Here is a 229,142-nt window from a genome sequence, read left to right as displayed (position 1 = left end):
AAAAGCCCGGCGGAAAAACATCCCCACCGTCGCATTCATTCACGACCTGGAAGGGCTCCGAATGGACCCACCCCGTCTTGATCTCGTTGAAAAGGAAGCCAACGAGCTCAGGCAGTTCACGCACATTCTGAGTCTGAATGACACCGTCAGCGAACTCCTCAGGCGCTACGGGCTGGAGCCTGCCGCTACCCTGAACTGTTGGGATTATTTTTGTCCGGAACCGGAAGCCGGTGCCGTTGACGCTCCTGCGCCCGATCTGCAGACCTTTCATAAACGGCTGGTGTATGCAGGTAACCTGTCCGCCGGCAAATCGGGTTTTATCTACCGGCTGGGTGAACTCACCGGCCTGGACTTCGAGCTTTACGGCGCCGGCCTGGACACCGGCTTCGGCGTCCAGGAAAACATACAGTACCGGGGCACCTTTTCTCCGGACTACCCGCCGTTCCAGGCTAACGGGGCCTTCGGCCTGGTCTGGGATGGGGCCACGCTTGATGGATGTTCGGGTGACTACGGGGCCTACCTGAAATTCAACACACCTCACAAGGCTTCTCTGTACCTCAGCCAGGGTCTGCCGGTGGTGGTGTGGCGACAGGCCTGCATCGCGCCGCTGATAGACGCCCATGGCGCAGGTATTCTGGTCTCGTCGCTTCATGAGCTGGAAGAGGTGTTCGCTGGCCTGAACCAGGCCGACTACAAAAGACTGGGCAAGGGTGCGGAGAAACTGGGCCGGAAAATCCGGGCTGGCCACTTCATCAAAACTGCCGCCGCCCAGGTTCAGACGGCATTCGGCTGAGCAGCTTCCCTCTACGCGACGGTGCGGTAGACATACACCTGAGCTCGGCATTGGTTTGCTATATTTTTAATAGCTGCTTGCGCCCGACCACAAAGGCTCCAAGAGGTTTTTCTCATACATTCGGTGAAATTCCTCAACACCGGGACCAGCGGGAGCTCAGCTGCGCCAGAGGTCCTGCATGGTACGGCGAAAACGCTCACCCGGCCGGTCCACTCCCGGCGCGACGGCCTTGTCTTCTCCGATGACGGCCACACCAGCCACATACACCTCGGTAAAAGCGACGTTTGGGCTCGAAAACACCAGCGCATCGAGCCGGTGATCAGCCGGCACACCCAGCAACGCGGGTGAATCGGGATCCAGCATCACGAAGTCCGCCCGATGCCCGGGCGCCAGACCGCCTTGTATCTGACCTGTGGCCGGGAAACCGCCCGCCAGTGCGGCTTCGAACAAGCCGGCCGCGCTGCTCTCCTGGCCCAGGATGCGTGCGGCGATGTTGCGCTGGCGCAGGGTGAGGCGCTGTGAATATTCGAGCAGGCGCAGCTCTTCGGGCCAGCAGCGGGTGATATGGCTGTCTGAGCCTATGGACCACTTGCCGCCTGCGGCCGCGTAGGCCGGCAAATCAAACACACCGTCGCCCAGATTTGCTTCAGTTGCGGGGCAAATCACGATGGAGGCGCCTGTGCCCTGCACGCCCTGCAGCTCGGCCGGCGTGGCATGGGTGGCGTGCACCAGGTTCCAGCGGGCATCGACGTCAGCGTTGTTGAGTAGCCATTCAATCGGGCGCTGGCCCGTGTGTTCTATGCAGTCATCGACTTCCTGCGTCTGCTCGGCGATATGGATGTGCACCGGGAGACCCGCTGCTTTGGCCGCGCCTGTGAGTTCATTCAGTGCAGTCGGGCTGGCCGCACGCAAGGAATGCACGGCCACACCTGCGTTGATGCGCGCATCGCCCTTTGTCTGGCGCTGAATATCTTCGACCATGCGCATCACGCTCTCTGGCGTGGACGAAAACCGGCGCTGGTCTTCACGCAGGCCAATGGCCTTGAACCCCGAGCGCATGTAGAGCGTAGGCAGCAAGGTGAGGCCAATACCCGTGCGCTGCGCGGCGCGCACCAACGCCAGCGACATTTCTACCGGGTTGGCATAGGGCGCGCCGCTGATGTCGTTGTGCAGGTAATGGAAGTCACAGACCTGGGTATAGCCGCCGGCCAGCAGCTCGGCATAGAGGTGGCTTGCAATCGCTTCGAGCTGTTCGGGCGTGATGCGGTTGGCCGCGGTATACATGCGGTCGCGCCAGCTCCAGAAATCGTCGGATGCATGGGCGCCGGCACTGCGGCGCTCCGTCAGGCCCGCCATCGCGCGCTGAAAGGCATGGCTGTGCGCATTGACCAAACCAGGCAGGATCGGGCCAGGCAGACGCGTGGCGCCTTCTTGCTGCTGCGCCGTGGCCCCCGGCTCCACACTTTGCCAGGTGCCGTTGCCGGCGACCGTCAACAGTACATCTTTGGACCACGCACCCCGCACCCAGGCTTGGGCAGAAAAAAATCGCTTTACTTCACTTTTCATAGCAGCTCGTGCATGCCAGCAGCGCACTGGAGACCATTTTCTCTAACAAAGGCTGAACCTGAGAGGCCAGTGTTTCGTCATAGGCATAGGGCGGCGTTTCCTGCATGTAGAGGCTCTGGCACATCTCCAGCTGAATCGCATGCACATCGCCAGCGGGCTGGCCGTAGTGGCGCGTGATGTAGCCGCCCTTGAAGCGGCCGTTTGTGGCGGTGGTGATGTGGGGCGCGTTGGCGCAGGCCTGCACCACAGCGACGGTGATCGCTTCACGTGCGCTGGCCCCGCTGGCCGTGCCGATGTTGAGGTCAGGCAGCTTGCCTTCAAACAACCAGGGAATTTGTGAACGGATGCTGTGCGCGTCCCACAGCAGCGCAAAGCCATGCTGCGCCCTAAGCCGGACGAGCTCATCGGCCAGCGCCGAGTGGTAAGGCTGCCAATAAGCTTCGCGGCGCCGCGCGCGTTCTTCGGGGGCGGGCTCGTAACCTGGTTTGTAGAGCGGCGCACCGCTGAAAAAGCGTGTCGGGCACAGCTCGGTGTTCGACGCGCCCGGGTACATGGGCGCATCGTCGGGCGGACGGTTCAGGTCAATCACGTAACGCGAATAACGCGGCCGCAACACGCTGGCGCCCAGCGCAGGCAGAAAGTTGTAGAGCAGGTGCAGGTGCCAGTCGGTATCTTCAACCCGGAGGGCTTCGTCGGTGTAGCCACCCTTCAGTTCAGCCGGGATCTCGGTGCCGATGTGCGGCATGCTGACCAGCAACGGCACGGTGCCTCTGTGCAAGGAAAAAACTTCACTCATGTGATCTGGCCCTTGAAAACAGTCTGAAGGCGCGGGTTCGCGCCAAAGGCATAGCTCAGCTCCGCCGGCCGCTCCACGCTCCACAACACAAAATCAGCCCGCATGCCGGCCGCCAGCACGCCCCGGTCGCGCAGGCCCAGCGCTGCCGCCGCATGGCGCGTGACGCCGGCCAGCGCTTCTTCAGGCGTCAGGCGAAACAGCGTGCAGGCCATGTTGAGCATCAGCAGCAAGGAGGTGCACGGCGAGCTGCCCGGGTTGCAGTCAGTAGAGATCGCCATCGGCACACCGTGTTCGCGCAGCAAGGCCATGGGCGGCAATCTGGTTTCACGCAAAAAGTAAAACGCGCCGGGCAGCAACACCGCCACAGAGCCGGCGGCGGCCATCGCCTGCGCGCCCTCGGCTGACAACCATTCGAGATGGTCACAGCTGAGCGCACCGTAGCGCGCCGCCAGCTGCGCACCGCCGCTGTCGCTGAGCTGCTCGGCATGCAGCTTGACCGGAATGCCCAAGGTCTTGGCTGCAGCGAAAACACGCTCGGTCTGCGCAATACCGAAAGCAATGCGTTCGCAAAAGGCATCAACGGCATCAACCAGGCCTGCGGCGTGCAGTACGGGCAACATTTCCAGCACGGCATCGACATACGCGTCGGTGCGGCCAGCAAATTCGGCCGGCACGGCGTGCGCACCCAAGAAGGTGGTGCGAATGTCGACCGCGTAGGTTTGCCCCAGCGCGCGTGCCACCGACAGCGTCTTGCGTTCATGCTCCAGCGCCAGGCCATAGCCGGACTTGATCTCCAGTGTGGTCACGCCTTCGGCAATCAAGCGCTGCAGCCTGGCCGCACTCTGCGTCTGCAATTCCTGCACAGTGGCAGAGCGTGTCGCCTTCACGGTAGAGGCGATGCCGCCGCCGGCGCGGGCAATTTCTTCGTAGGTCGCGCCGTTCAAGCGCAACTCAAATTCGTGCGCGCGGTCACCGCCATAAACAAGATGTGTGTGGCAATCGATCAGGCCGGGAGTGATCAATGCACCACCTGCGTCGTGCTGCGCTGTGCAGCGAGCAAGAAGGTCCGCCGGCGCATCGGCACGCGGGCCAACCCAGGCGATGGATTCGCCTTCCACCACCAGCGCGGCATCTTCGACCAATCCATAAGGTTGCTCGGCACCGGCTTGCAGCGTGGCTGCGCGGCAGTTGGACCAGAGTTGCAGGCTCATGCGGGTATCTCCATCCAGAGGGCTTGCTCTGCGGCGATGCGCACCGCCGCACTGCCCGTCACCGTGCGCCAGGCCAGGCTGGCGGGCTCCAGCTGCAGAACTTCTTCATCAAATAGCACTGTAGCGCTTGATCCGTATGCATATACAGCTATCGTTTTGATAGCGTTCAGGGCTTCTGCGAACCGTCCTTCCACACGGACCATGCGGGAAGGCTTGCTGCCCCGGCGCACCATCAGGTTGAAATCGCGCGTCTTGCCATCAATCAGTTCGCAGCCGGTTTCCGAAGCACCATCAAAAAATAGCGGCGCATCGTCAGAAGTTACGCGGTAAGGCACACCCGACACGTCCAGCTGCACACCCGCGCCTTCAAGCACCGCGAACCAGCGCTCGATGCCGTCGAATTTCGAAAAGGGTCCGCTCTTGTCGACATCGGCCACCGACATGCGCCAGGACCAGTCACCCGCATCGGGCCACGTGGCCAGCTCGCGCGTGACGCCGCCGCCATTACGCCACGGCGTCGCGGGAATGTCGGCCAGCCGCACAACATTCCAGCCGGAGTAGTCCGCCGAGGTCATGGATGTCACGCCTGAAACTTCCCCGCAAAGCTGTAGCGCGAGCCCGGGTACACCAGGCGCGCCACACTGGCGATGTTGCTGCCGCTCACGGTGCGCCGCATCATGGCAAGGCAGGCCTCTGCGGGCTTGATGTCCAGGTGTTTGGCCTCCAGCGCCGAGGGCAGGCAAGCCTCGATGGAATAGCTGGCCTCGGTGAGCGGCGCCTGCTCCAGCAAGTGGTGCGTGGGCGTGGTCTGGGTGAAGTCGGTCTTCAAGTAATCTGGCGCCGCCGCCGGGTTCACATAGCGGTCTTCATACTGGATCGGCACGCCGTTTTCCAGGTGAATCAATATGGTGTGAAACACCCGCCCGCCCGGCCGCAGGCCCAGGGTACGGGCCAGGTCGGTGCTGGCTCTTTCAGATTCAGCGAGCAGCACCCGCGAGGTGTGCATGTGCCCCCGCTCCACCACTTCCTCATGAATGTCACGAATGGTCAGTGTGGAGGAAATGCGGTGCAGCTCCGCCACAAAGGTGCCGGAGCCCTGGATGCGCGTAACCATGCCCTCGCCCATCAACTCGCGCAGCGCCCGGTTGACCGTCATGCGGCTGACACCGAACTGCTCCATCAGCGCAGCTTCGCTGGGCACCGGGTCGCCGGGCTTCCAGGTGCCGGCGCTGATGCGTTTTTTAATGAATGCCTTGACCTGACCGTAGGCAGGCAGTGGTGTGGTGGCCATGGTTCAGCAGAATGCTCGCGTGTAAAAAATCATTGTCACCGCAAAAGCCGGCCTGGCAACCCTGAACGACCGGCGAACAACCGATAGACGGCCGGGCTTTTGCGCACAAACCGTAGATTACCGCAGTTGACACAAGTTGTATAGACAACTACGATTTATCCCATCGCCGGCTTGTTTTTTTCGGCGCCGTTTGATTTTTCCCGTTCTACTGCCGGAGCAGCCCCATGTCCGATCTTTCACAAACCCCATTTCTCGACAGCAAGGCCCGCCCCGTGCGCGCGCCTCGCGGCAGCACACTCACCTGCGCCAACTGGCAGATCGAGGCGGCCTACCGCATGATCCAGAACAACCTGGATCCGGAAGTTGCCGAAAACCCCGACGAGCTCGTGGTCTACGGCGGCATCGGCAAGGCCGCCCGCAACTGGCCAGCCTTTGACGCCATCCTCGACTCCCTGCGCAAACTCAAGGCCGACGAAACCCTGCTGGTGCAGTCGGGCAAGCCGGTGGGCGTGTTTCGCACCCACACGGGCGCACCGCGCGTACTGATTGCCAACTCCAACCTGGTGCCCAAGTGGGCGACCTGGGAGCATTTCAACGAGCTGGACCGCGCGGGCCTGATGATGTACGGCCAGATGACGGCCGGCAGCTGGATTTACATAGGCACCCAGGGCATCGTTCAGGGCACGTATGAAACCTTCGTGGAAGCGGGCCGCCAGCATTTCAATGGCGACCTGGCCGGCCGTTGGGTGCTGACTGCCGGCCTGGGCGGCATGGGCGGCGCGCAGCCGCTGGCTGCTACCTTTGCCGGCGCCTGCTCGCTCAACATCGAGTGCCAGCAGTCCAGCATCGACTTCCGGCTGCGCACACGTTATGTCGACAAGCAGGCGGCAAATCTCGACGAAGCGCTGGAGATGATCAGGCACCACACCTCGCGCAAGGAGGCCGTTTCCATCGCCCTGTGCGGTAATGCAGCCGAAATTGTTCCCGAGCTGGTCAAGCGCGCCAAGGCGGGCGGCATTCGCCCCGACATCGTGACCGACCAGACCTCGGCGCACGACATCATCAATGGCTACCTGCCTGCAGGCTGGACGGTCGCGCAGTGGCGCGCCGCCCAGAAAGACCCAACCCAGCATGCTGCGTTGACAAAAGCCGCAGGCGAATCCTGCGTGGTCCACGTCAAAGCCATGCTGGCTTTCCACGAGATGGGAATTCCCACGGTGGACTACGGCAACAACCTGCGCCAGGTCGCCAAGGATTTTGGCGTCGAGAACGCCTTTGATTACCCTGGTTTTGTGCCGGCGTACATCCGCCCGCTGTTTTGCCGCGGCGTTGGCCCCTTCCGCTGGGTGGCCCTCTCGGGCGACCCGGAAGACATTCAAAAAACCGACGCGAAGATGAAAGAACTCTTCCCCAACAACAAGCACCTGCACCGCTGGCTGGACATGGCCGAAGAGCGCATCGCCTTCCAGGGCCTTCCGGCGCGCATCTGCTGGATAGGACTTGGTGAGCGCCACCTGGCAGGCTTGGCCTTTAACGAGATGGTCAGGAACGGTGAGCTCAAGGGCCCCATCGTGATTGGCCGTGACCACCTGGACAGCGGCTCTGTCGCCTCCCCCAACCGCGAAACCGAAGCCATGAAAGACGGCAGCGATGCCGTGAGCGACTGGCCGCTGCTGAACGCGCTGCTCAATACCGCCAGCGGCGCGACCTGGGTCAGCCTGCACCATGGCGGCGGCGTCGGCATGGGTTACTCGCAGCACTCGGGCGTGGTCATCGTGTGCGACGGCACTGCCGAGGCAGCGGAGAAACTGGGCCGCGTGCTCTTCAATGACCCGGCTACCGGTGTGATGCGCCACGCCGACGCAGGCTATGACATCGCCAAACAATGCGCCAAAGACAACGGGTTGAACCTGCCCATGCTGGGCGACTGAACAGATGCGCGATAGCGGTAGTCATATCCCTAGCGCCGCCAGGCGCCTATGACACCGCGACCTTCTCCTTTTCCACATAGAACACCATGACGATCACCATCCAACCCGGCCTGCTGACGCTGGCGCAACTGCGCGACATTCACACCACCCGGCAGATACTGGCCATCGATCTCGCCGCCACAGCCGGAATCCGCGCCAGCGCCGCCCTGGTGCAAAAGGCCGCGCATGGCGGAGATGCGGTCTACGGTGTCAATACTGGCTTCGGCAAGCTCGCCAACCAGCGCATTGCGCAGGCCGACCTGGAAACACTACAGCTCAACCTGCTGCGCTCACATGCCGTGGGTGTGGGCGAGCCCATGCCCGAACGCGTGGTGCGCCTGGTGCTGCTGCTCAAGGCCGCGAGTCTGGCGCGCGGCTTCTCAGGCGTGCGTGAGGTCGTCATCGACACCCTGATGGCGCTCTACAACAAGGACCTCACACCCGTGATCCCTTGCCAGGGCTCGGTCGGTGCTTCGGGCGACCTCGCGCCACTGGCCCACCTGTGCCTGCCGCTGATTGGCGAAGGCGAAGTCTTCTACCAGGGCGAGCGCATCGCCGCAGCTGAGGCACTCAAGCAAGCCGCCATCACGCCGGTGAAGCTCTCGGCCAAGGAAGGCCTGGCACTGATCAATGGCACGCAGGTCTCGACCGCGCTGGCGCTGGATGCACTGATCGCTACCGACCGGCTGTTTGAAGCCGCCGTGATCTCGGGCGCTGTCACACTGGACGCTGCGCGCGGCAGCGACGGACCGTTTGATCCGCGCATTCACGCGGTGCGCGGCCAGCCGGGCCAGATCGACTGCGCCGCCGCCTACCGCGCCATCATGGTGGGCAGCGAGATCCGCCGCTCGCACCTCGAGGGCGACGACCGCGTGCAAGACCCTTACTGCCTGCGCTGCCAGCCGCAGGTGATGGGCGCCTGCCTGGACCAGATGCGCTACGCCACGCAGGTGTTGATGCGCGAAGCCAATGCCGTGACTGACAACCCGCTGGTATTTGCATCCAGCCCGGAAGTTGCTGTGCAAGCAGGGGCCGTGGAACCGGCTTTGCCGGGCCACAGGAGCCGCCCCCTTGAGGGGGAGGTGGCCGCAGGCCACTTCGGGGGGGAGCTTTTATCAGGGGGAAATTTTCATGCCGAACCGGTTGCATTGGCTTGCGATGCATTGGCCGTGGCCATTGCAGAGATAGGCGCCATCACAGAGCGCCGCATTGCCATGCTGGTCGATACCGTGGCCTCGCGCCTGCCGGCCTTCCTCACGCCCGAGCCGGGCCTCAACTCCGGCTTCATGATCGTGCATGTCACGGCCGCCGCGTTGGCCTCTGAAAACAAGTCACTCGCCCACCCCGCCAGCGTCGACAGCCTGCCCACCTCGGCCAACCAGGAAGACCATGTGAGCATGGCCACCTTCGCAGCGCGCCGGCTGCAGCCCATGCTGCGCAATACCGAATACATCGTCGCCATCGAACTGTTGGCGGCCGCGCAGGGCATTGAGTTCCTGCGCCCGCTCAAGAGCTCCGCCGTGCTGGAAGGCGTGCTGCAACTGGTGCGTCGGGCTTCGCCGGCCATGATGCAAGACCGAAGCCTCGCACCCGACATGGAGAAGGTGCACCAATTGGTAGCGGGTGGACGCATAGGTCTTGCCGGGGAAGCCCAAATCACCGAGTTGACCGCCTTGCGGCTGGCATGAAGCCTGCATACATTAGCAATACCTCAGTCGATACCCCCAACAGGAGCAACTTCATGAAGAAACAACTCGCCCTTTCGATGCTGGCCGGCGTCGCAGCTCTCGCCATGGGCAGCGCCCACGCGCAAGAAACCAAGGTCGCCGTCGGTATCTCCGGCTGGACAGGTTTTGCCCCGCTGACCCTGGCCAAGGAAGCCAACATCTTCAAGAAAAACGGGCTCGACGTCTCCATCAAAAAGATTCCACAAAAAGACCGCCACCTGGCGATTGCTTCAGGTGACGTGCAGTGCGCCGCCACCACGGTCGAGACCTGGGTGGTGTGGAACGCCAATGGTGTGGCCACCACGCAGATCTTCCAGCTCGACAAGAGCTACGGCGCCGACGGCATGGTGGTCAAGCCCGCCATTACCAAAATCACTGACCTCAAAGGCAAAACCGTGGCCGCCAGCGCGCCCGGCACCTCGCCCTATTTCGCTCTGGCTTGGATGCTGAAGAAAAACGGCATGAGCACCAAAGACGTGAAGGTCGTCAACCTTGAGCCGCAGGCCGCGGCAAACGCCATGATTGCCGGCACCGACGGGGTGGATGCCGCCATGACTTACGAGCCCTACCTGGGCGCAGTGCGCGCCAAGCCCGAGGCCGGCAAGATACTCGCCACCACGCTGGACTACCCCATGGTGATGGACACCTTCGGCTGCACACCCAAGTTCCTGTCTGAAAACCCCAAGGCTGCGAAGGCCCTGGCCGACAGCTACTTTGAGGCCGTCGAGATGATCCAGAAAGAGCCGAAGAAGAGCTTCGAGATCATGGGCGCCGACGTGAAGCAGACCGGCGAAGCCTTTGAGGCCTCTTCCAAATACCTGCGCTGGCAGGACCGCGCGGCCAACCAGAAATTCTTTGCCGGCGAACACGCTGCCTTCAGCAAGGAAGCGGCCGAGCTGTTGATGGAAGCGGGCATCATCAAGTCGCTGCCTGATATGAGCAAGCTCGCCGACACGCGTTTTCTCAAGTAAGCACGCGAAAGCATGCGGCCACTACAACCCGTCTCGCCCGGCGCGCGAATCGCGCTGGGCGTGAGCTTCTTCGTTCTGTTCTTTGTCGTGTGGGCCATCTTCACGCTGGGTGGCTATGTCTCCAAGACATTTCTGGCAGACCCGGTCACCATGGTGAGGTCTGGCTACGACCTGCTGGCCAACCAGGGCTTTATCAAGGACATCGGCATGACAGTCTGGCGGGTGCTGGGGGGCTTTGCCATTGCGGCATTGCTGGCCGTTCCGCTGGGCGTGCTGATGGGTGCCTACAAGCCCGTTGAAGCGTTCTTCGAACCCTTCGTGAGCTTTGCGCGCTACCTGCCCGCCTCAGCCTTCATTCCCTTGTTGATTTTGTGGGCGGGGATTGGTGAGGCACAAAAGCTCGCCGTGATTTTTATCGGCTCTTTCTTCCAACTGGTGCTCATGATTGCCGTGAGCGTCGGCAACACACGGCGCGACCTGGTCGAGGCGGCCTATACGCTGGGTGCGGCCGATCGCGGCATCGTGGTGCGCGTGCTGCTGCCCAGCGCAGCACCCGAGATTGCCGAGACCTTGCGCATGGTGCTGGGTTGGGCCTGGACCTATGTGATCGTCGCGGAGTTGATAGGCGCGTCCAGCGGCATCGGCCACATGATCACCGACAGCCAGGCATTGCTGGCAACCGACCAGATCATCTTCGGCATCATCGTGATTGGCGTGTTTGGTCTGGTCACCGACCTGGCGTTTAAAGCGCTCAATAGAAAACTTTTCCCGTGGGCTCAGTTAGGCCGATGACTTCTTCTTCCTCCACACCGATCCTGACCGTCACCCAGCTGTCGAAAACCTTTGCCGCCAACAAGGGCTCCGGCACCGTAGCGCTGCAAGCAACTGATCTGGCGGTTGCCGAGAACGACTTCATCACCATCCTCGGTCCCTCAGGCTGCGGCAAGTCCACCCTGCTGCGCATGGTCGCCGGGCTGGACATCCCCACAAGCGGCACCATCGTGCTGGACGGTAAACCCATAGCGGGCCCGGGCGCCGACCGCGGCATGGTGTTCCAGAGCTACACACTCTTTCCGTGGCTCACGATTTTGCAAAATGTCTGCTTTGGCCTGCGCGAAAAAGGCATGACGCAGGACGCGCAGCAGGACATCGCGCACCAGTTCATCAAGAAAGTGGGCTTGCAGGGTTTTGAAAACCACTTCCCCAAGCAGCTCTCGGGCGGCATGCAACAACGCACAGCACTCGCTCGCGCCCTTGCCAACAACCCGCGCATCCTGCTGATGGACGAGCCCTTCGGCGCACTCGACCATCAGACGCGCGAGCTGATGCAGGAGCTGCTGCAAGGCATCTGGGAGGCCGAGCAGAAAACCGTGCTGTTCGTGACGCATGACATCGATGAGGCCATCTTTATGGGCAGCCGCGTGGTCGTCATGAGCGCAAGACCGGGCCGCATCAAGTGCGACATTGCGGTGCCGCTGGGGCATCCACGGCATTACTCGGTAAAGACGACGCCGGTTTTCACGGATCTCAAGGCGAAACTTACCGAAGAAATCCGCGTCGAGGTGCACCGGGCGGCGGGCCTGCAGGCGCCCGTCGTTTAATCCGTCTGGGCTTTGGATCGTGCTGCCTGCGTCATGCGCAGGGCGCTGCAAACACCGGCCGTGGCGGCAAAGGCAGCGGCCAGCCAAAGGGCAATCAGGGGACCCTGACCGCCTTCGCCGGGACTGGACACGGCAAAAATCATCGCCAGTAAAACTGCGCCCAATGTCTGTCCCGTCAAACGTGCCGTGCCCAGCATGCCGCTGGCGCCGCCGCTGCGGTGTGCGGGCGCCGAGGTGATGATGGTGTGGTTGTTGGGTGACTGAAAGAGGCCGTAGCCGATTCCGCACAGCGCCATGCGCCAGACGATGTCGGCCTGCGCCGGATGCGCGGGCAACACGGCCAGCAACACCAGGCCCAGGCAGAGCATGGCCATGCCGACGCCGCCCAGCAGGCCGCCTGGATAGCGCCCTATGAGCCGGCCCACCAGCGGCGAAGTGACCACAATCGCCAGCGGCCAGGCGGTGAGCAGCAAGCCCGCCTCGAGGTGGCTGAAGCCGTAGCTTCCCAGCAGCAAAAAGGGCAGGCAGATATAGGCCAGCGTCTGCGCGCAGAAGGCGCCTATCGACGTGCCCATGGACAGCGCGAACACGGGAATGCGCAGCAAATCAAGCGGAAATAGCGGCACGGGCATGGCCAGCTGGCGGCGCACGTAGATCACGCCGATGACGATGCCGGCGGCCAGCTCGGCCAGCGGCAGCCACAAGGATGATGCAGCACCCGGCACAGCTTCCACACGTACACCCAGGCCGTCCACGCCCAGGAACACCAGGCCGAACATCAGGGCATTGAGCACCACATCGACCGGCGAGAGCTTGAGGCTCTCTGCCTTGGCGGTGTTCTCGGGCAGGGCCTTTCGACCCCACCATAACGACATCAGGCCGAATGGCACATTGAGCGCAAACAGCCATGGCCACGAACCGGCGGAAAGAATGCCGGCCGCAATCGACGGGCCGGCCACCGAGGCGGTGGCCACCACCAGCGAATTGATGGCGATGCCGCGGCCGAGCAGGTGTTTGGGGTAGATGAGTCGAACCAGCGCGGTGTTGACGCTCATGAGGCCAGCCGCGCCCAAGCCCTGCAGCGCGCGGGCCAGCGCCAGTGTGGTCAATGAATCAGCCAGCGCACAGAGCAGCGAGGCCAGCGTGAACACGGCCATGCCCGCCAGGTAAACGCGACGGTAACCGATGATGTCGCCCAATGTGGCCAGCGGCAGCAAGAGCGCCAGCGTGGCGACCTGGTAGGCGTTGACGACCCAGATGGACTGGGCGGGCGCGGCATTCAGTTCACGGGCGATGTCCGGCAGCGCCAGGTTAACGATGGTCCCGTCGAGCACCGCCATGACAATACCGAGAACGATGACCAGCAACGCACGCAAGCGCTCACGAGCGGGCAAACCATCCTGAACAATCATGCGTACCTTTGCTGGAACTGATGGGGATCAGGTCAGTCGCCATGAAGGCAGCTTGCTGAATCCCAAAGGCCCCGATTTTACGGGCGCAGCATGGGACGCGCAGCGTGGGGCCGCCGACGGGAAATGCCGCGCCCGCACGCGTCCAGGCGCAGGGCCGGCGATCGGCCGCCTTCGGCGGCCTTCGTGCCACTTTTTTCACCAATGGCCGCCGGATCATTCACATCGTGCGCAAGCAGCTATCCATTTGATAGCAGAGAATAAAAAATCCCGGGCTGCAAATGCAGGACCGGGATTGGGGTTGCCATTCCGGCAGGCCTTGCCGAGGCAAACCGTTGGACAGCTTACTTCATGCCGTACTTCGCCTTGGCATCGTTCTGGCAGCTGTCCTTGGCGGTTCCGGTGAGGGCATCGCAGCGCTCTTTGGCAGCCTTGTACTCGGCTTCACGCTTTTCGGCGCTGGCGTCCTTCCTGGCTTCGGTCACTTTTTCAGTCTTGTTCTTGCTGGTGTCGGCTGAGGTCTTGGCGACCTTGGCGTCTTCCTTGGCTTTCACGTGGGCCGCTTTGGCATCTTTCACGCAGACGTCCTTCTCATTGCCTTTCAGGTCATCGCACTTTTCCTTGGCGACGTCGTAGGCGGCATCGCCTTTGGCGAAGGCTACTTTTTCGGTGCTGCGCGGGCTGGGCTTGTACTGGGCTTCCAGTTCGGCCTTGGCGACTTTTTCATTGCCTTTGGCTTCGGCCACGCAGATGTCTTTGGCATTGTCTTTCAAGGTGGCACACTTATCGCGGCCGGCTTTGTAGTCGGCCGCGATGCGGTCGCTCTCGGCTTTATGTTCCACTTTGGTCATAGCCAGGGCCTGACCGGCAAAAGCACAGGACATCACGGCAGTCAGCATCAGTAATTTGGTTTTCATGGATTTTCCTTTGGATGAGTTGGAGTTATGGATTGGCAGATTGGTTATGGATGGACTCTGGAGCGTTCAACAGCGGATCAATAGCGCTCAAAAAAATCGGTAGGGTTGCGGTCTTTCCAGGCGGCGACCTGCTTCTCAGCCTCATCCTTGCTGAGGCCGTGGCGCTCCTGGATGCGGCCCAGCAGCTGGTCGCGTTTGCCGGCGATCACATCGAGGTCGTCGTCTGTGAGCTTGCCCCACTGTTCTTTGACCTTGCCTTTGAATTGAAGCCAGTTGCCTTCCACGCGGTCTTTGTTCATGGTGTCCTCCTGAACGTCAGTTGATAAATTCGCCCGTGGCACTGATGTTCTCTGTCGTGTCGTCGTGTCATCCTCGTCCGGGCGGCATGGACAAACCATACGTTCGTTGTTTCTCTCCCCCCGTAGGCCCCCGTATTTGATGAACGTAGGCTCATGCTTACAGACTGAGCGCCGACGCAGGAGCACCGCTGCATCAAGGCCAAGGCCTGAGTGCGGGCAAGGTGACGGGAAGTGGCTGGTTGCGCTTACTTTGACCGCAGTGTGCGGCTGAGCAGCGCGACGGGCAGCAAGCCCACCAGTACCAGCGTCAGCGCGGGCAAGGCGGCCTCACCGAGCCGCTCGTCGCGCGCGAGCTGGTAGGTGATCACGGCCAGGGTGTCGCTGTTGAAGGGCCGCAGCACCAGCGTGGCCGGCAGCTCTTTCATCACATCGACAAACACCAGCAGGCCCGCTGCCGCGACCGAACGTTTGAGCAGCGGCCAATGAATGCGGCTGAGGATGCCCAGACCGCTGGTGCCCAGCATGCGCGCACTGTCGTCAAAGCTGGCCGGAATGCGCGAGTAGCCGCTTTGCAGGCTTTGCAGCGCCACGGCGCTGAAGCGGACCAGGTAAGCCCAGACCACACCGATGATGGTGGCGGTAACCCAGTAGCCCGCGCTGGTCTGTGGCGCGGCGGCTTGTAGCCAACCCACGGGCAGCAAGAGGCCGACCACAATCACCGCGCCTGGCACGGCATAACCCAGGCCCGCCAGGTGCACGGCAGCGCGGGTGAGCAGGCCCGGCTGACGGCGTACCGCAAAGGCCAGGCCCAAGGCAAGCGCGGTGGCCAACAGCGCGCTCAAGCCTGCAAGACCAATGCTGCTGAGCGTCCAACCGACGAATTTGTCCCACAGCAAGTTGTCCCAGCCCAGCACCAGCGGGCGCAGCATAAAAAGCACCGGCAGCACAAAGCCCAGTGCAATCGGCACTACGCAGACGAACCACGCCGACACGGCACGCAGGCCGCGCAACTGCACGGGGGCGGCATCCTGCGCGCCAGCGCGCACACCGCGGCCGGTGGCAAAGCGCATGCGCTTTTGCGCGCTGTGCTCTATCCACAGCAGCAGCGCGACGAAGAACAGCAGCACAGTCGCCAGCTGCGCCGCGGCGATGCGGTTGTCCATCGAGAGCCACGCCTTGTAGATGCCGGCGGTGAAAGTCTGAATGCCGAAGTAGCTGGAGACACCAAAGTCGGCCAGGGTCTCCATCAAGGCCAGCGCCACACCGGCGGCCACGGCAGGCCGCGCCAGCGGCAGCGCCACACCGCGGATGCGGCGCGACAACGGTGCGCCCAGCAGGCGTGCGGCTTCCATCAGGTGCACGGCGCGCTCAGACAAGGCTGTGCGCGCCAGCAGGTATACATAGGGGTAGAGCGCGGCGGTGAACACCAGCACCGCGCCGCCCAGGCTGCGCACCTCCGGCAACAGCCGGCCCTGCAGGCCGAAGGTGGCGCGTAGCCATGTTTGCAGCGGGCCGGCGTATTGCAGGAAGTCGGTATAGGCGTAGGCCAGCACATAGGCCGGCATGGCCAGCGGCAGCAGCAGGGCCCACTCAAACGCCCGGCGCCCCGGAAAGTCAAACAAGGTGACCGTGGTGGCGGTCGCCATGCCGACTACCGCCACACCGAACGCCACACAGAGGCACAGCGTCAGTGATGTCCGGGTGTAGTCGGGCAGCACCGTCTGCAGCATCTGCAGCAGGATGGATTGCGCTCCGCCATTGAACTGCAGCCAGGACAGAGCCACAGCCAGCACCGGCAGCGTGAGCAGCCCGACCAGCACAAAGAGCACAACAGGAGGGAAATATCGGCGAAACATGGAGCCCCGGAAAGCCTCAGCAAAAAGGCCTCTCGCGGGGAGGGGCCCTGCCCCGGCCTGCGTTCGCCATGGTCTTGCAGTCAGTCACTGCAAATGAGAATTGTAAGCATCTACAATTGTTTGCATGTTTCTGGATATCTCCCAGCTCGGCGTGCACTACGCCGGCCGCACAAAGCCCGCCGTGGACGGCGTGTCGTTCAGCCTTCAGGCCGGGGAAATCGGGGTCCTGATCGGGCCTTCAGGTTGCGGAAAAACTACCTTGCTGCGTGCAGTGGCAGGCCTGGAGCGGGCCAATGCCGGCAGCATTAAGCTGGCAAAGGATGTGGTGAGCAGCGCCGCCGTGCATGTGCCGGCCGAATCCCGCCGCATCGGCATGGTGTTTCAGGACTACGCGCTGTTCCCGCACCTTGATGCTGCGCACAACGTCGCCTTCGGGCTCACTCATCTTGCACCCGCCCAGCGCAATCAGCGCGTCAGCGACGTGCTAGAGCTGGTCGGACTGGGCAATGTGCACAAACGCTTTCCCCATGAACTTTCAGGCGGCCAGCAGCAACGCGTGGCACTGGCGCGCGCGCTGGCGCCGCAGCCGCGCCTGCTGCTGCTGGATGAACCGTTTTCGAACCTGGACGTGGACCTGCGCGAGCGCCTGGCGCACGAGGTTCGCGGCATCCTGAAGGCGGCCGGCGCCACGGCGCTGTTTGTCACGCATGACCAACTCGAGGCCTTCGCCATCGGCGACCGCATCGGCGTGATACACCAGGGTAAGCTGCACCAGTGGGACGAGGCTTATGCGCTGTACCACCGCCCTGCCACCCGATTTGTGGCTGACTTCATCGGCCATGGAGTATTCGCACAAGCGCATATCGAGCAGCGCGGCGACGACGTGGTGGTGCACACTGCGCTGGGCGACCTGACGGACATGCTCGAATGCCCCTTGCCTGGCGCTTATGCCGGCGGCCTGTGCGACGTGCTGCTGCGCGCCGACGATATCGTCCATGACGACAGCGCGCCGGTGAAGGCACAGATCGTGCGCAAGGCGTTTCGCGGCTCGGAATTTTTGTACACCCTCAAGCTTCAGACGGGCGAGACGGTGATGGCGCATGTGCCTTCGCACCACAACCATGCGCTGGGCGAGTGGATAGGCATTCGCGCCGAGGTCGACCATGTGGTGACCTTTCCGCGCGAAACCTGCGCGGTGCAGGCCTGAAGCCCTGTCCTTAGCACTGCGTCTGCCTCAGGCGCTCAATGTCCTCTCGCAGCGTCTGGGCCCACACCCGGCGGGTCTGGCCCTGCGGCGCCTGCGCCTGGCCAAACGTGACGACTGCCTTGAGTGGCGGCGCGGTCAGGGTGCGCCAGATTGATCCGACCAAGGTTTCGTCGTCCACATAGCTGGGCGCAAAGCTCGTCGCGCCGCTAACGGCGTCGATGAACTTCAGCGCCACCGGCTGCACAGGCACCGAGGCCTCGATGGCAGCCTGAATGAGGTTGGCGTGAAAGTGCTTGAGGGTGATGCCGTCGCCGGTGGTGCCTTCGGGGAACACCGCCAGGATGTCGCCTGCGCGGAGGCGGTCCGCCATTTGCGTGACGACACGGTGAGCGTCGCGCCGCGACTCGCGCTCGATGTAGAGGGAACCCGCACCGTCGGACAGCGTGCGCACAAAGGGCCAGTCCCGCACATCCGCCTTGGAGACAAAGCGGCAGTGCCGCGAGGCATGCATCACCAGTATGTCCAGCCACGAGATATGGTTGGCCACCAGCAGCACCGGGCCGTTGGCCGGTGGTGTGCCCCCGACCACCAGCTCAATACCCACGATGCGCAGCATGGCCCCGGCCCATGCCTGCACGCGGGCCTCTTGCTCAGCCTGGGGCAGTTTGGGGAAAACCGTCTTGATCGTCCAGAAACCCTGGACGGCATGCACGGCGGCGCGCAACAAGGTCCAGCAAAAGCGAAGCCATTTCATGGGAAGCGGGCTGCCTCAATGCGAAGCTTCAGGGGCCTCGTAGGCGAGCTGCCCGCCCACGATTGTCCAGCGCACGCGCGCAGGCATCTGGTGGCCTGAGAACGGTGTGTGCTTGCCCTGGCTGCGCAAGGCGGCGGGCTCGACTGTCCATTCACCGGCGGGGTCAAACACGCAGATATCGGCCACGCCGCCTTTAACGAGCTGCCCCGCGCTGGCCTGCAGCGTGCCAAGCGCATTGCCCAGCACACGGGCGGGTTCACTCGTGAGCACCGCCAGCGCACGCTTCAAACCGGCATCGCTGTCAGCGCCCCATTTGCAGGCCAGGCCCAGCAGCAGCTCAAGCCCTGTGGCGCCCGGCTCGGCTTCGGCAAAGGGCAAGGTTTTGGCGTCTTCGTCGACGGGCGTGTGGTCTGACACCAGCGCGTCGATGGTGCCGTCGGCCAGGCCCTGGCGAATGGCGTCGCGGTCGCGCTGCTGGCGCAGCGGCGGGTCCAGCCGCATGCGGCTGTCGAAATAGCCGATGTCCACGTCGGTCAGGTGCAGGCTGTTGATGCTGACATCGCAGGTCACGGCCAGGCCTTCTGCCTTGGCCTTGGCCACCAGGGCCACACCCGCGGCGCTGCTGATGCGGCACAGGTGCACGCGCGCGCCGGTGGTCCGCACCAGCTCGAAGATGGTGTGCAGCGCAATGGTCTCAGCGGCAACAGAAACGCCGCTCAGGCCCAGGCGCGTGGCCAGTGGGCCGCTGGCGGCCACGCCGCTTCCCAGGTACATCTCTTGCGGGCGCAGCCAGACGGTGTAGCCGAAGGTGGAGGCGTATTGCAGGGCGCGCATCATGACTTGCGTGTTGGCCAGCGGCACTTCAGCTTGGCTGAAGCCCACGCAACCCGATTCCGTCAATTCGACCATCTCGGTCAGCGTCTCGCCCTTGAGGGCGCGGGTGAGCGCGCCCAGCGGAAACACGCGCGACTGGTGCAGCTTTTCAGCGCGGAACTTGAGCATCTCGACCAGGCCGGGTTCATCCAGCACCGGGTCGGTATCAGGCGGGCAGACCAGGCTGGTCACACCGCCGGCAACGGCTGCTGCCAGTTCGCTTTCGAGCATGCCTTCATGCTCGTGGCCGGGTTCGCGCAAACGTGCCGATAAATCGATGAGGCCGGGTGCCACGATGCAGCCGGTCGCATCAATCGTCTTGTTGGGCGCGAAATCGGCGGGTGAGCTTTTGAGCGAGACGATGCGGCCTGCGGCAATCGCCACATCGCAAACTTCGTCGAATTTGGAGGCGGGGTCAATGACGCGGCCGTTTTTGATGAGTATCTTCATTCTTTTTCTCCGCAATACGCGCAAATACGTGTAATGAAATTTTTGTTTTTCCGCCGGGCCGCCCCCAGGAAAAATGCGCCCCCTCGGGGGGCAGCGCAGCACATGCAATGGCAAGCGTGGGGGCTCATTTCTATGCTTCGTTTCCGGCGACTATGCTCATGACCGCCATTCGGACGGCGATGCCGAAAGTCACCTGCGGCAGGATCACACTTTGCGTGCCGTCGACGACAGCCGAGTCAATCTCCACGCCGCGATTGATGGGGCCGGGGTGCATGACGATGGCGTCGGGTTTGGCCAGTTGCAGTTTTTCGGTGGTGAGGCCAAAGCTCTTGAAGAACTCCTGGCTGCTGGGCAGCAGCGCGCCCGACATGCGTTCGTTCTGCAGCCTGAGCATGATGATCACGTCGGCGCCCTTGATGCCTTCTTCGAGTGTGTTGCAGACGCGCACACCCATCTGCGCCATGTCGGCCGGGACCAGAGTCTTGGGTCCAACCACCCTAACCTCAGGGCAACCCAGCGTGGTGAGTGCGTGGATGTCGGAACGCGCCACACGCGAGTGCAGCACATCACCGACAATGGCGACCGTGAGCTTGCTGAAATCTTTCTTGTAGTGCCGGATGGTGTACATGTCGAGCAGGCCCTGCGTGGGGTGCGCATGGCGGCCGTCGCCGGCATTGATGACGTGTACATGCGGTGCGACGTGCTGGGCAATCAGGTAGGGTGCGCCCGATTCGCTGTGACGCACCACAAAGAGATCGGCGGCCATGGCGCTCAGGTTGGCGATGGTGTCGAGCAGCGACTCACCCTTGGAGGCCGAGGAGCGCGCGATGTCGAGGTTGATGACATCGGCCGACAGCCGCGTGGCAGCGATTTCGAAGGTGGTGCGGGTGCGGGTGGAGTTTTCAAAGAAGAGATTGAAGACACTCTTGCCGCGCAGCAACGGGACTTTTTTGACTTCGCGGTTGTTGACGCTGACGAAGTTGGCGGCGGTGTCGAGGATCTGCGTCAAGGTGGCCTTGGGCAGGCCTTCAATCGACAGCAGGTGGATCAGCTCGCCGTTTTTGTTGAGTTGCGGATTTCGTCGGTACAGCATGTGATGGACTCCTTGGGGTCTCTTGATTTTTGTGTCTTGGTTTCTCGATTTTGTTGGCCTATCAGCCCTGAACCTGGAAGCTGAACTTGCCGTCTTCTGCGCGGGCCAGCTCAAGCGACTGCGAAGCGGGCAAGGCCACGCGCGCCACAGCCAGGTCGGGCTGCACCGGCAACTCGCGCCCGCCCCGGTCTACCAGCACGACCAGCTTGACGCTGGCGGGCCGGCCGTAGTCAAACAATTCGTTGAGCACCGCACGGATGGTGCGGCCGGTGTAGAGCACGTCGTCGACCACGACCAGGTGGGCTCCGTTCACGTCAAAAGGCAGCAAAGTCTGACCGCTGGAGGCCAAGCCGCGCTGTGAAAAATCGTCGCGGTGCATGGAGGAGGACAGCACGCCGGCCTCGCCTTCCAGGCCCAGGTCTTTTTGCAGACGCTGCGCCAGCCACGCGCCGCCGGAGGCCACGCCAACCAGTTTGGGCGGCAAGGGGTAAGACGCCAGTTGCTGGCGCATGCCGCGCAGCAGGTCGCTGTACAGCGCCTCGGCGTCGAGGGTCAGGCTGCTCATGGAAAACTCCTTAAAAACTGCTCGAGGATGATGCAGGCCGAGGCCGCGTCGGCATCGACTGCGCTGCCGGCAAGTGCCTCGGTGGTGCTGTAGCGCTCATCCACCTCAAAGACCTGCAGACCGAAGCGCCCGCGAAGCTGGCGGGCGAACTTCTGCGCCCGCGCGGTATTGTCGTGGCTGGCGCCGTCGGGGTGAAAGGGAACACCGACAACGAGGGCGTCAGGCTGCCACTCCTTGATACGCGCCTCGACGGCCTTGAGGCGGGCGTCGCTGCCTTCAGCGGCAATGGTGGGTTGGGGCGTGGCGGTGCGGGTTAGCACGTTGCCGGTGGCCACGCCGGTGCGCTTGAGACCGAAGTCGAAAGCCAGAAAGGTTTGGAGGCCGGTGGCCCGAGGGGAAGGCATGGCCGCAAGGCTCATGCGTGACCGGCCTCGGGTGAGAGCATCCAGCTTTGCAGGCCCAGCAGCATGAGCGCCTTGTCGTAGCGTTGCTCTACCGGTGTATCGAAAATCACACCAACGTCGGCAGCGACCGTGAGCCAGCTGTTGTCCGAGATTTCCGACTCCAGCTGACCTTCACCCCAGGCCGAATATCCGAGGGAGACAAACACCCTGCGCGGGCCAGCGCCCGTGGAGAGCGCTTCCAGCACGTCTTTGGAGGTGGTCATTTCGAGGCCGCCAGGAATCGTCATCGTCGAGGCATAGACCGATTCGTTGCCGGGCATCATGGATTCGTGGAGCACAAAGCCCCGTTCAGTCTGGACGGGGCCGCCCTGGAATACCGGGGACTGGGTCAGGTCGTCGCGCCGCAGAGGCAACTCGACCTTGTCGAACAGGTTCTTGAGGTTTATATCGCTGGGCTTGTTGATGACCAGCCCCAGCGCACCCCGGTCGCTGTGTTCGCACATGTACACCACGCTTTTGGCAAAAGCTTCATCATCCATCCCCGGCATGGCAATGAGGAAGTGGTGCGTGAGGTTGATCGATGCAGAATCCGTGGCCATGGCGGGATTTTACGCCGGACGGGACGGCGCGGGGAGCCCACCCTGCCGGCCACCCGCCAATTCGCGGGGATCTAAGGCCGGATAGCCGCTTTTCGCTACGATGGCCGGATGCACAAGAAGTATGAAACGGGGTTAATGTGGTTCAGGCGCGACCTACGGGTTCAGGACAACGCTGCTCTGTATCACGCGCTGAAGTCATGTAAACAGGTGTATTGCGCGTTTGTTTTTGACAAAGCCATTCTGGAGGCTTTGCCTCGAGTTGACCGCCGCGTGGAATTCATACGGGAATCGGTACTGAGCCTGGACGGCCAGCTGGAGAAGCTGGGCGCTGCGGCTGGCAGCCTCGGCGCCGGCCTGTTGACGGCCCATCACGATGCCGTGGACGCGGTGGTGCGGCTGGCGGCAGAGCTGGGCGCCGATGCCGTCTTTGCCAATCACGATGACGAGCCGCAGTCACTGGCGCGCGACGCCGCAGTACAAGCGGCGCTTGAGGCCGGGGGCAAGGCCTTTTACAGCTTCAAGGACCACGTTATTTTTGAACGCCAGGAGGTGCTGACCCTGGCGGGCAAGCCTTACACCGTGTTCACGCCCTACAAAAATGCCTGGCTGAAGAAGGTGGACGATTTTTACCTCAAAGCTTATCCCGTCGAAAAGTACGGTATGACCTTGGCGGCGGTATCAGCAAGCAGGCGCCCTGTGCCATCGCTGGGCGAGCTGGGGTTTCAGGCCAGCAACCTGTCGGCACTGAAAATCCCCACGGGCAGTGAAGGCGGTGCCCGGCTTTTGGGGGATTTCGTTGGCCGCATGGCGCAGTACAAGGAGGTAAGGGACTTCCCGGCCGTCAAGGGCCCGAGTTACCTGGGCGTGCACCTTCGGTTCGGCACGGTGTCGATACGGCACATGGCTGCGTTCGCTTTAAACGCTGCAAATCGAGGGAATGAAGGTGCCGCCACCTGGCTCAGCGAATTGATCTGGCGTGATTTCTACGCGCAGATCCTTGCCAATTTTCCGCACGCCGGCGGCAGCGCGTTCAAGCCGGACTATGACGCGATTGAATGGGAAAGCGGCGAAAAAGCCGTGGCGCTGTTTCAGGCCTGGTGCGAAGGCCGGACAGGCTATCCGCTGGTGGATGCGGCAATGGCCCAGATCAATCAGACGGGCTACATGCACAACCGCCTGCGCATGGTGACTGCCAGTTTTCTGGTGAAAGACCTCGGCATCGACTGGCGTTGGGGCGAACGCTACTTTGCCGAAAAGCTCAACGACTTTGACCTGTCGGCCAACAACGGCGGCTGGCAGTGGGCGGCAAGCACGGGTTGTGACGCGCAGCCTTATTTCCGCATCTTCAACCCGGTCAGCCAGAGCGAGAAGTTCGACGCCGCGGGTAAATTTATCCGCAAATACCTGCCGGTGCTGACACAGCTGCCAGACAAGGCGCTGCACAATCCCTGGCTTGCGACACCGCTGGAGCTGGCCGCCGCAGGCGTGGCGTTGGGCCAAAACTACCCGATGCCCATCGTGCAGCACGACGAAGCGCGGGCGCTAACGCTGCAGCGCTATGCGGTCGTAAAAAAGGCCTGAGAAGAACTCTCAGGCCTTGCTATTATTTTAGGAGCTGCTTGCGCACGCTCTGCTTGGGTTACAGCCCGTTTTTTCTGTTTTTTTTGCCTCAAGCGGAAGCAACGGTCTCGGCGGCGCAATAGTGACGCACAAGGCTCATCAACTCTTCTTCAGAGAACGGTTTGCCCAAATAGTGGTCAACACCCAGTTCCTTGGCATGCTCACGGTGCTTCTCGGCGATGCGGGACGTGATCATGATGATGGGCAGGTTATTGAGGCGCACGTCAGCCCTGATATTGCGCGCCAGGTCAAAGCCATCCATGCGCGGCATTTCGATGTCTGACAGCACCACGGCCGGCCGCTCTTCCTGCAGGCGTTCAAGCGCCTGCAGACCGTCGGCCGCCATGGAGACACGGTAGCCTTCACGCTGAAGCAGGCGTTGCGTTACCCGGCGAACCGTAATGGAGTCATCGACCACAAGAATCAACGGGATTTGCGGGGCGACAGGTGCCGACATCGTCGTTTTCGCGACGCTGCCGCTGCCGCCGTCGGTGGTTGCCGCGGTAGCGCTGGAGCCTTCAAGCATGTGCGGCTCGGCCCGGTCTGAACTCCATGCGCGCGCCTGCTGGCCATACACGGAAGCCAGCGCAACCGGGTTGTAAATCAGCACGACCGCACCGGAAGCCAGCACTGACATACCGGCTAGGCCAGGCAAACGGGACAATTGCGGGCCCAGGTTCTTGACCACAACCTCCTGGTTGCCCAACACTTCATCGACGTGTAGGGCAATGCGCTGTGCGGCGCTTCGGAAGATCACGACCGGTGTGGTCTTGCCCTGGGCTTCGGCGCTGTGGTGCGAGGCCTGCAGCAATGCGCCGGACCAGAAGAAGGGCATCGACTCGCCGGCAATTTCCAGTGTGCCGGTGTTATAGGCCTGCTGCAGCTCTTTGGCCGAAGCGCGCCTGACGGTTTCCACCACGTTGGCAGGTACGCCGATTGAGAGATTGCCCGAGCGGATCATCACCACCTGCGTCACAGCAGTGGTCAGCGGGAGTACCAGCTTGAAGTGCGTTCCCTGACCGGCGACGGTGGAGGTTTCGATCCGGCCACCGAGCGCGTTGACTTCGGAGCGGACCACATCCATACCGATGCCGCGTCCTGCCAGCTCGGTCACCTGCGCGGCCGTAGAGAAGCCGGGCATGAAAATCAGGTTCGCGGCGTCGCTGTCTTCCAGCGGTTGATCAGCCGTGATCATCCCGAGGCTGATGGCCTTTTCGCGGATACGTGCCAGGTTCAGGCCGGCGCCGTCATCGCTGAAGTCAACCGAAACGTCGTTACCTTCCTGGCGCAAGTGAACGGTGATCAGGCCGACCGGGTCCTTGCCCGCATCGGTGCGAACCTGCGTACTTTCAATACCGTGGGCCACGCAGTTGCGCAGCAAGTGCTCAAAGGCCGGCGTCATACGGTCCAGCATGCCGCGGTCCATTTCCATGGTACCGCCCAGCAAGTCCAGGCGGACCTGCTTGCCGGTTTCCTTGGAAGCCTGGCGCACCACGCGGTACAGGCGCTCGGAGATGCCTTCGAACTCCACCATGCGGGTACGGAGCAGGTCGCGCTGCAGCTCGCGGGTCTGGCGAGCCTGGGCGATCAAATCGTCTTCGGTGGCCTCCACCGTGCGCTGCAAGGTGCGCTGCACAGTTGCCACGTCATTCACCGACTCGGCCATCATTCGCGTCAGTTCCTGTACGCGGGTAAAGCGGTCGAACTCCAGCGGGTCGAACCCTGCCTGGGCTTCCTTGGCTTGAGCCAATCGCGACTGCATCTGGGTTTCAGCTTGCAACTCAATGTCCCGCAGCTGCTGGCGCAAGCGATTCAAGTTACCGCTCATGTCGTTCAGCGAGCCCCGGAGCTGGCTGAGTTCGGCTTCCAGCCGGGAGCGCGTGATCATGACCTCACCAGCCTGGTTCACCATGCGGTCGAGCAACTGGGAGCGCACACGGATCGAGGCGTTGGCCGCCTGTCGCAACGGCTGCATGGCCATGGTCTGCGGCGCGGGCACGGTGAGCTTGCGGCCAGCACCGGCGGCAACCGGAGCGACGTTCTCGGCTGGAGTCTCCGGCGCATCCACTGCTGGAGCGGGCGTGCCTTGCGTGTTCGACTTCAGTACGGGCTCAACGACCGTGATAGGCGCAATAGGCGCAATAGGCGCAAGCGTGACGGGGGCAGCCGCAGCAGCCGCATCAGCACGGCGCAAGGCCTCAAATGTCGCTTCCATGGCGTCAAAACGCGTCATCAGGGGTTCGAATTCCTGGGTTGAAGCCGCATCAGAGCCGAGATGCTCGATTTCGGACTCAATCCGGTGAGCCATTTCGCCTAGCCGCAATGCACCTGCCAGCCGGGCGCTGCCTTTGAGCGTGTGAAGTGCGCGCAGGACTTCCATGCGTGCGCCCTGGTTATCAGGACGTGAAGACCACTGCCGCAGTGCGCCCCCCAGCTGGGGCATGAGTTCTGCAGCCTCTTCTTCAAAAATCGGGAACAGGTCGGGATCGATTGCATCGACCGCATCGATTTCGTCGTCCTCGTCTTCCTCGAAGTTCGAGTTCACTGGTGCAGCCACGGTCGCTACCAGCCGGGCGGGCGTGGAGACGACAGCCGCAGGTGGAGGCACCGGCGTGACCTGAGCGGGGACAGGCGTTTCAATTACCTGAGCCAGAGTCGCTTCTGGTTCCAGTGATCGCAWCGGCTCTACGGAGACCGTTTCAACCTCCACCAATTCGGGGGAGAAGTCGAAGTCGGAAAAATCGTTACCCGGGGGCAAAACCGAATCAGAGAAATCGAGTTGCTTCAGCCTGTCAAGGATGGTTGCATCCGCCTCCTTGAGAAACCCGGCGGCAAACTGATGCAAAAGCCGGCGGATGTCTTCCGCTGCATCAACAAATACCTGGCCATACCTGGCAGCGCCATTGCTGTGATGAACGCTGGATTGCTGCAAAGCCTGTTCAAGCGCCCGAGCCATTCCGGACAGGGCATGGAACCCGACAGTCGCGGAACTTCCCGCGAGGGAATGGGCCAGGGCGACGGTAGAGTCGCTGACCGGTTGGTTCAGCTCGAGCGCCCATTCGGCCACCTCAGTCACAAGCCGGCGTGACCATTCATCGGCTTCATTCAGGTAGACGTTGTAAAGCGGAATTCCAATGCGCAAGGCACCGATGACCTTGACCTGTTCGTCACCATTGCCATCCAATGGCAGCACACTGTCAGCTGCATCGACCGCATCATCCGTCTTCATAACTTCGGCAGCCTGCAAGTGTTGCGGTTGCCCGGCTAGATCGGCGCCTTCGGCCGCTGCCGGCAATTGTTTGTGCCCCTCAGGGGTGAAATCAAAGACCACAGGCGCAGGCTGTTCAGCCGCCACAGACTCAGCCTGAAAGTGCTTGTCGAAATCCGCGTCCGACAGTTCGATCGGTTCTGTTGCATCTATCTCCAGGGATGCGAACGGCTCCGCCGCAGCGGGCTGCGTTGACGCAGGCGTTGTACCAGCCGTCGCAGAAACTGCGGATAAACTGCCGAAATCAATGCCTTCAATTTCTGCCACAGACGGACCTGCAGATTCCACAGGGCTCACGATCGCAGCTGTACCTTCCGCCTCAAACATGAGGTCAAAATCCACATCCGTCATAACGGTCGGGTCGGCAACAGGTTCAGCACCAGCAGCTTCAGGGATACCTGAATCCAGCTCCAGTTCAGGTGCCAACGCTGTTGGCGTTGCCGCAGTCACGGCGACCGCAGGAACCTCGGCAATATCGACTGCAGCAGTCAGCAGGGGGCTGTAACGGCCCTCAGTGCGCATCGCATCGGCACTGGCACGGAAGGTAGATGCCGACCACGATCCATCGCGATTTCCTGCAATGTCTTCAATCCACTTTGCAAAACCGCCCATTGCTTCCAGCGATAACGCCCGGAATTCATCCGTAGCAACTTTTTGATCAGCCAGCCAGCTATTGAGCATTTGCTCGAGCGACCAGGCCGCCTCTCCGAACTCGTTGAGCCCCACCATGCGGGAGCTGCCCTTGAGCGTATGAAAAGCACGCCGCAAAACCGTGAGTTGCGATACATCGGCCGGATCATTGACCAGTGCGGCCAAAGCTTGCTGGCCGTTGCCGACCACTTCGCGTGCCTCTTCAAGAAAGATGTCACGGAGGTCGTCTTCTTCAAAATCATCCGACGCGGCCGGGCTCTCAGGTGCCGCCTGCACCGGCGTTACGGCAAATGCCAAAGTCGTCAGCGCCTCCGCGGCAACACTCGCGTTGCTTCCGGAAACAGCGACAGCGGCTTCGCGCGCACTTTGCGCAAGCGCAGGCTGTTCGGCCAGCGCCGCATGCGTGGCCAACGTGTCAAGTTTGAGCGTGAGGTTGTGGTCAGTTTCGCCAAGACCCGCATCCTGCACAACAGAAATCACTTCCTGTGACAGCACATCATTGTTGACCGTGACAGAGGTCGCCGCACTGGCAGCGTTCTGGGCACGGCCCATCAAAGGCTTGAGTTCGCCTTTTTCCGCGTCAAATACAAACAGTTTTTTCGCCAGCGCCGGCTGGTAATTCAACATATCGATGAGGAAACTCAAGGCGCCAAGGTTGTTTCCGAGATGCTCGAATGTTCCAGCTGCACGCGCACGCTGTTCATCAATTTCAGTGACCAGCATCTGCTCGACGCTGTCTCGCATGCGCAGTACGGCGTGCGAGGCCTGGTCCAGCCCCAGTACCGACAGCACGCCACGCATTTGTGAAAGTTGGCCGGGCACGGATTGAAGCGCGACTTTGTCCTGCGGGTTGCGAAAAAACACATCAAGTGATTTTTCAAGCTCACCCAGCGACACACGCAATTCACCGACGACGCTGCCCATGGTCTGCTTGTCACTGACCCGGCGGTACAGCTCTTCCATCCAGCCTTCCAGAGGCTGAGGCTCGCCGCCTGCACGGACGCCTTCCAGCCGTTCAGCAAGATTGGCTGTTCTCACAGCCAGCTGGGGATCGTTAGGATCCAGGTCATCAAAAGCGGCTTCAAGGTAAAGCACGGAGGTGGCCACTTCCATGGCAAGTTCTATTCCTGGGGCCTGACCAGACCGGACCGTCGTATCCACGGCGCGAGTCAACGCCTGCGCAAGTGGTTCGCTGGGCGGATGAAGCTTGAGCAGAGAATCCGTGACGAGGCTGAACTGGTCGGTCACGGACTTGAATTTATTGGCGTCCCCGGCGGAAAGCGACGACCAGGTTTCTTTCGCAGACGTGATGCGCTTGCGGGCCTGGGCGAGCAGAGCCGGATCAAAACGCCCGAACTGAACGAGCTCATAGTCCACCGGTTTGAATCGGTTGAGACCATAGGCTGACCGGATTGCCGAAAGTGCAGGCGTGTCGCTGGCACGGGGGGAAACAGCCTGCGAACAGAAGAAGAGCAAATCCTGCGCCAGCCGATCCGATACCCCCGTATCACCCTTGGCAAGCGAGGCATACTGCATCAGGATTCGCGATGCAGCTCGCCGTACATAGATGTCCGACCCGAGCAACTCATGCGCGACCGCTTCGAAATAGGCGGCCGCAATCTTCCAGAATATCCTGGGTTGGCGGTCCGCCTGTCTGGCCGCAAATCCGAGGCTGAGCTCCTTCAGTTTTTTGGCTGCCTGCGGCGCCTTACCCTTCATGATTTGAAGCACCGATTGATCCATGACGGCGCGAGCACCATCATCGTAATTGCGAGGCTCAGCTGTCGTCGCCAGTTCCGGCTCCAGCCAGCGCCACTCAAGCGGCCACAGGTCAGCCGGATGAATGCGGTCGGCCCGCACCAATTCCTGCACATCACGGTATTGGGGGAAAAGCGAAACTGGCGACACGGGCTTATCGGCCAGCACACCTTCCAGATACTCGGTCAGCGCAAAACTGGCGCGCTCGATTTTGCCGGCCGCGTCCTGGCTGCATTGCTCAGGTTGTTGCACAAATTTCTGTACCGCAGCTTCCATCGCCCGCAACACCAAGGCTGGCCCGGCAAGGCCTACCATTTCAAGCGCGCCCACGGCCTGGTGCAGTTGCTGCCGTGCGATGCGCAACTGGCTGGCATCAAGCGCCGCAAGATCGGACCCACGCGCAGCTTCCGCGTCCCGCACAAAGCGCTTCAGCGCCTTGGCAGCACCGTCCAGCGACTTGCGAAGTTCGTCAAGCACCCAAGCCAGGGGGCCCAGGTCATTGACAGCGAGATCGAGCTCGGCAGCTGTTGAATTCGGGACGTTGGATTGCATAGATAACGGGCCGGTTCAGGAATCGGTGTCAGGGGCGAAAGCTGCGTTCAGCGCACGACAAGCTGGCATCAGGCGATCTTGAATCGGGACACAGACTGGCGCAGCTCTTCAGCCATGCGGGAAAGGTCTCGCACCTGCTGTGCCGTGGAGCGGGTACCTTCCCCGGTCTGTTCCGTCACCGCAAAAATGTGCTGAATGTTGCCAGCCACCACGTTCGCCGATGCGGCTTCGCGGGAGGCGGAGTTTGAAATCTGCTCAATCAGGTCAGCAAGCCGGCGTGACACCTGGTCAATCTCGGTCAGTGCGGTACCCGCGTTATCGGACAGTTTGGCCCCTTCAACCACACCCTGCGTGGAGCGTTCCATAGCGGCCACGGCATCCTGTGTGTCGGTCTGAATGGCTTTCACCAGGGCTGAAATCTGGCGTGTGGCATCTGCAGAACGTTCAGCCAGTCGCTGCACCTCTTCCGCAACCACCGAGAAGCCTCGCCCGGCTTCACCGGCTGACGCTGCTTGAATGGCTGCGTTTAGCGCCAAAACGTTGGTCTGTTCGGTAATGTCTGAAATCAGTTCGGTAATTTCACCAATCTCCTGCGAAGACTCACCCAGTCGCTTGATCCGCTTGGAGGTCTCCTGAATTTGGTCGCGGATGGAGTTCATACCGCCGATGGCATTCTGCACAGCCTGCAGGCCGGATTCGGCGGCTGTCAGCGATTGGCGCGCCACCTGGGAAGATTCCTGCGCCTGTGTGGACACCTCGTTAATTCGGGATGCCATGTCAAGCACCGACTGGCCGGTTTCACGAATCTCACGCAGCTGTTCGGTAGAAGCCGCCAGCAGTTCGGTTGAAGTGCTTTCCACCTGCGCCGTCGTCTGTGCAACGCGGGTAGCCGTGTTTTGTACGTTACCCACCAGCTGCCGCAACTCTTCCACCGTGTAGTTCACCGAGTCAGCGATAGCACCGGTAATGTCCTCGGTCACGGTCGCTTCCTGCGTCAAGTCGCCCTCAGCCACTGTCTGCAACTCATTCATCAATCGCAAAATGGCGGCCTGGTTGGCGTCATTAACGCGCTTGGCGTCCTGCTCTTGCCCTTTCGCTTCCTGCCGCTGGGTTTCAGCAACAGCCTGACGCTGCTTGCTGTCTTCCACCTGCAGCTTGGCCAAGCCAGCTGCGCACAATAGGGCAAAGGTGGCAGCACCCGCGAGGATGGCCAGCGACAAAACGCTCAGACCGGTCTGCAACGACAACTTGCCCTGCAAATCCTCAAGGCCACGGCGAAGGGGCTCACTGTCCGCAATAATCGAAGATTGCGCTTCACGGGCAGACACCAGGCCCTGCAAGTTACCCAAAATGGCACCAGCTTGCACACGGGTTTGCTCATAGAGCGCCATCAGGGCTTCCAGCCGCTCGCGCGTTTGCGGATCTTTGGAGCCGGCCAGGCGCAACTCGGGGCTGCCTTCCTGCAAACCCTGCGCAATTTCCTTGAACGAGTTCAAATCCTTGCCCAGCAGGAACACGGCTTCAGGGCTCACGCCCTCCATGGTCAGGAACTCATTGGCAGACTTACCAATCCGCTGGGTCAACATCACCAGCTGACCGGATGCCGAAATTTCAGCCGGCGCCGCATTCTGCTGGAGTTTGAGTGACGAAACAGTTTCTGCAATTTCCAGCAGATCCGAAGACTGACGGTTAATGGTGCGCAGGGCGTTGCCCACCTGGGTCAGAATATTTTGCTGGCCCATCACGGTTTTCGCGTTCTTTTCAGCGCGCTCCATGAAAGGAGTGACCTTTTCCACGTCGGATTGCAGGTCATCACTCACTGGCGCCAGACGCAGACTTTCTTCACCGGATTTCAGTCCGCGCACGGTTTTGGCCAGTACATCAGAACTCTCACGCACGTCAGGGAAGGCCTGGGCACTGCCCACCAGCGCCTGAGACACCGATTTCGCCAGACGCTGCGACTGCATCAAAGACTGCCCGGTGGCCGCCACCTGTTGAGCCACTTTATCCGCCTGGCTCAGCGCCAGGAAAGTCACCGTACCCAAGACAGCCACCGCGACGGCGAGGAAAAACACCAGCACCCGCTGATGCTGACCGATGGTCCTGCGGCCCAATAAAGGCAGACGCAGCAGCTCTTGATTTACCGCAGGTGCGCCGTCCTCGGCGGTCGCCATGCGGCTGGGCGCGAAAGCATCGTCATTTCCACCCGGCTGCCGAATCGCTGCGGTCTGAAGCGCAGCCTGATCCATAGCTCCGGTCGCAAGAGGATCTGGCGTACCGACGGAAGCCATGTCCATGCTGTCCTCGGGCTGATCGGGCTTGGTTTTAAATAGCTTCTGGATATTTTCAATAACAGACATGGTGAGCCTTCCGGGAGAGAAACAGTGTGCGCTATGCGCCTATCGTCAAAAAATGCGCTTGCTGGGCAAGCAACTGAAGGTTGATTTCCTGCCAGGTCGCACCATTAAGGTCAACGTACTGGTTGCCAAAGAAATCGGGCGCGTCGGGCGCTTTTTCGGAAAAATCACTGAACGCCTCCTGATTGCGCAGCCCGGACAGCTTGTCGATCAGCAATGCGCAGTTAACTTCCAGTGCACTGTTGAGTGCAACAAGCCTGGAATCCGTGCGTGCAAGTTCGTTTTTGGGAGGGGGTGCTTTGCCGCTGACGTAACTCGCCAGATCCACGACACCAAACAGGCCACCGCGCAAATTGGCAACACCGGCGAACCAGGCTTGCGTATACGGAACAGGCTGCGTACTGACCCACGGGAAAATTTCACCGGATTGGCTCAGGGGAAACAGGTATTTCTTCCCGCCGGCCTCCACGGCCAGCCAGGACGCGGCAACGCCTTGCGTCCGCGCAATCTGCAACCTGTCGGCCAGCCGGGTTTGTAGCTCTCTAAGTGCTTGTCTGTTCGCCATGCTTTGGTTTTACGCCGTAAATCAGCCAAGGGCCTTGATTTTGGCCATCAGCTCATCAGCATCCACAGGCTTGGTGATGTAGTCGCGGGCGCCCTGCCGCATACCCCAGACACGGTCAGTTTCCTGGTTCTTGCTGGTGCACATCATGATGGGGATATCCGAATACAACGGGTCGCGCGTGATGGCGCGCGTCAGCTGGAACCCGTTTTGCCCCGGCATCACCACATCCATCAGGATCAGTTCGGGCTTGTCTTCCGCCAGGCGGCGAAATGCGTCTTCTGCATTTTCAGCAGTTTTGACGGTGAAACCATTTTTGACCAGCAGATCGGTCAAGAACATCAATTCGGTTTTGGAGTCGTCAACTACCAGTATTTTCTTGATTGCCATCACACTACTCCTTGTTTAGCGCTGCCGAGATCCTGTACGGTCTGCAGCAGCTGATCTTTTGTAAAAGGCTTGGTCAGGTAGTCTTGCGAACCCACCATACGACCCCGCGCCTTGTCGAAAACGCCGTCTTTTGAAGACAGCATGACGATCGGGACACCAGCAAACTTTGCGTTGCGCTTGATAATCGCACAGGTTTGATAGCCATCCAGGCGGGGCATCAAAATGTCGCAGAAGATCAGGTTGGGTTCGTAGTCGTTAACCTTGGACAGGSCATCAAACCCGTCTTCGGCCAGCAATACTTCATGTCCGCCCTGCTTCAGGAATATCTCGGCGCTACGCCGAATGGTATTACTGTCATCGATGACCAAAACCTTCAGTCCGGAACTGGGAATACTCACTGCCTATGCTCCTCATGTTGCAGGCCCTCGGCAAATGCCGGCCTGCGATTGTCCAGGCAAGTGCCTAAGACGCTTAAATCTGAACCATTTCAAAGTCTTCCTTGCGGGCTCCGCATTCGGGACAGGTCCAGTTCATGGGCACTTGCGCCCATGGCGTCCCGGCCGCAATCCCATGTTCGGGCGCACCGGCAGCTTCGTCGTAAATCCACCCACAAATTAAACACATCCACGTCATTGATTGAGTCACAGCTTAAGTTGCCTTCGAATAGAATGCAACAATTGTATCGAGGCGGCGTTGCTTATTCGCGTACAAGGCAAAATCGCAGCCTATGGCAAACCCCAAAAATCCTCAGCTGGACAGCCGACAACTCCAAATCGAGGATACCGACGCATCGCCGGCTTGCGTCATGACATTCAACGCCAACGACCCCAGCGGAGCGGGCGGACTGACTGCGGATATTGCATCGATCACCTCTGCCGGAGCCCACGCGCTGGCAGTTGTAACAGGCGCTTATGTGCGCGACACAGCCGAAATTTTCGACCATTTTTCATTCGACGAAGAGGCTGTAACCGACCAGGCGCGTTCAGCGCTGGAGGACATGGCGGTATCCGCCATCAAGGTCGGATTTGTCGGCAGCCCCGAGAACATCAGCACCATTGCCGAGATCGCCTCGGACTATGCCGATGTGCCGCTGATCGCCTATATGCCCAACCTGTCGTGGTGGGAAGAAAGCGAAATCGACAGCTATCTGGACGCCTTTCGCGAGCTGATGCTGCCGCAAACCACAGTGTTGGTCGGCAACCACAGCAGCCTGTGGCGCTGGCTGCTGCCGGACTGGGCCGGGGAGCGCAATCCCTCGGCCCGGGACATTGCCAAGGCCGCCGCCGATCTGGGTGTTCCCTACACGCTGGTCACCGGAATCCCCATGCCCGACCAGTTCATCGACAACGTGCTGGCCACGCCGCAAGCCGTGCTTTACAGCGAGAAATTCGAGCGCTTCGAGGCGGTCTTTGCCGGCGCGGGTGATACGCTGTCTGCGGCCCTTTGCGCACTGCTGGCCAACGGCCACGACCTGCAGGCGGCCACCTCCGAGGCACTGACTTACCTGGACCACAGCCTGGATGCCGGCTTTCATCCCGGCATGGGCAATATCGTGCCGGACCGCCTGTTCTGGGCACAGGCCGACGTCGATGAATCGGAAGACGAAGCGGCCGATGCCGAGGCTGGCGATGATGCCGCCCTGGTTTTGAAGACTGAAATTGACCTTCCCCCCAATGGAACAACCAAACACTAAGCCCCCTGCCAAATCCGTTCCCGCCGGACTTTCCCATAACGACGCGCTGTTCGAGCGCGCCAAAAAACTGATCCCCGGCGGCGTCAATTCCCCGGTCCGCGCTTTCAAGGCGGTCGGTGGCACACCCCGCTTTATCCAGCGCGCCCAAGGCGCCTACTTCTGGGACGCGGACGGCCAGCGTTACATCGACTACATCGGCTCCTGGGGTCCCATGATCCTGGGCCACGGCCATCCGGCGGTGATCGAAGCCGTGCAAAAAGCCGTGCTGGAGGGCTTTTCCTACGGCGCACCGACCGAGCGTGAAGTGGAGCTCGCCGAAGAAATCGTGCGCCTGGTGCCGTCCCTAGAAATGGTGCGGCTGGTGAGCTCGGGCACCGAAGCCGCCATGAGCGCCATCCGCCTGGCGCGCGGCGCCACGGGCCGCAGCAAGATCATCAAGTTCGAGGGCTGCTACCACGGCCATGCGGATGCCCTGCTGGTGAAGGCCGGCTCTGGGCTGGCCACTTTCGGCAACCCGACCAGCGCAGGTGTGCCGCCCGAAGTGGTGCAGCACACCCTGGTGCTTGAATACAACCACCTTGCCCAGCTGGAGGAAGCCTTTGCCTTGCACGGCAAGGACATCGCCTGCCTGATGATCGAACCGATCGCCGGCAACATGAACTTCGTGCGTGCCAGCTTGCCCTTCATGAAACGCTGCCGTGAACTGTGCATGCAATATGGCGCACTGCTGGTGTTCGACGAGGTCATGACCGGTTTTCGCGTGGCGCTGGGCGGCGCCCAAAGCGTTTACGCCCGCAGCATTCCCGGCTTCAAGCCCGACATGACGGTCATGGGCAAGGTGATCGGTGGCGGCATGCCCCTTGCAGCGTTTGGCGGTACCCGCGCCGTGATGGAGCAGCTGGCGCCGCTGGGCCCGGTCTACCAGGCCGGCACGCTCTCAGGCAACCCGGTGGCCACGGCCTGCGGCCTGGCAACCTTGCGCGAGATCGCCAAACCCGGTTTTTACGAAGCGCTTGGCGCCCGCACCCGCAGCCTGATCACCGGCCTGACACAGGCTGCCAGCAAAGCCGGCGTACCGTTTTGCGGCGACAGCGAGGGCGGCATGTTCGGCTTTTTCCTGCTCGACCAGCTGCCGCAGAACTACGCGACCGTGATGACGACCGACAGCCCTGCGTTCAACCGCTTCTTCCATGCCATGCTGGACAGCGGCGTCTACTACGCGCCGGCGCTGTATGAAGCGGGCTTTGTGAGTTCGGCGCATACGGACGCGGATATAGAGGCCACCGTGGCCGCAGCAGCGAAGTTCTTTGCTGCAGGCTGAAGCCGGCTTCACGCCGACTATATTTTGTCTATTCGGGCTCCAGGCCAATGCGGATGTGCGCAAGCAGCTATTAAATCAATAGCAAGCATTCATTCACATGAAGGCTGAGGGCGCCGTGGCAGGTTCTTGCCCCGCCTTTGGTTCGCTCCCAAGAACAGGGAAGAAGCGCCTACCGCTATCAATTCAATATCTGCTCGCGCCCGTCCCTATTGGGTTATCGATCAAAAACCCTTAAAGCGTGATTTAATGCCGGAAATGCCGGACCCCGGTCAGCACCATCACCACTTCGCGCTCATCGGCTGCCGCGATCACCTCGTCGTCCCGCATGCTGCCGCCGGGCTGGATCACGCAGGTCGCGCCGGCATCCACCACCACATCGAGCCCATCGCGGAAGGGGAAAAACGCGTCGCTCGCCACCGCTGAACCCTGCAGCGTGAGGTTGGCATTGGCTGCCTTGATCGACGCAATACGCGCCGAATCGATGCGGCTCATCTGACCGGCCCCCACGCCCATCGTCATGCCGTCCTTGCAGAAGACAATCGCGTTGGACTTGACGTACTTGGCGACCTTCCAGGCAAACAGCAGGTCGTGCAGTTGCTCCTGCGTCGGCTGCGCTTTGCTGACGACTTTCAGGTCGCCGATGGCGAGTTCGTGGTTGTCGGCGGTCTGCATCAACAAACCCGAGCCGACAATTTTCACGTCCACCAGGTTGCGGCCCTGCTTCCACGCGGTGTCGCCACCGGGCGGCAGGTCGATCTGCAGAATGCGCACATTGACCTTGGTCCTGAAGACTTCCAGCGCTTCAGGGCTGAAGGCCGGCGCGATGAGCACCTCGACGAACTGTTTGGAGATCTCGCGCGCGGCGCGCTCGTCGAGCGGACAGTTCAGCGCGATGATGCCGCCGAAAGCCGAGGTCGGATCGGTCTTGAATGCCTTGCTGTAAGCCTCGAGGGCTTCCTTGCCGACCGCCACGCCGCACGGGTTGGCGTGTTTGACGATCACGCAGGCAGCGCCGTCCTTGATCAGGTCGAAACTCTTGACACATTCCCAGGCGGCGTCAGCGTCTGCGATGTTGTTGTAGCTGAGTTCCTTGCCCTGCAGCTGTTTGGACATGACCAGCGAGCCGGGTGCCGGGTGCAGGTTGCGGTACAGCGCGGCTTGCTGGTGCGAGTTTTCGCCGTAACGCAGGTCCTGCACTTTGACAAAACGCCCATTGGCCTGGCCGGGGAACATGCCGTGGCTGCCATCGGCCTGAATGCCGGAGAGATAGTCGCTGATCGCACCGTCGTACTGGCTAATGCGGTTGAATGCCGCTACCGACAAGGCGAACTTGGTCTTGTCGGTCAGTTTGCCGCCGGTTTTCAATTCGGCCAGCACACCTTCATACTGCGAGGCATCAGTCAACACGCCCACGTCTTTCCAGTTCTTGGCCGCGGAGCGCACCATGGCCGGGCCGCCGATGTCGATGTTCTCAATCGCGTCTTCCAGCGTACAACCGGGCTTGGCAACGGTGGACTCAAACGGGTAAAGATTGACCACCAGCAGGTCGATGGTGTCAATGCCGTGGGTTTTCAATGCGGCCATGTGCTCCGGCACATCGCGCCGGGCCAGCAAGCCGCCGTGGATCTTCGGGTGCAGCGTCTTGACACGGCCGTCGAGCATTTCCGGGAAGCCGGTGTGGTCGGCGACTTCGGTCACCGGCAGGCCGGCGTCAGCCAGCAGCTTGGCCGTGCCGCCCGTGGACAGCAGCTTGACGCCCAGGGCATGCAGCGCCTGCGCGAATTCGAGGATGCCGGTTTTGTCCGAAACGGATATCAGTGCGTTCATTTTTGTCTTCTCTAAAGGAGGATGGCCGGCGAAGGAGCCGGGCCATGGGAGCGTGTTTTTTATTTGATGAGCTTGTGCTCAACCAGCTTCTTGCGCAGGGTGTTGCGGTTCAGGCCCAGCCATTCGGCGGCGCGCGACTGGTTTTGCTCGGCATGTTGCATGACAACTTCCAGCAGCGGTTTTTCCACCACCTTGACCATCATCTCGTACATGCCGTCGGGCTCGGTGCCACGCAGGTCCTTGAAATAGCCTTCCAGGCTGGTGCGTACGCACTCTTCGATGTGTTTTTTGCTCATGCAGCAGCTTCTTCCTGATTTTCCTGATTTTCCTGATTTTTATGATTTTTATCTTTGTTCGCCCATGCCTGCGCAGGCACGCCCTCGTCATCAACCTCGACGGCAGCGGCCGGAATCCGGTCCATCTGCGCGCCCAGCCCTTCAAAAAAAACACTCACCGCCTTCAGTTGCGCTTCACAGTCTTCCAGCAGGTTCATCTGCGCGCGAAACCCCTCACCGCCGGGCAAGGTCTTCACATACCAGCCGATGTGTTTGCGCGCCGTGCGCACGCCGGTGTATTCACCGTACAAATCGTAGTGGTCGCGCAAATGGTCCAGCAGCAGGCGTTCAACTTCAGCCACCAGCGGCGGCGCAAGATGCGTGCCGCTTGAAAGGAAATGTGAAATCTCGCGAAAAATCCACGGGCGTCCCTGCGCAGCGCGGCCGATCATCACGGCATCGACACCGGTATACGCCAGCACATCACGCGCTTTTTCAGGACTGGTGATGTCGCCATTGGCCACCACCGGAATGCGCAGCGCGGCTTTCACGGCGGCAATCGTGTCGTATTCGGCATGCCCTTTGTAGCCCTGCTCGCGCGTGCGGCCATGCACGGTGATCATCTGCACGCCGGCACTTTCGGCGGCGCGGGCAATCGCCAGGGCGTTCTTTTCAGCCTGGCACCAGCCGGTGCGCATCTTGAGCGTGACCGGCACGCCGTGCGGCACGCAGGCGGCGACCACAGCATCCAAAATCTGCAGCGCCAGGGGTTCGTCCTGCATCAGCGCCGAGCCCGCCCACTTGTTGCAAACCTTCTTGGCCGGGCAGCCCATGTTGATGTCGATGATCTGCGCGCCGCGGTCGATGTTGTAGGCGGCCGCCTCGGCCATCATCTGCGCGTCGGTGCCGGCGATCTGCACAGCGATCGGCGCGGCCTCACCCTCGTGGTTGGCGCGACGAGAGGTCTTCAGTGTGTTCCACAGCTCGCGGCGAGAGGTCACCATCTCGCTGACCGCATAGCCCGCACCGAGCTTCTTGCTCAGCTGTCGGAACGGCCTGTCCGTGACACCGGCCATGGGCGCGACAAACAGGTTGTTCGCCAAAGCGTAAGGGCCGATGTTCATGGGAAGTGAGCGCTGCGAGGTTGCTGAAAAAGGAGGCACGATTGTACCTGCCCAAAATTTCAGCAATTGAAATTTGCACACGGAGTTGTAAGCGTCTTCCTGACACGGTGACTGGCCCGCCTTGCCTATACTCAAATAGATATATGGAAGCATGGATTCACCGCCTGATAGAACTTTTGGCCCTGCCCGAATACGGCTTGAGCACGGTGTTTGTGGTTTCCTTCATTTCGGCCACACTGCTGCCGCTGGGCTCGGAGCCGGTGGTCTTCGGCCTGGTCAAGCTCAACCCCGCCATGTTCTGGCCCGCTGTGCTGGTAGCAACTGCGGGCAACACGCTGGGCGGCGCGCTCGACTGGTGGATGGGTTACGGCGCCCACAAGGTGGTGGACAAATACCAACATTCATCGCATCACGGCCGTGCAGTGCGATGGCTGGAGACACTCGGCCCGAAAGCCTGCCTGCTGGCCTGGTTGCCGGTGGTCGGAGACCCGCTGTGCGCGGTCGCGGGTTGGCTCAAGTTTCCGTTCTGGCCCTGCCTGGCTTACATGGCGGTCGGTAAATTTTTGCGCTACTTTTTGATGACCGGCAGCCTGATCTGGGCCTTTCCAGGCGTGGTGACCGGATAGGCATCAGAAGAAGGATCAGAAGCGTTCGTGTGGCAGCAGGTAGCGCCACTGGCCGGGTTGCAGCTGGCTCATCGCCACACGGCCGATACGCAGCCGTTTCATGCCTTGCACCTGAAGGCCGACGCTCTCGCACATGTAGGCAATCTGCCCCGGGATTTCACCCTTGAGGGCAAAGCGCAAGCGCTTTTCACTTTGCCAACTCACCTTGGCCGGCGGCAACAGAACACCCTTGAAGGTAAACCCGTGGTCCACGCGGTTCAGCCGGTCCAGCCCGCCGGGTTTGATGTCACCGCTGACATCGACGATCACTTCATGCTCCATCACGCGGGCGTCTTCGCGCAGCTTACGCACCACGCGCCAGTCCTGCGTCAGCACGACCAATCCGCTGGCAGGTGCTGCCAGCGGCGTCACCAGTTCCGCCGTGGAGAAATGCTTCCTGAGCGGCCGGATGCCGGAGCGGTCGTCGGGCGATTGCGTAGCGGCCGACAGCAACCGGACCACCTGCGCCGCGCCGCCATCGGAACTCGCGTCCTGACCGGCCGGCTTGTGCAGCAGCAAAGTCACCGGCGTCATCGCCAGCAGGCTGGCATCCTTGTCCAGCACGATGGCCTGGTCCGATACCCGGAACTGGGGCTCTTCGACAGTCACCCCGTCAACAGTGACCCAGCCGCCTTCGATGTACTGCTCGGCTTCGCGGCGTGAACAGGACAGCATTTCAGCCAGGCGTTTGGCAAGGCGAACGGGTTCTGTCATCGCGGCGTGGCCTTCATGGCGGGTCAAGCGTGGATGAGAGATCAGCCTTGGGCCGCCACCACACCGATTTCCACGTGGTACTGCGGCGCCGCCAGGCGCGGGCTCATGACCGTGGCACGCGCAGGCGTGGCGCCGGGCACCACCCAGGTTTCCCAGGCACGGTTCATTTCACCGAAGCTGTCCATATCGGTCAACCAGATCGTAGCGCTGAGCAGAAGCGACTTGTCGCTGCCGGCTGCTGCCAGCAGGCGGTCGATATTGGCCAGGATGCTGAGGGTCTGCTCGTACACGCCGGAGCCGGCGTCGTTGCCGGCCACCTGGCCTGCCAGGTAAACGGTCTTGTTGTGGATAACGGCCTGGGACATGCGTGGGCCGGTTTCGATGCGCTGGATGGACATGATGTTCTCTTTCTCTCTCAAAGCGAGGGTTTCAGGGGAATGGCCTGCTCTGGCAAGCAGGCAACGGGGCCACCACACGATGGTGCAGGTCGTCGTGAGGTATTGTGGCGCGACTTCTTCCATGATGCCGCCACCGTGATGTCCGGGCGCGCAGTAAATCGGCCCCTCAGGTTGCCCCCGGGGCCTTGGCAGCTCAGCTGCTGAACAGGAAGTTCATCACGTCGCCATCCTTGACGACGTATTCCTTGCCTTCACTGCGCATCTTGCCGGCATCCTTCGCGCCCTGCTCGCCTTTGTAGGCGATGAAATCGGCAAACGCAATCGTCTGGGCGCGGATGTAGCCCTTTTCAAAGTCGGTGTGAATGACGCCCGCGGCTTGCGGGCCGGTGTCGCCCACGTGGATGGTCCAGGCGCGCACTTCTTTCACGCCCGCGGTGAAATAGGTCTGCAGACCCAGCAGCTTGTACGCCGCCAGGATGAGGCGGTTGAGGCCTGGCTCGTCCTGTCCGATCTCCGCGAGGAACATCTTTTTGTCCTCTTCCTCCATGTCGGCCATTTCGGCTTCCATCTTGGCGCAGATCGCCACGACCGGCGCCTTTTGCTCTGCCGCGTAAGCCTTGAGGCGGTCAAGGAAGGGGTTGTTCTCGAAGCCGTCTTCCGCCACATTGGCCACAAACATGGCCGGCTTGGCGGTGATCAGGAAAAACTGGCCGAGCAGCGGCAGTTCTTCCTTGCTGAAGTCCACAGTGCGCACCGGCTTGCCTTCATTGAGCGCGGCCTGGCATTTCTCCAGGATGGCAACCAGCTTGACAGACTCCTTGTCGCCCGAGCGGGCCGTCTTGGTCACGCGGTGCAGGGCTTTTTCAACTGCTGCCAGGTCGGCCAGACAAAGCTCCGTCTGGATGACTTCGATGTCGGAAATCGGGTCCACCTTGCCGGCAACGTGGATCACGTTGTCATCTTCAAAGCAACGCACCACATTGACTGTGGCGTCGGTTTCGCGGATATGGGCCAGGAACTTGTTGCCCAGTCCCTCGCCCGTACTGGCGCCCGCCACCAGGCCTGCAATGTCCACAAATTCGACGATCGCCGGAACAATGCGCTCAGGCTTGACGATTTCAGCCAATTGCGCCAACCTCGGGTCGGGCACTTCCACGATGCCAACATTGGGCTCAATGGTGCAAAAGGGGTAGTTTTCAGCCGCGATCCCCGCTTTGGTCAACGCATTGAAAAGGGTGGATTTACCGACGTTAGGCAAGCCTACAATGCCGCACTTCAAACTCATGAGAAACCTTCAAAAACAGGCTGAGAAGTGTATTCGATGCGCGCCCGGCCGGGGTTGGAGTGCTTTGCGGCAGGTATTCGCCATCTTTGTGCTGGCCGGTTTTTTGGGTACTCTGGCGAATCCTGCACAGGCCCAGCCCATCGTGGCTTTAAGCGACGCCAAGCCGACCCTGGACGTAGCAGCGGCGAGTTTGTCATGGGTTGACAGCGACGGCCAGGCCGGCATCGACCAATTGGCCGGCGGCCATCCAGGGGCCTTGTTCGTCCCCTCGGTTGCCGATACGGTGCATTCGCTCGGCCCGCACGCGGCGCTCTGGCTGCATTACCGTTTTGCCAGGTCATCCGGTTCGCGCCAGGACTGGTTGCTTGAGTTTCCCCTGCCCCTGCTGGACCTGGCGACGGTGTACCAGCGTGCACCGTCGGGAGGGTGGATTGCCGAAACTGCCGGGGACACCGTGCCGGTCTCCAGCTGGCCCGAACCCGGCCGTTACGGGCATTTCCGCCTGAACCTGCCGGACAACGGCGTGCATGACGTGTATGTGCGCATACAGCACCAGACGGAAGTCAGCATTCCGGTTCGGGTCAGCACGCGAGGCAATCTGACGCAGCGGCTTCAGCTGGAATACCTCGCGATTGGCGTGGTATTTGGCGCACTGGTGCTGTTGATCATTGCCTGCGTTGCCCAGAGCTGGGTTTACAGCGACCGGGCCTATGGGTGGTATTCCGTGTACGCCGTCATCATGGTCCTCGTCGTAGCCGCATGGACGGGAGTGGCTGGACATCTTCTCTGGGGCAACTTCAGCACCTGGAACAACATGGCGCAGGGCTTTCTCGCCATGCTGGGCGGCGGCTCGGCGCTGCTGGTCGTGCATCACCTGTGCGGCACCGGTTCACGCCACAAGTGGTTCGAACGGCTGGCCTACTGGACAGGCATGGCCGGAGCGCCGCTGGCGCTGGCTTATCTTGTGCTGGAGCGCGGTCTGGGCATAGGCCTCCTGGGAACTTACCTGGTTGCCGTTGTTGCACTGGGAACAAGCCGGGCCTACATGACGTGGCGACGCCAAGATGTCGTGGGTTTCTGGGTACTGGCGGCTTTCTCTCCGCTGGGGCTGGTAACGCTCCTCACCGTTATCAGCATCCTGGGCCTGTTTTCCCTGTCGTGGCTGTCTCATTACGGCCTGATGGCAGCGCTGACCATTGAGGTGCCCCTGCTGCTGGTGGCGCTAAACACGCGTTCACATGAGCGCCACGCGGTGGAAGCGCGCGAGCAGGCCATGTCCAGCCAGGACGCCCTCACCGGCCTGCTTGCCGCACATCTTTTCCACGACCGCTTCAAACAGGTGGTGGGCCGGGCACAGCGCCACAAGGAGCCGGCGGCTGTGGTGTACATCGAGCTGGTCAACTACCGGTACATCAAGAAAACCTGGGGCACAGCGGTGGCCGAGCAAAGCCTGCTGCGAAGCGTGATCAAGTTGCGCCGGCTTCTGCGCGATGTCAACACCGTGGGTCGCATCGACGAGGCGCGCTTCGGCCTCATTCTTGAAGGCGTCGCATCACGCCCACCCGTCACCGACCTGGCTGCACGCCTGATCGCGGCCGGCCTCATGCCGCTCAAGGGCCTGAAACCGGAGGTCGTTCTGCAATTTCATGTCGCGGGCGTGCTACTGAGCGAGCGCCTTGGCAGCCACGAGGAAATTTCCACGGCCCTGGCCGACCTGCTGCACAGCATGGCGGCTCGCACCCGCCGGCCCATCCGCTTTCTCGAACCGGAGTCGACACACCCCATGCCGCTGGATACCGAATCAACGCTGGACAGCCTCTCAAGCGGCCCGCAGGCACCAGAGGCGCTCCCTGCGTCCACGGCCACCCACGCCCCGCCGCCCCTGCGGGCGGTCAAGAGTCATTCAAACAGATAACTCGCACCCACCGGCTGGCCCACCTTGAGCTGGTGATCAATGCCCGCCAGCACAATGGCATTCATGCCGAACGTCAGAGCGCCGTTTACCCGTGCATCCTGGCGATAGGTTTGCAGCATATCGCCCACTTCCGGGCTGCTGACAGCCGTCGCGGGATCGATATTCGGAATCGGGCAGCGTGGACATGGCTTGACCGGCTTGAGCTGGACGACGCCTTGCGCCGTGGCGACCTGCAGTACCTCGATACGGTCCTCATCGTGCGGCGCCAGACTGTCGGCACCAGCGGCATCGCCCAGGACGATGTTTGGACGAAAGCGCTCCATGCCCACCGCAGGGGTGCCGGCAGCCCCCAGCTTTTCGTTGAAATTCGCCAATGAAGCTTCGCTGAGTACCAGCAACGGGTAACCGTCGCTGAACTGGTTAAGCGCTTCCATATCGCCGGTCCACTGCGGACTGCAAACCCGCTTGTGGTCGGGGTCAAACCGCACCAGGCGTGCAGTCTGGCCCAGGAAGTCGGTGAACCATTGCGCCGCGATGGCACCCATGTCATACGCCTGAACTTCGTCTTTCCAGACCCGCACGCGAACCGGCTCTTCCACCTGGTCCAGCGCAATGTGAAGGGCCAGCATGCCGGGCGCTCGCAGCACCATGTCATGGTGCCTCAGCTGAGGCCTGATCAATGCCATGCGCGGCAACTCACGCTGGGTGAGGAACTCGCCCTTGCTGTCCACCACCATCCAGGCACGGTCAAATTCCAGCCCGGTTTCGGTCAACAGGGCATCCTGCACCTGCACGCCGGCACAGGATTTCACCGGGTACACATAAAGGCGCGAAATCACGGCCCTGAGGTCAGAAGGTGCGTCGTCGGGTAATGTTTCGTTCAATGGATCACTCACTTTTGAAGCCTTTATGTTCAGGAAGCCGGAACGGAAACCGGGCAAGGATTGCGTGCCCCAAAGCACCAATTTTGCCTTGCCTCCTAAAATGGGCCATGTCCAAGACCTTTGATGTCTGTATTCGCGGCGATGGCGTGGTAGGCAGCACGCTGGCCCTGTTGCTGGCGCGGGAGCGCCTGCGCGTAGCGTTGGTCACCCGGCCTGAAAAGCCGCCAGGGGTGCACACCACGCCCGATGTACGTGCTTACGCCCTCAACAGCGCGTCGCGCAGCGTGCTGGAAACCCTGCGCGCCTGGCCCGACGCGGCCTTTGCCACGCCGGTGGTCGAAATGCAGGTTTGGGGAGACAACGGCGGCAAGCTGGATTTCACGGCGCGCAGTGTCGGCCAGGAAGCGCTGGCCTGGATTGTGGACGTCCCGGCGCTGGAGCAGCAATTGAGCCAGGCAGTTCGCTACCAGCCGCAAATCGAGACAGTGGACGCGCCTGCCAAAGCCGCGCTCAATGTGATTTGCGAAGGCCAAAAAAGCGCCAGCCGTGATGAGTTCGCCCGGATCCGGCCGGTCAACTGGACCATCAAGCCCTATCCGCAAAAGGCCGTCGCAGCACGGCTTGAGCTGGACAAGCCCCATGGCGGCATTGCACGCCAGTGGTTTACCAACGGCGACATACTGGCTCTTTTGCCTTTATCGGGTGCCAACGGGAACTTGGCGGCGCTGGTGTGGTCTGTCCCTGTACAGCGCGCTGCGGTGCTTGAAAAAATGCCCCCGGAAGAATTTTGCAATACCCTCAAGGCCGTGTGCGGTGAAGAGACCGGCAACCTGCGCCTGACAAGCGAGCGGGCAAGCTGGCAGCTTTCCCTGTCAAGTGCCGGGCACTGGGTAGGCCCCGGATGGGCTTTGGCGGGCGATGCGGCGCATACGGTACACCCGCTGGCCGGCCAAGGGTTGAACCTGGGCCTGGCCGATGCGGCTTGCCTGGCCGAAGTGATTTCACAACGTGAGTACTGGCGCGGATTGGGTGATGAAAAACTGTTGCGGCGCTACGAAAGAGCCCGCAAGGCCGATGTGGCGGCAATGGGTGCGGTCACCGACGGATTGCACGGGATTTTTGCGCAAACCGATGGGCGCTGGCAGGCCCTGCGTAATTGGGGCATGAAGGGGTTCGAGCGAAGCGGTTTGCTCAAGGCCTGGCTGACGCGGCAAGCCGCGGGTTTATGAACGACTGAGAAACAGACTGGTACCGAAATGAAAATCGCAAAATTGATCGGCGTGCTCAGCCTGGCGGCGTTCAGCCTGGTTCCTGTTTTTGCGCAGGAAGCCGTCATCCGCAAAAACCTGTCCGAACAATTCCCCGATTTTGCAAAAATCGATGAAGTCACCAAAACCCCGATGAACGGCCTCTACGAGGTACGTATCGGCTTCAACATCTTCTACACCGACGAGCAAGGCAATTATTTGCTGGAAGGCCAGCTCCTGGATGTAAAAACCCGCAAAAATCTGACCGAGGAACGTATCGGGAAACTCAGCGCGGTTGCTTTCAAAAAACTCCCTTTGGCTGACGCTGTCAAGATTGTCCGCGGCGATGGCAAGCGCAAGCTGGCGGTGTTCGAAGACCCCAACTGCGGCTACTGCAAGCATTTTGAACGCGACCTGACCAATGTGGACAACGTCACTGTCTATCTTTTTCTGTACCCCGTGCTTGGGGCAGATTCCATCCTCAAGTCGCGCAATATCTGGTGTGCCAGGGACAAGGCGAAATCCTGGAACGACTGGATGCTGCGCAACACCACGCCTGCAACGGCAGAATGCGACATCGCAGCCATCAAGCGAAACCGGGATTTTGGCCAGAAATACAACATCACCGGCACACCCACCCTGATTTTTGCCGACGGATCCCGCGCACCCGGCGCGGTCAGTGCGCAGGAGGTTGAAAAAATGCTGCTGAGCGCGAAAACCCCCTGAAACCGCTTCGAAAATCACGTATTTAATGGAAAATCAGCCGCCAGCCCATACACCGCCTGTGCCAGCTGCTCATCTTTTGATAGCATCCAGGCGTTAACCGGCTCCGCAGCCAGGCGCACGCAGACGGGCAGAGGCGGACCTGGGGTATTCTTTGCACAAGATGCCAGGCACTCACAGAAACACCCCTTTCCCCCTTCACTACCGCGTCGAAACAGGCGACCTGCACACCCACCTCTTTCGTGTGACCCTCACGATCGCACAGCCTGACGCCTTGCAAAGGGTCTCGCTGCCTGTGTGGATCCCCGGCAGCTACCTGGTGCGGGAATTCTCCAAAAACCTGCAGAACCTGGAAGCCCGCCAGACAGGCCGCACGCCGCTTAGGGCAGAGCAGCTCGATAAATGCACCTGGCAGATTCAGTGCTCGCCCGCCAAACCGCTGGTGCTGCGCTATGAGGTGTACGCCTATGACAACTCCGTGCGCAGCGCCTGGCTGGACGCCCATCGCGGCTTTTTCAACGGCACCAGCCTGTGCCTGAAAGTGCAGGGCCAGGAGAAAGCCGTGCATTTACTGGAGATCCCCGCGCCGAAAACCGCCAAGGGCTGGTCACTGGCCACCGGGCTCACGCCGCAGGCAGTCAACAAGCATGGGTTTGGTACCTATCGGGCGGCCGATTACGACGAGCTGGTGGACTGCCCCGTGGAAATGGGCGCTTTCTGGAGCGGTACTTTTACGGCGCGCGGCGTGCCGCATCGCGTGGTGGTGGCGGGTGCAGCGCCAAGCTTCGACAGCGCCAGGCTACTGGCGGACACCCAGAAGATTTGCGAAACAGAAATCCGCTTCTGGCATGGCGCCAAAAAACCGCCCTTCCAGAGCTACCTTTTCATGCTGAACGCGGTAGATGACGGTTATGGCGGGCTCGAGCACCGCAACTCAACGGCGCTGATCTGCAACCGGAAGGACTTGCCGCGCCTGGGTGAATCCCGCACGGCAGAAGGCTACACCACGCTGCGCGGCCTCATCAGCCACGAATATTTCCACACATGGAACGTCAAGCGGCTGCGTCCCGCGGAGTTTGAGCGCTACGACTATGGCGTCGAGAATTACACCGGGCTGTTGTGGTTTTTCGAGGGCTTCACCAGTTACTACGACGACCTGTTGCTGCGCCGCGCGGGCCTGCTGGACAACGCGGGCTACCTCAAGCTGCTCAACAAGACCATCAACCAGGTCATGCAGACCCCGGGCCGGCTGGTTCAGTCCGTCGCCCAAGCGAGCTTCGATGCCTGGGTGAAGTATTACCGGCAGGATGAAAATACGCCCAATGCCACCGTGAGCTACTACACCAAGGGAGCGCTGGTGGCGCTGTGTTTTGACCTGACGCTTCGGTCAGAAGGCGGAGCTGCCAGGGGCGCGACGCTGGACAACGTGATGCGCGCACTCTGGCAGCGCTGTAAAGCCGGCCCCCTGCGCGAGGCAGATTTTGCAGAGGAGCTTGCAGCCGCAGGACACCGCCCATTTGCCACCGAGCTGGCCCAATGGGTGCACGGACGCGAAGAACTCCCGCTCAAAGCCTTGCTGGAACAGCATGGCGTGACAGTCGCCGAAGACCCTGCGCAACTTGCCCAGCGGCTGGGCTTGCGCGCCAGTGAAAACCAGGGCGTCGTGCAGGTCAAGACCGTGCTGCGTGGCGGCGCTGCCGAACGTGCCGGGTTTGCGGCGGGAGATGAATGGCTGGCGGTGGAGCCCATTGCCGCAGGCGCACGGCAGCCGAAGGGTGGTTGGCGCATGAACCGGCTCGATGACCTGCTGCACTACGCAGGCACGGCCAAAAAAGTCATTGCCCTGGTCGCACGCGACAAACGACTGCTGCGGCTGGAGCTGCCCATGCCGCCCGCGCTGACCACCTGGCGCCTGGCGGTGCGGGATGCCGCGCTGATGGACCAGTGGCTCGGCCAGAAAACCTGACCCAGCCTTGTGCGGCGCACCTCCCCGGAAGGTTATTCGCCCTTGAATACGGCGGGACGCTTTTCAAAAAAGGCCGTCACGCCTTCCATGTAATCGTGGCTGCGCCCCGGGGCAGCCTGCATGTCGCGTTCCGCATCGAGTTTCTGGTGCAGCGTGCGTGTGGCGCCTTCACGCTCTGCCGGGTAAAGCTGTTCAGGGCATGGGGACGGTTCAACGTGAGGATGCCCACAGCATCATCGATGGCATACAGAACGGTGGGATCGGCAGCGGAGCCGGTATGGGAAGCAGTCATGGCAGCAGTCTCCTGTTCCCGAATCTGGCATTGCGGCAAGCCATTGGCGGCCACGGCCCGTGGCATCATTGCCGGACGCACTTCCAGCCAAAGGACCTATTTCATGTCTTCCACGACCTACGAAACCATTGAAACCCGCACCGAAGGCCCGGACAGCCGCAAGGTGGGTATCGTCACGCTGAACCGGCCCAAGCAACTCAATGCCCTGAACGACCAGCTCATGGATGAACTGGGCCGGGCGCTAAAGGCGTTTGATGCCGATGACACCGTCGGCTGCATCATCCTGACCGGTAGCGAGAAAGCTTTTGCCGCAGGTGCCGACATCGGCGCCATGGCCACCTACAGTTTTGCCGATGTTTACAACAACGATTACATCACCCGCAACTGGGAGCAAATCCGCGGCATCCGCAAGCCGGTGATTGCTGCCGTCAGCGGCTTTGCACTGGGCGGCGGCTGCGAGCTCGCCATGATGTGCGACTTCATCATCGCCGCCGACAACGCAAAGTTCGGCCAGCCTGAAATCAAGCTGGGCATCATTCCCGGTGCTGGCGGCACGCAGCGCCTGCCCCGTGCCGTGGGCAAGGCCAAAGCCATGGACATGACCCTGACGGGCCGCATGATGGATGCCCAGGAGGCAGAGCGTTCAGGCCTGGTCAGCCGCGTGGTACCGCTGGAAAAGCTCATGGACGAAGCCCTGGGCGCCGCTCTGATGATCTGCAGCTACGGCCAGACCAGCGTTATGGCCGCCAAGGAAGCCCTCAACCGGGCATTTGAAAGCGGCCTCAGCGACGGCGTGATGTTCGAGCGGCGCCTGTTTCATTCGCTGTTTTCGACTGAAGACCAAAAAGAAGGCATGGACGCCTTCGTCAACAAACGAAAGCCAGTGTTCACTCACCGCTAAAATTAGGCCAGAAAACCAAGCAGAAGCCGCGGAACCGGCTTTGCCGGGCCGCAGGCGAACGGCCCCCTCGGGGGGCAGCGAACCACACGAAGTGGAGAGCGTGGGGGCTGCTATAATCTTGGGTTCGGTCGTATAGCTCAGTTGGTTAGAGCGCAGCATTCATAATGCTGATGTCGGTGGTTCAAGTCCACCTACGACCACCAGGAATGCGTCAAAGCCTCAGAGGGTCTTTCCCCCTGAGGCTTTGTTCTTTGTTATTCTTCCGTTTATTCACAGCCTCTGGACACATACCATGAACCGCTGCACTTCCCCTCTGGCCGCACTCCTGATGATGCTGGCTGCTTCTGCCGGCCTGATGAGCCTGCCAGCCCTGGCCCAGACCGATTCGGCCGAAGCCGTCAAGCCCAATATCCGGAAATTCCCCCCCAAGGCCATCCGCGGCGAAATGGTGGTGGTGGCGCCGCCGGTGATCTCCATGGACGGCAAGCAGGACCGGCTCTCCGTAGGCTCGCGCATACACGACATCAACAACAATTTCGTGTTGTCCGGCCCACTCCTGAACCAGAAGCTGGTGGTGAACTACGTGCGCAGCAACACCGGCGAGGTGCATGAGGTCTGGATCCTCAACGCGGAAGAGGCCAAGGAAAAGCGGGCGGGCGGCACCGGCACGATTTTCAATTTCAGCAGCGGCACCCCTGCCAAGGCAGTGGACAACGGCAAGACGCCGTACGACCAGTTACCTGCCTACAAGCAGTAACGTTCACTGCCTCAAGCATCGAATCCGCCTCACGCCCTTTAAACATGGGCGCAGGCAGCTATTAATTCAATAGCAACCGCGGCAGGCCCACAAAAAACGCCAATCGGTCAGCATCATGAGCAAAAAAGTCTTCATTAAAACCTTCGGCTGCCAGATGAACGAGTACGACTCGGACAAGATGTCCGACGTGCTCCATGCCGCTGAAGGCTACGAGCCTACCCAGGACATGGAACAGGCCGACCTGATCCTGTTCAATACCTGCTCCGTGCGCGAAAAAGCACAGGAAAAGGTTTTCAGCGACCTGGGCCGCGTCAAGCACCTGAAGGAAAAGGGCGTGCTGATCGGCGTCGGCGGCTGTGTGGCCAGCCAGGAAGGCGCGGCCATCATCCAGCGTGCGCCCTATGTCGATGTGGTCTTCGGCCCGCAGACGCTGCACCGCCTGCCGCAGCTGCTGGCCAACCGGACCCGGCTGGGCAAGCCGCAGGTCGACATCAGCTTTCCCGAGATCGAAAAATTCGACCACCTGCCGCCGGCGCGCGTCGAGGGCGCCAGCGCCTTCGTGAGCATCATGGAAGGCTGCTCCAAGTACTGCAGCTACTGCGTGGTGCCCTACACCCGCGGCGAAGAGGTCTCCCGGCCCTTTGAGGACGTGCTGGTCGAAGTCGCCGGTCTGGCCGACCAGGGCGTCAAGGAAGTCACCCTGCTCGGGCAAAACGTCAACGCTTACCGTGGCCCCATGGGTGGCACGGCCGAGATCGCCGACTTCGCGACGCTGCTTGAATACGTCTCCGACATCCCCGGCATCGAACGCATCCGCTACGTCACCAGCCACCCCAACGAGTTCACGCAGCGTCTGATCGACGCCTACGCCAGGCTGCCCAAACTGGTCAACCACCTGCATCTGCCGGTGCAACATGGCTCCGACCGCATTTTGATGGCCATGAAGCGCGGCTACACCGCCATGGAATACAAGAGCACCATCCGCAAGCTGCGCGCCATCCGTCCGGATCTGGCCATGAGCAGCGATTTCATCGTGGGTTTCCCCGGCGAGACCGAAGACGACTTCGGCAAGATGATGAAGCTGATCGACGAGATCGGCTACGACACCTCGTTCAGCTTCATTTACAGCCCGCGACCCGGCACCCCCGCCGCCGCGCTGCATGACGACACACCGCACGAGGTCAAGCTCAGGCGCCTGCAGCATTTGCAGGCCACGATTGACGACAGTGTGCGCGCCATCAGCGCCAGCCGTCAGGGCACGGTGCAGCGCATTCTGGTGGAAGGCGCCTCGCGCAAGGACCCGACCGAGCTCATGGGCCGCACGGAGTGCAATCGCGTGGTCAACTTCAAGGGCCAGCCGAGGCTGATCGGCCAGATGCTGGACATCACCATCACCCAGGCCACGCAACGTTCGCTGCGCGGCGAAGTACTGACGCGGGACGTCGCCGTGGCGGCCTGAGACCGCCCGCGTTGCTCAAGCACTCGACGCGCATGCTGCAACGATTTTCGTTCCGGCAACTCCTGGTGATCGCCTTCCTGCTGATTGCTGCCCTGCTGGGCGCTGCCTCATTGCGGGCGCTGTTTACGCTGGAAGACCTTTCGCTGCAAAGCCGCAGCAATGCCGCACGTGCTCTCGAGCTCAGCAGCGCGGCGCAGTCTCTTGCCGAGCGCAGCGTATCGATGGAGCGCACCTCGCGCCAATCGGTCGTCCTCGACGACCGGGTATTGCGCGCGCGCTTCGGTGACGAGGCCCGTGAGGCCGCGGACATCCTGACCAGCCTGGCGCGTGAAGACATACCGGTTGCCAAAGCCCGGGAATGGCGCGCGCACATGCAAAGCATCGGCGACCTGCTGACCGGCCCGACGGGTACAGCGCTGGAGCGGGAGCGCCAGCTGGCGCAGGAATTCCGCGAACTGGAAAGCGTCAACGCCGCCATCGCGGTGCAGGTGCAACAGGCGATTCAGCAACGCAACAAATCGCTGGAGGGCAAGCTTGAGGCCAGCCGCCAGCGGCTGACCCAGCAGGTGACCTGGGCCATCGTGCTGGCCATCGCCATGGCGCTGGCATTCGGCGTGTGGTTCACGTTGCCGCTCAGGCGCCTGGAAAACGCCATCGTGGGCCTGGGCGAAAACCGGCTCGACCAGGTCATCACCATCCAGGGGCCGGCCGACCTGGCCCTGGTGGGGCAGCGGTTGAATTGGCTGCGGCTTCGGCTGGTCGAGCTGGACGCCGACAAATCGCGTTTCCTGCGCCATATCTCGCACGAACTCAAAACGCCGCTGGCATCGCTGCGCGAAGGAGTGTCGCTGCTGGAGGACGGCGTAGCCGGCACGCTGAGCAATGACCAGCGCGAAATAGCACAAATCCTCAGGCACAACACCGGCGTGCTGCAAAGCCAGATTGAAGACCTGCTGCGCTTTAATACGGCCGCGTTCGAGGCACGCCAGTTGAACCGCCAGAATGTCGACCTGTTGCAACTCCTCGAGGAGCAGGTGTACGCGCAGCGCCTGCAGTGGCGCGCACGGGAACTGACGGTCAGCGTCGTCGGCGAACCCGTCGTGATGGAAATCGACCCCGAAAAAGTCGGCACTGCGCTGGCCAACCTGCTGTCCAACGCCATCCGCTATTCACCACCCAAAGGGCAGATCCGGCTGGAACTGAGTCCACTGCGGGGTTTCGTCCGCATCGACATCCACGATCAGGGCGTCGGCGTGGCGCAGGCCGACCGCGAGCGGATTTTCGAACCCTTTTACCGCGGTGAACGCCAGCCGGTCGACGTGGTGCGGGGCAGCGGTATCGGCCTGTCCATCGTTCACGAATACATTGCCGCACATGGCGGAAGCATCGTCCTGATGCCCGATCAACCTGGTGCACACTTCAGAATAGAGCTTCCTCATGTTTCCAAGTACTGATTTTCCCCCTCCTACGCCTGCGGCCCGCTTCTCCGGGCGCGGCCTGTTGCCGGCCCTGGTGACGTCGGCCTTGCTGGCCGCGTGCAGCAGCGGTGGCCCCGCCCCCGAGCGTGGCGCCAACACCGCAGCCGTTCTGGCAGCCCGGGCTGCGGCCTCTGCTGCCGAAGCCGCGAGGGCCAGCGCCAGCCAACCCGCGCCGCTCCCGGAATCGGTCGTTTTTGCCAGCGGCATGACCCTGCGCATGCTGGCTTACGCCGAGCGCGTACGCCTCATGCAGCCGCCGGAACTCACCCAGGAAACCGGACGGCTCGGAGACGCCGCCAGCCCCGAGGCCCAACTCCAGCTCTCACTGGTGCTGGCCCAACTGCGGCAGCTGCCCGAACTGATACGTGCGCAGGAGCTGCTTGCCCGCGTATTGGGCAATGCCGATGCCCAGCCGCTGCATCCTCTGGCAAGGCTGCTGGCGTCGCGCTACGCCGAACAGCGACGTCTGGAAGAGCAGCTTGACAAACAAGGCCAGCAACTGCGCGATGCGCAGCGCAGGCTGGACCAGACCAACGAGCGGCTGGAGGCGCTGAAGGCCATTGAGCGCAGCCTGACCAGCCGGCAGCCGGCGGCAACGGCCTCGGCGCCCACACCCCCTGCCAGCCGGGCCCGCCCCGCCGCACCATGAACGACTCAGCCCTGACAGCGCCCCACCTGCTCGTGGTTGATGATGACGCCGACATGCTGCGCCTGCTCACCATGCGGCTGACCGCAGCGGGCTATCGCGTCACTGCGGTCACGTCGGCCGAAGCGGCGCTGACGCAGCTTCATATTGAACGCCCGCAGCTGGTGCTCAGCGACGTGCGGCTTCCCGGCCGGGACGGCTTGGCGCTCTTCGACGACATCCGCCTGCAGCATCCTTCGCTGCCGGTGATTTTGCTGACCGCGCATGGCACCATTCCCGACGCCGTGGAAGCCACAGAACGCGGCGTGTTCACCTATCTCACCAAACCCTTTGACGGCAAAAGCCTGCTCGACAAGATTGCCCAGGCCCTGGCGCTGAGTGCCCCCGCGAACCCGGCCAAGCGCGGCAGCGCCGAAGCCTGGCAAAACCAGATCATCAGCCGCTCCAGCCGCATGGCGGAAGCACTGGCTGAAGCGCGCATGGTGGCGCAGTCGGACGCCAGCGTGCTGCTGCGCGGTGAAAGCGGCACCGGCAAGGAGCTGCTCGCACAGGCCATCCACCAAGCAGGTGCACGGGCCAGCAAGCCCTTTATTGCCGTGAACTGCGGCGCCATTCCTGAAGCCTTGCTGGAATCCGAGCTGTTTGGCCACGTCAAGGGCGCCTTCACCGATGCAGTGGCCAATCACAAAGGCCTCTTCCAGGCCGCAGACGGCGGCACTTTGCTGCTCGATGAAATCGGTGACATGCCGCCAGCGCTCCAGGTCAAGCTGCTGCGCGTGTTGCAGGAGCGCGTGGTGCGGCCCCTCGGCTCCAGCCAGTCGATCCCCGTGGACGTGCGCATCATCTCGGCCACCCACCGTGACCTGGATGCCGCCATGGCCGATGGCCAGTTCCGCGCCGACCTTTATTACCGGCTCAATGTCGTCACGCTGACCCTGCCCCCGCTGTCGGAGCGCCGCGAAGACATTCCCCTGCTGGCCAACCATTTCCTGCTCAAGCTGGCCACCAAGTACGACAAGCGCCTGAGCGGCTTCGCGCCCGAGGCCCTCAAGGCCCTGACCACGGCCGCCTGGCCGGGCAATGTGCGCCAGCTCTACAACGTGGTGGAGCAGGTTTGCGCGCTGTCCACCACCCCGTTGGTGCCGCTGGCGTTGGTTCAGCGGGCCTTGCGCTCACCCAGCGTGCAAGTGCTCACCTATGCCGAGGCCAGGCAACACTTCGAGCGGGATTACCTGGTCGGGCTGCTCAAACTGACAGATGGCAACGTGGCCGATGCGGCCCGGCTGGCTGACCGGAACCGCACGGAGTTTTACCGCCTGATGCAAAAGCACGGGCTTACGCCGGGCCACTTCAAGGTTTAGACCGTAAACCAGTTCCAAGAGCTCCGGTTCGACCTGAGTTTGTCGCTATGCCGCTGTAGGCCGTCGCTGGTTGGCGACAGGCTTAAACCTTTGATTTAAAACGATTAAATCGAACCATCCGCAGAAGTTGTCGCTCACCGGCGACAAAAACAGCAATTCTGAGCCCTTTTAAGGAGGCTTACATTTGGTTAAATCAAGTATCACGCCCAACCTATTGATTTAAAACAATTTTCTGAAGTTGGCACAGGGTTTGCCCTAGTCATGGCATGCCAGCTTTTTTCCTGCCTTTTTGGGCATCCTCCAGCGCCCCCAAGCGCCGCTTCAATTTTCCCCTGCGGGCCCATATCGCGGCCTGCGCAAGCCTTGCCGCGCTGACGCTTGCGGCGGGCCAGGCTCACGCCTTCGATCTGGAAGATGTGGCCGCCATAGCCCGCCAGCGCTCGCAAGCGCCTTGGCGCGAAGCGTCCCACGCGGTGCCCACCGAGCTCGCCAAGATGGCGTATGACGACTACCGCGACATCCGTTTCAATCCTGTCAGCACGCTCTGGCGCGCCGACAAACTTCCCTTTGAAGCAAATTTTTTCCACGTCGGCCGGCACGGTGATTCGGTTCGCATTCACGAAATCACGACAGCGGGCGTGAAGCGACTGTCCTACGACCCCGCCACATTCAATTTCGGAAAAAACAAACTGTCACCCGAGACCTGGGGCGATCTGGGCCACGGCGGCGTGCGCTTTTTCGCCAACCTCAACTCGCCCACCTACAAGGACGAGCTGGTGGTGTTCACCGGCGCCACGTATTTCCGGGCGCTGGGTTCGGGCCAGCGATACGGCCTTTCGGCACGCGGCCTGGCCGTGGACACCTCAGTCGGCATCGGCGCAGGCAAGGAAGAGTTTCCCCGCTTCACCGATTTCTGGCTGCAAAAACCTGCTGGTGACAGCAGGCAGCTGACGGTGTTTGCGGTGATGGATTCGGAACGCATGACAGGCGCCTACCGCTTTGACATCCAGGTGGGCGAGCAAACCACAACGAACGTGCAGGCGCGCATCTTCATGCGCCCTGCCGCTACCTCCGGCAACAGCGCACCCATGACCTCGCTGGGCATCGCGCCGCTGACGAGCATGTTTTTCTCTGGTGAGAACCAGCCCCGCCCCGGCGACTTCCGGCCGGAAGTGCACGACTCCGACGGCCTGATGATGGCCACCGGTGACGGTGAATGGCTGTGGCGTCCCCTGCAAAACCCGTCCGCCCCGCTGGTGACTTCTTTCGCCATGAAGTCGCTCAAGGGCTTTGGCCTGATGCAGCGTGACCGCACCTTTGCCAATTACCAAGACACCGAAGCCCGCTATGAGATGCGGCCCAGCGCCTGGGTCACGCCCATAGGCGACTGGGGCGGCGGCCGGGTCGAACTGTTTCAATTTGCCACGCCGGACGAGACCCATGACAACGTGGCTGCCTACTGGGTACCCGAAAAAATGCCGGCTCCCGGCCAGTCGCTGGACATCGCGTGGCAAATCAGCTGGCAGGGCAAGAACCAGCAACTGCCGCCCAACGGCTGGGTGACGCAATCGCGCCGCGGCTTCGGTTTTTCAAAACCGGGAACCGACCTCGCGAGCCAGGTCCAGTACGTCATCGACTTTGCCGGCCCGGCGCTGGACGCGCTGCCGGAGGATGCCAGGGTCGAAGCCGTCTCAAGCGCCAACGCCAACGGCCGCGTGCTCGAAAGCATGGCCTACAAGAACCCCGCCACTGGCGCATGGCGCATGACACTGCGCGTGCAGCGGCTGAACGCGGCCCAGCCTGTTGAGCTGCGCGCCTTCCTCAAACATGACAACCACACTGTGAGCGAAACATGGACCAACCTGATCACACTCTGACTCCATCCGCTGCACGCAGCGCCCTGCGCGAGGAACGCCACCCCAATTCGGTGACGGCGCCACCGCTGAATCGCGGCTCCATGGTGCCCCGGCCCTGGCGTGGCTTCTGGAACAGCATGGCCACCGCGCTGCTGCTGCCGATGCTGTCGATATTCCGGGCCGCCGGGCCGGCACCATCCCATCGCCTGCCTGCCGCCCGGCTTGAACGCTGGCAGCACGCAGCCCGGCGCCGGCGCACAGTATTCCTGCTGCTGACGGTCATCAGTACCGTGCTGGCAACCAGCATCTTTGCGGACATGCAGCCCGACTATGACAACGCCTGGTTGCAGTACGGCCAGATCAGCCTGTTTGCCCTTCTGTCAGCCTGGGTAGTGACAGGTTTCATGACGGCGATGATGGGCTTTTACGTCACGATCTTTGGTGACAAACACGCGCTGTCGGCCAAAAAAGTTCAGCACTACCCGCTGGATGCGTCCACGCGCACCGCGATCATCATGCCGATCTGCAATGAAGATGTGCGTACCGTGTTCGCCGGCCTGCGCGCCACCTGCGAGTCGGTCGCCATGACCGGCCATGTGCAGAGTTTCGACGTATTCGTGCTGTCCGACAGCAGCAACCCGGCCATCATCAAAGCCGAGCGCGCCGCGTGGGAAGACCTGCGCACGCTGCTGGCCGGCAACATCAACGAATCCGGCGACCAGCCGCAGATCGAGGTCTATTACCGCCTGCGCAAACGCCGCACCGACCGCAAGGCCGGCAACGTGGCCGACTTCTGCCGCCGCTGGGGCAAGGATTACCGCTATATGGTGGTGCTGGACGCCGACAGCGTGATGAGCGGCGACTGCCTGGTTTCCATGGTCAAGCTGATGGAAGCCAATCCCAGGGCCGGCATCATCCAGACCGCGACCCAGGCCATCGGCCACGTCACGCTGCACGCACGGGCACAGCAGTTCGCCTCACGCGTGACCGGGCGCCTCTTCACGCTGGGCATGCAGTTCTGGCAGATGGGCGAGTCCCACTACTGGGGCCACAACGCCATCATCCGCATTGAGCCCTTCATGAAGCATTGCGCGCTGGCGCATATCAAGGGCACTGGCGGCATGGCCGGCAGCATCATGTCGCACGACTTTGTCGAGGCTGCGCTGATGCGCCGCGCCGGCTACCACGTCTGGCTGGTGGGCGACCTGGTGGGCAGCTACGAGCAGCAGCCGCCCGACCTGCTGGCCGAGCTGCAGCGCGACCGCCGCTGGTGCCAGGGCAACCTGCAGAACTCGCGCCTGATCGCCGAGCCGGGCATTCACCCCGTGCATCGCTCCATGTTCGGCACGGGCGCGATGGCGTATCTGTCGGCGCCGCTATGGTTGTGTTTCCTCACGCTGGGTACGGCGCTGTGGCTGTCGGGCTCGCCCATGATTGCCGACTGGATGCTGTTGCCCGGTGAGCTGATGGCACTCTGGGGCTGGACGCTGTGCATGCTGTTCTTGCCGCGCGTCCTGGGCATTGTGGCCGTGCTGGTCAACCGCCAGCAGCAATCCTATGGCGGCACCGTCGCCCTGCTGCGCAGCGCTTTGCTTGAAACCCTGATCGCGCTGTTGCAGGCGCCCATCCGCATGCTCGCGCATTCGTTGTTTGTGGTGGTGGCCCTCACCGGCCTGAAGCTTGAATGGAAGTCGCCCCCGCGCGAAGCGGCCGCCGTGCCCTGGCGCCATGCGCTGGCGCAGCTGGCGCCGATGTCGGGCGTGGTCGTGCTGCTGGCCGTCGGCATTGCCGTGATCGATGCACGGGCTCTGATCTGGTTGATCCCGGTGGGCCTGCCGCTGTTGCTGTCAATCCCGATGACGGTACTCACCAGCAAGGTCGGCGTGGGCACGGCCCTGCGCGCGCAGAACTACTTGCTCATTCCGGAAGAGACCCGTTCACCGGCGGTGCTGCGCCGTGCCTGGCTGCATGCGAGCCGACTGGCCAAGCCACAGCTGAAGGCGGCGTAAAGGCGATCTACGCTTTTAAAGCCCATGAAAAAAGCCGCTTCGAGCGGCTTTTTTACGGCGGTGCGTGACGGAAACTGCTATTAATTAGATAGCTGAAAGTGCATTCAGATATTGGACCAGAGGCACTTTTTACTTAAAAATCCGGCGAATCAAAACTTCGGCATGCCCTTCATGCCGCCCATGCGCTTCATCATCTTCATCATGCCGCTGCCCTTCATCTTCTTCATCATGCCCTGCATCTGCTCAAACTCGTTGAGCAGGCGGTTCACCTCCTGAACATGCACGCCGGAGCCGGCGGCAATGCGGCGCTTGCGGGTAGCCTTGATGAGCTCGGGCTTGCGGCGCTCCAGCGGCGTCATGCTCTGGATGATGCCTTCCTTGCGCTTGATGTCTTTTTCAGCCTTGTCCATGTCGACCTGGCCGGCCTTGGCGCTCATGTGTGCGGGCAGCTTTTCCAGAAGGCTGGAGAGCCCGCCCATGTTCTTCATTTGCTGCAACTGGCTCAGGAAGTCGTTGAGGTCAAAGCCGTCGCCGGACTTGATCTTGGCGGCGAGCTTCTGGGCAGAGGCCATGTCCACCCCGGCGGCCACCTGCTCGACCAGCGCCAGAATATCGCCCATGCCGAGGATGCGGCCGGCGTGGCGCTCGGCGTCGAACACCTCCAGGCCGTCGATCTTCTCGCTGGTACCGGAGAACTTGATGGGCGCGCCGGTGATCTGGCGCACGCTGAGCGCCGCACCGCCGCGCGAATCGCCGTCGGTCTTGGTCAGGATGATGCCGGTCAGCGGCAGGGCTTCCTTGAAGGCCTTGGCGGTGTTGACCGCATCCTGGCCCTGCATGGCATCGACCACGAACAGCGTTTCAACCGGGTTCAGGATCGCGTGCAGCTCCTTGATTTCGGCCATCAAGGCTTCGTCAATGGCCAGCCGGCCGGCCGTATCGACCAGCAGCACATCAAAAAAGTGTTTGCGGGCGTAGTCAATGGCGGCTCGTGCGATGTCGGCCGGTTTCTGCTCGGGCGTGCTCGGAAACCATTCGGCGCCGGCCTGTTTGGTCACCGTCTTGAGCTGTTCGATGGCGGCAGGGCGGTAGACGTCGCCTGAGACCGTCAGCACTTTTTTCTTGCGCTTTTCAATCAGGTGCTTGGCGAGCTTGGCGGTGGTGGTGGTTTTACCCGCGCCCTGCAGGCCAGCCATCAGGATGACCGCCGGCGGCTGGGCTGCCAGGTTGATATCGCTCACGCCCTCACCCATGGTGGCGGCGAGTTCCTTGTTGACAATGCCCACCAGCGCCTGGCCCGGCGAGAGAGAACCCATCACTTCCTGGCCCAGCGCTTTTTCCTTGACCCGGGCAATGAAGTCGCGCACCACCGGCAGCGCCACGTCGGCCTCCAGCAGCGCCATGCGTACCTCGCGCAGCATGTCCTGCACGTTGGATTCGGTGATGCGGGCCTGGCCTCGCATTTCCTTGACGAGGCGGGATAACTTGTCGGTAAGAGCTGAGGCCATGGGAAGGCGCCACGAGCGCGGCGCAGTTAGGTGGAAAAGAAAGGCTGCAGCGCAAGGCTGCCCGAAAGGGGAAAAGAAGCAGTAAAGGCTAAACTCTAGCCATGATTTTAGCTTTGAGCGACTGGTGGGGTCTTGCAGCGGCAGCCGGTGCTGCCGTCGCCTACGCTGCATTGGCACTGGCCTCCCCGCGCCTGAACCCAGCTGCCATCCGCGGCCTGCTGCTGGCGGCCTGGCTGCTGCACGCGCTGGCTCTGGCCGACGGCCTGCTGGGCGAGCCCCCGCGTTTCGGCTTTGCACCGGCGCTGTCCATGACAGTCTGGCTGGTGCTGACCGTTTACGCCATCGAAAGCCGCCTGTTTCCACAACTCCAGGCCCACTGGGCGTTGGCGGGGCTGGGCAGCGCAGCTGTCATCCTGACGGTCATTTTCCCCGGTACCACCTATCACGCCATCGCGTCCCCCTGGCTGCCGTTGCACTGGGCCCTGGGCATTGCGTCTTATGGGTTGTTTGCTGCCGCAGTAGTGCACGGCTGGCTGATGACGCGCTCCGAGCGCTCCATCCGGCTGGCCGCACAAACCGATGCGGGTGTGCCGCTGTTGACGCTGGAGCGGCTCACCTTCCGTTTCGTGGAGGCCGGCTTTGTATTACTGTCGGCCACGCTGTTTGTAGGCTGGCTATTTGCCGAAACACTCTACGGGCCCGGCCTGGCCTGGAAATGGAATCATAAAACCGTGTTTTCGGTGCTGGCCTGGCTGACGTTTGCCGGCCTCCTGATCGGCCGGGCCCGCCTCGGATGGCGTGGCCGCAAGGCCGTCCGTGTGCTGTACCTGGGCTCCGGCCTCCTGCTGCTGGGCTACGCCGGTTCGCGCTTTGTACTTGAAGTCATTCTGAGGCGGGCATGAAATACCTTCTGGTCATGGGATTCGTGCTGGTGGTTTTCTGGCTCTGGCGCCACAACCGCGATACGGAAAGAAACGATGCGGCGGCTGCCCGCCCCCGCCAGGCACCGGGCCGCGAAACGGCCGTTGCGGAGATGATCGCGTGCGATGTCTGCCACGTGCATTTGCCGAAGTCCGACGCCCTGACAGGCGGCAAGGGGATTTATTGCAGTGACGCGCATCGCCGCCAGGCAGGAGACTAGGGCCTGCTAACACTATGTTTACAAATGCGAATGGGGTGAAAACGGTGCCAATCAAGGCGCGCGACGAATCCCAGACCGGGAGTCTGGGTGAGGAGCGCAACGCATCTTGCAAACATAGTGTTAGCAGGCCCCAATGAGCACGCCATCCCACTGGTTTGAAACGGGGGGCAAGGCGTCAGGCGCGTGGGAGAGCGTGCCCGAACTGGGTTCCTTTGGCCGTTTGTGGCGTGTCTTCATGACGGCACGCGTTGCCATCGCCACGGTGCTCGTCATCCTTCAGGCGGTTATCTACGCGTTGGGCAACATCACCAACCGCTGGTCCATCGCGGTATGCATAGCCTACCTGTGCGCCACGCTGGCCGTGCGGGTTTGGGCCAAGCCGCGGCCGCCGGGCAGTACCTTTGACGCACAGTGGGCATTGACCATCGGCGTGGACGTCATCACGTTCTCGACGCTCAATGTCCTGCAATCGAGCGGCATCAATTACACGCCGCTGTTTGCCCTGCCGGTGCTCCTCGCCTCCATCCTCGGGCCGATTTTGCTGGCCTTCGGAACCGCTGCCAGCGTGACGTTGCTGCTGCTGGCCGACGCCTGGTGGAGCTCACTCCAGGCGCTGGGCGATTTCAATGCACGATTCCTTCAGTCGGGCTTGAGCGGTTCCGGTTTTTTCCTGGTTGCGCTGCTTGCGAACCACCTGGCGTTGCGGCTGGCCCGTGAAGAACAGCTGGCAAAACGCAGCCAGTCCGCCGCGCGCATGCAGACGCAGGTGAACGAACTGGTCATTGAAACCCTGGCCGACGGTGTGCTGGTGGTTGATATCAACGGCATCGTCCGGTCGGCCAATCCGGCATCCAGGCGTCTGCTGGGAGCCCGGGGTTCAGTTCGCAGCGCGCCTTTCATCCTCGTCATGGAAGCGGCCTGGTCACCCCTGGCAGAGTTGATGCACAGCACGTTCAGCACGCAAACCCCCCAGGAAGCCGACATCAGCCTTGAATACCCGGACAGCAATACCCGGCGGCTTCATGTGCGCACCCGCCTTGCCGCCTCGAAAAACGGCACCCATGAAAGCCTTTGTGTGATGTTCCTGGAAGACCTCCGTGAAATGGAAGCACGCGTGAGGACCGAGAAGATGGCCGCCATGGGACGCATGTCGGCCGCAGTGGCACACGAAATCAGGAATCCGTTGGCGGCGATCTCTCAGGCCAATGCCTTGCTGGAAGAAGACCTGCAGGACGAGCCGCACCGCCAGCTCACCGGGATGATCCGGCAAAATGCACAGCGTCTCGCCAGAATCGTCGATGAGGTATTGAATATTTCACGTGCCCAGGCACACCTGCCCTCCCCGCAAACCACCACCCTGGCACTGGACGAAACCGCTCACAAGGTTGCCACGGACTGGGCAGGGCAGACTGCGGCATCCCAACGCATGAAGATCACGGCAGATTCGGGTAACGCCGTTGTGTGCTTTGAGCCCGAGCATTTGCGCCGCCTCATGGTCAACCTCCTTGACAACGCCCTGCGCTATGCCAGCACGTCTTCGCAGGCGATTGAAGTCTCCACCCAGCTTGTTACGCCGGGGCAGGCTCGCCTGTCCGTATGGAGCGATGGCCAGCCCATGGAGCAAACCGTGCAGACACACCTGTTCGAACCATTTTTTTCCTCTGAAAGCCGCTCCAGCGGATTGGGCCTGTACATCTGCCGTGAATTGTGCGAACGCTATGGCGCCCTGATCGGCTACCAGCGCGTGCAGCGCAGCGGCGTTGATGGAAACGAATTTTTTGTCATATTCGCACCCTCCGGCCCGTCTGTGACCTTGCCTGCGGCTTCTTTTGCCACAATGCCAACCTGAAAACCATGAACACCCCCATTCCCGTTTCCCAGCAGGCACGCATCCTTGTCATTGACGATGAACCGGATTTGCGCACCCTGTATGAGCTGACGCTGCTCAGGGAAGGGTATCGGGTGGAGGCGGCCGGTGACCTGCTGCAGGCCCGCGAACAGCTCAAGGCGCATCACTTTGATGCCGTGATCACCGATATGCGCCTGCCGGATGGCCTTGGCCTCGAATTGCTGCGCGACATGGTAGACCAGCAAAGACCCGAACGGTGCGTGGTGATTACGGCCCACGGCTCGGCCGAAAATGCGGTAGAAGCCCTCAAGGCCGGCGCGTTTGACTACCTCACGAAACCGGTCGACCTCAAACAGTTCCGCAGCGTGGTGGCGTCGGCCGTGCAGGGTGCCAAGCATCCGGCACAACAGGCCAAAAGCGATCGAAGTGCACCGGAATACGGGGCCCCTGCCTCCGGCCAGAAAAAAAGCGGGGACGGCGCCCAGATTCTGCAAAAACTGGTGGGTGAATCGGCCGTCATGCGCGCCGTCAAGTCGCGTATCGTCAAGGTGGCGGGGAGCATGGCGCCCGTCCTCATTCAGGGGGAGTCGGGCACCGGCAAGGAGCTGGTTGCACGCGCCGTACACGGCTGCAGCCACCGTGCGGCGGGGCCTTTTGTCGCCGTCAATTGCAGCGCCATACCCGAGAACCTCCTCGAAGCGGAGTTTTTCGGTGCACGCAAGGGCGCCTATACCGGATCAGCGCAGGACCGGCAAGGCTACTTCCAGGCAGCCAAGGGCGGAACCCTGTTTCTCGATGAAATCGGCGACCTGCCGCTGGCCATGCAATCCAAACTCCTGCGCGCTATCCAGGAGCGCACCGTCAGGCCGCTGGGTTCGCCGCAGGAAGATACAGTGGATGTGCGCATCGTCAGCGCGACACACAAAAACCTGGCGGCGGAAGCCCAGGAAGGAACATTCCGCCAGGATCTTTATTACCGGCTCAACGTGATTGAAATTGCCGTGCCGGCCCTGCGCGAACGCAGGGAGGATTTGCCGGCACTCTGCACTGCCCTGCTGTCAAGAATCTGCCAGGAGTCCGGGTTCAAGATACCCGAGTTGACGGACGCCGTGATGGAACAGCTGCAGTCCAGGCCCTTTAACGGCAATGTCCGGGAACTGGAAAACATCCTGCACCGGGCGGTGGCGCTCGGCGAAGGAAGCGCACTGCATTTTGATGCGCCGGCCGAAGAACATGTCCCCGTCCCGGAAAACCTGCAGGATTACCTGGACGGGCAAGAGCGAAACATCCTGACCAAGGTTTTGCTGGAAACCGGCTTCAATCGCACGGCCGCCGCCTCGAGGCTGGGTTTGAGCCTGCGGCAGATCCGCTACCGCATTGCACGCCTGAATATCGCCACGCCGGGCAATGACGACCTGGCCGACGGACTTGACCCTGCCGATGACCCCGCCTGAAAGACCCAATGCCCTTCCCCGGCCTTTGTGGCAAAACGGCTGGTACCGCTATGCACGCGCACTGGCTTCGCCCAACTTTGGTCCACGCCCTCCCGGCACACAAATCGACCTGATCGTCATCCACTCCATCAGCCTGCCGCCAGGTGAGTTCGGCAATGACAACGTCCAGCGCCTTTTCACCAACCAGCTCGACTGGGAGGCACACGCTTACTTTCAGGGCATTCGCGGCCTGCAGGTTTCATCGCACTTTTTCATCGCCCGAACCGGCGCGCTGTGGCAATTTGTGAGCGGTGACGACCGCGCCTGGCATGCCGGGGAGTCCAGCTACCGCGGACGCACCAACTGCAACGACGATTCCATCGGCATCGAACTGGAAGGCCTTGAAGGAGATGCCTTTGAAGCATCCCAGTACGAAACCCTGACCGGGCTGTGCGCCTCGCTCCTGCAGCGCTATCCCATTGAGCACATTGCCGGGCACGAGCACATTGCACCCGGCCGCAAGCGAGACCCCGGCCCTGGCTTCAACTGGCCTCTGCTGCAAAACTCGCTGTCGTCACCGGCTAGGTGTTTTCCCGAAATCATTTGACCGGTGCGCCCGGACGCACTCACCATTGCGGTGCGCCCTGCTGTTGAAATTCCGGTTATTTTTACCACGCCAGCGGTGACCGGCGCACCCAATCAAAGCCCGCGAAAAGCCGCGCCACAACGCTGCATCAGCTTCGCAAGCCTCATGGCATCAGGATTGCCGCGAGGGTTGAACCAGCCACCATCAAGCCCTGATCAAGGCGCCTGGAATGGGGCCCAAAAAAGCCACAAAACGTAACGGTGCATTCAGTCAGCGATACACTACCTGTAGTGGCTTGTATTCCCTCCATACCCTAGGTATAGTGTCTAAGCCCTAATTCAGTTTGATGTAATTCGGGTCAGGAAATGAAGGAGCAGGTTGATAGACCTGTGCAATACCTCAATATATCCAGAGACCCCGAACAGCACATCAAACCACCCATAAAACAAAGCAAAGAGGAAGTCATGCAAACTGCACAACACGCGGTGCCCGTCACGTCGAGCGTTCTGGCAAGCAACCCAGCAACCGGCGATACCAACGCGCAAAGCAACCCGCTCGCCCATTACCAGATCATCCGCCGCAATGGCGGTGTGGTGCCGTTCGAACCCAACAAGATCGCCGTGGCCATGATGAAGGCTTTCCTGGCCGTGCACGGCACGCAGGGCGCTGCATCGGCCAGCGTTCGCGAAACGGTTGACGGCTTGACCCAGGCGGTCATTCGCGCCCTGATGCGTTCGCGCCCGGGCGGCGGCACCTTCCATATAGAAGACGTGCAGGACCAGGTCGAGCTGGGCCTGATGCGCGGCGGCCACCATGAAATTGCCCGTGCTTACGTGCTGTACCGCGAAAAGCGCACGCAAGAGCGCGCACGCCAGCCGCAAACCCAGGCGCCCGCGGCGCCGCTGATCCATGTGACCGACCGCGGCAACCGCGTCGCGCTGGACATCCGCAACCTGCAGGCTCTGATTGAGGCGTCTTGTGCCAACCTGGGTGCGGATATCAAGCCCGACCCGATCGTTGCGGAAACCATGCGCAACCTCTACGACGGCGTCCCCATCGACGAGGTCTACAAGGCATCCATTCTGGCAGCGCGCACCCTGATCGAGAAAGACCCTGATTACACCTACGCCACCGCACGCCTGCTGATGCACACCATCCGCCGCGAAGTGCTGGGTGAAGAAGTCAGCCAGGAAGACATGGCGATTCGCTACGCCGAGTATTTTCCGCAGTTCATCGCCAAGGGCGTGCAAAACGAGTTGCTCGACGAAAAGCTCCAGCAGTTCGACCTGACCCGCCTGGGAGCCGCGCTCAAGCCCGAGCGCGACCTGAAATTCGACTACCTCGGCCTGCAAACCCTGTTTGACCGCTATTTCCTGCACGTGCGCAAGCAGCGCATCGAGTTGCCACAGGCCTTCTTCATGCGCGTGGCCATGGGCCTGTCGCTCAACGAGATCAACCGTGAAGAGCGCGCGATCGAGTTCTACGAAATCCTGTCGTCCTTCGACTTCATGTCGAGCACGCCCACCCTGTTCAACGCCGGCACCCTGCGCTCGCAGCTGTCGTCGTGCTACCTGACGACCGTCGCCGACGACCTGGGCGGCATCTACGACGCCATCAAGGAAAACGCCCTGCTGTCCAAATTTGCCGGCGGCCTGGGCAATGACTGGACGCCCGTTCGCGCCCTGGGCGCTCATATCAAGGGCACCAACGGGGAATCACAAGGCGTTGTGCCTTTCCTCAAAGTCGTCAACGACACCGCCGTGGCGGTTAACCAGGGCGGCAAGCGCAAGGGCGCCGTCTGCGCCTACCTGGAAACCTGGCACCTGGATATTGAAGAGTTCCTGGAACTGCGCAAGAACACCGGCGACGACCGACGCCGTACGCACGACATGAACACCGCCAACTGGATTCCCGATCTCTTCATGCGCCGCGTGATGGAAAAGGGCAGCTGGACGCTGTTCTCGCCGTCCGACACACCCGACCTGCACGACAAGTTCGGCAAGGACTTCGAAAAGATCTATACCGCCTACGAAGCCAAGGCCGAGCGCGGCGAGATCAAGCCATCCCGTAAGCTGCAGGCCACCGACATGTGGCGCAAGATGCTGTCCATGCTGTTTGAAACCGGCCATCCCTGGATCACGTTCAAGGATGCCTGCAACGTGCGCTCGCCGCAGCAGCACACCGGCGTTGTGCATTCGTCCAACCTGTGCACCGAGATTACCCTCAACACCAGCGACACCGAAACCGCTGTCTGCAATCTGGGCTCGGTCAACCTCGTCCAGCACTTGAAAGACGGCGCAGTCGACCACGAGAAGCTTAAAAAGACCATCACCACGGCCATGCGCATGCTGGACAACGTGATCGACATCAACTACTACGCCGTCAAAAAGGCCCGTGATTCCAACATGCGCCATCGCCCTGTGGGCCTGGGCATCATGGGTTTCCAGGACTGCCTGTATGAACTGCGTGTTCCCTATGCTTCCCAGGAAGCCGTCGAGTTCGCCGACAAGTCCATGGAAGCCGTCTGCTACCACGCCTATTGGGCGTCGACCGAACTGGCCAAAGAGCGCGGCAAGTACGCCACGTACAAAGGCTCACTCTGGGACAAGGGCATCCTGCCGCTGGACACGCTGGACATGCTGGCCGAGCAGCGCGGTGGCTATGTGGAAGTCGACCGCTCCGCCAGCCTTGACTGGGACGCCTTGCGCAAGAAAATTGCCAAAGACGGCATGCGCAATTCCAACTGCGTGGCCATTGCGCCCACAGCCACCATCTCCAACATCATCGGAGTGGATGCCTGTATCGAACCCTGCTTCGGCAACCTGTCGGTCAAGTCCAACCTGTCCGGCGAATTCACGGTCATCAATCACTACCTGGTCCGCGACCTGAAGCGCCTCGGGCTGTGGGACGACGTGATGGTGGTGGATCTGAAGCACTTTGACGGCTCCCTGCGTCCGATCGATCGCGTGCCGCAGGACGTCAAGGCGCTCTACGCCACGGCGTTTGAGATTGAAACTTCCTGGATTGTCGAAGCGGCAGCGCGCCGCCAGAAGTGGATTGACCAGGCACAGTCGCTCAACATCTATATGGCGGGCGCTTCGGGCAAAAAGCTCGACGACACCTACAAACTGGCCTGGCTGCGCGGCCTCAAGACGACTTACTACCTGCGCACGCAAAGCGCTACTCATGCCGAGAAGTCGACTGTGACGGCCGGAAAAATGAACTCGGTTTCTTCCGGCACGGCAACTTCGGGCGGCGGCATGAGCGCGCTTGAAGCAGCCGCCGCTGCAGCTCAGGCTCAGATGAGTGCATCACCTGCGACCGACATCAAGTTCTGCGCAATCGATGACCCCGGTTGCGAGGCTTGCCAATAAAAAGTCGAATCGTGCGCTGAGCTTCATCGCACGATTCGATGTAATTGAGCAACACAATTTTGTAGCGATGTGAATGAACACTTTTCATTTTGTATCGCTGCTTTCATAATCCCAAAGTATTGGAAACCTCTATGTTGACCTGGGACGAAGAAGTCAAACCATCTTTGCAAACATCTCACAACAGCGGCTTGCCTGAAGGCCGCTCGATGGAACTTCCGCCTCTTTCTTTGAACACTGCCGAGCAGCCCCAGGCGCAAGTGCGCATGCTCAACGACGGCGCGTTCGCACCTGTGCAAGCTGCAGCACCTTCTACGCCTGCCGCTGCACCCGCCAAGGCGCAACGCGTCAAGGCCTCCGACAAACGCATCATCAATGGCCAGACCGACGTCAACCAGCTGGTGCCGTTCAAATACAAGTGGGCCTGGGAAAAATACCTTGCCACCTGCGCCAACCACTGGATGCCGCAGGAAGTGAACATGACACGCGACATCGCGCTCTGGAAGGACCCGAACGGCCTGACCGAAGACGAACGCCGCCTGGTCAAGCGCAACCTGGGTTTCTTCGTGACCGCCGACTCGCTGGCTGCCAACAACATCGTGCTGGGCACTTACCGCCACATCACAGCACCCGAATGCCGCCAGTTCCTGCTCCGCCAGGCTTTTGAAGAGGCCATCCACACCCATGCCTACCAGTACATCACTGAATCGCTGGGCCTGGACGAAGCCGAAATCTTCAACGCCTATAACGAGGTGCAATCCATCAAGGACAAGGACCAGTTCCTGATTCCTTTCATTGAAGTGATTTCCGACCCCCACTTCAAGACCGGTACCACCGAAGCCGACCAGACCCTGCTCAAGTCGCTGATCGTGTTTGCCTGCCTGATGGAAGGCCTGTTCTTCTATGTGGGCTTCACGCAGATTCTTGCCCTGGGCCGCCAGAACAAGATGACCGGCGCCGCAGAGCAGTACCAGTACATCCTGCGCGACGAGTCCATGCACTGCAACTTCGGCATCGACCTGATCAACCAGCTCAAGCTGGAAAACCCCCATCTCTGGACGGCGGAGTTCAAGGCCGAGATCAAGGCATTGTTCATGAAAGCCGTCGAACTGGAGTACCGCTACGCCGAAGACACCATGCCGCGCGGCGTGCTCGGCCTCAATGCGTCCATGTTCAAAGGCTACCTCCGCTACATTGCCAATCGCCGTGCCACACAGATCGGACTTGAAACTCTCTTCCCCAACGAGGAGAATCCGTTCCCATGGATGAGCGAAATGATCGACCTGAAAAAAGAGCGTAACTTCTTTGAAACCCGTGTGATCGAGTACCAGTCCGGTGGTGCCCTTTCCTGGGATTGATTGACCAGAAAAATACGCGAGACAAGCGAACAATGATTTCAAGAATTGCAATGACCAGTGACAGCACCGAAGAGTGCGCGTTGGGCTTTGCTCCTGTGTTCGCGGCGCTGGGACCGGTTTATCCGGGGCCCAACGCCGTGAATCGCTTTACGTACTCCAACCGTGAAGTGCTCTTTGCAACGTGATCAAGGAGAAAACTATGGCAACTGCGAAAAAAACTGCGGCTAAAAAAGCTGCTCCAAAGAAAGCCCCTGCGAAAAAAGTAGCGGCTAAGAAGGCTCCTGCGAAAAAAGCAGCAGCGAAAAAAGCTCCGGCTAAAAAAGCTCCAGCGAAAAAAGTAGCGGCCAAAAAGCCAGCTGCGAAAAAATCGCCAGCGAAAAAGCCAGCAGCCAAGAAAGTAGCGGCCAAGAAGCCAGCAGCGAAGAAAGCTGCAGCGAAAAAGCCAGCAGCCAAGAAGGCCGCGAAAAAGGTAGCGAAGAAACCAGCGGCGAAGAAAGCCGCTGCGAAAAAGCCTGCCGCCAAGAAAGCAGCGAAAAAGCCCGCTGCGAAGAAAGCCGCGAAAAAACCTGCTGCCAAAGCTGCGAAAGCACCCGCTGCAGCGGCTGCCCCTGCGGCTCAGACTACTCTGAACCCGCAAGCTGCCTGGCCGTTTCCGACAGCCAGCAAGCCGTAAGCAGTAAGGTAATTCTGCTTAGAGCCCGATATCGAAAGATGTCGGGCTTTTTTCATGGCTTGGCCGTTCCTGAGGCCATCCACAATTGACACCCCTGACCCCTGTTTATCGCCGCCGGACCATTCCAGCCATGAAGCCATTCCGCGCACTGCCCGAACTTCCTTTTCTGCGACGGGAAAAGAATGGGGACGTTCTGATCGACATCCATGTGGTGCCCAATGCCGCCAAAACCGAGATGATGGGCCTGCACGGAGAAACCGGCCAGCAGGCGCCGCGCCTGCGGCTGCAGGCACCGCCAGTGGACGGCAAAGCCAATCAAGCGCTGGTGAAGTGGCTGGCCGGTTGCCTTGGCGTTCCGCAGCAGGCGATCACCCTGGCTCGCGGAGAGGCTTCAAGGCGCAAACAGTTGCGCGTCAGCGCTGCAGCGGCAAGCCAGGCCGCATGGAATGAATGGCTGAAAGCGCTGGGCCACCGCGAGTCTTAGCCCCGCGCAAAGCGCCGCGAGAAATAGGAGAAAGGGAGCGCCGATCGCTATTAATTTGATAGCTGCTTTCGCCTACACCGTCTTATTCAATCGCCGATTTGTTCTAAATTCAGCGTATAGTTCTGCCCGCCGCGCGTCGCGATCTTGTGTGCACCTACCCGGTTGCCCAGCGCGGCGCAGCGGTCCAGCGCCCAGCCTTTTTCCAGGCCAAACAGCAAAGCGCCGCGAAAGGCATCACCGCATCCCGTCGGGTCGACCACGGTTTCGGCTTTCACCGGCGGCACCAGGGTTTTCTCGCCGCCAATCCAGACTTCGCAACCTTCCGCGCCCAGCGTCACCACCAGGCCCTGCACCCGCCGGGACAATTCGGCACATGACAGGCCCGTACGGTCGCACAGCATTTTGGCCTCGTAATCATTGACAGTCACCCAGGTTGAAAGCGCCACAAAATGCGAAAGCTCCTTGCCGTCAAACATCGGCAAGCCCTGGCCTGGATCAAAAACAAATGGAATGCCGGCCGCCTTGAACTGCTCGGCGTGCTGCAGCATGGCATCACGCCCGTCCGGCGAAATAATGCCCAGCTTGATGTCATTGCGTGCGTCAATGCGGGTGATGTGGGCCTGCATCATGGCGCCTGGGTGAAAAGCCGTGATCTGGTTGTTGTCGCGGTCGGTCATGATCATCGCCTGGGCCGTATAGGTGTCCCCCACCTGCCGCACAAATTCCGTGCTGATGCCCAGCGTCTTCATGCGCTCCACATACTCGGCACCGTCGCTGCCAACCGTGGCCATGGGCAACGGCTTGCCGCCGAGCTGCTGCAGGCTGTAGGCGATGTTGCCGGCGCAGCCACCGAATTCGCGGCGCAGCGCCGGCACCAGAAACGACACATTCAGGATATGCAGCTGGTCGGGCAGTATCTGCTCCGAAAAGCGTCCCTCAAAGGTCATGATGGTGTCAAACGCCAGGGAGCCACAAATAACAGCAGACATTCAGTTCTCTCGCTTTAATCAGGGGTAAAAAACCAGGACACGGTAGCCGGCCACCCGCAGGGGAGCCGCCGGCGCGGAAGACGACGGCGACGCTGCAGCCGCGGCGTCCGCATCACCGGATATTTTCATGATGACCAGGCCCGGCACTTCGGAGCGGGCGGCCAGGGTCGGCGATTTGACGCCAAACTGCGACGGCGCAAGGATACGGCGCACCACGGCCTGGTCCTGCGAATCGGTCAGGGTGACTTCCAGGGACGGCATTTCCAGCAGCGTCACACCCGTGTTTTTGAGCGTAAAACTGAGGCGATAGGCATCAGGGCCGATGCGGTTGAAGGTGGAGCTGTCTATGACCAGCGACTCAATGTGCCGCGGCGCACGAATATCACAGTGCAACTGGCCACAAATGCCCTGAAGCGCCGGCACGAGCCGGGGCTCCAGCGCGGCCAGCGTGTCCCTTTGCTGAACAGTCCACTGCAAGACCAGCACGGCCAGCAGCAGCAGGGACAACAAGGCCATGGTCCACCGGGCCAGCGGCCGTTTCCAGAAAGCCTTGCGCCTGGCCTCCCGCACAAAAGACACATCGTGCTCCACGCGCGAATCCGGCATGCCGGAGTCCACGTCCGAAAAGGCAAAACTGGAATCATCATCGACCGCCGGACGCACCATCACCGGCCGGCGGGCTGGCGGCTCATTCGGCAATACGCTATCGGGCAGGTCCAGCGGATCCTGCTGGCGCTCCTGTTGCGCCCGCTTCCAGCGCACAGGGTCGAAATCAGCCGCACTGTCCTGCGCATCGACAAAACCAGTGCTGGAAGGCCTCAGCGGCACCCGGTCGGCAAATGACCTGGCCGGCGCCCATTCCTGCGAGTCAGCAACGGCGGCAACAGCCACGACCGGCGGTGGCGGCGCAGAAGGGACAAATTCCGGCAGCGGCATGGGCTCGGTGTCCGCGACCGCAAACGGTACGGCGGGCACGGGCGACGCCATGTCACGCGGCAGCAGATGCGCGGACGCATCAAAGACTTCAGCGCAATGCCCGCATCGCACCCAGCCCTGTGAGACTTTGAGTTGGTCGGTCACGACTTTGAACATCGTGCCGCATGCGGGACAGCGCGTAATCAGGCTCATTTAGCGCTGTATTGTAGGGGCGTGACCCCCGCTGACGGCCTGAAAACCGCCATGCGGAGGATTGGGCCGGCTCAGAAGCCAGCGATCATCAAAATCCAGCCTTCTTGCGTATCGTGCACGGTGAGCTGGCAATAGGGTGCGTAGGCTTCCTTGAGCTCCTCAGCCTGGCGATCCAAGATGCCGGCGAGTACCAGATGGCCGCCCTTTTCGACATGCGCGCACAGCAGCGGTGCCAGCACTTTCAGCGGCGTGGCCAGGATGTTGGCCAACACGGTCTGATATTTGCCAGACGCCTTCTCCGGGAGCCCGGCATTGAGTGCCACATGGTTGGCTTCAGCATTGGCGCGCGTCGACTCAACAGCAGCCGGGTCGATATCGACGGCATCGATGTCCCGTGCGCCGAACTTCGCAGCGCCAATGGCCAGGATGCCCGAGCCACAGCCGTAATCCAGGACGCGGCCCAGATTTTTACCGGCGGAGCCCTGGCTTGCAATCCAGCGCAAGCACATGCGTGTGGTGGGGTGAGTCCCGGTACCGAAGGCCAAGCCCGGGTCCAGGCGAATCACCTGCCGGGCCTCGACGGGCGGCTCATGCCAGGTAGGTACGATCCAGAATTCAGGGGTGATGCCGACTGGCGAGAACTGCGACTGCGTGAGACGCACCCAGTCTTGTTCCGGCACGGGCTGAACAGCGACCACGCTGCAGCCAGCAAAAAAATCCTGGGCAGCCAACACCTCAGCCGCATCACGCGCCAGGACTTCGGTGGCAAACAGCGACACGATACGCGAACGCTCCCAACCCGCCCTGGGCGGCGGCATGCCGGGTTCACCGAACAAAGCCTGCTCGGCCGGCGTCTGCGCGTCGGCATCTTCCACCGACACACTGAGCGCGTCGAGCGCGTCGAGCGCCTCGCTCAGGGTTTCGACTTCGTCGACGGGGGCCAGCAGGATCAGTTCAAACATCGTTCATTGCCTCGCGGGGAGCTGTACGCCGGGGCGACAGGGTATTCAATTCAAGCCGGGGCCGCGGATCTGGCTTCGCCAGTCCGCAGGCGCAGCGGCCCCCTCGGGGGGCAGGAAGCTACACGAAGTGAGCGACCGTGGGGGTCATCTTTCGCGTTTGGACAGCCACTCTTCAAGATAGTGGATGTTGGTGCCGCCGTCCATGAACTTGGCGTCCACCATCAGTTCACGATGTAGCGGAATATTGGTATTGATGCCTTCGACCACGGTTTCGGCCAGCGCCGTGCTCATGCGGGCTAACGCCTGCTCACGCGTGTCGCCGTGCACGATGATCTTGCCGATCATGGAGTCGTAGTTGGGCGGTACAAAATAGTTGGCATAAATGTGCGAGTCCACCCGCACGCCCGGCCCGCCCGGTGTGTGCCAAGTCGTGATGCGGCCCGGCGAAGGCACGAACTTGTAGGGGTCTTCCGCATTGATGCGGCATTCAATCGAGTGTCCCTTGAGCTGGATGTCACGCTGGGCAAAAGGCAGCTTTTCACCGGCCGCCACCATGATCTGGGTGCGCACGATGTCCACGCCGGTGATCCATTCGGTGACCGGGTGTTCCACCTGGACACGCGTGTTCATCTCGATGAAGTAGAACTCGCCGTTTTCATAAAGAAATTCGAAAGTGCCCGCACCGCGGTAGCCGATTTTCTTGACGGCCGCGACGCAGCGTTCGCCGATGCGCTCGATCAGCTTGCGCGGAATCCCGGGCGCCGGCGCTTCTTCGATGACTTTCTGGTGGCGGCGCTGCATGGAACAGTCGCGCTCACCCAGCCAGACCGCATTCTTGTGCTGGTCGGCCAGGATCTGGATTTCGATGTGCCGCGGGTTCTGCAGGAATTTCTCCATGTAGACCTCGGGGTTGCCAAAAGCCGCGCCGGCTTCGGCCTTGGTGGTCTGCACCGCGTGCAGCAGGGCCGCCTCGGTATGCACCACGCGCATGCCGCGCCCGCCGCCACCGCCGGCCGCCTTGATGATGACGGGATAGCCGACCTGCTTGGCCGTGCGCTTGATGACGACCGGGTCATCGGGCAAGGCGCCTTCGGAGCCAGGTACACAGGGCACACCGGCCTTGATCATGGTCTGCTTGGCCGAGACCTTGTCGCCCATGATGCGGATTGATTCCGGCGTGGGGCCAATGAACTTGAAGCCGCTTTTTTCCACGCGCTCGGCGAAGTCGGCGTTTTCGCTCAGGAAACCGTATCCGGGGTGGATGGCTTCAGCATCCGTCACCTCGGCTGCCGAGATGATGGCGGGCATGTTGAGGTAGCTGTCTTTGGAAGGCGCCGGGCCGATGCAGACCGACTCGTCGGCCAGCTTGATGTATTTGGCCTCGCGGTCGGCTTCGGAATAGACCATCACGGCCTTCACGCCGAGTTCGCGGCAGGCGCGCTGGATGCGCAGGGCAATCTCACCCCTGTTGGCGATCAGTATTTTCTTGAACATGCGTCGGTAAGCCTGGTTTGGAAAGGAGGCAAGGCGCCCGCTTACTCAATGATGAAGAGGGGTTGGCCGTATTCGACAGCCTGGCCGTTTTCCGAAAGAATCTTGGTGACAGTGCCCGATTTGTCGGCTTCGATCTCGTTGAGGATCTTCATGGCCTCGATGATGCAGATGGTTTCGCCTTCCTTGATGACGCTGCCGAGTTCGACAAAGGGCTTGGCGCCGGGGCTGGCAGAGCGGTAGAAAGTGCCCACCATGGGCGACTTGACGGCATGCCCGGCGGGCGCTGCGGGCGCTGCCTCGGCAACCGGTGCGGCAGGCGCGCCGGCCACGGGCGCTGCTGCGGGAGCTGCTACCATGGCAACCGGCTGCTGCATCACCAGGGGGGCGCCGCTGGATTTGACGATGCGCACTTTGCCTTCGGCTTCAGTGATCTCCAGCTCGGAGACGTTAGACTCTGAGACGAGGTCGATCAGGGTCTTGAGTTTTCTTAAATCCATAGGTTCTCTCCAACGACGGTAGATGCTGGCGCGGGATCTCGGCGCAGCTTTTTTGACTGAAAGGCTGGAAACGGAAGGCACTTGACGCGGCCACCGATCTTCCTTCTTTTTTCACTTACTTTCTGCTTTTACGCTTTAAAGCGCTTATCAGGTAATTACTGCGGGGACGAGCCAGGCGGCTTACCCCGGGAAAGCGCAGAGTGTACATCAAGCCGGAGGCCATTCCCCACCGTCTGGCGGCTGGCCGCTCTGCCTCAAAAGCCCCGCGGAAGATGCCGTTAGAAGCTGTTCCCGGCTGTTACCGAAGGTTTCGATGCAGCACGGCCCATCAGCAATGCCTTGCGCCTAATTGAGCTTGGCCCAGAGCGCCAGGTCTTCCGGCAGGACTTTGCCGATCTTGCGGTGAAGCAGTTCACCCGAGGCGCTGAACACCGCGGTAAAAGGCAGGCTGCCGGCGAGATTGCCCAGCGACTTGCTGAGCTCCGTCCCACCCAAGCCGGCCATGCCGACCGGGAAATGGAGCGGTCTGGTTTGCAGCCAGGCTCGCACCGCGCTGGGCTGATCGACAGCCAAACCCAGCACTTGCAGGTTTTTATCGCGATTTTCCTGATAGAAGTAATCCAATAAAGGCAATTCCTCTACGCAGGGCGGGCACCAGGTGGCCCAGAAATTCACCAACAGCAGCTTCCCGCGAAAGCTGCTCAAGGACAGGTTCTTGCCGTCGGGCGTGTCGAAGTTCAGGCTCCAGAATGCGTCCGTCGCACTGCCAGATGGGTTGCCGGGGGTGGGCGCCACCACCTTTTCATCCACTGCATGGGGCTGGAATTTCCACCAGGCGACGCCTGCACCCGCCAGGCCGGCCAAGGCAGCAGCGCTGCCATAAAGCATGTTTCTGCGATTCACGTGTCTGAAGTTCCGGTTTGGGGGGACAGCAATTTTTGCACGGCAGCCAGGTCACCCCGCGGGGTCCGCCCCTTGGCGTCGGGCCGCAGGGCACCGCGCAGGTCGTCATGGTCATAGACCATCAGGTGCACGCCCACCGTCTCATTCAAAGGTTTGCACACACTTCGCAGGCTGAGCGCTTCCACGCCGTCACCGGTAAAACCGGTCACGGTACGCGGCTCGTAGTCCACATTGTGCTCAATCAGGGCAATCTCGGCTGATTTGGGGTCATCGCAGAACAGCTGGATGTAAATGTCGGACAGCCGCGTGGCCGTGCCGTGCCAGACGGCGCCGCCCAGGTAGGGCCGGAATTGCACCAGCCGCTCCATCCAGACCAGCGCCAGCTCACGCAGCGCTGCCAGCTCGGCGGGCTGGGTGTCGGCACAGAAAAGTGCGATGTATTCGCGGACGGCGTCTTCCAGTTCGTCATTGCCCGGCAGCTCGGTACGGGCCGGCAGCGCCATCTGTTTGACGGCGCGGCGTTTGGCCGGGCCATATTCCAGCCCCTCTTCCACCACCAGCGCTGCGGCCGTGGCGGCGATTTCGGATTTAAGGGTATGAGGTGTCAAGATCGGCTGGCTTCGACCAGGAAAGGCCAAATCGAAGGTCAATGAGTGATGCGGATAAATGATGCGGGTGCGGGCGAAGCGATTGTGCCTTGGGTTGGGTTCCCGCCAGACGCTAAAGTTCACCCCGGCCCATGGCACACCCGACCGCTATGAAATCAATAGCCGGCTGCGCTTATCTATATTGGCCGGGAGGCACTTTTCCCTTGAATTTTCGCCTGACCACAGGATCCGGGTGTGTGGGGCCCGCGGGAAGCCCTGCCTAGAATACAGGCCATGCACATACATATTCTGGGAATCTGCGGCACCTTCATGGGCGGCCTGGCCGCCCTGGCGCGGGAGGCGGGGCACAAAGTGACGGGTTGCGACACCGGTGTCTACCCGCCCATGAGCGACCAGCTGCGCGGTTTGGGGATTGAACTGATCGAGGGCTACGGCGCCGACCAGATGGCCTTCGAGCCCGACGTGTTCGTGGTCGGCAACGTGGTATCGCGTGCCAGGCTTGCCGATGGCAGCGCCAAATACCCGCTCATGGAAGCCATCCTGAACAGCGGCAAGCCTTACACCAGCGGCCCACAATGGCTCTCGGGCCATGTGCTGCACCACCCCACTCACCACCCGACCGGGCCACGCCATGTGCTGGCCGTGGCTGGCACGCACGGCAAAACCACCACCACGGCCATGCTGGCCTGGATTCTCGAAGCTGCCGGGCTGAAGCCGGGCTTTCTGGTCGGCGGCGTGCCGCTGAACTTCGGTGTATCCGCCCGGCTGGGCGAAGGCAACACCTTTGTCATCGAGGCCGACGAATACGACACCGCCTTTTTCGACAAGCGCAGCAAGTTCGTGCACTACCGGCCACGCACGGCCATCCTGAACAACCTCGAGTTTGACCACGCCGACATTTTTGACGATCTGGTCGCCATCGAACGGCAGTTTCACCATCTGGTGCGCACCATCCCTTCACAGGGCCGCGTGGTCGTCAATGCCGCCGAGGCCAGCCTGCAGCGCGTGCTGGCCCAAGGCTGCTGGAGTGAGCAACTGCTCTTCGGCAGTGGCCTGCTGAACAAGAGCGGCTTCATGGCCCACGGCGAGCCGCACGACTTTCACGTGCTCAAGGCCGGCGAAGCAGTCGCTCACGTGCAGTGGAGCATCAGCGGCATGCACAACCAGCTCAATGCGCTGGCTGCCATCGCGGCGGCTGAGCACGTCGGCGTGGCGCCCGAGGCTGCGGCGCGGGCACTGGCAGAGTTTCAGAACGTCAAGCGCCGCATGGAAGTGCGCGGCGTGATCCCGCGCAAGGGCGGCGACATCACCGTGTATGACGACTTCGCCCACCACCCCACCGCCATCCACACCACGGTAGACGGCCTGCGCCGCCAGCTGCAAAGCGCCGGCCGGGGCAGCGAACGCATCCTCGCCATCTTTGAGCCGCGCAGCAACACCATGAAGCTCGGCGCCATGACAGCCCAGTTGCCCTGGAGCCTGGAGCAGGCCGACCTGGCGTTTTGCCACGCCGGCGGGCTGGACTGGGATGCACGCGCCGCGCTGGCCCCCATCGGCGAACGCGCCCAGGTGGCCGGCACCATTGACCAGCTGCTCGCGCAGGTGATGGTGGCCGCCCGGCCGGGTGACCATTTGCTGTGCATGAGCAACGGAGGGTTTGGCGGTATTCACGCCAAATTGCTGGAAGCGCTGAAGGTCTGAAAACAAGCCCCGCTGGCCGGGGCCGGTTCAGGGGACGACCCGATACGAAACGAGCAGGCCAGTAGCTTCTTGAGGCCAGCATGAGCCCCGGAACCGGCTTTGCCGGGCCGGAGGGCGGGCGGCCCCCTTGGGGGGCAGCGCATTACACGAAGTGAAAAGCGTGGGGGCTCTAATTAGTAGCTGATGCTCAGCGCATCAACGTCTACATGCACGACGGGCTTGGCCAGCGCCGCGCTGGCGGCGCGGGCAAACTCCTGCGCCCATTGGGCCTCCGCAAATTTCGCCGGCCCGGCGGCCTGGGCGATGACGACCACCTTGTCGGCCGTCAGCAGCTTGCCGGTCGGCCGCAGCGGCTCACATTCCATCCGGGTGAACTCACCGTCCAGCCACACCCTTGCCACATCGTGCGGCATGGGCTGCACTTCATTGAGGTCCAGGCGAATGGGCGGACGGCCCTTGAAGGTCACACTGACTTCGCTGCGCATGATGGGCTCCTGATCAGGGGTTCATGGTCGGCGACTTGCGGGCCCGGCGGCTATTCGCACAAACCCGCGCGTCGGCAAACCCTACTTTTTGGCCCGGCGTGCCTGCACGGCAGTCGAAAGGATTTCCAGCACGTCCAGCGAGTCATTCCAGCCCAGGCAGGCGTCGGTGATGCTTTTGCCGTATTCCAGCGCTTTCGAGTCGTCCTTGCCGGGGGTGAATTTCTGCGCGCCGGAGTTGAGGTGGCTTTCCACCATCAGGCCGAACACATGGCGCGAGCCGCCTGCCACCTGGCCGGCAATGTCGCGCGCCACTTCGACCTGCTTTTCATGCTGCTTGGAGCTGTTGGCGTGGCTGCAGTCGACCATCAGCGTGGCCGGCAGTTTGGAGGCCTCGAGTTCCTTGCAGGCCGCCGCGACGCTGGCCGCGTCGTAGTTGGGCGCCTTGCCACCGCGCAAAATCACGTGGCAATCCTTGTTGCCGTTGGTCTGCACGATGGCGACCTGGCCGTTTTTGTGCACCGACAAAAAGTGGTGGCCGCGCGCCGCCGCCTGGATGGCATCGGTGGCGATGCGGATGTTGCCGTCAGTGCCGTTCTTGAAGCCGATGGGCGCCGAGAGGCCCGAAGCCAGCTCGCGGTGCACCTGGCTTTCGGTGGTGCGTGCACCAATGGCGCCCCAGGAAATCAGGTCACCAATGTATTGCGGTGAAATCACGTCGAGGAACTCGCTGCCGGCAGGGAGGCCCAGGCGGTTGATGTCGATCAGCAGCTGGCGTGCGATGCGCAGGCCTTCATCGATGCGGAAGGTCTCGTCCAGGTACGGGTCATTGATCAGACCCTTCCAGCCGACGGTGGTGCGCGGCTTTTCGAAGTAGACGCGCATGACGATTTCCAGCGTGCCTTCGTACTTCTTGCGCTGCTCCACCAGCTTGCGGGCGTAGTCCAGCGCGGCCATTGGGTCGTGGATGGAGCATGGGCCGACGACGACCAGCAGACGGTCATCCTTGCCCTGGATGATGTTGTGGATGCTTTTGCGGGTTTTGCTGATCAGCGTCTCGACGGCGGTGCCGCGGATCGGGAAAAAGCGGATGAGATGCTCGGGAGGGGGTAACACGGTGATGTCCTTGATGCGTTCGTCGTCGGTCTGGCTGGTCTTTTCGACGGTCGCATACCAGTTGTCGCTGGCGGAGGTGGGCTTGGCATTCATCGCTGTTTTCCTTTTCTTTCGGGATGTCAATCAGGTCGTCACAAGTCAGGTCATTAAAATTGAACGGGTAAAAAAAAACCGCCGGGGGGCCGGCGGTTTTTGGAGAATCGGTGCGTTTTATCGGGTCACGCGTTGATCTCTCTACCGCCGGAAGCGCTTGAGAACCAAAAGTAACCGAAGTAAAACTTGGCCGAATTCATAAGCTGAAATGTAGCACAGGTCAAAAAGAGGCTAATTCAGGCCCGGATCAGGCCGTTCCGCCCACCGTCAGGCCGTCGATGCGCAGCGTCGGTTGGCCGACGCCTACCGGCACGCTCTGGCCTTCCTTGCCGCAGGTGCCTACGCCGCTGTCCAGCGCCATGTCGTTGCCCATCATGGTGACGCGGGTCAGCGCATCGGGGCCGTTGCCGACAATCGTCGCGCCCTTGACGGGGTAGAGGATCTTGCCATTTTCGACCCAGAAGGCTTCGCTGGCCGAAAACACGAACTTGCCGGAGGTGATGTCGACCTGGCCGCCGCCGAAGTTGGTGGCGTACAGGCCCTTTTTGATGCTGGCCACGATTTCTTCAGGCTGTTTGTCGCCGCCCAGCATGTAGGTGTTGGTCATGCGCGGCATGGGCACATGGGCGTAGCTTTCGCGGCGGCCGTTGCCCGTGGGCTTGACCTTCATCAGGCGCGCGTTGAGCGAATCCTGGATGTAGCCCTTCAGGATGCCGTCTTCAATCAGTACGTTGCGCTGGCTGGCGTGGCCTTCGTCGTCCACATTGAGCGAGCCGCGGCGGTCGGCAATTGTGCCGTCGTCCAGCACCGTGACGCCCTTGGCCGCCACGCGCTGGCCGATCTTGCCGGAAAACGCGCTGGAGCCCTTGCGGTTGAAATCGCCTTCCAGGCCGTGGCCGATGGCTTCGTGCAGCAAAATGCCGGGCCAGCCCGAACCCAGCACCACAGTCATTTCACCGGCCGGCGCGGGGCGCGCGTCCAGGTTGGTCAGTGCGGCTTTCACCGCGTCGTTCACATATTCGGCGATCTGCGCGTCGTCAAAGTAGGCCAGGCCAAAGCGCCCGCCGCCGCCGCCCGAGCCGACTTCGCGCCGGCCTTTTTGCTCGGCGATCACCGTCACGCTCAGACGCACCAGCGGGCGCACATCAGCGGCCAGCGTGCCGTCGGCGCGCGCCACCATCACCACGTCGTATTCGCTGGCCAGGCCCGCCATCACCTGCACGATGCGCGGGTCCCTGGCTTTGGCGAGCTTTTCGACCTTCTCCAGCAGCTTGACCTTGGCGGTGCTGTCCAGCGTGGCGATCGGGTCCAGGCCCTGGTAAAGCGAGCGGCTGCCGGCCACCTTGCGGGCGGGAGTCTTGACGCGGGCAGCCTTGCCGCCTGCAGAAATGCTGCGCACGGTGCGCGCCGCATCGAGCAGCGACGCTTCAGAGATGTCATCGGAATAGGCAAAAGCGGTTTTCTCGCCGCTCACGGCACGCACGCCCACGCCCTGGTCGATGCTGAAGGAGCCCGTCTTCACGATGCCTTCTTCCAGGCTCCAGCCTTCGCTGCGGGTGTACTGGAAGTAGAGATCGGCGTCGTCGGCGCCATGGGAGGTGATTTCGCCCAGCGCGCGGCTCAGATGCGCCTGCGTGAGGCCGAAAGGCGCCAGCAGCAGCTTTTCAGCAATCGCCAGCCGCCCCGACGTCGACTCCGCAGTCGGTCGGGCCGTCGATGAGACCGTGGACTTGTTGGAGGCGGAGACGGGGGTGGAGCGAAGTGAGGTCATTGGGCCATTGTAGGCAGTCTGCCCTGCCCCGTCAGGGCCCTTGCACAGGCCGGTACGAGGCGCAGGGCTTTGCCCGCCGAGTTCCGGCCGTCGCAAGGCAAGTCGCGGTCATGATGCCTTGTGCGGGCCCTCAGTAAACTCAGGCAATTAGCGGCTGGTAACGCATTGACAGCGCTTCGCGCACCTGCTCCAGGGGTTGACGCCAGTCCCCAGCCGCGGCCTGGCGAAATATCCTTGCGCTCGGATACCAGGGGCTATCGCTCCTCTCCAGCAGCCAGCGCCAGTCGGGGATGTAGGGAACCAGAATCCATACCGGTTTACCCATGGCACCCGCAAGGTGTGCCACGCTGGTATCCGACGTGACAACCAGGTCCAGTGAGTCGATCACAGCCGCGGTATCGGCGAAAGTCTTCAGCGCCTCGCCCGGACAGAGGATGTGTGGTTGCGTCTTCATGACGGGAACGTCCACTTCACGAAGCATGGGTTGAAGGCATATTGCCGGCATTCCGGCGGGCAGGGCCTGCAGAAATTCCGCAAGCCGCAGGGAGCGTAGCCGGTCGCGCTTCTGATTGGCGTTGCCGGACCAGACAATGCCCACCCGAGGGGTAGCAGATCCAGCCATGGCAGCAAGCCGCTGTTGCCAGACCGCCTTTTTATCGGGATCGGCTTTCAAATAAGACAAGCTCGCCGGCACAAACCCGGTCCGATGATGCCCCAGGGCCAGTGGAAGGCTCATCAGGGGGCAATAGCAATCAAACGGCGGCAAGGGCTCATGCTCCTCCAGAACGCGGATCCCCCCCGGAAGAGTCCCCATAAGCTCTTTAAGTCCCGCCTGCACCTGAAGCACCACGTGGGCACCAAGCGCGGCCACTTCAGTGGCGTATCTGGAAAACTGGATGGTGTCCCCAAACCCCTGTTCACAGGAGAGCAGGATCGTTTGACCGGCGATAGCCTCCCCACCGAGCCAGAGAGGCCTGGCGAAGACCTTGCGCTCTTTCACATCTTTTTCTTTCGCGCTCCTGAGCCGCCACTCGTATTCACTCCAGCCTGTTCCATAGTCGCCATTCAGCAGAGCACTAAACCCGAGATTGAAATGAGCGGCGAAATTCCCGGAGTCCAGCTCAAGGGCCGTCCGGTAACTTTTGATGGCGTCATCGTGGAAGCCCTGTTCACCCAAGGAAATACCGAGGTGAACGAGCGTATTTGCGTCTCCGGGGTTGAGATCCAGCGCCCGCCGCATCAACGGGATCGCCCGCGCGAAATCTCCCGCAGCCTGGTATGCCGCACCCAGATTGCTCATGAATTGGGCATTCTCCGGTTCGAGCGCAAGGGCTTTTTCGTAGGGTTCTATCGCCTTGAATGGCAAATTCTGGGCGCTGTACAGGTTTCCCAGATTGCAGAGAAGCCCGACTGATTCGGGGAATCGGCGAATGCCTTCCTGCATGATCTCTTCCGCCTCCGTCATCTCCTCATGTTGAAAGAGTTCGTAGCCCAACTCACGATAGGCCGGTTCAAACTCTGGAGCAAGCAGCACAACCTGCCTGAATCGGTGAATGGCCTGCAATCTGTTCGCCTCGCACTGGGCGAGCGTTCCCAACATGAAATGCGCGTCATGTTGCGTGGAATCCAGGCTCACAGCCTGTTCCAGTGCCGCCTTGGATTCCAGAAGGTGACCCTGCTCACTTAATACATATCCAAGATTGATCAATGCGAAGACATCTTCTGGATCGGCCTTCGTTGCCTCGCTGTAGCACAAGGCGGCTTCATGGAGCTTGCCTTCTGCCAACAAGGCATTGCCATTCTTTTTGAGCTCAGCGCAACGCCCCTTATCAGGCGCACCGGCGCCGGCTACCACGCTCGACGAGGCCGGCAGGATCTTTTTCAGAAGTCCGAACATGCTGCTCCAGAAACTGCAATAACTACAGCTGCAAGGAAAGCCACCGCGTCAATTCGTCGGCATAGGCATCATTGACGCCGCGGTCTTTCAGCGTCCACAAAAAGGCGTTGCCCAGTTTGGCTTTTTGGTAGGTATTGAGTTTGTTCGCCCGTTTAAAGGCGGCGAGTTCATGCGACATCTTTACCAGCGTTTTTTCTGCTTTTTCTGCAAATTTCTTTTCATTCACCGACTCCTTGGCCGGCAGTTCGCGGATCACCAGTTCCGCCAGCGAAATACCGCACTGACCTGCGGCCCGTGTGTCAAACCAGTCAAAAAATCCCATGTGAACCTCCTTGTTTAGCTCTGCACCAAGCGCTTGGCCTTGGCAATGGACATCAGCATGCCGATGGCCAGCCCCAGCGTCACCATGGCGGTGCCGCCATAGCTGATGAAGGGCAGCGGCACGCCCACCACGGGCAGGATGCCGCTGACCATACCCATATTGACGAAAGCATAGGTGAAAAAAATCATCGTCAGCGCGCCGGCCAGCAGCCGCGAAAACAAGGTCGACGCTTCCAGCGCAATGGCCAGTCCGCGCAAAATCAGGAAGATGAACGCTGCAATCAACAACAGATTGCCCAACAGACCGAACTCTTCGGAGTACGCCGCGAAGATGAAGTCGGTGGTGCGTTCGGGAATGAACTCCAGGTGCGTCTGGGTGCCGGCCATAAAGCCCTTGCCGGTGATGCCGCCCGAGCCAATGGCGATCATGCCCTGGATGATGTGAAAACCCTTGCCCAGCGGGTCGCGCGACGGGTCGAGCAGCGTGCAGATGCGCTGCTGCTGGTAGTCGTGCAGGATGGGCCAGCGCACGCCCTCCGCACAGATTTGCGGCTCGAACCACACCACGACGAACACGCCGATGAGGCCCAGCAACACTGGCGGCAGGATCAGCTTCCAGCTCAACCCGGCAAAAAAAATCACCGCGAGCCCCGCGGCGAGCACCAGCAGGGAGGTTCCCAGATCAGGCTGCTTCATGATGAGCCCGACCGGAACGACCAGCAGCAGCCCGGCGGCCAGGAAGTCCAGCGGGCGCAGCTGGCCTTCGCGTTTCTGGAACCACCAGGCCAGCATCAGCGGCATGGCGATTTTCAGGATTTCGCTGGGCTGGATCACCACGCCCACATTGAGCCAGCGCCGTGCGCCTTTTTTGGTGACGCCAAAGATCGCCACCGCCACCAGCAAGGCCACGCCGGCGATGTACAGCGGCACGGCAAACGCCATCAGGCGCTGGGGTGGAACCTGGGCCACCACAAACATGATGGCGCCGGCAATCAGCATGTTGCGGCCATGGTCAACAAACCGGGTGCCGTGGTCATACCCTGACGAATACATGATCAGGAGGCCTGCACAGGCCAGCAAAAACACCGCAAACGCCAGGAGGCCGTCAAAGCCCTGGAGCAAAGGCAAGGTTCGCTGATAAAGGGAGGGTTTGTCGAAAACGGCGGCCATGCGCGGATTATCCGTCAGCCTTGAAGCCGAAAACGCGCGGCCGGGCATCCCGCGGAGGCGAGTTTTGCTATTAATTACATAGCTGCTTGCGCCCGATTTGATTGGCTTGAAACCCTGTTTTACTTAAAACCGGCAGCAAACACCGCGAAACCCCGGAAATCGGTCCCGGAAAAATCCGGGGGTGGCCGACCCGTCTAACATGCGGCATGCGCACCACCCACCTGCTCTATCTCCACGGATTTCGTTCGTCCCCGCAATCCGTGAAGGCAAAAAAAATGGCCGCTGCCGTGCAGCAGCGCCATCCCGCCGTTCATTGGTGGTGCCCGCAGCTGCCGCCTTCACCGCACGCCGCGCTGCAGATGGTGAAGGACGAAATTGCCGGCTGGCCCAGCAAACCGGGCTACCAAAGCATGGGCGTGATCGGTTCTTCGCTGGGCGGCTTTTACGCCACTGCGGTGGCCGAACAGGCCGCTTGCAAGGCCGTGCTGCTCAACCCGGCCGTGGAGCCGGCGCGCGACCTTGCCCGCTACATCGGCGAGCAAACGGCCTGGAACAACCCGGAAGAACACTTTTTCTTCGAGCCCCACTTTGTGGATGAGCTGAAAGCGCAGCAGGCCGGACCGCTGAAAACGCCACAAAATTACTTCGCCATCGTCGCGAAGGGCGACGAAGTGCTGGACTGGCGTGAAATGACGGCCCGTTATGCGGGCGCTCACATCCGGCTTCTCGAAGGGGGTGACCATGCCCTCAGCGACTTTGACCGCCACCTCCCGGCAATTCTCGACTTCCTGGCATTGGCCTGAAATCCCTCTGAAGCAGCCCTGATTACACTAGTCTCAAGTCATCAAAGACACCAAAGGGATCCCGTTTTGTTTGTATTGTTTGAAGAAGCCGGCAAGTTCCTGGCCGGCCGCATTTTGTCCGAGAGCGATGCGTCGCTGCAGGTTGAGCTCGACTCGGGTAAGCGTGTGAAGGTCAAGGGCGTCAATGCCCTGCTGAGATTTGAAAAACCGTCACCCGCCGACATGATGGCCGCGGGCCAGAAATTGAGCCAGGACATTGAGCTGGACCTGGCCTGGGAATTCGCCAGCGAAGACGAATTCGGCTTTGCCGACCTGGCGCGCGACTACTTCAGCGCCGACGGCAAGGCCGCCTCGCTGGAGCAGCAGGCCGCGGCGCTGTTTCGCCTGTATGACGCGCCGCATTACTTTCGCCGTGCCGGCAAGGGCCGCTTCAGGAAGGCACCGGCGGAAATCCTGCAGCAGGCGTTGGCCGCCATCGAAAAGAAGAAGCAGGTCGCGGCGCAAATAACCGCCTGGGCCGAAGAACTGGGCCGCGGTGAATGCCCGGCGCCGGTGCGCGAGCAGCTCTACAAAATTCTTTTCAAACCCGACAAGAACAGCGCGGAATACAAGGCAGTCGTCGAAGCCTCACGCGCGACGCACACCGCGCCGCTCGATTTGCTGCAAAAGGCCGGCGCCATCGCTTCCCCCTACCAGTTCCACTGGAAGCGGTTTTTGTTCGAGAACTTTCCCAAAGGCACGGGTTTCCCGGCGCTGCAGGCGCCCGAGGTCAAGGACGAGTTGCCGCTGGCTGACGTTAAAGCGTTCTCCATCGACGACTCAGCCACCACCGAGATCGACGATGCGCTGTCCGTGCAAGGCCTGGGTAACTCACGCGGTGATGGCACCGTCACGCTGGGCATCCACATCGCAGCGCCGGGCCTGGCCGTATTGCCTGGCAGCCCGATTGACACCGTGGGCCGAGCGCGGCTTTCCACCGTGTACATGCCCGGCTACAAGCTGACGATGCTGCCGGATGACATCGTCAAAAGCTACACGCTGCAGGAGGGCCGCAACTGCCCGGCTCTGTCGCTGTACCTCACGCTGGATGAGGCCACACTCGAAATCAAGGAAAGCGCCACCCGGCTGGAGCAGGTGCCCATCGTCAGCAACCTGCGCCACGACGTGCTGGACAGCACCTTCACCGAAGCCTTTTTTGAAGCCGCGCAAACCAGCCCCCCCACCGATGTTCAATGGGGTGTGGAACTGAGCTTTTTGCACCGGCTGGCCAAACACCTGAAAGCCCAGCGCGAAATCGTGCGCGGCAAACCCGAGAACTTCAACCGGCCCGACTACAACTTCAGGCTGGACAACCCGACAGGCGCAGAGCCCCAGGGCAACGAGACGGTCAGCATCAGCACACGCCAGCGCGGCGCACCGCTGGATTTGATCGTGGCCGAAGCGATGATTCTGGCCAACAGCACCTGGGGCGAGTGGCTGGCCGAGCACGGCGTGCCGGGCATTTACCGCAGCCAGGCCAGCCTCTTGCCCGGCGTGAAAGTGCGCATGGGCACCAAAGCCCTGCCGCACGCTGGCATCGGCGTCAAAAGCTATGCCTGGAGCACCTCGCCACTGCGCCGCTACACCGACCTGGTCAACCAGTGGCAAATCATTGCCTGTGCATGCCATGGCCGCACGGCGGCACTGGCTGCGCCGTTCAAGCCCAAGGACGCCGAGCTGTTTTCCATCATCTCGGGCTTCGACGCCGCCTACAGCGCCTACAACGGTTTCCAGGCCGGCATCGAGCGCTACTGGACACTCAAATACCTGCAGCAGAACAACATCACCGAGCTGACCGCCACCGCCTTCAAGGACAACCTGGTGCGCGCCGACGAGTTGCCGCTGGTGCTGCCGGCCGTCGGCGCGCAGGGCCTGCCACGCGGCGCGAAAGTGCGTGTAAAGCTGGGCGAGATCGACGAGATCACGCTGGATATTTCCGGCACGGTGGTCGAGCGGCTGGACGTGGAAATCGATGAGTCGCCCGACCCGCTGGGCGAAGAAGACGGCGAGTCCGAGATGGCCGCCGGCCCGATCTCGATTGCCGTCGATGTCAATGAACCACAAACCGACACAGCTGCCGCGGTTCCGGTGGCCGGTTAACGCCGGATTTCGCGCATAAACACCGATAATCTCCTTCTGTGAAATCCCCCAGCACACTGCAAATCGCCTTAGGCGCATCCATCGCCTTCCACGTGGTGTTGCTGACGGTGCGTTTTGTCGACCCAGAGCGCTTTAACCGCGTGTTCCAGGACACTCCGCTTGAGGTGATCCTGGTCAACGCCAAGACCAACGAAAAACCCGACTTCGCCAAGGCCATCGCGCAGGCGTCGCTCGCCGGCGGCGGCGAAGCCGAAAAAGGCCGGGCCACCTCGCCCCTGCCGCCATCGGCCCTGATGGAACTGGGCGACGCCACCGAAGACGCGCAGCGCAAGGTTGACACGCTGCAGGAGCAGCAAACCCAGTTGCTCGCGCAAATCAAAAAGCAGCTGGCCTCCATGCCACCGCCCGACCCGACACAGCCCGCCAACAACCCGGCGCAGGCCGAGCGCGAGGAAAAACGCAAGCAGCTCGTCAAGATCCTGGCGGAAATCGAGCGGCGCATCAACGAGGAAAACGCACGGCCGAAAAAGCGCTACATCAGCCCGGCCACACGCGAAGAGGTCTACGCCGTTTATTACGACGAGCTGCGCCGCAAGATTGAAGACAAGGGGACGGTGAACTTCCCTGAACAGGCCGGCAAAAAACTTTACGGTGAACTCACGATGATCGTGACGGTGAATTTTGACGGCAGCGTGATCGACACGGAAGTCGTGCAGACCTCGGGCAACCTGACGCTGGACCGGCGTGCGCAAAGCATCGTGCGCGGCACGGGGCCTTTCGGCAAGTTCAGCGATGCGATGCGCAGCAAGGCGGACCAGATCGTGGTGGTGTCGCGCTTCAAGTTCACGCGCGATGACACGCTTGAAACCAAACTCACCAGCCGCTAGCCCGACTGCTGCTTTCAGCCCACGCACATGAACACCGGCCCCGCCATGGATAAGTACTGCGTCCTGGGCAATCCGATCGCGCACAGCAAGTCCCCGCTGATTCACGCACGTTTTGCCGAACTCACGGGGCAATCCCTGCAATACGAACGCCTGCTGGTGCCGCTGGAGGCGTTCGGTGCCACACTGGCTGAACTGGTACGGGGCGGCGTAAAAGGGTGCAATGTCACCGTGCCTTTCAAGTCGCAAGCCTTTGAAGCCGCTGCCACGCAGACCGACAGGGCTCAGCTGGCCCAGGCCGCCAACACCCTGGTGTTCCCGGACGGCGCCATCCACGCCGACAACACCGACGGCGTGGGCCTGGTAAACGACATCCAGAACAACGCCGGTGTTTCGCTGGCAGGGCGCGACGTGCTGTTGATCGGCGCAGGCGGCGCGGGCGCGGGCGCGCTGGCCACCCTGCTAGCGGCCGGGCCACGCCGTCTGGTGCTGGTCAACCGCACGCGGGCGAAAGCCGACGCGCTGGTGGCACGGCACCGGGCACACGCCTCCATGCAAGGTCTGCTACAAAAAACGGAGCTGCTTGCGCACGATCTGCAAGGGCTGCAGGGCAATTTTGATGTCATTGTCAATGCCAGCGCAAGCAGCCTGGCGGGTGCGGGTGTGCCGGTTCCGGCGAGCGTTCTCAAGCCCGGCGCCCTGGCCTGCGACATGATGTACGGCCCCCCGGCTGCGGGCTTCATGGCATGGGCCCGGGACAGCGGCGCGACGCCGCGCGACGGGCTGGGCATGCTGGTGGAACAGGCCGCCGAGGCCTTCACGCTGTGGCGCGGGGTTCGTCCGCCCTCTGCCCAGGTATTGCGGGAAATGCGGGCGCAGCTGGCATGAAGGCATGCACGCCATGAAAGCACTCTTCAGGCTCATCGGCCTCGGGCTGCTGGCAGGCCTGGCGCTGCAACTGTTTTTTGTGACGCGCATCGCCATGATGGCCGTGGTGGACCCGGAATCCACCGCTTTTCAGCGCTCGGAAGCCTACCTGGTAGTGCGCAACACCGGATCCCTCAAATGGCGGCAGCAATGGGTGCCTTACGACGACCTGCCGGACAACCTCAAGCGCGCGGTAATCGCATCGGAAGACGCCAGCTTCGCCGAGCATGACGGCGTGGACATGGAGGCACTTGAAAAGGCCTGGGACAAAAACGCCAAGGCCGAGCTGCGCGCCGCACAGTCCGCCAGCCGCCTGGCTCCCGCCAAGGCAGCGGCAACACCCGCCAGACCGGTGAAAATTATTGGCGGCTCCACCATTACCCAGCAGCTCGCCAAAAACCTGTTCCTGTCGGGTGAGCGCACGCTTTTGCGCAAAGGCCAGGAGCTGGTGCTGACGCTGCTGCTTGAAGCCCTGCTCGGCAAGGAGCGCATTCTGGAGATTTACCTCAACAGCGTGGAGTGGGGCGAAGGCATTTTTGGCGCCGAGGCCGCCGCGCAGCATTACTACCGCAAGCCTGCGTCAAAACTGAGTGCCTATGAATCCGCGCGGCTGGCCGTCATGCTGCCGCGACCCAAATACTTTGAAACGCGGCCCGGCTCGGGCTACCTGGCTTCGCGCGCCAGCACCATCACGGCCCGCATGGGCGGTGTGGAACTGCCCTGAATGCTGAACAGCAAAAAGGGCCGAATCCCATGAACGACAAATTTTCTCCCATCCTGGCCAAGCTGATGGGGCTTTTCCTGCTGGGGCTGATCCGCACGCTGACCGGTGCACAGGCCCGCTGGCAAGGCTGCCCGCCCAAGGCGGAACAGCGTATTTATTTCGCCAACCACCAGAGCCATGCCGACCTGGTGCTGATGTGGGCGGCGCTACCGGAAGAACTTCGCAGCATCACCCGGCCGATTGCCGCGAAGGACTACTGGACCAAAACGCCTTTCAAGAAATGGATCACCACGGCGGTCTTCAACGCGATTTACGTGGACCGTGCCAAGACCGGCGACCAGGACCCGCTGGAGCCGCTGATCGATGCCCTGACCAGCGGGGATTCGATCATCCTGTTTCCGGAAGGCACGCGCGGCAATCAGGAAGAGCCGCAAAAATTCAAGGCAGGCCTTTATAACCTGGCGATGAAATTTCCGCAGGTGGTGCTGGTGCCGGCCTGGATCAACAATGTGCAGCGCGTCATGCCCAAGGGTGAAGTCGTACCGGTGCCTATCCTCTGTTCGGTCACTTTTGGCGCCCCCATTGCCCTGGGCGCCGGGGAAGACAGGGCCGAATTCCTGGCGCGCGCCCGTCAGGCCGTCATGGATCTCAGGGAAACCTGATACAAGGCCCGGAATCCTGATGAACACCTTTTTGCGCAACCTTTCCCCCTCACACCAGGTCGGCCTGCTGTTCGTACTCGTGTTCGGCATCCTGACCGTGATCAGCGTGGCTGCGTTCGTGATGGCCCTCAAGGACACGCACGAAGACGACCTGCACACCCAGAAACTCAAGGAATTCAACGGCCTGCTACGCACCTCGTGGTTCATGTCCACGGTGTTCTGGATCGGCTGGACGCTGGGAGAAACCGTGGCGACCATGCTGTTCGGCATGGTGGCTTTTTTTGCGCTGCGCGAATTCATCACGCTTTCACCGACCCGGCAGGGCGACCACCGCAGTCTGGTGCTGGCCTTTTTTGTCGTGCTGCCGGTGCAGTTTGCGCTGGTCATCACGCGGCACTTTGACCTGGTGACCGTATTCATTCCGGTCTACGTGTTCCTGGCGATCCCGGTAGTCAGCGCGCTGGCCGACGACCCGCACCGTTTCCTCGAACGCAACGCCAAGCTGCAATGGGGCATCATGGTCTGCGTCTACGGCATTAGCCATGTGCCCGCCCTGCTGCTGCTGAAGTTTCCCAACTACCAGGGCAAAAACGCCTTTTTGGTGTTCTTCCTGGTGTTTGTGGTGCAAAGCTGCATGATCGTCCAGCACCTGGTGGGCCGCAAACTGCAACGACCGGGTAGCGCGCCCAACGTCAGTAAAAGCTTTAACTGGACCAGCTGGTTGATCGCCGTCATTGGGGCCAGCCTGCTGGGCGGCCTGCTCGCGGGCCTCACGCCCTTCAAGCCGGCGCAGGCGGTGGCCATGGCTTTCATTGCCTGCGTATCGGGCTCGCTCGGGCACCTGGTGATGAAAGCCCTCAAGCGTGACCGCGGCATTCCCAACTGGGGGAACCGCGGCGTGGGCGTCACCGGTGCCAGCGGCCTGCTGGACCGCGTGGATGCGCTGTGCTTCGGCGCACCGGTATTTTTCCATTCTGTTAGATGGTATTTTGGCCTCTAGCCCAATGAAAACATGCGCGGACAGCTATCAAATGCATAGCATATGAGAATCCTCGGCATCGACCCCGGCCTGCAGATCGCTGGCTTCGGCGTAATCGACATGGACGGGCAGCACCTTCGTTATGTGGCCAGCGGCACCATCAAGACCACACATATGGAACGCAGCGATTTGCCGGGCCGGCTGAAAGTGCTGTTTGAGGGCGTGTGCGAAGTGGTCGAGCGCTACCAGCCCGATGCGGCCTCTGTCGAAATCGTTTTTGTCAACGTCAACCCGCAGGCGACGTTGCTACTGGGCCAGGCGCGCGGGGCCTGCATCACAGCCCTGGTCTCGCGCCAGCTGACAGTGGCCGAATACACGGCGCTGCAGCTCAAAAAGGCGGTTGCGGGCTATGGCAAGGCGGGCAAGGCCGAGGTGCAGGAGATGGTGATGCGCCTGCTGAAGCTGCCCTCCCTGCCTGGCAAAGACGCGGCCGATGCGCTGGGGCTGGCGATTACCCACGCCCATGTCGGCACCGCGATGCAGAGGCTGGCTGCGGCGGCGGGAACCGGCGCAAAACCCACAGGAAACTACAGGGACGGACGAAGCCGTTAGACCGTGGTGATCCGCGCCTTAGCGGCCACGGTATTCAGCGATCACCTCATCCAATGAGGGGTTCGACCTGGCTTTTCCGCGCACCAGCACAATGGGCAGTTCGCCGCTCATGATGGACGAAATGCGCTGGGCGTCGGCGGGATCGCCACTTGTCACGGTGAAGCTGATACTGTGGGTGCGGGTAACCGGAATCCCCTTGCCCGAAAGTTGCTCGGCCAGGCTATTCGCGCGCTGGGCCGCCTCTTCCGGGCAATCCTCGGCGGCAATAACCTGTACCGCGCTGGAAGCGGTAGTGCTCGTACCGGGCAGCAAAACAAATCCATTTGAACTTGCGCTTCCTGCGGAGCTGGTTGAGGCCATCATCGGTTGACCTTCACGGTGTTTGGTCCAGTATTGATATCCAAAACCAGCAAGACCCAGCACGATAAGGATTTTGATGAAGCTCATGGGTCAATCTCCGGTGGTTTTTTCAGGTGGTTACGTCATTGAACACCGCAGAGCACCGAATCCGGTGGCTTCCGTGTTGCTCTTCAGCGCCAGGGAAAGTCGTTATGACCGAACTATAACTGCACGGATTCAAGCTCTTGAAACGGGTCGCCGGACAGCTCAGCAGCAAGGAGAAACCCGGAAGGCATCCTGTGGTCACGATGAACCATGGTCGAGCTATGCCAGACGTTCCAGTATCAGTACCGCAAAAAATCCAAAAGCGGCGATCAGCGTCCACTTGAGAATGGTGAGCCCGAACTGCTTGAACCGTGCCTGCCCGGTACCGGCGTAAAACATGAACGACACCACCGCAGCCAGCAAAAACAGCAGGATGAGCCAGCGAAACAGCAGCATGGCGTGTTCCGCCGGCCCTACCAGGCACGCGCCAGCGTGGCGAAGCCCTGCGGTGCTTTTTTCTCGTCCTCGAAGGTAACGACTTCGTAGGCGTCCTGGTGCGACAGCAACTCGCGCAGCAGCTTGTTGTTCATCGCGTGACCGGAGCGGAACGCGCTGTAGGCGGCCAGCAGCGGTTTGCCCAGCAAATAGAGGTCGCCCATGGCATCGAGGATCTTGTGCTTCACGAATTCGTCGTTATAGCGCAGCCCATCGCTGTTGAGCACCTTGTAGTCGTCCATGACGATGGCATTGTCCAGCCCGCCGCCCAGTGCCAGGCCATTGGCGCGCATCATTTCCACATCCTTGGTGAAGCCGAAGGTGCGGGCCCGCGCGATGTCGCGTGTGTAGGCACCGGAACCCATGTCGAACTCCACGCGCTGGCCGGTGGAGTCCACCGCAGGATGGTCGAAATCAATTTCAAAACTGAGTTTGTAGCCTTCGTAGGGACTCAAACGAGCCCACTTCGCGTTGGTGCCCTCGCCCTCACGTACTTCCACGGGCTTGATCACCCGGATAAACCGCTTGGGGGCGGCCTGCAGCGCGATGCCCGCCGATTGCAGTAAAAAAACAAACGACGAAGCTGAACCGTCCAGGATCGGCACTTCTTCGGCCGTGATATCAACATACAGGTTGTCAATGCCCAGGCCCGCGCAGGCCGACATCAGGTGCTCAACGGTGTGCACCTTGGCGCTGCCGCTGGCGATCGTCGACGCCAGCCGCGTATCCGTCACCGCCTGCGCGGAAATAACGATATCCACCGGCTGAGGCAAATCCACACGGCGAAACACGATGCCCGTGTCCGGCGCGGCGGGGCGCAAGGTCAGTTCCACCCGCTGGCCGCTGTGCAGGCCCACGCCCACGGCTTTGGTCAGGGATTTAAGGGTACGTTGCTGAAGCATAGGAGTGATTTTAAGTGTTGCAGCAGATTGCCGCAGTTGGAGTCTTTGATGGCCACCATAGCCAAAGTGCTACAGGTTCTGCCCTGTTACAGGCGCTGCCTGAAGAATGCCGTCCAGTGCGGCACCGCGACGAAGCGATTCTTCCAGTAGCCCGTGTGGAAAACCTTGCTGACACATCGGGCCATCATGGCGTTGACGTCGTCGCCGGGCATGGTGATGCCGCTGTTAAGTTCGGTCACGCCCGTCTCATCGACCAGAACATCGCATTTGGCATAGTGCGGCCCGAAGACATTGCGTTGCCGTTTGTAAGGCGCGTCGAAACTGTGGCCCTCACCTTGCAGTACCACGATCTTCGCGTTGCCGCCGCGCTCGTTCATCCAGCCCACGTGGCGCTCACAGTACCGGCTCGGGGTTTCGTCGTCCACTTCACCCGTGATGAAAAGAAATGGGGAATTTACGTAGGCGTCACGCCGGGCATTGCGGTAACCGCAGTAGCCATACAAACCCACCACCGCGTCGATGGGTTTGAGGTTGAAGTCGCCGGCGTACAAGCGCCGCATGTTGCGCTCAATCAGTGCGTGGGCGAATTTCTGCTGCATCATGACTGCGGCACCGCCACCCTGCGACTCACCGATGCTGCCGACCTTCTCGAAACCTCGGCTGCGCAACCAGCCGGCAGCTGCGAGGCTGTCAACGGCCATATTGAATTCGTTACCGCCTTTGCGCGATGCCGCCGGATAGTCGTTGTGCGTCACGTCGATGCCTCGGGGCTTCCAGTGATCGATCACCGGCGCTGCGAAACCCTCTTTCTGAAGGCTGTCCACATAGTCGAACATGCGGCTGTCGATGCCCTGCGATCCGTGCGAGATCATCACAACCTTCGTCTGTCCAGGCTGACTGAACAGGTAACCCTGCGCATGGAGCTTGCTGCAGACAAAGGGAGTACCCGCACACACCATGCTGGGCCAACTCACTTTTTCGGCTGCTTCGGGCCTGGCGGTCTGGGCAACCGCAGGTTGTGCGAAAAGAACGACCAGCGTGGCGCAAAGCCCTCGCATGTCCATGGCGACCTCTTTCTTCCTGAGATGCTCCGAATTGGAAAGGCCAGAAAAAAGGGCGGACTGCAACCAGTCCACCCTTTTAATGATCCACTTGCGAGAACCTTAATCGGCCTGCTTGCGCAGGAAAGCAGGAATCTCGAAGTCGTCCATTCCGCCGGAGGCCAGGGCGTCGACTTTTGCGGCCGCCTGGGTCCGGTTGGTACGCCACACGCTGGGCACCGACATGTTGCCGTAGTCAGGCTGTGCCGATCCCATGGCCGTCTGCGCCGTGCCGGCGCCATTGGCCGTTGTGTTCAGCGTCGGGACATTGAACGGCACGTTGTCAGTACCCGTGCGCAGCACCTGCAGCGGCGGGGCGTGGCGGCGCACGCCCTGGCGTGAGAGGCCCGTTGCGACCACGGTCACACGGATGTCGTCGCCCAGCTCATCGTCGTAGGCCGTGCCGTAGATCACATGCGCATCGGGGGAAGCGTATGCGCGGATGGTGTTCATCGCCAGCTTGGATTCGCTCAGCTTGAGCGAGCCCTTGGCCGCGGTGATCAGCACCAGCACGCCTTTGGCGCCCGACAGGTCAATGCCTTCCAGAAGCGGGCAAGCTACAGCCTGTTCGGCGGCGATGCGCGCACGATCAGGACCGTTGGCCTTGGCCGTTCCCATCATGGCCTTGCCGGGTTCACCCATCACGGTACGCACGTCTTCAAAGTCGACGTTGACATGGCCGGGCACGTTGATGATTTCGGCAATGCCGCCCACGGCGTTTTTCAGCACGTCGTTGGCATGCGCAAAAGCTTCATCCTGCGTGACGTCGTCACCCAGCACTTCGAGCAGCTTTTCATTGAGCACCACGATTAGCGAGTCAACGTTGGCTTCGAGTTCTGCAAGGCCGAGGTCGGCGTTGGTCATGCGGCGACCGCCTTCAAAATCAAACGGCTTGGTCACCACGCCGACCGTCAGGATGCCCATCTCCTTGGCCACGCGTGCGATCACGGGGGCGGCACCGGTACCGGTGCCGCCGCCCATGCCTGCGGTGATGAACAACATGTGCGCGCCGGCAATGGCGCTGCGAATATCGTCCACCGCCAGCTCTGCCGCATCGCGACCCTTGTCGGGCTTGCTGCCCGCGCCCAGACCGCTGGCGCCCAGCTGGATGGTCTTGTGCGCGCTGCCGCGGCTGAGTGCCTGCGCGTCGGTATTGGCGCAGATGAATTCGACGCCTTGCACGCCGCATTCGATCATGTGCCCCACAGCGTTGCCGCCACCGCCGCCCACGCCGATCACCTTGATCTGTGTGCCCTGGTTAAATTCTTCGATTTCAATCATTTCGATGCTCATTGGGAGCCTCCTAATCAATAAACTGCAGTTGCCAAAATTTTCAGAACGTTGTATTTATGTTTGACATGACAGGCTTACGCGGGAGGATCCGCCCCGCCTGAATGCATACAACGCGAGGGCCTGCCGATAAAAGTGGAATAGGTATTCATGATCAGAAATTCCCCACAAACCAGTCTTTGACCCGGCCGAATGCGTTGTGCACACTGCCTGCCTTTTGCGACACCTTGTAGCCCCGCATTCGCGCCAGCCGGGCTTCTTCGAGCAAGCCCATGACTGTGGCGGCGCGGGCCTGGGCCACCATGTCTGACAGCGCACTGTTGTAGCGCGGTATGCCCCGGCGAACCGGTTTGAGGAAGATGTCCTCACCGAGCTCCACCATGCCGGGCATGACAGCACTGCCACCGGTAATAACGATGCCCGAAGACAACACCTCTTCGTAGCCCGACTCGCGGATCACCTGCTGGACCAGCGAGAAGATTTCCTCGATGCGCGGCTCGATCACGCCCGCCAGTGCCTGCTTGCTCAGCATGCGCGGCCCCCGGTCGCCCAGCCCGGGTACTTCCACCTGCGTGTCGGGATCGGCCAGCAGCTGCTTGGCGTAACCGCTTTCCACCTTGATGTCTTCTGCGTCCTTGGTGGGCGTGCGCAGCGCCATCGCGATGTCGCTGGTGATGAGGTCACCGGCGATCGGGATCACCGCGGTGTGCCGGATGGCGCCACCGGTGAAGATGGCCACGTCGGTGGTGCCGGCACCGATATCGACCATCGCCACACCGAGCTCCTGCTCGTCCTGTGTCAACACGGCCAGGCTCGAAGCCAGCGGGTTGAGCATGAGCTGATCGACTTCAAGCCCACAGCGCCGCACGCATTTGATGATGTTTTCAGCGGCGCTCTGGGCGCCCGTCACGATGTGCACCTTGGCTTCCAGGCGTATGCCGCTCATGCCGATGGGCTCGCGCACGTCCTGTCCGTCAATCACGAACTCCTGCGGCTCCACCAGCAGCAGGCGCTGGTCGGTCGAGATGTTGATGGCCTTGGCCGTCTCGATCACCCGCGCCACGTCGGCCTGCGTGACTTCCTTGTCCTTCACCGCCACCATGCCGCTGGAGTTGATGCCGCGGATATGGCTGCCGGTGATACCGGTGTAGACACGGGCGATCTTGCAGTCGGCCATCAGTTCGGCCTCTTTCAGGGCCTGCTGGATGCTTTGCACCGTGGCGTCAATATTGACGACCACCCCGCGCTTGAGCCCGTTGCTCGCCGCGATGCCCAGGCCGGCAAGCTTGAGCTCTCCGCCCGGCATGACCTCGGCCACCACCGCCATGACCTTGCTGGTTCCGATGTCCAGCCCGACCACCAGATCTTTGTATTCCTTGGCCATATGTTTACCTTTTTTTCTTTCCGTCGTCTTTGTCAGCGGAGCTTCCCGTGGTGACACCCCTGAGCCTGATCGCATACCCATTGCCGTAACGCAGGTCGGCGGATTCCAGGTCCCGCCCGTACCGGGATGACACCTGCGTCACCGTGGCAATAAAGCGGCGGGTGCGTGCCTGGATTTCGTCCAGCGACCCGTGCCCCAGTTCGATCACGGCGCCGCTGTCCAGCTGGGCACGCCAGCCACCCTGGCCGGTCATCTGCAATTGCTCCAGCGTGGCGTCTGTTTCATCGAACATCGGCGCCAGCGCCTGGTAGGCCTGCAGTACCTGCGCCGCCTGACCCGGCGGCCCATTGAGCACCGGCAGGTCTTCCGCCTCGACGTCGCCCTGGTTGGCCTCAAACACTTCACCGAAGCTGTTGACGAGCCGGGCGTCGCCCTCAGCCCCCCAGAACGCCACCGGCTTGTGTTCCTGCAGCACCACCTTCAGCCGGTTGGGAAATTCGCGCTGCACCAGCGCCCTGCGCACCCAGGGAACAGACTCGAACACCGCGCGCGTGGCGCCCAGGTTCACCGTGAAAAAATTGCCGGACAACCTGGGCGCCACATTGGCCCGCAGCGTGACCGCGTTGTTGTGTGCAAGGTCGCCCTCCACATGGATCGCATTCAGGCTGAACAGGGACTGGCGCATGAGCCACGCCACAGCCAGTGACGCAACCATGGCGGCAAACGCCAGGCCCAGAACCACCGAGAAGGTGTTCATGAGCTTGACGTCCAGCGGCAAGGAAGGCGGCAGTGGCAGGGTTCTGCTCAAGCGGCGGCTCCTCCGTGTTTTTGGTGGTCGAGCGAAGCAGTCTTCAGCACTTCGATGCAAAGGTCTTCATAGGAGATACCGGCTGCACGGGCGGACATAGGTACCAGCGAATGCCCGGTCATGCCCGGCGACGTGTTGATTTCCAGCAGGTAGGGCTTGCGCGTGGCCTTGTCTATCATCACGTCGGCGCGGGCCCAGCCGCGGCAATTGAGAATGCGAAAGGTGTCCAGCACAAGCTGCTGGATGACAGCCTCTTCGCCCTCGGGCAGCCCGCAGGGCACCAGGTACTGGGTGCTGTCGGTGAAGTATTTGTTCTGGTAGTCGTAGTTGCCGTCGGGCGCCACGATGCGGATGACCGGCAGTGCGCGCGCACCGGCACCGGTACCCAGCACCGGGCAGGTCACCTCGTCACCGCTGATGAATTGCTCGCACAGGACATCAGCATCGAGTTTTTCGGCCTGTGCCACGGCGCCGGCCATGGCGGAGCGTTCCGTCACCTTGGTCAGCCCGATCGATGAACCTTCGCGTGCCGGCTTGACGATCAGCGGCAGGCCGAGCGCATCCGGCAGGGCGGCAATGTCGGCAGCGCCATAAGTGCCGCGGCGCAACAGACGGTACTGAGGCGTCGGCAATCCTTCGGAAATCATCACGCGCTTGGTCATGACCTTGTCGATGGCCATGCTGGAAGCCATGACGCCGGAACCGGTGTAGGGAATGCCCAGCAATTCGAGCGCGCCTTGCACCGTGCCATCCTCGCCGAAGCGTCCATGCAATGCGATGAAGCAACGCTCGAACCCGTCCCTCTTCAGCTCGCTCAGGTCGCGCTCGGCGGGATCGAAGGCGTGGGCATCCACGCCACGCGAGCGAAGCGCTTTCAGTACCCCGTTACCAGACATCAGCGAGACTTCGCGCTCGGCCGACAGCCCGCCCATCAGGACGGCGACTTTTCGAAAATTCAACATGTCTGCTTTCATGTCCGGACCTCTCTGGAGTCTTCATGCCCTGCCGGCTCCAGCATTTCAGCAACCTTTGCGGGCACCATGCCGATGGATCCGGCACCCATGCACATCACGACGTCCCCATCCAGCGTGTTGTCAAGGATGGCCTGCGGCATGGCATCGATCTCATCCACAAAGACAGGTTCTACCTTGCCCGCCACGCGCAAAGCCCGCGCCAGCGAGCGTCCGTCTGCGGCCACGATAGGTGCTTCACCGGCGGCATATACCTCGGAGAGCAGCACTGCATCGGCGTTGCCGATGACCTTGACGAAATCTTCGAAACAGTCACGTGTGCGGGTGTAGCGGTGCGGCTGGAAGGCCAGTACCAGTCGCCGGCCAGGGAAGGCGCCGCGCGCGGCAGCCAGCGTCGCGGCCATTTCCACCGGGTGATGGCCATAGTCTTCGATCACGGTGAAATGTCCGCCGCCCTTGGCCGGCATGTCCCCGTAACTCTGGAAGCGCCGTCCGACGCCCCGGAATTCAGCCAGCGCTTTCTGTACTGCCGCGTCGGGCACGTTGAGCTCAACGGCAATGGCAATGGCCGACAGGGCATTGAGCACGTTGTGCTCGCCGGCCAGATTGAGCACCACGTCCATGTCTGGCAAGGTCACGCCATTGCGGCGCTGTGCCGTGAAATGCATCTGTGCGCCCACTGGCCGCACGTTGACGGCGCGCACCTGCGCATCTTCGCCGAAACCATAGCTGGTAATGGGACAGGAAACCTGCGGCACGATGTCGCGTACGGCCGGGTCGTCGGTGCACAAGATCGCCGTACCGTAAAAAGGCATGCGGTGCAGGAAGTCGACAAAAGCTTTCTTGAGGTTGCCGAAATCGTGACCGTAAGTCTCCATGTGGTCAGCGTCGATGTTGGTGACGACCGCCATCACGGGCAGCAGGTTCAGGAACGAAGCATCCGATTCGTCAGCTTCGACCACAATGTAGTCGCCCGAGCCGAGTTTGGCGTTGGCACCGGCGCTGTTGAGGCGCCCGCCGATCACAAAAGTTGGGTCCAGGCCGCCCTCGGCCAACACGCTGGCGACCAGGCTGGTGGTGGTAGTTTTGCCATGCGTCCCGGCAATCGCGATGCCCTGTTTCAGGCGCATCAGTTCGGCCAGCATCAGCGCGCGCGGCACCACGGGAATGCGTTTTTCACGCGCCGCCAGAACCTCGGGGTTGTCGGCCTGTACTGCGGTGGATGTCACTACGGCATCGACCATCTCAAGGTTGCCGGCGGCGTGACCGACGAAGGTCTTGATGCCGAGCTTGCCCAGGCGTCGCAACGTCGGGCTGTCCGACAGGTCAGACCCCGAAATGACGTATCCCAGGTTGTGCAGCACCTCTGCAATGCCAGACATGCCGGCGCCGCCCAGACCGATGAAGTGAATGTTTTTGATGGCGTGTTTCATGTCGCCAGATCCTCGCAAGCGGCCACCACGCGGGCCGTGGCTTCAGTTTTTTGCATGGTTTTGGCCTGTAAGGCACTCTGGACGAGCGCAAGCCGCTCTGTTTTTTGCAGCATCTCTGCCAGCATTCCGGCGCTGAGGTCGCGCTGCTGGACCAGCCATCCACCGCCCTGGTCGACCAGGAACTTCGCGTTGACTGTCTGGTGGTCGTCGACCGCCGCGGGAAAAGGCACAAACAGTGCCGCAGCGCCTACAGCAGCGATTTCCGTGACCGTACTGGCGCCGGCGCGGCAAATGACCAGGTCGGCATCGGCGAAGGCCTTCGCGGTGTCTTCAATAAAAGGTGTGAGCTCGGCCGACACGCCAGCCGCTGCATAGTTGGCGCGCAATTCCTCAATCTGCAGCGCGCCGCTTTGGTGGAGAACCTGTGGTCGTTCTGCCTCAGGGATCAGCGCGAGGGCTTTGGGCACCAGCTCGTTCAAGCCCCGGGCGCCCAGGCTGCCGCCGACCACCAGCAGCTTCAGGGGACCGCTGCGTCCGGCAAAGCGCTCTTGCGGGCCGGGCTGCCGGGTAAATGCTGGCCGCAGGGGGTTGCCTATCCATTCGGCTTTGGGCAACACGCCCGGAAATGCGGTGAAGACGCGGTCAGCCACACCCGCCAGCACCTTGTTGACCATACCCGCCACCGAATTCTGCTCGTGCAGAATCAGGGGCTTACCCAACAGCACGCTCATCATCCCGGCCGGAAAACTGATGTAGCCGCCCAGGCCGACCACCACATCGGGCTTGACGCGGCGTACCACCTGGATGCTTTGCCAAAACGCCTTGAGCAGGCGCAGGGGCAAGAATGCCAGCGTGACCGGCCCTTTGCCCCGCACACCGGAAAAATCAATCGATTCGAAGGGAAAACCGCGGGGCGGCACCAGCTGGCTTTCCATGCTGGGGCGAACTGCGCTGCCACGCCCGCCCAGCCAGTGCACCCGCCAGCCGCGCTCCCGCAGGGCCTCAGCCACAGCCAGGCCCGGAAAAATGTGCCCGCCCGTTCCTCCGGCCATCACCAAAGCACAGTGTTGCTTGCTCATGCGCGGCCTCCTCTCATGAGCAGGCGATTCTCATAGTCAATCCTCAGCACCACGGCCAAAGAAATCAGGTTCATCAAAATCGCCGAACCGCCATAACTCATCAGCGGCAGTGTGAGGCCCTTGGTAGGCAGTGCACCGAGGTTCACGCCAATGTTGATGAAGGTCTGGAAACCTATCCAGATGCCCACGCCTTGCGCCACCAGACCGGCAAACAGGCGGTCCAGGGCAATCGACTGGCGACCGATGTGCATGATGCGGCGGGTCATCCACATGAACATGCCGATCACCGCCAGCACGCCCAGCAATCCAAACTCCTCGCCGATCACAGCCATCAGGAAGTCGGTGTGCGCTTCGGGCAGCCAATGCAGCTTCTCAATGCTGCCGCCCAGGCCCACACCGAAAATCTCGCCGCGGCCGAAGGCAATCAGGGAGTGGGAGAGCTGGTAACCCTTGCCCATGGAGTATTTGTCGCTCCACGGGTCGAGATAGGCAAAAATGCGTTCACGTCGCCATTCGCTGAGCATCACCATCAGGCTGAAGGCAACCACCACGACGGCCGCGATGACAAAAAACATGCGGGCGTTGACACCGCCCAGGAAGAGAATGCCCATCGCAATGACCGAGATCACCATGAACGCGCCCATGTCGGGTTCGGCCAGCAATAACAATCCGACAATCGCTATGGCCACAGCCATGGGCATTACCGCGCGGAAGAAGCGCTCTTTCACTTCCATCTTGCGGACCATGTAATCCGCCGCATAAAGGAGTACCGCGAACTTGGCGAGTTCGGAGGGCTGAAAGTTCATGATGCCCAGCGAAATCCAGCGGCGGGCGCCATTCACGCCTTTCCCGATAAAAGGCACCAGGACCAGTATCAGCAGCAGCAGGGAGAGGACAAACAGCCAAGGCGCCAGTTTTTCCCAAGTGGCCAGCGGCACCTGGAATGCCAGGACGGCAACGATGAGAGCGACCACCAGCGACAACACATGGCGCAGCAGGAAATGGGTATGCGCATAGCGCGCGAATTTGGGGTTGTCAGGCATGGCGACGGAAGCTGAATACACCATCACAAGGCCCCACATCAACAAGGCCACGGTGACCCACAGCAGCGCCTGGTCAAAACCTGCCATGCGAACAGGAGGTGCGGCCAGCGTCTGTGGCCGGCTGTGTCCGCCAAGCCGCACGGGAAGGACTTCCGACGCGGCCTTGCCGAAACCGGAGAACCAGCCGAAAAAGCGCACAACAGCCGTCACAGCACGTGCCCCTGTTCTTGCGCCAACGCCTGCACGGCTTCGCAAAAGACCTTGGCCCGGTGCTCGTAGTTGTCGAACATGTCGAAGCTGGCACAGGCCGGCGACATCAGGACGGCGTCACCGGTCTGTGCCTGCTGCGCGGCCAAAGTGACCGCCTCCTCCATGGATACGGCGTCGAACACTGGAATATTGCGCGGCAGGACTTCCTTGATGAGAGGTGCGTCGCGCCCCATCAGCACCACAGCCCGGACGTGGCGCTGCACCGGATCCGCCAGCGGCGAGAAGTCCTGCCCCTTACCTTCGCCGCCCAGAATGAGTACCAGCTTGCGCTCCAGGCCCAACCCCGTCAGAGCTGCCACGGTGGCGCCCACATTGGTGCCCTTGCTGTCGTCGAAGTACTCGATGTCATTGACGACGGCCACTGATTCCACGCGATGCGGCTCACCGCGGTATTCGCGCAGGCCGTGCAGCATGGGGGCCAGATTGCAGCCTGCAGCCACGGCCAGGCCCAGTGCCGCCAGGGCGTTGGTGGCGTTGTGCCGCCCGCGTATGCGAAGGGCTTCAATCGGCATCAGGCGCTGCACATGCAGCTCCACCTCTTCGTCCTTGCGACGCTTGATGGTTTCGTCCGCCTCGGCCGCGCGCACCAGCCAGGTCATGCCATTGACGGTTTCGATGCCGTAGTCGCCGGGGCGCTGCGGCTCGCCGGCACCGAAGGTCGCATGGGCACGCACTTGTGGCGGCTTCAGGCGCACCTTGACGGGCGGCGGCAGCATGGCCATCACGCGAGCGTCATCGCGATTGAGCAGCATGAAGGTGCTGGCACCGAAGACCCTGGCTTTCGCCGCGACGTAAGCGTCCATGTCGCCGTGCCAGTCCAGATGGTCCTGCGTGATGTTGAGCACCGCGGCGGCCGTTGGCTCAAAGCCCTGCACGTCGGCGAGCTGGAAACTGGACAGCTCCAGCACCCAAACTTGCGGCAGGGTTTGCGCATCCATATGGGCCGACAGCGTGTCGAGCAGCGTCGGGCCTATGTTGCCAGCCACGGCCACGGTTTTTCCGGCGCGCTGCACCAGTTGGCCCAGCAGCGAAGTCACCGTGGTTTTGCCGTTGGTTCCCGTGATGGCCAGCACTGCGGGACGGTAGCCCGGCACGGGTTCGACTTGCACCAGGGCCAGCAGAGCCGCGGGCAGTGTGGCATCTTCACCGGTCTCGTCTGGAACAGGCGCGTCGTCCGTGGCATCCGGTGCGGCAATGCCCGTCTCTTGCAGGTCGCGTGAAGCGTCGGCCGCCACAGCGGCCTGGTCTTCGGGTGAATCAGCGACATCGGCTGCAGCGGCTTCGTCAACAGCTTCGGGCACGTCGGGCAAGGGCACTTCAGCCGTTGGCTCGGAAGATGCAGCACCCAGGTCGGATTCCTCGATTGCCTCAACGGTCGGTGGCTCGCGTAGATCTGCCAAAGCCCGCGCGAACAAATCCAGCTCCCCACCCACAGGCAATCCCATGGCGCGCGCGGCATCAGCCACGGGCGCGATGGTCTCGGGCGTCAGGCCGGGCGAGCGATAGACGGCGCGCACGGACGTGCCCTGCACCAGTTCGGGCTTGAAGGCGCCACTTAAAAATTCCATGCCCGGTAGTTCTTCGCGCAAGGTGGCGAGCAAAGGCGGCGCTTCGCGCGTGTCGGCGACCGTCACGTGCGCCCCGTGGCGCGCGCACCAACGCGCCATGGCCAGGCCGGACGCGCCCAGGCCCAGAATCAACACGGTTTGGTCTTGTAAATGCCGCATGCCTGTTACCTGAGCTTCAAGGTGGAAAGGCCGACAAGGCACAACAGCATGGTGATGATCCAGAAACGCACGACCACCTGCGTTTCTTTCCAACCGCTTTTCTCGAAATGATGGTGCAGCGGCGCCATCTTGAGGATGCGGCGGCCTTCGCCGTAGCGCTTCTTGGTGTACTTGAACCAGGTCACCTGCATCATCACGGAGAGCGCCTCGACGACGAAGATGCCGCCCATGATGGCCAGCACGATTTCCTGGCGCACGATGACCGCGATGGTGCCCAGCGCGGCGCCCAGCGCCAGCGCGCCCACGTCGCCCATGAAGACCTGGGCCGGGTGCGTGTTGAACCACAGAAAGGCCAGACCGGCGCCTGCCATGGCCGAACAAAAAATCAGCAGCTCACCCGAGCCGGGGATGTGTGGGAAGAACAGGTATTTGGAGTAGACCGAGCTGCCGGTGACGTAAGCGAACACACCGAGCGCCGAGCCCACCATGACCACCGGCATGATGGCGAGACCGTCCAACCCGTCGGTCAGATTGACAGCATTGCTGGAGCCTACGATCACGAGGTAAGTCAGGATCACGAAGCCGAATACGCCCAGCGGGTAGCTGATTTCCTTGACGAAGGGCACCAGCAGGCCGGCCTTGGGCGGCAGGTTCACGTCAAAGCCCGACTGCACCCAACTGAAGAACAGTTCGAGCACGCGCATGTTGGAGCTCTCGGAGATGCTGAACACCAGATACAGCGCCGCGATGAGGCCGATGATGGACTGCCACAGATATTTCTCGCGTGAGCGCATACCTTCCGGATCCTTGAGTACGACTTTGCGCCAGTCGTCTGCCCAGCCTATGGCGCCAAAGCCCAACGTGACGATGAGGACGATCCAGACGAAACGGTTGGACAAATCGAACCACAGCAACGTGGAAATTCCGATAGACAGCAAAATCAGCACACCGCCCATGGTGGGCGTGCCGCTCTTGCTCAAATGTGTCTGCATCGCGTATTCCCGAATCGGCTGCCCGATTTTCAGCGAGATCAGCCGCCGGATCACAAAGGGGCCAGCCAACAGACCGATCAGCAGTGCTGTGAGCGCGGCCATGACTGCACGGAACGTCAGGTACTGGAATACCCTGAAGGACCCGAATTCGGGGGACATTGACTGGAGCCACTGGGCCAGACTAAGCAGCATGAGGCTCGTCCTTTTGAAGTTGTTGATGTTGTTTTTGATCTTGCGCCTTGGCCGTAATGGTCTGGACCACACGTTCCATCTTCATGAAGCGCGAACCCTTGACCAGCAAGCTGCCGGTGTGAGGCAGCTCGGCCAGCACGGCGGCAGCGAGTTCATCCATGTCACCGAAAATCTGCGCGCCGCCGAAACCGGCCGCGGCATGCTTTGACTGCTCGCCCAATGTGAACAATTTTTCAATACCCAGCGCGCGTGCATGGCGCCCGGCTTCATCGTGGAACTGCGGCCCCTGGTTGCCGACCTCGCCCATGTCACCCATCACCATCAGGCGCGGGCCGGGCAGCTCGGCGAGGACCTCCAGCGCGGCGCGCATGGAGTCAGGATTGGCGTTGTAGCTGTCGTCGACCAGCGTCAACACCCGGCCTGGCAGGGCCACGGCAATGGCACGGGAACGGCCCTTGACCGGCACAAAAGCCGCAAGACCCTCGGAGATGGATGCCAGGGGAACACCCGCAGCCAGCGCACAGGCCGCAGCGGCCAAGGCGTTCTTGACGTTGTGCCGGCCGGCGATGTGCAGAGAGAAATCGGTGTTGCCCGCCGGGGTCGTAGCCACCACCTTCCAGCAGCCGCCCTCCCATTGCGCGGTGCCTGTGATGTCGGCGGGGCCCAAGAGCGCGAAGGTCAGCACCTTGCGCGTGCCGACCAGTTCACGCCACAGCGGAGCGTAGTCGTCGTCGGCCGGAAAGACCGCCGTGCCGCCCGCATCCAGCGACGCAAATACCGAGCCGTTTTCACGCGCCACCGCTTCCACCGTGGCCATGAATTCCAGATGTTCGCGCTGCGCATTGTTGACCAGCGCGACGGTAGGCCCGGTAATTTCGGCCAGATAGGCAATCTCGCCCGGGTGGTTCATACCCAGCTCGACCACCCCCACTTCGTGCGCGGCCGACAGTCGCAGCAGCGTGAGCGGCACGCCGATGTCATTATTAAGATTGCCTTCGGTCGCGAAGGCCTTATCGGCCTTCCAGGCACGCAGTATCGAGGCGATCATCTGCGTGACGGTGGTTTTGCCGTTGCTGCCCGTGACCGCCACCAGCGGCAAGCGGAACTGGGACCGCCAACCAGCCGCCAGCCGCCCCAGCGCCAGGCGCGTGTCGGCCACTTCCAGCCCCGGCAGCCCGGCTTGCGCCAGACCGTGGTGGGCAATCGCAGCGACCGCGCCTTGTGCCTTGGCTTGCGCGAGGAAATCGTGGGCGTCGAAACGCTCGCCCTTGAGCGCCACGAACAGGTCGCCGGCCTGCAGGCTGCGCGTGTCGGTGTTGACGCGCAAGGCCTGCACGCCGCCGTCGCCCACGAGGCGGGCGTCGGGCAGCCAATCGAGGGACTGTTGCAGGCGCATCATGATTGCGTTCCTTGCCGGGGTGCGGCCAAAGCATCGAGCGCCGCCTGCGCATGCTCGCGGTCGGAGAAAGGGAGTTTTACACCGTCCACTTCCTGAAAACTTTCGTGGCCCTTGCCGGCCAGCAACACCACGTCGTCGGAGCCGGCGAGGCTCAGGGCGTGCGTGATGGCAGCGGCGCGGTCGGCCTGCACATGCACGGCATCGCGATGGCTCAGGCCCAGCAGCACCTGGCAGATGATGGCTAGCGGGTTCTCGCTGCGCGGGTTGTCGCTGGTCACCACCACCTGGTCGGCATTTTTTTCGGCTACGGCTGCCATCAACGGACGCTTGGTGGTGTCGCGGTCACCACCGCAACCGAACACGCACCAGAGCTGTCCATTGCGACGTGCCGCTGCCGGCCGCAGCGCGAGCAGCACCTTTTCAAGAGCGTCGGGCGTGTGGGCGTAATCGATCACCACCAGCGGCCGGCCCGGGACGGCCAGCGTCTCGGTGCGCCCGGGCACGGGCAGCAGGCCGGCACAGGCCTTGACCGCGTCGGCCAGCGACACACCCATGGCGCGCAGGGCCGCGAGCACACCGAGCAGGTTGGACACGTTGTACTGGCCCACCAGTCGGGCAGCCAGCGTATGGCTTTCGGCACCCTCCGTCACCTCGAAGCTCAGGGCATCAGTGCCATGCTCGATCTTGCGCGCCTGCAGGCGTGCCGGCTGCGCACAGGACACAGTCCAGAGATCCAGGCCACTCCTCGCGAGCGACTCTTTCAGTTCTGCACCCTTGGCATCGTCAATATTGATGACCGCCGCCTTCAGGCCCGGCCAGCCGAACAGCGCGGCCTTGGCCTCCCAGTAGGCTTGCATGGAAGCGTGGTAGTCGAGGTGATCCTGCGTGAAATTGGTAAAAATTGCGACCTCAATGGCGGTCGCGTCCAGGCGGTGTTCGACCACGCCGATGGAGGAGGCCTCCAGCGCGCAGGCGACAAAACCCTGGTCGGCGAAGCGTCGAAGTTCCTGTTGCAGCAGCACCGGGTCGGGCGTCGTCAGGCCGTTGGAAACCATGGCACCAGGCTCACCTATGCCCAGCGTCCCAATGACGCCGCATTTGTGACCCAGCCGGCCCAGAGCCTGCGCCAGCCACCAGGCGGTGGAGGTCTTGCCGTTGGTGCCGGTCACAGCGGAAACCCGCAACTGCCGGCTCGGTTGATTGAAGTAGACGGCGGCGATAGGCCCGGTCGCAGCCTTGAGACCGGCGTATTCGGCGATCTTTTCGTCCTGGAAACCGAAGGCGGCCGCGCCTTCCTGTTCGACCAGACAGGCAGTGGCGCCCGCATTCAACGCGCTGCCCACAAACTTGCGCCCGTCGGTCGCGGTGCCGGGCCAGGCGATAAAGCCGTCGCCCGGGGTCAGCCTGCGGCTGTCTGTGCACAGGCCGCCGCTCACGCGTTCGCGCAACCACCCGGCGGCTTGTTCAGGGGTGTGGAGTTGCATGCTCAAAACGACTCCTCCACAGCCTGGGTGGTGATTTGCGGCTTGACGCTCATGTCAGGCTGCACGCCCATCATGCGAAGCGTTTGCTGCACCACCTCGCTGAAGACAGGTGCAGCGGCCACACCACCAAAGTAATTGCCGTCACTGGGCTCATCGATCATCACGCCAACGATGATGCGCGGGGCCTCGATAGGCGCCATGCCTGTAAACCATGCGCGGTATTTGTTGGTGGCATAACCTTTGCCGACCTGCTTGTGCGCCGTTCCCGATTTTCCGCCTACCGAATAACCCACCGTTTGCGCCAACGGGCCAGTACCACCGGGTGCGGCGGCCATTTGCAGCATCCGGCGAACGGCATGCGCGTTCTCTGCAGAAAAGACCTGTACACCCACGGCGGGCTCGCTGCTTTTGAGCATGGTGGCAGGAATGATCTGGCCGTCGTGCGCAAACGCGGTGTAGGAGTGCGCCATCTGGAACAGCGAGGCCGACAAGCCGTAACCATAGGCCATGGTCGCCTGCTCGACAGGGCGCCAGGTTTTCCAGGGCCGGACTCGCCCCGTCACGGCACCGGGAAACTGGATTTGCGGTTTTTGCCCGTAACCCAGCGCCATGTAGGTTTCCCACATTTCCTGCGGGCTCATCTTTTGCGCAATCTTCAACGCCCCGACGTTGCTGGATTTCTGGATGACACCTTCAACCGTCAGCGTGCCGTAGTTGTGCGTATCGCTGATGGTGAAGCCGCCGATGCTGTAACGGCCGGGCCCGGTTTCGATGATGGTTTGCGGCTTGATGCGTCCGGCCTCCAACGCCATGGCGACCGTGATAGGCTTCATGGTGGAACCGGGCTCGAATGTGTCGGTCAGGGCGCGGTTGCGCAACTGTTCACCCGTCAGGTTTTTCCGCTTGTCTGGCACGTAGCTGGGATAGTTCGCCAGGGCCAACACCTCGCCGGTCGTGGAGTCCAGCACAACAACGCTGCCGGCCTTGGCCTTGCGCGCGATAACCGCGTCACGCAACTTCTGGTACGCGAAGAATTGCACCTTGCTGTCAATACTGAGCTGAATGTCTTTGCCTTCGACCGGATGCACCTGCTCGCCGACATCTTCGACGACGCGGCCCAGGCGGTCCTTGATCACGCGGCGTGATCCCGCCTTCCCGGCCAGGTCCTTGTTGAAGGTCAGCTCAATGCCTTCCTGGCCACGATCCTCAACATTGGTAAAACCCACCACATGGGCCACAGTTTCACCTTCCGGATACTGGCGCTTGTATTCCTTGCGTTGGTAAATGCCTTTGATGCCCAACGCGTGAATTTTTTGCGCAACGGGCTCATCAACCTGGCGCTTGATCCAGACAAAGGTCTTGTCCTCTTCGCCCAACTTTTTGTTGAGCTCAGCCAATGGCATTTCCAGCAGCCTGGCCAGTTCGGCCAGTTGCGTCTTGCTCGCTTCGACGTCTTCCGGAATGGCCCAGATGCTGGGCGCCGGCACGCTGGAAGCGAGGATCAATCCGTTGCGATCAAGGATGCGGCCGCGATTGGCAGGCAGCTCCAGCGTACGCGCAAATCGCACTTCGCCCTGGCGCTGGAAAAACTCATTGCCGAAAATCTGGATGTAGGCCGCCCGCCCCGCCAGCCCGGCAAAAGCCAGCGCTACGCCGGCCACAATGAATTTACTGCGCCAGACGGGCGTTTTGCTGGCCAGCAAGGGGCTCGACGAGTAAAGCACGCTGCGGCTCATGGCTTGACGCCCCCCGGTGCCGATGCCACAGGCTCGTCCTTGTAGGTCACGTATTGCGTGATGGCAGGCGTCACCGTACGCATTTGCAGGCGCTCTTTGGCCAGCTTCTCCACTTTCAGGGGGGTAGCCTGCGCGCGCTTTTCAACTTGCAGGCGCTCGTTGTCTGTTTCGATTTTCCGACTCTCCGCGGCCGCCTTTTCAAGCTCGACATAAAGGCGGCGCGATTCGTATTGGGTGCGCACAAGATATAGCGCGCTGGCCAACACTGCGAGCAGCAGCACAAGGTTCAGTCTGGCCATGATGTGGCCCCCACGCTTTTCACTGCGTGTAATGCACTGCCCCCCGAGGGGGCCGCTGCGCCTGCGGCCCGGCAAAGCCGGTTCCGCGGCCCTGGCTGGCATGAAATGCCTGTCGCCCTTTGTAGGCCCCCCACGTTTGTCGCTTCGCGTACTACGGGGTTCATGCCGTCACCTCGGTGCGCTCAGCCACGCGCATCACGGCGCTGCGGGAGCGTGGGTTGCCGTCGACCTCTTCTTCGCTGGGCTTGGTGCGGCCAAGCGCCTTGAGCTGCATGGCCTTGGGTTCGGCGAAAGGCGCGCGACGGTCGAACACCTCGCGCGAATGTGCGGCGATGAACTGCTTGACGATGCGGTCTTCGAGCGAATGAAAACTGATCACCACCAGACGGCCTCCCGGTTGGAGAACTTTCAGCGACGCAGCTAGCGCCTGTTGCAGCTCTTCAAGCTCGGCGTTGATGAAAATCCGAAGAGCCTGAAATGTGCGCGTTGCAGGGTCCTTGCCCGGCTCGCGGGTTTTGACCGCGCCAGCCACGACTTCGGCCAGCTCAGCGGTGGTTCGAAGAGGGCCCCGTTCCTGTCGGCGACGATCAATCGCCTTTGCAATCTGTTGAGCAAACCGTTCTTCGCCATATTCACGAATCACCTCCGCCATGGTTTCTATGGATGCATCCACCAGCCACTCGGCCACGCTCTGGCCACGCGTGGTGTCCATGCGCATGTCCAAAGGACCCTCTTGCCGAAAAGAAAAACCGCGCACCGGGTTGTCGATCTGCGGTGAACTCACACCCAGATCCATCAGCACGCCGGCCGCACTGGCGACGGGCAACTGACCCAAATGCATGAAACCCTCGTGACGAATGGAAAAGCGCGGGTCGGTGATGGTGTTTGCCTCGGCAATGGCGTCGAGATCCTTGTCGAAGGCGGTAAGCCGTCCTTGGGGTGAAAGCTGCGACAGCAACAACCGCGAATGCCCGCCGCGCCCGAAGGTCGCGTCGACGTAGTGGCCGTCCGGGTTGACAAGAAGCGCCGCTATGGCTTCGTTCAACAAGACGGTGCGGTGTGTCCATGTGCCGTTCACCGTCTTCTTTCAGAACGAGAAGTCTCTGAAGACATCGGGCATCTCGCCCTTCATTTGCTCGGCCTCCTGGGCTGCATAGGTGGCGGCGTCCCAAAGCTCAAAATAACCACCCATGCCCAGCAGCACCGTATCTTTGCTGATGCCGGCAGCCGCGCGCAATTCGGGCGACACCAGCACACGGCCGGTGGCGTCCATGTCGACGTCCATTGCGTTGCCGAGGAAGATGCGCTTCCACCATTGCGCCTGCATCGGCAACGAAGCGATGCGGTCGCGGAATTTTTCCCACTCGTTGCGGGGAAAAATCATGAGACAACCGTGGGGATGTTTGGTGATGGTGAGTTGGCCGGAAGCGGTGGCGCTCAGCACGTCACGATGCCTGGTAGGCACGGAGAGCCTACCCTTGGTATCGAGAACTAACGATGAAGCGCCCTGAAACACTGCTACAAATCCTTGAAAAACACTTTTCACCACTAAATTGCACTTTTCCCCACTTTAGCAGGAAACCATTTGCAAACAAGGGATTTGAAACAAATTTTTTCAATGAAATCAAGGACTTAGGAGTATCTTCGGATCTAGGGCCTACATTAAAAAGTGTTCTAAATTAAGCACTTAGACGGTGCACTGAAAGTATTGCTTTAAGCACCGGCAACTGGGCGCTCGTCAAAACGGGAAAAAGTGGGACTATTCCCATCCATTCGACCGCTCAGCGACTTGTTTTTGCACAAGGGCAAGCACGGCATAGCTATAAAAAATATAGCAGGTAACGGCCCCCACATAACAAGAATGGGCGTGACCGCAGGAATGGCGTGTTTTTTTGAAGGGTGCGGTGCAGAAAGCACGAGGGGAGACCTGGCGGGCCCAATCCCGGCATAGACGCCGAATGGCATGACAACACTACCCAAATCGGCCAGTAGAAAGGCCGCAAGGTCAGTCGATGCGGACGGTGACCCTTGCGTGCTCAGTGATGCCGATCACATTGAAGAACGCTGCAACGAGGCGGTTGACTTCCGTGAATTGCACTGACCGGTTTTCCTCTTCGCGGGCCGACACCCAGTTCAGCAGCGTTCCCGCAGCCGAAAAATCCACGCGAATGAGCTTGGCACAGGAGATCAGCATCATGTCTGCGCCCATCAGCTTGACTTCCAGTTTGTCCAGCACCGCTATCGCATCACCCTGGATCTGGCCTGACAGTTCGACCGACAGCACATTGCTCATCTGTGAACTCGGGGCATCCATTTGAGTGTCTCCATCAATGGCGCTCAGACTGGAGGACACGGAATCACGGTACACGTCGCCAATGATAGCCTGCCCATCCGTGACGCCGCCCTGCGCATCGATCGGCTTGTATTCGCAACGTGCACTGTCCCAGGCTGGCGGGGAAACCTCGTAGGTGACGCAGAAGTCGAGTGCGGCCAATTCAAAGTCGTCGGGGCGATGCGTTACACGCAGCGCCTCCATGCGCAAAAGCCACCATTGCTGGGCGGTATCGCGGCTGCCTGAAGGGGTGGCGTTCTGCAGCACCTTCTGCAACTGCGTATCACCCATGAAACGCAGCTGAACAGGCTGGGTCGCCCACCCACTGAAGACCTTGTACAAAGGCTCGACAGCATCAGGCTCGATGGTTTTGAGGTTGTTCCAGTTCAGACGCCATGGCATGGGCGCCTTGGCGGTGGCCGCCTTGAGGGCTGCCACGGTCTGTATACCCAGCACAGAGGGACAGACCCAATCAACAGCGGGGCCATTGGCATTGGTGGCAGCCTTGCCCTGCGCCGGAACGCTGAGCATTTTCACCATGTCAGGCATGGAGAACCACTGCGGAGCCGAACGGTCAAACCGCTCGACAAACTGGATGGCCGCCGTTTCAAACTTATCCTGTTGGGCCGTAGCCCGGTACAGGTCAAACAAGGTCAGCCATGTATCCGGGTGGCCCGCGCGTACGGCACCGGGGGCAAGAATCTCCAGCAGGCCGGCTTCGGCACCCGCATCGTCGCCATTGGCAAACCGGATAGCGGCCTCCTCCAGCTCTGCGTCATGGGCAACCACTTCCTCCACGTCCACCGCAGTGAGCTTGGAAGGAGAAAAGCCGGATGAACCGCCGCCGCTGTCGTAACTGCCGCCGATACCCGCCAGGCCGCCAATGGCGGGAGGTTTGGCAGGAGGTTGGGGAGGCGGCGTAGACCGGGCTGCAGCCAGCGCAACAGACAGGGAATCGGGCTGGGTCTGGGAGGGCTCGTGAGCGGCTTCCCTAGCCGCCTGCTGCTCGGCGGCCAACCTGGCTGCGTTCAGCTGCTGCAAACCTGCCGGCGCCGTGGCCCTGTATGCAGTGGGCAATGCATTGTCCAGCATGGGGGGCGCCTGCGTTGAAGGGCTATGCAAGGGCGCGTGCACCGAGTTGTCGGGCATGCCGCCATTCTTGGTTTTCCACCACTGCATGGACATCTGCGCTTCGATCTCGTCGATCTTCTTGAGCGTGGTGGCCCTGTCGTCGGGCTTGGAGGGCATGCTGCTCTGGAAGAACGAGGGCCGGCCACCGGGGTCCTGGCCCACGCCCACCATGGCTTCACGCTTGCGCATCTTGCGCAGCATGTCGAATTCGCGCTTGCGCACGAAGTCGTTTTGCCGCTTGCGCTCAATCATTTCCTTGAGCAATTGCTTGCTCATAGCTTCGTCTCGGTCTGTTTGCGCGCCGTCCAGATCCGACCAGTTCGTGGCCGGATTCCGGACGAACTTCACCATCTTGGAGAGCAAGCCTGAAGCGGTATCTTCTTTGGACATGGCAGGACGATTAAATAAACTTCAACCGGTAATCTGGGATCAATCGCCAAACATCTTCTGTTTGAGTTCCCGGCGTTGCTGTGCTTCCAGGGACAAATTGGCCGTGGGGCGGGCAATCAGCCGGCCCACACCGATGGGTTCGCCGGTTTCATCGCAATAGCCGTAGTCGCCGGAGTCAATGCGGGCAATCGACTGTTCGATCTTCTTGAGCAGTTTGCGTTCCCGGTCGCGGGTGCGCAATTCAAGGGCGTGCTCTTCCTCAATCGTGGCGCGGTCAGCCGGATCGGGAACCACGACGGTGTCTTCGCGCAGGTGCTCGGTGGTTTCGCCGGCACTGTTGTGGATGTCCTGCTTGAGCACCGACAGCTTGTGGCGAAAGAATGCAAGCTGCTTTTCGTTCATGTACTCGGAGTCAGGCATCGCCTTGACTTCGTCGTCGCTCAGCTGCTCAGCGGATTTGGTCTTCCAGTTGTTGGCAAGCTTGGGGTCTTTTTTGGCCGCCGCCTGGGGTGGCGGCGCGATCACGCGTTCGGTCATTGTGGAGTAACTGGCTTTGGCTGCGTCAGGCGCATGGGTTGGCACCATGGGTGCGGGAGGGGGTGATTGAGTGGCCACCCGGGCGGAGCTGCGCCTGCCGGGTTTCAGTGGAGGCGGGGCCATCAGCCCGGCCCTGACCGGTGCCGGGGCGGGTGCAACCACGGCGACGGGGGCCGGTTTTACGGCCGGTTTTGCAACGGACTTGGCAGCTGATTTTGCAACAGGCTTTGCCGCAGGTTTTGGGGGAGATTTGAGCACGGGCTTGACGGGTTTGGCGACGGCCTTTGCTTTGGGCAAGGGCTTGGCAGCGGTTTTCTTGACAGCTGCGGTGGCAGGCTTTTTCGTGGAAGCAGCCTTGACAGCCGGCTTGGCGGCTTTTTTGGCAACGGGTTTGGGTGCCGGCTTGGCTTTGGCAACAGGTTTGGCCGCTTTCTTCACAGCTTTGGCGGCGGCCTTTGGCACCGGCTTGGCTTTCGATGCAGGCTTGGCGGCCGGTTTGGCAGGTGTCTTGGTCTTTTTTGCTTGGGCTTTCACAATGTGTCTCCTCTGGGAAGCAGCCCCGGAATGGCCCATGGCCCCCCGCGGCGGTTTCCTGGCCAAACCGCTACAGCGCAGTTCAACCCTACCTGTTGCCAGATTTCCTGGTTTGTCTGCCGCCTGCCAGCCTCGAAAACCACACCTGGGTGGGTTTCAATCCGCTTTGTAGCCGATTTTGTGCCTGGCTGGCCTCCCGAATCGATTTTCCGGGTATTTTGGTCGGCGCGCGATTGTAGCGGCTGCGCAGCCTGCCGTAGCACCCTTGGAACAAATCGTTGGAGAATCGAGACAAACATGGAGCCCTCCGCCTTTTACAGGCCACAGGCGGACAGCCTACCTCAAACCAGGCATTGCTCCAGGCCCTGCAGAAAAATATCTTTGGGCAAATCGATGCCGATGAAGACCATCTTGCTGTTTTTCTTCTCGCCCTCCGCCCAGGCGGGTCCAAGGTCGCTGCCCATGAGCTGGTGCACCCCCTGGAAAATCACCTTGCGGTCGGTGCCCTCCATATTCAGCACACCCTTGTAGCGCAACATGCGCGGGCCGTAAATGTTGACGACTGCACCCAGAAAATCCTCCAGTTTGGCGGGGCTGAAGGGCTTGTCGGACCGGAACACAAAGCTCTTGACGTCATCGTCGTGGTGGTGATGGTGGCCATGGCCCTCATGCCCGTCTTTGGCATCGTGGGCATGTGAAGGGTGATCACAGTGCTCCCCGTGCTCATGGTCATGATCGTGGTCATGCCCGGCATGGTCATCTTCCTTGAGGAAGTCGGGGTCGATGTCCAGCTTGGCATTGAGGTTAAAGCCGCGCAGGTCAAACACGTCCTTGATGGCGACTTCCCCGAAATGCACCGCTTTCTGGGGCGCGCGCGGGTTCATGTGCTTCAGGCGGTGCATCAGCGCGTCCACTTCGTCCCTGGCCACCAGGTCCGTTTTGCTGATGAATATCTGGTCGGCAAACCCGACCTGGCGGCGCGCCTCCTGGCGGTCGTTGAGCTGGGTTGCGGCATGTTTGGCGTCGACCAGGGTCAGGATCGAATCGAGCAGGTACTGCTCGGCAATTTCCTCGTCCATGAAAAACGTCTGCGCCACCGGGCCCGGGTCGGCCAGCCCGGTGGTTTCAATGACCACGCGCTCAAAGTCGAGCAGGCCCTTGCGCTTTTTGGCGGCCAGCAATTGCAGTGTTTCGCGCAGGTCTTCGCGGATCGAGCAACAGATGCAGCCGTTGTTCATCTGGATGATGTTTTCTTCGGTGTCATTGACCAGGATTTCGTTGTCGATGTTTTCCTCGCCGAATTCGTTTTCAATCACGGCGATCTTCTGGCCGTGGGCTTCGGTCAGCACGCGCTTGAGCAAGGTGGTCTTGCCGGAGCCCAGAAAGCCGGTGAGGATGGTGACGGGGATCAAGCTCATGGTGTTACCTAAATATGGGGGAATCAAGAGGGGCGCGGAGCGGTTCAAGCACCCAAGCTGGGGAGTTTAGCGGTGGGTTCAAGGCCAACCGGGGCGAGCCCGGCAATACCAGCTCGGCCAACAGTTACTTTACAGACCGTGTCAAGCCCCGGTGTCGCGCCCAGTTACTCTCCGGCCCGGATTCCGGCTCGCCGGCCACGCTCATCCCGCGGCCCTGTTTGCTATCTTTTTTGTAGCTTTGTGCCAATATGCAGACTGGGCTACAGGCACTTTTTACTAAAAATCAGCCACCCACCCGCTTCACCAGCACAAGCCCCTTGAGGTATTCGCCCTCGGGAAAAGCCACGGTCATGGGGTGATCCGGCGCGCCGCCCATACGCTCGGAGATGAAAGCGTCCACGTCCGCGTCGATACCGGCCGAGGCCACGATCTTGTGGAACAGGTCGGCGCTGACCCCACCCGAACACGAGTAGGTAAACAGCACGCCGCCGGGCGCCAGAATCGACAACGCCAGCCGGTTGATGTCCTTGTAGGCACGGGCGGCACGTTCGGCATGCGTCACCGTGGGTGCGAATTTGGGTGGATCCAGCACGATGGCGTCGAACATCCGGCCTTCCTTCTGGTACTGGCGCAGCGAGGCGTTGACATCGGCATCCAGCAAGGTAGTGCGGCTGGCGTCAAACCCGTTCAGTGCCACATTGGCCCGGGCCCGCTCAATCGCCGGGCCGGACGAATCAATCGACGTGACGTGCCCGGCGCCGCCAGCCAGCGCGGCCACGGTGAAGCCGCCGGTATAGCAATAGCAGTTGAGCACCTGGCCAAACTGCAAACGGCGCGTGTAGGCGGCAAACTTCTGCCGGCTATCGCGCTGGTCCAGGTAAAAGCCGGTTTTATGGCCCTCGGCCACGTCCAGGCTGAGCTTCCAGCCGTGTTCGGTGATGGTGATGCCGGTTTCACCCGAGCCCGCCAACCATCCGGTGACTTCCGGCAAGCCTTCCAGGGCGCGTGAACTGGCGTCGGATCGTTCATAAAGGCGCGTGAGGCCGGTCTGGGCCAGCAGGGCTTCGACGATCACACTTTTCCATTTTTCTGCGCCACAGCTGGAAAACTGCGCCACCAGCGTGTCTGCATAACGGTCCACCACCAAGCCTGGCAGGCCGTCGGATTCGCCGTGAATGAGCCGCCGTCCGTCGCTCTGGATGTCAAACAGCTCCCGTGCTTTCAGGGCCTGGGCGATGCGCGCTGAAAAGAAGGCCGCGTCGATGCGCTGGGCTTCGTCAAAGCTCCAGACCCGGGCCCGGATCCTGGAGGCCGGGCTGAACGCTGCCCAGCCCAAAAATTCGCCGGCATGGCTTTCCACCCGCACGGTCTCGCCCGCGTCACCGCCCCCTTTGGCGATGGCGCCGTCAAAAATCCAGGGATGGCGCCGCAGCAATGAGCGCTCCTTGCCGTCCCGCAGTCGAATTATTTTCATGCCGCTATTGTCGCGGCTGACGGCATCGCCCCCTTCCTGGGCACGGAGCGTCCACGCTGACAAATGAGCCGGCTGACAGCGGTTTGACAGTTCGATGTAATTTTCGTGAAAGTTTTGCGACAATCGCAGGTTAATGTTTTTGACCTCATTTTCGCGGCAATGGAAGAAACACGGGCCGCCGGCAAGCCCGGCCATGCGCACGCCCGCACCCGCCCGCACCCTGTTGCTGGGGCTGGTTATCAGCCTGTTCATGGGCTCGCTGCTGGCGCTGACCAGCCTGGATGCACGGTCGCGCACCATACTGGACCTGGACACCCAGACAGAACCTGTTGCACTGCAGGACTGGGGCGATTACTGGATAGACACGACCGGCCAGTTCACTCCCGAGCAGGTTGCCGCCACACCCGACCTCCCCTGGAAGCCGACACACGGCAACGCGATCTACCCGGTGACCAGCGGCCAGGCCATGTGGGTGCGCTTTAACGTGCCGCCGGCGCCGGACGCAGAGCGCTGGTACCTTGAGGTTCCCTACCCATCCATCGACCGGGCTTCGCTGTATACCCTGGACGGTGTCGGCCGCTGGAACGAGCAGCGCGCCGGCGACCTGGTGGCGGTAGACAAATGGCCGGTGCCGCACCGCCATCCCCTGCTACCCATCGCGCTGTCGGCCGAGGTACCCACCCATTACCTTTTGCGCCTGGAGAACGGCCATGCGTTCAGCGCGCCGCTGCAGTTCATCAGCGAGGGGCACCTGAGCCACTCAGAACAGCGTGTTTCCCTGATCCTGGGCATCTTCTTCGGGCTGACGGGGCTGGCGGCGCTGATCTCGGCGCTGGGCGCCATTTCACTGCGCGACACCGCGTACGGTTACTACGCCCTCTGCGTGACCTTGATGGGCCTGACACAGGCGACCGTCACCGGCATCGCGGGCTTGCACCTGTGGCCGGCGTGGCCGGGGTGGAGCGACATTTCGACATCCGTGCTGCCCATGCTAGCGGTGTCGGCCACCCTGCTGTTCATTTCCGCGGTGGTGGCCTTGCCCGAACGCTCATTGCGCCTGCATTGGCTGATGGTGGGCCAGGCCGCGCTGGGCGTGCTGGCGGCTGTGGTGCTGGCGCTGGTGCCATCTGCCTCGCGCATGGGGCTGTTCATCCCCATCGTGCTGCTGCTGGAATTCAGCAGCGTGCTGGTCATGGGCTGGGCCTGGCGGCGTGGCGACAGGTTCGCGCCCTGGCTGATGCTGGCGTATGTGCCGGTGTTGGCCGCCGCCGGATGGACCATGGCCCGCAATGCCGAACTGGTGCCCATCGGTTTTCTGACGCAGCACGGCATGCAGCTGGGCGTGGCGCTGCATTTGCCCATCGCCATGCTGGTATTGATGCTGCGCAGCCAGCACCGGCGCGAAAACATCCGCCGCATCCAGGGTCTGGACCGGGTAGACCCGGCCACCGGCCTGATCAACGGCCACGTGTTTGCCGAGCGCCTGATCCGCATGATTGCGCGTTCCGAACGGCTGCGCCACCAAAGCGCTGTGATGATCATCGACCTGGTCAACTCCGAGCAGATCCAGCGCGACTTCGGGCGCAAGGCCGCCGAAGAACTGCCGCTGCACGTGGCTGAGCGCCTTTTGTCCACCGCGCGCGAAATCGACAGCGCCGCGCGGCTGTCGGAGCGGCGTTTCGGCATGCTGGTCGAAGGCCCCTTCAATGCCGAGGACGCCGGCACGCTTGGGCCGCGCATCGTGGCGCGCTGCCTCATGCCCTACAAAGGACTGCACGTGGACTGCGTCGCACAGGTGCATGTCGCGTACGCCCTGGTGCCCTACCAGGGCTCCAACGCCCAGGCCCTGCTGACCCAACTCGAAGAGCGCCTGGCCGCCGCCCCGGCCGACAGCAAGCGGGCGGTGTTCATGCTCGGGGACGTGCCGCCGGCACGGCCGGCAAGGCGCGACCGTCCCAGTCCGGCCTGAGCACCGCCTGGGCACCAGTGCTGGTGCCATGCTCAGGCTTTGTCTTTACCGTCTTTGTCCGCCTTCGCCAGGCTTCCTGGTGATGCCGGCGCGCCTGCGCCGGCCTTTCCGGCTTTCGACAGGGCGCGCGGGTGCGCCGCGTCATACACCTTTGCCAGGTGCTGGAAATCCAGCCGGGTATAGACCTGCGTGGTCGTGATGTTGGCATGTCCCAGCAGCTCCTGAACCGCGCGCAAATCGCCGCTGGACTGCAGCACATGGCTGGCAAAGGAGTGGCGCAGCATGTGCGGGTGCACCGGCGTGGCCAGCCCCGCTTTGAGCGAGCGCTGCTTCAGCCGCACCCGTATGTGCTGTGGCGTCAGTCGGGTGCCGCGCCGGTTGATAAAAAGCGCATGGTCTTCACGCGCCCAGCCGGCCCGCGCGGCAAGCCACTGCTGCAGTGATTGCAGCGCAGCCCGACCGACCGGCACGCTGCGCCTTTTGGACCCCTTGCCCAGCACATGCGCTTCGGCTGCATCCGTGTCGATCCAGCCGCGCGCCTGCGCACTGGCCTTCACATCCAGGCCCACCAGCTCGCCGATGCGCAGCCCGCAGCCGTACAGCAGTTCGGTGATGCATTGGTCGCGCAGTTCCAGCTGCGGGTCGCCATCGGCGGCGCCGGCCTGGTAGCCCGCGAGCTGCACGGCTTCGTCCACGCTCAGGGCTTTGGGCAAGGGCTTGGCGGCTTTGGGCGCCCGCACGTCCTGCACGGGGTTGCCGCTGATCAGGCCTTCGCGGCCCAGCCAAGTGTAAAAGCCGCGCCAGCCTGAAAGGATGAGCGCAATGCCGCGGCCGCTGCGCCCCGCACCATGCATTTGCGCCACCCAGCGCCGCATGTGCACGTTTTGCACCGCCACCAGCGCCACCCTGGCCTGGTGTGCGTTGGCTTCGAGCTTTTGCAGGTCGAGCGCGTAGAGCTCCACGGTGCGCTGGGCCAGGCGCTTTTCCACGCGCACATGCTCCAGGTAACGCTCGACCAGCGGATCGGAAGGCGGCAGCGCCGGCTGCCCACCGCTGGATTCAGAATCGGGAAGCGGTGTCTGCGTCATGGCCGTGGTGCATGGCCCCGGTGCCTATTCGGCAGCAACCGGCTGGGGCCGCAACCGCGTCAGCGCCGCACCGGCCAGTTCACCCAGGCGCTCCAGGAAATCCGTGCCCATGCCGCTGTGAAAGCGCTCCGGGTCGGGCGAGGCCAGCACGAGCAGGCCCGAGACTTCCGCGCCCGCTGCGGCGCGCAGCGGTATCAACGCGATCGACAACGCCACCGCGGGCTCGGGCAGCCAGTTGACCGCCTCGAAGCCCGAATTGACGCCGCAGTAAGGTGCGCTCAATGACGATGCAAAGGTTTTGGCGTCCTCGCTCACATCGGTCGCAAAGCTTTCATCCGAAAAAATCCCGTTCACGTCCCAGACCTTGATGGCGGCCTGCGGGATCAGGAATTCGCCAGTGATGCCTTCAACAATGGCGCCCGGCAGGTCGCGTGCCTGCGTCGCCTGCAACAGCTTGCGTGTCCATCGCTGCATCTTGTCGGCAATGGCCACGTTGTCCTGCCCATGGCGGATCATGTCGACCATCCGCGTTTCCAGACCCTTGATCTTTTCGCGCAGCATGAGCGCCTGGCGTTCCTGCAGGCTGACGGCACGGTTGCCGTGTCCGCTGGACAGCTGCACCGAAGCCAGCAGTTCGGCGTGGCGCTCGAAGAAGTCGGGCGTGTTGGCCAGGAAGTTGGCGATGTCGTCTTCGGTGATGGGGTGTTCGGTTGGATTCATGCAGGCATTGTCCTCAGTTTTGTGGCGGGCGCAAAGGCGCGGGGTGCCCGCGTTACATCCGCTTTCGTCGAAAGGCTGTTTTCAAATCCCGTCGGGAATCTCGATTTCGGACTCGAATACCGTGGTGGCCGGCCCCGTCATCATGACCGGCGCGTCGAGTTTTCCCGGCCATTCGATGGTGAGCTGGCCGCCCCGCGTCATCACGTCGACCCGCGTATCCAGCAGGCCCCAGCGTACGCCCGCCACCACCGCCGCGCAGGCGCCCGTGCCGCAGGCCAGTGTCTCGCCCGCGCCGCGTTCGTAGACCCGCAGGCGGATCTGGCTGCGCGAAACCACCTGCATGAAGCCGGCGTTCACACGGCGCGGAAAACGCACGTGGTTTTCAATCAGCGGGCCGGTTTGCAGCACCGGCGCAGCGTCCACGTCATCCACCAGCTGTACCGCATGCGGGTTACCCATCGACAAAGCCGCTATCAAAAGAGGAGCTGTTTGCGCCCGTCCATCAAGCGCTAACGGCCATTTTTTCCATGAGCCTTGGGCCACGGGCGTGAGGCCAGTCGCATCAAAAGGAATCCGCACCGGGTCAAACACCGGCGCGCCCATGTCGACCGTGACGCGCCCGTCAGCCTGCATGCGCGGCTCGATGATGCCGCCGAGGGTCTTGACCCTCACAACTTCCTTGGCCGTGAGGCCCTGCTCCCGGACAAAGCGCACAAAGCAGCGCGCGCCATTGCCGCACTGCTCAACCTCACCGCCGTCGGCGTTGTGGATCACATACTCGAAGTCGATACCCTCCCCCGCATCCGCAGGCGGCGGCCGCACCGAGAGAATCTGGTCGGCGCCCACGCCGAAGTGGCGGTCAGCCAGGAAACGGTATTGCGCGGTGGAAAGGCCCAGCGGGGCACGGGTTTCATCGAGCATGACAAAGTCATTGCCCGCGCCCTGCATTTTGGTGAATCGGATTCGCATGGGGGAATTATCTGCGGTGCGAAGGCAGCACTTAAAGAGGTGAATCGGCCATTTCGCGCCCACCGGCCGTTGTTTTGAAGGAATTCGGGGCAATACGCCTGGTTTGCCCTGGGCATTGCAGAGCAGAAAACCCTCCAAAACCCGCCCTCAACGCCAACGCAGCCCCGAAGCCATAATTTGCGGATGCCACGTCCTTCCCAACTGCTCCATCCTTCGCGCGAACCCGCGCCTGTACGACCGGCGGCCACCGTGCTGTTGCTGCGCGACACCCCGCACGGCATCGAAGTCCTGATGACACGGCGCTCCATGACCGCCAGTTTTGCGCCGGGGGCCTATGTTTTCCCCGGCGGCGGCATCGACCCGGCCGATGCCCTGGCGCATGCACAGTCCACGCGGCGGGCCACGCAAAGCGATCTGCACCTGACCCAGGCCATCGCCGCCATTCGCGAAAGTTTTGAGGAACTCGGCGTGCTGCTGGCGCGCCATGCCGACGGCAGTTATGCCACGACCGCCGACATCGCTTCGCTGGATCGCAAGGCGCCCTTCGCCGTGCAATGCCGGGAGCGCGGCTTGACGCTGGCCGGTGACCAGGTATTTGTGCTGGCGCACTGGGTCACCGACCGCGACCTGCCGCGCCGCTTTGACGTGCCTTTTCTCGTTGCGCGCATGCCCGAAGGGCAAAGCCCGGTGGCCGACGAGGCTGAGCAGTTTGAGCCGGTCTGGGTGCGGCCGACCGAGGCGCTGGCGCGGCACGCGGCAGGGGGATTCTTCATCATCTTTCCCACCATACGCACACTGGAAAGGCTGCAGCACTATCCCGACGTAGCCTCGGTGCTGGCGGCCTGCGCGTCCGAAGTCCCGCTCTGGACCTCCTGCCCGCGTGCCGGGCTGCTGGCCGGCAAGGAGGCACGCTATATGGAACACGAAGCGCCCTATGGTGAGCTGGCGCTGACCTGCCCCGACGGGCAGATCGTGCACGCACTCGACTGGCAGACATCACAGCCTGTGGCGCTGCTCCACAACGTGATGCGCCTGACGGCGCCCAACCCCGGCGTGATGACCGGGCCGGGCACCAACAGCTACCTGGTCGGCGACCCGGGCAGCGGCTACATCGCCATCGACCCCGGCCCGGCCGATCACGAGCACCTGCAGCGCCTCTGGCGGGCGGCCGGCGGCGACATCCGCATGATTGTGTGCACCCACTCGCACCCCGACCATTCACCCGGCGCCAAACCGCTGCAGGCCATGTGCAGCGTTGCGCCGCCGATTCTGGGCCTGCCCTCGGCACCCACCGCGCGCGCCGCCAGCGCCTTCTCGCCAGACCGACCGCTATCAAATCAGGAGCTGCTCGCGCTCGCCAGCAAAGGGCTGGAAGGAGAAATTACCCATACCCTGAAGGTGCTGCACACACCCGGCCATGCCGCCAACCATGTGTGCCTGGTGCTGGTGGAAGACGGCCTGCTGTTCAGCGGCGACCACATCCTCAACGGCAGCACCACGGTCATTGACCCGCCCGACGGCGACATGAGCGCCTACCTGGATTCCCTGGATGCGCTGAGCGCCGCCTGCGATGAACACCAGATCGGCTTCATTGCCCCGGCGCATGGCTACGTACTGGCGGACGCAAAGAATGCTATTGCCCGGCTCAAGGCGCATCGCCTGCAGCGCGAAGCCAAGATTATGCGCGTGATGCAGGCCCACCCGGAAGGCACGATCGACGACTGGGTCGCAGGCGCCTACGACGACGTGGACCCGCGTATCTGGCCGGTGGCCAAACGCTCGCTGCTGGCGCACGCGGACCGCGTGCGTGAGCTGGGCCTTGTCCATTAGCAATTTCTGAACAGGCGTTGGGCATCGCTATTGATTTGCAAGCCACCACCGAGTACCCGCACTACTGTGGCGTGAAAGTTGCTAAACCTTGGACCGTACGTAAGGGTATATACCGGCGTTAAGGCCTTGAACAGTCACCAAGGCTACTGAAAGGGGCTGTTTGACCCCAGGGCTGCGGTTTATACTTTTTGTTCGTATGCCGGAGGCCGTGCCTGACCGCATGGCTTGACGGGCATCACATTATTTCAACCTTTTTGAGGGACTTCATGTCTTCCTACTCCATTTCAACGCGACGCTTCCTGCAAACCGCCGGCACCCTGGTCGCCGGTATCGTTCTGGCCGCCTGCAGCAAGACCGAGCCGCCGGCACCCGCAGCCAGCGCGCCCGCTCCCGCCGCCTCGGCACCCGCACCCGCAGCCAAGGTGTACGTCGTCGGCACGGACGCCGCGTATGTACCTTTTGAGTCCCAGAACGACAAAGGCGAGATCGTCGGTTTCGACATCGAAGTCGTCAAGGCCGTGGCTCAGAAGGCCGGCATTGAAGTCAAGTTCCTGAACACGCCATGGGAAGGCATCTTTAACTCCCTGAACCAGGGCGACCGCGACCTGCTGGTCTCGGCCATCACGATCACGGCCGAGCGCAAGCAGACCATGGATTTTTCGTCACCTTACTTTGACGCGCAGCAACTGATCGCCGTGAAGAAGGATTCGAAGATCGCCAAGTTCAACGACCTCAAGAAACTCAAGGTCGGCGTGCAGAACGGCACAACGGGTGACGAAGTCATCACCAAGCTGCAGGGCAAGGACAGCGCCAACATCAAGCGCTTTGAAGCGACACCACTGGCACTGAAAGAGCTGGAAGCCGGCGGCGTGGACGCCGTGGTCGCCGACAACGGCGTAGTGGAGCACTACGTCAACAACAACACCGGCTCGAAGTTCAAGACCATCGCCGACGCCAGCTTTGCACCCGAGCAATACGGCCTGGCCGTGAAAAAGGGCAACGCCGAGCTGCTCGCAAAACTGAACAAGGGCCTGGCAGATATCAAGGCCGACGGCACCTACGACAAGATTTTCGCCCAGTACTTCGGTAAGGCTCCTACTGCAGCTGCAGGCACCGCACCGGCACCAGCTGCCGCCGCCTCCCCCGCCAAATAAGGCGGCGCAGGCAGGGCCGGCAAGACCCAAAGAACAAAGCCCCGTTCATCGCTGAACGGGGCTTTTTTTATAAGTGTGAAGCCCGCCGATAAGCCGGATTCTGTGCACCGGGCCCCTTGGAGAAAGCCCGGCGTGACCGCCATTAATCTGGGCCGGGGGTCGCCCCCACGGCTCAATGCTACCTACCCGCCAGCCATTCCTGCGGACCACAGGATGGAGAAGTCGCGGCGAACCGCGCCGCTCCGGGCTGGCCTACTTGGTATTGCTGCGCGTAGAGATTGCCCGTTTCACCCGGCCCCGGGTTGCCCCAGTGCCGACTCGTCTCTGTTGCTCTGATCCTCACCTCACGGTGGAGAGGTGTTACCTCCTACGCTGTCCTATGCAGTCCGGACGTTCCTCCAGTGCCTGGTTTCCCAGATTGCACCAGCGGCGGTCTGGCGTGCTTCACGGGGCCCATTATCCGCCAGGCCTTTAAAATGCGGGTTGCTTGATCAACACGAGCCCCTTTTCATGATTCGCCTGACCGAACTCAAGCTTCCGCTGGACCACGCGGAAAGCGCCCTGCCCGCCCTGGTGACCCAGACACTGGGCGTTGCCGCAGCCGCCCTGCAGAACGTCCACATCCACAAGCGCAGCTTTGATGCCCGCAAGGCAGACCTGCTCAAGGTTTATATCGTCGATGTCACGATGGCCGATGCAGCCCAGGAAGGCGCGCTGCTGGCGAAATTTTCCGGCAACCCGCACATCTTTCCCACACCCGACATGGCCTACCGCAACGTAGGCCAGGCGCCTGCGGCCCTTCCGCTGCGACCGGTCGTCGTCGGCTTCGGCCCCTGCGGCATGTTCGCGGCCTTGCTGCTGGCGCAGATGGGCTTCAAGCCCATCGTGCTGGAGCGCGGCAAGACGGTGCGCCAGCGCACCCGCGACACCTGGGGCCTGTGGCGCAAGAACGTGCTCAACCCGGAATCGAACGTGCAGTTCGGCGAAGGCGGCGCCGGCACCTTTTCCGACGGCAAGCTCTACAGCCAGATCAAGGACCCGCGCCACCTGGGCCGCAAGGTGATGAACGAGTTCGTGAAGGCCGGCGCGCCCGCCGACATCCTGTTCGAGGCGCACCCGCACATCGGCACCTTCAAGCTGGTGAAGGTGGTCGAGAACATGCGTGCGCAGATCGTCGCCCTGGGCGGCGAGATCCGCTTCGAGCAGCGCGTGACCGACGTGCTGATCGAGGACGGCCCGCAAGGCAAACAGCTGCGCGGCCTCACAGTACTGGACCAGGCCACGGGTCAGAGCCACGAGATGCGTGCCGACCAGGTGGTGATGGCGCTGGGCCACAGCTCGCGCGACACCTTTGCCATGCTGTACGAACGCGGCGTGCACATCGAGGCCAAGCCCTTTTCCATCGGCTTTCGGGTCGAACACCCGCAGGGCATCATCGACCGTGCGCGCTGGGGCCGCCATGCTGGCCACCCCTCACTGGGCGCGGCCGAATACAAGCTGGTGCACCACGCCAGCAACGGCCGCTCGGTCTACAGTTTTTGCATGTGCCCAGGCGGCACGGTGGTGGCCGCCACCTCGGAGCCTGGTCGCGTGGTGACCAACGGCATGAGCCAGTATTCACGCAACGAACGCAACGCCAACGCTGGCATCGTGGTGGGCATAGATCCGCGCGACTACCCCGGCTTCGAGGCGGGCGACGCGCTGGCCGGCATCGCGCTGCAGCGCCAGCTCGAATCACACGCGTTTGTGTTGGGCGGCAGCAATTACCAGGCGCCGGCGCAGCTGGTGGGTGACTTCGTGGCGGGCCGTCCCTCGACTGCGCTGGGCAGCATCACCCCATCCTACAAGCCAGGCGTGACCATCGGCGACCTGTCGTCTGCCCTGCCTGCGTATGCGATCGAGGCCATATGCGAAGCCTTTCCAGTATTCGGCAAAAAGATCAAGGGCTTTGACACCCACGATGCGGTGTTGACCGGGGTGGAAACACGCACGTCTTCCCCCATCAAGATCAGCCGCGGCGAGGACCTGCAAAGCGTCAATGTCCGCGGCCTCTACCCCGCAGGCGAGGGCGCCAGTTATGCGGGCGGGATTCTGTCGGCGGGCGTGGACGGCATCAAGGTTGCGGAGGCCCTGGCGCGCAGCGTGCTGCAGGATACCGAACAACAGCGGATGGCCGCGTGATGGGCCAGGACTTTCACTACTACGAGCCCTCGAAAGGCCACGGCCTGCCGCACGATCCCTTCAACGCCATGGTGGGGCCACGCCCCATTGGCTGGATTTCCTCGCAGGACGCCAGGGGGCAGCTCAACCTGGCGCCCTACAGTTTTTTCAATGCCTTCAACTACACGCCGCCCATCATCGGTTTCGCCAGCATTGGCGCCAAAGACAGCCTGCACAACATCCGCGAGACCGGCGAGTTCGGCTGGAACCTGGCGACGCGGCCGCTGGCCGAGGCCATGAACCGCTCCTGCGCGATGGTGCCGCCCGAGGTCAACGAGTTCGAACTCGCCGGCCTCACACCCGTGGCCTCGCAACGCATTGCCGTGCCGCGCGTACAGGAAAGTCCGGTCTCCTTCGAGTGCAAGCTGACCCAAATCCTGCAGCTGCAGGGCGCCAACGGCGTGCCGGTTCCCACCTGGCTGGTCCTGGGTGAAGTCGTCGGCGTGTACATTGCAAGGCATCTGCTCAAAGACGGCATTTACGACACGGCGGCTGCCGAGCCCATTCTTCGCGGCGGCGGCCCGGCCGACTATTTCACCGTCACCCCCGACAACCTCTTTCGCATGTTCAGGCCCCGCTGAGCATTCTGAACACCCCGCCATACCCTCTTTTTTACCCATACACATGACCGAAACCACCACACCCTCCCCGCGCGCCAAGCGCCCCCGCCCCCCGCAGCGCCCGGCCAATCCGCAGCAGCAGCGCACGCGCGAAGTCCATCCCGTGCTGGAAAAGCTGTTCGAGCTCTACCCCAAAATGTTCGGCGCACAGTTCCTGCCGCTCAAGCTGGGCGCCTTCCAGGACCTGCTGGCGGAAAACCCTGAAGCCTTCAAGCGCGACGAACTGAAAGTGGCGCTGGGCCTGCATGCCCGTTCCACGCGCTACCTCGAATGCGTGGCGGCCGGCCACCCGCGCCACAACCTGCAGGGCGAGCCCGTCGAGCCGGTAGCGCCCGAGCATGTGCACCACGCGATCATGGAGGTGTACCGGCGGCGCCAGGCGCGTTCAAAGGAAGACCTGCGTCCCAAAGTGCGTACGCGCCTCATCGAGGCCATTGAAGCATCCGGCTTGAGCCGCGAAGAGTACGCAGAACGCACCCGCACGCAGGATGAGGTGTCGAACACCTTGCTGGACGAGGCTTTTGCGGAGATGGCGGTGCAAACTGCCAAGCGCGAAGCACTGATGCGTGCCTTTGAGGCCAGCGGGAAAACGGCGGCGGAATTTGCCGAGATGTACGGCCTGGACCCGGCGGAAGTGGCACAAGCCATAGAGCGGGTACAGCGAAGCCGCCAGGCCTGAGGCCCCCGCTGCAGCCTCAGTCGATCAGCAGATCAATGGATCAATAGAGCGAGCGGCCAAAACGCTCAAATCGGGGTTGCCACTTCTCCAGGATGTCCGCCGACACGAGGATCCGTTCCGCGCGCCCAATCAGCAGGTTGCGCGGCACCAGGCCTATGTAGCGCGAATCTGCGCTGTTGTCGCGGTTGTCACCCAGCATCAGGTACTGGTCAGCGGGAATCGTGATCGGTCCCCAGCTGTCCTTGGCCTTCACACCGGCCAGCCACTGGATTTCATGTTGCTCCTGGGCTGTGGCTTCTTTCACGTGGGTGGCCACCAGCACGCCAACCGGCCCGGCCGGCTCCAGCACCGTGTCCAGCGCCTCATAGCGGGCTGACTGCCCGTTGATGATGAGCGCCTTGTCGCGCATTTCCACGACGTCGCCCGGCACAGCCACCAGCCGCTTGATCAGGCGGACACCGTCCACCGGCGAGGAAAAAGTGACGACGTCGCCGCGCTGCGGATCGGTGGTGCGCGCCAGCACGGTATCGGTCAGCGGAATCTTGACGTTGTAGGCCAGCCGGTTGACGAAGACCACGTCACCTTCGAGCAGGTTGGGCCGCATGGAGCCCGAGGGAATGGGGTTCCAGTCCGCGATCGCGGTGCGGAACAACCCGAACAACAACAGCAACACCAGAAAACTGCGGTTCTGCCTGATCCAGCTTTTCATGTTCGCGCTCCTTGAAATTTCATGAAAAAAAAGGCGCCCTGTGCGGGGCGCCCTCAGAACCTGCTCACGGCCTAAACGGGGCCGCGTTGGGGGTGCAGTCGGGATGAGTGGGCCGACCGGGCACGCCGCATGGGCTCATGCCCATGCAAGGGCCCGGACGGCTCAATCGCCCGATTGCACCCCAACCCGGAGGGCAAGTGCCTTCTCGGACGGTCTGCGGCGTTGCGGCGCTAGCCCATAGCTGGGCTATGGGCGGTGCACTGCGCCTTGCATCCCATCCCGAGAAGGTGCTTGCGCGGCCCCGTTTAGGCCGTGAGCAGGTTCTCATGCTTAGGCCTGGCTGTTCTGCAATGCGGCGATGCGCTCTTCAATCGGCGGGTGCGTGGCAAACAGCTTGCCGATGCTGCCGGTGATGCCCATGGCTTCCACCGCCTTGGGCAATTCGCCGGGCTGCATGCCGCCCAGGCGGGCCAGTGCGTTCATCATGGGCTGGCGGCGGCCCATCAGCTGCGCGGCGCCGGCATCGGCGCGAAACTCGCGCTGGCGCGAGAACCAGGCCACAACGATGGCGGCGGCGAAACCGAGGACGATGTCCAGCACGATGGTGCTGACGTAGTAGCCGATGCCGGGGCCGGAATTGCTGTCGCTGCCGCGGCGCAAAAAGCTGTCGACGGCGTAGCCGATCACGCGCGAGAGGAAAACCACAAAGGTGTTCATCACGCCCTGGATCAGCGTCATGGTGACCATATCGCCGTTGGCCACGTGGGCGATCTCGTGGCCCAGCACGGCTTCGATTTCTTCCTTGGTCATGCCTTGCAGCAGGCCGGTGGACACGGCCACCAGAGACGAGTTCTTGAATGCGCCGGTGGCAAAGGCGTTGGGCGCGCCTTCAAAGATGCCGACTTCGGGCATGCCGATCTGTGCCTTGTCGGCCAGCTTGCGCACGGTCTCAACGATCCAGGCCTCGTCGGCATTTTGGGGCGACTCGATCACCCGCACGCCGGCGCTCCATTTGGCGACGGGCTTGCTGATCAGCAGCGAGATAAAGGCACCGCCGAAGCCCATGATCAGCGCAAAGCCGAGCAGCGCGGTCAGGTTCAGCCCGTTGGCCGTGAGGAAGCGGTTGACGCCAAGCAGGCTGGCGACAATGCCCAGCACCACCACGACAGCAAGGTTGGTCAGGACAAACAGAAAAATACGTTTCATGGGTTCTCCGTGGGGTCGGTGAAAAAAGCCCGCCTTGCGCAGGATATGAGGGCTTGCCAGCCCAGTTCAAGCTGTGCCGCAAGCCCGTGGCTGATTTCTATCTGTTGTTTTGCAGCCGTGGCGGTCGGAATACAAAGGAGTCATCATAAAAGGAAAAGTTCTCGTTCCCGGGCCACCAGCCGGGCACGCCCAGCACCGGCAAAGGAAAAAACGGCTTGCCGGCCAGCTTGTCAGCGCTCAGGTCGGCAGCAATCCAGCGGTCCAGATCCGCTATTGAATTGATAGCTGCTTGCGCCCGGTACACATGGGCTGTGATCGGCTTTCGTGGATAAATCAGTTTCTCCAGCAGCGCATGGCCAAACAGCACCAGCCGGGCTTGCTGCCAGAGTGGGCGCAAACCCACAAAGAGCCGCTGCCAGTCCCGCGCCGCCAGCGCATCCCACAAGGGTTGCGGCGCCGACAGGAAAGCGGCGTTCTCGTCAAAGAGCGTCAGCGCGTCTCGGACCGGGCCGCGCACCTGTTGCACGCCGGCCTGCGCTATTTCAGCGGCCTGCAGTTGATTGAGCCTCTTTTTGGTTTCGGGGAACTGCATCCAGCACAGGCCATTGAAAAAATCATGCGGACCTTCGCGCGTGGGGCATTCACCTGTCCTGAAAATGAAGCTCTCATAGGCCTCACCGGCGGGTAATGCGCTTTGGGGAACAAAGCGCACCGGGGCGCGTTGCCCGGCATTCAGGGCCTGGTGCAGCGCAGTGCCCGCCGCCATAGCCTGGGCCACACGTTCGCCAGATTCCTGCCAGGGTTCAAGCCAGGGCCGGTTCCATACCAGCATCGGCATGGCCGGCGCTGGCTGCAGGGCTGCAGCAACTCGCACCTGCAGGCTCTCCTAGGTCCGGGCCGACTTGTTGAGTCGCTTGTCGCGCACTGCGACAGTCGACTTGCCTTCGTCGGCGATGTCAAACAGCTGGGTGGCCACCAGCAGCTTGGTCAGCGTGGCATAGCCGTAGTTGCGATGGTCAAACGAGGCCTGGTTGGCGATTTGCGTCCCCACAGCACCCACGCGCGCCCACCCCTCGTCGTCGGCTGCGGCCTGGACGGCATTGCGCAGCAGCATGACCAGCTTGGCGTCCTGCTTGAGCTGGGCTGGTGTTGCCCTGAGGGGCGCGGCGGCAACCGCCTCGCCATCGTCACGGCTGTCTCCGTGGGCACTGCCCGCCGCATCACTGACGGCGATGGGGCGCAGCTTGTCGAGGAACAGGAACCTTGAACACGCATTGACAAAAGGCTCCGGCGTTTTCTGCGCGCCAAAGCCGTAGACCGCCGCGCCCTTGGCGCGCAGGTGCATGACCAGCGGCGTGAAGTCTGCATCCGACGAGACGATGCCAAAGGCGTCGGGCCGGTCGGTATAGAGCAGCTCCAGCGCGTCGATCACCATGGCCATGTCGCTGGCGTTTTTACCCTTGGTGTAGTCGAACTGCTGCATGGGGCGGATGGCATGCTCGTGCAACACCTCTTCCCAGCCCTTGAGTTCATTCTTTTTCCAGTTGCCGTAAGCGCGGCGGATGTTCGTTTCACCGAAGGTCGACAACTCGTTGAGGATCAGGTCGATCTTGGACGCCGGCGAGTTGTCGGCGTCAATGAGCAGGGCAACGCGCGGCTTGTGGTCCATCAGGGGCTTTCTGAAGTGTGCAGTTTCCAGGGCAGGTTTTCACCCGAGCGCAAAGGCTTGAGCTCGGCCTCGCCGAAAGCAAAGCTCTCGGGCGGGTGCCAGCTTTCCTTCTTGAGTGTGATGCGGCCGGTATTGCGCGGCAAGCCGTAAAAATCCGCACCGTTGAAGCTGGCAAAGGCCTCAAGCTTGTCCAGTGCGCCGGCCGCATCAAAAGCTTCGGCGTAGAGCTCCATGGCCGCGTGGGCGGTGTAGCAGCCCGCGCAACCGGTAGCGTGCTCCTTGAGGTGCGCGGGATGCGGTGCACTGTCAGTACCCAGGAAAAACCGGTTGTTGCCGCTGGTGGCGGCTTCTACCAATGCCAGACGATGCGTCTCGCGCTTGAGCACCGGCAGGCAGTAGTAATGCGGGCGAATGCCGCCGGTGAAAATGGCATTGCGGTTGTAAAGCAGGTGGTGCGCCGTGACAGTCGCACCCGTGAACTGGCCGGCATCGCGCACGTAATGGGCGGCTTCGCGGGTGGTGATGTGCTCAAACACGATCTTGAGCTCAGGGAAATCGCGGCGCAGCGGAATCAGCTGGGTGTCAATGAATACCGCTTCCCGGTCGAACAGGTCGATGTCGGAGGATGTGACCTCACCATGCACCAGCAGCAGCAACCCTTCCTTTTGCATGGCCTCGAGTGTCTTGTAAGTCTTGCGCAGGTCGGTCACACCGGCGTCACTGTTGGTGGTGGCGCCGGCCGGGTACAGCTTGAGTGCCACAACACCGGTGTCTTTCGCGCGCTTGATCTCATCGGGTGGCAGGTTGTCGGTAAGGTAGAGCGTCATCAATGGCTCGAACTGCACGCCGGCCGGCACAGCAGCCTGGATGCGCTCGCGGTACGCCACAGCCTGGGCGGCCGTGGTCACCGGCGGACGCAGGTTGGGCATGATGATGGCACGGCCAAACTGTGCGGCCGTGTGCGGCACCACGGTGTGCAGGGCCTCGCCGTCGCGCACATGCAGGTGCCAATCGTCGGGCCGGGTGATGGTCAGAGCGGAGGTCAGGGTGGAGGCGGGTGTGCGGGTGGCTGAAGTCATGGCCTGAATTGTCGCACTGGTCACACCACCCGACCATCATGAGCCGCCATGAAAAAAGCCCCGGGGTTCGGGGCTTTTTTTCCCGGGCGCATGGCTTTCAGTGCGCCAGGATCTTGTTGAGGAAATCCTTGGTGCGCGCCTGGCGGTTTTCCGGGTGGCTGAAAAACTCGTCCTTCGAGCAGTCTTCCAGAATCTTGCCGCCGACATCCATGAAAATCACGCGGCTGCCCACTTTTTTGGCAAAGCCCATTTCGTGGGTCACCACCATCATGGTCATGCCCTCGACGGCCAGGCCCATCATGCAGTCCAGCACCTCGCCCACCATTTCAGGATCGAGTGCGGAAGTGGGTTCGTCAAACAGCATCGCGATCGGGTCCATGCTGAGCGCGCGGGCGATCGCCACACGCTGCTGCTGGCCACCGGAGAGCTGGCCGGGGAATTTGTCCTTGTGCGCCATCAGGCCCACGCGATCGAGGTATTTCAAGCCGTGCTTTTTGGCTTCGTCGGGCTTGCGGCCCAGTACCTTGACCTGCGCCAGCGTCAGGTTTTCGGTCACGCTCAGGTGCGGGAACAGCTCGAAATTCTGGAACACCATGCCGACGCGGCTGCGCAGTTTCGGCAGATCGGTCTTGGGGTCATGCACGGCCTTGCCATCGACAAAGATCTGGCCCTTCTGGAAAGGCTCCAGCGCGTTGATGGTTTTGATGAGTGTTGACTTGCCCGAACCCGATGGGCCGCAGACCACTACAACTTCACCCTTCTTGATGCTGGTGGTGCAGTTATTGAGAACCTGCACTTCACCGTACCATTTGGAAACTTCTTTCAACTCAATCATCTTCTTCTCCAGTGTTCTATGAGGTTCGCTTGCCTTGAGAGCGGCGGTTTCAGCGAATGATGGCGATTCTGCTGTTCAGGCGCTTGACCATGAAGGACAGCCCGAAGCAGATCACGAAATAAACCACGGCGGCCAGCAGGTAGGCCTCTTCGGGGCGGCCGAAGATCTTGCCGGCGGTGCTGAAGCCCTTGAGCAGGTCGTAGGCGCCGATGGCGTAAACCAGCGAAGTATCCTGGAACAGGATGATGGTCTGGGTCAGCAGGATGGGCACCATGTTGCGAAAAGCCTGCGGCAGGATGATCAGCTTCATGTTCTGCGCGTACGTCATGCCCAGGGCTCGGCCCGCATTGACCTGACCGCGCGAGATCGACTGGATGCCCGCACGCATGATTTCGCTGAAGTACGCGGCCTCGAAGGCCACGAAGGTGATGATGGCCGAAATCTCGGCGCGGTAGTTGGCCCCCCAGGCGCCGAAGGTCGTGTAGAACGACGCAGGCACCAGCAGGAAGAACCACAGGATCACCATGACCAGCGGAACGGAACGCATGCCGTTGACGTAGATGGTCGCGGGAACCGTCAGGAATTTTTTGCCCGACAGACGCATCAGCGCAAGCACGGTGCCGAAAATAATGCCGCCTATGGTGGCGATGACGGTCAGCTCGATGCTGAAAATAAAACCCTTGACGACGAACTGGGAAATCATCTCCCAGTTCAGGAAGCTCATGTCGAGTCCAAGCATGTCAGTGCCCTCCGCCCGTTGAGCCGGCTACAACGAAGCCGGGGATCTGGACCTTCTTTTCAACAAAGGCCATGACCCGGTTGACCGCGAAGGCAGAGACTGCATAAAGAGCCGTCACCGCAAGGTAGATCTCAATGCCGCGCGAAGTTTCTTCCTGCGCCTGCATGGCGAACATGGTGAGCTCGGCGATCGACACCGCGAAAGCCACGGAGGAATTTTTCAGGAGATTCATCGACTCGCTGGTGAGCGGCGGAATGATGATGCGAAAAGCCATCGGCAGGATCACGTAGCGGTAGGTCTGCAGGGTGGTAAAGCCCATGGCCATGCCGGCATAACGCTGGCCGCGCGGCAAAGCCTGCACGCCGGCCCTCACCTGCTCGGCAATACGCGCCGAGGTGAAAAATCCGAGGGCGAACACCACCAGGATGAAACTTGGCAGTTCCTTCATGGCGGGGAAAATTTTGGGAACCACAAAGTACCAGATGAAAATCTGGACCAGCAAGGGAACGTTGCGAAACAGTTCGACCCAGGCGTTGGCAATGCGGACCAGCCACGGGCTGTTGGGCAAGGTGCGCAGCGTGCCGATCAGTGCGCCACACAGCATGGCGATTACCCAGGATGCACCGGCGACGGACAGCGTCCAGCCCCATGCGTCAAACATCCACTGCAAGTAGGTTCGGCCACTACCGTCGTCATTTAGAAATACCTGCCAATCCCAAGTCATCACGGCTCCAGCAAAGGGTTGTTGTGTTGTTTTTCCATGCCACGGTAAACGAGAAACCCCGCCAGAGCATGATGTCCGGCGGGGTTCTTCAATTTACCTGACCCGAATTACTTCTGGGCGTACTCTTCCATGGGCTTGTCGTTCGGATTGTCCCACGCAGCCTTGGTGCTGGCGCTCAATGCCAGGCCCACCTTGGTGTTCTTCGGAGGAATCGGCGACAGGAACCATTTGGTCCACAACTTGTTCATCTCGCCCGACTTGATCATGCCCTTGACCGTGTCGTCGGCCAGGCGCTTGAGCAGCGGGTCATCCTTGCGGATCATGATGGCGATGGGCTCGACGCTCAACACTTCACCGACGATCTTGAAGTCCGAAGGCTTCTTGGCGGTGGCGATGTTGCCGGCCAGGATGGAACCGTCCATGACGAACGCATCGGCGCGGCCCGATTCGAGCAGCAGGAAGCTGTCGGAATGGTCTTTGCCGAAGATTTCCTTGAACTCGACGCCGGTGGCGCGCTTGTTCTTGCGCAGCGTCTGCACGGAAGTGGTACCCGTGGTGGTGGCCACGGTCTTGCCGCTGAGCTGGGCAACGGAGGTGATGCCGGAGCTGGCTTTCACCGCGATGCGGACTTCTTCGACGAAGGTGGTGACGACGAAAGCCACGTCTTTCTGGCGGGTCGCGTTGTTGGTGGTGGAGCCGCATTCGATGTCGACTGTGCCGTTTTGCACAAGGGGAATGCGGTTTTGCGAAGTCACGGGCTGGTATTTGACTTCCAGCTTGCGCTCGGCGGCTTTTTCGAGGCCGGCCAGGATGCGCTGGCAGATTTCGACGTGGTAGCCGGTGTATTTGCCGTCACCGAGGGTATAGGACAGCGCACCGGAGGAGTCACGCACGCCCATGGTCACAACGCCTGAAGCCTTGACTTTGGAAAGGGTGTCGGCAAACGCGCCACCGGTGGCGAGCAGTGCAACAGACAGAGCGACTAGCTTGAGTTTCATGGAATCTCCTGTAATGAATGAAACGATTAGCGAACTATTCTAGAGAGTTGGTTCCCAGGACATGCCTAGGTTTACCCGGCCTCTAAAAATGGAGGAAAGCGGACGGCGTGAAAGGGTTGATGGTTTTGCAAACCCGCAGCATTAACGGCAATTTCTGGGGTTTTCCAAAATGGTGCACGCATTAAAAGTCCGGAACTATACGGCAGATGTAAGCAGTCTTTGTGCCAGCGGCCCGTCAGGCGGCCCGCACACGTGGCCGCACAGGCTGGGCGATCACCCGAATGGCGCGGTGCCTGGCACAGATCAATGCCGCACAAAGGGCGGTAAGGAAGGCAACACAGACAACAAATGAATCAACAAGCACGGGCAAGCACCAAAATTTGAACGTCACGAACTGTAAATTTGGAGGTATCAAAACACCAATGCTGTTTCGACGATCTTCCATGCATTTTTCTTATAACCACTTAGGGTTACTACTAGTCGTCAGTCTGATGCCAGCATTTGACCGCGAGGCCAGCCCGCTTCGGCAACGGCCGGTCGGCTAGCGCGATGCCGGTGTCCCCGCGCCGCGGCCGCCAGCTTTTTCCTTGCCGCCGGTTTGTGCCTGCAGGTAAGTCCACAGGGCCTGGGCATGGGTTTTGGCAGACTCCTTGGAGGTGGGCCGCTCACGGTACACGCGCACGTCCATGGTCATTTCGAGGTTGCCGCCGGCGCTGACCAGTTTTTTGGCGCGCAGTTCCTTCTTGACGGCGCTGAGCGGCAAAAACGCGATGCCGTGGCCTTCCAGGGCCATGGCCTTGAGGCCCTCGGCCATGTCGGTTTCATAGACCCGGTCCAGGTGGATGGCCGTGCTGGACTGCTTGAGGATCATGTCGACCATGCGGCCCAGGTAGGCGCCCGGCGCATAGCCCAGATAAGGCAAAGGCTGCCCGGCGCGGCCCGGCAGGCTGAACTCGGGCTCGCCCGCGGAATTGGCCCTGACAAAAGGCGCCAGCACCTCCTGGCCCAGCGACACCATTTCATAGCGGTCCGGATCCAGCTGAAAGGGCTGGGAGTCGTGGTGGTAGGCAATCAGCAGGTCGCAACTGCCCTCGACGAGGCGCAGCACCGCATCGTGCACGTTCAGGGCGATCAGCCGGCTTTTGATGGGGCCGAACTTCTCGCGCAGGCTGCTGACCCAGGCCGGAAAGAAGGTGAACGCCAGGGTGTGCGGCACCGCAAACTCGATGACATCCTGTCCGGCCGAGGTGTGGCCGCGCAGCATGGCGCGGGTCGACTGCAAGCCCTGCAGCATCTCCAGCGACTGGCTGTACAGGGTTTCTCCGGCCGGCGTGAGCCGCGTGGGATAGGAGCTGCGGTCCACCAGGTCGGTACCGGCCCAGGCTTCCAGCGCCTGGATACGCCGTGAAAACGCGGGCTGGGTGACATGACGCAATTGGGCGGAGCGGCTGAAACTGCGGGTTTCAGCCAGGCTCACAAAATCTTCCAGCCATTTGGTTTCCATGGGGCAATTATGCGAGTGCCTGTAGAAGTTTGACCTACGGGGATTCCATAGCCTCTTTACCGATCCCAGGCAATTGCTATCTATTTAATAGCTACTAGCGCATATAGATAAAGGGCTGGGGCACGATTTCGGCCTCAAACCAGCAGTACCAGCCGAATCAGGCCTCTGCCGAACTCCGCTGCAACGCCCACATGCGCGCATACGCGCCATCCATGGCCAGCAACTGTGCGTGCGTGCCGCGCTCCACAATGCGCCCAGCGTCCATCACCAGGATCTCATGCGCGTCCACCACAGTAGACAACCGGTGCGCAATCACCAGCGTGGTCTTGTTTTGCGCAGCGGTGCGCAGCTCGGCCTGGATGGCGCGCTCATTGGCCGAATCCAGCGCCGAAGTGGCTTCGTCAAAAATCACCACCGGCGGGTTTTTCAGCAAGGTGCGGGCAATAGCCACGCGCTGCTTTTCACCGCCCGACAGCTTCAGGCCGCGCTCGCCCACCATGGTCTGGTAGCCCAGCGGCGTCGAGGCAATAAAACCGTGGATGCGGGCCGCGCGCGCGGCTTCTTCCACCTCGGCATGCGTGGCGCCCGGCTTGCCGTAGGCGATGTTGTATTCCACCGTGTCGTTGAACAGCACGGTGTCCTGCGGCACGATGCCGATGGACTGGCGCACGCTGGACTGCGTGACCTGCTTGATGTCCTGCCCGGCAATGGTGATGCGGCCCTCCTGCACGTCATAGAAGCGGTAGAGCAGGCGCGCCAGCGTCGACTTGCCGGCGCCCGATGAGCCCACCACCGCGACGGTCTTGCCCGGCGGGATCTCAAAGCTCACGTTGTGCAGGATGGGCCGTGCCGGGTCGTAGGCAAAATTCACATTCTCAAAACGCACCGCCGGCGTGCCTTCGATGACGATAGGCTGGGCGCCCGGCACGTCGGCGATTTCACGCTCGCGCTCCATCAACACAAACATCTTGTCCAGGTCGGTCAGGCTTTGCTTGATCTCTCGGTAAATCACACCCAGGAAACCCAGCGGAATGTAGAGCTGGATCATGAAGGCATTGACCATCACCAGGTCGCCCAGCGTCATGCGACCGTCCACCACGCCCTGGGTCGCGCGCCAGAGCATGGCCACCAGCCCGATGGCAATGATGAGCTGCTGCCCGGTGTTGAGCAGGCTTAGCGTGTTCTGGCTCTTGATGGCGGCACGCCGGTAACGCTGCAGGTTTTCGTCGTAGCGTGCGGCTTCAAACTCTTCGTTGTTGAAGTACTTGACTGTCTCGTAGTTCAGCAGCGAGTCGATGGCGCGGCTGTGGGCCGACGAATCGAGCTCATTCATGGCCTTGCGGAACTGTGTGCGCCATTCGGTCACCGTGACGGTGAAGAAAATGTAGAACACGAGCGCGATGCCCGTGATGCCGGCAAACCAGACGTCGAACTTGACGGCCAGCAGCGTCAGCACCAACGTCACTTCAATCAGCGTGGGGATGATGCTGTAGAGCGAGTACGAGATCAGCGAATGCACGCCGCGCGTTCCGCGCTCGATGTCGCGCGTCATGCCGCCCGTCTGCCGCTCCAGGTGAAAGCGCAGGCTGAGCGCATGCAGGTGCCTGAACACTTCCAGCGAAATCCGCCGCGCCGCGCCTTCGGTGGCTTTGGCAAACACCAGTTCGCGCAGTTCGGTAAAAAGCGTCGTCGACAGGCGCAGCAGGCCGTAGGCCAGCAGCAGCGCCACCGGCACCACCAGCACCGCCTGTGCGTCGCCCGGTTTGAAGTTCATGGCGTCGACCAGGTTCTTCAACAAGAGCGGCACGCCCACGTTGGCCATCTTGGCGCCCACCATGAAGCTCAGGGCCGCCAGCACGCGCCATTTGTAATCCCACAGATAGGGGAAAAGGCGTTTGAGCGTGCCAAGGTCCGAGCGCTGGAACGCGAGCGCCTTGCCGGCGCCAGGCGCTGACGCGGCAGGCACAGCCAGGGAAGAATCAACAGCGGAAGCTCGGGAGCGCATGAGAGACAATCGTGTAGGTTGTTGTAATAACTTTTTCAGATTGTGCCTATGTCTACCGAATCAAGCACCCATACGGACATTCACGCCGAAGATGCCCTGAACGTCCAGTTGCCCACCGACAAGGAGCTGGTGCTCAAGGTCATTCCCATGCCGGCCGACTGCAATGCCAACGGCGACATCTTCGGCGGCTGGGTCATGGCGCAGGTCGACCTGGCCGGCTCGGTGGTACCGGCCCGCCACGTGGACGGGCGCATGGCGACCGTGGCCGTCAACCAGTTCATTTTCAAGCAGCCCGTGCGGGTCGGCGACATCCTGTCGTTTTTCTCCTGCGTGACCCGTATCGGCACCACGTCCATCACGGTCCAGGTTGAGGTCTATGCCGAGCGCTTTCGCGCCCAGGGCCGCTACATCAAGGTCACCGAAGCCAGCCTGACTTACGTGGCCATTGACGATTTCGGCAAGCCCCGCAAGATTCCCAAAGCCTGACGCCCGGGTTCCAGGTGCCTTCACCTGCCACCCGGATGCTATTTATTTGATAGCTGCTTGCGCCAGATACAAAAGGCCTACAGGCCTTTTTTGCTTAAATTTTCCCGCAATCCCCGTCAGGCACCCCACCAGCCCACACGAGGGGCAGCCTGGGCTTCTTCCAGCTCCGCCTCGCTGACTTCGATCTCCATGCGCAGCAGCGCTGCCGCCATGGCCTTGCCCAGGTTGTCCATGCGCAAGTTGCGCGCGCCACCGCCCTGCAGTGCGCCTTGCAATACCAGCTTGAGGGCCAGGATATTGGGCAAGCGCCAGCATTGCACCGCGCCCGGCAGCCAGGGCGCAAAGTGCGCCTGCACGCGTTCGGCCGTCACCTCGCGCTCGATGAGCCGGTAACCCGTTTCGTTCCAGGCAAAGAGGCCAAAGTCCACCCAGTCGGCCTTGTCGCCGCTGCGCGCATGCGCGAGTTTCACCAATTGCACCCTCATGACTGCAACACCTCCACACGCACCGCCGTCTCAACCGCCTGCCGGTCAATCAGCGCAGGCCAGATGCCCAACAACTCGCTGCTGCTGTTCAGGCCGTGAAAGCCGCAGGTATAGGCCGGCCCGCTCAAGGCCATCCACGGAAAGAGCCGGCCAAAACCTTCAGCAACCGCTTTGTCCTGCGTCCTGACCGCCATACGGACCCAGACTTCGTTGAGCTCCGCCAGCACCGCAGGCGCAGGCAGTGGCGCCAGTGGGCCATGTGCCGAGTTGAGCCCCGGGAACTCGACAAAGAGTTCGTCATGCGCCATGCGTTTGTCGGCCAGCTGCGCTTTCACCATCTCAACGGCTGCCAGTGCCTTGTCGTAGGCATCGGGCCAGCTAAAGCCCCAGGTGACCTCAGCCTTGTAGCCGTCGCGAAACCCGCCCACCACCTTGAGCTGCGCGGGCCGCGCGTGGCCGCGCACGCCCGTCATGCGCACGGCATCGTGGCCCAGGTCGTCCAGCCGCACAGCCGATAAATCCATCACCACGTCGGGCGATGCATAGTGCGCCGGGTCGTGCACTTCATACAGGAGCTGCTGGCGCACGGTGTCGAAGTTGATGCGCCCGCCGGTGCCTGGCGCCTTGGTAATAAGCGCGCTGCCGTCTTCACCCACTTCGGCAACCGGATATCCGATGTGCGCGAGATCGGGAATGTCCTCCCACGCCCCCTGGCTGCCGAAGTTGCCGCCGCTGCCCTGGCCCGAACATTCGAGCAAGTGCCCCACCGCCAGCCCTTGCGCCAGCCGATCGAGATCTACTTGCTCCGCTGCGTCCTCCAGCTTCCAGTTGAATTCATGCACCAGCGGCGCCAGGAACAGCGCCGCATCGGCGACGCGCCCCGTCACCACAATATCGGCGCCCCGCTGCAGCGCGAACACGATGGGCCGCGCGCCCAGATAGGCATTGGCAAACACCATGCGCTCGCGCACGGACTCAAAGCCCTGGCCGTTGAACATATGCGGCGGTGCGATCGCCCCCAGCTGCGGCAGGACTTCATCACCCGTAACCACCGCGATGCGCGCCTTCCAGCCTTTGGCTGCAAACGCAGCGCGCAAGGCAGCACCAGCGCCCGCAGGATTGAGCCCGCCCGCGTTGCAGATGAACTTCACGCCGCGCGTCTGCATCAACGGCCACAGCTTCATCAGCATGGGGACCACATCGCGTGCATAGCCCAGTGCAGGGTCGCGCTGCCGGTCCTTTTGCAGGATGGCCAGCGTCAGCTCGGCCAGATGGTCGCTTGCGATGTAGTGAACACCACCACGCTCAATGCTCGCAGCCACGGGTTCCCATGCGTCGCCATAAAAACCCAGGCCTGCGCCTACACGAACATTTCCTCTCATGTAAGGGATTACGCTTGATCGCGTATGCGACACGTATTCGGAACAACCCCTAGCGACAGACCTTTAGGCGACAGCTATAACCAAAGTTCATCAAAGGGGAGACTGCTTCGTGCAATTCCTGCAGTTGCTCATCAGCGGCGTCGCCCAGGGCTGTATCTACGGGCTGATCGCGCTGGGCTTTGTGCTCATCTACAAGGCCACCGAAACGGTCAGTTTTGCGCAGGGCGAGCTGATGATGCTGGGCGCGTTCGGCGGCCTGGCCTGCATGACCTTGCTGGGGTTTCCCTTCTGGCTGGCGGTGATCAGCGCCATTGCGGGCATGGCGCTCTTTGGCATGGTGCTGGAGCGCCTCGTGATACGCCCCATCCTCGGCCAGCCCGCGTTCTCCATCGTCATGCTCACCATAGGCGTGGGCTACACGGCGCGCGGCCTCATCACCATGATCCCCGGCATCGGCACCGAAACCTATGTGCTGCCCGTGCCCTACAAAGACCAGATCTGGAGCCTGGGCACGCTGGTCATCAACGTCGAGCAGGTCGCCATCATCGTCACCACCGCAGCGCTGTGCCTCGTCCTGTTTGCGATGTTCAAGTACAGCAAGCTAGGCATCGCCATGCAGGCGTCTTCACAAAACCAGCTGGCCGCGTACTACATGGGCATCCCCGTGAAACGCCTTAACGGCCTGGTGTGGGCGCTGGCCTCGGCCGTTGCCGCGATTGCCGGCCTCTTGCTCGCACCCATCACCTTTGTGCACGCCAACATGGGCTTTATCGGGCTCAAGGCTTTTCCGGCTGCGGTGGTGGGCGGCTTCGGCAGCCTGCCCGGCGCGATTGTGGGCGGCCTTGTCATCGGCCTGGTCGAATCGTTCTCTGGCTTTTATCTGCCTGACGGCTTCAAGGACATCGCCGCCTATGTGGTGGTGCTCATCATGCTGATGGTCAAGCCCAGCGGCCTGTTCGGCGAAAAGCTGCGCAAGAAAGTTTGACCACATGCGCTTTATTTTCAAAACCGATTATGGGCAAGACATCAAGCTTGCGAAGCACGTAGGCCACGTGTTCTGGTACGGCGCGCTGATGTTGCTGTTGCTGGCGGCTCCCTGGCTGTTTCCCGAATACTGGCTGGCGCAACTCACCTTCGTCATGATCTACGCCATCGCCGGGCTGGGCCTGATGTTGCTGGCGGGTTTCACCGGCCTCTTCTCTTTGGGACACGCGGCCTTTCTGGGCGTCGGCGCTTACACGCAGGCGGTGATGACCAATGCAGGCCTGCCCTTTCCCGTCGCCTTGTTGTGCGCTGCCGGGCTGTCAGCCGCCGTGGGCCTGGTCGTGGGCCTGCCCGCGCTGCGCGTGAAGGGCATTTACCTCGGCATGGCGACGCTGTCTTTTGGCTTCATTGTTGAAGAGGTGTTTGCGCGCTGGGAAAGCGTCACAGGTGGCAATGCCGGCATCCACATCAAGGTGCCCGACATGTTCGGCTGGAAGCTGGACAGCGGCGAGTCGTTTTATTTCCTCTGCCTCATCATCACGGTGGCCGCCACGCTGGGCATCCTTAATCTGCTGCGCTCTCCCACAGGCCGGGCTTTTGTAGCGATTCGCGATTCAGAGATTTCCGCGCAGAGCATGGGCATTCACCTGGCACGCTACAAGACGCTGTCGTTTGCGCTGTCGGCCGCGCTGGCCGGTGTGGCCGGTGCGCTCTATGCGCACAAGCTGCAGTTCATCTCGCCCGACCAGTTCAACATCCTGCAGTCCATCGACCTGCTCTTGATGATCGTGATCGGCGGCGTGGGCTCGGTGCACGGCGCTTTCCTGGGTGCCATCTTCCTCATCTCCATGCCGCAGGTGATTGGCCTCACCAAAGACTATTTGCCCGCCACCATCGGCCAGGCGCCGGGCCTGCAGGCAGCGGTTTACGGCATTGTGCTGATCGCCTTTGTGCTGTTTGAGCCGATGGGACTTTATGGCCGATGGCTGAAGGTTCGTACCTACCTGCAGCTCTTCCCGTTCTATCGCAAGGGCCTGTTCAAGCGGCAAAAATCTTTCCAGAAGTCAGATCGCCTGAAATGACCTCGACACTCCTTTCAGCCAAAAACCTCAGCGTACGCTTCGGCGGCGTGCTGGCGGTCAACAACGTGAGCTTTGATGTCAAGCAAGGCGAGGTCTTCACACTGATCGGCCCCAACGGCGCGGGCAAGACGACGGTGTTCAACCTGATCAGCCGCATCTACACACCTACCACCGGCGAGATTGAATACCGCGGCGAAAAACTCACCCATCAGCCGCCGCACAAGGTTGCCTCGCTGGGCATCGCGCGCACCTTCCAGAACATCGAGCTGTTTGAACACGCCACGGTGTTGCACAACCTGCTGATTGGCCGGCACACACATCGGCAAACCGGCTTTCTGCACGACCTTTTCTTCACCGCCAAGGTGCGTGAGGCTGAATTGCTGGCCCGCGAAAAAGCCGAACAGGTCATCGACTTCCTCGATCTTCAGCACCACCGCGACTCCATGGTAGCGGGCCTGCCCTATGGCGTGCGCAAGGTGGTCGAGCTGGCGCGGGCGCTGTGCACCGAGCCCCAGCTGCTGCTGCTTGACGAACCCTCTTCCGGCCTCAATGTGGAGGAAACCGGCGACATGGCCTTCTGGATCCAGGACATCCAGCATGAGCTGGGCATCACGGTACTGATGGTCGAGCACGATATGTCGCTGGTCTCACGCGTGTCTGACCGGGTTCTTGCCATGAACCAGGGCGAGGTGCTGGCCATGGGCACGCCGCGCGAGGTGCAGAACGACCCGGGTGTGATTGAGGCTTATCTTGGCTCGGTGGATGAGGTCACGTCTTTAAGGAGAACGGCATGAGCGCGGTTCCCCCACCGGTGAGTGATCAACCCGTCTTGAAGCTCCTCAACGTCGAGAGCTCCTACGGCCCGATCAAGGCCATACGCGGCATCAGCCTGCAGGTGCGCCGCAGCGAAATTGCCACGGTGCTGGGCTCCAATGGCGCGGGCAAATCCACCATCCTCAAGACCATCTCGGGCATTCTCGATCCGCGCAAGGGCTCCATCGACTTCAAGGGCGAGGACATCACGGCGCAGGACCCGGCCCATATCGTGCAGCTAGGCCTGTCGCATGTGCCAGAGGGGCGCGAGGTATTCCCTTTGCTCAGCGTGCGCGACAACCTATTGATGGGGGCCTACACCCGCAAGGACCGTGACGGCGTGGCGCTCGACATGGAGTCGGTGTACGGCTACTTCCCCATCCTGAAAGAGCGGGCCCTGCAAGACGCCGGGCTGCTGTCGGGCGGGCAGCAGCAGATGCTGGCGATCTCGCGCGCACTCATGGCTTCGCCCGACCTCATCCTGCTCGACGAACCCAGCCTGGGGCTTTCACCCAAGCTTACCAAGGAAATTTTCGAGATCGTGGTGCGCATCAACCGCGAGCGCGGCACCACCATCCTGCTGGTCGAGCAGAACGCCAACATGGCGCTCAACGCTTCGGACTATGGCTATGTGCTGGAGAACGGCCGCATCGTGATGGAAGACACCTGCGCCCGCCTGCGCGAGAAGGAGGACATCAAGGAGTTCTACCTCGGCATGAAGGAAGACGGCGTGCGCGGCGAGCGGCGCTGGAAGAAAAAGAAAACCTGGAGATGAAAAAGACGCCCCCTGAATCGGCCTTCGGCCTCCCCCCCCCCCCACTGGGGGCGATGCTGGCGGCCCGGCTAAGCCGTATCGTTGGACGCCCCCTGTGCGGCCTTCGGCCACTCCACCCACTGGGGGGCGATGCTTGCGGCCTGGCGGAGCCAGCTCCGCGGCATCCTCGTCTTGGCTCGGTGGAATCGCGCAATGGAGTTTTGAATGAGCAACCTTTGGGATCTCTCTCACATTCAGCCCGAGCATGCCGTCGTCATGCCGGGCGAAACCATTCCCGCCGTGTTCTGGAATGCAGTGGAGCAGCGCGCCAACAAAACCTGGATGCGGCAGAAAAAGCTGGGCATCTGGCGCAGCTGGACCTGGACGCAAACCGGCGATGCGGTGCGCGAAGTCGCCGCCGGCCTCATGAGCCTGGGCTTTGCGCGCGGTGAATGCGCTTCCATCCTTTCCAATACCGTCATCGAATGGGTGCTGGCCGACCTGGCCGTGCTCAGCTGCGGCGGGGTGTGCAGCGGCATCTACCCCACCGACGCAGCCTCGCAGGTGCACTACCTTTGTGAAGACTCCCGCACCACCCTGTTGTTTGTCGAGGACGACGAGCAGCTCGACAAGGCGCTGGAAGTGCGGCCACAATTGCCGCTGTTGCGCAAGATCATCGTGTTTGACACCGAAGGCCTGCGTGACCTGGATGACGCCGGCGTGATGGGCCTGGCCGAACTTCGCGCACTGGGGCGTAGCTACCTGGCCGACCACCCCGATTCGGTGAAAGACAGCGCTGCCGCCTGCAAGCCAGAGGACCTGGCCATCCTGGTCTACACCTCCGGCACCACCGGCAAACCCAAGGGCGCGATGCACAGCCAGCGCGGACTGGTGTTTACCGCGCGCGGCTACAACACGCTGGTGGCGCAAAACGAAGACGACGAGCGCATGTGCTTTTTGCCGCTTTGCCATATCGCCGAACGCATGGGCGGTGAATACTTTGCGATGTATGCGGGCGCCAAACTCAACTTTGTCGAGAACCCCGAGACCATTCCGGAAAACGTGCGCGAAATCGCACCCACGGTGTTCACCGCCGTGCCACGCGTGTGGGAAAAGTTTTACTCCGGCGTGATGATCGCGCTGAAGGAAGCCAGCTGGCTGCAGCAGGCCGCCTATGCCTGGAGCATTGGCGTGGGCATGCGCATCGCCGACACCGTGCTGGCCGGTCAGCCGGTCAGCGCATCGCTCAAGGCCCGCTTCAGGCTGGCGCGCTGGTTCGCGCTCAACAACACGCGCAAGCTGATCGGCATTCACAAGGCGCGGTTTTGCGTCACGGGTGCGGCGCCCATCTCGCCAGACCTGGTGAAGTGGTACATGGCGCTGGGGGTTCCCATGCTGGAGGTCTGGGGCATGACGGAAACCTGCGGCGCGGCCAGCGGTGTGCCGGCCAGTTGCATGAAGCCCGGCTCCATCGGCCCGGCTGCCGGTTACAACGAGATGCGGCTGGACCCGGCCACCGGCGAAATCCTGGTGCGCGGCACCAATGTCTTCATGGGCTACCTGAACCAGCCTGAGAAAACCGCCGAGACGCTGGACGCAGAAGGCTGGCTGCACACCGGCGACGTAGGCGTGATGGACGAGCAAGGGTTTTTCCGCATCACCGACCGGATGAAGGACATCATCATCACCGCCGGCGGCAAGAACGTGACGCCCAGCGAGCTGGAAAACGAACTCAAGTTCTCGCCCTACATCACCGACGCCGTGGTTATCGGCGACAAGCGCGCCTACCTCACGGCCATCATCATGATTGACCAGGAAAACGTCGAAAAATTCGCCCAGGATGCGGACATACCCTTCAGTAATTACGCCAGCTTGACGCGGGCAACCGAAGTGCAAGAATTGATTCAGTCGGAGATCGACCGGGTCAACAAGAAGTTTGCGCGGGTCGAGCAGATCAAGAAATTCTTCCTGCTCGACACGCAGCTCACGGCGGAAGACGAAGAGCTCACGCCGACCATGAAGCTCAAGCGCAAACTCGTAGAACAAAAATACGCCCCGCAAATAGAGGCCATGTACTAGCCTCGCGCACCGTACAAGCATAATTTTTACAGGAGACAAAACCATGAAACTGAAGTCAACCGCCGTCCTTTCCGCGCTGGCCTGTGCAGCCACACTGGCCTCCGTGCCGGCGCAGGCGCAAAGCCAGGGCGTCAGCAAAACCGAAATCACGCTGGGCTCCATCCAGGACTTGTCGGGCCCGCTCGCGGGTTTCGGCAAGCAGATCCGCAACGGCATGATGCTGCGCGTCAACGAACTCAATGAACAAGGCGGCATCAACGGCCGCAAGATCAAGCTGATCGTCGAGGACTCGGGCTACGACCCGAAGAAGGCGGTGCTGGCGGCGCAAAAGCTGGTCAACCAGGACAAGATCTTCGCCATGGTCGGCCACCTGGGCACGGCGCAAAACCTGGCCGCCATGCCGGTGCAGTTCGAGAAAAATGTCATCAACTTCTTCCCGGTGACGGCGGCGCGCGAAATGTATGAGCCTTTCCACAAGCTCAAGTACTCTTTCGCCGCCACTTACTACGACCAGATGAAGGCGGCCGTGCCCAAGCTGGTGAAAGAAAAGAACGCCAAAAAGGTCTGCTCGATGTACCAGGACGACGAGTTCGGCCTGGAAGTGCAGCGCGGCGCCGACGACGGCCTCAAGACCCTCGGCATGACCATGGTGGAGAAAACTTCCTTCAAGCGCGGCGCCACCGATTTCTCGTCGCAGATCGCCAAGCTCAAGGCTTCTGAATGCGACCTGGTGGTGCTGGGCACCATCATCCGCGAAACCATTGGCGGCATCGGCACCGCGCGCAAGCTGGGCTACAACCCGGTCTTCCTGGGCTCCAGCGCCGCGTACACCGACCTGATCCACAAGCTGGGCGGCAAGGCCATGGACGGCCTCTACGCCACCATGACGGTGCAAAACCCCTACCTGGACGAGGCTTCGCAGCCCATCCGCTTCTGGGCCAACAAGTACAAGACCGCCTTCAATGAAGACCCGACGGTGTTCTCGGTCTACGGCTATACGGTGGTCGACGGCTTTATCCGTGCATCGCAGAAAGCCGGCGCCAACCTGATGACCGACAGTTTCATCAAGGCCATGGACACCATGGTGATCCCGGCCGACATCTTCGGCAGCTCCGAAGGCAGGTTTGGCCCGCAAAAGCGCCTGGGCAACAACCAGTCGCGCCTGTCGATGTTGCAGGACGCGCGCTGGAAAGTGGTGTCTGACTACATCACGCAGTAAATCCTGCCGCGACTGCCAGCCGCGACTCGAAAAACCACCCTCGGGTGGTTTTTTAATGCGAAAAGTGGCTGCAGCCCTTTAAATACCTGCCCGAGTAGCTCCTGAATTAATAGCACGCGCCTTCCGCCGATCGCCCTATGGCTTGCCCTGAACCCCGCGCGTCACGCAAAATGCGTCATGCCCACCTCCGCCAAACCCGCTTCCAAAACGCCTGCCAAGACTCCCGCCGCCCCGCTTGCCACCGTGCGCTGCAAAGACACCCAGGCCTTCACCAAGTGGTTGGCCAAACACCACGCAAGCAGCGCCGGTGTCTGGCTGCAGATCGCGAAGAAGGATTCAGGCATAGCCTCCATCACCCACGCCCAAGCCCTGGAAGCCGCGCTCTGCCACGGCTGGATAGACGGCCAGAGGAACTCCATGGACGCGCAATATTTTTTGCAAAAGTTCACCCCGCGCCGCGCACGCAGCACCTGGTCCAAGGTCAACTGCGCCAAGGCCCTGGCACTGATTGAATCCGGCGACATGCAGCCGGCGGGACTGGCCGAGGTTGAACGCGCCAAAGCCGACGGCCGCTGGGATGCGGCTTACGACGCGCAGAGCAAGATGGCGGTTCCTGGCGACCTGGCGGCGTTGCTCGCAAAGAGCGCCAAAGCCAAGGCCTTCTTCGAATCACTGGACTCACGCAATCGCTTCGCGATTTTGTTCAGGCTGCAAACCGCCAAGAAAGCCGAGACACGCGAGCGCCGGCTGGTGAAGTTCGCCGACATGCTCAAGCGGGGCGAAAAAATCCATCCCTGACGGTGGACAGGGCTTTTCGATGACGCCGTACGGCAGACGCGCTACAGTCAATCGGGCGAGCCCGTCCCTCAACCGAACCCATAAAAAGGAGTCCGCATGGCGTCCACCTGGTGGCAGCAAGTCGGTGAAACCATCTCCTCGGAGTTTTCAGATTTGCCCGATGCCGAGCAGGCCACGCGCGTCATGGTTCGCCTCACGCTGGCGGCGTTGCTGGGCGGCCTGCTGGGCATAGAGCGCGAGCAAAAAGGCAAGGCCGCCGGCGTGCGCACGCACATGCTGGTGGCCATGGGTTCCGCGATGTTCGTGCTGGTGTCGCAGCAGTCCGGCATGATCACCGCCGACTTGAGCCGGGTGATTCAGGGCGTGATTGCCGGCATCGGCTTTCTGGGCGCGGGCACCATACTCAAGGGCCACATCAAGGGCAACCCCGACGAAGAGCAGGTCAAGGGCCTGACCACCGCCGCCGGAATCTGGCTGACGGCGGCCATTGGCGTGGCGGCCGGCATGGGACGTGAAAGCACTGCGGTCCTCAGCACCCTGCTGGCGCTCGGCATCCTGGCGCTGGTGCCGCGCCTGGTGCGTTTTCTGGAAAAACCCGAACCGCTGCTCAAGCCTGACGGCGACAAGCGCGGGGACGGTTCATAAGCTCGTCCAGGGGCGCCGTGACGGTTTAATTTTTCGTGCGCTGCGAGACGAACTCGCCTTCATAGCCCTTGGCCAGCGACAGCTTTTCGGCTTCGGTCAGCACCTTTCCTGCCAGCTGGAACACACCCTGCTCTTCGTCTTCAAGGTGGTGATAAATCTTGTGGTGCAGCTCTTTGGCCGTGGCCAGCCAGGCGGGCGAGCTGAAATCGGTTTCTTCCAGCGTTTCCACCAGCTTGTCCATCTGGTGGTGCTCGGCAATGCCGTGGCGCGAGGGTTCCTGCGTCATGTCGTGCGCGATCAGCGGCACATAAAAAAAGCGCTCTTCCGCCGCGGCATGCGCCGCGAGTTCAAGCTTGAGTTCCTTGAACAGCGTGGCCCTTTCCTTGCTGTCGCCCTGCGTTTTGATGAGGTTGTCCGCCAGGGCGCGCTGGGTGACATGGCTTGTTCGCAGTGCTTCAAAAATATTCATTCAGCCATTATGGGGACGGCGCAGACCCTGGCGTGTAGGTCAAGAGCGGATCCTGCAGAGCCAAAATCGCTATTAATTTGATAGCTTCTTGCGATTATCCGGCCTGACCTGGAGGCCTGAATTGTCAAAGAATGGGCCAACAGGGCGCAAGGCACGGTAAAAGCGCTAAATTAGGGGTTATGAAAAAAATCCTTCTTCTTGGCGGAACCGGCTTTGTCGGCGCGCACATCTGCGAAAAGCTGGCGCGGCTGCAATGCCGCGTAACCGTGGTCACACGCCGGCAGGCCAACGCCCGCCACCTGCAAATGCTGCCGCTGGTCGACGTGATTGAGGCCGACGCCCACGATGCTTCCTCGCTGGCACCGCTGCTGGCCGGCCACGACGCCGTGGTCAACCTGATTGCCATCCTTCACGGCACAGAGGCCGCGTTCGACAAGGCGCATGTGCAACTTCCGCTGGAACTGGCCCGGGCCTGTGAAGCCAGCGGCCTCAGGCGCATCATTCACGTCAGCGCCCTGGGTGCTTCGCCCGGTTCGGCGTCGATGTACCAGCGCAGCAAGGCGCGCGGTGAAGCCGTGCTGCTCAGCACCGGGCTGGATGTGACGGTGCTGCGGCCCAGCGTGATCTTTGGCGCTGAAGACAAATTCCTCAACACCTTTGCCCGACTCCAGCATGTCTTTCCGGTGGTTCCGCTCGCAGCCGCCGATGCGCGCTTTCAGCCCGTCTGGGTGGAAGATGTCGCCGACGCCATCGTGCACTGCCTGCAAGACCCCGACACCGCCGGCCAGATCTATGAAGTTTGCGGGCCCGACGTGTTCACGCTGCGCCAGCTGGTCGGGCTGGCCGGCCGCTACGCCGGTATCAACGGTGGCAAAGGCCGCCCGGTGATCAGCCTGCCGGATTCCCTGGGGCGCCTGCAGGCGCGCCTCATGGAGCTCGCGCCCGGAGAGCCGCTGCTGAGCCGCGACAACCTCGACGCCATGGCCACCGACAACGTGGCCACCGGCAAGCTGCCCGGCCTGCAGGCACTGGGCGTTCACCCTGCCGCGCTGGATGCAGTGGGGCCTACTTATCTGGGAGCGCAAGGCTTGCGCAGCGGGCTGACGGCCAAGCGTAAAACTGCCGGAAGGTTCTGAGCCCCCACGCTCCCCCACTTCGTGTGGGTCGCTGCCCCCCGAGGGGGCCGCCCGCCTGCGGCCTGGCAAAGCCGAACAATGGGCACACCCCTATCGGGCTCACTGCGTGTAGCCCTTTTCCCCTTGCAGGGGACTGTGCCTGTGGCCCGGCAAAGCCGGTTCCACGGCTCACGCTGGCTTGAAGAGTTCAATGGGCGTGATGAGTGCTAGGCTATTTCGCCAGCGGGTTCCGCGGGACTGGCTTCGCCAGACCGCAGGCGCCGCCCCCTTGAGGGGGGAACGGGCTACACGCAGTGAGCCTGGACGGGGGTGGGCATTAATTCAGGGGATTTTTTGCATCAATGGCGTGTTGGTGCGGCGGTAGCATCGCAAGTCGTTTCACTTTGACTTCTTTCCTTCATCGTCAGCAGAACAGGGACACCCATGCTCAAGCTCTACATCGGCAATAAAAACTACTCCTCCTGGTCCATGCGCCCCTGGGTGCTGCTCAAGCAGGCCGGCATTCCCTTTGAAGAAATCAAGCTGCGCTTTGACTCGTTCGATGCCAACTCGAGTTTCAAGGAAAAAATCGGCGGCGTAAACCCGACTGGCCGGGTGCCGGCGCTGGACGACGGCGGTTTTGTCGTGTGGGACACGCTGGCGATTGCCGAATACCTCGCGGAACGCTTTCCCGAGAAGAAACTCTGGCCGCAGGACGTGAAGGCGCGCGCCCGGGCGCGCAGCGTATGCGCTGAAATGCACAGCGGCTTTGGCGCGCTGCGTTCGGCCTGCCCCATGAACATCGAAGCCGACCTGTCGGACATGGGCCAGCTGATCTGGCGCGACAAATCGGCCGTACGCGACGATGTGCAGCGCATCGTCGAGATGTGGGCCGAGCTGCTGGAGCAGCACAAAGGTCCCATGCTGTTCGGAGAGTTCACTATCGCTGATGCCTTCTTCGCGCCTGTCTGCATGCGGCTGAGCCGCTACGGCTTGCCGGTGCCTGCCGGGATCGGCGCTTACATCCAGCGCGTGAGCACCTTGCCGGGCGTGAAAGCCTGGATCGACGACGCGCTGGCCGAAGACGATTTCCGCGAATTCGAAGAGCCCTACCGCGTCAAGCGCTGAACGGGAAACATCATGGTCACGATCTATCTGCGTTACGTGCTGAACACCGCCAAACTCAAGGAGTTCGAGCACTACGGCAAGCTGTGGATTCCGCTGGTCGAGAAATTCGGCGGCACGCACCACGGCTACTTCATGCCCAGCGAAGGCGCCAACAACATTGCATTGGCCTTGTTCACCTTTGAGAGCCTGGCGGCCTACGAGATTTACCGCCAGAACTCCTTTTCCGACCAGGAATGCCTGGCGGCCTTCAAATACGCCGAAACGACCGGCTGCATCATCAGCTACGAGCGCAGTTTCTTCCGGCCTGTTTTTTCCTGAACTGACAATCCGGCGCCGACCAGGCTTTTGGGGCTGGCGCGAACCGCTAAACTGACCTGATGGAAATATTCATGGTTGGTGGCGCGGTGCGCGATGCCTTGCTGGGCCTGCCTGTGCAGGACCACGACTGGGTCGTCGTGGGCGCCACCCCTGAAGCGCTGGTGGCACAAGGCTACCTGCCGGTCGGCAAGGATTTTCCGGTGTTCCTGCACCCGGATACCCGTGAGGAATACGCCCTGGCCCGCACCGAACGAAAAACCGCGCCGGGCTACCGCGGGTTTGTGGTGCACGCCGAGCCCGACGTCACGCTGGAGCAGGACCTTGCGCGGCGCGACCTCACTATCAATTCGATAGCTGCTCCCGCCCTCCCTGAAACGGTTTCCGCGAAGTTTGAACCTGATTTGTCGGCGTTGATCGATCCGTTCGGCGGGCAGCAGGACATCCGGGACAAGGTATTGCGCCACGTGACGGAGGCCTTCCGCGAGGACCCCGTCCGCATCCTTCGCCTGGCACGTTTTGCCGCGCGCTTTCCGGATTTTTCCGTCGCGCCAGAAACCATGGCGCTGATGCGGGACATGGTGGCCGAAGGCGAAGCCGATGCGCTGGTACCCGAACGCGTGTGGCAGGAGTTCGCACGCGGGCTGATGGAAAACAAGCCGTCACGCATGTTCGAGGTGCTGCGCGAAAGCGGCGCGCTGCAAAAGCTGCTGCCCGAGGTGGCACGCCTCTGGGGCGTACCGCAGCCCGCCGCCCACCACCCCGAGGTCGACACCGGCGTTCACCTGATGATGGTGCTGAACATGTCGGCGCAGCTTGAGGGCTCCCTGGCTGTGCGCTTTGCGTGCCTGTGCCACGACCTCGGCAAAGGCACGACACCGGCCGATGTTTTGCCGCGGCACATCGGTCACGAAGAACGCAGCGCCCAACTGCTGAAAGACGTCTGCGAGCGCCTGCGTGTGCCGGTTGACTGCCGCGAGATTGCCGACGTGGTGGCACGCGAGCACGGCAACGTGCACCGCAGCGAAAGCCTGGGCGCCGCGGCCCTGGTGCGGCTGCTGGAGCGCTGCGATGCGTTTCGCAAGCCCCAGCGTTTTGCCGATATTTTGCTGGCCTGCGAATGCGACGCCCGCGGGCGCCTGGGCCTGCAGGATTCGCCCTACCCGCAACGCCCGCGCCTGCTGGATGCCCTGGCAGCAGCCCAGGCGGTACAGACGCAGCCGCTGGCGCTGGAGGCCCAGGCGGCGGGACGCGGCGGCAAACAGATTGGTGAGGCCATCCATAGGGCACGCGTCAAAGCGGTGCAGGACAGCCTCCCCGGCACCGCTACAGGGCAGCCGCCATTGGCAGAAATGTGAAAAAAGGCGAAACCGGCCTACATTGATTCAACAGGGGCTCTGCTAAGGTGAATGGCGATGCATTTATCACCTTCTTCATCGCTGCCCCGGCCCTCTTCTCACGCACTTCCTCCCGGGCCTTTCGGGTCATTGCCGGCCATCAACGCGCAGACTGCCCTCTTTCTGGACTTTGACGGAACCTTGGCCGACCTGGCACCTGAACCCGACGCAGTCCAGCTGGTTTCGGGCGTGATTCCAGCCTTGGCGAGGCTTTCAGCGCAGCTGGGCGGCGCGCTGGCAATTGTGTCGGGCCGCAGACTGGCCGACCTCGACGGTTTTCTCGCGCCTTTGCGGCTACCGCTGGCCACCGAGCATGGCGCGCAGCGCCGGGATACCCAAGGCCGCGTCGTCTGCCTGGCAGAACCGGACCTGCAGGAGCTCACGCGCCGCGTTACCGACCTGGCTGCGCACCATGACGGGCTGCGCGTGGAAATCAAACTGGCGGCCGTTGCCCTGCACTATCGCCACGCACCCGAACTGGAGTCTCTGTGCCTGCAGGTCATGCAGGAGGCAGCCGACCGCACACCCGGTGTCGAGCTGTTGCACGGGAAGTATGTTTTTGAAGTCAAGCCGTCCAACGTCAGCAAGGGTTCGGCCATCAGGGCTTTTATGGCCGAACCGCCATTTGCCGGCCGCCTGCCCCTGTTCGCCGGCGACGACACCACCGACGAAGCCGGCTTCGCGGCCGTGCAGTTGCTGGGCGGTGAAGGCATCAAGGTCGGCGAAGGCGCCACCCAGGCGCGCCATCGCTGCGCATCGCCCGAGGCGCTGCACCAATGGCTGCATGCGGCGTTCGGCGGCATGGCGCGGGAGACCGACGAAACACCGGCCGCCGCGCCAGAAAGCCGATCATGAGCGTCGCCGCCGACTCGCTTCACTTCGCGCCGCCCGCCCAACCTTCGCTGGCCATGGGCGTCATCGGCAACTGCGCCTTCAGTGCGCTGATTGATGTGCGTGGCCGCATCGTCTGGTGCTGCCTGCCGCGGTTTGACGGCGACCCGGTGTTCAATGCCTTGCTGGAGCCCCAACCTGCGCAATCCGCGCAGGACGACGCGACCGCCCCGGGCATCCAGGACTCGCAGTCCAGCGCCTTCGCCATCGAGATCGAGGATTTCGCCGAAGCCAAGCAGTGGTATGAGCCCAATACGGCGGTGCTGCGCACCCAGTTGTTTGACACACGCGGCCAGGGCATCGAGATCACCGATTTCGCGCCGCGTTTTTTCAGCCGCTCGCGCTTTTTCAGGCCCATGACGCTGGTGCGCCGCATCAAACCCATCCACGGCGCGCCGCGCATCCGCGTATCGCTGGACATTCGTTTTGACTGGGGCCGGCGCAAGCCGCTGATCACCCAGGGCAGCAACCACCTGCGCTATGTGGGCGATGAGCTGACGCTGCGCCTGAACACCGACGTGTCGATTTCACACCTGCTGTCAAAGCAGCCGTTTGTGCTGACACGCGAGCACAATTTTCTGCTCGGCGCCGACGAGTCGCTGCCCGACGGCATTGCCGACACGGCGCGCCTGTTTGAGCAGGAAACCATTTCCTACTGGAAAAAATGGAGCCAGCGCCTGCACATTCCGCTGGAATGGCAGGAGGCCGTGATACGCGCAGCCATCACGCTCAAGCTTTCGCTCTTTGAAGACACCGGCGCCATCGTCGCCGCCATGACTACCAGCATTCCCGAGGCACCCGGCAGCCAGCGCAACTGGGACTACCGTTATTGCTGGCTGCGCGACGCCTTTTTTGTGGTGCGCGCACTCAACAGCCTCTCGGAAGTCGGCACCATGGAAGACTACCTGCGCTGGCTCGCCAACGTGGTGGTGCAGTCCAAGGGCGGTCACATCCAGCCGCTCTACGGCATAGGCCTGGAGCGCGAGCTGCCCGAATCCACCATGTTGCACCTGGGCGGCTACCGCGGCATGGGACCGGTGCGCGTGGGCAACCAGGCGCAGGAGCATTTCCAGCACGACGTCTACGGCAATGTGGTGCTGGGCGCGGCCCAGGCCTTTCACGACCATCGCCTGCTGCACCGCGCCGGCATTGCCGAGTTCAAGCGGCTCGAAGAAGTCGGTGAGCAGGCCGTGCACAGCTATGACAAGCCAGATGCCGGCATGTGGGAGCTGCGCACGCGTGCACGCATCCACACGTCGTCGGCTCTGATGTGCTGGGCCGCCTGCGACAGGCTGGCCAAGATTGCGCTGGTGCTCAAGCTGCAGGATCGGGCCGACTACTGGCGCCGCCATGCTGCAGTGATGCAGGAACGCATCCTGCGCGAGTCCTGGAGCGAAGAACGCCAGGCCTTTGCTGAAAGCTTTGGCGGCCGCGACCTTGATGCCAGCGTGCTGCTGATGATTGAAGTGGGTTTTATCGACCCCAAAGACCCGCGCTTTGTCGCCACGGTGGACGCACTGGAAACCCATTTGTGCGACGGCCCCTATATGCGCCGCTATGAGGCGCCGGACGATTTCGGCAAACCCGAAACCGCCTTCAACATCTGCACTTTCTGGCGCATCGACGCGCTGGCACGCATAGGCCGCAAGGAACAGGCCCGCGAGATTTTCAACACCATGCTGGCCGCCCGCAACCATGTGGGCCTGCTCTCGGAGGACACACATCCCGTGACCGGCGAGATGTGGGGGAATTTTCCGCAGACGTATTCGATGGTGGGCATCATCAATGCGGCCGTCCGTTTGTCGACTCCTTGGGAAAGCCAGGTATGAGCCGACTTGTAGTCGTTTCAAATCGCGTCGCCGATCCGCGCAAGGCGGCGGCCGGTGGCCTGGCAGTAGCGCTGGGCGATGCACTCAATGCCACGGGTGGTCTGTGGTTCGGCTGGAGCGGCACGGTCGTTGAGGGCGGTGCCGCCGGTGAAGGCGAGTTGCATGTGCAGCAAGCAGGCAACGTCAAGCTGGCCACGGTGGACCTGTCGGCCGAAGACCATGCAGGCTACTACCTGGGCTACAGCAACGGCGTGCTCTGGCCGGTATTTCATTACCGGCTGGACCTGGCCCGTTTTGACTCAGGCTTTATCGAGGCCTACCGCCGCGTGAACCGGCTGTTTGCGCACAAGCTCATGAGCCTGCTGCAGCCCGACGACATCATCTGGATCCACGACTACCACCTGATTCCCATGGCGGCCGAATTGCGCGCCATGGGCTGCAACAACCGCATCGGATTTTTCCTGCACATTCCGTTGCCACCGCAGCAGGTACTGGCGGCCATTCCCCAGCACGAATGGCTGATGCGTGCGCTGTTCGCCTACGACCTGGTCGGTTTCCAGAGTGAAAACGACCTGCTGCACTTCTCGCGCTATGTGCAGGCCGAAGCCGGCGCGGTGGCGCTGGGCGACAACCGCTTCAGGGCCTTTCATCGCACTGTGCGCGCCGGCGCTTTTCCCATCGGCATAGACGTGGACGAGTTCGCGGCGCTCACGCACGCGCAGGATGCGCGCGACATGTACGAGCGCATGAAGGAAGAATATTCGCGCCGCAAGCTGCTGCTGGGTGTGGAGCGGCTCGACTATTCAAAAGGCTTGCCGCAGCGGCTGCGGACATTTGAAACCTTGCTGAAAAAGTACCCGGAAAATCTCCGCAGCGCCACGCTGATCCAGATCGCCTCGCCCAGCCGTGAAGACATGGGCACCTACACCGATCTGCTGCAGGAACTGGAAAGCCTGTGCGGCGCCATCAACGGCAATTTCGGCGAGCTCGACTGGATGCCCGTTCGCTACATCCACCGCAACGTGGCGCGCAAGCGCCTGCCGGGCTTGTACCGCGTGGCGCGGGTGGCGCTGGTCACACCGCTGCGCGACGGCATGAACCTGGTGGCCAAGGAATTCATCGCCGCGCAGGACCCGGCCGACCCCGGGGTGCTGGTGCTGTCCCGCTTTGCGGGGGCTGCGGAGCAACTGGAAGACGCGCTGCTGGTCAATCCCTACGACATCGACGGTACCGCTGACACCGTACAGCGTGCGCTTCAAATGCCGCTAGAGGAGCGGCAGGCGCGGCATCAGAAGCTGCTCAAGACCATCCGGGAACGCGATGTGCATTGGTGGCGCAGGGAGTTTCTTAACGCCCTCGGCTACGAGGGACCGGCTTAGTTGCCGGTTCTTGCTCCGGCTTTAGCGCTCTCTGCTGAGGGTTGCTGGCCGGGGGTTGCCCGGCATGCAACTCACTTTTCTTTGCTTCGCCAAAGAAAAGTAAGCAAAAGAAAGGCGACCCTGGTTCCTGCGTCCCTTCGCTGCGCTACGGGCAACCTGCGGTGCTCGGTCCAGCCGGGGTCAAAAACAACTCGCTTCGCTCAAACAAGTTTTTGCCCTGATCCGTCTGAACCTCCGCTCCTCGGCGCATCCACAAGGGCCAATCGGGAACGGGGACAAATACCAACAAGGACTCGCCATGGCGAGTCCTTGTTTCTTCAGGTATTCGGGGTCTTGTCTTCGGCTATTGGGAGTTCGGCTGTTTGGTATTCCTGTCTCCACCCCCTTCTGTCTGCGCCGAGGAGCGCAGGGCCAGGCGGATCAGGGATCGCGATTGTCTGAGCGAAGCGAGTTCGAGCGAGACCCCGCCTGGATCGAGCACCGCAGGTTGCCCGAAGCGAAGCGGAGGGTCGCAGACAGCAGGGTCGCCTTTTCTTTTGCTTACTTTTCTTTTGGCGAAGCAAAAGAAAAGTGAGTAGCTGCCGGGCTACCCCCGGCCAGCACCCTCAGCAAAAAGCAAATCCCTAAGAAACGATATAAGCCCCAGCCCCAGTAGAAAACAACTTCCCGTCAGCCCCCAGAAACTCCATCCTCGTACTCGCCACCCGAGACCCCAGCCGCATCACCTCAGCCCGCAACTCAAAAAACTCACTGATGCCGGGCCGCAAATAATCCACCCGCAGATCGATGGTCCCCAGCTTGGCAAAGCGGTGCAGCCGCTGCATCGGCGATTCGTCCATGTGGCGGGCGCCTATGGCCGCCATCACGGCGAGTCCGCCCATGGCGTCCAGACCGGCGCTGATCACACCGCCGTGAATTCGGTTGTGCGCATAGTGGCCTATCAGCTCGTTGCGCATGTCAATGCGGGCGGTCACCCGTTCCGCCGTCACCGAGGTGATCTTGAGCCCCAGCAGTTTGTTGAAAACGATTTTTTCCTCGAACAGCTCTTTGAGGCTGGCGACAAATTCCGGTTCGAACTCAATCGCGCCGGTGGGGGTGGGCTGTGCTTTGGTCATGGCATCAATTGTCGTGCAGCGAAATCTTTCCTGATTTTCCGGGTTCTCATGCCTTGGCCTGATCGAACCTCAGCAACACCTGCCCGGGACTGGTCTGCTGACCCACCTCTGCCATCACGGCCGCCAGCACGGCATCGTGCGGGGCATTGACCGCGTGCTCCAGCTTCATGGACTCAATCACCAGCAGCGTGTCGCCGCACTTCACGGCCTGGCCGGGCGCCGCATGGACCGCAATCACCTTGCCGTTGAAGGGCGCCCGCAATTCCCGCGCGGTTGCAACACCGCCGGATGCTGCCGGCTCCAACGTGGCATCTTCCAGAAACAGGTCCACAGAGCCCGTCTGCACATGCCAGCGTGCGCCGGGTTGCCCGGCAGATTCCTTCAGGCGAACCGCCGATATGCGTTGCCCGGTCTGGCCTGTGCGTACCGTCAGGGCACCATCGGGTCCCTGCGTGATCACCGCCCGCAACACCTCGTCGCCCGTTTCGATTTCCAGCGCGCCCCCGCCCAACTCACGTACGCGCAGATCCAGCAGCTGCGCACGGTGGCGCAGCCGCATCGGCCTGGGAAACGGGCACGGCAGGCTGTTTGCGGCCCTTTTTGAGTCGATACCTTGAAAGAAAATGGCCGCCAAGCCATACGGGACGATCGCAAGCTGCTCCTCTTTTTGTAGCACCCCGCGTATCGCATCGCCCTGCTCCGCCAGAAAAGGGATCAGTGCATGCCCGGCGCGGAACACCGGGTGGGCCAGGCAAGCCGACAAAAACTGCCGGTTGGTGGGCAGGCCCAGCACTTCAGTGCGGCCCAGCGCCGCCACCAGCCGGCCTATGGCCTGCTCACGTGTCGCGGCATGCACCACCAGCTTGCCCAGCATGGAGTCGTAGTGCGGCGACACGACCTGGCCTTCAGACAACGCGTGGTCAAAGCGCACATCGTCGGGTTCGCGGAACCGCTGAACGATGCCCGTGTGCGGCGTGAAATTCTCGTCTTCGGCACACAGGCGCACCTCCATCGCATGACCGCTGAACACCACCTGCGCCTGCGCAAGAGACAGCGGCTCACCTTGCGCTACACGCAGCTGCCATTCGACGAGATCAAGGCCCGTGACTGCTTCAGTGACGGGATGCTCAACCTGCAGGCGCGTGTTCATCTCCATGAGGAAGAAACTAGCCCCCACGCTTGCCACTTCGTGTGCTGCGCTGCCCCCCAAGGGGGCCTTCGCGCCTTGGGGCGGCCCGGCGGCGCTCACGTTGCCGCCATCAACCAGAAATTCCACCGTCCCGGCCCCTACATAACCCGCCGCTTGCGCCAGCGCGACTGCCGCCCCACACATGCGCGCACGCAGCGCCGCATCCACCGCGGGGCTGGGCGTTTCTTCAATGATCTTCTGGTGGCGGCGCTGTACCGAGCAGTCGCGTTCGCCCAGGTGAATGCAATGGCCGTGGGCGTCGGCAAACACCTGCACCTCGACATGGCGTGGATTCAACAAAGCCCGTTCCATCAGCAGCTCCCCGCTGCCAAAGGTCGAGTGCGCTTCAGAGCGGGCACTTTGCAGCGCGGCCGACAGTTGCGCGGCATCCCGCACCAGCCGCATGCCGCGCCCGCCGCCGCCCGCCACGGCTTTGACCATCAGCGGGAAACCGATGCGCGCGGCTTCGGCTTCAAAGCACGCGTCGGACTGGTCATGCCCCTGATAGCCCGGCAGGCAGGGTACGCCTTGCGCCGCGGCGAGCAGCTTGGCAGCCGACTTGCTGCCAAGCTGCCGGATCGCGGCCGGCGGCGGCCCCACCCAGGTCAGCCCCGCGGCAATCACCGCGTCGGCAAAGGCGGCGTTCTCGCTGAGGAAGCCGTAGCCCGGATGCACCGCATCGGCGCCGCTGGCCTGGGCCGCAGCAACCAGTTTGTCGATGCGCAGATAGGAATCGGCCGAACTGACACCTCCCAGCGCACAGGCGATGTCCGCCTCCTGCACATGCAGCGCACCGGCATCGGCGTCTGAATACACCGCCACCGTCTGCATGCCCATGGTTCGCGCGGTGCGCATGATGCGGCGGGCAATCTCCCCGCGGTTGGCCACCAGCAGGCAGTGGATTTTTTTCATGCGGATGTCCCGCCCCGTGCGCCAGGCATGGCCATGAACTCAGCCACCCTTTTTGCCGGACTTGGCCACGCCCATCATCTTGGCGATGATCCCCATCATGACTTCGTCGGCCCCGCCGCCTATGGAGCCGAGCCGGCCGTCGCGGAACATGCGCGCCACCTTGTTCTCCCAGGTGTAGCCCATGCCGCCCCAGAACTGCAGGCAGGTGTCGGGCACGAGGCGGTTGAGCCGCCCGGCCTTGAGCTTGGCCATGGAGGCGAGCTCGGTCACATCCTGGCCCTGCACATAGAGCTCGCAGGCGCGGTACGTCATGGCGCGCAGGCTCTCGACTTCGGTCTTCATCTCGGCGAGCTTGAACTGCACCCATTGCTGGTCAGCCAGCGTGGCGCCGAAAAGCTTGCGCTCGTGCGCCCACTCGACCGTCCATTCAATGCAGTTGGACAGCGACTGGATGCAACTGGCCGCACACCACAGGCGCTCTTCCTGGAACTGCATCATCTGGTACACAAAGCCCGAGCCTTCGCTGCCGATCAGGTAGCGCTGCGGCACACGCACTTCGTCAAAGTAGATCAGGCCGGTGTCGGATGAGTTCATGCCGATCTTTTTGATCTTCCTGGCCGCTTCAATGCCTTTACGCAGCTTGCCCTTGTCGCGCATGGGCACCATGACCAGGCTCTTGTTTTTGTGCACAGGGCCCTCGCCGGTGTTGACCAGCATGCACATCCAGTCGGCCTGCAGGCTGTTGGTGATCCACATCTTCTGGCCGCTGATGATGTAGTCGCCGCCGTCCTTGCGGGCGTGGCTTTTGATGGAGGCGACGTCGCTGCCGGCACCTGGCTCGCTCACACCGACGCAGCCCACGGCATCGCCGGCAATCGCTGGAGCGAGGAATTCGCGCTTGAGCTCGTCGCTGCCGAAGCGCGCCAGTGCCGGCGTGCACATGTCGGTCTGCACGCCAATGGCCATGGGCACGCCGCCGCAATCAATGTAGCCCAGCGCTTCGGCCATGGCCATGGCGAAGGAGTAGTCCAGGCCCGCGCCGCCGTATTCCTCAGATTTGGTCAGGCCCAGCATACCCAGGTTGCCGAGCTTCTTGAACACTTCATGCGCGGGAAAGATTTCAGCGGCTTCCCATTCATCGACGTGCGGGTTGATCTCGGCGTCAATGAACCGCTTCAGGGTTTTCTGGATTTCAAGGTGTTCGTGTGTGTATTGCATTTCGTTGTCTCCGGTTCCTTTTTTGCGGGCGGTCTACATGCGCGCCACGCCAAACTGCATGGGCCTGAGCTGCCGCGCATCGGCCTCGGCGCACATTGCCAGGCACTGCGCCAGCACCGCGCGCGTGTCGCGCGGGTCGATGACACCGTCGTCCAGCATCAGGCCCGAGGTGTAGAACACATCGGCCTGCGCCTCAAACATGGCGACGATCTTGTCGTACTGGGCTTGCGACTGAGCCGGGTCCGGCGTGATGCCTTTGCGCGCCAGGGCCGCCTCGCCCACGATCTGCATGGTGCGCGCGGCCTGTTCGCCGCCCATCACCGCCGTTTTGGCGCTGGGCCAGGTGAAAAGAAAGCGCGGCGCGTAGCCGCGGCCGCACATGCCGTAGTTGCCCGCGCCAAATGAAGCGCCGCACTGGATGGTGATTTGCGGGACGGAGGCGTTGGTGACGGCCTGGATCATCTTGGAGCCGTGCTTGATCATGCCTGCCTGCTCGCTCTCCTTGCCCACCATATAGCCGGTGGTGTTTTGCAAATAGACGATAGGGTGGCCCAGCTGGCACATCAGCTGGATGAAGTGCGTGGCCTTGTTGGCGCCGGCCACGTCAATCGGGCCGTTGTTGCTGATGATGCCGACGGCACGGCCGTCAATCGATGCCTGCACGCACACCGTGGCCGCGCCATAAAGCGCCTTGAAGGGCAGAAAGTCTGAGCCGTCCACCAGGCGTGCGATGACCTCGTGCATGTCCAGGGGCTGGCGCAGGTCACCAGGAACCAGGCCCAACAGCTCGTCAGGCGGGTAAATCGGCTCACAGGGGAGATCCATACTTGCTATTGAATTAGTAGCTGCTTGCGCCCGTCCTGCTTTGCCTGCTGCCCGATTTGACCATGAAGTACGGGCCACTACCTGGCGCGCCAGCCCCAGCGCATGGCGATCGTCATCGGCCAGATGCTCACCCAGGCCCGACACGCCGGTATGCATTTCGGCGCCGCCCAGTTCCTCCTCGGTGGCGACTTCGCCGGTAGCGGCCACCAACAGTGGCGGGCCGGCAAGGAAAGCGCGGGAGCGCTTGCGCACCATGATGACCACATCGCTCAGGCCCGGCATATAAGCACCGCCCGCCGTGCCTGAGCCGTGCTGCACGGTGATGACGGGGATGCCCGCCGCCGACAGCCGCGCCAGGTTGCGAAAGAGGCTGCCGCCGTACACAAAGCCTTCGACCCGGTAGCGCATGAGGTTGGCGCCCGCGCTTTCCACCAGGTGGATAAAGGGCAGCTTGTTTTGCAGCGCGATCTCCTGCACGCGCAGGATCTTTTCCAGCCCCATGGCCTGGACGGCGCCGGCTTCTATACCCGAGTCACTGGCGACCACCATGCAGCGCACACCGCTCACAAAGCCGATGCCGGCCACCACGCCGCCGCCCGGCACCGACTGGGCCGCGTCCTTGTTGTCCTGCAGGTAACCCGCGAGGGAACACAGGCCCACCCAGGGCGCCCCCGCATCCAGCAGCAAAGCCACACGCTCACGCGGCAGCAACTGGCCGCGCTTTTCAAAGGCGGGCCGTGATTTGGCGGAGGCGGCGGCGCTGCGCTCTTCCAGCGCGCGCAATGCGGCGATGCGTGACAGCATCGCCTCACGCCGCTGCATGGCTTGGGGCGATTGCGCATTCCACGCGGAATGGAACAGCGTCATGACTGGAAGACCTTGGGGGTTTCTGCCAGGTGAAAGCCGTCGAACGGCTTGGTCGCCTCACGCTGCAGCGCTTCGGCATCGGGCCGCTGCATGGGCCAGCCCATGCGCATCTGGGGCCTGGCGCCGTCGACGCGCAAGGTGCTGCCGCTGATGAAGCTGGCGGCCTTGCTGAGCAGGAAGACGACGGCCGCCGAGGTTTCGCTTTCGGTGCCGAAGCGGCCCAGTGGCACGGTGTGGCGCATCTCGCGCAGCATGGGGCCGGCCTCCGGCGGGTAGTGGTCCATGCCGCTGGAGGCGATGTACCCGGGTGCCACCGCGTTCACCCGCACGCCGCTATGGGCCCATTCGGCCGCCGCAGTTTCGGTGAAGCTGACCATGCCGGCGCGCGCCGCGCCGCTGTGGCCCATGCTGGGCATGGAACCCCACATGTCGGCCACGATGTTGACAATGCTGCCGCCTTTTTCCTGCATGGCCTGCTGGTAGCATTCGCGCGCCATCAAAAATCCGCCCGTCAGGTTGGTGTTGATGACGGCCTCCCAGCCTTTGGCGCTGATGGACTCCAGCGGCGTGATGTACTGGCCGCCCGCGTTGTTGACGAGGCCATCGATACGGCCCTGTGCCACCACGATGGCGGTGATGGTGGTCTTGACAGCCTCTTCCTGGCGGATGTCGCAGGGGTGGAAACTCACGCGCCCGCCTTGCGCCACGATTTCGCCGGCCACGCTGTGCAGTTTCTCGATATTCCTGCCTATCAGCACCACGTGCGCGCCCAGCGCGGCGAGTTCATGCGCGATGCAGCGGCCAATGCCGGAGCCACCGCCTGTGACAACGATGACCTGACCGGCAAAGAGGCCGGGCTGAAAGACGGATTGGTAACTCATGCGCGGACCTTTCTTGCCGGGGATTTCGGAGTCTTTTCTCCAATGAACAGCGCCATGGCCGCATCCGCCAGATCGTCCAGTGACGCATCTTTCTTGGCGTCAAACCACTGCACCGACCAGTTGAGTGCCCCAAAGATCAAAAGGCGCGAAAGCTTCACCGGTCCCTTGAGTTGCCCTGCCGCGGCCAGCGCCTTCAGCACAGGCTCCCAGACAGCTTCGTAGTCGCTTTGCAGTCTGGCCAGCAGGTTGCGCTGCCGGGCTGTGATGGAACGCGACTCGTAAAGCATCACAGGGATGAAGTCGCTGCCGGGGCCCAGCAGCACGTCAAAGTGGTTGCGGATCAGTACACGCAGCAGCGCTGGCGCCTCAGCGGTGGAAAGCCCTGCCGCCTTCAAAGCCGCGGCCTGACGCTGCAAGGCGGAACGCATGCCCTCTTCAATCACGGCATTGAGGAGTGCCGCCTTGCTTTTGAAGTGGTAGAAGGGCGAACCGCTGTGCATGCCGACGGCCGCTGCGATGTCGCGCGTGCTGGTGGCGTCAAAACCTTTTTGGCGAAACAGCCGGGCGGCGGCATTGACGAGCTCGACGCGGCGATTGCCGTCGTCGCGCTCGTCCWGGGTTTTGCGCGGCCGGCCGCGCGGACGCTTTTCCGCAATGTCGGTTGCGGTTTTCGAAGGGGTATGAGCGCGTGCGGCAGGTCGCGAACGCGCGGCAGGTTTGTCCATAAGGACGGACCTTAGCAAAACCCTGTATTTTTAGCAAGCAAGTGCTTTGTAAAAATAAACAGCCCGCGTTTGGTCACTTGCGCGCGGCTGCTGCCTTGCCGGCAGCGGGCTTTTGGCGGCCCTCTTCTTTGCCGGGCACACCGACCTGCGGGTGCGCGCCGTGGATATGCGCTGCATGGCCGCGCCCGGCGGGAGCGCGGTTCTGGCTTTGCCGCAGCGCAGCTTTTTCCAGGCCGCTGAGGATGCCGCAGTCGCCCGCGGCCTGACCGCTGACACACTGCTCACGCAGAACCTTGAGGTCTTTTTCCAGCACCTTGAGTTCGCGGATGCGCGTGGCGACGTGGCTGATGTGCTCGTCCAGCAGGCTGTTGACGTCGTCGCAGCTGCCGGCCGGCGCATCCTTGAAGTTCAGCAATGCGCGAATTTCCGCCAGCGTCATGTCCAGCGACCGGCAGTGGCGTATGAAGGCCAGGCGCTGCACATGGCTTTCGTCATAGATACGGTAATTGGCGTCGGTGCGCGCCGCTTCGGGCAACAGCCCCTCACGTTCGTAGTAACGGATGGTTTCCGTCTGGGTCTGCGCGGTTTTGGCCAGTTCTCCGATTTTCATGGCGACTCCTTGAACATCGTCCCCACATCGCTGTAGGGTCACTTCAGCAGCCAGCTTGACTCTAAGGCCGCTACAGGGTTTCCAATTAGGCCATGAAATCTGAAAAAACCCTTGTTTCCGGCCTCGATGCCCCTACCGCCGACTGCTGCGGCGGCGCCCACGCCACACACGCACCCGTATCCAATGGCGCCGGTGCCGCGGGGCGTATTTTCCGCATCGCCACCATGGATTGCAGCGCCGAAGAGTCTGACATCCGCCGCGCGCTGGAGCCGATCGCCGGTATCCGGTCGCTGGGTTTCCAGCTGGGTGCACGCACGCTGCGAATAGACGCCAGCGAAGAAGCCTGTGCGACTGCCCTGGACGCGATCCGCAAGGCCGGGTTTGACCCGCAGCCTGCCCAAACGGGTGCGAACACGCAAGCCGGCAGCCATGACCATGAGGGGCATGCGCACGACCACAGCCATGATGGCAGTTTTGGCAGCGGTGTCACCCGCATGGCCGCGGCGCTGGTGCTGGCCGTGGGCGCCGAGGCCGTGTCGTTTTTTGCACCCGAGCTGCTGGCCTGGAAAATCGCCGGCATGGCGGTGGCGGCGCTGGCCATTGGCCTGGCCGGCCTGGACACTTATAAAAAGGGCATGGCCGCCCTGCTGCGCGGCAAGCTCAACATCAACGCGCTGATGTCGGTCGCCGTCACCGGCGCTTTCCTGATCGGCCAGTGGCCGGAAGCCGCGATGGTGATGGCGCTCTATGCGATTGCCGAGCTGATCGAGGCCCGCGCCGTGGACCGCGCGCGCAATGCCATCAAGGGCCTGCTGGACATGGCGCCAGAAGAAGCGCTGATGCGAAGCGCGGACGGCGCATGGACAACAACGCCTGTGGCCGCCGTCCCGCTGCAGGCGCTGGTGCGCATACGCCCCGGCGAGCGCGTACCACTGGATGGACTTGTGACCCAGGGCAGCAGCGCGGTCAACCAGGCGCCCATCACCGGCGAAAGCATTCCGGTCGACAAGGAACCCGGCGACAGCGTCTTTGCGGGCACCATCAACGAAACAGGTGAGATCGAGATCCGCGTCACGGCGGCGGCCGGCAACACCACGCTGGCACGCACCATCCACGCCGTCGAGCAGGCCCAGGGCAGCCGCGCGCCCACGCAACGTTTTGTCGACCGCTTTGCCGCCGTCTACACGCCGGCCGTGTTCGCCATCGCCGTTGCCGTCGCCGTGCTGATGCCGCTGCTGGCGGGTTTGAGCTGGCAAGAGTCGGCGTACAAGGCGCTGGTGCTGCTGGTCATCGCCTGCCCCTGCGCGCTGGTGATCTCCACGCCCGTCACGGTGGTGAGCGGGCTCTCGGCCGCCGCGCGCCGGGGCATCCTGATCAAGGGCGGCACCTACCTCGAGCAGGCGCGCCTGCTCAAGGCCATCGCGCTCGACAAGACCGGCACCATCACGGAGGGCAAGCCCCGGTTGGTGGATTGGCGTACCTGGGGCAATGCAGACGCAGCGATGGCCGCACAGCTGGCTGCCGGCATGGCCTCACGATCTGATCATCCGGTGTCCAAAGCGATTGCGGCGGGCCTGAATACCGACGCCGCCGAGGTGCAAGCCTTCAAGGCCCTGCCGGGCCGGGGCGTTGAGGGAACGGCCCAGGGCCAGCGCCTCGTGTTGGGCAATCACCGCCTCATCCATGAGTTGGGCCTGTGCGGTGTGGAACTGGAAACCGAACTGGCCCAACATGAACAGCAAGGCCGCACCGTAACGCTGCTGGCCGACGGCACGCGCGTGCTAGCCCTGTTCGCAGTGGCAGACACCATCAAGCCAACGTCCCGGCGGGCGATTGCCGACCTGCAGGCCCTGGGCGTCACGCCCGTGATGCTGACCGGTGACAACGCTGCCACCGCGCAAGCCATCGCTTCGCAGGCCGGCATCAGCGACGCGCGCGGCGACCTGCTACCCGAGGCCAAGCTCGAAGCCATCAGGGAAATGCAGCGGCACTACGGCGCCACCGGCATGACAGGCGACGGCATCAACGACGCGCCCGCGCTGGCGCAGGCCGACATCGGCTTCGCCATGGGCGGCGCCGGCGCCGACACGGCCATGGAAGCGGCCGACGTGGTGATCATGAACGACAACCTGGAGAGGGTGGCCGAAACGGTGCGGATGTCAAAACGCACGCACGCCATCCTGTGGCAGAACATCAGCGTGGCGCTGGGCATCAAAGGCATCTTCCTGCTCCTGGCCGTTTTCGGCACGGCGACGATGTGGATGGCGGTGTTTGCCGACATGGGCGCCAGCCTGCTGGTGGTGGGCAATGGCTTGCGTTTGCTGCGCGGTCGGCGCAATTAGGATGCTATAAATTTGATAGCCGCTTGCGCTCGTTTTTACTGGGCTGGTGGCCCAAAAAGCATAAAAACCCGAAGTGGCCCGGAAAGCCCGCTTCGGGTTTTAGCACGCGCCTGCGAAAGGCGCAGGCAATGGATGATCAGCGCTCGACCGTCTTGTTCCAGCGCGCATTCCAGGCCGGGCGGTTCTCGTTGATGGCATCCCAGTCCACCGTGGTCGCCGTTTTCATATAGACATTCATCTGGCTTACCAGCGCCGCGGCCTTGCCGCTGGCCTTGGTTTTGGGGTTGGACGGAATCTGGTCGCCAAACTCCAGCGCCGCGGCCTGCGCCTCAGGCGACAGCAGGTACTGGGCCAGCTTGTGGGCCAGCGCGGGTTCGCTGTTCTTCGCGATCACGCATTCACCGACCGTCAGCACAGCCGAGCCTTCCTTGGGCTGCACGTATTCCACGGGCAGGCCTTTTTCCTTGAGCACGCCGACGGCGGTGGGCGTGAGCGGGAACATCGCGGCCTCGCCGGTCTGCACCATTTCAGCGAGCTTGGCCGAGCTGGGGATGTACTCGAGCACGTTGGGGCCTATGGTGGTGGGCCAGGCCTTGAAGCCGGGCTCCACGTTCTTGTCATTGCCGCCCTGGATACGGTTGAACAGCAGGAAGCCGTGCAGGCCGAAGGTCGACGACGACAGCGACTGGAACACCACCTTGCCCTTGTACTTCGGGTTGGCCATGTCCATCCACGAGGTGGGCGGTGTCCAGCCTTTTTCGGCGAACATCTTCTTGTTGTAGGCAATGCCGGTCATGCCGATGTTGACGCCGGCGGCCATGTCGCCCTTGAAGCGCGCCGTGGGAAACAGGTCATTCAGCGCAGGGGTGGCCTGCATCTTCTCGCACAGGCCCATGCCGATAGCGCGGTACATGATGCCGTCATCCAGGAACATCACGTGCATCTGCGGGTTGTCCTTGTTGGCCTGCGCCTTGGCCAGGATATCTGACGAGGTGCCGGGCACGACCACGACCTTGACGTTGTTGGCCTTCTCGAACGCGCCGAAGACGTTCTCGGTGTAGGTTTTTTCCATGGTGCCGCCGTTCATGCCGATGTACAGCGTCTTGGTCTGGGCCATGGCGTTTCCGCCGGCCAGGCCGGCGGCTGCAACAGCAAGCGACACCGCTGTAGCGCGGGCGGTCAGGAATCGTAGGGAGATGTTCATGGAAAGCTCCTGGTGGCGTTGGTGAAGTGAAGGCAGTGAAATCGAGGAGGACTGTGAAAGAGGACTAGACAACGGAGGAAGAAACGGGCCCGGCGGTTGTCGCACGCGGGTTTGCGGAAAAGCGTTCAATCGAAAAGGCATCGATAGGGGTGGCACTCTCGCCGCTTTGCACCAGGTCGGCAAGCACCGCACCCACGCCCGGCCCCAGCTGGAAGCCGCCCCCGGCGAATCCGAATGCATGAATCAGGCCCGGTGTGGTGGCGCTCGGCCCTATCACCGGCTGGCGGTCGGGCAGGTAGCCTTCGGTGCCGCTCCAGGTGCGGATGATGTGCGCGTGTTTCAGCGCCGGCAGCAGCTCGACGGTTTGCTGCATCAGGCCGGCCAGGCCGCTGCGCTGTGCGCGGGCACGCTGGTCGTCCAGCGCATAACCCCGGCCGCCGCCGATGACGCAGTTGCCGCGCGCCACCTGGCGGGCATAGACGCCGCCGCCCTCCACGCCGAGGCTGAGGTTCATGAATGCGGGTAGAGGCTCGGTCACCACCATCTCGGGATGACCGGCCTCCATGGGCACCGGCTCACCGAACTGCGCCGCGAGGGCGCCTGCCCAGGCGCCCGCGCAATTGAGCAGGTGCTTGGCGCGAACCTCCAGCGCATCGCCCGAACGCAGCACAAACACCGCTCCGTCGCGCGCTACTTCATCCACGCGGGTCTGTTCGCGCACGTCGGCGCCGAGCTTGCGCGCGGCCAGTGCAAAGGCCGGCGACACGAGGCGCGGGTTGGCCTGTCCGTCACCGGGGCACAGCGATGCGCCTATGGCAGCTTTTCCCAGCCACGGGCTGCGGTCGCGCAAGGCTCGCATGGAGAGCATTTGCAAATCCATGCCGAAGCCCAACGTGCGCTCGCGGTAGCTTTCGAGCGAGACCATGTCGGCTTCGCTGCGCGCGATCTTGAGGTGCCCCGAAGGGAGGTATTCGCCGTCGATGCCGATCAGTTCGGGCAATTGCGCCCACAAGCCCTGCGCGCGCTGCGACAGCGGCAGCTGGCTGATCGGCCGGCCCTGGCGACGCACGCCGCCGTAGTTGACGCCGCTGGAGCGCGAACCGCACAGGTCACGCTCGAGCAGCACGACCGACAAACCCATGCGGCGCAGGAACAGCGCCGCCGACGAGCCCATGATGCCGCCGCCCACAATCGCAACGTCGGCCGTGACGCGTTCCACTACACGCCCTCCTGCTTCATTGCCTGGGCGGCCACGGCCGAAAATGGCAGGGGCTTGATGGGTGACTGCCCGCGCAGCCGGCCTACGGCATCAGGCGATACAGCGCAGGCCTGTGCAAGGATTTCCGCCGCCGCCACGCCGCAGGTACGCCCCTGGCAGCGCCCCATGCCCACCCGCGTCAGCGCCTTGAGGCGGTTCATCTCGCGCGCGCCGGTGTCGGCCACGCACTGGCGCAACTCGCCCGCGGTGATTTCTTCACAGCGGCAGACCACCAGTTCATCAGGGGCGGCTGCAGCCCAACCAGCGGGAAACGGAAAGGCGCGCTCCAGCCCCCGGCGAAAGGCCGCCGTACGCGAAAGCTGGTTTTCGAGCGAGGCCGCGCGCGCAACGTCTATCCTGTGCCCGGTGTCCGCGAGCAGCGCCAGCGCGGCACGCTCGCCAGCCCATTCCGCGGCATCAGCGCCCATGATGCCGGCACCATCGCCAGCCAGGTAAACACCTGCCACGCTGGAGCGGCCCATGGCGTCGCGCTCGGGCAATGCGCCGCGCTGCAGGCTGTCATAGCGAAAACGGCAGCCCAGCAAATCGGCCAATTGCGTCTCGGGCCGCAGCGCGTAGCCAAAGCCCACGCCGTCGCAGGCGATCTCTTGCGCGCGGCCGCCCTTGCGCCAGTGCATCGCCTGCACGCGTTCATCGCCTGTGGCGCCTGCCAGTTCCACGCCCTGGTGCACCGCGACGCCATGCATGCGCAACCAGCCCAGGTAATAAAGGCCCTTGGCCAACAGCGCCGGCTGGCGCAGCATGGCGGGCACGGCGGCGGCCTTGCCTGCAAAACTGGCTGTATCAAGCACCGCCGCAACTTTGGCGCCGGCCCTGGCGTACTGGTAAGCAATCAAATACAGCAGCGGCCCGGTGCCGGCAAACACCACGCGCGAACCGATCGCGCAGCCCTGGAATTTCAGGGCGACCTGCGCGGCGCCCAGCGTGTAGATGCCGGGCAAAGTCCAGCCGGGAAAAGGCAGGACACGGTCCGCCGCGCCGGTGGCGACGATGAGGTGGCTGTATGGCAGCGTGCTCATGGCCCCGTGGTGCAGCAAATCCAGCTTTCCGCCTTCAGCGCTCCAGACCAGGGTGTCGGGGCGGTAATCGACCTTGTCCAGGATGCCGGCCATGGCGTTATGCACCGCGTCGGCGCGCCCGGCTTCAAAACCATAGAGCGCCTCTTTGGGCCGCGTGAAGCCCGCGGGCGGCTGGCGGTAGATCTGCCCGCCCCAGCGCGGCGCTTCGTCCACCACGACAGGGCGCAGGCCGTGCGCCACCAGCGCCTCGGCAGCGCGTACGCCGGCCGGGCCGGCACCCACAATCACCGCCTGCGTACTCATACCGGTCCCTCTGCGCCAGTCACCAACCGCATACCTTCTTCGATGAAGGTGCTGCAGGCACGCAGGCGCCGGCCCGATTCAGTCGCGACCCAGCAGTCCTGGCAGGCGCCCATCATGCAAAAGCCGGCGCGCGGCTCGCCGCTGAATTCGCTGAAGCGCAACTGCGCGCTGTGCGTCAGCACCGCCGTCAGCACGGTGTCGCCGGCCAGGGCCTTCAGGGCTTGCCCATTGAGCACAAAGTTCACCGGTTTGCGGTTGCCTTCGGCCAGGCGGTGAAGCAGGGCTGCAGGCTTGAGGCTCACCCCGGCTATTTCAATGGTTGATTTCATTTGTGTCCGACCAGAATCTTGTCAAGACCGTAGATGCGGTCCAGTACCAGCATGGCCACAGCCGTGAGCGCCACCATCAGGGCCGAGACGGCCGCCATCAAGGGGTCTATCGACTCGGTCGCATACATGTACATCCGCACCGGCAAGGTCACGGTGGAAGGCGCGGTGACAAAGATCGACATGGTGACCTCATCAAAGCTGTTGATGAAAGCGAGCAGCCAGCCGCCGGTGACGCCGGGCAAAATCATCGGCAGCGTGACGCGAACAAACACCGTCGCCTGGCTCGCCCCTAGCGAGAGCGCCGCCTGCTCGGCACTGCGGTCGCTGCCCTCTACCGAAGCCAGCACCAGCCGCAGCACGTAGGGCGTGATGATGACCACGTGCGCCAGCGCCAGCCAGAAGAAGCTGCCCGTCGCGCCGATCAACGAGAAGGTGCGCAGCAAGGCCACGCCCAGCACCAGGTGCGGAATGATGAGCGGCGAGAGGAAGAGGCCATTGAGGAAATCACGGCCCGGAAAGCTGTGGCGTGCAATCGCCAGCCCGGCAGGCACCGCCAGCAAAGTGGCCAGCGTGGCTGAGATAGACGCCAGCCAGAGGCTGTTCTTGAAGGACTGCACGAAGTCGGAATGCGCAAACACCGCGCGAAACCAGCGCAGTGAAAACTCCGTGGTCGGAATAGACAACGTGTTGCCGGGCGTAAAGGCCACGACACACACGATGACCAGCGGCGCCAGCATGAAGGTGATGACGAGCGCGTTGAAGAGGAGCGCGAGAGGACCGTTTTTGGACATGGTGAGCGCTCCTTATCCCAAAGACTTTTTATAAGAACGCTCAAGCACGCGGTTGTAGCTCAGCATGATGGCCAGGTTGGCCAGCAGCAGCGTGAGCGCAATCGCAGCGCCCAGCGGCCAGTTGAGCTCATGCAGGTATTCGTCGTACACCACGGTGGCCACCATCTTCAGGCGGCGCCCGCCCAGCAGGCCCGGAATCGCAAAGGCGCTGGCGGAGAGGCCAAACACGATCAGGCTGCCTGACAGGATGCCTGGCAGCACCTGCGGAAAGATGATGCGGCGCAAGGTGGTGAAGTGCGAGGCCTGCAGCGAGAGCGCCGCGTCTTCCACACCCGGGTCCAGCTTTTGCAGCGAGGTCCACACCGGGATCACCATGAAGGGCAGCATGACGTGCACCAGCGCGATGACCACGGCCGCTTCGGTATAGAGGATGCGCATGGATGGCAAACCCACAGCACGCATGGCCTGGTTGACCACGCCTTCGGGGCCGAGCAGCATGCTCCAGCCGAAAGCGCGCACCACCACAGACACCAGCAGCGGCGCCAGCACCACCAGCAACAAAATGGAACGCCACGGCGCGCGCATGCGGCTGAGCACATAGGCCTCGGGCGCGCCGACGACGATGCAGATCAGCGTGGTGAGCGCCGAGATCCACAGCGTGCGCCAGAAGATGCCGTGGTAGTAGTCGTCTGTCAGCACGGCGGCGTAATGCGCCAGGGTGAAGCTGTTCTTCACGCCGGTGGCATGGTCAAACACCTGAAAGGACAACACCGCCGTGAGCGCCAGCGGCACCAGCAACAGGCAGGCAAACAGCGTGAAGGCCGGCGCCGACAGCAGCCACGGCGTGCGCGATGCGCTGGCCCGGGGGGGTTCCATCGGTGCGGCCATGGCCGTGCTGTTCATGCCGGCACCCCTTGCGCGCCGGGCAGCAGGCGCACCTGCTGGGCGGTCCAGTCCAGGCCGACGTTGGAACCTTCTTCGGCGGGCGCCGTGCCGTCATTGGGGCAGACCACCGCGAGCTTGCCGGCGGCCGTCGACACCTGGTAGAGCCACTGGCTGCCGAGGAAGAAACGCTCGTGCACCGTGCCGCCAATGCGACCCTGGGCTTCAGGCACCAGGCGGATTTTTTCGGGGCGCAGGCTCAGCACCACGGCGTCGCCTTCTTGCACGCCGGGCGCCTCGACCTCCAGCGGCACGTTGCCGCCCACATTCACCGTGACCCAGGGGCCGGTGGCCATCACGCGGCCTTCCAGCAAATTGGCTTTGCCGACGAAGCTGGAGATGAATCGGGTCTGCGGATGTTCGTACAGCCGGTGCGGCTCGTCGATCTGCGTCACGCGGCCGGCTTCCATCACCACCACGCGGTCGCTGATGGACATCGCCTCGGTCTGGTCGTGCGTGACCATGACCGTGGTGGTGCCGACCTTGCGCTGGATCTGCCGCAACTCGAACTGCATCTCTTCGCGCAGCTTGGCGTCGAGGTTGGACAGCGGTTCGTCCAGCAGCAGCACCGGCGGCGAGATGACCAGGGCGCGGGCCAGGGCCACACGCTGGCGCTGGCCGCCCGACAGCTCGCGCGGGTAGCGTGTGGCGTGCGCCTCCAGGTGCACCAGCGCCAGCGCAGCCTTCACGCGCTCGGCACGCTCTTCCTTGGGTACGCGCCGCATCTCCAGGCCGAAGCTCACGTTGTCGTACACGCTCATGTGGGGGAAGAGCGCATAGCTCTGGAACACGATGCCCAGGCCGCGCGAATTGGGTTTGGCGTGGGTGATGTCGCGGCCGTCCAGCGTGACCTGGCCCGAAGTCACCTCGCAAAAGCCCGCAATCATTTGCAAGGTGGTGGTCTTGCCGCAGCCCGAGGGGCCGAGCAGCGAGACGAATTCGCCTTTTCCCACCGACAGGTTCATGTCGGCCACGGCGCGGGTGGCGCCGTAGGACTTGTTCACATTCGCCAGGGTCAAAAAGGACATGGGGAGCACCTCTGCAACAAGGGGAATGACCAGCGCCGCACAGACAAAACGATGTGCAAAACGATGACACCCTGATGACTTCATGCTAGGGCATCCCCTAAAAAATCGTCAATAGGTTATTCCGTATAGAGATATCTTTATTTGATTTATTCCGTTGAATGGAATTTATATACACTTATGGCAACACTAATTCCGTCAAGGGAGACGCCATGAAAGACGATGACAATAGCTCCAGCAGCGTGCAGCGCGCCTTTTCCATCATCCGGGCGCTGGCCGCCACGCAGGCCAGGGGCGGGCGCATCACACACATCGCCAAGGCCACGGGCCTCACACAGGCCACCACCCACCGCATCCTGCAAAGCCTGGTGGCCGAGCGTGTGGTGGAGCAGGAAACCGGCTCCAAGCTGTATCGGCTGAGCATTGATTTTTTTGCACTGGCCGCGCAGGCGGGCAACACCATGGACTTGCGCAGCCTGTGCCGGCCGTCGATGCTGCGGCTGTGTGCCAGCCTGGGCGACACCATCTTTTTGCTGGTGCGCAGCGGCTTTGACGCCGTCTGCCTGGACCGCAGCGAAGGCCCGTTTCCCATCCGCTCTTTCACCGGCGACATCGGCGGGCGTGTGGCGCTGGGCATGGGCCAGGGCGGACTGGCCATCCTGGCCTTCTTGCCCGAGACGGAGCGCGAAGAAGTGATCCGCTACAACCTGCCGCGCGTGCGCGAGTTCGGTGTGTACGACGAGGTGTACCTGCGCACGGAGATCGAACGCGTGCGCGAGCTCGGCTACGCCGGCCGCAATACCAACCTGCTCGACGGCATGGCCGGTGTCGGCGTGCCGGTGCTGGACCGTGAAGGCCGCGCCGTCGCGGCGCTCAGCGTGGGTACGATCTCTTCACGCCTGAGCCCCGACCGCCTGCCCACGGTGGTGGAGTTGCTCAAGCGTGAAGCCACCGCCATCAGCGCGCAGATCAACCCATTTGACAGTACGCTGAGGCGGCCGGCGCAGAGCCTGGCGCCTGCCGATAACACGTGACGTGTCAGGGTTGGGTGGTCTCTGAAGCCTGCTCGCGTAACCAGCTACGCAATTGCACCAGCGGACGCCAGCTGGTTTTCTGCGAAGGCCAGACCAGGTAGTAGGCAAAGTCAGAGCTCAGCGAAAGATCAAAGGGCACAGCCAGCGTGCCGTCGGCGATGTCGTCGGCCACCAGAAAGCGCGGCAGCACCGCGAGCCCTAGCCCGGCCTTCACGGCCTGCGCGATCATGGAAAAGAGCTCGTATTTGGGGCCCGTGCCTGCGCCCTGCGCATCGTCAATGCCAGCCAGCTGAAACCAGTCGCGCCAGGCATGCGGGCGCGTGCTCTGGTGGATGAGCGTGAACTTCAGGACATCAGCCGGGCGGCGCAGCTGGCGCTTTTCCATGAGCAGCGGGCTGCACACCACCACACTGTCTTCACCCATCAGGTATTCGGACTCGGTGCCTGGCCAGTCGGGCCGGCCGTAGTGGATGGCCGCGTCCAGCCCCGTCAGTGAAAAATCAAAAGGCTGCAGGCGCGTGGCCAGGTTCAGCGTCACATGCGGGTGCGCTTTCAAAAAAGACGGCATGCGCGGAATCAGCCACTTCGTGGCAAAGGTGGGCACCACGCCCAGCTCCAGCGTACCGCCCTCGCCTTTGGACGACACCAGATCCAGCATGGCGGCCTCCAGCGAATCCAGCGCCGGGCTGACCCGCGCCAGCAGCGAACGGCCGGCGTCGGTCAGTTCGAGCTGCCGTGGAAGGCGCAGGAAAAGGCTCACATCCAGGTCCTGCTCCAGCCCCAGGATCTGGTGGCTGACCGCGCTCTGGCTTACCGACAGGTCTTGCGCCGCCAGCGTAAAACTGCCGCGGTGGGCGGCCGCCTCAAAGGCCAGCAGGGCCTGGGTGGAAGGGATTTTTCGGCGCATCGCATGAATATATCTCATGCCTCCATTGAAATACATCCTTTGTGCGTGACACCGAAACTACCGAAAATCCGGCTTTCACCTGCCAACAACACTCCTGAAATGACCCATCTCCAGAAGCTCCTCGCCTGCTGCCTGCCAGCCGAAGCTGTCAAAGATATCCATGAGCAGATGTACGTTCATCCGTCGCTGCAGCAAGCCGCCTCGGGCACCGTCACCCGGGCCGAGCTGGCCCAGGCGCTGAACATGGCCCTGTTCCACGGCCTGGTGCAGCGCGTGCCGGCCGGGCAGGACTACATTGCCAGCGACGTGGTGGCGCAAAATCGCCAGGTGGTGTTTGACCACGGCGCGCTGCGCACCGTGCGCTGGCCCAGCGGCGCCCTGCCGGCGGGTGAGGCAGCCTTTACGCGCGTGCTGCGCCCGCTGGGGTTCGAACTGCAAGGTACCTACCCGCTGCCGCGCCTGAAGATGACGGGCCGCGCGTATTGCCACCGTGACTTCCCCGAGGAGATCGCGCAGTTCTTTGTGTCTGAGCTGCACCCCGAGCAGTTTTCTGCCCCCTTCCAGTCGGCCGTGACGCGCGTGCTGTCGACTTCACGTGACCCGTTGGGCCCGCAGTACGTGGCGGACCTCGAACAACTCACACGCGACGGTGTATTGCCGCTGGCGCAGGCGCTGCGCTTGTTGCCGCAACTGTTGCAGTGCTTTGACCGCCAGCACGGCGTGTTTGGCATGGATGACTATGAATTGCTGCTGGCCGAATCCGCCGAGATGGCGTGGATTGCCACCGAAGGCAATGCTTTCAACCATGCGACTGACCGCGTGAGTGATGTGGACGCAGTGGCCGAACGCCAGCGCGCGCTGGGCCGGCCCATCAAGGACAAGGTCGAGGTGTCGGCCAGCGGCCGTGTGCGCCAGACCGCCTTCCGTGCCGCAACGGTGCAGCGCGAGTTCATCACCGCGCAAGGCCGCGTCACGCGCGACGTGCCGGGATCCTTCTATGAATTCATCACACGCGATGCACTGACACCCATTGCGGCGAATGACTCCGTGCAGGTGCCTCGGCTGGACCTGGCTTTTGACGCTGGCAACGCCACCGGCATTTTCGGCATGACGGCCGCACGCGCATGAGTGCTGTGCGCGCACTTTACGCGCAAGCCAGCGGTTCACCCATACGCGCCATGCTGGCGCTGGCCGGCCAGGAGGGCATGATTTCTCTGGCAGGCGGGCATCCCGACCCGGCGCTGTTGCCGGCCGACTGGCTGCGTGAATCGCTGCAGGACGTGACCAGCAAACTGCAGGGCCGCAGCCTGCAATACGGCGCGACGGAAGGCTTGCCCGAATTGCGCGAAGCCAGCGCCGCCCTTCTCAACCAGCGAGGCCTGACGGCCAAGGCGGCCGAGCTGCTCATCACCACCGGCTCGCAGCAAGCCATTGATTTGCTGACGCGCGTGCTGATCGAGCCGGGCGAAGGCGCCGCGGTGGAATCGTTCAACTACCCGGCCGCGTTGCAGGCTTTCCGTTTTGCGGGTGCGCGGCTGATTGAAGTTCCAACAGATGCACACGGCATGGATATCGGCCGGCTCGAACCCATCCTGCAGGCCGAACGCCCGCGCGTGCTGTATGTGGTGCCCAACTTTGCCAACCCGACCGGCGCCGTGATGCCGCTGGCGCGGCGCGTGCGCCTGCTCGAACTGGCCGCGCAATACGGCGTGACCTTGATGGAAGACGACCCGTATGGTGAGTTATGGTTTGGCGAGGCGCCGCCGCCTCCGCTCGCACAACTCAACCAGCAGGCCGGCTCGCCCGCCCAGGTCGCCTACATGACCAGCTATTCCAAAGTGGTGGCCCCTGCCCTTCGCCTGGGTGTGCTGCTCGCGCCTGCAGACATCCTGCGCGCAGTGGTGCTGGCCAAGCAGGCGGCCGATGTGCACAGCGGTTCGCTGGAGCAATTGACGCTCGCAGCCATGCTGGACTCCCATCGCATCACATCGCACCTGGACATGCTGCGCAAAGCCTACGCAGCAAAAGGAACCATGCTGACCGATGCCTTGCGCGCGCATGCCGGCGGGCTGCTCGAATTCGATGCGCCGCAAGGCGGCATGTTTGTCTGGGCACAGCTGCGCAGCGACTTGCCCCTGTTGCCTACACAAGATTGGGTGGACTTCGGTCTTCGGCATCGAGTGCTGGTAGTACCAGGCGCCGCCTTCAGCATCGGCAACGCCGCACAACCCTGGTTGCGTTTGAGTTTTGCCAACCCATCACCGGCCGCGTTGCAACAAGGCGCCGAACGGCTGGGCCGCGGGCTGCAAAGCCTCGCCACCTGCACCGCTTCCGATTTCAGGACAACCCACGAAAGGACTTCCGCATGAGTCACTCCAGCGACGTTTCATCCCTCTTTAAAACCCTGGGCGTCAACACCGACCTCGGCAGCAAGGCGTCCGCGGCCATCGAAGTGGTCACCCCCATCGACGGCAGCCTCCTGGCGCGCGTAGCCATCCACAGCGCCAACGAAGTCGACAGCGCACTGAACAACGCCCACCAGCGCTTCATCGACTGGCGCAATGTGCCCGCACCCAAACGCGGTGAGCTGGTGCGCGCTTTTGGTGAAACCGTGCGCCGCCACAAGGCCGAGTTGGGCCAGTTGATCTCTCTGGAGACCGGCAAGATTTTGCAGGAAGGCCTGGGCGAGGTGCAGGAAGTCATCGACATCTGCGAGTTCGCCGTGGGCCTTTCGCGCCAACTCTACGGCCTCACGATTGCCAGCGAGCGTCCCGACCACAAGCTGCTGGAAACCTGGCACCCCGTGGGCGTGGTCGGCATCATTTCGGCCTTTAACTTTCCGATGGCGGTGTTCGCCTGGAACGCGGCGCTGGCACTGGTGTGCGGCAACACGTTGGCCTGGAAGCCCTCGGAGAAAACGCCGCTGTCGGCCATCGCACTCAACGGCCTGTTGCTGCAAACGGCGAAAGACCTGGGCCTGGCGACAGAAGGCCTGAGCGAATTGCTGATCGGCGAGCGCGCTACCGGCGAGGCGCTGGTCAAGCACCCGCATGTGAAACTGGTGAGCGCCACCGGCTCCACCGCCATGGGCAAGAACGTGGCCATTGCCTGTGCGGGCCTCTTCAAGCGTTCACTGCTGGAGCTGGGCGGCAACAACGCCGCCATCGTCTGCCCGTCGGCCAACCTGGAACTGGTGGTGCGCGGCGCGGCTTTCGCCGCGGCCGGCACCGCGGGCCAGCGCTGCACCAGCCTGCGCCGCCTGATCGTGCACCGCTCGATTTACCCGGAGCTGGTCAAACGCCTGGTGGCCATCTTTGAACGCCTGCCCATCGGCAACCCGCTCAAAGACGGCACGCTGGTCGGCCCGTTGATCGATGGCCGCGCATTTGACGCCATGCAAGCGGCCCTGGGCGAAGCGAAGAAGCTGGGCGCCACCGTGCATTTTGGTGAGCGCCAACCGGGCGACGGATCAGCCCACTATGTGCGCCCCGCCATCGTGGAACTGAAGGAGCAGGCCGGCCCCATGCTGCACGAGACCTTCGCGCCGATTTTGTATGTGGTTCCCTACGACAATTTTGACGAAGCCATCGCACTGAACAACGCCGTGGCGCACGGCCTGTCGTCGGCCGTCTTCACGCAGGACTTGCGGGAAGCCGAACAGTTCACCTCAGCGCGCGGTTCCGACTGCGGCATTGCCAACGTCAATATCGGCACCAGCGGTGCGGAAATCGGTGGTGCCTTTGGTGGTGAGAAAGAAACCGGCGGTGGACGCGAGTCGGGCTCCGATTCGTGGAAGGCCTATATGCGCCGCGCGACCAACACGGTCAACTACGGCAGCAGCCTGCCTTTGGCACAAGGGATCCGGTTCGATATCTAAAAGTCGCGAGTCCCCTCTCTTTCCCCCAGCGGGGGAAGGAGCGAGAAACTCAGACGGCGCTGAAATCCGGCTTGCGCTTCTCCATGAAGGCAGAGAAGGCTTCGCGCGCCGCGGGCTCACCCAGCATGCGGCCGAAACTCACGCCTTCTTCGGCCATACGCTCTGCCACGAGGGTGGCGTTGCCTTTTTTCATGAGGCGCTTGGTTTCCATCAGCGCGCTGAGCGGTTTGGCGACCAGCTTTTGCGCCTGACGCTGGGCCAGTGCATTGGCTTCGGCGGGCGGCACGATGCGGTTGATCAGGCCGATCTCGAGTGCGGTCTCGGCCATAAAGGGGTCGCCCAGCAGCAGTGCCTCGGCAGCACGTGGGTAGCCCATGAGCTGCGGCACCAGAAAGCTCGAAGCAGCTTCAGGGCACAGGCCCAGGTTGACGAAAGGCATGGAAAATGCGGCGTTGTCGCCCGCATAGACCAGGTCGCAATGCAGCAGCAGCGTGGTGCCAATGCCGACTGCGGGGCCGCACACAGCGGCTATCAGCGGTTTGGGAAAGCTGCTGATGCCGCGCAGAAAACGGAAGACCGGCGAATCGGGCGTTGAAGGCGGCTTGTTCAGGAAATCGCCGATATCGTTACCGGCGGAAAAAATGGTTTCATGCCCCTGGATCACCACCACACGCACAGCCGCATCGTGGTGGGCCGACTCCAGTGCGTCGGCCATGGCGCCGTACATCGCAGAGGTGATGGAGTTTTTTTTGTCCACACGGTTGAGCGTGATGGTCATCACGCCTGCATCGATATGGCTCAGGATTTCGGGAATGCTGCCGGTGGAAATGGGGGTGGGAGTGTTCATGGTGTTTTCCGTTAAGACGCAAGTGTAGGCGGCCGGCCATGCACGCTGCCTGCGGGCCTATTCTTTGTAATAGACAACCTGCGTGCTGGTAGCCAGCAGCACGCCTGCTTCGCTCCACAGCTGCGCAGTCTGATCAAAAAAGCCGTTGCGAAAGGCCTGGGCCCGGGCCTGGCCCAGCAGGAAGCCGTCGCCGCATTGCGCTAGCTCTCGGCTGTCCGCATGGAAGTAAGTGGTGATGGAAACCGTACCTGCGGGCACGCGCGTGGCGCGGCGCAGCCAGACGCGCGGGTAGAACACGTCAGACATGGCCGCCAGCGCCGGGAAATCGAGCGGGCGCGGCGGGTCGTCGCGCACCCACAGCTGCGTGAGGCTTTCATCGCCGCTGCCGTCCCAGACCTGCGGTATGGCGCCGCGCACCGGCCGCATGTCGTAGCGACTCGTCCATGCGGATGTTGAAAACCGCAGCCTGCCCGAAGCGTCGGCCAGCGTGACCGCGGGCATGGGCGTGTCGTTGGCACTCCAGGTTTCGCGGCGCGCAGCTGTGACGGCCGTGGCAGTCATCACGGCGTCTCCGGCATCGCCGTCCTGCGAAAGCTGCACCACCCAGTGCTGGGTGGAACGGTTGGTGCGGGCGGGCCTGGCCGTGACGGTGAACGGGCCTTCTGCCATGGCCGCTGCATAGTTCACAGTCAGCGCCACCGGCTCGCCCAACAGTGCCGGGTGCAGCAAAATGGCGCGCAGGGCCGTTGCCGCTGTAGTGCCGCCGAAGGGTCCCACCATGTTCCAGTACGCGGGGCTGCTGTGACCCAGCCAGGTGTCGGGCCTGTCGCTGCCGGCGGCTTCAAGCCTGAGCGCGTCGTCAAAAGAATGCGTGCTTGTCATGTCGGCAGGTGTGATGGCGCTTGCCGGTTCAAACCGGGGCTTTGGTGGCACCGGTCATGCCGTCGATGATCTGCTGGGCGCGCGGCCACAAGGTCTGGTTGAACTGTTCCCGGAAGAAGCCAAAATGCCCGATGCGCCTGACCTTCAGATCTGCCGGCGCGATGCGTTCAAAGCTGCGCGGTGCATTGCTGTACAGGTTGATGAGGTTTTGCGTGCCGCGCCAGGTCATCAGCTCGTCGTCTGTCATGGACAGCGCGGTCACCGGAAAACTGACCCGCCCATAACTCAGCCGTGCGCTTTCTCCCTCGGCCCCCACGCTGTAGTGCGGATCCAGGCACCACTTGCGCCACTGCAGCATCACGCCGGCTGGCAGGTCACCAACTTTTTTGAGCCTGCGCCCGGGGAAATAACCGCAAAGGCGCGTGGCCAATGGCACCAGCACATACCAGAAGTACAAAATCAGGCGCCTGAGCTGCGGCGCGTTGTCGCGCCAGTAACCGCTTCCCGCCGCGATGCTGACCAAGCCATCGATCTTGTCCTGATTCTTCAGGAAACCCGGCAGCTGCGCACCCAGGCTGTGACCTAGCAGGTAAAGCGGTGCATCCGGCAAGGCTGCCTTGGCGGCATCCACCACAGCCTCGTAATCGGCGGCCCAGTCGAGCAGGTCGGCCTTGAAACCGCGCAGGCTGCCGCTGGCTGTGTTGGGCAAGGATTCGCCCGAACCCCGGTAGTCAAAAGTGGTGACGCAAAAGCCCTGGGCAGAAAGCCATTGCGCAAACGGTGCGTAGTAATCTTGCCGCACCCCCATGGCGCCACCGATGACCACGCTGGCACGCGCAGGCGAAGAAGGCGCATAAACGCGAGTGGACAGTTGCGCCGTGCCTGAACTGAGGATCTGCATCTGCATCACATGCTCCTGTAAATGGATGAACTGAACTCGGGCACACGCATCAGGCGTGAAGATGTTGCACAAGCTGCGGCCAGAAGCTGGCACGCAGCTTGTCGCGAAAGTAGCCGAAGTGGCCTATATGCCTGACACCCAGATTTTCGGGGTCAAGCGTCATGCATTGCACCGGCTCACGCCGCGCACCGAACAAGGCCACAAACCGGTCTGACGACCACTGTGAAAAGACCTCGTCATCGCTTGAGTTGAAGTAGGTGATGGGCGTCTGCACGCGTTCAAAACGTTCACGCTGATGGGCATCACGCGCCAGGTAGTCCGGATGGCGGCACCAGCGAGTCCATTGCCGCATCACACCTGCGGGAATGTTGCCAACCTTGCGCAGTTTTCGGCCCGGGAAATAACCGAACAACGGCACCAGCAAGGGCGCCCAGATCTGGGTGGCGGCAAACAGGCCCCAACGCGGCACCGCTTTGCGCAGGCGCGGCCAGTAACCGCTGCCACTGGCAACCAGCACGGCACGCTGAAAGAGGTGCGTAGTTTCGGAGCTGGCAAACAATTGCCCGCCCAGGCTGTGCCCCAGGTAGTAAAGCGGGAGGTCCGGCACGCGTTGCCGCAGGAACCGGGCAGCGGCGCTCACGTCCTGCTGGCCCCAGGTATCGAAGGTGGCATCGGTGGACGCCACGCGCTCACCGCCGGAGGCAAAAGTGCCGCGGTAGTCGAGCGTCAGCACGGTAAAGCCTTGCGCGGCCAGCCAGCGGGCGAAGGGCTCGTAATGTTGCTGGGGCGTGGCCATCGCACCGACCAGCAGTACACCGCCGCGGACCTCGCCTCCCGCGGGATCCGCTGCAAACACCGTCGCTGCCAGCGCCCAGGAGTCCTGGGTCAGAACCGTGATTCGCTCCATCTTCTGTCTCCAGTCAGGAAAAGCCCAGTCTGCCCCGCAGCTGCCATAACCGCTGCCGCAAGCGCGACAGTGGGGCCGCCGCCGACGGCCTTACACGCGCTCGAAAATACCCGCAGCGCCCTGACCCATCCCCACGCACATCGTGACCATGCCGTACTTGAGCTGGTGGCGATGCAATGCGTGGATCACAGTCGCGGCGCGGATCGCACCGGTCGCGCCCAGGGGATGGCCCAGCGCGATCGCGCCGCCCATGCGGTTGACCTTGCTGGCATCGAGCTTGAGCGTGTTGATGACGGCCAGCGACTGCGCGGCAAAGGCTTCGTTCAATTCAAACCAGTCGATGTCTTCCTGCTTGAGGCCGGCATAACGCAAGGCTGCGGGGATGGCTTCGATCGGGCCAATGCCCATGATCTCGGGCGGCACGCCCTTGGCGGCGTAGCTGACAAAGCGGGCGAGCGGCTTCAGGCCGAAGTCCTTGACGGCCTTTTCGCTGGCCAATACCAGCGCACCCGCACCATCGGAGGTCTGCGAGCTGTTGCCGGCGGTGACTGAGCCGCGCGCGGCAAACACCGTCTTGAGTTTGGCCAGGCCTTCCAGCGAGGTATCGGGCCGTGGGCCTTCATCCAGGCTCACGGTGCGGGTCTTGCTGATGACTTCACCGGTTTCCAGGTTGGCGGTGCGGTCGGTCACCTCAACCGGCGTGATCTCGTTGCTGAACTCGCCAGCCTGCTGCGCCTTGATGGCTTTGAGGTGCGACTCGAGCGCGAATTGGTCCTGCGCCTCGCGCGAAACTTTCCATTGCTGCGCCACCTTTTCGGCCGTGAGGCCCATGCCGTAGGCGATGCCGACGTTCTCGTCATTCATGAACATATTGGGCGATAGCGAAGGAGAATTGCCCGACATGGGTACCATGCTCATGCTCTCGGTGCCGGCGGCGATCATCACGTCGGCTTCGCCCACACGGATGCGGTCGGCCGCCATCTGGATGGCCGAGAGGCCGGAGGCGCAAAAGCGGTTGACGGTGATGCCACCCACGCTGGTGGGCAGGCCCGCCAGCACCGCGCCGATGCGCGCCACGTTCAGGCCTTGCGGGCCTTCGGGGATCGCGCAGCCGCAGATGATGTCTTCAATCGCCTTCGGGTCCAGCGAGGGCACTTGCGCCAGCGCGGCCTGCAGCGCCTTGACCAGCAGGTCGTCGGGCCGCATGTTGCGGAAATAGCCGCGGCCCGAGCGCCCGATGGGCGTGCGGGTGGCGGCGACGATGTAGGCTTCCTGGACTTGTTTGGCCATGATGGTTTCCTTCAATTTCTCGGTTAACTTTTCCGTGGGCCGGAGGGAATCCAGGCCCAGACAAATTCGCATTCGACCGGGTTGACGCCGGCTTCATCGGTCACGAGGACCGGCACATTGACTTCACCCTTGTCGCTGGCCTGCATGGTGGCGCGCTGCTCGTCGCTTAAGGTGGCCACCGCGCGCAGGGCGCCGGTGGCGCGCTTCTTGAACGCCATCTTGAGTTCCTTGGCCAGCGGGATGCAGTCGTCGCGCACATTCATGCCGACCACCATGCCGGTGGCGGTTTCCGCCAGCAGGTTCATGGCCGAAGCATGCACGCCGCCGATGTGGTTCTGCACCTTCTTCTCGTTCCTGATGCCGATCTCGACCCGGCCCGTGCCCATCTCAATAAAGTCCAGGCCGGCGGTGCCGGTGAATGGCACGGCACGGCGCAGCACCACGCTGCGGAACCAGCCCCGGGCAAACGCCGGTACTTCCTCAAGCCGCTGCAGCTGCCGCACCAGACGGTTGGGTTGTTGGTCGCTCATGAACTTCTCCCGGCCAGCAAACGCCGCGGAACCGGCTTTGCCGGGCCGCAGGCGTTGCCCCCTGCAAGGGGGAAAGGCGCTACACGCAGTGAGTGTCCGATGGGGGTGTTCATCAGTTTCTGACTGGTTTGCCGGTGCTCATCATTCCCATGATTCGCTCTTGCGTTTTCGGGTGTTCGAGCAGCGAGCAGAACGCCTTGCGCTCCAGCGTCATCAAATACTCTTCCGTCACCAGCGTGCCGGCATCGACATCACCGCCGCACACCACGCCGGCGATCAGACTGGCGATGTGGAAGTCGTGCGCACTGATGAAGCCGCCGTCGCGCATATTGACCAATTGGCCCTTGATGGTGGCCAGGCCGCTGCGGCCCACCACCGGGAACTGGCGCTTGTGCGGCGCACGGTAGCCGGAGTTGAACAGTGCGCGCGCTTCATTCAGCGCCACGAACAGCAACTCGTCCTTGTTCGGCACGATCACGTCGCTGTCGAGCAGGTAACCGATCTTGCGGCTTTCGATGGCACTGGTGCCCACCTTGGCCATCGCGGCGGCCGTGAAGCCTTCGGTGAGGAAAGGCAGGATGTCCTTGTTGGTCGAGGTGCCGGCGTTCTCCGCTGCACGGCGGGCGATGTAGGCCAGGCCACCGGCGCCGGGCACCAGGCCCACGCCGACTTCGACGAGGCCGATATAGCTTTCCATCGCAGCCACGCGTTTGGCGGAGTACACCGCCATTTCGCAGCCACCGCCCAGCGCCAAGCCGCGTATGGCCGACACCACGGGAACCGCCGCGTAGCGCAGCTTGAGCATCACGTTCTGCAGTTCGGCCTCAGCGCCCTCGATCGCCTTGGCGCCGCCCATCATGAAGGCGGGCAGCATGGCCTGCAGGTCGGCGCCTGCGGAGAACATCTCATCGTTAGACCAGATCACCATGCCCTTGTAGCTTTTCTCGGCCAGGTCCACACCCATCGCCAGACCTTCGGCCACGTCCGGGCTGATGGCGTGCATCTTGGTCTTGATGCTGGCGATCAGCACGTCGCCATCCGCACCTTCCAGCGTCCAGAGGCGGATCGCGTCGTCTTCATGCAGCGTGGTGCCTGCCGTCTCAAAAGCAGGTGCCTTGGCACCGAGCACGTCTTCGGGGAAGAACTGGCGCTCATACACCGGCAGCTTGCGGCGCGGGATGAATTTTTTGGCCGAGGCGCTCCACGAGCCTTCGGCCGTGTGCACGCCAGCGGCGTCGGCCACCGGGCCCTTGAACACCCAGTCAGGCAGCGGCGCCTTGGACAGCGCCTTGCCGGCGTCAATGTCTTCCTGGATCCAGGTCGCGACCTGCTTCCAGCCGGCCTGTTGCCAGAGTTCGAACGGGCCCTGCTTGGAGCCAAAGCCCCAGCGCATGGCGAAGTCGATGTCGCGTGCGGTTTCGGCGATGCTTTCCAGGTGCACCGCAGCATAGTGAAACTGGTCGCGCAGGATGGCCCAGAGAAAACGCGCTTCAGCGCCTTCGGCTTCGCGCAAGAGCTTGAGGCGTTCGCCCGCGGGCTTCTTCAGCACGCGGCCGACGACTTCATTGGCCTTGGCGCCGGCGGGCACGTATTCCATGCTCTCCGGGTCCAGGCGCAGGATGTCGCGGCCTTGCTTTTTATAGAAGCCGGCGCCGGTCTTCTGGCCCAGGCTTTTGGATTGGAGCAACTTGGCCAGCACGGGCGGCGTGCCGTAGACATCGGAGAACGGGTCTTCGACCTTGCCGGGGCCCAGGTTGTCTTGCAGCGTCTTGATGACGTGGGCCATGGTGTCCAGGCCCACCACGTCGGCGGTGCGGAAGGTGCCCGAGCTCGCGCGGCCCAGCTTCTTGCCGGTGAGGTCGTCGACCACGTCATAGGTCAGACCGAAAGTTTCGGCTTCCTTGATGGTAGCCAGCATGCTGGCGATACCCACGCGGTTGGCGATGAAGTTGGGCGTATCGTGCGCACGGATCACGCCCTTGCCCAGCGCGCTGGTGACAAAGGCCTCCAGGTCGTCCAGCACCTTGGGTTCGGTGGTCGGCGTGTTGATCAGCTCCACCAGCGTCATGTAGCGCGGCGGGTTGAAGAAGTGAATGCCGCAAAAGCGCGGTTTGATGGATTCAGGCAGCGCCTCGCTCAGCTTGGTGATCGACAGGCCCGAGGTGTTGCTGGCCACGATGGCACCTTCGGCAATGAAGGGCGCGATCTTGTGATACAGATCAGTCTTCCAGTCCATGCGCTCGGCAATCGCCTCGATGATGAGGTCGCATTCCTTGAGCAGCTCCATGTTCTCTTCGTAGTTGGCCTGCTGGATCAGCGCCGCGTCTTCAGGCACGCCCAGTGGTGCGGGCTTGAGCTTCTTGAGGCTTTCGACCGCCTTGATGACGATACCGTTTTTCGGGCCTTCCTTGGCAGGCAGGTCGAACAGGATCACGGGCACCTTGACGTTGACCAGGTGGGCGGCAATCTGCGCGCCCATGACGCCTGCGCCGAGGACGGCGACTTTCTTGACTTGGAATCGTGACATGGAGTTCTTTCTCTGAATCTGAGTGGATGGAGAGCCGCTGTGCTTACTGCACACGGATCCAGGTCTGGGTACGGCCGAAGGGGCCGATGAATCCGCGGACTTCCATCTTCTTGCCGCCTTCAATCGGGGTCATCTTGAGGGAGTAGCTTTTGCCGTTATCGGGGTCGAGGATCTTGCCGCCCTCCCAGACATCGCCGTCGGGCGACTTCTTGGCGCCGCGAATGATCTCGAGGCCTAGCCGGGGCTTGTCCTTGCGGTCATCGCTGCATTCGGTGCACACGTCGTCGGGCTTGACGCCGGGGGACAGGCGTTTTTCGACCTTGCCGTTGAGCACGCCGCCGGCTTCAGCGATGCGGATTTCGACTTTCGGGTCGCCGGTTTTTTCGTCAAAGCCGCGCCAGAGGCCGACCGGCGTGTTCTGGGCCAGCGCCGGGATAGCCATCAAGCCCAAAACAATCATCAGCAGTTTGCGTTTCATGGTGTCTCCCGTTGATTTATTCAAAAGACTCAGGCCAGCGCTTCGTCAGTTTCCATCAGCGCCTTGCTGCCCGAGCGCGCGGTGCGCATCAGCGTCGCGGTTTCGGGGAACAGCTTGGCGAAGTAAAAACGTGCGGTCTGCAGTTTGGCGACATAGAACTTGTCCGTGTTGCCGGCAGCAATTTCACGCAGCGCGGTTTGCGCCATCAATGCCCAGAAGTAACCAAACACCAGGTGGCCGGCCACGCGCAGGTAGTCCACTGCGGCGGCGCCCACTTCGTCGGGGTTCTGGAAGCCCTTGAAGCCCAGCTCGGTGGTGAACTTGGTCATCTGGTCGGCCAGATAAGCCAGCGGGTTGATGAACTCGGCCATCTTTTCGTTGACGCCTTCCTCGGCGATCAGGGCGCCGATGACCTTGCCGAATTTCTTCAGCGTGGCGCCGTTGTTGCCCAGTACCTTGCGGCCCAGCAGGTCCAGCGACTGGATGGTGTTGGTGCCTTCGTAAATCATGTTGATGCGGTTGTCGCGCACAAACTGTTCCATGCCCCACTCTTTGATGAAACCGTGGCCGCCGAAGACCTGCATACAGGCGTTGGTCGAGATGTGGCCGTTGTCGGTCAGGAAGGCTTTGACGATGGGCGTGAGCAGGGCGACGATTTCGCCGGAATCCTTGCGCACTTTTTCGTCGGGGTGGTGCAGTTCCTTGTCGAGCAGTAGCGTGCAATAGATCGCCAGCGCGCGGCCGCCCTCGGCATAGGCCTTGGCTGTCAGCAGCATCTTGCGCACATCGGGGTGCACGATGATGGGGTCAGCCGGTTTGTCTTTGGCCTTGACGCCGGAGAGCGAACGCATCTGGATGCGGTCTTTGGCGTAGGCCAGCGCATTTTGAAAGGCCACTTCGGTCAGGCCCAGTGACTGGTTGCCCACGCCCAGGCGGGCGGCATTCATCATCACGAACATGGCGGCCAGGCCCTTGTTGGGCGCGCCCACCATGGTGCCGACAGCGTCTTCGAGCACCATCTGCGCGGTGGCGTTGCCGTGGATGCCCATCTTGTGCTCCAGGCCGCCACAGTAAATGCCATTGCGCGAACCAAGAGCGCCATCTTTGCCTATGTTGAACTTGGGCACGGCGAAGAGACTGATGCCTTTGCTGCCCTGGGGCGCGTCAGGCAGGCGGGCCAGCACCAGGTGCACGATGTTGGTGGCCATGTCGTGTTCACCGGCACTGATGAAGATCTTGTTGCCAGTCAGGCGGTAGGTGCCGTCAGGCTGCGGCTCGGCCTTGGTGCGCAACAGGCCCAGGTCGGTGCCGCAATGCGGCTCGGTCAGGCACATGGTGCCTGTCCATTCGCCGCTGGTGAGCTTGGGCAGGTAGAGTTTTTTCTGCTCGTCGGTACCGTGCGCATGCAGGGCTTCATAGGCGCCGTGCGACAGCCCCGGGTACATGGTCCAGGCCTGGTTGGCCGAGTTGAGCATTTCGTAGAGGCACTGGTTCAGCACAAACGGCAGGCCCTGGCCGCCGTATTCCGGGTCGCAGCTGAGCGCGGCCCAGCCGCCTTCGACGTACTGCGCGTAAGCTTCCTTGAAGCCTTTGGGCGGCGTGACTTCGTGCGTGGTCTTGTCGAGCTTGCAGCCCTCTTCATCGCCGCTGATATTCAGCGGAAAGGTCACCTCGGCAGCGAACTTGCCGGCTTCTTCGAGCACCGCGTTGATGGTTTCCACGTCAACGTCTGCATGCTTGGGAATGGCCTTGAACTCATCGGTGACCTTGAGCACTTCGTGCATGACGAATTGCATGTCGCGCAGGGGCGGGCTGTACTGGGGCATGGTGGATTCCTTTTGCTTAAACTGGTTTGGAAGGGGATGCCTTGCTGGAAGCTTTCTTCGGCAAGGTGGAAAGGGAGGCGTTGCTGCCATAACGCGTCAGGATGTTGGCAAAGCCTGTGTTGGCGCGGTCCATGGAGCCGGGCGTCTTCAGGAAGCGGGCTTCGTAGTGCAGCGCCAGGATCAGGCCGTGGATTTCAAACGCCATCTGGTGCTCGTCGGCGTCAGCATGCAGGTGACCGGCCTCTTTGGCCTGCACCACGGCGCGGTACATGGCCGCCAGCCAGGTGCGCACCGAGCCCGCCAGCGCGTCGCGCACCGGGCCGGGCCTGTCGTCAAATTCAACGGCGCCGCTGATGTAAAGGCAGCCCGAATCGATTTCGAGCGAGGTGCGCTTCATCCAGTTGTGAAACAGCGCCGCCAGACGCGGCAGGCCGCGCGGCTGCTGCAGGGCCGGGAAGAAGACCTCTTCTTCAAAGCGCACGTGGTATTCACGGATGACGGAAATCTGCAGTTCTTCGCGCGAGCCGAAATGGGCGAACACGCCCGACTTGCTCATGCGCATGACCTCGGCCAGCGCGCCAATGCTCAGGCCTTCCAGCCCGATCTGCGTGGCCAGGCCCAGCGCGGCATCCACGATGGCGGCCTTGGTCTGCTGGCCTTTTTGCTGGCTTTTGGCCACGGCGCTGCCCGTTGCCGGGGCGCGGGAGGCTTTAGCGGGAAGTTCTGTGATGGCCATGAGGTGCTACAAAATAAAACGAACGGTCGTTCTATTTTGCAACACTTTGATGACCATGCAAAGGCCATAGGCTTTTCTAGGGCATTCGGCCTAGGACCAACACGGGTAAACCCTCGCTATTGGTCCACCCCCTTACGGCCCACTTCGTGTAGCCCCCCGCAGAGGGCGGCGCATTACACGAGATGGAAAACGTGGTGGCTACTTCTTGTAGGGCACAACGGTTTGATGCTGCTCGCCCAGGCCTTCAATACCCAGGGAGATTTTGTCGCCCTTCTTCAGGTACACAGGCGGCTTCATGCCCAAACCTACGCCGGGTGGCGTGCCTGTAGTGATGACATCGCCGGGCTCCAGCGTCATGAACTGGCTCACGTAGCTGACGATTTTGGCGACGCTGAAGATCATGGTCTTGGTGTTGCCGTTTTGCACGCGCTTGCCGTTCACTTCCAGCCACAGGCCCAGCTTTTGCGGGTTGGGCACTTCATCGCGCGTGACCAGCCAGGGGCCGAGCGGGCCGAAGGTGTCGCAGCCTTTGCCCTTGTCCCAGGTGCCGCCGCGCTCAATCTGGAACTCGCGCTCGCTCACGTCGTTGATGGTGCAGTAGCCGGCCACGTAGTCGAGCGCTTCCTTTTGCGACACGTAACGCGCTGTCTTGCCGATGATCACGCCGAGCTCGACTTCCCAGTCGGTCTTGACCGAGCCCTTGGGCAGCATGATGGGATCGTTCGGGCCCTGGATGCAGCTGGTGGCTTTCATGAAAACCACCGGCTCGGCGGGAATCGGCAAGCCCGATTCGGCCGCGTGGTCAGCGTAGTTCAGGCCGATGGCGATGAACTTGGGCACGCCATTGACCGGGCTGCCGTAACGCGGCGACCCTTTGACCAGCGGCAGCTTGTCGGCCTTGAGCTTGCGCAGTTTGGCAATCGCAGCATCGCCAAGCTGATCGGGGCCGATGTCCTTGATGACAGCGCTCAGATCGCGCAGCTTGCCGTTGGCATCAATAAGGCCGGGCTTTTCCTTGCCGGGGTTGCCATAGCGAACGAGTTTCATGGTTTTTCCTTCTGGTTAATGATTCAGTATGTAGAACGTCCGCCCGACAGATCGAAAACGGCGCCGGTTGAGAACGAGCAATCTTCAGTGCACAGCCAGCCAACCATGGCGGCCACCTCATCAGGCGTGCCGAAGCGGCCCATGGGGATTTTAGAAAGCATGAACTGTATGAACTCGGGCGTCATCTGCTCAAAAATCGGCGTTTTCACCGCGGCCGGTGTGATGCAATTGACGCGCACGCCGGTATCGGCGAGTTCCTTGCCCAGGGATTTTGTCAGGGCGATCACCGCGGCCTTGCTCGCGCTGTAGGCGCTGGCATTCGGGTTGCCCTCCTTGCCGGCCACCGAGGCGACGTTGACGATACGGCCATAGTTGCGTGCACGCATGTGCGGCACGATTTCACGGCAGCAGAAGAACAAGCCGTTGAGGTTGACCTGCTGCACCTGCATCCATTGCTCGGGCGGGTAGTCCCACAGCTTGACGTTGGGGCCGGTGATGCCGGCCGAGTTGACAAGCGCATCGATGGCCGGGTTATGCGAAACGGTTTGCTGGACCGCGTCCACCACGCTAGCGTGGCTGGCCACATCGACGGCCACAGTATGCACCCCGGCGCCCAGCGCGCCCCTGGCCGCGGCCAGTGCCTCGGGGTTGATGTCCCACAGCGTCACCGTGCCGCCCGACGCCAGCATGCGCTGAGCCACCGCAAAACCCAGGCCGACCGCACCACCGGTGATGACCGCATGGCGCCCTTTCAGGTCCAGCTGGTTCATATGGTGATGCCACCGTCCACGTTGTAGGCCTGGCCGGTCACAAAAGCAGCCTCGTCGCTGGCCAGAAAGACCACCAGCGGGGCAATCTCATGCGCCTGCGCCAGGCGCCCTAACGGCTGGCGTGCGATGAAGGCCTTGCGGGCCGCCACGGGATCCTCGTTGGCATTGATACGGTCCTGCAGCGAAGGCGTGTCTACCGTACCAGGGCAAATTGCATTGCAGCGCACGCCATCGGCCACAAAGTCGGCCGCGACGCTTTTGGTGAGGCCAATCACGGCCGCCTTGGTGGTGCCATACACAAACCGGTTGGGCAGGCCTTTGATGCTGCTGCAGACGCTGGCCATGTTGACAATGCTGCCGCCCTTTTTGGCCTGCATGCCGGGCAGCACGGCCTGGATCATCCAGAACTGGGCCCGCACGTTGAGGTTGAAGGCGAACTCAAGGTCGGCATCGGTGGCCTGCAGGGCTGTGCCCCCGTGGACAAAACCGGCGCAGTTAAAAAGAATGTCCATGGGCGGCAGGCCGCCTACCAGTTTCTGGATCGCCGCCTTGTCCAGCACGTCCAGGGGCAGCGCCGTGATGTTGGCCGCCCCTTTGTAGCTTTCCAGCAGCTCGGGTTTCAGGTCGGTGGCCCAGACCTGCGCGCCTTCGGCCGCCAGCGCCAGCGCTGTGGCATGGCCGATTCCCTGGCCGGCTGCGGTAACCAGCGCTTTTTTTCCTTCAAGTCTCATCTTCACTCCTACAGGGTTTTGCCGGATGTTGTCCCGGGGGTTTCATGGGATTATTAATTGGTCTTACCACTTGTCCAATTCTGGCTAACCCTTAAAACCCCACTTTTCCATCGTTTTCCCTCCATGCCCCTGCAAACCGTCGAACCGCAACGCCTTTACCGCCAGATCGCCGAGCAGCTGCGCTCACTGATCTCGGCCGGCGAATGGGCCGTAGGCGCGCGCCTGCCGGCCGAACGCGACCTGGCGCGCCAGCTGGGCGTAAGCCGGCCTTCGGTGCGCGAAGCGCTGATCGCGATGGAGGTTGAAGGCTGGGTCGAAGTACGCACCGGCTCGGGTGTCTATGTTCTGGACCGAAGCAAGCCTGCCAGCCACGACGGCAATGGAAGTGGCCGGGCCGAGCAGATATCGCCCGACGAATGGGGACCTCTGGAATTGATACGCGCCCGCCGCGTGGTGGAAGGCGAAGTCGCCGCCATGGCCGCGACCCAGGCCAAGCGCAAACACATGGACGCGATGGACAAGGCCATCGCCAGCATGCAGCTTGACGCCGACCGCGGCGTTCTGCCGCTGGAAGGCGACCGCGCTTTTCATACCGCCGTCGTCGAGTCTTGCGGCAACGTGGTGCTGATTGAAACCATACAGCGCTTCTGGGACTCGCGTCGCGGCCCGTTGTTCGAGCGGCTGGGCGGGCATTTTGAAACCGTTGAATCCTGGCGCTCGGCGATTGCGGAGCACCAGGCCATTTTTGATGCGGTGCGCAACCATGACCCGGATGCCGCGCGTGCGGCCATGCATGCGCACATGGACCAGTCGCACAAGCGTTTCAGCGTGAGCTGGAGCCGGACCAAAAACCAGGAGGTACAAAAGAAATGACTCGTCGCGATTTCTTTCAGCGCTCACCTCACTCCTGATTTCCCTTCCAACAAAAAAACGAAAGCGAGACAAGCATGAAGTTTCTGACACCCCGCAAATTGCTGGCGACAGCCCTTATGGCGCTCACCAGCCTTTGCGGCAACACCTGGGCGCAGGCCTACCCGAACAAGCCCATTGAAGTGATGGTGGCCTTCCAGCCTGGCGGCGGCACCGACTCGCTGGCGCGCGCCTATGCCGAAGCCGCCAAGAAATACACCACGCAATCGCTTGTGGTCTATAACAAACCCGGCGCCAGCGGCGCTATCGGCCTGGCCGACGTGGTCAACGCCAAGCCCGACGGCTACAAGATTGCCATGCTGTTTGTGGAGGTAACCATCCTGCCGCACATGGGCATCACCAGGATCACACAGGACGACTTCATCCCCATTGCCCGCCTGAATGCCGACCCGGCTGCCATCACCGTGAAAGCGGACTCACCCTACAACACGATTGAAGAGTTCCTCGCCGCCGCCAAAAAGACCGGCAGCGACGTGAAGGTCGGCAACGCCGGCAACGGCTCGATCTGGCACCTGGCGGCCGCGTCGCTGGAAGAAAAAACCGGCGCGAAGTTCAACCACATCCCCTACCAGGGCGCAGGCCCCGCCGTGCTGGCCCTGCTGGGCGGTCATGTGGACGCAGTAGGCGTGAGCCCGGCTGAGGTTGCCGTGCATGTGGCGGCCGGCAAGCTGAAGATTTTGGGTGTGATGGCCGACCAGCGCGTCAAGGGTTTTGAGAGCGTGCCCACCCTCAAGGAACGCAACATCGACCTGTCCATCGGCACCTGGCGCGGCCTGGGCGTGGCCAAAGGCACACCGCCTGAAGTCGTGGAAACCATCCGGACCTTCAGCAAAAAGGCGGCCGAAGAGCCCATCATGCGCGAAGTGATGGACAAACTGAACCTTGGCTACGCCTATGCCGACGGCCCTGCCTTCAAGGCGCAAATGGTGCGCGACAACGACAACTTCAAACAACTTGTGACCAAGCTCAACCTGAAGAACTGAGCAATGAGCCTGTTCAATGTCTAAACGAGGCCGCGCAAGCACCTTCTCGGGATGGGATGCAAGGCGCGGTGCGACGCCCATAGCCCGGCTATGGGCTAGCGCCGCAACGACGCAGACCGCCCGAGAAGGCACTTGCCCTCCGGGTTGGGGTGAAATCGCGCGATTGAGCCACCCGGTCACTTGCATGGGCATGAGCCCATGCGGCGTGCCCGGTCGGCCCACTCATCGCGATTGCATCCCAACGCGGCCTCGTTTAGACATTGAACAGGCTCAGACCCCAGGCTTCACGAGGGTGCGCGCTGGCGCGCATCGTCGATTTCCTTTCTGCCAGCAACCACCCTTCGAGGAGACAACATGAACGCATTCAATAAAAAAAGATTCGCTATCAAAACCATAGCCGCTTGCGCCCTACTGGCAGGCACTGTGGGCTTTTCCGGCATCGCATCGGCGCAGACCAAGCTGAAATGGGCGCACGTCTATGAGACCTCCGAGGCTTACCACAAGTGGTCGGTCTGGGCCGCCGACGAAATCAAGAAGCGCACGAGCGGCCGCTACGAGATCCAGGTGTTCCCGGCTTCCACGCTGGGGAAGGAAAGCGACATCAACCAGGGCCTGCAGCTGGGCACCGTCGACATCATCATCTCGGGCGCTTCCTTTGCGGCCCGGAGCTTTCCGCGCATCGGCGTGGCCTACTACCCCTACACCTTCCGCGACCCGGAGCACCTGCTGAAATACGCGAAAAGCGACGTCTTCAAGGAACTGACCGACGGCTACAAGCAGAAGACCGGGGTCCAGACCGTGGCCGTCACCTACTACGGCGCGCGCCACTCCACCAGCAACAAACCCTTCAAGACCTGCGAAGAGATGAAGGGCCTGAAAATGCGCGTGCCCGACGTGCCGGCCTACATGGCCCTGCCACGCGCCTGCGGCGCCAACCCGACGCCAATCGCTTTTGCCGAGGTCTACCTGGCTCTGCAAAACGGTACGGTCGACGCGCAGGAAAATCCGCTGCCCACCATCGAAGCCAAGAAGTTCTATGAAGTCCAGAAGAACATCATCCTGACCGGCCACATCCTCGATTCGCTGGTCACGCAGATCGGCCCCCATGTCTGGACCAAGCTCAGCGATGCCGACAAGAAAGTCTTCACGGATGTGATGCAGGAAGCGGCCGCCAAAGCCACGGCCGACATCCAGAAACGTGAAGCCGAACTGGTGGACGAGTTCAAGAAAAAAGGCATCAACATGATTACGGTCAACAAGGACGAGTTCCGCGATCACATCGTCAAGGCCGTGGACATGGCCTCGATGGGCTACGACCGGAAGGACTGGGACCGCATCCAGGCCATCAAATAAGTCTTGCCTTCCTGGGCCTGCACTTCACGCCCTTTCCTCCACCGGAGGAAAGGGCCTCATTACCCAATACTTCACCATCATGACTTCCATTCCCGACATTGACGCCCTGCCCAAGGTCATGGGCGACGACGGCGAGTTCCACGCCACGGATGAAGCCGTTGACCTGTCCGACACGCCCGTTGAAGCCTGGGCGGCGCTGTTTTTCTTCTGGGCACTGGGCCTGACGGTTTTCTACCAGTTCTTCACGCGTTATGTGATGAACGATTCCGCCGCCTGGACGGAAGAAATCGCACGCTACCTGCTGATTGCCACCGTCTTCGTCGGCGCCGCCATCGGCGTGGCCAAGAACAACCATATCCAGGTCGACTTCTTCTACCGCTTCATGCCCACGTGGCTGGCACGGGCCATGGCCCTGCTGACCGATGTGCTGCGCATCGCCTTCCTGGGCGCCATGGTCGTGCTGACCTGGCAAATGATGGACAAGATGGGCAACTACAAGATGACCATCATCGACCTGCCGATGAACCTGGTGTATGGCGTTTGCCTGGTGGGGTTTGCGGCCATGGCCGTGCGCTCGGTCTGGGTCATGCGCATTCACCTGCAGCGCGGCTACAGCGTGCTGGAACGCCCTGAATCCACGATGGAGGACCGCTGAATGTTGAAGGTTATTTTTCTCTTCCTGATGAGCGGCGGCCTGCCGGTGGCCATGGCCATGGCCGGGGCGTCGCTGGTCTACATCCTGTTCACCAACAGCTCGCCGCCCTTTGTGGTGGTTCACCGCATGGTCAGCGGCATCGATAGTTTTCCGCTGCTGGCCGTGCCGTTCTTCATCCTGGCCGGCAACCTGATGAACAACGCCGGTATCACCAACCGCATCTACAACTACGCACTGGCGCTGGTCGGCTGGATGAAGGGCGGGCTGGGCCACGTCAACGTCGTCGGCTCGGTGGTGTTTGCCGGCATGAGCGGCACCGCCATTGCCGATGCAGCCGGCCTCGGCACGATCGAAATCAAGGCCATGAAGGACCACGGCTACAGCACCGAGTTTGCGGTGGGTGTGACGGCAGCGTCGGCCACACTGGGCCCCATCATTCCGCCCAGCCTGCCCTTTGTGATCTACGGCATGATGGCCAATGTCAGCGTCGGCGCGCTATTTCTGGCGGGCATTTTGCCGGGTGTCATGATGGCCATCCTGATGATGCTGACGGTGGCTTACTTCGCGCACAAGAACGGTTGGGGTGCCGACGTCCCCTTCGCATGGAGCCGCCTGAACAAGGCGCTGGTGGAGACCGCCGTGGTCGTGGGATGGCCGTTGCTGTTGTGGCTGCTGATCGGCAAACTTAACTTTCCGCCGCAGATCACCGTGGCCGTCGCACTGGTAGCGCTGTTTGCGGCCGACAAAGCCTTCAATTTCCAGGCCGTCTTGCCCATCATGACGCCCGTGCTGCTGATAGGTGGCATGACCACCGGCATCTTCACCCCCACGGAAGGCGCGATTGCCGCCTGCGTCTGGGCGCTGATCCTCGGGTTTGCCTGGTACCGCACGCTGACCTTCAAGAGCTTTGTGAAGGTCTGCCTTGATACGGTCGAGACCACCTCCACCGTGCTGTTCATTGTGGCCGCGGCATCGATCTTCGGCTGGATGCTCACCGCCACCGGCGTGACCACCGACATCGCCAAATGGGTGCTGGATTTCACCAAGGAGGCCTGGGTCTTCCTGCTACTGGCCAATTTGCTGATGCTGTTTGTGGGCTGCTTCCTTGAGCCGACCGCAGCCATCACGATTCTGGTGCCAATCCTGGTGCCGATTGCCACGCAGCTGGGTGTGGACCCGATCCACTTCGGGCTGGTGATGGTGCTGAATTTGATGATCGGCCTGCTGCATCCGCCCATGGGCATGGTGTTGTTTGTGCTGGCCCGCGTGGCCAAGCTGTCGGTGGAACGGACCACCATCGCCATCCTGCCCTGGCTGTTTCCGCTGCTGGGCAGCCTGGTCATCATCACCTATTTCCCCAAATTGGTACTCTGGTTGCCGAAGATGTTTTACTGAAAGTGAAACAATCACCCTGAGACGCCTTCGGCGCCTCCCCTTCGAGGGGGCGCCACCTGCGGCCCGGCGAAGCCGGTTCCGCGATGGCCCCCCGATAAAAGCACAGAAACTCAGACCATGACCCCGTTTATTCGCCTCCACCCCGCCGATGATGTCCTGATTGCCCGAGCCCAGCTGGTGGGCGGCACCGAGGTCGAAAACATCACCGTACGCGGCCTGATCCCTGCCGGCCACAAGATCGCCACGCGCGCGCTGGCCCTGGGTGAGCCCGTGCGGCGCTACAACCAGATCATCGGTTTTGCCAGCAAACCCATCGCGCCGGGTGAGCACGTGCATACGCACAACCTCAACATGGGCCCCGACAAGGGCGACTTTACGCGCGACTACGCATTCGGCGCCGACGTGAAGCCGGCACCGGCCAGGCGCGAGGCGACTTTCATGGGCATCAAGCGGCCGGACGGCCGTGTCGCCACGCGCAACTACATCGGGATTCTCTCCAGCGTCAACTGCTCGGCCACCGCCGCGCGGGCGATTGCCGACCATTTCTCGCGGCAGAACAACCCTGCAGCGCTGAAAGATTTTCCCAATGTCGACGGCGTGGTGGCGTTGACGCATGGCACCGGCTGCGGCATGGACAGCGATGGCCTGGGCCTGCAGATCCTGCAGCGTACGCTGACCGGCTACGCCACGCACCCGAACTTCGCGGGGGTGTTGGTGGTGGGCCTGGGCTGCGAGTCCAACCAGATCAATGCCTGGCTGGCCCACGGCAGCCTGCGCGAAGGTGAAACCCTGCGCGTCTTCAGCATCCAGGACACGGGTGGCACGGCCAAGACGGTGGCCAAGGGCATCGCAATGATCAAGGAAATGCTGCCGCAGGCCAATGCCGTCAAGCGCGAGCCCTGTAGCGCCGCGCACATCACTATCGGCCTGCAGTGCGGCGGCTCCGACGGTTACTCGGGTATCAGCGCCAACCCGGCGCTGGGCGCAGCGGTGGACTTGCTGGTGGCCCACGGCGGCACAGCCATCCTCAGCGAAACGCCCGAAATTTACGGCGCCGAACATTTGCTCACGCGGCGCGCCGTGCGGCCCGACATCGCCGAAAAGCTGATCTCTCGCATCAAATGGTGGGAGCACTACACCCAGATCAACGAAGGCGAGATGAACAACAACCCGTCGCCGGGCAACAAGGCCGGCGGCCTGACCACCATCCTGGAAAAGTCGCTGGGTGCGGTGGCCAAGGGCGGCACCTCCAACCTGGAGGCTGTCTATGAATACGCCGAACCCGTGAAGGACCACGGCTTCGTCTACATGGACACGCCGGGCTACGACCCGGTCAGCGCCACGGGCCAGGTGGCCGGTGGCGCCAACATCATCTGCTTTACCACCGGCCGCGGCTCGGCTTACGGCTGCGCGCCCTCGCCTTCGCTCAAGCTCGCCACCAATTCGGCGCTGTGGCATCGGCAGGAAGAGGACATGGACATCAACTGCGGCGAGATCATCGACAGCGGCGTGACGGTTCAGGAGATGGGACAGCGCATTTTCGAGATGGTGCTGGCCACCGCATCGGGCGAACCGAGCAAGAGCGAAAAGCACGGTTACGGACAAAACGAATTCGTGCCCTGGCAAGTCGGCGCGGTGATGTAAGGGCCTTTGACATGCAAAAAGTGCTTCAAGCCCAATATCTACGGGCGCAAGCAGCTACTATATTTATAGCAGCCGGCAGCACGGCGGCCGAAGCGGAAAAAATCGCCGCCAACCTTGTCATGGCCAACCTGAGCGGCCATGACTCGCACGGCATCGGCATGCTTCCGCGCTACGTCGATGCGGTGCTCGAAGGTGGCCTGACGCCCAACGCCCAGGTCAAAACCCTGCTCGATACCGGCTCGCTGCTTAGCCTGAACGGCCAGCGCGGTTACGGTCAGGTGATCGGCGAGCAGGCGATGGCGCTCGGCATGGCACGTGCCAAAACCCATGGCAGCTGCATCATGGCGCTGGCCGAGTCGCACCATCTGGGGCGCATAGGCCATTTCGCCGAGATGGCCGTGGCCCAGGGGCTGGTGTCGCTGCACTTCGTCAACGTCATGACGCGGCCCGTGGTGGCGCCCTGGGGCGGCGCAGACGGCCGCTACGGCACCAACCCCTGCTGCATAGGCATACCACTCAAGGACAGCCCGCCCTTTGTGCTGGACTTCGCCACCAGCCGCGTGGCCCAGGGGAAAATGCGCGTGGCGCACAACCAGGGCAAATCCGTCCAGCCGGGCCTGCTGATCGACGAACACGGCCAGCCCACCACCAACCCCGGCGTGGTGGTGGTGCCGCAGCCGAACGGTTTTTTTGGCGCGCTCATGCCGTTCGGCGAGCACAAGGGTTACGGCCTGGCGGTGGCATGCGAGCTGCTGGGCGGCGCGCTTACCGGCGGCGGCACCTGGCACCACCCCACAAGCAGCGCACGTGCGGTCTACAACAGCATGCTCACGATCCTGATCGATCCGGGCAAGCTGGGCACCCAGTCGGCCATGGAAATGGAAGCGCTGGCTTTCGTCGAATGGCTGCGCAAAAGTCCGCCGGCCGATGGTGTGGACGCTGTGCAGATTGCCGGTGAGCCGGAACGCCGCGCGCGGCTTGAACGCGAACAGGGCGGCATTGAAATGGACGGCGAAACCTGGCGCGAAATCGTCGCAGCCGGCCAGAAGGTCGGCGTAAGTGTGCCGGACTGAGCACCGAACGCTATCAAATCAGTAGCTGCTCGCGCAGACTTCATAAGGGCTAGCGGCCAAAATGATCCCTAATTTCACTGAAAAACCATGATTCCACCGATTCAAGACCAGGTTGCGCTTGTCACCGGTGCCAATGCCGGTATGGGCCTGGCCACGGTACATGCCCTGCTGGCCGCCGGTTACCGCGTGGCGGCCACCGACCTCAGCACCGAACGTGTGGCCGCCGAGCTTGCCGCGTATGGTGACCACCTGGCCTGCTTCACCATGGACGTGAGCGAGCAGGCCCAGGTGCATGCCGCCTGCGACGCCATCGAAGCGCGTTTTGGCCGTATCGACGTCTGCGTCAACAACGCCGGTTTCCTGCAGTACGCCAACTGCGAACAGACCACGCCGGAGCTCTGGCACAAGACCCTGCGCGTCAACCTCGACGGCGTCTTCTACGTCAGCCAGCGCGTAGCGCCCGGCATGAAGGCGCGTGGTTTCGGCCGCATCGTGAACGTGTCGTCCTACGGTGCCAAAACCGGGGGGTTGTCGCCGCTGCCCGCCTATGCGGCCAGCAAGGGCGGCGTGATCTCGCTGACCTTCAGCTTTGCCCGCGAATACGCCGCGTTCGGCGTGACCTGCAATGCGCTGGCCCCGACCTTCGTGAAGACCCAGATGCTGACCGGGCAGGTCAGTGCCGAGCGGCAGGCCGAACTGCGCCAGAAGATACCGGTGGGCCGCTTCTGCGAGCTCGAAGAGTTTGCCCACTGCGTGCTGTTCCTGGCCCACCCGATGAGCGGCTTCATCACCGGCGAAGTGCTGGACCTCAATGGCGGCCTGCAGTTTGACTGAGTGCGCGATGCTGAACACCCGCGCTTTGCCGGAAATCGCCACGCGAGGCATCGGCGTCCCCACTTATCCACGCCGCAGTACTGTGGGCGTGGTGCATCTGGGTCTGGGTGCCTTCCACCGTGCGCACCAGGCACTGGTATTCGATACCCTGCTGCAGCGCGGTGATGCGCGCTGGGGTGTGCTGGGCGTCGCCATGCGCAGCACTGAGCTGGCCGACACCATGGCCGCGCAGGACGGCCTGTATGCCGTGCAGGTCGCCAGCAGCACCGGCGTGCAGTGGCAGGTCGGCGGCGCCATCTGGCAAACCTGCGTGGCCGCCCGCGAGCCTGCGCAGGTGGTGCAGGCACTGGCCGCGCCGTCTACCCGCTGGGTGACGTTGACGGTCACCGAAAAAGGTTACGCCCCGGCACTGGCCCAGCTGCTGGTGCAAGGCCTGGCGGCGCGCCGCACAGCGGGCCTGCCCGGGTTGACGCTGGCTTCCTGCGACAACCTGGCAAACAACGGCCGCAAGTTGCAGGCTTTGTGCATCGATGCCGCACAAAAAGAAAACCCGGTGCTGGCGCAATGGATCAGCACCGCCTGCGCCTTCCCGAACAGCATGGTGGACCGCATCGTGCCGGCCGCAACCGGCGAGCGTCTGGCCGCTGCCGGGCAGGCTCTCGGCGTGGCTGACCAGGCCGCACTGGGCACCGAAGCTTTCTGGGAATGGGTGCTTGAACGCCGCTTTGCCGATCCTGCGGACGGTGACGTACTGGCGGCCGCTGGCGTCACGGTGGTGGACGACGTGGCGCCGTTTGAAGAAGCCAAATTGCGCATGCTCAACGGCAGCCACACGGCCATGGCCTGCATGGGCGCGGCAGCGGGCTGGCCTGTCGTCAGCGACTGCATCGCGCGGGCTGCAGTGCATCGCTTCATCCACGGCCTGATGACGCAGGAAATCGGCCCCCAGCTCAGCCGCCCGGACTGGCCCGCCTACCGCGACGCGCTGCTGGCACGTTTTGCCAACCCCGAGTTGCAGCACAAGGTGCACCAGATCGCCACTGACAGCTCGCAGAAGATCCCGCAGCGCTGGGTGCCTTCAGTGGTCGATGCCCTGCGCGCGGGCCAGCCCGTGGAACGGCTGGCTTTTGCAGGGGCAGCCTGGATGCGCTACCTGCGCGGCAGCAACGAACAGGGGCAGCCCTATGCCATAAACGACCCGATGGCCGAAACGCTGAGAGCCCTCGCGCTTGACCACACCGGTGACGCTGCAGCGACAGTGCAAGCCCTGGGTACGCTGCAGGCCATCTGGGGCGAGACCCTGCCGCAGCAAGCGCAATGGCTGGCCCGCATGACCCACTGGCTGGCCCAGATCAACCAGCGCGGCATGCTGGCCGCCCTGGACCAACTTCACTCCCACCCCATCTGAACACCATGAAAATCACCAACGCCCGCGTCATCGTCTGCAGCCCCGGCCGCAATTTCGTTACCCTGAAAATAGAAACCGACGAAGGCCTGACCGGCATTGGCGACGCCACGCTCAACGGGCGCGAGCTGTCTGTCGTGAGCTACCTGACCGAGCATGTCATCCCCTGCCTGATCGGACGCGATGCGCACCAGATCGAGGACATCTGGCAGTACCTGTACAAGGGCGCTTACTGGCGGCGCGGCCCGGTGACCATGAGCGCGATCGCCGCGGTGGACACCGCCCTCTGGGACATCAAGGCCAAGGCCGCCAACATGCCGCTGTACCAGCTGCTGGGCGGAAAGAGCCGCACCGGCGTGATGGTCTATGGGCATGCCAATGGGAAAGACATTGCGCAGACCGTGGACGAGGTGTTGCGCTACAAGGAGATGGGCTACCAGGCCATACGCGCGCAGAGCGGCGTGCCAGGCCTGGACAAGGTTTATGGCGTCGGCAAGGGCACGCTGTTTTACGAACCGGCTGATGCTGACCTGCCCAGCGAACACGACTGGAGCAGCGAAAAATACCTGCTGCACACCCCGAAGCTGTTCGATGCAGTGCGTACCGCCGTCGGGCCGGACATTCATTTGCTGCACGACGTGCATCACCGCCTGACGCCGATCGAGGCGGGCCGGCTGGGCAAATCACTGGAGCCCTATCACCTGTTCTGGATCGAAGACGCGACGCCTGCCGAGAACCAGGAGGCTTTTCGCCTGATCCGCCAGCACACGACCACGCCGCTGGCCGTGGGCGAGATTTTCAACACCATCTGGGACTGCAAGGACTTGATCCAGAACCAGCTGATCGACTACATCCGCGCAACGGTGGTGCATGCCGGCGGCATCACCCATCTGCGGCGCATTGCCGACTTTGCGGCGATGTACCAGGTGCGCACAGGCTGCCACGGTGCTACCGATTTGTCACCGGTCTGCATGGGTGCAGCGCTGCAATTTGACACCTGGGTGCCCAACTTCGGCGTGCAGGAATACATGCGCCACACCGAGCAGACCGATGAGGTGTTTCCGCACAGCTATCGTTTTGACAAGGGCTTTATGCACTGCGGCGAAACGCCGGGCCATGGCGTGGAAATCGACGAGAAGCTCGCCGCGAAATACCCGTATCAGCGCGCCTACCTGCCGGTGAACCGGTTGCAACACGACGGGACCCTCTGGAATTGGTAGGGACTGACTTACCCCTATCGGACGCGCACTTCGTGTCGCGCCTTTTCCCCTTCCAGGGGACGAAAGAAGATTCACCCCTGCTGGCGCTCACTTCGTGTAGCGCCCCCTCCCCTTGCAGGGGACAGGCGCCTTGAGACCGGCAAAGCCGGTCCCGGCCCCCGCTAGATAAGAATCCGTGCCCTTAGGCCAGGATCGTCGCGAGGCTGGCTTCTAAGTGCTCTGATGGCAGGCGTTTAAAGCCTGAGCGGGCAAAGCGCTGCAGGCGGCCGACCATGAAGGCAACGATCACGGAGGCGCGCACCTGGGCGTCAACTGTGGGAGTCGCCGCGCCGCTGGCGGCCGCTGCGTCGCGCAGGCTTTGCTTGAGGCTGGATTCCAGTTTGTCGAAGAACTGGTTCATGCGCTCTTGCAGGCGGTCGTTTTCAAACACCAGCGCATCGCCCACCATGACGCGGGTCATGCCGGGGTTCTTTTCGGCAAACTGCAGGATCATGACCACCAGCTTGCGGGTGCGGGCTGAGTGGTCGGGTTCACGTTCACCAATCTGGTTGATCAGTGTGAAGACACTTTGCTCGATGAATTCGATCAGGCCTTCGAACATCTGCGCCTTGCTGGCGAAATGGCGGTAAAGGGCGGCTTCGCTCACATCCAGCTTGGCTGCCAGGGCGGACGTCGTGATGCGCTCAGCGCCCGGCTGCTCCAGCATGGTGGCCAGCGCCTGCAGAATCTGGACCCGGCGCTCACCCGGTTTGGGGCGCTTGCGCACCGCAGGCTCGGCTGGCGTGACGTGCGGGCTCAGTTCGGATTCAGACGCTAAGTCGGACATAGGCGATGAAGTAGGAAATGTTTCAAAAAACCGGGAATCGTTGCAATTGATTCTCGCACAGCCAGGTGACAGTTCGACTCTCACCGTGCCCGGGTTTTCTCCCATGAGGCGAAGGCGCAACGTTCTGTTCCGTAACAGCAAGCGCTTACTGTGGTGGGCGAGCTACAAACTCAATCGAACCCGTAATCCGTACGGTCCGGCGGGGCCAGTCCCGGTGTGGTCAAGCTCCAGCTGCGAATGGTGAACCCGGGCGATTTCGCTGGCAATGGCCAGGCCCAGGCCATTGCCCTCGCCCGCCGTCCCCTGCACGCGGTAAAAGCGCTGCAGCGCCATGCTGCGCTCGTCCGGGGCTATGCCAGGACCGTCGTCTTCCACTTCCAGGAAGACGCCCCAGCGCTGGTGCTCGGCAGCAGCGCCGCCAGGACCAGGCTGTTTCAGACTCTCGGTCACAGCGAAGCCGGCCGTCGGGCCGCAACGGATCGTGACCGTGCCGCCGGGCGGCGTGTATTTGACGGCGTTGTCCACCAGATTACCCAGCAACTCGCGCAGCAGCCACTCGTAACCGCTGACCTGTGCAGGCTGGGTTTCCAGCCCCAGGTCAATGCCCTTGCGCATGGCAGCATCCAGATGCAGCGGCAGGATCGACTCGCAGAGGTCCTTCAGGTCTACCCGCTGCATGGGCTGGGCACCGGCGGCCGACGCATCGGCACGCGAGAGCGCCAACAGCTGGTTGGCGAGTTGCGATGTCCGGCGTGTTGCATTGCGCAGCTTGATGATTTTTTCAGCCGTCAAGGTCACCGCCCCGTCCGAGCCCGAGGCCTCAGCCACTTTGGCCGCTTGTGCCCAGGCCTCGACCTGGGCCTGCAGCCCGGCCAGAGGCGTGCGCAGCTGGTGCGCGGCATCAGCCACAAACCGCCGCTGCCCCTCCGCCTGGTCGTTCACCAGGCCAAAAAGGCGGTTCAAGGCACTCACCAGCGGCTGGACCTCGGCCGGCGTAGCCAGCGGGTCGATGGCACTCAAGTCGCGCGGGTTGCGGCGCTCCACCGCGTCCTTGAGCTCAATCAATGGCTTGAGCGCGCGCGTGACGGCCCAGTTGACGGCAAAACCCGCCGCCACGACCAGGATCAGGTTCGGCAGCAGCACCTTGAACAGCACGGAGCGCACCCATTGCTGACGCGGGTCGGATCCATCCGCCAGCTGGACAATCAGCTCACCCACCGCAGTTTTCATGCGCTGCGCGGCAATCCGGTAGGTCACGCCGTTGTATTCGATGCTGTGGAATTCGGGCTCGTGCGTGGCGGGCAGCAGTTCGGGAATCCAGGGCTCACCAGCCAGAAAGTCCCCTTCCGCATCAGCAAGGCGAAATCCGGCGAAGCCGGTCCGGCCCTTGAGGAAATCATCCACGGCAGGAGCCAGGAGCAGCACAGGCGCACTTTCCCGGGTGGCGCCCGGCGCCACCACCGAATCGGCCAGCAAGGGAATCAGCCGAAGCAACTGCTGATCTTTTTGCAGGGCGACATCGCCGGCCGTCTGGTAGTCGAAATAAATGCTCACCAGCGCAAAAGTCCCCAGCGGGAAAAGCAGCAGCAGCAGCAGCCGGCGCTGCAAGCCGGATTTCATGGCGGCAGGCACAAACGCGTTACCGCCAGTGCGCGCAGCCAGCGCACGCAGGCGGTCTTTCAGGCGAACGGCCCGGGACTGGCCGACAGGGTTCATGCCTGCGCCGCCTATTCAGCGCCAGCGCTGGACGGCATCCCCGGGGAAGCTTCCACCAGCTCCAGCCGATAGCCAAAGCCGCGAATGGAGCGTACGGCTATGCCGTGCGGCTCCAGCTTGCCGCGCAGACGCGAGATGTACACCTCAATGGCATTGGGCGTGATCTCCTTGTCCCAGCCGGTCATGGCCTGCAGCAGCTTGTCTTTGCTGGCCGGCTTGGGCGCGTGGATCAGCAAATACTCCATCACCGTCCATTCGCGCGGTCCGAGCTCTATCAGCTGGCCGTTGGCGCGGGCCTCGCGGTTGGCCGTGTCCAGCTCCAGCGCCCCAAAACTCAGTGTGGCGCTGGTGGCGGCCTGGGAGCGGCGCAGCAGCGCGCGCAGGCGCGCCAGCAACTCAGGCAGCTCAAAAGGCTTGACCATGTAGTCATCCGCTCCCAGGTCCAGCCCCTGCACACGGTCCTGCAGGGCATCGCGTGCCGTCAGGATGAGCACCGGCATGGCCATTCCGCCGCGGCGCAGGCGGCGCGTCAGTTCCAGCCCGTCAATGCGCGGCAGCCCGATGTCGATGATCGCCGCATCGAAGGTCTCGCCTTGCAGCACTTCCTCCGCGCGCTCGGCACTGCCGACCCAGTCGACGGCGTAGCCGGCGTCACTGAGCCCCAGCTTGATGCCGCTGGCCACCATCACGTCGTCTTCAACCAGTAAGAGTCGCATCTAGACTCCCCCCCGAGGCGCCTTCGGCACCTCCCCCTCAAGGGGGCGCCACCTGTGGCCCGGCAAAGCCGGTTCCACGGTGGCCGCTTGCAAGGGGGGTGGGCGCGCAATCACGGTATCTAGTGCGAGCGGATCATGGTGCCGTAAGCCTGGTCGGTCAGGATTTCCAGCAGCATGGCATGTGGCACCCGCCCATCGATGATGTGGACAGAATTCACACCGCTCTTGGCCGCGTCCAGCGCACCTTCGATTTTGGGCAGCATGCCGCCGGAAATCGTTCCGTCGGCAAACAGCTCGTCGATTTCACGGGCGCTCAGGTCGGTCAGCAGTTCCCCGGCCTTGTTCAGCACACCGGGGGTGTTGGTGAGCAGCACCAGTTTCTCGGCCTTCAGCACGGTGGCCAGCTTGCCCGCCACCACGTCGGCATTGATGTTGTAGCTCTCGTTTTCCTCGCCAAACCCGATCGGGCTGATCACCGGAATGAAGGCATCGTCCTGCAGCGCCTTGACCACGCTCGGGTCAATGCTGACGATGTCGCCCACAAAGCCGATGTCATGCTCCTTCGTCGGGTCATCCTTGTCGACCATCTTGAGCTTTTGCGCACGGATCAATCCGCCATCGCGGCCCGTCAGGCCTACGGCCTTGCCGCCGGCCTGATTGATCAGCCCGACGATGTCCTGCTGCACCTGGCCGGCCAGCACCCATTCCACGACCTCCATGGTTTCTTCGTCGGTGACGCGCATGCCCTGGATGAAATGCCCCTTCTTGCCCAGCCGGTTCAGCGCCGCCTCGATTTGCGGGCCGCCGCCGTGCACCACCACCGGATTCATGCCCACCAGCTTGAGCAGCACCACGTCTTCCGCGAAATCAGCCTGCAGGGCCGGATCCGTCATGGCGTTGCCGCCATATTTGATGACCATGGTTTTGCCGTGAAACTTGCGGATGTAGGGCAACGCCTGGGCCAGGATTTCGGCCTTGTCGCGCGGGCCTACATGGGAGAGGTCTGGGTCGTTGGCGGTATTGATGGTCATTCGCGGGGCCTTGTCGGGATGAAACAGGGGTCAGGTATTGCCGGGGAATATTGCCCGAATTGTGCCGTATCGCTGCGGCCAGCGTGCCAGCCTCAGCGACGCAGCCAGCGCGGAACCTTGAAACGGATGATTGCGATATAAAAACCGACATAAGACAGCACAAACAGCGCGCAAAACACCATAAGGACCAGCGTATTTCGCCAGAACAGGACCGCAGGCACCACCGTCATCAGGGTGAAACTCCACAGATATGGTGAAGTTCGGTTGTTTCGCATCAGCATGCGACGCGAAGCATCATCATGGAATACACCGCGCACAATACGGCGAAAGATAAGCTGATGAAAATGCAAGGCATCGGCGAGGCCTGGGGAACTGCCGCGAGCAAGCTTGCGATAGATCGAAAAAATCGTCTCCCAAACCGGGTAAATCAGCAACAGCATCGGGAACCACGGCGAAACGGATTCATGGCGCTGAACTAGCAGGATGGACGCCATAGCGATCACAATACCCCACAAATAGGCGCCACCGTCACCCGCAAAAATCAGCCCTCTCGGGTAATTCCAGTAGAGAAATCCGGCGGTCGCACCGACCAGACAAATCAGCATGGCGGCCAGCTGCCTGTCGCCGAGCTGCAATGCCACATGGGTAATCGCCATGCACACGAGCAGGGCAACCGTTCCTGCCAGCCCGTTATAGCCGTCGATGATATTGAACGCATGGGGCAAGCCGCAGATCGCAAATACCGCGAGCGCGATACCGAGCCAGGGCATTGCCAGCAACCAGTTGTCAATCCCGGGCAAGCCCAGGCGCGAGAGTGACAGACCCATCAGCCCACAGGCCAGCACAGCGGAGATGGCTGTCAGCACGAGCCGGTAACGTACCGACAGCCGCTGCGTTGCATCCTCATATACCCCGCCCAACACGGCTGGCAACACGACCACAATCCAGCTCACAGCGAATTTCCAGTCGACGCCGACATTGATGGAAACGCCGACGCTTTCAGCCAGAGCTGCAACGAGCCAGCTCACCGCTATGCCAGCCAGTACGCCCACTCCGCCCAAGCGCGGGACATCCCCCGCATGGAAGCGCTGGGGCTTGGCTTCGCCATAGTGGCCCGTACGCCCCCGCACAGCGCGTATGACAAAGACGGTCGCCAGCAGGGACACGAGAAAGCTACAAAATAGCAAAGCCACCATAAATATGCCTCTAACGGTTCCTGCACCAACAGTACGCACTATCCATTGTCAACGCTTTGGGGAGCCTCTTGGAGGCGAGAAAATTTTCGGTATGAATCGCTTGACCAAAGACGTAAAAGGCTGGTCATATGCCAGGCCAGGTGTTTGAAATTTATTCGGCTATTTCTGTGGGCAGGATGCGTTACCGTAACTCTCGATTGGCCTAGCCTGTATCCCGCGATCTGAAGCCGGAGGCAAATATCGACATCTTCGCAGTACATAAAATACCGCTCATCAAACCCCTCGAGCGCTTCAAATATCTTCGTGGGAAAAACCATGAACGCGCCATTCACCCAATCCGGCTGCGAGGATGTTGCCTGTTGTCGATCAGGCCCGACATAACGTGAAAGCAAAGCCCAGGGCGACGGACGTTTTCTTGCGTAGTCCTGTAACGCCCCCGATTCTGCAAGTTGCACTGGAAACGAACATCCGACCGCTACATCTCTGAATTGGTCAATCAGCGAAGGAAAGGGGTCATTACTTATAACAATATCCGGATTGACCACGCAATAATATTCGCAGTCACATTTCAGGAATGCAGAATTGTGATTGGCCCCAAAACCCTTTGGCGTCAAATTTTGCACAACTGACAGCTTGAATTTCCAACTTCTCGCATTGATCAAATTGAGTAAGTCGGGCTCCGGGATATTGACTGTGAGCACCACGTGCTTTACCGTTTCAAGGCACAAAGCCTCCAGTGTGGAAATGAGCTGAAACACCTCATTTCCATGCCCATGGCTTACCACTGATATGCATACTTTGCCGGTTAGTAGATCGTCCAAATTTTCCAACTGTTATTTCCTGCGGTTTTCCCTCATCAGCGCGACTGACAAGTTCACAATTCTAAATTCAGGAAATTTATTGAAATGGGAGTCTGAAAAGCAAGTTGCGCCGGAGATCATCGCCTTTCAACCCTGATGACACAGCCTGCAGAATAAGGCGCATTTGATTCTGCTCTCGCCGATCGGACGATGAATGTGGGTTCGTGTAAAGAGGTCGCGCACGCACCAGTGCTTCAGGGCGGCGGCACAGAAGTCAGCGTTATAATTGTTGATTATTTTGAATGTGCTTGCAAGGGATGCGGTGGCTTCATGAAGCCTGTCGCTTACCCGCCCCTCCCCTTGAGTAAGATGCCGCGGATAGAAATCTGCAGGTTTTTAGCCGGAGATTTAACTTGAGGAGCTGGGTGAACAAGCCTTTAAGAACAGTAACGCCTGCCTCTGGCGCTACTTGCTTTACCAACAACGATTCTGGTTCCCAAACGACCACCCGCATGTCGAGGTCGTTTAGCCAAGCATGCAGCAGTTCAGATCTGGATCGGTTGTTCTGGGGCATGACACGCAGACCAGTCAATCCTTCAAACTCAGGAGTTCAGTTTTGAGCGCTGTGATGCCTATTTCTCAACTCTCCCAGCGAGCCAAGGCAATCCTGGACGTCAAGCGCGGTTTGGCCATGTATTCATTGTGGGGAGCGCTGGCTTGGCTGGATACCAAACAACGCTACAGGCGCTCTCTCCTGGGGCCTTTCTGGATCACACTGAGTACGGGAGTGATGGTGGCAGGCATGGGGCCACTGTATGGCGCACTGCTCGGGCAACCTGTCGGGAATTATGTCCAGCATCTGGCCATTAGCCTGATCTTGTGGACATTCATTTCCAGCTCCGTTAACGATGCCGGTACAGTATTCATCGGCGCTGAGTCTTATATCAAGCAGGTGCCGCTACCACTGTCAGTTTTCGTGTTTAGAGGCTTGGCCAAAAACCTGATCATGCTGGCACACAATGCCCTGATCATTGTGGTCGTGCTGTATGTTTTCCCGCCTGCCACACTTAAAAACCTGTGGATGGTGCCTATCGGGCTGGTTCTCATCATTGCCAACCTGTTCTGGTTCACGCTCTTGCTGGGCGTACTGAGCACGCGCTTTCGCGACATTCCCCAACTGATCGCCAATATTGTTCAGGTTGCATTCTTTTTGTCGCCCATTCTCTGGCGTCCGGAAATGCTGAGCCCGCGCGTCAGGTTTCTGTCGGATTTCAATCCGCTATACCACTTCATGGAAATTGTGCGGGCACCCTTGCTGGCGGAGCCAATCCGCCTGATCAGCTGGGCAGTGGCGGCAGGGCTCCTGGTAGTCGGATTTGGTTTGACCCTGCTCGCTTTCACGCGTTTTCGCTCCCGCGTCGCTTATTGGCTTTAAAAGCGTTGACCAGCCCGAAAATCAAAAATGACCATTGTTAAAGCGAGTAATCTGGTTGTCGAGTTCCCTATCTACGGGATGAGCAGTAACCGGTCTTTGAAGAAAAGTTTGGTGAATATTGCCACCGGTGGCGTATTGGCCAAAGATGCGGCAAATCGCGTGCTGGTTCGCGCTCTCGACGGGCTAAACTTCGAGTTTCGCGAGGGAGACCGGGTTGGCCTGATCGGTCATAACGGGAGCGGCAAGAGCACTTTGCTCCAAGTGCTGGCCGGCATCTATGAACCCACGAGTGGCAGCCTCGAAATCCACGGACGGGTAACCTCCATGCTGGGCATCACTTTGGGCATGGACTCTGAAGTTACCGGGCTTGAAAACATCTATTTACGCGGCAGGATCATGGGCTTGACCCGCAAGCAGATTGAAGAGCGGCTAGATGACATTGCGGAATTTGCAGGGATTGGCGACTATCTTCAATTGCCTATGCGGACCTATTCCAGCGGCATGTCGATGCGACTTGCCTTCGCCATCGCAACCAGTGCGGATGCAGACATCGTTTTGATGGACGAATGGCTCAGCGTTGGCGATGCGGAATTCGTTGACAAGGCAAAACGCAGGCTCACGGACATGGTCAACAATGCGCGGCTCGTCGTCATTGCCTCGCATGACCCCGCGATGATCAAGGAACAGTGCCGTACCATTTTGAAGCTCGAGCATGGCAAAATCGTCTCGATTGAAAAAAGTTAACCCTTTTCATCTTTTTTAACCTTGAATACCTCAATTATGAAATTTCTGGTCACCGGCGGCTGCGGCTACAAAGGTCACGTTCTTGTTCCCAAGCTCCTGAACAGGGGTTATGAGGTCGTGGTTCTGGACACAATCTGGTTTGGCAACTACCTGCCGCCTCATCCAAACCTTACCGTCATTCAAGGCGACGTGCGCAATATCGATGCCATCAACCTCGATGGGATCGACGGCATCATCCACCTGTCGTCCATTGCCAACGACCCCTGTGGCGATCTGGATCCCAAACTTACCTGGGAAGTCAGTGCGCTGGCAACCATGCAGTTGGCCGACAAGGCCAAGCGCAAAGGCGTCAAACGCTTCATCTATGCCTCGTCTGGCAGCGTCTACGGGGTGAAGGACGAGCTGCAAGTGACCGAAGAGCTCGATCTCAAGCCAATCTCTGAGTACAACAAGACCAAAATGGTTGGGGAGCGGGTTTTACTGAGCTATTCGGATGACATGGTCGTCCAGATTGTGCGTCCGGCAACTGTTTGCGGCGTTTCGCCCCGCATGCGCCTCGACGTGTCGGTCAACCTGTTGACGATGCAGGCGCTCAGCAAAGGCAAGATCACCGTGTTTGGCGGCGACCAGACCCGCCCCAACATCCACATCGATGACATCACTGATGTCTATCTGCACCTGATTGACCACCCTGAAGTGACTGGCGTCTACAACGCAGGTTTTGAGAACATCTCCATTCTTGACATCGCCAAGATCGTCACGAAGCACGTCCCGGTCGAAATTGTCGTGACCGAATCGAACGACCCACGCTCCTATCGCGTCAACTCGGACAAATTGCTTGCAACCGGATTCAAGCCGAAAAAGGGCGTTGAAGACGCAGTCAAGGAAATCATCGCTAAATTCCGCGCCGGTGAGTTGAAAGACGAAGACCGCTTCTACAACCTGAAGTGGATGGAACAAACCGTGCTGTCCAAGCAAACTGCGTAGGAGACCATGATGGAGCTCAAAGTACCGATGGAAGCCGGATTCGCCGACTATGCAAACCGCTTGTCGCATGTGCTGCAAACGTCCGACTGGTCGGGTGTGGCCGAGCTGGCCAAAGACATGAAGCGCGCATGGGACAACGGAAACCAGGTGTTCTTTTGCGGCAACGGCGGCAGCGCAGGTAATGCGGTGCATTTGGCCAATGACTTCATTTATGGCGTTGCCAAGCGTACCGGCGGTGGTATTCGAGCAGTTGCCTTGTCGGCCAATACAGCTGTCATGACCTGCCTCGCCAACGACGTCGGATACGACCACATCTACAGCGAGCAGCTCGCCGTACTTGCCAATGAAGGCGACGTGCTGATCACCTTATCCGGCAGCGGCAATTCCCCCAACATCCTTCAGGTCCTTGAGCAGGCCAGGATCAAGAAGGTACGCAGTTACGCCATCTTGGGTTATTCCGGCGGCAAGGCCCTGGCCATGGCCGATGTAGCCATCCACTTTCCCGTCAATGACATGCAGATCGCTGAAGACATGCAGCTCGTCGTCGGACATATGTTGATGCAATGGCTTTACGACAACAGGCCGGCCGTTACCTGACACATTAAAAATAAGCAGTATCCATGGAAACCGTATTCGTTATTGGCAGCAACTCTTTTTCGGGTGCCAGCTTTGTAGATTTCGCCTTGCAGCAAGGGGTCAAGGTCATCGGCACCAGCCGTTCCGAAGAGCCTATCCCGGCGATGCTTCCGTACAAGTGGCGGGACCACAGCAATTTTGCCTTTCACAAGCTTGACTTGAACAAGGATCTCGACGGTATCGAGGCACTGCTGCATTCGGTCAAGCCCAAGCATGTTGTCAACTTTGCAGCGCAAAGCATGGTGGGCGAAAGCTGGAAAACGCCAGAAGACTGGTTCATGACCAACGTGGTGTCCACCGTCAAGCTACATGACGCGCTGAGGAAGTGCGACTTCCTGGAACGCTACGTTCACGTATCGACGCCTGAGGTTTATGGCAGCTGCTCCGGTTTCGTGGATGAGAACTTTCCGTTCAATCCCAGCACGCCTTACGCGGTCTCGCGGGCTGCGGCCGACATGAGCCTTCGCACCTTCCGTGCGGCGTACGACTTCCCGGTTGTTACCACACGTGCCGCCAATGTGTACGGGCCCGGGCAACAGCTGTATCGCATCATTCCCCGCACCATCCTGTTTATTTTGCTGGGCCGCAAGCTGCAATTGCATGGCGGCGGCGTTTCGACACGCTCGTTCATACATATGTCAGACGTCTCCGACGCCACATGGCGGATCATGCTCAAGGGCAATAATGGCGACACCTACCATATCTCCACCAGTGAAGTCGTGTCCATCAAGGAACTGGTCGAGCGGATCTGCCAGAAGCTCGGCGTCAATTTTGACGATCACGTCGAGGTCGTCGGCGAGCGCATGGGCAAGGACTCAGCCTACCACCTTGACAGCACCAAGCTTCGCACCGAACTCGGCTGGTCCGACCACGTCACCCTGGATGCCGGGCTCGATGAGTGCATCGCCTGGGTACGAAACAATTTCGAGGCGCTCAAGGCGTCTTCTTACGACTACTCCCACAAACCCTGATGCAAGCCCAAAACCCAACCCAACTCGCGCAAACGGCTGCCAAGCTTCGCGCGCGCATCATCGAAACCTCGTCGAAGACGGGCACCCCTCACCTCGGTTCATGCCTTTCCTGCGTGGACATTTTGACGGCGCTGTATTTCAACGTGCTTCGCATCGACACCAGCAACCCGCGCGGCAAGGACCGCGATCGTTGCATTCTCAGCAAGGGCCACGGTGCAATGGGACTGTTTCATGTCCTGGCTGAGCGCGGCTTCTATCCACTGAGCCGCCTGGACAGCTACGGTGAAGACGGCGGCGTGTTTGCCGAGCATCCGCCGACGCCTGACCATCTGGACGGCATCGAGGCGGCGACAGGTTCGCTGGGCCATGGCCTTCCACTCGGCTTGGGCATGGCGCTTGCCGGCCGCATCCAGGGCCAGTCCTACAACGTCTATGCTGTCCTCAGCGACGGCGAATGCAATGAAGGTTCGGTTTGGGAGTCCGCCATGTTGTCGGCCGCACAAAAGGTCAACAAACTCTGCGTCATCATTGACTTCAACAAATGGCAGGCCACCGGCCGCAGCCAGGAAGTCATGGCGCTAGACCCGCTTGCTGACAAGTGGCGCGCATTTGGCTGGAACGCTGTCGAAGTGGACGGGCATAGCTACCCCGAATTGCTGAATGCTTTGGCGCAATTCCCGAACACCAATGGCAAACCCACCGCCATCATTGCCCACACCGTCAAAGGCAAGGGTGTGTCGTTCATGGAAGACGACAACAACTGGCACTACCGAATCCCCACTGCAGACGAAGTAGCACAATCGAAAATTGAACTTGGGGTGGCAGCATGAGAAACGCCTTTGCAGAAGAGATGACAAAGGTCGCCGCCACAGACAAACGCGTTGTCGTTTTGTCCGGCGATATTGGCAACCGGCTTTTTGACAAGCTTCGCGTGGTCGATGCATCGCGGTTTTACAACTGCGGCGTTGCGGAAGCCAACATGATGGGCGTCGCTGCAGGCATGGCATTGTCTGGCCTGCGACCCTTTGTTTACACCATCACGCCTTTCACCACTACCCGCTGCTTCGAGCAGATTCGTGTCGACGTTTGCTACCACCATGCACCGGTTGTCATTGTTGGCACGGGTTCGGGTTTGTCTTACGCAGAACTGGGGCCTACCCACCATTCGCTCGAAGACATGGCCATCTTGCGCACGTTGCCTGGCATGCGTGTGCTTGCGCCTTGCGATTCGTCAGAACTCCGCCAAGCCCTTCATGAGGTACTCAAAGACGACAGCCCAACGTACATCCGTATCGGCAAAAAGGGCGAGGCAGACATTCACAAGAGCTTGCCTGACCTTCGCCTCGGCAAAGCCCTGGTGATTCGCCCAGGAACCGATGTCGCATTGCTTTGCGCCGGCAACATGATGGCCGAAACCCTCAAGACTGCAGACGAGTTGGCTGCGAAGGGTGTCTCGGCTGAAGTCGTGAGCTTTCACACCGTCAAGCCACTCGATGCCGAATACTTGCAACAAGCGGCCAAACGCTTCAAATTGCTGGTGACGGTTGAAGAGCACAGTCGCATTGGCGGCTTTGGCAGCGCAGTCGCCGAGTGGCGCATGGCACAGCCCGACAACGTCCGGCAACTGAGTTTTGGCACGGACGACGAGTTCATGCACGAAATCGGCAGCCAGGTTTACGCCCGCAAAAAGTATGGCCTGACAGCCGACAACATGGCGACCCGGACTTTGGCGGCCCTGGCTGCAGTCACTCCTCGTCCTTGAGAATGCCCATGCACCTTGGGTTGGACTTTGATAACACCATCGTCAGCTATGACGGGCTTTTTCATAAAGTCGCCATGGAAGGCGGCTGGATCACCGAAGAAATTCCGGTTTCCAAAGTAAGCGTACGGGACCATCTGCGATTGATCGGCAAAGAGCCGGTCTGGACCGAAATGCAAGGCTACGTTTATGGCGGCCGCATGGATGAAGCGCAGGCTTACCCGGGCGTCGTCGACTGCCTGACATGGGCCCGCGCCAACGGCATTCCGATGTCCATCGTGAGTCACAAGACGAAGCACCCGTTTCTAGGCAAGCAATATGACCTGCACGAGGCCGCGCGACACTGGATCAGCCTGTACCTGACCGATGCGGACGGCCCGCTGATTCCGGTCGACCGGGTCCACTTCGAGCTCACCAAAGAAGCCAAGTGCAAACGCATCACCGACATCGGCTGCACTGTCTACGTCGACGATCTTCCGGAGATCTTGCTGGCCCCGGGGTTTCCGGCGTCCGCTGACAAAGTGCTCTTCGATCCGGACGGCCATCATGCTGCGCAGGATCTTCCGCGCGCCGCTAACTGGCCCGAAGTCCGTAGCCGCCTGGAGACTCTATGGCGCCAGAATCCCTGACACCTGCCGTCTCGCAGTTGCTTGCTACTGTTGGGCGGGAAAAGCAGGAGTTCGAGCTGCAGCCATTGTCGGCCAGTGGGAACAACCGCGTCTTCGTCCTCAACACCGCTGACGAAAACCTGGTGCTCAAGTGGTATTTCCATGACCCAGCCGATTTGCGTGATCGTCTGGGCGCTGAATACGCTTTTCTCGAGCATGCCTGGAATACAGGGCTGCGCAGCGTTCCCAAACCCATGGGAAAAGACCCGGTCAACCATCTTGCGCTGTATGAGTTTGTCGAAGGCGAAAAACTTCAGGCGCAGCAGATCAAAGACACAGACATGGAGCAGGCCGCGCAGTTTCTCGCGAGCCTGAACACAGCGCATAGCCGCGCGACGGCTGGGGCCCTGCCCGCTGCGTCGGAAGCCTGTTTCAGTGTGGCCGCGCACCTGGCGATGGTCGATGCGAGGCTCGCACGTTTTGCAACCTTGCAACCCGAGTCTTCAGTCGACAGCGTCGCGGCAACTTTTGTTGCCGACCTTGCAAAGTATTGGGCGTTGACAAAAACGCGGTTGATAGCTGAATGCAAAGCAATGGGGCTCGACCCCGAGGCCGATTTGCCCGCATCCCAGCGATGCCTGTCACCATCAGACTTCGGGTTTCACAACGCATTGGTCAGACCCGACGGAACACTGTGTTTCATCGATTTTGAATATGCAGGCTGGGATGACCCAGCCAAGGCGGTGGGGGATTTCTTTTCCCATCCCGGGGTGCAGGTGTCCCGGCAGTACTTTGACAGGTTCCTTGCCGCCGTGCTGGCGCCTTTTGCGGAGCCTGAAACCATGGCTGCCAGGGTGCGCCTGCTTGAGCCCGTGTTCCAGTTGAAGTGGTGCTGCATCATCCTTAACGAATTTCTACCAGCCGGCGCTAGACGCAGGACATTTGCGAATCCCGGGGACGACGCAGAACAGCGCAAGCAACGCCAGTTGCTCAAGGCGCAAACCCTCTATCAATCATTTGCCTACTAAAGGACCTCAATTGGCTTACATCGACTTTCTGTCATCTGTTCACAAAAGCACTACCCGCGACTACCTGGCCCGCGTCAACGAGCCGGAGTTTCCAAAGGCCAAGGCTGCTGCGCTGGCCAAGCAATGGGGTTATGACTATTGGGACGGCGACCGCCGCATCTGCTACGGTGGCTACAAATACATGCCCGGCCGCTGGGCGCCCGTCGGCCAAGCCATGGTCGACCATTACGGCCTGAAAGCCGGCGACAAGGTTCTGGACATCGGTTGTGGCAAGGGCTTCCAGCTTTATGAGCTAACCCAACTGGTGCCGGGCCTCGAGGTTTATGGCATCGATGCTTCCACCTACGCCATTGAAAACGCCAAAGAAGAAATCAAGGACCGGCTGCAGGTCGGCAATGCAAACAGCCTGCCCTTTCCTGACAACCATTTTGACTTTGTGTTCTCGATAACCACGCTGCACAACCTTCACAACTACGACCTCGACAAGGCACTCCGTGAAATGGAGCGTGTCGGCAAGAAAAACAAATATCTGTGCGTGGAGTCCTATCGCAACGAGCAAGAGAAAGCCAACCTGCTGTACTGGCAAGTGACCTGCGAAGCCTTCTGCACGCCGGAAGAGTGGGACTGGTGGTTCAAGCAAACCGGCTACACCGGCGACCATTCCTTCATCTACTTTGAGTGAGCCCACCAATGACCATCCCAAAAACCATGAAGGCGGCCATCCTCGTCGAGCAACGCAAGCCATTGGTTGTAGACGACATCGAAATGCCGTCCACACTCGAAGTCGGCCAGGTGCTGGTGAAGGTGCTTTTTAGCGGCATTTGCGGCTCACAACTCGGTGAGATCGACGGCGCCAAAGGTGAAGACAAGTTCCTGCCCCACCTGTTGGGACATGAAGCATCTGCCAAAGTGATAGAGACTGGCCCGGGCGTCAAACATGTCAAGGCCGGTGATCTGGTCGTACTGCACTGGCGAAAAGGCCTGGGCATCGAGGGCGCACCACCGAGCTATCGCTGGCGCGGAAACAAACTCAACGCCGGGTGGATCGCCACGTTCAATGAATACGCCATCGTCGCGGAGAACCGCATGACGGCCATTCCAGCGGACAGCGATCCAGAGGTTGCAGCACTGTTCGGATGCGCCGTAACAACCGGCTTTGGTGTCGTCGAAAACAACGCAAAGGTCAGGATCGGCGAATCCGTGGTGGTGTTCGGTGCCGGCGGCGTAGGCCTCAATATCGTGCAGGCATCCGCACTGGTAGGCGCATATCCTGTCATCGCAGTCGACGTTCACGACAACCGCCTGGCACTGGCCAAAGAGATGGGTGCCACCCATCTCATCAACTCCAAGAACGAAGATGCCAAGGCAGCCATCGAACGCATCGTCGGCACGCAAGGCCTCGACGTGTTTATCGACAACACCGGCCAACCAGCCATCATCGAAATGGGTTACGGCATCACCAAACCGCAAGGCCGCGTGACGCTGGTCGGCGTTCCCCGAAAAGGAAACACCACCCAGATCTTCTCGCTGCCCCTGCATTTCGGAAAAGTGCTTTCCGGGTCACATGGCGGTGAAGCAATTCCCCACGAAGATATTCCCCGCTACCAGAACCTGTATGTTGCCGGGCGCATTCACCTCAAGGAACTGCTGACAGAGCGCGTGCCCCTCGCCGATATCAACACAGCCATTGAAAACATGCGCTCCGGCAAAGCAAGCGGACGCTGCCTGATCCGGATGGATGGGGCATGACGGATGGATGCTGAAGGGCGAGAAGTTGCGAGCACAGATGCGCTGACGCATCCCAAATACCGCGCAGACATTGACGGTCTGCGTGCGGTGGCGGTGTTGTCCGTGCTCGGCTTTCATGCGTATCCCGAATGGGTTCGCGGCGGCTTCATCGGCGTTGACATCTTCTTCGTCATCTCGGGCTTCCTGATCTCGACGATCATTTTTCAGGGCCTGGCTACTTCCCACTTCCCAGTTCAGCTT

General features: G+C 61.9%; 207 protein-coding genes, 1 tRNA gene and 1 other RNA gene (1 of these 209 running past the window's edge). 92 read left to right on the top strand and 117 right to left on the bottom strand.

What is annotated here, in order from left to right:
- Positions 1-793 carry the 3' portion of a glycosyltransferase gene (locus AC1DYR_RS18425; protein WP_477706375.1) on the top strand. The gene continues 257 nt to the left of window position 1, outside the view, so the window shows 793 of its 1,050 coding nt (coding positions 258-1,050); its start codon lies off the left edge, out of view; it ends in the stop codon at positions 791-793.
- A gap of 156 nt (positions 794-949) precedes the next feature.
- Here AC1DYR_RS18425 and AC1DYR_RS18420 read toward each other — a convergent pair whose 3' ends face one another.
- Genes AC1DYR_RS18420 through hutC form a run of 5 tightly spaced genes read right to left on the bottom strand, consistent with a single transcriptional unit; the run spans position 950 to position 5,657 of the window.
- Entirely contained in the window at positions 950-2,359 is a 1,410-nt protein-coding gene (locus tag AC1DYR_RS18420; protein ID WP_477706374.1) for a formimidoylglutamate deiminase, read from the bottom strand.
- Positions 2,349-3,155, bottom strand: coding sequence for an N-formylglutamate deformylase (gene hutG / locus AC1DYR_RS18415; RefSeq protein ID WP_477706373.1), 807 nt, complete (start codon positions 3,153-3,155; stop codon positions 2,349-2,351). Before hutG ends, AC1DYR_RS18420 begins: the two co-directional genes overlap by 11 nt.
- Positions 3,152-4,366 carry an imidazolonepropionase gene (gene hutI / locus AC1DYR_RS18410; protein WP_477706372.1) on the bottom strand — a complete coding sequence of 405 codons (1,215 nt, stop codon included), beginning with the start codon at positions 4,364-4,366 and terminating at the stop codon, positions 3,152-3,154. The genes hutG and hutI overlap by 4 nt, the downstream gene beginning before the upstream one ends.
- The gene (locus AC1DYR_RS18405) at positions 4,363-4,941 is read right to left on the bottom strand and encodes a HutD/Ves family protein (protein WP_477706371.1); all 579 of its coding nucleotides are present in this window, start codon (positions 4,939-4,941) and stop codon (positions 4,363-4,365) included. The genes hutI and AC1DYR_RS18405 overlap by 4 nt, the downstream gene beginning before the upstream one ends.
- A 5-nt stretch (positions 4,942-4,946) precedes the next feature.
- Positions 4,947-5,657 carry a histidine utilization repressor gene (gene hutC / locus AC1DYR_RS18400; RefSeq protein WP_477706370.1) on the bottom strand — a complete coding sequence of 237 codons (711 nt, stop codon included), beginning with the start codon at positions 5,655-5,657 and terminating at the stop codon, positions 4,947-4,949.
- A gap of 224 nt (positions 5,658-5,881) precedes the next feature.
- Between hutC and hutU the strand changes: the two genes are divergently transcribed.
- The 5 genes from hutU to AC1DYR_RS18375 all read left to right on the top strand — a co-directional run bounded on the left by hutU (position 5,882) and on the right by AC1DYR_RS18375 (position 11,926).
- A complete protein-coding gene (hutU, locus tag AC1DYR_RS18395; RefSeq protein WP_477706369.1) occupies positions 5,882-7,588 on the top strand; it encodes a urocanate hydratase in 1,707 nt (568 codons plus the stop codon).
- Positions 7,589-7,674: 86 nt separating this feature from the next.
- Positions 7,675-9,315 carry a histidine ammonia-lyase gene (gene hutH / locus AC1DYR_RS18390; RefSeq protein ID WP_477706368.1) on the top strand — a complete coding sequence of 547 codons (1,641 nt, stop codon included), beginning with the start codon at positions 7,675-7,677 and terminating at the stop codon, positions 9,313-9,315.
- Positions 9,316-9,368: 53 nt separating this feature from the next.
- A complete protein-coding gene (locus AC1DYR_RS18385) occupies positions 9,369-10,325 on the top strand; it encodes an ABC transporter substrate-binding protein (RefSeq protein WP_477706367.1) in 957 nt (318 codons plus the stop codon).
- A 12-nt stretch (positions 10,326-10,337) separates the two neighbouring features.
- Positions 10,338-11,117 carry an ABC transporter permease gene (locus AC1DYR_RS18380; RefSeq protein WP_477706366.1) on the top strand — a complete coding sequence of 260 codons (780 nt, stop codon included), beginning with the start codon at positions 10,338-10,340 and terminating at the stop codon, positions 11,115-11,117.
- A complete protein-coding gene (locus AC1DYR_RS18375; RefSeq protein WP_477706365.1) occupies positions 11,114-11,926 on the top strand; it encodes an ABC transporter ATP-binding protein in 813 nt (270 codons plus the stop codon). The genes AC1DYR_RS18380 and AC1DYR_RS18375 overlap by 4 nt, the downstream gene beginning before the upstream one ends.
- On the opposite strand, the gene AC1DYR_RS18370 is transcribed toward AC1DYR_RS18375, so the two are convergent.
- From AC1DYR_RS18370 to AC1DYR_RS18355, 4 genes are all read right to left on the bottom strand, one after another.
- Positions 11,923-13,338 (bottom strand): MFS transporter, encoded by a 1,416-nt coding sequence (locus tag AC1DYR_RS18370; protein ID WP_477706364.1) that lies wholly within the window; start codon positions 13,336-13,338, stop codon positions 11,923-11,925. The two genes, AC1DYR_RS18375 and AC1DYR_RS18370, sit on opposite strands and share 4 nt — an antisense overlap.
- Before the next feature lie 341 nt (positions 13,339-13,679).
- The gene (locus AC1DYR_RS18365) at positions 13,680-14,252 is read right to left on the bottom strand and encodes a hypothetical protein (protein WP_477706363.1); all 573 of its coding nucleotides are present in this window, start codon (positions 14,250-14,252) and stop codon (positions 13,680-13,682) included.
- A gap of 77 nt (positions 14,253-14,329) precedes the next feature.
- Positions 14,330-14,551, bottom strand: a complete 222-nt coding sequence (locus tag AC1DYR_RS18360; RefSeq protein ID WP_457281027.1) for a CsbD family protein — start codon at positions 14,549-14,551, stop codon at positions 14,330-14,332.
- Between the two features lie 245 nt (positions 14,552-14,796).
- Positions 14,797-16,407: an ABC transporter permease gene (locus AC1DYR_RS18355; protein WP_477706362.1), complete on the bottom strand. Its 1,611-nt coding sequence runs from the start codon at positions 16,405-16,407 to the stop codon at positions 14,797-14,799.
- Positions 16,408-16,531: 124 nt separating this feature from the next.
- On the opposite strand from AC1DYR_RS18355, the gene AC1DYR_RS18350 reads away from it, so the two are divergent.
- Positions 16,532-17,614, top strand: coding sequence for an ABC transporter ATP-binding protein (locus AC1DYR_RS18350; RefSeq protein WP_477706361.1), 1,083 nt, complete (start codon positions 16,532-16,534; stop codon positions 17,612-17,614).
- A 10-nt stretch (positions 17,615-17,624) separates the two neighbouring features.
- Here AC1DYR_RS18350 and AC1DYR_RS18345 read toward each other — a convergent pair whose 3' ends face one another.
- The 6 genes from AC1DYR_RS18345 to AC1DYR_RS18320 form a co-directional block, all read right to left on the bottom strand.
- On the bottom strand, positions 17,625-18,368 hold the full coding sequence (locus tag AC1DYR_RS18345; RefSeq protein ID WP_477706360.1) for a lysophospholipid acyltransferase family protein: 744 nt from the start codon (positions 18,366-18,368) through the stop codon (positions 17,625-17,627).
- A gap of 15 nt (positions 18,369-18,383) precedes the next feature.
- Positions 18,384-19,691, bottom strand: a complete 1,308-nt coding sequence (locus AC1DYR_RS18340; RefSeq protein ID WP_477706359.1) for a dihydroorotase — start codon at positions 19,689-19,691, stop codon at positions 18,384-18,386.
- A gap of 130 nt (positions 19,692-19,821) precedes the next feature.
- Positions 19,822-20,784, bottom strand: a complete 963-nt coding sequence (locus AC1DYR_RS18335; RefSeq protein WP_092131839.1) for an aspartate carbamoyltransferase catalytic subunit — start codon at positions 20,782-20,784, stop codon at positions 19,822-19,824.
- Between the two features lie 61 nt (positions 20,785-20,845).
- Entirely contained in the window at positions 20,846-21,349 is a 504-nt protein-coding gene (pyrR, locus tag AC1DYR_RS18330; protein ID WP_477706358.1) for a bifunctional pyr operon transcriptional regulator/uracil phosphoribosyltransferase PyrR, read from the bottom strand.
- Positions 21,346-21,768, bottom strand: a complete 423-nt coding sequence (gene ruvX, locus AC1DYR_RS18325; RefSeq protein WP_477706357.1) for a Holliday junction resolvase RuvX — start codon at positions 21,766-21,768, stop codon at positions 21,346-21,348. The genes pyrR and ruvX overlap by 4 nt, the downstream gene beginning before the upstream one ends.
- Positions 21,765-22,352: a YqgE/AlgH family protein gene (locus AC1DYR_RS18320; protein WP_457281035.1), complete on the bottom strand. Its 588-nt coding sequence runs from the start codon at positions 22,350-22,352 to the stop codon at positions 21,765-21,767. Before AC1DYR_RS18320 ends, ruvX begins: the two co-directional genes overlap by 4 nt.
- A gap of 108 nt (positions 22,353-22,460) precedes the next feature.
- Here AC1DYR_RS18320 and AC1DYR_RS18315 point away from each other — a divergent pair, with 108 nt between their 5' ends.
- Positions 22,461-23,933 (top strand): cryptochrome/photolyase family protein, encoded by a 1,473-nt coding sequence (locus tag AC1DYR_RS18315; RefSeq protein WP_477706356.1) that lies wholly within the window; start codon positions 22,461-22,463, stop codon positions 23,931-23,933.
- Between the two features lie 88 nt (positions 23,934-24,021).
- Here the strand turns inward: AC1DYR_RS18315 and AC1DYR_RS18310 are convergent, their stop codons facing one another.
- The 6 genes from AC1DYR_RS18310 to AC1DYR_RS18285 form a co-directional block, all read right to left on the bottom strand.
- Positions 24,022-30,201, bottom strand: coding sequence for a hybrid sensor histidine kinase/response regulator (locus tag AC1DYR_RS18310; protein ID WP_477706355.1), 6,180 nt, complete (start codon positions 30,199-30,201; stop codon positions 24,022-24,024).
- A gap of 68 nt (positions 30,202-30,269) precedes the next feature.
- Complete coding sequence (locus AC1DYR_RS18305; RefSeq protein ID WP_477668345.1) at positions 30,270-32,561, bottom strand: methyl-accepting chemotaxis protein; 2,292 nt, start codon at positions 32,559-32,561, stop codon at positions 30,270-30,272.
- 31 nt (positions 32,562-32,592) lie between these two features.
- Positions 32,593-33,123, bottom strand: a complete 531-nt coding sequence (locus tag AC1DYR_RS18300) for a chemotaxis protein CheW (protein WP_092131850.1) — start codon at positions 33,121-33,123, stop codon at positions 32,593-32,595.
- Between the two features lie 21 nt (positions 33,124-33,144).
- Positions 33,145-33,510, bottom strand: a complete 366-nt coding sequence (locus AC1DYR_RS18295) for a response regulator transcription factor (protein ID WP_007864987.1) — start codon at positions 33,508-33,510, stop codon at positions 33,145-33,147.
- A complete protein-coding gene (locus AC1DYR_RS18290; protein ID WP_477706354.1) occupies positions 33,510-33,908 on the bottom strand; it encodes a response regulator in 399 nt (132 codons plus the stop codon). The genes AC1DYR_RS18295 and AC1DYR_RS18290 overlap by 1 nt, the downstream gene beginning before the upstream one ends.
- Before the next feature lie 73 nt (positions 33,909-33,981).
- Positions 33,982-34,155: a rubredoxin gene (locus AC1DYR_RS18285; RefSeq protein WP_092131853.1), complete on the bottom strand. Its 174-nt coding sequence runs from the start codon at positions 34,153-34,155 to the stop codon at positions 33,982-33,984.
- 82 nt (positions 34,156-34,237) lie between these two features.
- On the opposite strand from AC1DYR_RS18285, the gene thiD reads away from it, so the two are divergent.
- Positions 34,238-35,203, top strand: a complete 966-nt coding sequence (gene thiD / locus AC1DYR_RS18280) for a bifunctional hydroxymethylpyrimidine kinase/phosphomethylpyrimidine kinase (protein ID WP_477706353.1) — start codon at positions 34,238-34,240, stop codon at positions 35,201-35,203.
- Positions 35,184-36,524 (top strand): glutamate-1-semialdehyde 2,1-aminomutase, encoded by a 1,341-nt coding sequence (gene hemL / locus AC1DYR_RS18275; RefSeq protein ID WP_477706352.1) that lies wholly within the window; start codon positions 35,184-35,186, stop codon positions 36,522-36,524. Before thiD ends, hemL begins: the two co-directional genes overlap by 20 nt.
- A 243-nt stretch (positions 36,525-36,767) precedes the next feature.
- Here hemL and purH read toward each other — a convergent pair whose 3' ends face one another.
- From purH to dusB, 3 genes are read right to left on the bottom strand one after another with little or no spacing between them, the layout of a single operon-like run.
- Positions 36,768-38,351: a bifunctional phosphoribosylaminoimidazolecarboxamide formyltransferase/IMP cyclohydrolase gene (purH, locus tag AC1DYR_RS18270; RefSeq protein ID WP_477706351.1), complete on the bottom strand. Its 1,584-nt coding sequence runs from the start codon at positions 38,349-38,351 to the stop codon at positions 36,768-36,770.
- A gap of 59 nt (positions 38,352-38,410) precedes the next feature.
- Complete coding sequence (locus AC1DYR_RS18265) at positions 38,411-38,647, bottom strand: Fis family transcriptional regulator (protein ID WP_348047983.1); 237 nt, start codon at positions 38,645-38,647, stop codon at positions 38,411-38,413.
- Positions 38,644-39,750, bottom strand: coding sequence for a tRNA dihydrouridine synthase DusB (gene dusB / locus AC1DYR_RS18260; RefSeq protein ID WP_477706350.1), 1,107 nt, complete (start codon positions 39,748-39,750; stop codon positions 38,644-38,646). Before dusB ends, AC1DYR_RS18265 begins: the two co-directional genes overlap by 4 nt.
- A 143-nt stretch (positions 39,751-39,893) precedes the next feature.
- On the opposite strand from dusB, the gene AC1DYR_RS18255 reads away from it, so the two are divergent.
- Positions 39,894-40,376 carry a YqaA family protein gene (locus AC1DYR_RS18255; RefSeq protein WP_477649934.1) on the top strand — a complete coding sequence of 161 codons (483 nt, stop codon included), beginning with the start codon at positions 39,894-39,896 and terminating at the stop codon, positions 40,374-40,376.
- 15 nt (positions 40,377-40,391) lie between these two features.
- Here the strand turns inward: AC1DYR_RS18255 and AC1DYR_RS18250 are convergent, their stop codons facing one another.
- The 3 genes from AC1DYR_RS18250 to ychF all read right to left on the bottom strand — a co-directional run bounded on the left by AC1DYR_RS18250 (position 40,392) and on the right by ychF (position 42,812).
- Entirely contained in the window at positions 40,392-41,129 is a 738-nt protein-coding gene (locus tag AC1DYR_RS18250; protein WP_477706349.1) for an rRNA pseudouridine synthase, read from the bottom strand.
- Positions 41,130-41,170: 41 nt separating this feature from the next.
- Positions 41,171-41,527 carry a RidA family protein gene (locus AC1DYR_RS18245; protein WP_457281045.1) on the bottom strand — a complete coding sequence of 119 codons (357 nt, stop codon included), beginning with the start codon at positions 41,525-41,527 and terminating at the stop codon, positions 41,171-41,173.
- Positions 41,528-41,720: 193 nt separating this feature from the next.
- Positions 41,721-42,812, bottom strand: a complete 1,092-nt coding sequence (gene ychF / locus AC1DYR_RS18240; protein WP_457281046.1) for a redox-regulated ATPase YchF — start codon at positions 42,810-42,812, stop codon at positions 41,721-41,723.
- Positions 42,813-42,876: 64 nt separating this feature from the next.
- On the opposite strand from ychF, the gene AC1DYR_RS18235 reads away from it, so the two are divergent.
- Positions 42,877-44,727, top strand: a complete 1,851-nt coding sequence (locus AC1DYR_RS18235; RefSeq protein WP_477706348.1) for a sensor domain-containing diguanylate cyclase — start codon at positions 42,877-42,879, stop codon at positions 44,725-44,727.
- Here the strand turns inward: AC1DYR_RS18235 and AC1DYR_RS18230 are convergent.
- Positions 44,712-45,611, bottom strand: coding sequence for an MOSC domain-containing protein (locus tag AC1DYR_RS18230; protein WP_477706347.1), 900 nt, complete (start codon positions 45,609-45,611; stop codon positions 44,712-44,714). The genes AC1DYR_RS18235 and AC1DYR_RS18230 overlap by 16 nt on opposite strands.
- Before the next feature lie 107 nt (positions 45,612-45,718).
- Between AC1DYR_RS18230 and AC1DYR_RS18225 the strand changes: the two genes are divergently transcribed.
- From AC1DYR_RS18225 to mdoH, 12 genes are all read left to right on the top strand, one after another.
- Positions 45,719-46,840 carry an FAD-dependent monooxygenase gene (locus tag AC1DYR_RS18225; RefSeq protein ID WP_477706346.1) on the top strand — a complete coding sequence of 374 codons (1,122 nt, stop codon included), beginning with the start codon at positions 45,719-45,721 and terminating at the stop codon, positions 46,838-46,840.
- A 27-nt stretch (positions 46,841-46,867) separates the two neighbouring features.
- Positions 46,868-47,584, top strand: coding sequence for a DsbC family protein (locus AC1DYR_RS18220; protein WP_477706345.1), 717 nt, complete (start codon positions 46,868-46,870; stop codon positions 47,582-47,584).
- Positions 47,585-47,744: 160 nt separating this feature from the next.
- Complete coding sequence (locus tag AC1DYR_RS18215) at positions 47,745-49,547, top strand: M61 family metallopeptidase (protein ID WP_477706344.1); 1,803 nt, start codon at positions 47,745-47,747, stop codon at positions 49,545-49,547.
- Positions 49,548-49,942: 395 nt separating this feature from the next.
- The gene (locus AC1DYR_RS18210) at positions 49,943-50,740 is read left to right on the top strand and encodes an enoyl-CoA hydratase (protein ID WP_477706343.1); all 798 of its coding nucleotides are present in this window, start codon (positions 49,943-49,945) and stop codon (positions 50,738-50,740) included.
- Positions 50,741-50,866: 126 nt separating this feature from the next.
- Positions 50,867-50,943 (top strand) — tRNA-Met (locus tag AC1DYR_RS18205).
- Positions 50,944-51,032: 89 nt separating this feature from the next.
- Complete coding sequence (locus tag AC1DYR_RS18200; RefSeq protein ID WP_477706342.1) at positions 51,033-51,497, top strand: hypothetical protein; 465 nt, start codon at positions 51,033-51,035, stop codon at positions 51,495-51,497.
- 115 nt (positions 51,498-51,612) lie between these two features.
- Complete coding sequence (miaB, locus tag AC1DYR_RS18195; RefSeq protein WP_477706341.1) at positions 51,613-52,956, top strand: tRNA (N6-isopentenyl adenosine(37)-C2)-methylthiotransferase MiaB; 1,344 nt, start codon at positions 51,613-51,615, stop codon at positions 52,954-52,956.
- Positions 52,957-52,988: 32 nt separating this feature from the next.
- Entirely contained in the window at positions 52,989-54,410 is a 1,422-nt protein-coding gene (locus AC1DYR_RS18190) for a sensor histidine kinase (RefSeq protein WP_477706340.1), read from the top strand.
- The gene (locus AC1DYR_RS18185) at positions 54,394-55,083 is read left to right on the top strand and encodes a hypothetical protein (RefSeq protein ID WP_477706339.1); all 690 of its coding nucleotides are present in this window, start codon (positions 54,394-54,396) and stop codon (positions 55,081-55,083) included. Before AC1DYR_RS18190 ends, AC1DYR_RS18185 begins: the two co-directional genes overlap by 17 nt.
- Positions 55,080-56,441 carry a sigma 54-interacting transcriptional regulator gene (locus AC1DYR_RS18180; protein ID WP_477706338.1) on the top strand — a complete coding sequence of 454 codons (1,362 nt, stop codon included), beginning with the start codon at positions 55,080-55,082 and terminating at the stop codon, positions 56,439-56,441. Before AC1DYR_RS18185 ends, AC1DYR_RS18180 begins: the two co-directional genes overlap by 4 nt.
- Positions 56,442-56,707: 266 nt before the next feature.
- Positions 56,708-58,318 carry a glucan biosynthesis protein G gene (locus AC1DYR_RS18175; protein ID WP_477706337.1) on the top strand — a complete coding sequence of 537 codons (1,611 nt, stop codon included), beginning with the start codon at positions 56,708-56,710 and terminating at the stop codon, positions 58,316-58,318.
- Positions 58,294-60,306: a glucans biosynthesis glucosyltransferase MdoH gene (mdoH, locus tag AC1DYR_RS18170; protein ID WP_477706336.1), complete on the top strand. Its 2,013-nt coding sequence runs from the start codon at positions 58,294-58,296 to the stop codon at positions 60,304-60,306. Before AC1DYR_RS18175 ends, mdoH begins: the two co-directional genes overlap by 25 nt.
- Before the next feature lie 149 nt (positions 60,307-60,455).
- Here the strand turns inward: mdoH and ffh are convergent, their stop codons facing one another.
- Entirely contained in the window at positions 60,456-61,814 is a 1,359-nt protein-coding gene (gene ffh / locus AC1DYR_RS18165; RefSeq protein ID WP_477706335.1) for a signal recognition particle protein, read from the bottom strand.
- 101 nt (positions 61,815-61,915) lie between these two features.
- On the opposite strand from ffh, the gene AC1DYR_RS18160 reads away from it, so the two are divergent.
- The 10 genes from AC1DYR_RS18160 (at position 61,916) to AC1DYR_RS18115 (ending at position 72,709) form a co-directional block, all read left to right on the top strand.
- Positions 61,916-62,716, top strand: coding sequence for a cytochrome C assembly family protein (locus tag AC1DYR_RS18160; RefSeq protein ID WP_477706334.1), 801 nt, complete (start codon positions 61,916-61,918; stop codon positions 62,714-62,716).
- Complete coding sequence (locus AC1DYR_RS18155) at positions 62,713-62,955, top strand: PP0621 family protein (RefSeq protein ID WP_477706333.1); 243 nt, start codon at positions 62,713-62,715, stop codon at positions 62,953-62,955. The genes AC1DYR_RS18160 and AC1DYR_RS18155 overlap by 4 nt, the downstream gene beginning before the upstream one ends.
- Before the next feature lie 133 nt (positions 62,956-63,088).
- Positions 63,089-64,804, top strand: coding sequence for a sensor histidine kinase (locus AC1DYR_RS18150; RefSeq protein ID WP_477706332.1), 1,716 nt, complete (start codon positions 63,089-63,091; stop codon positions 64,802-64,804).
- Between the two features lie 5 nt (positions 64,805-64,809).
- The gene (locus tag AC1DYR_RS18145) at positions 64,810-66,258 is read left to right on the top strand and encodes a sigma-54-dependent transcriptional regulator (protein ID WP_477706331.1); all 1,449 of its coding nucleotides are present in this window, start codon (positions 64,810-64,812) and stop codon (positions 66,256-66,258) included.
- On the top strand, positions 66,245-66,844 hold the full coding sequence (ampD, locus tag AC1DYR_RS18140; protein WP_477706330.1) for a 1,6-anhydro-N-acetylmuramyl-L-alanine amidase AmpD: 600 nt from the start codon (positions 66,245-66,247) through the stop codon (positions 66,842-66,844). Before AC1DYR_RS18145 ends, ampD begins: the two co-directional genes overlap by 14 nt.
- Positions 66,845-67,287: 443 nt before the next feature.
- Positions 67,288-70,197, top strand: coding sequence for a ribonucleoside-diphosphate reductase subunit alpha (locus AC1DYR_RS18135; RefSeq protein ID WP_477706329.1), 2,910 nt, complete (start codon positions 67,288-67,290; stop codon positions 70,195-70,197).
- Between the two features lie 131 nt (positions 70,198-70,328).
- On the top strand, positions 70,329-71,552 hold the full coding sequence (locus AC1DYR_RS18130) for a ribonucleotide-diphosphate reductase subunit beta (RefSeq protein ID WP_477706328.1): 1,224 nt from the start codon (positions 70,329-70,331) through the stop codon (positions 71,550-71,552).
- A 50-nt stretch (positions 71,553-71,602) separates the two neighbouring features.
- Positions 71,603-71,737 (top strand): hypothetical protein, encoded by a 135-nt coding sequence (locus AC1DYR_RS18125; RefSeq protein WP_457281068.1) that lies wholly within the window; start codon positions 71,603-71,605, stop codon positions 71,735-71,737.
- 14 nt (positions 71,738-71,751) lie between these two features.
- Positions 71,752-72,225, top strand: coding sequence for a histone H1-like DNA-binding protein (locus tag AC1DYR_RS18120; RefSeq protein WP_431098248.1), 474 nt, complete (start codon positions 71,752-71,754; stop codon positions 72,223-72,225).
- Between the two features lie 130 nt (positions 72,226-72,355).
- Positions 72,356-72,709 carry a DUF167 domain-containing protein gene (locus tag AC1DYR_RS18115; RefSeq protein ID WP_477706327.1) on the top strand — a complete coding sequence of 118 codons (354 nt, stop codon included), beginning with the start codon at positions 72,356-72,358 and terminating at the stop codon, positions 72,707-72,709.
- Positions 72,710-72,795: 86 nt separating this feature from the next.
- Here AC1DYR_RS18115 and AC1DYR_RS18110 read toward each other — a convergent pair whose 3' ends face one another.
- The 7 genes from AC1DYR_RS18110 to AC1DYR_RS18080 form a co-directional block, all read right to left on the bottom strand.
- Positions 72,796-73,698, bottom strand: a complete 903-nt coding sequence (locus AC1DYR_RS18110) for a carbohydrate kinase family protein (protein ID WP_477706326.1) — start codon at positions 73,696-73,698, stop codon at positions 72,796-72,798.
- 18 nt (positions 73,699-73,716) lie between these two features.
- Entirely contained in the window at positions 73,717-74,826 is a 1,110-nt protein-coding gene (locus AC1DYR_RS18105) for a DUF3426 domain-containing protein (RefSeq protein WP_477706325.1), read from the bottom strand.
- Positions 74,827-74,897: 71 nt separating this feature from the next.
- Positions 74,898-75,788: a 50S ribosomal protein L11 methyltransferase gene (prmA, locus tag AC1DYR_RS18100; RefSeq protein ID WP_477706324.1), complete on the bottom strand. Its 891-nt coding sequence runs from the start codon at positions 75,786-75,788 to the stop codon at positions 74,898-74,900.
- A gap of 144 nt (positions 75,789-75,932) precedes the next feature.
- The gene (gene accC / locus AC1DYR_RS18095) at positions 75,933-77,282 is read right to left on the bottom strand and encodes an acetyl-CoA carboxylase biotin carboxylase subunit (RefSeq protein ID WP_457281072.1); all 1,350 of its coding nucleotides are present in this window, start codon (positions 77,280-77,282) and stop codon (positions 75,933-75,935) included.
- Between the two features lie 41 nt (positions 77,283-77,323).
- A complete protein-coding gene (accB, locus tag AC1DYR_RS18090; RefSeq protein ID WP_431098257.1) occupies positions 77,324-77,779 on the bottom strand; it encodes an acetyl-CoA carboxylase biotin carboxyl carrier protein in 456 nt (151 codons plus the stop codon).
- A 345-nt stretch (positions 77,780-78,124) separates the two neighbouring features.
- Complete coding sequence (locus AC1DYR_RS18085) at positions 78,125-78,682, bottom strand: TlpA disulfide reductase family protein (protein WP_477706323.1); 558 nt, start codon at positions 78,680-78,682, stop codon at positions 78,125-78,127.
- Positions 78,679-79,290, bottom strand: coding sequence for a hypothetical protein (locus AC1DYR_RS18080; protein ID WP_477706322.1), 612 nt, complete (start codon positions 79,288-79,290; stop codon positions 78,679-78,681). Before AC1DYR_RS18080 ends, AC1DYR_RS18085 begins: the two co-directional genes overlap by 4 nt.
- Before the next feature lie 273 nt (positions 79,291-79,563).
- Between AC1DYR_RS18080 and mpl the strand changes: the two genes are divergently transcribed.
- Positions 79,564-80,991: a UDP-N-acetylmuramate:L-alanyl-gamma-D-glutamyl-meso-diaminopimelate ligase gene (gene mpl / locus AC1DYR_RS18075; protein ID WP_477706321.1), complete on the top strand. Its 1,428-nt coding sequence runs from the start codon at positions 79,564-79,566 to the stop codon at positions 80,989-80,991.
- A gap of 173 nt (positions 80,992-81,164) precedes the next feature.
- Here the strand turns inward: mpl and AC1DYR_RS18070 are convergent, their stop codons facing one another.
- From AC1DYR_RS18070 to rodA, 6 genes are all read right to left on the bottom strand, one after another.
- Positions 81,165-81,476, bottom strand: coding sequence for a hypothetical protein (locus AC1DYR_RS18070; protein ID WP_477706320.1), 312 nt, complete (start codon positions 81,474-81,476; stop codon positions 81,165-81,167).
- Positions 81,477-81,557: 81 nt separating this feature from the next.
- A complete protein-coding gene (locus AC1DYR_RS18065; protein ID WP_477706319.1) occupies positions 81,558-82,682 on the bottom strand; it encodes a 3-deoxy-7-phosphoheptulonate synthase in 1,125 nt (374 codons plus the stop codon).
- 247 nt (positions 82,683-82,929) lie between these two features.
- The gene (gene tldD / locus AC1DYR_RS18060) at positions 82,930-84,453 is read right to left on the bottom strand and encodes a metalloprotease TldD (protein WP_477706318.1); all 1,524 of its coding nucleotides are present in this window, start codon (positions 84,451-84,453) and stop codon (positions 82,930-82,932) included.
- Positions 84,454-84,592: 139 nt separating this feature from the next.
- A complete protein-coding gene (locus AC1DYR_RS18055; protein ID WP_477706317.1) occupies positions 84,593-86,350 on the bottom strand; it encodes a tetratricopeptide repeat protein in 1,758 nt (585 codons plus the stop codon).
- A gap of 22 nt (positions 86,351-86,372) precedes the next feature.
- On the bottom strand, positions 86,373-86,672 hold the full coding sequence (locus AC1DYR_RS18050; protein ID WP_477649079.1) for a hypothetical protein: 300 nt from the start codon (positions 86,670-86,672) through the stop codon (positions 86,373-86,375).
- 14 nt (positions 86,673-86,686) lie between these two features.
- The gene (gene rodA / locus AC1DYR_RS18045) at positions 86,687-87,841 is read right to left on the bottom strand and encodes a rod shape-determining protein RodA (protein WP_477706316.1); all 1,155 of its coding nucleotides are present in this window, start codon (positions 87,839-87,841) and stop codon (positions 86,687-86,689) included.
- Positions 87,842-88,047: 206 nt separating this feature from the next.
- On the opposite strand from rodA, the gene AC1DYR_RS18040 reads away from it, so the two are divergent.
- The 8 genes from AC1DYR_RS18040 to ruvC all read left to right on the top strand — a co-directional run bounded on the left by AC1DYR_RS18040 (position 88,048) and on the right by ruvC (position 95,571).
- Positions 88,048-88,644 carry a YqiA/YcfP family alpha/beta fold hydrolase gene (locus tag AC1DYR_RS18040; RefSeq protein WP_477706315.1) on the top strand — a complete coding sequence of 199 codons (597 nt, stop codon included), beginning with the start codon at positions 88,048-88,050 and terminating at the stop codon, positions 88,642-88,644.
- 66 nt (positions 88,645-88,710) lie between these two features.
- On the top strand, positions 88,711-90,783 hold the full coding sequence (locus AC1DYR_RS18035; RefSeq protein WP_477706314.1) for a ribonuclease catalytic domain-containing protein: 2,073 nt from the start codon (positions 88,711-88,713) through the stop codon (positions 90,781-90,783).
- 38 nt (positions 90,784-90,821) lie between these two features.
- The gene (locus AC1DYR_RS18030; protein WP_477706313.1) at positions 90,822-91,670 is read left to right on the top strand and encodes a TonB family protein; all 849 of its coding nucleotides are present in this window, start codon (positions 90,822-90,824) and stop codon (positions 91,668-91,670) included.
- A gap of 27 nt (positions 91,671-91,697) precedes the next feature.
- A complete protein-coding gene (gene aroE / locus AC1DYR_RS18025; protein WP_477706312.1) occupies positions 91,698-92,555 on the top strand; it encodes a shikimate dehydrogenase in 858 nt (285 codons plus the stop codon).
- Between the two features lie 13 nt (positions 92,556-92,568).
- Positions 92,569-93,318: a transglycosylase domain-containing protein gene (locus tag AC1DYR_RS18020; RefSeq protein ID WP_477706311.1), complete on the top strand. Its 750-nt coding sequence runs from the start codon at positions 92,569-92,571 to the stop codon at positions 93,316-93,318.
- A gap of 29 nt (positions 93,319-93,347) precedes the next feature.
- Complete coding sequence (locus AC1DYR_RS18015; RefSeq protein ID WP_477706310.1) at positions 93,348-93,980, top strand: lysophospholipid acyltransferase family protein; 633 nt, start codon at positions 93,348-93,350, stop codon at positions 93,978-93,980.
- A gap of 19 nt (positions 93,981-93,999) precedes the next feature.
- Positions 94,000-94,980: a phosphatidate cytidylyltransferase gene (locus tag AC1DYR_RS18010; RefSeq protein WP_477706309.1), complete on the top strand. Its 981-nt coding sequence runs from the start codon at positions 94,000-94,002 to the stop codon at positions 94,978-94,980.
- A 42-nt stretch (positions 94,981-95,022) separates the two neighbouring features.
- Positions 95,023-95,571 carry a crossover junction endodeoxyribonuclease RuvC gene (gene ruvC, locus AC1DYR_RS18005; protein WP_477706308.1) on the top strand — a complete coding sequence of 183 codons (549 nt, stop codon included), beginning with the start codon at positions 95,023-95,025 and terminating at the stop codon, positions 95,569-95,571.
- 18 nt (positions 95,572-95,589) lie between these two features.
- Here the strand turns inward: ruvC and AC1DYR_RS18000 are convergent, their stop codons facing one another.
- The 23 genes from AC1DYR_RS18000 to AC1DYR_RS17890 all read right to left on the bottom strand — a co-directional run bounded on the left by AC1DYR_RS18000 (position 95,590) and on the right by AC1DYR_RS17890 (position 122,375).
- Positions 95,590-96,018 (bottom strand): hypothetical protein, encoded by a 429-nt coding sequence (locus AC1DYR_RS18000; protein ID WP_477706307.1) that lies wholly within the window; start codon positions 96,016-96,018, stop codon positions 95,590-95,592.
- A gap of 216 nt (positions 96,019-96,234) precedes the next feature.
- Positions 96,235-96,411, bottom strand: a complete 177-nt coding sequence (locus tag AC1DYR_RS17995; RefSeq protein WP_477706306.1) for a hypothetical protein — start codon at positions 96,409-96,411, stop codon at positions 96,235-96,237.
- A gap of 17 nt (positions 96,412-96,428) precedes the next feature.
- Positions 96,429-97,352 (bottom strand): UDP-3-O-acyl-N-acetylglucosamine deacetylase, encoded by a 924-nt coding sequence (lpxC, locus tag AC1DYR_RS17990; protein WP_477706305.1) that lies wholly within the window; start codon positions 97,350-97,352, stop codon positions 96,429-96,431.
- A gap of 86 nt (positions 97,353-97,438) precedes the next feature.
- A complete protein-coding gene (locus tag AC1DYR_RS17985) occupies positions 97,439-98,416 on the bottom strand; it encodes a dienelactone hydrolase family protein (protein WP_477706304.1) in 978 nt (325 codons plus the stop codon).
- 99 nt (positions 98,417-98,515) lie between these two features.
- On the bottom strand, positions 98,516-99,745 hold the full coding sequence (gene ftsZ / locus AC1DYR_RS17980; protein ID WP_457281095.1) for a cell division protein FtsZ: 1,230 nt from the start codon (positions 99,743-99,745) through the stop codon (positions 98,516-98,518).
- 151 nt (positions 99,746-99,896) lie between these two features.
- Complete coding sequence (ftsA, locus tag AC1DYR_RS17975) at positions 99,897-101,126, bottom strand: cell division protein FtsA (RefSeq protein WP_431098281.1); 1,230 nt, start codon at positions 101,124-101,126, stop codon at positions 99,897-99,899.
- A gap of 4 nt (positions 101,127-101,130) precedes the next feature.
- Positions 101,131-101,934, bottom strand: a complete 804-nt coding sequence (locus AC1DYR_RS17970) for a cell division protein FtsQ/DivIB (RefSeq protein ID WP_477706303.1) — start codon at positions 101,932-101,934, stop codon at positions 101,131-101,133.
- Positions 101,931-102,896: a D-alanine--D-alanine ligase gene (locus tag AC1DYR_RS17965; RefSeq protein ID WP_477706302.1), complete on the bottom strand. Its 966-nt coding sequence runs from the start codon at positions 102,894-102,896 to the stop codon at positions 101,931-101,933. The genes AC1DYR_RS17970 and AC1DYR_RS17965 overlap by 4 nt, the downstream gene beginning before the upstream one ends.
- A gap of 8 nt (positions 102,897-102,904) precedes the next feature.
- Positions 102,905-104,338 carry a UDP-N-acetylmuramate--L-alanine ligase gene (gene murC / locus AC1DYR_RS17960; protein WP_477706301.1) on the bottom strand — a complete coding sequence of 478 codons (1,434 nt, stop codon included), beginning with the start codon at positions 104,336-104,338 and terminating at the stop codon, positions 102,905-102,907.
- Positions 104,335-105,417 carry an undecaprenyldiphospho-muramoylpentapeptide beta-N-acetylglucosaminyltransferase gene (gene murG / locus AC1DYR_RS17955; RefSeq protein ID WP_477706300.1) on the bottom strand — a complete coding sequence of 361 codons (1,083 nt, stop codon included), beginning with the start codon at positions 105,415-105,417 and terminating at the stop codon, positions 104,335-104,337. Before murG ends, murC begins: the two co-directional genes overlap by 4 nt.
- Positions 105,414-106,670, bottom strand: coding sequence for a putative lipid II flippase FtsW (gene ftsW, locus AC1DYR_RS17950; RefSeq protein WP_477706299.1), 1,257 nt, complete (start codon positions 106,668-106,670; stop codon positions 105,414-105,416). Before ftsW ends, murG begins: the two co-directional genes overlap by 4 nt.
- Positions 106,667-108,457 carry a UDP-N-acetylmuramoyl-L-alanine--D-glutamate ligase gene (murD, locus tag AC1DYR_RS17945; RefSeq protein ID WP_477706298.1) on the bottom strand — a complete coding sequence of 597 codons (1,791 nt, stop codon included), beginning with the start codon at positions 108,455-108,457 and terminating at the stop codon, positions 106,667-106,669. Before murD ends, ftsW begins: the two co-directional genes overlap by 4 nt.
- A 5-nt stretch (positions 108,458-108,462) precedes the next feature.
- On the bottom strand, positions 108,463-109,641 hold the full coding sequence (gene mraY, locus AC1DYR_RS17940; RefSeq protein WP_477706297.1) for a phospho-N-acetylmuramoyl-pentapeptide-transferase: 1,179 nt from the start codon (positions 109,639-109,641) through the stop codon (positions 108,463-108,465).
- Positions 109,631-111,040 carry a UDP-N-acetylmuramoyl-tripeptide--D-alanyl-D-alanine ligase gene (locus AC1DYR_RS17935; protein WP_477706296.1) on the bottom strand — a complete coding sequence of 470 codons (1,410 nt, stop codon included), beginning with the start codon at positions 111,038-111,040 and terminating at the stop codon, positions 109,631-109,633. The genes mraY and AC1DYR_RS17935 overlap by 11 nt, the downstream gene beginning before the upstream one ends.
- Positions 111,037-112,524 (bottom strand): UDP-N-acetylmuramoyl-L-alanyl-D-glutamate--2,6-diaminopimelate ligase, encoded by a 1,488-nt coding sequence (locus AC1DYR_RS17930; RefSeq protein ID WP_477706295.1) that lies wholly within the window; start codon positions 112,522-112,524, stop codon positions 111,037-111,039. The genes AC1DYR_RS17935 and AC1DYR_RS17930 overlap by 4 nt, the downstream gene beginning before the upstream one ends.
- 2 nt (positions 112,525-112,526) lie before the next feature.
- Entirely contained in the window at positions 112,527-114,260 is a 1,734-nt protein-coding gene (locus AC1DYR_RS17925; protein WP_477706294.1) for a peptidoglycan D,D-transpeptidase FtsI family protein, read from the bottom strand.
- Complete coding sequence (ftsL, locus tag AC1DYR_RS17920; protein WP_477706293.1) at positions 114,257-114,559, bottom strand: cell division protein FtsL; 303 nt, start codon at positions 114,557-114,559, stop codon at positions 114,257-114,259. The genes AC1DYR_RS17925 and ftsL overlap by 4 nt, the downstream gene beginning before the upstream one ends.
- A gap of 160 nt (positions 114,560-114,719) precedes the next feature.
- A complete protein-coding gene (gene rsmH / locus AC1DYR_RS17915; protein ID WP_477706292.1) occupies positions 114,720-115,637 on the bottom strand; it encodes a 16S rRNA (cytosine(1402)-N(4))-methyltransferase RsmH in 918 nt (305 codons plus the stop codon).
- A gap of 9 nt (positions 115,638-115,646) precedes the next feature.
- The gene (gene mraZ / locus AC1DYR_RS17910; RefSeq protein ID WP_457281642.1) at positions 115,647-116,075 is read right to left on the bottom strand and encodes a division/cell wall cluster transcriptional repressor MraZ; all 429 of its coding nucleotides are present in this window, start codon (positions 116,073-116,075) and stop codon (positions 115,647-115,649) included.
- Positions 116,076-116,564: 489 nt separating this feature from the next.
- Positions 116,565-118,412, bottom strand: coding sequence for an STAS domain-containing protein (locus tag AC1DYR_RS17905; RefSeq protein ID WP_477706291.1), 1,848 nt, complete (start codon positions 118,410-118,412; stop codon positions 116,565-116,567).
- 39 nt (positions 118,413-118,451) lie between these two features.
- Complete coding sequence (gene dksA, locus AC1DYR_RS17900) at positions 118,452-119,483, bottom strand: RNA polymerase-binding protein DksA (protein ID WP_477706290.1); 1,032 nt, start codon at positions 119,481-119,483, stop codon at positions 118,452-118,454.
- Positions 119,484-119,824: 341 nt separating this feature from the next.
- Complete coding sequence (locus tag AC1DYR_RS17895) at positions 119,825-120,901, bottom strand: CobW family GTP-binding protein (protein WP_477706289.1); 1,077 nt, start codon at positions 120,899-120,901, stop codon at positions 119,825-119,827.
- Positions 120,902-121,184: 283 nt separating this feature from the next.
- Positions 121,185-122,375, bottom strand: coding sequence for a class I SAM-dependent rRNA methyltransferase (locus AC1DYR_RS17890; protein ID WP_477706288.1), 1,191 nt, complete (start codon positions 122,373-122,375; stop codon positions 121,185-121,187).
- Between the two features lie 193 nt (positions 122,376-122,568).
- Here AC1DYR_RS17890 and AC1DYR_RS17885 point away from each other — a divergent pair, with 193 nt between their 5' ends.
- The gene (locus tag AC1DYR_RS17885; RefSeq protein ID WP_477706287.1) at positions 122,569-124,344 is read left to right on the top strand and encodes a sensor domain-containing diguanylate cyclase; all 1,776 of its coding nucleotides are present in this window, start codon (positions 122,569-122,571) and stop codon (positions 124,342-124,344) included.
- A 32-nt stretch (positions 124,345-124,376) separates the two neighbouring features.
- Here AC1DYR_RS17885 and AC1DYR_RS17880 read toward each other — a convergent pair whose 3' ends face one another.
- From AC1DYR_RS17880 to dapF, 3 genes are all read right to left on the bottom strand, one after another.
- Positions 124,377-125,432, bottom strand: coding sequence for a tyrosine recombinase XerC (locus tag AC1DYR_RS17880; RefSeq protein WP_477706286.1), 1,056 nt, complete (start codon positions 125,430-125,432; stop codon positions 124,377-124,379).
- Positions 125,433-125,456: 24 nt separating this feature from the next.
- A complete protein-coding gene (locus AC1DYR_RS17875) occupies positions 125,457-126,152 on the bottom strand; it encodes a DUF484 family protein (protein WP_477687243.1) in 696 nt (231 codons plus the stop codon).
- A gap of 81 nt (positions 126,153-126,233) precedes the next feature.
- Positions 126,234-127,121 carry a diaminopimelate epimerase gene (dapF, locus tag AC1DYR_RS17870; protein WP_477706285.1) on the bottom strand — a complete coding sequence of 296 codons (888 nt, stop codon included), beginning with the start codon at positions 127,119-127,121 and terminating at the stop codon, positions 126,234-126,236.
- 183 nt (positions 127,122-127,304) lie between these two features.
- On the opposite strand from dapF, the gene AC1DYR_RS17865 reads away from it, so the two are divergent.
- Positions 127,305-128,951, top strand: coding sequence for an MBL fold metallo-hydrolase (locus AC1DYR_RS17865; protein ID WP_477706284.1), 1,647 nt, complete (start codon positions 127,305-127,307; stop codon positions 128,949-128,951).
- A 266-nt stretch (positions 128,952-129,217) separates the two neighbouring features.
- Positions 129,218-130,105: a basic amino acid ABC transporter substrate-binding protein gene (locus AC1DYR_RS17860; RefSeq protein ID WP_477706283.1), complete on the top strand. Its 888-nt coding sequence runs from the start codon at positions 129,218-129,220 to the stop codon at positions 130,103-130,105.
- A 73-nt stretch (positions 130,106-130,178) separates the two neighbouring features.
- Here the strand turns inward: AC1DYR_RS17860 and rnpB are convergent.
- Positions 130,179-130,551: RNase P RNA component class A (gene rnpB, locus AC1DYR_RS17855), an RNA gene on the bottom strand.
- A 64-nt stretch (positions 130,552-130,615) separates the two neighbouring features.
- Here rnpB and AC1DYR_RS17850 point away from each other — a divergent pair.
- The 3 genes from AC1DYR_RS17850 to AC1DYR_RS17840 are packed head-to-tail and all read left to right on the top strand — an operon-like array spanning position 130,616 to position 133,624.
- A complete protein-coding gene (locus AC1DYR_RS17850; protein WP_477706282.1) occupies positions 130,616-132,286 on the top strand; it encodes an NAD(P)/FAD-dependent oxidoreductase in 1,671 nt (556 codons plus the stop codon).
- The gene (locus AC1DYR_RS17845; protein ID WP_477706458.1) at positions 132,286-132,906 is read left to right on the top strand and encodes a flavin reductase family protein; all 621 of its coding nucleotides are present in this window, start codon (positions 132,286-132,288) and stop codon (positions 132,904-132,906) included. Before AC1DYR_RS17850 ends, AC1DYR_RS17845 begins: the two co-directional genes overlap by 1 nt.
- A 43-nt stretch (positions 132,907-132,949) precedes the next feature.
- A complete protein-coding gene (locus AC1DYR_RS17840) occupies positions 132,950-133,624 on the top strand; it encodes a ProQ/FINO family protein (protein WP_477706281.1) in 675 nt (224 codons plus the stop codon).
- Between the two features lie 40 nt (positions 133,625-133,664).
- Here AC1DYR_RS17840 and lepB read toward each other — a convergent pair whose 3' ends face one another.
- The 11 genes from lepB to AC1DYR_RS17785 form a co-directional block, all read right to left on the bottom strand.
- Positions 133,665-134,333 (bottom strand): signal peptidase I, encoded by a 669-nt coding sequence (gene lepB / locus AC1DYR_RS17835; protein ID WP_477706280.1) that lies wholly within the window; start codon positions 134,331-134,333, stop codon positions 133,665-133,667.
- Positions 134,334-134,663: 330 nt separating this feature from the next.
- Positions 134,664-135,539, bottom strand: coding sequence for a protease HtpX (htpX, locus tag AC1DYR_RS17830; protein WP_477651241.1), 876 nt, complete (start codon positions 135,537-135,539; stop codon positions 134,664-134,666).
- Positions 135,540-135,636: 97 nt separating this feature from the next.
- A complete protein-coding gene (locus AC1DYR_RS17825) occupies positions 135,637-136,377 on the bottom strand; it encodes a DUF3025 domain-containing protein (RefSeq protein ID WP_477706457.1) in 741 nt (246 codons plus the stop codon).
- A 48-nt stretch (positions 136,378-136,425) separates the two neighbouring features.
- On the bottom strand, positions 136,426-137,208 hold the full coding sequence (locus AC1DYR_RS17820) for an NYN domain-containing protein (protein WP_477706279.1): 783 nt from the start codon (positions 137,206-137,208) through the stop codon (positions 136,426-136,428).
- Positions 137,208-138,287, bottom strand: a complete 1,080-nt coding sequence (gene pyrC, locus AC1DYR_RS17815) for a dihydroorotase (protein ID WP_477706278.1) — start codon at positions 138,285-138,287, stop codon at positions 137,208-137,210. Before pyrC ends, AC1DYR_RS17820 begins: the two co-directional genes overlap by 1 nt.
- A 97-nt stretch (positions 138,288-138,384) precedes the next feature.
- Entirely contained in the window at positions 138,385-139,122 is a 738-nt protein-coding gene (locus tag AC1DYR_RS17810) for an amino acid ABC transporter ATP-binding protein (protein WP_457281125.1), read from the bottom strand.
- Positions 139,123-139,171: 49 nt separating this feature from the next.
- A complete protein-coding gene (locus tag AC1DYR_RS17805) occupies positions 139,172-139,861 on the bottom strand; it encodes an amino acid ABC transporter permease (RefSeq protein WP_477672441.1) in 690 nt (229 codons plus the stop codon).
- Between the two features lies 1 nt (position 139,862).
- Positions 139,863-140,585 carry an amino acid ABC transporter permease gene (locus AC1DYR_RS17800; protein ID WP_477706277.1) on the bottom strand — a complete coding sequence of 241 codons (723 nt, stop codon included), beginning with the start codon at positions 140,583-140,585 and terminating at the stop codon, positions 139,863-139,865.
- Between the two features lie 107 nt (positions 140,586-140,692).
- Complete coding sequence (locus AC1DYR_RS17795; protein ID WP_477706276.1) at positions 140,693-141,583, bottom strand: transporter substrate-binding domain-containing protein; 891 nt, start codon at positions 141,581-141,583, stop codon at positions 140,693-140,695.
- Positions 141,584-142,124: 541 nt separating this feature from the next.
- Positions 142,125-143,087: a LysR substrate-binding domain-containing protein gene (locus tag AC1DYR_RS17790; protein ID WP_477694435.1), complete on the bottom strand. Its 963-nt coding sequence runs from the start codon at positions 143,085-143,087 to the stop codon at positions 142,125-142,127.
- A 157-nt stretch (positions 143,088-143,244) separates the two neighbouring features.
- Positions 143,245-145,092, bottom strand: a complete 1,848-nt coding sequence (locus tag AC1DYR_RS17785; protein ID WP_477706275.1) for an ABCB family ABC transporter ATP-binding protein/permease — start codon at positions 145,090-145,092, stop codon at positions 143,245-143,247.
- A gap of 48 nt (positions 145,093-145,140) precedes the next feature.
- Between AC1DYR_RS17785 and AC1DYR_RS17780 the strand changes: the two genes are divergently transcribed.
- The gene (locus tag AC1DYR_RS17780; protein ID WP_457281131.1) at positions 145,141-145,578 is read left to right on the top strand and encodes an acyl-CoA thioesterase; all 438 of its coding nucleotides are present in this window, start codon (positions 145,141-145,143) and stop codon (positions 145,576-145,578) included.
- Between the two features lie 116 nt (positions 145,579-145,694).
- Here AC1DYR_RS17780 and AC1DYR_RS17775 read toward each other — a convergent pair whose 3' ends face one another.
- Together AC1DYR_RS17775 and AC1DYR_RS17770 are read right to left on the bottom strand one after the other, a co-directional pair.
- Complete coding sequence (locus AC1DYR_RS17775) at positions 145,695-146,063, bottom strand: AtuA-related protein (protein ID WP_477706274.1); 369 nt, start codon at positions 146,061-146,063, stop codon at positions 145,695-145,697.
- Positions 146,060-147,445: an acyclic terpene utilization AtuA family protein gene (locus tag AC1DYR_RS17770; protein ID WP_477706273.1), complete on the bottom strand. Its 1,386-nt coding sequence runs from the start codon at positions 147,443-147,445 to the stop codon at positions 146,060-146,062. The genes AC1DYR_RS17775 and AC1DYR_RS17770 overlap by 4 nt, the downstream gene beginning before the upstream one ends.
- Positions 147,446-147,554: 109 nt before the next feature.
- On the opposite strand from AC1DYR_RS17770, the gene AC1DYR_RS17765 reads away from it, so the two are divergent.
- From AC1DYR_RS17765 to AC1DYR_RS17730, 8 genes are all read left to right on the top strand, one after another.
- Positions 147,555-148,430: a branched-chain amino acid ABC transporter permease gene (locus tag AC1DYR_RS17765; RefSeq protein WP_477706272.1), complete on the top strand. Its 876-nt coding sequence runs from the start codon at positions 147,555-147,557 to the stop codon at positions 148,428-148,430.
- 4 nt (positions 148,431-148,434) lie between these two features.
- On the top strand, positions 148,435-149,511 hold the full coding sequence (locus tag AC1DYR_RS17760) for a branched-chain amino acid ABC transporter permease (protein ID WP_477706271.1): 1,077 nt from the start codon (positions 148,435-148,437) through the stop codon (positions 149,509-149,511).
- Positions 149,508-150,305, top strand: coding sequence for an ABC transporter ATP-binding protein (locus AC1DYR_RS17755; protein WP_477706270.1), 798 nt, complete (start codon positions 149,508-149,510; stop codon positions 150,303-150,305). Before AC1DYR_RS17760 ends, AC1DYR_RS17755 begins: the two co-directional genes overlap by 4 nt.
- Positions 150,302-151,099: an ABC transporter ATP-binding protein gene (locus AC1DYR_RS17750; protein WP_477706269.1), complete on the top strand. Its 798-nt coding sequence runs from the start codon at positions 150,302-150,304 to the stop codon at positions 151,097-151,099. Before AC1DYR_RS17755 ends, AC1DYR_RS17750 begins: the two co-directional genes overlap by 4 nt.
- A 204-nt stretch (positions 151,100-151,303) precedes the next feature.
- Positions 151,304-153,157 (top strand): AMP-dependent synthetase/ligase, encoded by a 1,854-nt coding sequence (locus tag AC1DYR_RS17745; protein ID WP_477706268.1) that lies wholly within the window; start codon positions 151,304-151,306, stop codon positions 153,155-153,157.
- A gap of 43 nt (positions 153,158-153,200) precedes the next feature.
- Entirely contained in the window at positions 153,201-154,376 is a 1,176-nt protein-coding gene (locus AC1DYR_RS17740; RefSeq protein ID WP_477706267.1) for an ABC transporter substrate-binding protein, read from the top strand.
- A 177-nt stretch (positions 154,377-154,553) separates the two neighbouring features.
- Positions 154,554-155,174, top strand: coding sequence for a YdeI/OmpD-associated family protein (locus AC1DYR_RS17735; RefSeq protein ID WP_477706266.1), 621 nt, complete (start codon positions 154,554-154,556; stop codon positions 155,172-155,174).
- 96 nt (positions 155,175-155,270) lie between these two features.
- The gene (locus AC1DYR_RS17730) at positions 155,271-155,819 is read left to right on the top strand and encodes an MgtC/SapB family protein (protein WP_477706265.1); all 549 of its coding nucleotides are present in this window, start codon (positions 155,271-155,273) and stop codon (positions 155,817-155,819) included.
- A gap of 25 nt (positions 155,820-155,844) precedes the next feature.
- Here the strand turns inward: AC1DYR_RS17730 and AC1DYR_RS17725 are convergent, their stop codons facing one another.
- Positions 155,845-156,288: a hemerythrin domain-containing protein gene (locus tag AC1DYR_RS17725; protein WP_457281142.1), complete on the bottom strand. Its 444-nt coding sequence runs from the start codon at positions 156,286-156,288 to the stop codon at positions 155,845-155,847.
- A 179-nt stretch (positions 156,289-156,467) separates the two neighbouring features.
- Here AC1DYR_RS17725 and AC1DYR_RS17720 point away from each other — a divergent pair, with 179 nt between their 5' ends.
- From AC1DYR_RS17720 to otsA, 7 genes are all read left to right on the top strand, one after another.
- Entirely contained in the window at positions 156,468-157,424 is a 957-nt protein-coding gene (locus tag AC1DYR_RS17720) for a complex I NDUFA9 subunit family protein (protein ID WP_477706264.1), read from the top strand.
- A 423-nt stretch (positions 157,425-157,847) separates the two neighbouring features.
- Positions 157,848-158,531, top strand: coding sequence for a glutathione S-transferase family protein (locus AC1DYR_RS17715; RefSeq protein WP_477706263.1), 684 nt, complete (start codon positions 157,848-157,850; stop codon positions 158,529-158,531).
- A gap of 12 nt (positions 158,532-158,543) precedes the next feature.
- Positions 158,544-158,849, top strand: a complete 306-nt coding sequence (locus AC1DYR_RS17710; protein WP_477651240.1) for an NIPSNAP family protein — start codon at positions 158,544-158,546, stop codon at positions 158,847-158,849.
- A gap of 59 nt (positions 158,850-158,908) precedes the next feature.
- On the top strand, positions 158,909-160,204 hold the full coding sequence (locus AC1DYR_RS17705; RefSeq protein ID WP_477706262.1) for a multifunctional CCA addition/repair protein: 1,296 nt from the start codon (positions 158,909-158,911) through the stop codon (positions 160,202-160,204).
- A gap of 57 nt (positions 160,205-160,261) precedes the next feature.
- Positions 160,262-161,098 (top strand): trehalose-phosphatase, encoded by an 837-nt coding sequence (gene otsB / locus AC1DYR_RS17700; protein ID WP_477706261.1) that lies wholly within the window; start codon positions 160,262-160,264, stop codon positions 161,096-161,098.
- The gene (locus AC1DYR_RS17695; RefSeq protein WP_477706260.1) at positions 161,095-162,963 is read left to right on the top strand and encodes a glycoside hydrolase family 15 protein; all 1,869 of its coding nucleotides are present in this window, start codon (positions 161,095-161,097) and stop codon (positions 162,961-162,963) included. The genes otsB and AC1DYR_RS17695 overlap by 4 nt, the downstream gene beginning before the upstream one ends.
- Positions 162,960-164,342: an alpha,alpha-trehalose-phosphate synthase (UDP-forming) gene (gene otsA, locus AC1DYR_RS17690; RefSeq protein ID WP_477706259.1), complete on the top strand. Its 1,383-nt coding sequence runs from the start codon at positions 162,960-162,962 to the stop codon at positions 164,340-164,342. The genes AC1DYR_RS17695 and otsA overlap by 4 nt, the downstream gene beginning before the upstream one ends.
- 623 nt (positions 164,343-164,965) lie before the next feature.
- On the opposite strand, the gene AC1DYR_RS17685 is transcribed toward otsA, so the two are convergent.
- The 7 genes from AC1DYR_RS17685 to cadR all read right to left on the bottom strand — a co-directional run bounded on the left by AC1DYR_RS17685 (position 164,966) and on the right by cadR (position 172,684).
- Positions 164,966-165,457 (bottom strand): thioesterase family protein, encoded by a 492-nt coding sequence (locus AC1DYR_RS17685; protein WP_477687399.1) that lies wholly within the window; start codon positions 165,455-165,457, stop codon positions 164,966-164,968.
- Between the two features lie 46 nt (positions 165,458-165,503).
- Positions 165,504-167,558 carry an acetyl/propionyl/methylcrotonyl-CoA carboxylase subunit alpha gene (locus AC1DYR_RS17680; RefSeq protein WP_477706258.1) on the bottom strand — a complete coding sequence of 685 codons (2,055 nt, stop codon included), beginning with the start codon at positions 167,556-167,558 and terminating at the stop codon, positions 165,504-165,506.
- Positions 167,559-167,597: 39 nt separating this feature from the next.
- Complete coding sequence (locus tag AC1DYR_RS17675) at positions 167,598-168,776, bottom strand: acyl-CoA dehydrogenase family protein (RefSeq protein ID WP_477706257.1); 1,179 nt, start codon at positions 168,774-168,776, stop codon at positions 167,598-167,600.
- Positions 168,777-168,809: 33 nt separating this feature from the next.
- Positions 168,810-170,468, bottom strand: a complete 1,659-nt coding sequence (locus AC1DYR_RS17670; RefSeq protein ID WP_477706256.1) for an acyl-CoA carboxylase subunit beta — start codon at positions 170,466-170,468, stop codon at positions 168,810-168,812.
- Complete coding sequence (locus tag AC1DYR_RS17665; RefSeq protein WP_477706255.1) at positions 170,465-171,349, bottom strand: SDR family oxidoreductase; 885 nt, start codon at positions 171,347-171,349, stop codon at positions 170,465-170,467. The genes AC1DYR_RS17670 and AC1DYR_RS17665 overlap by 4 nt, the downstream gene beginning before the upstream one ends.
- The gene (locus tag AC1DYR_RS17660; RefSeq protein ID WP_477706254.1) at positions 171,346-172,074 is read right to left on the bottom strand and encodes a TetR/AcrR family transcriptional regulator; all 729 of its coding nucleotides are present in this window, start codon (positions 172,072-172,074) and stop codon (positions 171,346-171,348) included. The genes AC1DYR_RS17665 and AC1DYR_RS17660 overlap by 4 nt, the downstream gene beginning before the upstream one ends.
- 73 nt (positions 172,075-172,147) lie before the next feature.
- Positions 172,148-172,684 (bottom strand): Cd(II)/Pb(II)-responsive transcriptional regulator, encoded by a 537-nt coding sequence (gene cadR / locus AC1DYR_RS17655; protein ID WP_477706253.1) that lies wholly within the window; start codon positions 172,682-172,684, stop codon positions 172,148-172,150.
- Positions 172,685-172,776: 92 nt separating this feature from the next.
- Between cadR and AC1DYR_RS17650 the strand changes: the two genes are divergently transcribed.
- On the top strand, positions 172,777-175,026 hold the full coding sequence (locus tag AC1DYR_RS17650) for a heavy metal translocating P-type ATPase (RefSeq protein ID WP_477706252.1): 2,250 nt from the start codon (positions 172,777-172,779) through the stop codon (positions 175,024-175,026).
- Between the two features lie 136 nt (positions 175,027-175,162).
- Here AC1DYR_RS17650 and AC1DYR_RS17645 read toward each other — a convergent pair whose 3' ends face one another.
- The 7 genes from AC1DYR_RS17645 to AC1DYR_RS17615 all read right to left on the bottom strand — a co-directional run bounded on the left by AC1DYR_RS17645 (position 175,163) and on the right by AC1DYR_RS17615 (position 181,921).
- On the bottom strand, positions 175,163-176,230 hold the full coding sequence (locus AC1DYR_RS17645; RefSeq protein ID WP_477706251.1) for an ABC transporter substrate-binding protein: 1,068 nt from the start codon (positions 176,228-176,230) through the stop codon (positions 175,163-175,165).
- Between the two features lie 64 nt (positions 176,231-176,294).
- Complete coding sequence (locus AC1DYR_RS17640; RefSeq protein WP_477706250.1) at positions 176,295-177,449, bottom strand: NAD(P)/FAD-dependent oxidoreductase; 1,155 nt, start codon at positions 177,447-177,449, stop codon at positions 176,295-176,297.
- On the bottom strand, positions 177,449-178,831 hold the full coding sequence (locus AC1DYR_RS17635; protein WP_477706249.1) for an FAD/NAD(P)-dependent oxidoreductase: 1,383 nt from the start codon (positions 178,829-178,831) through the stop codon (positions 177,449-177,451). Before AC1DYR_RS17635 ends, AC1DYR_RS17640 begins: the two co-directional genes overlap by 1 nt.
- Entirely contained in the window at positions 178,828-179,160 is a 333-nt protein-coding gene (locus tag AC1DYR_RS17630) for a (2Fe-2S)-binding protein (RefSeq protein ID WP_477706248.1), read from the bottom strand. Before AC1DYR_RS17630 ends, AC1DYR_RS17635 begins: the two co-directional genes overlap by 4 nt.
- Positions 179,157-179,951 carry an ABC transporter permease gene (locus AC1DYR_RS17625; RefSeq protein ID WP_477706247.1) on the bottom strand — a complete coding sequence of 265 codons (795 nt, stop codon included), beginning with the start codon at positions 179,949-179,951 and terminating at the stop codon, positions 179,157-179,159. Before AC1DYR_RS17625 ends, AC1DYR_RS17630 begins: the two co-directional genes overlap by 4 nt.
- 12 nt (positions 179,952-179,963) lie before the next feature.
- Positions 179,964-180,854 (bottom strand): ABC transporter permease, encoded by an 891-nt coding sequence (locus AC1DYR_RS17620; RefSeq protein ID WP_477706246.1) that lies wholly within the window; start codon positions 180,852-180,854, stop codon positions 179,964-179,966.
- On the bottom strand, positions 180,851-181,921 hold the full coding sequence (locus tag AC1DYR_RS17615) for an ABC transporter ATP-binding protein (RefSeq protein ID WP_477706245.1): 1,071 nt from the start codon (positions 181,919-181,921) through the stop codon (positions 180,851-180,853). The genes AC1DYR_RS17620 and AC1DYR_RS17615 overlap by 4 nt, the downstream gene beginning before the upstream one ends.
- Before the next feature lie 209 nt (positions 181,922-182,130).
- On the opposite strand from AC1DYR_RS17615, the gene AC1DYR_RS17610 reads away from it, so the two are divergent.
- Positions 182,131-182,952: an IclR family transcriptional regulator gene (locus tag AC1DYR_RS17610; protein WP_477706244.1), complete on the top strand. Its 822-nt coding sequence runs from the start codon at positions 182,131-182,133 to the stop codon at positions 182,950-182,952.
- A 4-nt stretch (positions 182,953-182,956) separates the two neighbouring features.
- Here the strand turns inward: AC1DYR_RS17610 and AC1DYR_RS17605 are convergent, their stop codons facing one another.
- A complete protein-coding gene (locus AC1DYR_RS17605; protein ID WP_477706243.1) occupies positions 182,957-183,877 on the bottom strand; it encodes a LysR family transcriptional regulator in 921 nt (306 codons plus the stop codon).
- Positions 183,878-183,958: 81 nt separating this feature from the next.
- On the opposite strand from AC1DYR_RS17605, the gene AC1DYR_RS17600 reads away from it, so the two are divergent.
- From AC1DYR_RS17600 to amaB, 3 genes are read left to right on the top strand one after another with little or no spacing between them, the layout of a single operon-like run.
- Complete coding sequence (locus AC1DYR_RS17600) at positions 183,959-184,987, top strand: 2-oxoadipate dioxygenase/decarboxylase family protein (RefSeq protein ID WP_477706242.1); 1,029 nt, start codon at positions 183,959-183,961, stop codon at positions 184,985-184,987.
- Positions 184,984-186,228, top strand: a complete 1,245-nt coding sequence (locus AC1DYR_RS17595; RefSeq protein WP_477706241.1) for an aminotransferase-like domain-containing protein — start codon at positions 184,984-184,986, stop codon at positions 186,226-186,228. The genes AC1DYR_RS17600 and AC1DYR_RS17595 overlap by 4 nt, the downstream gene beginning before the upstream one ends.
- Positions 186,225-187,736: an L-piperidine-6-carboxylate dehydrogenase gene (amaB, locus tag AC1DYR_RS17590; protein ID WP_477706240.1), complete on the top strand. Its 1,512-nt coding sequence runs from the start codon at positions 186,225-186,227 to the stop codon at positions 187,734-187,736. The genes AC1DYR_RS17595 and amaB overlap by 4 nt, the downstream gene beginning before the upstream one ends.
- A 49-nt stretch (positions 187,737-187,785) precedes the next feature.
- Here amaB and AC1DYR_RS17585 read toward each other — a convergent pair whose 3' ends face one another.
- The 13 genes from AC1DYR_RS17585 to AC1DYR_RS17525 all read right to left on the bottom strand — a co-directional run bounded on the left by AC1DYR_RS17585 (position 187,786) and on the right by AC1DYR_RS17525 (position 201,208).
- The gene (locus AC1DYR_RS17585; RefSeq protein WP_477706239.1) at positions 187,786-188,583 is read right to left on the bottom strand and encodes an enoyl-CoA hydratase; all 798 of its coding nucleotides are present in this window, start codon (positions 188,581-188,583) and stop codon (positions 187,786-187,788) included.
- 57 nt (positions 188,584-188,640) lie between these two features.
- A complete protein-coding gene (locus tag AC1DYR_RS17580) occupies positions 188,641-189,465 on the bottom strand; it encodes an acyl-CoA thioesterase (RefSeq protein ID WP_477706238.1) in 825 nt (274 codons plus the stop codon).
- Positions 189,466-189,493: 28 nt separating this feature from the next.
- Positions 189,494-190,372, bottom strand: a complete 879-nt coding sequence (locus tag AC1DYR_RS17575; protein ID WP_477706237.1) for an alpha/beta hydrolase family protein — start codon at positions 190,370-190,372, stop codon at positions 189,494-189,496.
- Between the two features lie 43 nt (positions 190,373-190,415).
- Positions 190,416-191,273, bottom strand: coding sequence for an alpha/beta hydrolase family protein (locus AC1DYR_RS17570; protein WP_477706236.1), 858 nt, complete (start codon positions 191,271-191,273; stop codon positions 190,416-190,418).
- Between the two features lie 90 nt (positions 191,274-191,363).
- Positions 191,364-192,563, bottom strand: coding sequence for an acetyl-CoA C-acyltransferase (locus AC1DYR_RS17565; RefSeq protein ID WP_457281174.1), 1,200 nt, complete (start codon positions 192,561-192,563; stop codon positions 191,364-191,366).
- A gap of 23 nt (positions 192,564-192,586) precedes the next feature.
- A complete protein-coding gene (locus tag AC1DYR_RS17560; protein WP_477706235.1) occupies positions 192,587-193,093 on the bottom strand; it encodes a DUF4442 domain-containing protein in 507 nt (168 codons plus the stop codon).
- Between the two features lie 112 nt (positions 193,094-193,205).
- Positions 193,206-195,620 (bottom strand): 3-hydroxyacyl-CoA dehydrogenase/enoyl-CoA hydratase family protein, encoded by a 2,415-nt coding sequence (locus tag AC1DYR_RS17555; protein WP_477706234.1) that lies wholly within the window; start codon positions 195,618-195,620, stop codon positions 193,206-193,208.
- Between the two features lie 43 nt (positions 195,621-195,663).
- Positions 195,664-196,098, bottom strand: coding sequence for a DUF2147 domain-containing protein (locus AC1DYR_RS17550; RefSeq protein WP_477706233.1), 435 nt, complete (start codon positions 196,096-196,098; stop codon positions 195,664-195,666).
- A gap of 29 nt (positions 196,099-196,127) precedes the next feature.
- A complete protein-coding gene (locus AC1DYR_RS17545; protein ID WP_477706232.1) occupies positions 196,128-197,924 on the bottom strand; it encodes an acyl-CoA dehydrogenase C-terminal domain-containing protein in 1,797 nt (598 codons plus the stop codon).
- 16 nt (positions 197,925-197,940) lie between these two features.
- Positions 197,941-198,660, bottom strand: a complete 720-nt coding sequence (locus tag AC1DYR_RS17540) for a TetR/AcrR family transcriptional regulator (protein WP_477706231.1) — start codon at positions 198,658-198,660, stop codon at positions 197,941-197,943.
- 198 nt (positions 198,661-198,858) lie between these two features.
- Complete coding sequence (locus AC1DYR_RS17535) at positions 198,859-199,707, bottom strand: fumarylacetoacetate hydrolase family protein (RefSeq protein ID WP_477706230.1); 849 nt, start codon at positions 199,705-199,707, stop codon at positions 198,859-198,861.
- Between the two features lie 23 nt (positions 199,708-199,730).
- Complete coding sequence (locus AC1DYR_RS17530; protein WP_477706229.1) at positions 199,731-200,477, bottom strand: SDR family NAD(P)-dependent oxidoreductase; 747 nt, start codon at positions 200,475-200,477, stop codon at positions 199,731-199,733.
- Positions 200,474-201,208 (bottom strand): SDR family oxidoreductase, encoded by a 735-nt coding sequence (locus tag AC1DYR_RS17525; RefSeq protein WP_477668476.1) that lies wholly within the window; start codon positions 201,206-201,208, stop codon positions 200,474-200,476. The genes AC1DYR_RS17530 and AC1DYR_RS17525 overlap by 4 nt, the downstream gene beginning before the upstream one ends.
- A 123-nt stretch (positions 201,209-201,331) precedes the next feature.
- Between AC1DYR_RS17525 and AC1DYR_RS17520 the strand changes: the two genes are divergently transcribed.
- The 10 genes from AC1DYR_RS17520 (at position 201,332) to manD (ending at position 212,700) form a co-directional block, all read left to right on the top strand.
- Positions 201,332-202,081: a FadR/GntR family transcriptional regulator gene (locus AC1DYR_RS17520; RefSeq protein ID WP_477706228.1), complete on the top strand. Its 750-nt coding sequence runs from the start codon at positions 201,332-201,334 to the stop codon at positions 202,079-202,081.
- A gap of 74 nt (positions 202,082-202,155) precedes the next feature.
- Positions 202,156-203,121: a Bug family tripartite tricarboxylate transporter substrate binding protein gene (locus AC1DYR_RS17515; RefSeq protein ID WP_477706227.1), complete on the top strand. Its 966-nt coding sequence runs from the start codon at positions 202,156-202,158 to the stop codon at positions 203,119-203,121.
- Between the two features lie 354 nt (positions 203,122-203,475).
- Positions 203,476-204,474, top strand: a complete 999-nt coding sequence (locus AC1DYR_RS17510; protein ID WP_477706226.1) for a sialic acid TRAP transporter substrate-binding protein SiaP — start codon at positions 203,476-203,478, stop codon at positions 204,472-204,474.
- 79 nt (positions 204,475-204,553) lie between these two features.
- Positions 204,554-205,129, top strand: coding sequence for a TRAP transporter small permease (locus AC1DYR_RS17505; protein ID WP_477706225.1), 576 nt, complete (start codon positions 204,554-204,556; stop codon positions 205,127-205,129).
- Positions 205,130-206,524, top strand: a complete 1,395-nt coding sequence (locus tag AC1DYR_RS17500; RefSeq protein ID WP_477706224.1) for a TRAP transporter large permease — start codon at positions 205,130-205,132, stop codon at positions 206,522-206,524.
- A 117-nt stretch (positions 206,525-206,641) separates the two neighbouring features.
- Positions 206,642-208,168, top strand: coding sequence for a UxaA family hydrolase (locus AC1DYR_RS17495; protein WP_477648929.1), 1,527 nt, complete (start codon positions 206,642-206,644; stop codon positions 208,166-208,168).
- Positions 208,169-208,179: 11 nt separating this feature from the next.
- A complete protein-coding gene (locus AC1DYR_RS17490; RefSeq protein ID WP_477706223.1) occupies positions 208,180-209,241 on the top strand; it encodes a malate/lactate/ureidoglycolate dehydrogenase in 1,062 nt (353 codons plus the stop codon).
- Positions 209,242-209,328: 87 nt separating this feature from the next.
- On the top strand, positions 209,329-210,075 hold the full coding sequence (locus AC1DYR_RS17485) for an SDR family NAD(P)-dependent oxidoreductase (protein ID WP_477706222.1): 747 nt from the start codon (positions 209,329-209,331) through the stop codon (positions 210,073-210,075).
- A gap of 7 nt (positions 210,076-210,082) precedes the next feature.
- The gene (locus tag AC1DYR_RS17480; RefSeq protein WP_477706221.1) at positions 210,083-211,483 is read left to right on the top strand and encodes a mannitol dehydrogenase family protein; all 1,401 of its coding nucleotides are present in this window, start codon (positions 210,083-210,085) and stop codon (positions 211,481-211,483) included.
- Positions 211,484-211,488: 5 nt separating this feature from the next.
- Positions 211,489-212,700 carry a D-mannonate dehydratase ManD gene (manD, locus tag AC1DYR_RS17475; RefSeq protein ID WP_477706220.1) on the top strand — a complete coding sequence of 404 codons (1,212 nt, stop codon included), beginning with the start codon at positions 211,489-211,491 and terminating at the stop codon, positions 212,698-212,700.
- A gap of 181 nt (positions 212,701-212,881) precedes the next feature.
- On the opposite strand, the gene slmA is transcribed toward manD, so the two are convergent.
- The 6 genes from slmA to AC1DYR_RS17445 form a co-directional block, all read right to left on the bottom strand.
- Positions 212,882-213,526 carry a nucleoid occlusion factor SlmA gene (gene slmA / locus AC1DYR_RS17470; RefSeq protein ID WP_477668486.1) on the bottom strand — a complete coding sequence of 215 codons (645 nt, stop codon included), beginning with the start codon at positions 213,524-213,526 and terminating at the stop codon, positions 212,882-212,884.
- Between the two features lie 162 nt (positions 213,527-213,688).
- Entirely contained in the window at positions 213,689-215,146 is a 1,458-nt protein-coding gene (locus AC1DYR_RS17465) for an ATP-binding protein (protein ID WP_477706456.1), read from the bottom strand.
- Positions 215,147-215,253: 107 nt separating this feature from the next.
- Complete coding sequence (locus AC1DYR_RS17460; protein ID WP_477706219.1) at positions 215,254-215,958, bottom strand: response regulator; 705 nt, start codon at positions 215,956-215,958, stop codon at positions 215,254-215,256.
- Positions 215,959-216,077: 119 nt separating this feature from the next.
- Positions 216,078-216,989 (bottom strand): acetylglutamate kinase, encoded by a 912-nt coding sequence (gene argB, locus AC1DYR_RS17455; RefSeq protein WP_477706218.1) that lies wholly within the window; start codon positions 216,987-216,989, stop codon positions 216,078-216,080.
- 92 nt (positions 216,990-217,081) lie between these two features.
- Positions 217,082-218,185: an MraY family glycosyltransferase gene (locus AC1DYR_RS17450; RefSeq protein WP_477706217.1), complete on the bottom strand. Its 1,104-nt coding sequence runs from the start codon at positions 218,183-218,185 to the stop codon at positions 217,082-217,084.
- A 38-nt stretch (positions 218,186-218,223) separates the two neighbouring features.
- Positions 218,224-219,015 (bottom strand): glycosyltransferase family protein, encoded by a 792-nt coding sequence (locus tag AC1DYR_RS17445; protein ID WP_477706216.1) that lies wholly within the window; start codon positions 219,013-219,015, stop codon positions 218,224-218,226.
- A gap of 595 nt (positions 219,016-219,610) precedes the next feature.
- Here AC1DYR_RS17445 and AC1DYR_RS17440 point away from each other — a divergent pair.
- The 12 genes from AC1DYR_RS17440 to AC1DYR_RS17385 all read left to right on the top strand — a co-directional run.
- Positions 219,611-220,420: an ABC transporter permease gene (locus tag AC1DYR_RS17440; RefSeq protein ID WP_477706455.1), complete on the top strand. Its 810-nt coding sequence runs from the start codon at positions 219,611-219,613 to the stop codon at positions 220,418-220,420.
- Positions 220,421-220,447: 27 nt separating this feature from the next.
- Positions 220,448-221,164 (top strand): ABC transporter ATP-binding protein, encoded by a 717-nt coding sequence (locus tag AC1DYR_RS17435; RefSeq protein ID WP_477706215.1) that lies wholly within the window; start codon positions 220,448-220,450, stop codon positions 221,162-221,164.
- A 36-nt stretch (positions 221,165-221,200) separates the two neighbouring features.
- Positions 221,201-222,151 (top strand): NAD-dependent epimerase/dehydratase family protein, encoded by a 951-nt coding sequence (locus tag AC1DYR_RS17430; RefSeq protein ID WP_477687179.1) that lies wholly within the window; start codon positions 221,201-221,203, stop codon positions 222,149-222,151.
- A gap of 9 nt (positions 222,152-222,160) precedes the next feature.
- Positions 222,161-222,748: an SIS domain-containing protein gene (locus AC1DYR_RS17425; protein ID WP_477687178.1), complete on the top strand. Its 588-nt coding sequence runs from the start codon at positions 222,161-222,163 to the stop codon at positions 222,746-222,748.
- Positions 222,749-222,771: 23 nt separating this feature from the next.
- On the top strand, positions 222,772-223,758 hold the full coding sequence (locus tag AC1DYR_RS17420; protein ID WP_477687177.1) for a GDP-mannose 4,6-dehydratase: 987 nt from the start codon (positions 222,772-222,774) through the stop codon (positions 223,756-223,758).
- Complete coding sequence (locus AC1DYR_RS17415; protein ID WP_477706214.1) at positions 223,758-224,588, top strand: transketolase; 831 nt, start codon at positions 223,758-223,760, stop codon at positions 224,586-224,588. The genes AC1DYR_RS17420 and AC1DYR_RS17415 overlap by 1 nt, the downstream gene beginning before the upstream one ends.
- Positions 224,585-225,520, top strand: a complete 936-nt coding sequence (locus tag AC1DYR_RS17410; RefSeq protein ID WP_477706213.1) for a transketolase family protein — start codon at positions 224,585-224,587, stop codon at positions 225,518-225,520. Before AC1DYR_RS17415 ends, AC1DYR_RS17410 begins: the two co-directional genes overlap by 4 nt.
- 2 nt (positions 225,521-225,522) lie before the next feature.
- Positions 225,523-226,146 (top strand): HAD family hydrolase, encoded by a 624-nt coding sequence (locus tag AC1DYR_RS17405; RefSeq protein ID WP_477706212.1) that lies wholly within the window; start codon positions 225,523-225,525, stop codon positions 226,144-226,146.
- Positions 226,128-227,153 carry an aminoglycoside phosphotransferase family protein gene (locus AC1DYR_RS17400; RefSeq protein WP_477706211.1) on the top strand — a complete coding sequence of 342 codons (1,026 nt, stop codon included), beginning with the start codon at positions 226,128-226,130 and terminating at the stop codon, positions 227,151-227,153. The genes AC1DYR_RS17405 and AC1DYR_RS17400 overlap by 19 nt, the downstream gene beginning before the upstream one ends.
- Positions 227,154-227,163: 10 nt before the next feature.
- A complete protein-coding gene (locus AC1DYR_RS17395) occupies positions 227,164-227,835 on the top strand; it encodes a class I SAM-dependent methyltransferase (RefSeq protein ID WP_477687172.1) in 672 nt (223 codons plus the stop codon).
- A gap of 8 nt (positions 227,836-227,843) precedes the next feature.
- Positions 227,844-228,902, top strand: coding sequence for a zinc-binding dehydrogenase (locus tag AC1DYR_RS17390; protein ID WP_477706210.1), 1,059 nt, complete (start codon positions 227,844-227,846; stop codon positions 228,900-228,902).
- Between the two features lie 3 nt (positions 228,903-228,905).
- Positions 228,906-229,142 (top strand): acyltransferase family protein (locus AC1DYR_RS17385; protein WP_477706209.1); only part of this gene is annotated, 237 nt, incomplete at its 3' end.

The organism is Polaromonas sp. P1_F9, from assembly GCF_056405615.1.
The sequence above is the reverse complement of the archived record's forward strand: the minus strand, read 5'-3'. Positions and strand labels throughout refer to the sequence as shown.

Excerpts from the sequence above, each read along its gene's own strand:
- AC1DYR_RS17770 (WP_477706273.1), bottom strand. The coding sequence starts at position 147,445 with ATGAGAGGAAATGTTCGTGTAGGCGCAGGCCTGGGTTTTTATGGCGAC.
- mraY (WP_477706297.1), bottom strand. The coding sequence starts at position 109,641 with ATGCTGCTTAGTCTGGCCCAGTGGCTCCAGTCAATGTCCCCCGAATTC.
- AC1DYR_RS17935 (WP_477706296.1), bottom strand. The coding sequence starts at position 111,040 with ATGATGCGCCTGCAACAGTCCCTCGATTGGCTGCCCGACGCCCGCCTC.
- hutI (WP_477706372.1), bottom strand. The coding sequence starts at position 4,366 with ATGAGCCTGCAACTCTGGTCCAACTGCCGCGCAGCCACGCTGCAAGCC.
- AC1DYR_RS17405 (WP_477706212.1), top strand. The coding sequence starts at position 225,523 with ATGCCCATGCACCTTGGGTTGGACTTTGATAACACCATCGTCAGCTAT.
- AC1DYR_RS18110 (WP_477706326.1), bottom strand. The coding sequence starts at position 73,698 with ATGTCTGCTGTTATTTGTGGCTCCCTGGCGTTTGACACCATCATGACC.
- AC1DYR_RS17465 (WP_477706456.1), bottom strand. The coding sequence starts at position 215,146 with ATGAAATCCGGCTTGCAGCGCCGGCTGCTGCTGCTGCTGCTTTTCCCG.
- AC1DYR_RS17460 (WP_477706219.1), bottom strand. The coding sequence starts at position 215,958 with ATGCGACTCTTACTGGTTGAAGACGACGTGATGGTGGCCAGCGGCATC.
- AC1DYR_RS17510 (WP_477706226.1), top strand. The coding sequence starts at position 203,476 with ATGAACGCATTCAATAAAAAAAGATTCGCTATCAAAACCATAGCCGCT.
- AC1DYR_RS18220 (WP_477706345.1), top strand. The coding sequence starts at position 46,868 with ATGAAAATCGCAAAATTGATCGGCGTGCTCAGCCTGGCGGCGTTCAGC.
- otsB (WP_477706261.1), top strand. The coding sequence starts at position 160,262 with ATGCATTTATCACCTTCTTCATCGCTGCCCCGGCCCTCTTCTCACGCA.
- AC1DYR_RS17630 (WP_477706248.1), bottom strand. The coding sequence starts at position 179,160 with ATGAAATCAACCATTGAAATAGCCGGGGTGAGCCTCAAGCCTGCAGCC.
- AC1DYR_RS17400 (WP_477706211.1), top strand. The coding sequence starts at position 226,128 with ATGGCGCCAGAATCCCTGACACCTGCCGTCTCGCAGTTGCTTGCTACT.
- AC1DYR_RS18365 (WP_477706363.1), bottom strand. The coding sequence starts at position 14,252 with ATGAAAACCAAATTACTGATGCTGACTGCCGTGATGTCCTGTGCTTTT.
- aroE (WP_477706312.1), top strand. The coding sequence starts at position 91,698 with ATGAACACCGGCCCCGCCATGGATAAGTACTGCGTCCTGGGCAATCCG.
- AC1DYR_RS17890 (WP_477706288.1), bottom strand. The coding sequence starts at position 122,375 with ATGAAAATAATTCGACTGCGGGACGGCAAGGAGCGCTCATTGCTGCGG.
- AC1DYR_RS18370 (WP_477706364.1), bottom strand. The coding sequence starts at position 13,338 with ATGATTGTTCAGGATGGTTTGCCCGCTCGTGAGCGCTTGCGTGCGTTG.
- AC1DYR_RS17560 (WP_477706235.1), bottom strand. The coding sequence starts at position 193,093 with ATGAGCGACCAACAACCCAACCGTCTGGTGCGGCAGCTGCAGCGGCTT.
- AC1DYR_RS17800 (WP_477706277.1), bottom strand. The coding sequence starts at position 140,585 with ATGACTTGGGATTGGCAGGTATTTCTAAATGACGACGGTAGTGGCCGA.
- ruvX (WP_477706357.1), bottom strand. The coding sequence starts at position 21,768 with ATGAGCCTTGCGGCCATGCCTTCCCCTCGGGCCACCGGCCTCCAAACC.
- AC1DYR_RS17675 (WP_477706257.1), bottom strand. The coding sequence starts at position 168,776 with ATGCAATACACACACGAACACCTTGAAATCCAGAAAACCCTGAAGCGG.
- AC1DYR_RS18070 (WP_477706320.1), bottom strand. The coding sequence starts at position 81,476 with ATGCGCAGCGAAGTCAGTGTGACCTTCAAGGGCCGTCCGCCCATTCGC.
- AC1DYR_RS17505 (WP_477706225.1), top strand. The coding sequence starts at position 204,554 with ATGACTTCCATTCCCGACATTGACGCCCTGCCCAAGGTCATGGGCGAC.
- AC1DYR_RS17850 (WP_477706282.1), top strand. The coding sequence starts at position 130,616 with ATGATTCGCCTGACCGAACTCAAGCTTCCGCTGGACCACGCGGAAAGC.
- AC1DYR_RS17500 (WP_477706224.1), top strand. The coding sequence starts at position 205,130 with ATGTTGAAGGTTATTTTTCTCTTCCTGATGAGCGGCGGCCTGCCGGTG.
- AC1DYR_RS18210 (WP_477706343.1), top strand. The coding sequence starts at position 49,943 with ATGTCTTCCACGACCTACGAAACCATTGAAACCCGCACCGAAGGCCCG.
- AC1DYR_RS17620 (WP_477706246.1), bottom strand. The coding sequence starts at position 180,854 with ATGAACAGCACGGCCATGGCCGCACCGATGGAACCCCCCCGGGCCAGC.
- AC1DYR_RS17695 (WP_477706260.1), top strand. The coding sequence starts at position 161,095 with ATGAGCGTCGCCGCCGACTCGCTTCACTTCGCGCCGCCCGCCCAACCT.
- AC1DYR_RS17390 (WP_477706210.1), top strand. The coding sequence starts at position 227,844 with ATGACCATCCCAAAAACCATGAAGGCGGCCATCCTCGTCGAGCAACGC.
- AC1DYR_RS18375 (WP_477706365.1), top strand. The coding sequence starts at position 11,114 with ATGACTTCTTCTTCCTCCACACCGATCCTGACCGTCACCCAGCTGTCG.
- AC1DYR_RS18250 (WP_477706349.1), bottom strand. The coding sequence starts at position 41,129 with ATGACAGAACCCGTTCGCCTTGCCAAACGCCTGGCTGAAATGCTGTCC.
- accC (WP_457281072.1), bottom strand. The coding sequence starts at position 77,282 with ATGTTCAAGAAAATACTGATCGCCAACAGGGGTGAGATTGCCCTGCGC.
- AC1DYR_RS17555 (WP_477706234.1), bottom strand. The coding sequence starts at position 195,620 with ATGTCACGATTCCAAGTCAAGAAAGTCGCCGTCCTCGGCGCAGGCGTC.
- AC1DYR_RS17715 (WP_477706263.1), top strand. The coding sequence starts at position 157,848 with ATGCTCAAGCTCTACATCGGCAATAAAAACTACTCCTCCTGGTCCATG.
- AC1DYR_RS18420 (WP_477706374.1), bottom strand. The coding sequence starts at position 2,359 with ATGAAAAGTGAAGTAAAGCGATTTTTTTCTGCCCAAGCCTGGGTGCGG.
- AC1DYR_RS18335 (WP_092131839.1), bottom strand. The coding sequence starts at position 20,784 with ATGCTGTACCGACGAAATCCGCAACTCAACAAAAACGGCGAGCTGATC.
- AC1DYR_RS17485 (WP_477706222.1), top strand. The coding sequence starts at position 209,329 with ATGATTCCACCGATTCAAGACCAGGTTGCGCTTGTCACCGGTGCCAAT.
- AC1DYR_RS17495 (WP_477648929.1), top strand. The coding sequence starts at position 206,642 with ATGACCCCGTTTATTCGCCTCCACCCCGCCGATGATGTCCTGATTGCC.
- AC1DYR_RS18300 (WP_092131850.1), bottom strand. The coding sequence starts at position 33,123 with ATGGCGAACAGACAAGCACTTAGAGAGCTACAAACCCGGCTGGCCGAC.
- lepB (WP_477706280.1), bottom strand. The coding sequence starts at position 134,333 with ATGAAAAGCTGGATCAGGCAGAACCGCAGTTTTCTGGTGTTGCTGTTG.
- AC1DYR_RS17410 (WP_477706213.1), top strand. The coding sequence starts at position 224,585 with ATGAGAAACGCCTTTGCAGAAGAGATGACAAAGGTCGCCGCCACAGAC.
- AC1DYR_RS17710 (WP_477651240.1), top strand. The coding sequence starts at position 158,544 with ATGGTCACGATCTATCTGCGTTACGTGCTGAACACCGCCAAACTCAAG.
- AC1DYR_RS17595 (WP_477706241.1), top strand. The coding sequence starts at position 184,984 with ATGAGTGCTGTGCGCGCACTTTACGCGCAAGCCAGCGGTTCACCCATA.
- AC1DYR_RS17610 (WP_477706244.1), top strand. The coding sequence starts at position 182,131 with ATGAAAGACGATGACAATAGCTCCAGCAGCGTGCAGCGCGCCTTTTCC.
- AC1DYR_RS17435 (WP_477706215.1), top strand. The coding sequence starts at position 220,448 with ATGACCATTGTTAAAGCGAGTAATCTGGTTGTCGAGTTCCCTATCTAC.
- cadR (WP_477706253.1), bottom strand. The coding sequence starts at position 172,684 with ATGAAAATCGGAGAACTGGCCAAAACCGCGCAGACCCAGACGGAAACC.
- AC1DYR_RS17580 (WP_477706238.1), bottom strand. The coding sequence starts at position 189,465 with ATGACAAGCACGCATTCTTTTGACGACGCGCTCAGGCTTGAAGCCGCC.
- miaB (WP_477706341.1), top strand. The coding sequence starts at position 51,613 with ATGAGCAAAAAAGTCTTCATTAAAACCTTCGGCTGCCAGATGAACGAG.
- AC1DYR_RS17885 (WP_477706287.1), top strand. The coding sequence starts at position 122,569 with ATGCGCACGCCCGCACCCGCCCGCACCCTGTTGCTGGGGCTGGTTATC.
- AC1DYR_RS18320 (WP_457281035.1), bottom strand. The coding sequence starts at position 22,352 with ATGGCCACGGATTCTGCATCGATCAACCTCACGCACCACTTCCTCATT.
- AC1DYR_RS18020 (WP_477706311.1), top strand. The coding sequence starts at position 92,569 with ATGAAAGCACTCTTCAGGCTCATCGGCCTCGGGCTGCTGGCAGGCCTG.
- manD (WP_477706220.1), top strand. The coding sequence starts at position 211,489 with ATGAAAATCACCAACGCCCGCGTCATCGTCTGCAGCCCCGGCCGCAAT.
- AC1DYR_RS17810 (WP_457281125.1), bottom strand. The coding sequence starts at position 139,122 with ATGATTGAGTTGAAAGAAGTTTCCAAATGGTACGGTGAAGTGCAGGTT.
- AC1DYR_RS18350 (WP_477706361.1), top strand. The coding sequence starts at position 16,532 with ATGTTTCTGGATATCTCCCAGCTCGGCGTGCACTACGCCGGCCGCACA.
- AC1DYR_RS18015 (WP_477706310.1), top strand. The coding sequence starts at position 93,348 with ATGAACGACAAATTTTCTCCCATCCTGGCCAAGCTGATGGGGCTTTTC.
- pyrC (WP_477706278.1), bottom strand. The coding sequence starts at position 138,287 with ATGACTTCAGCCACCCGCACACCCGCCTCCACCCTGACCTCCGCTCTG.
- AC1DYR_RS17760 (WP_477706271.1), top strand. The coding sequence starts at position 148,435 with ATGCGCTTTATTTTCAAAACCGATTATGGGCAAGACATCAAGCTTGCG.
- AC1DYR_RS17670 (WP_477706256.1), bottom strand. The coding sequence starts at position 170,468 with ATGACGCTGTTCCATTCCGCGTGGAATGCGCAATCGCCCCAAGCCATG.
- AC1DYR_RS17925 (WP_477706294.1), bottom strand. The coding sequence starts at position 114,260 with ATGAGCCGCAGCGTGCTTTACTCGTCGAGCCCCTTGCTGGCCAGCAAA.
- AC1DYR_RS17570 (WP_477706236.1), bottom strand. The coding sequence starts at position 191,273 with ATGGAGCGAATCACGGTTCTGACCCAGGACTCCTGGGCGCTGGCAGCG.
- AC1DYR_RS17780 (WP_457281131.1), top strand. The coding sequence starts at position 145,141 with ATGTCTACCGAATCAAGCACCCATACGGACATTCACGCCGAAGATGCC.
- argB (WP_477706218.1), bottom strand. The coding sequence starts at position 216,989 with ATGACCATCAATACCGCCAACGACCCAGACCTCTCCCATGTAGGCCCG.
- hutH (WP_477706368.1), top strand. The coding sequence starts at position 7,675 with ATGACGATCACCATCCAACCCGGCCTGCTGACGCTGGCGCAACTGCGC.
- ruvC (WP_477706308.1), top strand. The coding sequence starts at position 95,023 with ATGAGAATCCTCGGCATCGACCCCGGCCTGCAGATCGCTGGCTTCGGC.
- AC1DYR_RS17635 (WP_477706249.1), bottom strand. The coding sequence starts at position 178,831 with ATGAGTACGCAGGCGGTGATTGTGGGTGCCGGCCCGGCCGGCGTACGC.
- AC1DYR_RS18010 (WP_477706309.1), top strand. The coding sequence starts at position 94,000 with ATGAACACCTTTTTGCGCAACCTTTCCCCCTCACACCAGGTCGGCCTG.
- AC1DYR_RS17415 (WP_477706214.1), top strand. The coding sequence starts at position 223,758 with ATGCAAGCCCAAAACCCAACCCAACTCGCGCAAACGGCTGCCAAGCTT.
- AC1DYR_RS17550 (WP_477706233.1), bottom strand. The coding sequence starts at position 196,098 with ATGAAACGCAAACTGCTGATGATTGTTTTGGGCTTGATGGCTATCCCG.
- AC1DYR_RS18190 (WP_477706340.1), top strand. The coding sequence starts at position 52,989 with ATGCTGCAACGATTTTCGTTCCGGCAACTCCTGGTGATCGCCTTCCTG.
- AC1DYR_RS17840 (WP_477706281.1), top strand. The coding sequence starts at position 132,950 with ATGACCGAAACCACCACACCCTCCCCGCGCGCCAAGCGCCCCCGCCCC.
- AC1DYR_RS18145 (WP_477706331.1), top strand. The coding sequence starts at position 64,810 with ATGAACACCCCCATTCCCGTTTCCCAGCAGGCACGCATCCTTGTCATT.
- ftsL (WP_477706293.1), bottom strand. The coding sequence starts at position 114,559 with ATGGCCAGACTGAACCTTGTGCTGCTGCTCGCAGTGTTGGCCAGCGCG.
- AC1DYR_RS18155 (WP_477706333.1), top strand. The coding sequence starts at position 62,713 with ATGAAATACCTTCTGGTCATGGGATTCGTGCTGGTGGTTTTCTGGCTC.
- AC1DYR_RS17545 (WP_477706232.1), bottom strand. The coding sequence starts at position 197,924 with ATGCCCCAGTACAGCCCGCCCCTGCGCGACATGCAATTCGTCATGCAC.
- AC1DYR_RS17825 (WP_477706457.1), bottom strand. The coding sequence starts at position 136,377 with ATGCCGATGCTGGTATGGAACCGGCCCTGGCTTGAACCCTGGCAGGAA.
- AC1DYR_RS17865 (WP_477706284.1), top strand. The coding sequence starts at position 127,305 with ATGCCACGTCCTTCCCAACTGCTCCATCCTTCGCGCGAACCCGCGCCT.
- AC1DYR_RS17985 (WP_477706304.1), bottom strand. The coding sequence starts at position 98,416 with ATGGACATGCGAGGGCTTTGCGCCACGCTGGTCGTTCTTTTCGCACAA.
- AC1DYR_RS18360 (WP_457281027.1), bottom strand. The coding sequence starts at position 14,551 with ATGAACAAAGACCGCGTGGAAGGCAACTGGCTTCAATTCAAAGGCAAG.
- AC1DYR_RS18175 (WP_477706337.1), top strand. The coding sequence starts at position 56,708 with ATGCCAGCTTTTTTCCTGCCTTTTTGGGCATCCTCCAGCGCCCCCAAG.
- AC1DYR_RS18215 (WP_477706344.1), top strand. The coding sequence starts at position 47,745 with ATGCCAGGCACTCACAGAAACACCCCTTTCCCCCTTCACTACCGCGTC.
- AC1DYR_RS18380 (WP_477706366.1), top strand. The coding sequence starts at position 10,338 with ATGCGGCCACTACAACCCGTCTCGCCCGGCGCGCGAATCGCGCTGGGC.
- AC1DYR_RS17585 (WP_477706239.1), bottom strand. The coding sequence starts at position 188,583 with ATGAACACTCCCACCCCCATTTCCACCGGCAGCATTCCCGAAATCCTG.
- AC1DYR_RS17880 (WP_477706286.1), bottom strand. The coding sequence starts at position 125,432 with ATGACGCAGACACCGCTTCCCGATTCTGAATCCAGCGGTGGGCAGCCG.
- dapF (WP_477706285.1), bottom strand. The coding sequence starts at position 127,121 with ATGCGAATCCGATTCACCAAAATGCAGGGCGCGGGCAATGACTTTGTC.
- AC1DYR_RS17685 (WP_477687399.1), bottom strand. The coding sequence starts at position 165,457 with ATGACCAAAGCACAGCCCACCCCCACCGGCGCGATTGAGTTCGAACCG.
- AC1DYR_RS17790 (WP_477694435.1), bottom strand. The coding sequence starts at position 143,087 with ATGGAAACCAAATGGCTGGAAGATTTTGTGAGCCTGGCTGAAACCCGC.
- murD (WP_477706298.1), bottom strand. The coding sequence starts at position 108,457 with ATGCGGCATTTACAAGACCAAACCGTGTTGATTCTGGGCCTGGGCGCG.
- AC1DYR_RS17565 (WP_457281174.1), bottom strand. The coding sequence starts at position 192,563 with ATGGCCAAACAAGTCCAGGAAGCCTACATCGTCGCCGCCACCCGCACG.
- otsA (WP_477706259.1), top strand. The coding sequence starts at position 162,960 with ATGAGCCGACTTGTAGTCGTTTCAAATCGCGTCGCCGATCCGCGCAAG.
- AC1DYR_RS17965 (WP_477706302.1), bottom strand. The coding sequence starts at position 102,896 with ATGTTGAATTTTCGAAAAGTCGCCGTCCTGATGGGCGGGCTGTCGGCC.
- murG (WP_477706300.1), bottom strand. The coding sequence starts at position 105,417 with ATGAGCAAGCAACACTGTGCTTTGGTGATGGCCGGAGGAACGGGCGGG.
- pyrR (WP_477706358.1), bottom strand. The coding sequence starts at position 21,349 with ATGAGCAGCCTGACCCTCGACGCCGAGGCGCTGTACAGCGACCTGCTG.
- AC1DYR_RS18385 (WP_477706367.1), top strand. The coding sequence starts at position 9,369 with ATGAAGAAACAACTCGCCCTTTCGATGCTGGCCGGCGTCGCAGCTCTC.
- AC1DYR_RS18050 (WP_477649079.1), bottom strand. The coding sequence starts at position 86,672 with ATGGGATTTTTTGACTGGTTTGACACACGGGCCGCAGGTCAGTGCGGT.
- AC1DYR_RS17805 (WP_477672441.1), bottom strand. The coding sequence starts at position 139,861 with ATGCTTGGACTCGACATGAGCTTCCTGAACTGGGAGATGATTTCCCAG.
- AC1DYR_RS18150 (WP_477706332.1), top strand. The coding sequence starts at position 63,089 with ATGAGCACGCCATCCCACTGGTTTGAAACGGGGGGCAAGGCGTCAGGC.
- AC1DYR_RS17540 (WP_477706231.1), bottom strand. The coding sequence starts at position 198,660 with ATGGCCATCACAGAACTTCCCGCTAAAGCCTCCCGCGCCCCGGCAACG.
- AC1DYR_RS17995 (WP_477706306.1), bottom strand. The coding sequence starts at position 96,411 with ATGCTGCTGTTTCGCTGGCTCATCCTGCTGTTTTTGCTGGCTGCGGTG.
- slmA (WP_477668486.1), bottom strand. The coding sequence starts at position 213,526 with ATGTCCGACTTAGCGTCTGAATCCGAACTGAGCCCGCACGTCACGCCA.
- hutG (WP_477706373.1), bottom strand. The coding sequence starts at position 3,155 with ATGAGTGAAGTTTTTTCCTTGCACAGAGGCACCGTGCCGTTGCTGGTC.
- ychF (WP_457281046.1), bottom strand. The coding sequence starts at position 42,812 with ATGAGTTTGAAGTGCGGCATTGTAGGCTTGCCTAACGTCGGTAAATCC.
- AC1DYR_RS17740 (WP_477706267.1), top strand. The coding sequence starts at position 153,201 with ATGAAACTGAAGTCAACCGCCGTCCTTTCCGCGCTGGCCTGTGCAGCC.
- AC1DYR_RS17755 (WP_477706270.1), top strand. The coding sequence starts at position 149,508 with ATGACCTCGACACTCCTTTCAGCCAAAAACCTCAGCGTACGCTTCGGC.
- AC1DYR_RS18065 (WP_477706319.1), bottom strand. The coding sequence starts at position 82,682 with ATGAATGCCAAGCCCACCTCCGCCAGCGACAACTGGTATGCGACCGTC.
- AC1DYR_RS17645 (WP_477706251.1), bottom strand. The coding sequence starts at position 176,230 with ATGAACATCTCCCTACGATTCCTGACCGCCCGCGCTACAGCGGTGTCG.
- AC1DYR_RS17875 (WP_477687243.1), bottom strand. The coding sequence starts at position 126,152 with ATGAATCCAACCGAACACCCCATCACCGAAGACGACATCGCCAACTTC.
- AC1DYR_RS17730 (WP_477706265.1), top strand. The coding sequence starts at position 155,271 with ATGGCGTCCACCTGGTGGCAGCAAGTCGGTGAAACCATCTCCTCGGAG.
- AC1DYR_RS17785 (WP_477706275.1), bottom strand. The coding sequence starts at position 145,092 with ATGCGCTCCCGAGCTTCCGCTGTTGATTCTTCCCTGGCTGTGCCTGCC.
- tldD (WP_477706318.1), bottom strand. The coding sequence starts at position 84,453 with ATGACCTCACTTCGCTCCACCCCCGTCTCCGCCTCCAACAAGTCCACG.
- AC1DYR_RS17745 (WP_477706268.1), top strand. The coding sequence starts at position 151,304 with ATGAGCAACCTTTGGGATCTCTCTCACATTCAGCCCGAGCATGCCGTC.
- amaB (WP_477706240.1), top strand. The coding sequence starts at position 186,225 with ATGAGTCACTCCAGCGACGTTTCATCCCTCTTTAAAACCCTGGGCGTC.
- prmA (WP_477706324.1), bottom strand. The coding sequence starts at position 75,788 with ATGTTTGAACTGATCCTGCTGGCCCCCGTCGACGAAGTCGAAACCCTG.
- ftsA (WP_431098281.1), bottom strand. The coding sequence starts at position 101,126 with ATGGCCAAGGAATACAAAGATCTGGTGGTCGGGCTGGACATCGGAACC.
- AC1DYR_RS17795 (WP_477706276.1), bottom strand. The coding sequence starts at position 141,583 with ATGAAACTCAAGCTAGTCGCTCTGTCTGTTGCACTGCTCGCCACCGGT.
- AC1DYR_RS18255 (WP_477649934.1), top strand. The coding sequence starts at position 39,894 with ATGGAAGCATGGATTCACCGCCTGATAGAACTTTTGGCCCTGCCCGAA.
- AC1DYR_RS18405 (WP_477706371.1), bottom strand. The coding sequence starts at position 4,941 with ATGACCTCGGCGGACTACTCCGGCTGGAATGTTGTGCGGCTGGCCGAC.
- AC1DYR_RS17490 (WP_477706223.1), top strand. The coding sequence starts at position 208,180 with ATGCAAAAAGTGCTTCAAGCCCAATATCTACGGGCGCAAGCAGCTACT.
- AC1DYR_RS17535 (WP_477706230.1), bottom strand. The coding sequence starts at position 199,707 with ATGAAACTCGTTCGCTATGGCAACCCCGGCAAGGAAAAGCCCGGCCTT.
- AC1DYR_RS17720 (WP_477706264.1), top strand. The coding sequence starts at position 156,468 with ATGAAAAAAATCCTTCTTCTTGGCGGAACCGGCTTTGTCGGCGCGCAC.
- AC1DYR_RS17625 (WP_477706247.1), bottom strand. The coding sequence starts at position 179,951 with ATGTCCAAAAACGGTCCTCTCGCGCTCCTCTTCAACGCGCTCGTCATC.
- hutU (WP_477706369.1), top strand. The coding sequence starts at position 5,882 with ATGTCCGATCTTTCACAAACCCCATTTCTCGACAGCAAGGCCCGCCCC.
- AC1DYR_RS17575 (WP_477706237.1), bottom strand. The coding sequence starts at position 190,372 with ATGCAGATGCAGATCCTCAGTTCAGGCACGGCGCAACTGTCCACTCGC.
- AC1DYR_RS17665 (WP_477706255.1), bottom strand. The coding sequence starts at position 171,349 with ATGAGTTACCAATCCGTCTTTCAGCCCGGCCTCTTTGCCGGTCAGGTC.
- AC1DYR_RS18265 (WP_348047983.1), bottom strand. The coding sequence starts at position 38,647 with ATGAGCAAAAAACACATCGAAGAGTGCGTACGCACCAGCCTGGAAGGC.
- thiD (WP_477706353.1), top strand. The coding sequence starts at position 34,238 with ATGGCAAACCCCAAAAATCCTCAGCTGGACAGCCGACAACTCCAAATC.
- AC1DYR_RS18200 (WP_477706342.1), top strand. The coding sequence starts at position 51,033 with ATGAACCGCTGCACTTCCCCTCTGGCCGCACTCCTGATGATGCTGGCT.
- AC1DYR_RS18185 (WP_477706339.1), top strand. The coding sequence starts at position 54,394 with ATGTTTCCAAGTACTGATTTTCCCCCTCCTACGCCTGCGGCCCGCTTC.
- AC1DYR_RS17605 (WP_477706243.1), bottom strand. The coding sequence starts at position 183,877 with ATGAGATATATTCATGCGATGCGCCGAAAAATCCCTTCCACCCAGGCC.
- AC1DYR_RS17515 (WP_477706227.1), top strand. The coding sequence starts at position 202,156 with ATGAAGTTTCTGACACCCCGCAAATTGCTGGCGACAGCCCTTATGGCG.
- AC1DYR_RS17430 (WP_477687179.1), top strand. The coding sequence starts at position 221,201 with ATGAAATTTCTGGTCACCGGCGGCTGCGGCTACAAAGGTCACGTTCTT.
- AC1DYR_RS17735 (WP_477706266.1), top strand. The coding sequence starts at position 154,554 with ATGCCCACCTCCGCCAAACCCGCTTCCAAAACGCCTGCCAAGACTCCC.
- AC1DYR_RS17750 (WP_477706269.1), top strand. The coding sequence starts at position 150,302 with ATGAGCGCGGTTCCCCCACCGGTGAGTGATCAACCCGTCTTGAAGCTC.
- AC1DYR_RS18305 (WP_477668345.1), bottom strand. The coding sequence starts at position 32,561 with ATGTCTGTTATTGAAAATATCCAGAAGCTATTTAAAACCAAGCCCGAT.
- AC1DYR_RS17480 (WP_477706221.1), top strand. The coding sequence starts at position 210,083 with ATGCTGAACACCCGCGCTTTGCCGGAAATCGCCACGCGAGGCATCGGC.
- mpl (WP_477706321.1), top strand. The coding sequence starts at position 79,564 with ATGCACATACATATTCTGGGAATCTGCGGCACCTTCATGGGCGGCCTG.
- AC1DYR_RS17525 (WP_477668476.1), bottom strand. The coding sequence starts at position 201,208 with ATGAGACTTGAAGGAAAAAAAGCGCTGGTTACCGCAGCCGGCCAGGGA.
- AC1DYR_RS18130 (WP_477706328.1), top strand. The coding sequence starts at position 70,329 with ATGTTGACCTGGGACGAAGAAGTCAAACCATCTTTGCAAACATCTCAC.
- AC1DYR_RS18340 (WP_477706359.1), bottom strand. The coding sequence starts at position 19,691 with ATGAAGATACTCATCAAAAACGGCCGCGTCATTGACCCCGCCTCCAAA.
- AC1DYR_RS17615 (WP_477706245.1), bottom strand. The coding sequence starts at position 181,921 with ATGTCCTTTTTGACCCTGGCGAATGTGAACAAGTCCTACGGCGCCACC.
- hutC (WP_477706370.1), bottom strand. The coding sequence starts at position 5,657 with ATGGCCACCACACCACTGCCTGCCTACGGTCAGGTCAAGGCATTCATT.
- AC1DYR_RS17725 (WP_457281142.1), bottom strand. The coding sequence starts at position 156,288 with ATGAATATTTTTGAAGCACTGCGAACAAGCCATGTCACCCAGCGCGCC.
- AC1DYR_RS18345 (WP_477706360.1), bottom strand. The coding sequence starts at position 18,368 with ATGAAATGGCTTCGCTTTTGCTGGACCTTGTTGCGCGCCGCCGTGCAT.
- AC1DYR_RS18040 (WP_477706315.1), top strand. The coding sequence starts at position 88,048 with ATGCGCACCACCCACCTGCTCTATCTCCACGGATTTCGTTCGTCCCCG.
- murC (WP_477706301.1), bottom strand. The coding sequence starts at position 104,338 with ATGAAACACGCCATCAAAAACATTCACTTCATCGGTCTGGGCGGCGCC.
- AC1DYR_RS17650 (WP_477706252.1), top strand. The coding sequence starts at position 172,777 with ATGAAATCTGAAAAAACCCTTGTTTCCGGCCTCGATGCCCCTACCGCC.
- AC1DYR_RS18055 (WP_477706317.1), bottom strand. The coding sequence starts at position 86,350 with ATGTTCGGACTTCTGAAAAAGATCCTGCCGGCCTCGTCGAGCGTGGTA.
- AC1DYR_RS18355 (WP_477706362.1), bottom strand. The coding sequence starts at position 16,407 with ATGTTTCGCCGATATTTCCCTCCTGTTGTGCTCTTTGTGCTGGTCGGG.
- AC1DYR_RS17930 (WP_477706295.1), bottom strand. The coding sequence starts at position 112,524 with ATGCAACTCCACACCCCTGAACAAGCCGCCGGGTGGTTGCGCGAACGC.
- purH (WP_477706351.1), bottom strand. The coding sequence starts at position 38,351 with ATGAACGCACTGATATCCGTTTCGGACAAAACCGGCATCCTCGAATTC.
- AC1DYR_RS18120 (WP_431098248.1), top strand. The coding sequence starts at position 71,752 with ATGGCAACTGCGAAAAAAACTGCGGCTAAAAAAGCTGCTCCAAAGAAA.
- rodA (WP_477706316.1), bottom strand. The coding sequence starts at position 87,841 with ATGGCCGCCGTTTTCGACAAACCCTCCCTTTATCAGCGAACCTTGCCT.
- AC1DYR_RS17895 (WP_477706289.1), bottom strand. The coding sequence starts at position 120,901 with ATGAGCTTGATCCCCGTCACCATCCTCACCGGCTTTCTGGGCTCCGGC.
- AC1DYR_RS18135 (WP_477706329.1), top strand. The coding sequence starts at position 67,288 with ATGCAAACTGCACAACACGCGGTGCCCGTCACGTCGAGCGTTCTGGCA.
- AC1DYR_RS17860 (WP_477706283.1), top strand. The coding sequence starts at position 129,218 with ATGTCTTCCTACTCCATTTCAACGCGACGCTTCCTGCAAACCGCCGGC.
- htpX (WP_477651241.1), bottom strand. The coding sequence starts at position 135,539 with ATGAAACGTATTTTTCTGTTTGTCCTGACCAACCTTGCTGTCGTGGTG.
- AC1DYR_RS18225 (WP_477706346.1), top strand. The coding sequence starts at position 45,719 with ATGTCCAAGACCTTTGATGTCTGTATTCGCGGCGATGGCGTGGTAGGC.
- dusB (WP_477706350.1), bottom strand. The coding sequence starts at position 39,750 with ATGAACATCGGCCCTTACGCTTTGGCGAACAACCTGTTTGTCGCGCCC.
- AC1DYR_RS18295 (WP_007864987.1), bottom strand. The coding sequence starts at position 33,510 with ATGGCAATCAAGAAAATACTGGTAGTTGACGACTCCAAAACCGAATTG.
- AC1DYR_RS17845 (WP_477706458.1), top strand. The coding sequence starts at position 132,286 with ATGGGCCAGGACTTTCACTACTACGAGCCCTCGAAAGGCCACGGCCTG.
- lpxC (WP_477706305.1), bottom strand. The coding sequence starts at position 97,352 with ATGCTTCAGCAACGTACCCTTAAATCCCTGACCAAAGCCGTGGGCGTG.
- AC1DYR_RS18245 (WP_457281045.1), bottom strand. The coding sequence starts at position 41,527 with ATGTCCATCCAGCGCATCGAAACCGGCCCACGCATGTCCCAGGCCGTT.
- AC1DYR_RS17420 (WP_477687177.1), top strand. The coding sequence starts at position 222,772 with ATGGAAACCGTATTCGTTATTGGCAGCAACTCTTTTTCGGGTGCCAGC.
- AC1DYR_RS17680 (WP_477706258.1), bottom strand. The coding sequence starts at position 167,558 with ATGAAAAAAATCCACTGCCTGCTGGTGGCCAACCGCGGGGAGATTGCC.
- AC1DYR_RS17520 (WP_477706228.1), top strand. The coding sequence starts at position 201,332 with ATGCCCCTGCAAACCGTCGAACCGCAACGCCTTTACCGCCAGATCGCC.
- AC1DYR_RS18115 (WP_477706327.1), top strand. The coding sequence starts at position 72,356 with ATGAAGCCATTCCGCGCACTGCCCGAACTTCCTTTTCTGCGACGGGAA.
- ffh (WP_477706335.1), bottom strand. The coding sequence starts at position 61,814 with ATGGCCTCAGCTCTTACCGACAAGTTATCCCGCCTCGTCAAGGAAATG.
- AC1DYR_RS18180 (WP_477706338.1), top strand. The coding sequence starts at position 55,080 with ATGAACGACTCAGCCCTGACAGCGCCCCACCTGCTCGTGGTTGATGAT.
- AC1DYR_RS18315 (WP_477706356.1), top strand. The coding sequence starts at position 22,461 with ATGCACAAGAAGTATGAAACGGGGTTAATGTGGTTCAGGCGCGACCTA.
- AC1DYR_RS18105 (WP_477706325.1), bottom strand. The coding sequence starts at position 74,826 with ATGAGCCTGATTACGCGCTGTCCCGCATGCGGCACGATGTTCAAAGTC.
- AC1DYR_RS18000 (WP_477706307.1), bottom strand. The coding sequence starts at position 96,018 with ATGAGCTTCATCAAAATCCTTATCGTGCTGGGTCTTGCTGGTTTTGGA.
- AC1DYR_RS17425 (WP_477687178.1), top strand. The coding sequence starts at position 222,161 with ATGGAGCTCAAAGTACCGATGGAAGCCGGATTCGCCGACTATGCAAAC.
- mdoH (WP_477706336.1), top strand. The coding sequence starts at position 58,294 with ATGGACCAACCTGATCACACTCTGACTCCATCCGCTGCACGCAGCGCC.
- AC1DYR_RS17820 (WP_477706279.1), bottom strand. The coding sequence starts at position 137,208 with ATGGACCACAAGCCGCGCGTTGCCCTGCTCATTGACGCCGACAACTCG.
- AC1DYR_RS18160 (WP_477706334.1), top strand. The coding sequence starts at position 61,916 with ATGATTTTAGCTTTGAGCGACTGGTGGGGTCTTGCAGCGGCAGCCGGT.
- ampD (WP_477706330.1), top strand. The coding sequence starts at position 66,245 with ATGACCCCGCCTGAAAGACCCAATGCCCTTCCCCGGCCTTTGTGGCAA.
- accB (WP_431098257.1), bottom strand. The coding sequence starts at position 77,779 with ATGGATTTAAGAAAACTCAAGACCCTGATCGACCTCGTCTCAGAGTCT.
- ftsZ (WP_457281095.1), bottom strand. The coding sequence starts at position 99,745 with ATGAGCATCGAAATGATTGAAATCGAAGAATTTAACCAGGGCACACAG.
- AC1DYR_RS17450 (WP_477706217.1), bottom strand. The coding sequence starts at position 218,185 with ATGGTGGCTTTGCTATTTTGTAGCTTTCTCGTGTCCCTGCTGGCGACC.
- AC1DYR_RS17705 (WP_477706262.1), top strand. The coding sequence starts at position 158,909 with ATGGAAATATTCATGGTTGGTGGCGCGGTGCGCGATGCCTTGCTGGGC.
- hemL (WP_477706352.1), top strand. The coding sequence starts at position 35,184 with ATGGAACAACCAAACACTAAGCCCCCTGCCAAATCCGTTCCCGCCGGA.
- AC1DYR_RS17905 (WP_477706291.1), bottom strand. The coding sequence starts at position 118,412 with ATGTCCAAAGAAGATACCGCTTCAGGCTTGCTCTCCAAGATGGTGAAG.
- AC1DYR_RS17600 (WP_477706242.1), top strand. The coding sequence starts at position 183,959 with ATGACCCATCTCCAGAAGCTCCTCGCCTGCTGCCTGCCAGCCGAAGCT.
- AC1DYR_RS17530 (WP_477706229.1), bottom strand. The coding sequence starts at position 200,477 with ATGAACCAGCTGGACCTGAAAGGGCGCCATGCGGTCATCACCGGTGGT.
- AC1DYR_RS17775 (WP_477706274.1), bottom strand. The coding sequence starts at position 146,063 with ATGAGGGTGCAATTGGTGAAACTCGCGCATGCGCGCAGCGGCGACAAG.
- AC1DYR_RS18125 (WP_457281068.1), top strand. The coding sequence starts at position 71,603 with ATGACCAGTGACAGCACCGAAGAGTGCGCGTTGGGCTTTGCTCCTGTG.